Origin of the sequence: Bacillus sp. NPDC057893 (assembly GCF_042796455.1) — a bacterium.
Lineage (GTDB): Bacteria > Bacillota > Bacilli > Bacillales > Bacillaceae_G > Bacillus_A.
On the sequence record NZ_JBHVNG010000001.1, the window covers coordinates 552,824 to 780,326 of the forward strand.

At 36.0% G+C, this 227,503-nt stretch carries 259 protein-coding genes, 1 tRNA gene, 5 pseudogenes, 4 riboswitches and 1 other annotated feature (1 of these 270 only partly in view); of the genes and pseudogenes, 193 read left to right on the forward strand and 72 right to left on the reverse strand.

The window, feature by feature from the left end; all coding sequences use genetic code 11:
• The 14 genes from ACFVQC_RS03035 to ACFVQC_RS03100 form a co-directional block, all read left to right on the forward strand.
• On the forward strand, positions 1–846 hold the final stretch of the coding sequence (locus ACFVQC_RS03035; protein WP_002145706.1) for an HD family phosphohydrolase. The gene continues 1,299 nt to the left of window position 1, outside the view; only the last 846 of its 2,145 coding nucleotides appear in the window; its start codon lies off the left edge, out of view; the stop codon is at positions 844–846.
• Positions 843–1,313 (forward strand): rRNA maturation RNase YbeY, encoded by a 471-nt coding sequence (gene ybeY / locus ACFVQC_RS03040; RefSeq protein WP_002088675.1) that lies wholly within the window; start codon positions 843–845, stop codon positions 1,311–1,313. The genes ACFVQC_RS03035 and ybeY overlap by 4 nt, the downstream gene beginning before the upstream one ends.
• Positions 1,310–1,663 (forward strand): diacylglycerol kinase family protein, encoded by a 354-nt coding sequence (locus tag ACFVQC_RS03045; RefSeq protein WP_377889318.1) that lies wholly within the window; start codon positions 1,310–1,312, stop codon positions 1,661–1,663. Before ybeY ends, ACFVQC_RS03045 begins: the two co-directional genes overlap by 4 nt.
• Before the next feature lie 99 nt (positions 1,664–1,762).
• Positions 1,763–2,161, forward strand: coding sequence for a cytidine deaminase (locus ACFVQC_RS03050; protein WP_002111886.1), 399 nt, complete (start codon positions 1,763–1,765; stop codon positions 2,159–2,161).
• Complete coding sequence (era, locus tag ACFVQC_RS03055) at positions 2,154–3,059, forward strand: GTPase Era (RefSeq protein WP_002160449.1); 906 nt, start codon at positions 2,154–2,156, stop codon at positions 3,057–3,059. The genes ACFVQC_RS03050 and era overlap by 8 nt, the downstream gene beginning before the upstream one ends.
• 176 nt (positions 3,060–3,235) lie before the next feature.
• Entirely contained in the window at positions 3,236–3,379 is a 144-nt protein-coding gene (locus tag ACFVQC_RS03060) for a YqzL family protein (RefSeq protein WP_000883924.1), read from the forward strand.
• A 33-nt stretch (positions 3,380–3,412) separates the two neighbouring features.
• Positions 3,413–4,159: a DNA repair protein RecO gene (gene recO / locus ACFVQC_RS03065; protein ID WP_377889315.1), complete on the forward strand. Its 747-nt coding sequence runs from the start codon at positions 3,413–3,415 to the stop codon at positions 4,157–4,159.
• A 106-nt stretch (positions 4,160–4,265) separates the two neighbouring features.
• Positions 4,266–4,898, forward strand: a complete 633-nt coding sequence (gene ccpN, locus ACFVQC_RS03070) for a transcriptional regulator CcpN (protein WP_002015181.1) — start codon at positions 4,266–4,268, stop codon at positions 4,896–4,898.
• 29 nt (positions 4,899–4,927) lie between these two features.
• Positions 4,928–5,740 (forward strand): pyruvate, water dikinase regulatory protein, encoded by an 813-nt coding sequence (locus ACFVQC_RS03075; protein WP_002015180.1) that lies wholly within the window; start codon positions 4,928–4,930, stop codon positions 5,738–5,740.
• Between the two features lie 889 nt (positions 5,741–6,629).
• A complete protein-coding gene (gene dnaG, locus ACFVQC_RS03080) occupies positions 6,630–8,432 on the forward strand; it encodes a DNA primase (protein ID WP_098777165.1) in 1,803 nt (600 codons plus the stop codon).
• A gap of 59 nt (positions 8,433–8,491) precedes the next feature.
• On the forward strand, positions 8,492–9,619 hold the full coding sequence (rpoD, locus tag ACFVQC_RS03085; RefSeq protein WP_000764062.1) for an RNA polymerase sigma factor RpoD: 1,128 nt from the start codon (positions 8,492–8,494) through the stop codon (positions 9,617–9,619).
• A 384-nt stretch (positions 9,620–10,003) separates the two neighbouring features.
• Positions 10,004–10,360: a cytochrome c550 gene (gene cccA, locus ACFVQC_RS03090; protein WP_002015178.1), complete on the forward strand. Its 357-nt coding sequence runs from the start codon at positions 10,004–10,006 to the stop codon at positions 10,358–10,360.
• Positions 10,361–10,527: 167 nt separating this feature from the next.
• Positions 10,528–11,235 (forward strand): tRNA (adenine(22)-N(1))-methyltransferase, encoded by a 708-nt coding sequence (locus ACFVQC_RS03095; RefSeq protein ID WP_002145708.1) that lies wholly within the window; start codon positions 10,528–10,530, stop codon positions 11,233–11,235.
• Entirely contained in the window at positions 11,232–12,353 is a 1,122-nt protein-coding gene (locus ACFVQC_RS03100) for a Nif3-like dinuclear metal center hexameric protein (RefSeq protein WP_377897408.1), read from the forward strand. The genes ACFVQC_RS03095 and ACFVQC_RS03100 overlap by 4 nt, the downstream gene beginning before the upstream one ends.
• A gap of 40 nt (positions 12,354–12,393) precedes the next feature.
• Here the strand turns inward: ACFVQC_RS03100 and ACFVQC_RS03105 are convergent, their stop codons facing one another.
• Together ACFVQC_RS03105 and vrrA are read right to left on the reverse strand one after the other, a co-directional pair.
• Positions 12,394–13,344, reverse strand: coding sequence for a 4-hydroxy-3-methylbut-2-enyl diphosphate reductase (locus ACFVQC_RS03105; RefSeq protein ID WP_128280925.1), 951 nt, complete (start codon positions 13,342–13,344; stop codon positions 12,394–12,396).
• A gap of 89 nt (positions 13,345–13,433) precedes the next feature.
• Positions 13,434–14,177: a VrrA/YqfQ family protein gene (gene vrrA, locus ACFVQC_RS03110; RefSeq protein WP_377889308.1), complete on the reverse strand. Its 744-nt coding sequence runs from the start codon at positions 14,175–14,177 to the stop codon at positions 13,434–13,436.
• A gap of 179 nt (positions 14,178–14,356) precedes the next feature.
• On the opposite strand from vrrA, the gene ACFVQC_RS03115 reads away from it, so the two are divergent.
• Together ACFVQC_RS03115 and ACFVQC_RS03120 are read left to right on the forward strand one after the other, a co-directional pair.
• Positions 14,357–15,667 carry a DEAD/DEAH box helicase gene (locus tag ACFVQC_RS03115; protein WP_377889306.1) on the forward strand — a complete coding sequence of 437 codons (1,311 nt, stop codon included), beginning with the start codon at positions 14,357–14,359 and terminating at the stop codon, positions 15,665–15,667.
• Positions 15,668–15,917: 250 nt separating this feature from the next.
• Entirely contained in the window at positions 15,918–16,814 is an 897-nt protein-coding gene (locus ACFVQC_RS03120; protein WP_377889304.1) for a deoxyribonuclease IV, read from the forward strand.
• 19 nt (positions 16,815–16,833) lie between these two features.
• Here ACFVQC_RS03120 and ACFVQC_RS03125 read toward each other — a convergent pair whose 3' ends face one another.
• The gene (locus ACFVQC_RS03125) at positions 16,834–17,088 is read right to left on the reverse strand and encodes a DUF2624 domain-containing protein (RefSeq protein WP_377889302.1); all 255 of its coding nucleotides are present in this window, start codon (positions 17,086–17,088) and stop codon (positions 16,834–16,836) included.
• Between the two features lie 151 nt (positions 17,089–17,239).
• Between ACFVQC_RS03125 and ACFVQC_RS03130 the strand changes: the two genes are divergently transcribed.
• From ACFVQC_RS03130 to ACFVQC_RS03145, 4 genes are all read left to right on the forward strand, one after another.
• Positions 17,240–18,118, forward strand: a complete 879-nt coding sequence (locus ACFVQC_RS03130; protein ID WP_219920251.1) for a YitT family protein — start codon at positions 17,240–17,242, stop codon at positions 18,116–18,118.
• A 180-nt stretch (positions 18,119–18,298) separates the two neighbouring features.
• Complete coding sequence (locus ACFVQC_RS03135) at positions 18,299–19,069, forward strand: metal ABC transporter ATP-binding protein (protein ID WP_377897409.1); 771 nt, start codon at positions 18,299–18,301, stop codon at positions 19,067–19,069.
• Complete coding sequence (locus ACFVQC_RS03140; RefSeq protein ID WP_377897410.1) at positions 19,069–19,902, forward strand: metal ABC transporter permease; 834 nt, start codon at positions 19,069–19,071, stop codon at positions 19,900–19,902. The genes ACFVQC_RS03135 and ACFVQC_RS03140 overlap by 1 nt, the downstream gene beginning before the upstream one ends.
• Before the next feature lie 13 nt (positions 19,903–19,915).
• Complete coding sequence (locus tag ACFVQC_RS03145) at positions 19,916–20,329, forward strand: Fur family transcriptional regulator (protein WP_002067192.1); 414 nt, start codon at positions 19,916–19,918, stop codon at positions 20,327–20,329.
• 83 nt (positions 20,330–20,412) lie between these two features.
• On the opposite strand, the gene ispG is transcribed toward ACFVQC_RS03145, so the two are convergent.
• From ispG to yqgB, 3 genes are all read right to left on the reverse strand, one after another.
• Positions 20,413–21,516: a flavodoxin-dependent (E)-4-hydroxy-3-methylbut-2-enyl-diphosphate synthase gene (gene ispG / locus ACFVQC_RS03150; RefSeq protein WP_377898125.1), complete on the reverse strand. Its 1,104-nt coding sequence runs from the start codon at positions 21,514–21,516 to the stop codon at positions 20,413–20,415.
• A 165-nt stretch (positions 21,517–21,681) separates the two neighbouring features.
• Positions 21,682–22,047: a hypothetical protein gene (locus ACFVQC_RS03155; RefSeq protein WP_340778319.1), complete on the reverse strand. Its 366-nt coding sequence runs from the start codon at positions 22,045–22,047 to the stop codon at positions 21,682–21,684.
• A gap of 65 nt (positions 22,048–22,112) precedes the next feature.
• A complete protein-coding gene (gene yqgB / locus ACFVQC_RS03160) occupies positions 22,113–22,880 on the reverse strand; it encodes a protein YqgB (protein WP_002034056.1) in 768 nt (255 codons plus the stop codon).
• A gap of 239 nt (positions 22,881–23,119) precedes the next feature.
• Here yqgB and ACFVQC_RS03165 point away from each other — a divergent pair.
• The 14 genes from ACFVQC_RS03165 to glcK all read left to right on the forward strand — a co-directional run bounded on the left by ACFVQC_RS03165 (position 23,120) and on the right by glcK (position 37,538).
• Positions 23,120–23,193 (forward strand) — tRNA-Ile (locus tag ACFVQC_RS03165).
• A gap of 224 nt (positions 23,194–23,417) precedes the next feature.
• The gene (gene sodA / locus ACFVQC_RS03170; protein ID WP_377889296.1) at positions 23,418–24,029 is read left to right on the forward strand and encodes a superoxide dismutase [Mn]; all 612 of its coding nucleotides are present in this window, start codon (positions 23,418–23,420) and stop codon (positions 24,027–24,029) included.
• 120 nt (positions 24,030–24,149) lie between these two features.
• Positions 24,150–25,427: an MFS transporter gene (locus ACFVQC_RS03175; RefSeq protein WP_377889294.1), complete on the forward strand. Its 1,278-nt coding sequence runs from the start codon at positions 24,150–24,152 to the stop codon at positions 25,425–25,427.
• Positions 25,428–25,536: 109 nt separating this feature from the next.
• Positions 25,537–27,669: a peptidoglycan D,D-transpeptidase FtsI family protein gene (locus ACFVQC_RS03180; RefSeq protein WP_377889292.1), complete on the forward strand. Its 2,133-nt coding sequence runs from the start codon at positions 25,537–25,539 to the stop codon at positions 27,667–27,669.
• Between the two features lie 524 nt (positions 27,670–28,193).
• A complete protein-coding gene (locus ACFVQC_RS03185; protein WP_377889291.1) occupies positions 28,194–29,111 on the forward strand; it encodes a PstS family phosphate ABC transporter substrate-binding protein in 918 nt (305 codons plus the stop codon).
• A 27-nt stretch (positions 29,112–29,138) separates the two neighbouring features.
• Positions 29,139–30,089: a phosphate ABC transporter permease subunit PstC gene (gene pstC / locus ACFVQC_RS03190; RefSeq protein WP_377889289.1), complete on the forward strand. Its 951-nt coding sequence runs from the start codon at positions 29,139–29,141 to the stop codon at positions 30,087–30,089.
• Position 30,090: 1 nt separating this feature from the next.
• Positions 30,091–30,957, forward strand: a complete 867-nt coding sequence (gene pstA, locus ACFVQC_RS03195; RefSeq protein WP_070144872.1) for a phosphate ABC transporter permease PstA — start codon at positions 30,091–30,093, stop codon at positions 30,955–30,957.
• A gap of 28 nt (positions 30,958–30,985) precedes the next feature.
• Positions 30,986–31,801: a phosphate ABC transporter ATP-binding protein gene (pstB, locus tag ACFVQC_RS03200; protein ID WP_002111857.1), complete on the forward strand. Its 816-nt coding sequence runs from the start codon at positions 30,986–30,988 to the stop codon at positions 31,799–31,801.
• 171 nt (positions 31,802–31,972) lie between these two features.
• Positions 31,973–32,629, forward strand: a complete 657-nt coding sequence (gene phoU / locus ACFVQC_RS03205; RefSeq protein ID WP_002145720.1) for a phosphate signaling complex protein PhoU — start codon at positions 31,973–31,975, stop codon at positions 32,627–32,629.
• Between the two features lie 345 nt (positions 32,630–32,974).
• Entirely contained in the window at positions 32,975–35,329 is a 2,355-nt protein-coding gene (locus ACFVQC_RS03210; RefSeq protein ID WP_377889286.1) for a sugar phosphate nucleotidyltransferase, read from the forward strand.
• A 69-nt stretch (positions 35,330–35,398) separates the two neighbouring features.
• On the forward strand, positions 35,399–35,548 hold the full coding sequence (gene rpmG / locus ACFVQC_RS03215; protein ID WP_001265616.1) for a 50S ribosomal protein L33: 150 nt from the start codon (positions 35,399–35,401) through the stop codon (positions 35,546–35,548).
• Between the two features lie 104 nt (positions 35,549–35,652).
• Complete coding sequence (locus tag ACFVQC_RS03220; RefSeq protein ID WP_377889284.1) at positions 35,653–36,231, forward strand: 5-formyltetrahydrofolate cyclo-ligase; 579 nt, start codon at positions 35,653–35,655, stop codon at positions 36,229–36,231.
• A 103-nt stretch (positions 36,232–36,334) separates the two neighbouring features.
• The gene (locus tag ACFVQC_RS03225) at positions 36,335–36,535 is read left to right on the forward strand and encodes a YqgQ family protein (RefSeq protein WP_000253699.1); all 201 of its coding nucleotides are present in this window, start codon (positions 36,335–36,337) and stop codon (positions 36,533–36,535) included.
• Positions 36,536–36,554: 19 nt separating this feature from the next.
• A complete protein-coding gene (gene glcK / locus ACFVQC_RS03230; protein ID WP_002145726.1) occupies positions 36,555–37,538 on the forward strand; it encodes a glucokinase in 984 nt (327 codons plus the stop codon).
• Between the two features lie 80 nt (positions 37,539–37,618).
• Here the strand turns inward: glcK and ACFVQC_RS03235 are convergent, their stop codons facing one another.
• A complete protein-coding gene (locus ACFVQC_RS03235) occupies positions 37,619–37,792 on the reverse strand; it encodes a DUF2759 domain-containing protein (RefSeq protein ID WP_070144868.1) in 174 nt (57 codons plus the stop codon).
• A 170-nt stretch (positions 37,793–37,962) separates the two neighbouring features.
• Between ACFVQC_RS03235 and ACFVQC_RS03240 the strand changes: the two genes are divergently transcribed.
• Positions 37,963–38,592, forward strand: a complete 630-nt coding sequence (locus ACFVQC_RS03240) for an MBL fold metallo-hydrolase (RefSeq protein ID WP_070144867.1) — start codon at positions 37,963–37,965, stop codon at positions 38,590–38,592.
• 9 nt (positions 38,593–38,601) lie between these two features.
• Positions 38,602–39,714 carry a class I SAM-dependent methyltransferase gene (locus ACFVQC_RS03245; protein WP_377897412.1) on the forward strand — a complete coding sequence of 371 codons (1,113 nt, stop codon included), beginning with the start codon at positions 38,602–38,604 and terminating at the stop codon, positions 39,712–39,714.
• A 150-nt stretch (positions 39,715–39,864) separates the two neighbouring features.
• Here the strand turns inward: ACFVQC_RS03245 and ACFVQC_RS03250 are convergent, their stop codons facing one another.
• The 4 genes from ACFVQC_RS03250 to metI form a co-directional block, all read right to left on the reverse strand.
• Positions 39,865–40,155: an ArsR/SmtB family transcription factor gene (locus ACFVQC_RS03250; protein ID WP_000894375.1), complete on the reverse strand. Its 291-nt coding sequence runs from the start codon at positions 40,153–40,155 to the stop codon at positions 39,865–39,867.
• A gap of 463 nt (positions 40,156–40,618) precedes the next feature.
• A complete protein-coding gene (locus ACFVQC_RS03255) occupies positions 40,619–41,131 on the reverse strand; it encodes a cysteine hydrolase family protein (protein ID WP_377897413.1) in 513 nt (170 codons plus the stop codon).
• A 171-nt stretch (positions 41,132–41,302) separates the two neighbouring features.
• On the reverse strand, positions 41,303–42,466 hold the full coding sequence (gene metC / locus ACFVQC_RS03260) for a cystathionine beta-lyase (protein WP_377889275.1): 1,164 nt from the start codon (positions 42,464–42,466) through the stop codon (positions 41,303–41,305).
• Entirely contained in the window at positions 42,463–43,575 is a 1,113-nt protein-coding gene (metI, locus tag ACFVQC_RS03265; RefSeq protein ID WP_219920212.1) for a cystathionine gamma-synthase/O-acetylhomoserine thiolyase, read from the reverse strand. Before metI ends, metC begins: the two co-directional genes overlap by 4 nt.
• A 93-nt stretch (positions 43,576–43,668) precedes the next feature.
• A riboswitch (SAM riboswitch) is annotated at positions 43,669–43,782 on the reverse strand.
• 203 nt (positions 43,783–43,985) lie between these two features.
• Positions 43,986–44,095, forward strand: a riboswitch (SAM riboswitch).
• Positions 44,096–44,165: 70 nt separating this feature from the next.
• Here metI and ACFVQC_RS03270 point away from each other — a divergent pair.
• The 6 genes from ACFVQC_RS03270 to ACFVQC_RS03295 all read left to right on the forward strand — a co-directional run bounded on the left by ACFVQC_RS03270 (position 44,166) and on the right by ACFVQC_RS03295 (position 52,031).
• A complete protein-coding gene (locus tag ACFVQC_RS03270) occupies positions 44,166–45,998 on the forward strand; it encodes a bifunctional homocysteine S-methyltransferase/methylenetetrahydrofolate reductase (protein ID WP_377897414.1) in 1,833 nt (610 codons plus the stop codon).
• On the forward strand, positions 45,998–49,396 hold the full coding sequence (metH, locus tag ACFVQC_RS03275) for a methionine synthase (protein ID WP_377898126.1): 3,399 nt from the start codon (positions 45,998–46,000) through the stop codon (positions 49,394–49,396). Before ACFVQC_RS03270 ends, metH begins: the two co-directional genes overlap by 1 nt.
• Before the next feature lie 18 nt (positions 49,397–49,414).
• The gene (locus tag ACFVQC_RS03280) at positions 49,415–50,473 is read left to right on the forward strand and encodes an undecaprenyldiphospho-muramoylpentapeptide beta-N-acetylglucosaminyltransferase (protein ID WP_377897415.1); all 1,059 of its coding nucleotides are present in this window, start codon (positions 49,415–49,417) and stop codon (positions 50,471–50,473) included.
• Positions 50,474–50,716: 243 nt separating this feature from the next.
• Entirely contained in the window at positions 50,717–50,959 is a 243-nt protein-coding gene (locus ACFVQC_RS03285; RefSeq protein WP_085960924.1) for a DUF3966 domain-containing protein, read from the forward strand.
• A gap of 97 nt (positions 50,960–51,056) precedes the next feature.
• Positions 51,057–51,434, forward strand: coding sequence for a nucleoside 2-deoxyribosyltransferase (locus tag ACFVQC_RS03290; RefSeq protein WP_377897416.1), 378 nt, complete (start codon positions 51,057–51,059; stop codon positions 51,432–51,434).
• Positions 51,435–51,542: 108 nt separating this feature from the next.
• Positions 51,543–52,031: a hypothetical protein gene (locus ACFVQC_RS03295; RefSeq protein ID WP_377889268.1), complete on the forward strand. Its 489-nt coding sequence runs from the start codon at positions 51,543–51,545 to the stop codon at positions 52,029–52,031.
• A 33-nt stretch (positions 52,032–52,064) separates the two neighbouring features.
• On the opposite strand, the gene ACFVQC_RS03300 is transcribed toward ACFVQC_RS03295, so the two are convergent.
• On the reverse strand, positions 52,065–52,376 hold the full coding sequence (locus ACFVQC_RS03300) for a hypothetical protein (protein WP_377889267.1): 312 nt from the start codon (positions 52,374–52,376) through the stop codon (positions 52,065–52,067).
• A gap of 252 nt (positions 52,377–52,628) precedes the next feature.
• Between ACFVQC_RS03300 and ACFVQC_RS03305 the strand changes: the two genes are divergently transcribed.
• Together ACFVQC_RS03305 and ACFVQC_RS03310 are read left to right on the forward strand one after the other, a co-directional pair.
• The gene (locus ACFVQC_RS03305) at positions 52,629–52,844 is read left to right on the forward strand and encodes a DUF3912 family protein (protein WP_377889265.1); all 216 of its coding nucleotides are present in this window, start codon (positions 52,629–52,631) and stop codon (positions 52,842–52,844) included.
• Positions 52,845–52,931: 87 nt separating this feature from the next.
• A complete protein-coding gene (locus tag ACFVQC_RS03310) occupies positions 52,932–53,330 on the forward strand; it encodes a hypothetical protein (RefSeq protein ID WP_377889263.1) in 399 nt (132 codons plus the stop codon).
• A 243-nt stretch (positions 53,331–53,573) separates the two neighbouring features.
• On the opposite strand, the gene ACFVQC_RS03315 is transcribed toward ACFVQC_RS03310, so the two are convergent.
• The 3 genes from ACFVQC_RS03315 to ACFVQC_RS03325 all read right to left on the reverse strand — a co-directional run bounded on the left by ACFVQC_RS03315 (position 53,574) and on the right by ACFVQC_RS03325 (position 56,146).
• Complete coding sequence (locus ACFVQC_RS03315) at positions 53,574–54,968, reverse strand: L-cystine transporter (protein ID WP_016096111.1); 1,395 nt, start codon at positions 54,966–54,968, stop codon at positions 53,574–53,576.
• Positions 54,969–55,075: 107 nt separating this feature from the next.
• Positions 55,076–55,318 carry a DUF2626 domain-containing protein gene (locus ACFVQC_RS03320; RefSeq protein ID WP_002015110.1) on the reverse strand — a complete coding sequence of 81 codons (243 nt, stop codon included), beginning with the start codon at positions 55,316–55,318 and terminating at the stop codon, positions 55,076–55,078.
• Positions 55,319–55,450: 132 nt separating this feature from the next.
• Positions 55,451–56,146 carry a helix-turn-helix transcriptional regulator gene (locus ACFVQC_RS03325; RefSeq protein WP_002067110.1) on the reverse strand — a complete coding sequence of 232 codons (696 nt, stop codon included), beginning with the start codon at positions 56,144–56,146 and terminating at the stop codon, positions 55,451–55,453.
• A 205-nt stretch (positions 56,147–56,351) separates the two neighbouring features.
• On the opposite strand from ACFVQC_RS03325, the gene comGA reads away from it, so the two are divergent.
• From comGA to ACFVQC_RS03375, 10 genes are all read left to right on the forward strand, one after another.
• Positions 56,352–57,395, forward strand: a complete 1,044-nt coding sequence (gene comGA, locus ACFVQC_RS03330) for a competence type IV pilus ATPase ComGA (protein WP_219920191.1) — start codon at positions 56,352–56,354, stop codon at positions 57,393–57,395.
• A complete protein-coding gene (comGB, locus tag ACFVQC_RS03335) occupies positions 57,382–58,419 on the forward strand; it encodes a competence type IV pilus assembly protein ComGB (RefSeq protein WP_377889485.1) in 1,038 nt (345 codons plus the stop codon). Before comGA ends, comGB begins: the two co-directional genes overlap by 14 nt.
• A gap of 11 nt (positions 58,420–58,430) precedes the next feature.
• The gene (gene comGC, locus ACFVQC_RS03340; RefSeq protein WP_002088623.1) at positions 58,431–58,730 is read left to right on the forward strand and encodes a competence type IV pilus major pilin ComGC; all 300 of its coding nucleotides are present in this window, start codon (positions 58,431–58,433) and stop codon (positions 58,728–58,730) included.
• The gene (gene comGD, locus ACFVQC_RS03345) at positions 58,727–59,182 is read left to right on the forward strand and encodes a competence type IV pilus minor pilin ComGD (protein WP_377889259.1); all 456 of its coding nucleotides are present in this window, start codon (positions 58,727–58,729) and stop codon (positions 59,180–59,182) included. Before comGC ends, comGD begins: the two co-directional genes overlap by 4 nt.
• A complete protein-coding gene (locus tag ACFVQC_RS03350; RefSeq protein WP_377889483.1) occupies positions 59,175–59,471 on the forward strand; it encodes a type II secretion system protein in 297 nt (98 codons plus the stop codon). The genes comGD and ACFVQC_RS03350 overlap by 8 nt, the downstream gene beginning before the upstream one ends.
• Positions 59,455–59,916 (forward strand): competence type IV pilus minor pilin ComGF, encoded by a 462-nt coding sequence (gene comGF / locus ACFVQC_RS03355; protein WP_377889257.1) that lies wholly within the window; start codon positions 59,455–59,457, stop codon positions 59,914–59,916. The genes ACFVQC_RS03350 and comGF overlap by 17 nt, the downstream gene beginning before the upstream one ends.
• Positions 59,913–60,284, forward strand: coding sequence for a competence type IV pilus minor pilin ComGG (gene comGG, locus ACFVQC_RS03360; protein WP_377889255.1), 372 nt, complete (start codon positions 59,913–59,915; stop codon positions 60,282–60,284). Before comGF ends, comGG begins: the two co-directional genes overlap by 4 nt.
• Positions 60,285–60,455: 171 nt before the next feature.
• Positions 60,456–61,106, forward strand: a complete 651-nt coding sequence (locus ACFVQC_RS03365) for a 2OG-Fe(II) oxygenase (RefSeq protein ID WP_377897417.1) — start codon at positions 60,456–60,458, stop codon at positions 61,104–61,106.
• Between the two features lie 120 nt (positions 61,107–61,226).
• Positions 61,227–61,724, forward strand: coding sequence for a shikimate kinase (locus tag ACFVQC_RS03370; RefSeq protein ID WP_377889251.1), 498 nt, complete (start codon positions 61,227–61,229; stop codon positions 61,722–61,724).
• A gap of 38 nt (positions 61,725–61,762) precedes the next feature.
• Positions 61,763–61,963, forward strand: coding sequence for a YqzE family protein (locus ACFVQC_RS03375; RefSeq protein ID WP_002015009.1), 201 nt, complete (start codon positions 61,763–61,765; stop codon positions 61,961–61,963).
• Between the two features lie 66 nt (positions 61,964–62,029).
• On the opposite strand, the gene ACFVQC_RS03380 is transcribed toward ACFVQC_RS03375, so the two are convergent.
• The gene (locus ACFVQC_RS03380; protein ID WP_215586842.1) at positions 62,030–62,662 is read right to left on the reverse strand and encodes a VC0807 family protein; all 633 of its coding nucleotides are present in this window, start codon (positions 62,660–62,662) and stop codon (positions 62,030–62,032) included.
• A gap of 127 nt (positions 62,663–62,789) precedes the next feature.
• Positions 62,790–62,907: pseudogene (locus tag ACFVQC_RS03385) on the reverse strand (GTP pyrophosphokinase).
• Positions 62,908–62,979: 72 nt separating this feature from the next.
• Here ACFVQC_RS03385 and ACFVQC_RS03390 point away from each other — a divergent pair.
• Both ACFVQC_RS03390 and ACFVQC_RS03395 read left to right on the forward strand, forming a co-directional pair.
• A complete protein-coding gene (locus ACFVQC_RS03390) occupies positions 62,980–63,207 on the forward strand; it encodes a hypothetical protein (protein WP_000032698.1) in 228 nt (75 codons plus the stop codon).
• Positions 63,208–63,304: 97 nt separating this feature from the next.
• A complete protein-coding gene (locus ACFVQC_RS03395) occupies positions 63,305–63,436 on the forward strand; it encodes a hypothetical protein (protein WP_377889248.1) in 132 nt (43 codons plus the stop codon).
• A gap of 51 nt (positions 63,437–63,487) precedes the next feature.
• Here ACFVQC_RS03395 and ACFVQC_RS03400 read toward each other — a convergent pair whose 3' ends face one another.
• The gene (locus ACFVQC_RS03400; protein ID WP_377897418.1) at positions 63,488–64,282 is read right to left on the reverse strand and encodes a YqhG family protein; all 795 of its coding nucleotides are present in this window, start codon (positions 64,280–64,282) and stop codon (positions 63,488–63,490) included.
• Positions 64,269–65,951 carry a DEAD/DEAH box helicase gene (locus ACFVQC_RS03405; protein ID WP_002160498.1) on the reverse strand — a complete coding sequence of 561 codons (1,683 nt, stop codon included), beginning with the start codon at positions 65,949–65,951 and terminating at the stop codon, positions 64,269–64,271. Before ACFVQC_RS03405 ends, ACFVQC_RS03400 begins: the two co-directional genes overlap by 14 nt.
• A gap of 391 nt (positions 65,952–66,342) precedes the next feature.
• Between ACFVQC_RS03405 and gcvT the strand changes: the two genes are divergently transcribed.
• The 12 genes and pseudogenes from gcvT to ACFVQC_RS03465 all read left to right on the forward strand — a co-directional run bounded on the left by gcvT (position 66,343) and on the right by ACFVQC_RS03465 (position 75,391).
• Positions 66,343–67,443 carry a glycine cleavage system aminomethyltransferase GcvT gene (gcvT, locus tag ACFVQC_RS03410; RefSeq protein ID WP_002111803.1) on the forward strand — a complete coding sequence of 367 codons (1,101 nt, stop codon included), beginning with the start codon at positions 66,343–66,345 and terminating at the stop codon, positions 67,441–67,443.
• 20 nt (positions 67,444–67,463) lie between these two features.
• Positions 67,464–68,807: an aminomethyl-transferring glycine dehydrogenase subunit 1 gene (gcvPA, locus tag ACFVQC_RS03415; protein ID WP_377889243.1), complete on the forward strand. Its 1,344-nt coding sequence runs from the start codon at positions 67,464–67,466 to the stop codon at positions 68,805–68,807.
• Positions 68,804–70,279: an aminomethyl-transferring glycine dehydrogenase subunit 2 gene (gene gcvPB / locus ACFVQC_RS03420; RefSeq protein WP_002122485.1), complete on the forward strand. Its 1,476-nt coding sequence runs from the start codon at positions 68,804–68,806 to the stop codon at positions 70,277–70,279. The genes gcvPA and gcvPB overlap by 4 nt, the downstream gene beginning before the upstream one ends.
• A 284-nt stretch (positions 70,280–70,563) precedes the next feature.
• Positions 70,564–70,767, forward strand: coding sequence for a DUF3929 family protein (locus ACFVQC_RS03425; protein WP_000262495.1), 204 nt, complete (start codon positions 70,564–70,566; stop codon positions 70,765–70,767).
• A 70-nt stretch (positions 70,768–70,837) separates the two neighbouring features.
• Positions 70,838–71,029: a hypothetical protein gene (locus ACFVQC_RS03430; protein WP_002088608.1), complete on the forward strand. Its 192-nt coding sequence runs from the start codon at positions 70,838–70,840 to the stop codon at positions 71,027–71,029.
• 118 nt (positions 71,030–71,147) lie between these two features.
• Positions 71,148–71,522: a GntR family transcriptional regulator gene (locus tag ACFVQC_RS03435; protein WP_377889239.1), complete on the forward strand. Its 375-nt coding sequence runs from the start codon at positions 71,148–71,150 to the stop codon at positions 71,520–71,522.
• Between the two features lie 3 nt (positions 71,523–71,525).
• The gene (locus tag ACFVQC_RS03440; RefSeq protein ID WP_377897420.1) at positions 71,526–72,398 is read left to right on the forward strand and encodes an ABC transporter ATP-binding protein; all 873 of its coding nucleotides are present in this window, start codon (positions 71,526–71,528) and stop codon (positions 72,396–72,398) included.
• Positions 72,379–73,047: an ABC-2 transporter permease gene (locus ACFVQC_RS03445; RefSeq protein ID WP_131230510.1), complete on the forward strand. Its 669-nt coding sequence runs from the start codon at positions 72,379–72,381 to the stop codon at positions 73,045–73,047. The genes ACFVQC_RS03440 and ACFVQC_RS03445 overlap by 20 nt, the downstream gene beginning before the upstream one ends.
• 14 nt (positions 73,048–73,061) lie before the next feature.
• A pseudogene (locus ACFVQC_RS03450) lies at positions 73,062–73,693 on the forward strand (ABC-2 transporter permease).
• A 33-nt stretch (positions 73,694–73,726) separates the two neighbouring features.
• Positions 73,727–74,350 (forward strand): ABC-2 transporter permease, encoded by a 624-nt coding sequence (locus ACFVQC_RS03455; protein WP_377889235.1) that lies wholly within the window; start codon positions 73,727–73,729, stop codon positions 74,348–74,350.
• Positions 74,351–74,362: 12 nt separating this feature from the next.
• Positions 74,363–74,959 (forward strand): ABC-2 transporter permease, encoded by a 597-nt coding sequence (locus ACFVQC_RS03460; protein WP_377889233.1) that lies wholly within the window; start codon positions 74,363–74,365, stop codon positions 74,957–74,959.
• Between the two features lie 246 nt (positions 74,960–75,205).
• On the forward strand, positions 75,206–75,391 hold the full coding sequence (locus ACFVQC_RS03465) for a hypothetical protein (RefSeq protein ID WP_377889231.1): 186 nt from the start codon (positions 75,206–75,208) through the stop codon (positions 75,389–75,391).
• A 168-nt stretch (positions 75,392–75,559) separates the two neighbouring features.
• Here the strand turns inward: ACFVQC_RS03465 and ACFVQC_RS03470 are convergent, their stop codons facing one another.
• The 5 genes from ACFVQC_RS03470 to ACFVQC_RS03490 all read right to left on the reverse strand — a co-directional run bounded on the left by ACFVQC_RS03470 (position 75,560) and on the right by ACFVQC_RS03490 (position 78,211).
• Positions 75,560–75,817, reverse strand: a complete 258-nt coding sequence (locus ACFVQC_RS03470) for a DUF3975 family protein (protein WP_377889229.1) — start codon at positions 75,815–75,817, stop codon at positions 75,560–75,562.
• 15 nt (positions 75,818–75,832) lie between these two features.
• Positions 75,833–76,147 (reverse strand): DMT family transporter, encoded by a 315-nt coding sequence (locus ACFVQC_RS03475; RefSeq protein ID WP_002015033.1) that lies wholly within the window; start codon positions 76,145–76,147, stop codon positions 75,833–75,835.
• A gap of 1 nt (position 76,148) precedes the next feature.
• Complete coding sequence (locus tag ACFVQC_RS03480; RefSeq protein WP_000312339.1) at positions 76,149–76,481, reverse strand: DMT family transporter; 333 nt, start codon at positions 76,479–76,481, stop codon at positions 76,149–76,151.
• A 71-nt stretch (positions 76,482–76,552) separates the two neighbouring features.
• Positions 76,553–77,134, reverse strand: coding sequence for a TetR/AcrR family transcriptional regulator (locus tag ACFVQC_RS03485; protein WP_377889226.1), 582 nt, complete (start codon positions 77,132–77,134; stop codon positions 76,553–76,555).
• 99 nt (positions 77,135–77,233) lie between these two features.
• Positions 77,234–78,211 (reverse strand): LacI family DNA-binding transcriptional regulator, encoded by a 978-nt coding sequence (locus ACFVQC_RS03490; RefSeq protein WP_377897421.1) that lies wholly within the window; start codon positions 78,209–78,211, stop codon positions 77,234–77,236.
• A 316-nt stretch (positions 78,212–78,527) separates the two neighbouring features.
• Between ACFVQC_RS03490 and ACFVQC_RS03495 the strand changes: the two genes are divergently transcribed.
• Positions 78,528–79,064: a DNA polymerase III subunit delta gene (locus tag ACFVQC_RS03495; protein WP_377889481.1), complete on the forward strand. Its 537-nt coding sequence runs from the start codon at positions 78,528–78,530 to the stop codon at positions 79,062–79,064.
• A gap of 36 nt (positions 79,065–79,100) precedes the next feature.
• Here the strand turns inward: ACFVQC_RS03495 and ACFVQC_RS03500 are convergent, their stop codons facing one another.
• Entirely contained in the window at positions 79,101–79,484 is a 384-nt protein-coding gene (locus ACFVQC_RS03500; protein WP_002034000.1) for a rhodanese-like domain-containing protein, read from the reverse strand.
• A gap of 170 nt (positions 79,485–79,654) precedes the next feature.
• Here ACFVQC_RS03500 and ACFVQC_RS03505 point away from each other — a divergent pair, with 170 nt between their 5' ends.
• On the forward strand, positions 79,655–80,491 hold the full coding sequence (locus ACFVQC_RS03505; RefSeq protein ID WP_002145776.1) for a lipoate--protein ligase family protein: 837 nt from the start codon (positions 79,655–79,657) through the stop codon (positions 80,489–80,491).
• A 28-nt stretch (positions 80,492–80,519) separates the two neighbouring features.
• On the opposite strand, the gene ACFVQC_RS03510 is transcribed toward ACFVQC_RS03505, so the two are convergent.
• The 3 genes from ACFVQC_RS03510 to ACFVQC_RS03520 form a co-directional block, all read right to left on the reverse strand.
• Positions 80,520–81,362 (reverse strand): hypothetical protein, encoded by an 843-nt coding sequence (locus tag ACFVQC_RS03510; protein WP_377897423.1) that lies wholly within the window; start codon positions 81,360–81,362, stop codon positions 80,520–80,522.
• A 200-nt stretch (positions 81,363–81,562) separates the two neighbouring features.
• Positions 81,563–82,234, reverse strand: a complete 672-nt coding sequence (locus tag ACFVQC_RS03515) for a DUF1129 family protein (RefSeq protein ID WP_377897424.1) — start codon at positions 82,232–82,234, stop codon at positions 81,563–81,565.
• A gap of 5 nt (positions 82,235–82,239) precedes the next feature.
• Entirely contained in the window at positions 82,240–82,557 is a 318-nt protein-coding gene (locus ACFVQC_RS03520; protein ID WP_377890453.1) for a PadR family transcriptional regulator, read from the reverse strand.
• A gap of 156 nt (positions 82,558–82,713) precedes the next feature.
• Between ACFVQC_RS03520 and splB the strand changes: the two genes are divergently transcribed.
• From splB to ACFVQC_RS03535, 3 genes are all read left to right on the forward strand, one after another.
• Positions 82,714–83,739, forward strand: coding sequence for a spore photoproduct lyase (gene splB, locus ACFVQC_RS03525; protein ID WP_377897425.1), 1,026 nt, complete (start codon positions 82,714–82,716; stop codon positions 83,737–83,739).
• A gap of 145 nt (positions 83,740–83,884) precedes the next feature.
• On the forward strand, positions 83,885–84,313 hold the full coding sequence (gene mntR, locus ACFVQC_RS03530) for a transcriptional regulator MntR (protein ID WP_071747095.1): 429 nt from the start codon (positions 83,885–83,887) through the stop codon (positions 84,311–84,313).
• Positions 84,314–84,366: 53 nt separating this feature from the next.
• Positions 84,367–85,014, forward strand: a complete 648-nt coding sequence (locus tag ACFVQC_RS03535; RefSeq protein WP_377890449.1) for an HAD family hydrolase — start codon at positions 84,367–84,369, stop codon at positions 85,012–85,014.
• Between the two features lie 78 nt (positions 85,015–85,092).
• On the opposite strand, the gene ACFVQC_RS03540 is transcribed toward ACFVQC_RS03535, so the two are convergent.
• Positions 85,093–85,494, reverse strand: a complete 402-nt coding sequence (locus tag ACFVQC_RS03540; protein WP_002145785.1) for an SA1362 family protein — start codon at positions 85,492–85,494, stop codon at positions 85,093–85,095.
• A 79-nt stretch (positions 85,495–85,573) separates the two neighbouring features.
• The gene (locus ACFVQC_RS03545; protein ID WP_377897427.1) at positions 85,574–86,494 is read right to left on the reverse strand and encodes a DUF1385 domain-containing protein; all 921 of its coding nucleotides are present in this window, start codon (positions 86,492–86,494) and stop codon (positions 85,574–85,576) included.
• Positions 86,495–86,738: 244 nt separating this feature from the next.
• On the opposite strand from ACFVQC_RS03545, the gene ACFVQC_RS03550 reads away from it, so the two are divergent.
• Genes ACFVQC_RS03550 through efp form a run of 4 tightly spaced genes read left to right on the forward strand, consistent with a single transcriptional unit; the run spans position 86,739 to position 89,365 of the window.
• The gene (locus ACFVQC_RS03550; protein WP_377890444.1) at positions 86,739–87,224 is read left to right on the forward strand and encodes a YqhR family membrane protein; all 486 of its coding nucleotides are present in this window, start codon (positions 86,739–86,741) and stop codon (positions 87,222–87,224) included.
• A gap of 55 nt (positions 87,225–87,279) precedes the next feature.
• Positions 87,280–87,720, forward strand: a complete 441-nt coding sequence (aroQ, locus tag ACFVQC_RS03555) for a type II 3-dehydroquinate dehydratase (protein ID WP_002145788.1) — start codon at positions 87,280–87,282, stop codon at positions 87,718–87,720.
• A gap of 4 nt (positions 87,721–87,724) precedes the next feature.
• Positions 87,725–88,786, forward strand: a complete 1,062-nt coding sequence (gene pepQ / locus ACFVQC_RS03560) for a Xaa-Pro dipeptidase (protein ID WP_002111768.1) — start codon at positions 87,725–87,727, stop codon at positions 88,784–88,786.
• Between the two features lie 21 nt (positions 88,787–88,807).
• A complete protein-coding gene (efp, locus tag ACFVQC_RS03565) occupies positions 88,808–89,365 on the forward strand; it encodes an elongation factor P (protein ID WP_002145789.1) in 558 nt (185 codons plus the stop codon).
• 35 nt (positions 89,366–89,400) lie between these two features.
• On the opposite strand, the gene ACFVQC_RS03570 is transcribed toward efp, so the two are convergent.
• Positions 89,401–89,721 carry a hypothetical protein gene (locus ACFVQC_RS03570; protein WP_377890440.1) on the reverse strand — a complete coding sequence of 107 codons (321 nt, stop codon included), beginning with the start codon at positions 89,719–89,721 and terminating at the stop codon, positions 89,401–89,403.
• Positions 89,702–90,281: pseudogene (locus ACFVQC_RS03575) on the reverse strand (GNAT family N-acetyltransferase). Before ACFVQC_RS03575 ends, ACFVQC_RS03570 begins: the two are co-directional and overlap by 20 nt.
• 181 nt (positions 90,282–90,462) lie before the next feature.
• Here ACFVQC_RS03575 and ACFVQC_RS03580 point away from each other — a divergent pair.
• The 9 genes from ACFVQC_RS03580 to ACFVQC_RS03620 are packed head-to-tail and all read left to right on the forward strand — an operon-like array spanning position 90,463 to position 95,957.
• Positions 90,463–90,744: a YqhV family protein gene (locus ACFVQC_RS03580; protein WP_377890438.1), complete on the forward strand. Its 282-nt coding sequence runs from the start codon at positions 90,463–90,465 to the stop codon at positions 90,742–90,744.
• A gap of 27 nt (positions 90,745–90,771) precedes the next feature.
• Positions 90,772–91,698, forward strand: coding sequence for a stage III sporulation protein AA (gene spoIIIAA / locus ACFVQC_RS03585; protein WP_002145793.1), 927 nt, complete (start codon positions 90,772–90,774; stop codon positions 91,696–91,698).
• Entirely contained in the window at positions 91,692–92,207 is a 516-nt protein-coding gene (gene spoIIIAB, locus ACFVQC_RS03590) for a stage III sporulation protein SpoIIIAB (protein WP_002111763.1), read from the forward strand. Before spoIIIAA ends, spoIIIAB begins: the two co-directional genes overlap by 7 nt.
• Positions 92,208–92,221: 14 nt before the next feature.
• Positions 92,222–92,425 (forward strand): stage III sporulation protein AC, encoded by a 204-nt coding sequence (gene spoIIIAC / locus ACFVQC_RS03595; RefSeq protein WP_000020914.1) that lies wholly within the window; start codon positions 92,222–92,224, stop codon positions 92,423–92,425.
• Between the two features lie 23 nt (positions 92,426–92,448).
• Positions 92,449–92,832, forward strand: coding sequence for a stage III sporulation protein AD (gene spoIIIAD, locus ACFVQC_RS03600; RefSeq protein WP_078172833.1), 384 nt, complete (start codon positions 92,449–92,451; stop codon positions 92,830–92,832).
• Between the two features lie 10 nt (positions 92,833–92,842).
• Entirely contained in the window at positions 92,843–94,015 is a 1,173-nt protein-coding gene (spoIIIAE, locus tag ACFVQC_RS03605) for a stage III sporulation protein AE (protein ID WP_002033983.1), read from the forward strand.
• Positions 94,016–94,027: 12 nt separating this feature from the next.
• Complete coding sequence (gene spoIIIAF, locus ACFVQC_RS03610) at positions 94,028–94,660, forward strand: stage III sporulation protein AF (protein WP_002145795.1); 633 nt, start codon at positions 94,028–94,030, stop codon at positions 94,658–94,660.
• The gene (gene spoIIIAG, locus ACFVQC_RS03615) at positions 94,650–95,312 is read left to right on the forward strand and encodes a stage III sporulation protein AG (protein ID WP_377897429.1); all 663 of its coding nucleotides are present in this window, start codon (positions 94,650–94,652) and stop codon (positions 95,310–95,312) included. The genes spoIIIAF and spoIIIAG overlap by 11 nt, the downstream gene beginning before the upstream one ends.
• Positions 95,313–95,327: 15 nt before the next feature.
• Positions 95,328–95,957, forward strand: a complete 630-nt coding sequence (locus ACFVQC_RS03620) for a SpoIIIAH-like family protein (RefSeq protein WP_377897431.1) — start codon at positions 95,328–95,330, stop codon at positions 95,955–95,957.
• 82 nt (positions 95,958–96,039) lie between these two features.
• Here the strand turns inward: ACFVQC_RS03620 and ACFVQC_RS03625 are convergent, their stop codons facing one another.
• Entirely contained in the window at positions 96,040–96,237 is a 198-nt protein-coding gene (locus ACFVQC_RS03625; protein ID WP_080019112.1) for a DNA recombination protein RecO, read from the reverse strand.
• Positions 96,238–96,708: 471 nt separating this feature from the next.
• On the opposite strand from ACFVQC_RS03625, the gene accB reads away from it, so the two are divergent.
• From accB to ACFVQC_RS03700, 15 genes are all read left to right on the forward strand, one after another.
• Positions 96,709–97,197, forward strand: a complete 489-nt coding sequence (gene accB / locus ACFVQC_RS03630; protein WP_002145798.1) for an acetyl-CoA carboxylase biotin carboxyl carrier protein — start codon at positions 96,709–96,711, stop codon at positions 97,195–97,197.
• 16 nt (positions 97,198–97,213) lie between these two features.
• The gene (gene accC, locus ACFVQC_RS03635; protein ID WP_377890433.1) at positions 97,214–98,566 is read left to right on the forward strand and encodes an acetyl-CoA carboxylase biotin carboxylase subunit; all 1,353 of its coding nucleotides are present in this window, start codon (positions 97,214–97,216) and stop codon (positions 98,564–98,566) included.
• A gap of 22 nt (positions 98,567–98,588) precedes the next feature.
• Positions 98,589–98,981 carry an Asp23/Gls24 family envelope stress response protein gene (locus ACFVQC_RS03640; protein ID WP_000807630.1) on the forward strand — a complete coding sequence of 131 codons (393 nt, stop codon included), beginning with the start codon at positions 98,589–98,591 and terminating at the stop codon, positions 98,979–98,981.
• Positions 98,982–99,329: 348 nt separating this feature from the next.
• Positions 99,330–99,722 (forward strand): N utilization substance protein NusB, encoded by a 393-nt coding sequence (gene nusB / locus ACFVQC_RS03645; protein WP_002067080.1) that lies wholly within the window; start codon positions 99,330–99,332, stop codon positions 99,720–99,722.
• 23 nt (positions 99,723–99,745) lie between these two features.
• Positions 99,746–100,606, forward strand: a complete 861-nt coding sequence (folD, locus tag ACFVQC_RS03650; protein ID WP_002145800.1) for a bifunctional methylenetetrahydrofolate dehydrogenase/methenyltetrahydrofolate cyclohydrolase FolD — start codon at positions 99,746–99,748, stop codon at positions 100,604–100,606.
• Between the two features lie 26 nt (positions 100,607–100,632).
• Positions 100,633–101,991, forward strand: a complete 1,359-nt coding sequence (gene xseA, locus ACFVQC_RS03655) for an exodeoxyribonuclease VII large subunit (RefSeq protein ID WP_377897433.1) — start codon at positions 100,633–100,635, stop codon at positions 101,989–101,991.
• Positions 101,981–102,211 carry an exodeoxyribonuclease VII small subunit gene (gene xseB / locus ACFVQC_RS03660; RefSeq protein ID WP_000428422.1) on the forward strand — a complete coding sequence of 77 codons (231 nt, stop codon included), beginning with the start codon at positions 101,981–101,983 and terminating at the stop codon, positions 102,209–102,211. Before xseA ends, xseB begins: the two co-directional genes overlap by 11 nt.
• Entirely contained in the window at positions 102,211–103,104 is an 894-nt protein-coding gene (ispA, locus tag ACFVQC_RS03665; RefSeq protein WP_002145801.1) for a (2E,6E)-farnesyl diphosphate synthase, read from the forward strand. Before xseB ends, ispA begins: the two co-directional genes overlap by 1 nt.
• 308 nt (positions 103,105–103,412) lie before the next feature.
• Positions 103,413–105,305, forward strand: coding sequence for a 1-deoxy-D-xylulose-5-phosphate synthase (gene dxs, locus ACFVQC_RS03670; protein WP_377890427.1), 1,893 nt, complete (start codon positions 103,413–103,415; stop codon positions 105,303–105,305).
• Between the two features lie 3 nt (positions 105,306–105,308).
• The gene (locus ACFVQC_RS03675) at positions 105,309–106,148 is read left to right on the forward strand and encodes a TlyA family RNA methyltransferase (protein WP_002145804.1); all 840 of its coding nucleotides are present in this window, start codon (positions 105,309–105,311) and stop codon (positions 106,146–106,148) included.
• Between the two features lie 142 nt (positions 106,149–106,290).
• The gene (gene argR / locus ACFVQC_RS03680) at positions 106,291–106,740 is read left to right on the forward strand and encodes an arginine repressor ArgR (RefSeq protein ID WP_002015076.1); all 450 of its coding nucleotides are present in this window, start codon (positions 106,291–106,293) and stop codon (positions 106,738–106,740) included.
• 270 nt (positions 106,741–107,010) lie between these two features.
• Complete coding sequence (recN, locus tag ACFVQC_RS03685; RefSeq protein WP_002145805.1) at positions 107,011–108,750, forward strand: DNA repair protein RecN; 1,740 nt, start codon at positions 107,011–107,013, stop codon at positions 108,748–108,750.
• Between the two features lie 118 nt (positions 108,751–108,868).
• The gene (gene spoIVB / locus ACFVQC_RS03690) at positions 108,869–110,161 is read left to right on the forward strand and encodes a SpoIVB peptidase (protein ID WP_377890424.1); all 1,293 of its coding nucleotides are present in this window, start codon (positions 108,869–108,871) and stop codon (positions 110,159–110,161) included.
• Positions 110,162–110,447: 286 nt separating this feature from the next.
• Positions 110,448–111,242, forward strand: coding sequence for a sporulation transcription factor Spo0A (gene spo0A / locus ACFVQC_RS03695; protein ID WP_002111741.1), 795 nt, complete (start codon positions 110,448–110,450; stop codon positions 111,240–111,242).
• A 213-nt stretch (positions 111,243–111,455) separates the two neighbouring features.
• Positions 111,456–112,028, forward strand: coding sequence for a PRK06770 family protein (locus ACFVQC_RS03700; RefSeq protein ID WP_377890421.1), 573 nt, complete (start codon positions 111,456–111,458; stop codon positions 112,026–112,028).
• Positions 112,029–112,177: 149 nt separating this feature from the next.
• On the opposite strand, the gene ACFVQC_RS03705 is transcribed toward ACFVQC_RS03700, so the two are convergent.
• Complete coding sequence (locus tag ACFVQC_RS03705) at positions 112,178–112,324, reverse strand: YycC family protein (RefSeq protein ID WP_001247671.1); 147 nt, start codon at positions 112,322–112,324, stop codon at positions 112,178–112,180.
• A gap of 50 nt (positions 112,325–112,374) precedes the next feature.
• On the opposite strand from ACFVQC_RS03705, the gene ACFVQC_RS03710 reads away from it, so the two are divergent.
• Positions 112,375–113,109 (forward strand): glycerophosphodiester phosphodiesterase, encoded by a 735-nt coding sequence (locus ACFVQC_RS03710; protein ID WP_377897436.1) that lies wholly within the window; start codon positions 112,375–112,377, stop codon positions 113,107–113,109.
• 42 nt (positions 113,110–113,151) lie between these two features.
• Here the strand turns inward: ACFVQC_RS03710 and ACFVQC_RS03715 are convergent, their stop codons facing one another.
• Complete coding sequence (locus tag ACFVQC_RS03715; protein WP_002111735.1) at positions 113,152–113,385, reverse strand: DUF2627 domain-containing protein; 234 nt, start codon at positions 113,383–113,385, stop codon at positions 113,152–113,154.
• A 137-nt stretch (positions 113,386–113,522) separates the two neighbouring features.
• Here ACFVQC_RS03715 and ACFVQC_RS03720 point away from each other — a divergent pair, with 137 nt between their 5' ends.
• The 19 genes from ACFVQC_RS03720 (at position 113,523) to ACFVQC_RS03810 (ending at position 132,145) form a co-directional block, all read left to right on the forward strand.
• Positions 113,523–115,595, forward strand: a complete 2,073-nt coding sequence (locus tag ACFVQC_RS03720; protein WP_377897438.1) for a sigma 54-interacting transcriptional regulator — start codon at positions 113,523–113,525, stop codon at positions 115,593–115,595.
• Positions 115,596–115,790: 195 nt separating this feature from the next.
• Positions 115,791–116,690: a phosphate butyryltransferase gene (gene yqiS / locus ACFVQC_RS03725; protein ID WP_002033959.1), complete on the forward strand. Its 900-nt coding sequence runs from the start codon at positions 115,791–115,793 to the stop codon at positions 116,688–116,690.
• Between the two features lie 35 nt (positions 116,691–116,725).
• Positions 116,726–117,826, forward strand: a complete 1,101-nt coding sequence (locus ACFVQC_RS03730; RefSeq protein ID WP_002145827.1) for a leucine dehydrogenase — start codon at positions 116,726–116,728, stop codon at positions 117,824–117,826.
• Between the two features lie 87 nt (positions 117,827–117,913).
• Positions 117,914–119,017: a butyrate kinase gene (gene buk / locus ACFVQC_RS03735; protein WP_002145828.1), complete on the forward strand. Its 1,104-nt coding sequence runs from the start codon at positions 117,914–117,916 to the stop codon at positions 119,015–119,017.
• A 4-nt stretch (positions 119,018–119,021) separates the two neighbouring features.
• The gene (lpdA, locus tag ACFVQC_RS03740) at positions 119,022–120,443 is read left to right on the forward strand and encodes a dihydrolipoyl dehydrogenase (RefSeq protein WP_002033960.1); all 1,422 of its coding nucleotides are present in this window, start codon (positions 119,022–119,024) and stop codon (positions 120,441–120,443) included.
• A gap of 27 nt (positions 120,444–120,470) precedes the next feature.
• On the forward strand, positions 120,471–121,472 hold the full coding sequence (gene bfmBAA, locus ACFVQC_RS03745; protein ID WP_215554134.1) for a 3-methyl-2-oxobutanoate dehydrogenase subunit alpha: 1,002 nt from the start codon (positions 120,471–120,473) through the stop codon (positions 121,470–121,472).
• A gap of 13 nt (positions 121,473–121,485) precedes the next feature.
• The gene (gene bfmBAB, locus ACFVQC_RS03750) at positions 121,486–122,469 is read left to right on the forward strand and encodes a 3-methyl-2-oxobutanoate dehydrogenase subunit beta (RefSeq protein WP_002122394.1); all 984 of its coding nucleotides are present in this window, start codon (positions 121,486–121,488) and stop codon (positions 122,467–122,469) included.
• Positions 122,470–122,484: 15 nt separating this feature from the next.
• Entirely contained in the window at positions 122,485–123,804 is a 1,320-nt protein-coding gene (locus ACFVQC_RS03755; protein WP_377890408.1) for a dihydrolipoamide acetyltransferase family protein, read from the forward strand.
• Between the two features lie 339 nt (positions 123,805–124,143).
• Positions 124,144–125,322 (forward strand): FtsW/RodA/SpoVE family cell cycle protein, encoded by a 1,179-nt coding sequence (locus ACFVQC_RS03760; protein ID WP_002138272.1) that lies wholly within the window; start codon positions 124,144–124,146, stop codon positions 125,320–125,322.
• 104 nt (positions 125,323–125,426) lie between these two features.
• Entirely contained in the window at positions 125,427–126,131 is a 705-nt protein-coding gene (locus ACFVQC_RS03765; RefSeq protein ID WP_002033965.1) for a DUF421 domain-containing protein, read from the forward strand.
• A gap of 70 nt (positions 126,132–126,201) precedes the next feature.
• Entirely contained in the window at positions 126,202–126,666 is a 465-nt protein-coding gene (locus ACFVQC_RS03770) for an NUDIX hydrolase (protein ID WP_377890405.1), read from the forward strand.
• A 123-nt stretch (positions 126,667–126,789) separates the two neighbouring features.
• A complete protein-coding gene (locus tag ACFVQC_RS03775; RefSeq protein WP_377890403.1) occupies positions 126,790–127,197 on the forward strand; it encodes a YjdF family protein in 408 nt (135 codons plus the stop codon).
• Between the two features lie 143 nt (positions 127,198–127,340).
• Positions 127,341–127,754 (forward strand): BrxA/BrxB family bacilliredoxin, encoded by a 414-nt coding sequence (locus tag ACFVQC_RS03780; RefSeq protein ID WP_219921080.1) that lies wholly within the window; start codon positions 127,341–127,343, stop codon positions 127,752–127,754.
• 250 nt (positions 127,755–128,004) lie between these two features.
• Positions 128,005–128,784, forward strand: a complete 780-nt coding sequence (locus ACFVQC_RS03785; RefSeq protein ID WP_377890401.1) for a transporter substrate-binding domain-containing protein — start codon at positions 128,005–128,007, stop codon at positions 128,782–128,784.
• Positions 128,785–128,820: 36 nt separating this feature from the next.
• Positions 128,821–129,480 carry an amino acid ABC transporter permease gene (locus tag ACFVQC_RS03790; RefSeq protein ID WP_105584570.1) on the forward strand — a complete coding sequence of 220 codons (660 nt, stop codon included), beginning with the start codon at positions 128,821–128,823 and terminating at the stop codon, positions 129,478–129,480.
• Positions 129,473–130,195 carry an amino acid ABC transporter ATP-binding protein gene (locus tag ACFVQC_RS03795; RefSeq protein WP_002160561.1) on the forward strand — a complete coding sequence of 241 codons (723 nt, stop codon included), beginning with the start codon at positions 129,473–129,475 and terminating at the stop codon, positions 130,193–130,195. Before ACFVQC_RS03790 ends, ACFVQC_RS03795 begins: the two co-directional genes overlap by 8 nt.
• A gap of 100 nt (positions 130,196–130,295) precedes the next feature.
• The gene (locus ACFVQC_RS03800) at positions 130,296–131,264 is read left to right on the forward strand and encodes an aromatic acid exporter family protein (protein WP_377890398.1); all 969 of its coding nucleotides are present in this window, start codon (positions 130,296–130,298) and stop codon (positions 131,262–131,264) included.
• 16 nt (positions 131,265–131,280) lie between these two features.
• A complete protein-coding gene (locus tag ACFVQC_RS03805) occupies positions 131,281–131,841 on the forward strand; it encodes a L,D-transpeptidase (RefSeq protein WP_219920071.1) in 561 nt (186 codons plus the stop codon).
• A gap of 64 nt (positions 131,842–131,905) precedes the next feature.
• Complete coding sequence (locus ACFVQC_RS03810; protein ID WP_377897441.1) at positions 131,906–132,145, forward strand: DUF3894 domain-containing protein; 240 nt, start codon at positions 131,906–131,908, stop codon at positions 132,143–132,145.
• 90 nt (positions 132,146–132,235) lie between these two features.
• Here ACFVQC_RS03810 and prli42 read toward each other — a convergent pair whose 3' ends face one another.
• Positions 132,236–132,328: a stressosome-associated protein Prli42 gene (gene prli42, locus ACFVQC_RS03815; RefSeq protein ID WP_000549036.1), complete on the reverse strand. Its 93-nt coding sequence runs from the start codon at positions 132,326–132,328 to the stop codon at positions 132,236–132,238.
• Positions 132,329–132,516: 188 nt separating this feature from the next.
• On the opposite strand from prli42, the gene ACFVQC_RS03820 reads away from it, so the two are divergent.
• Positions 132,517–133,062, forward strand: a complete 546-nt coding sequence (locus ACFVQC_RS03820; RefSeq protein ID WP_377890395.1) for a GNAT family N-acetyltransferase — start codon at positions 132,517–132,519, stop codon at positions 133,060–133,062.
• Between the two features lie 127 nt (positions 133,063–133,189).
• Positions 133,190–134,308 (forward strand): tripeptidase T, encoded by a 1,119-nt coding sequence (locus ACFVQC_RS03825; RefSeq protein WP_377890393.1) that lies wholly within the window; start codon positions 133,190–133,192, stop codon positions 134,306–134,308.
• 51 nt (positions 134,309–134,359) lie between these two features.
• On the opposite strand, the gene ACFVQC_RS03830 is transcribed toward ACFVQC_RS03825, so the two are convergent.
• Positions 134,360–134,566 (reverse strand): hypothetical protein, encoded by a 207-nt coding sequence (locus ACFVQC_RS03830; RefSeq protein WP_000809197.1) that lies wholly within the window; start codon positions 134,564–134,566, stop codon positions 134,360–134,362.
• Positions 134,567–134,708: 142 nt separating this feature from the next.
• Here ACFVQC_RS03830 and ACFVQC_RS03835 point away from each other — a divergent pair, with 142 nt between their 5' ends.
• Positions 134,709–135,947: a DNA polymerase IV gene (locus ACFVQC_RS03835; RefSeq protein WP_377890391.1), complete on the forward strand. Its 1,239-nt coding sequence runs from the start codon at positions 134,709–134,711 to the stop codon at positions 135,945–135,947.
• 290 nt (positions 135,948–136,237) lie between these two features.
• On the opposite strand, the gene ACFVQC_RS03840 is transcribed toward ACFVQC_RS03835, so the two are convergent.
• The 3 genes from ACFVQC_RS03840 to ACFVQC_RS03850 form a co-directional block, all read right to left on the reverse strand.
• A complete protein-coding gene (locus ACFVQC_RS03840) occupies positions 136,238–136,939 on the reverse strand; it encodes an MgtC/SapB family protein (RefSeq protein WP_033717706.1) in 702 nt (233 codons plus the stop codon).
• An 82-nt stretch (positions 136,940–137,021) separates the two neighbouring features.
• The gene (gene mgtA / locus ACFVQC_RS03845; protein ID WP_377890389.1) at positions 137,022–139,727 is read right to left on the reverse strand and encodes a magnesium-translocating P-type ATPase; all 2,706 of its coding nucleotides are present in this window, start codon (positions 139,725–139,727) and stop codon (positions 137,022–137,024) included.
• Positions 139,728–140,058: 331 nt separating this feature from the next.
• Positions 140,059–140,226: riboswitch (M-box (ykoK) riboswitch) on the reverse strand.
• Positions 140,227–140,401: 175 nt separating this feature from the next.
• Positions 140,402–140,653: a DUF3932 family protein gene (locus ACFVQC_RS03850; protein WP_088292629.1), complete on the reverse strand. Its 252-nt coding sequence runs from the start codon at positions 140,651–140,653 to the stop codon at positions 140,402–140,404.
• 189 nt (positions 140,654–140,842) lie between these two features.
• On the opposite strand from ACFVQC_RS03850, the gene rnz reads away from it, so the two are divergent.
• From rnz to sdaAA, 5 genes are all read left to right on the forward strand, one after another.
• Positions 140,843–141,766: a ribonuclease Z gene (rnz, locus tag ACFVQC_RS03855; protein ID WP_016106118.1), complete on the forward strand. Its 924-nt coding sequence runs from the start codon at positions 140,843–140,845 to the stop codon at positions 141,764–141,766.
• 382 nt (positions 141,767–142,148) lie between these two features.
• Entirely contained in the window at positions 142,149–142,379 is a 231-nt protein-coding gene (locus tag ACFVQC_RS03860) for a PTS sugar transporter subunit IIC (RefSeq protein WP_377898128.1), read from the forward strand.
• Entirely contained in the window at positions 142,376–142,522 is a 147-nt protein-coding gene (locus tag ACFVQC_RS03865; protein WP_377890386.1) for a hypothetical protein, read from the forward strand. The genes ACFVQC_RS03860 and ACFVQC_RS03865 overlap by 4 nt, the downstream gene beginning before the upstream one ends.
• 45 nt (positions 142,523–142,567) lie before the next feature.
• Positions 142,568–143,227, forward strand: coding sequence for an L-serine ammonia-lyase, iron-sulfur-dependent subunit beta (gene sdaAB, locus ACFVQC_RS03870; RefSeq protein WP_002145855.1), 660 nt, complete (start codon positions 142,568–142,570; stop codon positions 143,225–143,227).
• Positions 143,228–143,245: 18 nt separating this feature from the next.
• On the forward strand, positions 143,246–144,124 hold the full coding sequence (sdaAA, locus tag ACFVQC_RS03875) for an L-serine ammonia-lyase, iron-sulfur-dependent, subunit alpha (protein WP_002145856.1): 879 nt from the start codon (positions 143,246–143,248) through the stop codon (positions 144,122–144,124).
• 56 nt (positions 144,125–144,180) lie between these two features.
• On the opposite strand, the gene proI is transcribed toward sdaAA, so the two are convergent.
• The gene (gene proI / locus ACFVQC_RS03880; protein ID WP_070144788.1) at positions 144,181–145,020 is read right to left on the reverse strand and encodes a pyrroline-5-carboxylate reductase ProI; all 840 of its coding nucleotides are present in this window, start codon (positions 145,018–145,020) and stop codon (positions 144,181–144,183) included.
• 166 nt (positions 145,021–145,186) lie between these two features.
• Between proI and ACFVQC_RS03885 the strand changes: the two genes are divergently transcribed.
• Positions 145,187–146,140: an MBL fold metallo-hydrolase gene (locus ACFVQC_RS03885; RefSeq protein ID WP_377890383.1), complete on the forward strand. Its 954-nt coding sequence runs from the start codon at positions 145,187–145,189 to the stop codon at positions 146,138–146,140.
• 9 nt (positions 146,141–146,149) lie between these two features.
• A complete protein-coding gene (locus ACFVQC_RS03890; RefSeq protein ID WP_377890381.1) occupies positions 146,150–146,944 on the forward strand; it encodes an SDR family oxidoreductase in 795 nt (264 codons plus the stop codon).
• Positions 146,945–146,974: 30 nt separating this feature from the next.
• On the opposite strand, the gene ACFVQC_RS03895 is transcribed toward ACFVQC_RS03890, so the two are convergent.
• Entirely contained in the window at positions 146,975–147,160 is a 186-nt protein-coding gene (locus ACFVQC_RS03895) for a YqzH family protein (protein ID WP_002145860.1), read from the reverse strand.
• 223 nt (positions 147,161–147,383) lie between these two features.
• Between ACFVQC_RS03895 and argC the strand changes: the two genes are divergently transcribed.
• From argC to ACFVQC_RS03930, 7 genes are all read left to right on the forward strand, one after another.
• Complete coding sequence (argC, locus tag ACFVQC_RS03900) at positions 147,384–148,421, forward strand: N-acetyl-gamma-glutamyl-phosphate reductase (protein WP_377890378.1); 1,038 nt, start codon at positions 147,384–147,386, stop codon at positions 148,419–148,421.
• A 10-nt stretch (positions 148,422–148,431) separates the two neighbouring features.
• Positions 148,432–149,655 carry a bifunctional glutamate N-acetyltransferase/amino-acid acetyltransferase ArgJ gene (gene argJ, locus ACFVQC_RS03905; protein ID WP_377890376.1) on the forward strand — a complete coding sequence of 408 codons (1,224 nt, stop codon included), beginning with the start codon at positions 148,432–148,434 and terminating at the stop codon, positions 149,653–149,655.
• 11 nt (positions 149,656–149,666) lie between these two features.
• Positions 149,667–150,434: an acetylglutamate kinase gene (gene argB, locus ACFVQC_RS03910; protein ID WP_377890374.1), complete on the forward strand. Its 768-nt coding sequence runs from the start codon at positions 149,667–149,669 to the stop codon at positions 150,432–150,434.
• The gene (locus tag ACFVQC_RS03915) at positions 150,431–151,591 is read left to right on the forward strand and encodes an acetylornithine transaminase (RefSeq protein ID WP_377897443.1); all 1,161 of its coding nucleotides are present in this window, start codon (positions 150,431–150,433) and stop codon (positions 151,589–151,591) included. Before argB ends, ACFVQC_RS03915 begins: the two co-directional genes overlap by 4 nt.
• A 12-nt stretch (positions 151,592–151,603) precedes the next feature.
• Complete coding sequence (gene argF / locus ACFVQC_RS03920) at positions 151,604–152,554, forward strand: ornithine carbamoyltransferase (RefSeq protein WP_002111686.1); 951 nt, start codon at positions 151,604–151,606, stop codon at positions 152,552–152,554.
• Positions 152,555–152,702: 148 nt separating this feature from the next.
• Positions 152,703–153,254, forward strand: a complete 552-nt coding sequence (locus ACFVQC_RS03925; RefSeq protein ID WP_002088510.1) for a DUF2062 domain-containing protein — start codon at positions 152,703–152,705, stop codon at positions 153,252–153,254.
• 58 nt (positions 153,255–153,312) lie between these two features.
• Positions 153,313–153,516 (forward strand): hypothetical protein, encoded by a 204-nt coding sequence (locus tag ACFVQC_RS03930; RefSeq protein ID WP_002111683.1) that lies wholly within the window; start codon positions 153,313–153,315, stop codon positions 153,514–153,516.
• A 24-nt stretch (positions 153,517–153,540) separates the two neighbouring features.
• On the opposite strand, the gene ACFVQC_RS03935 is transcribed toward ACFVQC_RS03930, so the two are convergent.
• Positions 153,541–153,987, reverse strand: a complete 447-nt coding sequence (locus tag ACFVQC_RS03935) for a MarR family winged helix-turn-helix transcriptional regulator (RefSeq protein ID WP_002111682.1) — start codon at positions 153,985–153,987, stop codon at positions 153,541–153,543.
• A 72-nt stretch (positions 153,988–154,059) separates the two neighbouring features.
• On the reverse strand, positions 154,060–154,839 hold the full coding sequence (locus ACFVQC_RS03940) for a GDSL-type esterase/lipase family protein (protein ID WP_377890368.1): 780 nt from the start codon (positions 154,837–154,839) through the stop codon (positions 154,060–154,062).
• 365 nt (positions 154,840–155,204) lie between these two features.
• Here ACFVQC_RS03940 and cpdB point away from each other — a divergent pair, with 365 nt between their 5' ends.
• Positions 155,205–157,556 (forward strand): bifunctional 2',3'-cyclic-nucleotide 2'-phosphodiesterase/3'-nucleotidase, encoded by a 2,352-nt coding sequence (cpdB, locus tag ACFVQC_RS03945; RefSeq protein WP_377897445.1) that lies wholly within the window; start codon positions 155,205–155,207, stop codon positions 157,554–157,556.
• 56 nt (positions 157,557–157,612) lie between these two features.
• Here cpdB and nhaC read toward each other — a convergent pair whose 3' ends face one another.
• Positions 157,613–158,986, reverse strand: a complete 1,374-nt coding sequence (gene nhaC / locus ACFVQC_RS03950; RefSeq protein ID WP_377890364.1) for a Na+/H+ antiporter NhaC — start codon at positions 158,984–158,986, stop codon at positions 157,613–157,615.
• Positions 158,987–159,263: 277 nt separating this feature from the next.
• Positions 159,264–159,483: a binding site (T-box leader), on the reverse strand.
• A 142-nt stretch (positions 159,484–159,625) separates the two neighbouring features.
• Here nhaC and ACFVQC_RS03955 point away from each other — a divergent pair.
• The 10 genes from ACFVQC_RS03955 to tet all read left to right on the forward strand — a co-directional run bounded on the left by ACFVQC_RS03955 (position 159,626) and on the right by tet (position 168,145).
• Positions 159,626–159,982, forward strand: coding sequence for a hypothetical protein (locus ACFVQC_RS03955; protein WP_377890361.1), 357 nt, complete (start codon positions 159,626–159,628; stop codon positions 159,980–159,982).
• A 77-nt stretch (positions 159,983–160,059) separates the two neighbouring features.
• On the forward strand, positions 160,060–161,493 hold the full coding sequence (gene bioA / locus ACFVQC_RS03960) for an adenosylmethionine--8-amino-7-oxononanoate transaminase (protein ID WP_377897447.1): 1,434 nt from the start codon (positions 160,060–160,062) through the stop codon (positions 161,491–161,493).
• Positions 161,493–162,221 (forward strand): dethiobiotin synthase, encoded by a 729-nt coding sequence (gene bioD / locus ACFVQC_RS03965; RefSeq protein ID WP_377890357.1) that lies wholly within the window; start codon positions 161,493–161,495, stop codon positions 162,219–162,221. The genes bioA and bioD overlap by 1 nt, the downstream gene beginning before the upstream one ends.
• Positions 162,187–163,374 (forward strand): 8-amino-7-oxononanoate synthase, encoded by a 1,188-nt coding sequence (gene bioF / locus ACFVQC_RS03970; protein WP_377890355.1) that lies wholly within the window; start codon positions 162,187–162,189, stop codon positions 163,372–163,374. Before bioD ends, bioF begins: the two co-directional genes overlap by 35 nt.
• Positions 163,371–164,111, forward strand: coding sequence for an alpha/beta fold hydrolase (locus ACFVQC_RS03975; RefSeq protein WP_377897450.1), 741 nt, complete (start codon positions 163,371–163,373; stop codon positions 164,109–164,111). The genes bioF and ACFVQC_RS03975 overlap by 4 nt, the downstream gene beginning before the upstream one ends.
• Positions 164,077–164,886 (forward strand): malonyl-ACP O-methyltransferase BioC, encoded by an 810-nt coding sequence (gene bioC, locus ACFVQC_RS03980; RefSeq protein WP_377897453.1) that lies wholly within the window; start codon positions 164,077–164,079, stop codon positions 164,884–164,886. Before ACFVQC_RS03975 ends, bioC begins: the two co-directional genes overlap by 35 nt.
• A gap of 1 nt (position 164,887) precedes the next feature.
• Positions 164,888–165,886, forward strand: coding sequence for a biotin synthase (bioB, locus tag ACFVQC_RS03985; protein ID WP_002145880.1), 999 nt, complete (start codon positions 164,888–164,890; stop codon positions 165,884–165,886).
• A 181-nt stretch (positions 165,887–166,067) separates the two neighbouring features.
• A complete protein-coding gene (locus ACFVQC_RS03990; RefSeq protein WP_377890348.1) occupies positions 166,068–166,388 on the forward strand; it encodes a hypothetical protein in 321 nt (106 codons plus the stop codon).
• Between the two features lie 280 nt (positions 166,389–166,668).
• The gene (locus ACFVQC_RS03995) at positions 166,669–166,731 is read left to right on the forward strand and encodes a tetracycline resistance efflux system leader peptide (protein WP_106081929.1); all 63 of its coding nucleotides are present in this window, start codon (positions 166,669–166,671) and stop codon (positions 166,729–166,731) included.
• Positions 166,732–166,768: 37 nt separating this feature from the next.
• Positions 166,769–168,145: a Tet(L)/Tet(K)/Tet(45) family tetracycline efflux MFS transporter gene (tet, locus tag ACFVQC_RS04000; RefSeq protein ID WP_377897454.1), complete on the forward strand. Its 1,377-nt coding sequence runs from the start codon at positions 166,769–166,771 to the stop codon at positions 168,143–168,145.
• Between the two features lie 306 nt (positions 168,146–168,451).
• Here tet and ribH read toward each other — a convergent pair whose 3' ends face one another.
• From ribH to ACFVQC_RS04025, 5 genes are all read right to left on the reverse strand, one after another.
• Entirely contained in the window at positions 168,452–168,913 is a 462-nt protein-coding gene (gene ribH / locus ACFVQC_RS04005; RefSeq protein ID WP_327902052.1) for a 6,7-dimethyl-8-ribityllumazine synthase, read from the reverse strand.
• Between the two features lie 18 nt (positions 168,914–168,931).
• The gene (gene ribBA / locus ACFVQC_RS04010) at positions 168,932–170,125 is read right to left on the reverse strand and encodes a bifunctional 3,4-dihydroxy-2-butanone 4-phosphate synthase/GTP cyclohydrolase II (RefSeq protein WP_377897455.1); all 1,194 of its coding nucleotides are present in this window, start codon (positions 170,123–170,125) and stop codon (positions 168,932–168,934) included.
• A gap of 12 nt (positions 170,126–170,137) precedes the next feature.
• Positions 170,138–170,782 carry a riboflavin synthase gene (ribE, locus tag ACFVQC_RS04015; RefSeq protein WP_377890341.1) on the reverse strand — a complete coding sequence of 215 codons (645 nt, stop codon included), beginning with the start codon at positions 170,780–170,782 and terminating at the stop codon, positions 170,138–170,140.
• Complete coding sequence (gene ribD, locus ACFVQC_RS04020) at positions 170,764–171,876, reverse strand: bifunctional diaminohydroxyphosphoribosylaminopyrimidine deaminase/5-amino-6-(5-phosphoribosylamino)uracil reductase RibD (protein WP_377897456.1); 1,113 nt, start codon at positions 171,874–171,876, stop codon at positions 170,764–170,766. The genes ribE and ribD overlap by 19 nt, the downstream gene beginning before the upstream one ends.
• Before the next feature lie 309 nt (positions 171,877–172,185).
• Positions 172,186–172,329: riboswitch (FMN riboswitch) on the reverse strand.
• Between the two features lie 190 nt (positions 172,330–172,519).
• A complete protein-coding gene (locus ACFVQC_RS04025; RefSeq protein WP_001151579.1) occupies positions 172,520–172,726 on the reverse strand; it encodes a CDGSH iron-sulfur domain-containing protein in 207 nt (68 codons plus the stop codon).
• A 139-nt stretch (positions 172,727–172,865) separates the two neighbouring features.
• On the opposite strand from ACFVQC_RS04025, the gene ACFVQC_RS04030 reads away from it, so the two are divergent.
• Positions 172,866–173,111 carry a DUF2552 family protein gene (locus ACFVQC_RS04030; protein ID WP_002111659.1) on the forward strand — a complete coding sequence of 82 codons (246 nt, stop codon included), beginning with the start codon at positions 172,866–172,868 and terminating at the stop codon, positions 173,109–173,111.
• Positions 173,112–173,121: 10 nt separating this feature from the next.
• On the opposite strand, the gene ACFVQC_RS04035 is transcribed toward ACFVQC_RS04030, so the two are convergent.
• Complete coding sequence (locus ACFVQC_RS04035; RefSeq protein WP_002111658.1) at positions 173,122–174,045, reverse strand: alpha/beta hydrolase; 924 nt, start codon at positions 174,043–174,045, stop codon at positions 173,122–173,124.
• Between the two features lie 82 nt (positions 174,046–174,127).
• Between ACFVQC_RS04035 and ACFVQC_RS04040 the strand changes: the two genes are divergently transcribed.
• Positions 174,128–174,634, forward strand: coding sequence for a GNAT family N-acetyltransferase (locus ACFVQC_RS04040; RefSeq protein ID WP_377897459.1), 507 nt, complete (start codon positions 174,128–174,130; stop codon positions 174,632–174,634).
• A gap of 133 nt (positions 174,635–174,767) precedes the next feature.
• Positions 174,768–175,694: a LacI family DNA-binding transcriptional regulator gene (locus ACFVQC_RS04045; protein ID WP_377897460.1), complete on the forward strand. Its 927-nt coding sequence runs from the start codon at positions 174,768–174,770 to the stop codon at positions 175,692–175,694.
• A gap of 25 nt (positions 175,695–175,719) precedes the next feature.
• On the opposite strand, the gene ACFVQC_RS04050 is transcribed toward ACFVQC_RS04045, so the two are convergent.
• Positions 175,720–177,039, reverse strand: a complete 1,320-nt coding sequence (locus tag ACFVQC_RS04050) for a Na+/H+ antiporter family protein (protein ID WP_377897461.1) — start codon at positions 177,037–177,039, stop codon at positions 175,720–175,722.
• 116 nt (positions 177,040–177,155) lie between these two features.
• Positions 177,156–178,157, reverse strand: a complete 1,002-nt coding sequence (locus ACFVQC_RS04055; RefSeq protein WP_002145887.1) for an alpha/beta fold hydrolase — start codon at positions 178,155–178,157, stop codon at positions 177,156–177,158.
• 131 nt (positions 178,158–178,288) lie between these two features.
• Between ACFVQC_RS04055 and ACFVQC_RS04060 the strand changes: the two genes are divergently transcribed.
• Positions 178,289–178,765, forward strand: coding sequence for a ribbon-helix-helix domain-containing protein (locus tag ACFVQC_RS04060; protein ID WP_377897463.1), 477 nt, complete (start codon positions 178,289–178,291; stop codon positions 178,763–178,765).
• A gap of 49 nt (positions 178,766–178,814) precedes the next feature.
• On the opposite strand, the pseudogene ACFVQC_RS04065 reads toward ACFVQC_RS04060, so the two are convergent.
• Positions 178,815–179,134, reverse strand: a pseudogene (locus ACFVQC_RS04065) (ferritin-like domain-containing protein).
• Positions 179,135–179,302: 168 nt separating this feature from the next.
• Positions 179,303–180,892 (reverse strand): bifunctional metallophosphatase/5'-nucleotidase, encoded by a 1,590-nt coding sequence (locus ACFVQC_RS04070; RefSeq protein ID WP_033707173.1) that lies wholly within the window; start codon positions 180,890–180,892, stop codon positions 179,303–179,305.
• A gap of 201 nt (positions 180,893–181,093) precedes the next feature.
• Here ACFVQC_RS04070 and ACFVQC_RS04075 point away from each other — a divergent pair, with 201 nt between their 5' ends.
• From ACFVQC_RS04075 to ACFVQC_RS04085, 3 genes are all read left to right on the forward strand, one after another.
• A complete protein-coding gene (locus tag ACFVQC_RS04075; RefSeq protein WP_002014945.1) occupies positions 181,094–181,357 on the forward strand; it encodes a YqkE family protein in 264 nt (87 codons plus the stop codon).
• Between the two features lie 67 nt (positions 181,358–181,424).
• Positions 181,425–181,949, forward strand: coding sequence for a GrpB family protein (locus ACFVQC_RS04080; protein ID WP_002199428.1), 525 nt, complete (start codon positions 181,425–181,427; stop codon positions 181,947–181,949).
• A gap of 131 nt (positions 181,950–182,080) precedes the next feature.
• Positions 182,081–182,908, forward strand: coding sequence for an aldo/keto reductase (locus ACFVQC_RS04085; RefSeq protein ID WP_002160598.1), 828 nt, complete (start codon positions 182,081–182,083; stop codon positions 182,906–182,908).
• A 29-nt stretch (positions 182,909–182,937) separates the two neighbouring features.
• Here the strand turns inward: ACFVQC_RS04085 and ACFVQC_RS04090 are convergent, their stop codons facing one another.
• Positions 182,938–183,852 (reverse strand): aldo/keto reductase, encoded by a 915-nt coding sequence (locus ACFVQC_RS04090; protein ID WP_377897466.1) that lies wholly within the window; start codon positions 183,850–183,852, stop codon positions 182,938–182,940.
• 53 nt (positions 183,853–183,905) lie between these two features.
• Positions 183,906–184,034, reverse strand: a complete 129-nt coding sequence (gene mciZ, locus ACFVQC_RS04095; protein ID WP_002145893.1) for a Z-ring formation inhibitor MciZ — start codon at positions 184,032–184,034, stop codon at positions 183,906–183,908.
• A gap of 74 nt (positions 184,035–184,108) precedes the next feature.
• Between mciZ and ACFVQC_RS04100 the strand changes: the two genes are divergently transcribed.
• Positions 184,109–184,648, forward strand: coding sequence for an NUDIX domain-containing protein (locus tag ACFVQC_RS04100; protein ID WP_002014941.1), 540 nt, complete (start codon positions 184,109–184,111; stop codon positions 184,646–184,648).
• 23 nt (positions 184,649–184,671) lie between these two features.
• Here ACFVQC_RS04100 and ACFVQC_RS04105 read toward each other — a convergent pair whose 3' ends face one another.
• Complete coding sequence (locus tag ACFVQC_RS04105) at positions 184,672–185,223, reverse strand: GNAT family N-acetyltransferase (RefSeq protein WP_289404604.1); 552 nt, start codon at positions 185,221–185,223, stop codon at positions 184,672–184,674.
• A 126-nt stretch (positions 185,224–185,349) separates the two neighbouring features.
• Between ACFVQC_RS04105 and spoIIM the strand changes: the two genes are divergently transcribed.
• The 9 genes from spoIIM (at position 185,350) to corA (ending at position 193,545) form a co-directional block, all read left to right on the forward strand.
• The gene (gene spoIIM, locus ACFVQC_RS04110) at positions 185,350–185,997 is read left to right on the forward strand and encodes a stage II sporulation protein M (RefSeq protein WP_002111637.1); all 648 of its coding nucleotides are present in this window, start codon (positions 185,350–185,352) and stop codon (positions 185,995–185,997) included.
• A gap of 106 nt (positions 185,998–186,103) precedes the next feature.
• Complete coding sequence (gene fur, locus ACFVQC_RS04115; RefSeq protein ID WP_000392654.1) at positions 186,104–186,559, forward strand: ferric iron uptake transcriptional regulator; 456 nt, start codon at positions 186,104–186,106, stop codon at positions 186,557–186,559.
• A 103-nt stretch (positions 186,560–186,662) separates the two neighbouring features.
• Complete coding sequence (locus ACFVQC_RS04120; protein WP_002088473.1) at positions 186,663–186,893, forward strand: YqzK family protein; 231 nt, start codon at positions 186,663–186,665, stop codon at positions 186,891–186,893.
• 6 nt (positions 186,894–186,899) lie between these two features.
• Positions 186,900–187,790, forward strand: coding sequence for a site-specific tyrosine recombinase XerD (gene xerD, locus ACFVQC_RS04125; protein WP_215554085.1), 891 nt, complete (start codon positions 186,900–186,902; stop codon positions 187,788–187,790).
• Between the two features lie 146 nt (positions 187,791–187,936).
• On the forward strand, positions 187,937–188,677 hold the full coding sequence (locus ACFVQC_RS04130) for a FixH family protein (protein WP_377897467.1): 741 nt from the start codon (positions 187,937–187,939) through the stop codon (positions 188,675–188,677).
• Positions 188,678–189,041: 364 nt separating this feature from the next.
• Positions 189,042–190,226 (forward strand): phosphopentomutase, encoded by a 1,185-nt coding sequence (gene deoB / locus ACFVQC_RS04135; RefSeq protein WP_002111633.1) that lies wholly within the window; start codon positions 189,042–189,044, stop codon positions 190,224–190,226.
• 12 nt (positions 190,227–190,238) lie between these two features.
• Positions 190,239–191,060 (forward strand): purine-nucleoside phosphorylase, encoded by an 822-nt coding sequence (locus tag ACFVQC_RS04140; protein ID WP_002145898.1) that lies wholly within the window; start codon positions 190,239–190,241, stop codon positions 191,058–191,060.
• Between the two features lie 7 nt (positions 191,061–191,067).
• Positions 191,068–192,372 (forward strand): pyrimidine-nucleoside phosphorylase, encoded by a 1,305-nt coding sequence (locus ACFVQC_RS04145; protein ID WP_377897469.1) that lies wholly within the window; start codon positions 191,068–191,070, stop codon positions 192,370–192,372.
• Positions 192,373–192,582: 210 nt separating this feature from the next.
• The gene (gene corA, locus ACFVQC_RS04150; RefSeq protein WP_377897470.1) at positions 192,583–193,545 is read left to right on the forward strand and encodes a magnesium/cobalt transporter CorA; all 963 of its coding nucleotides are present in this window, start codon (positions 192,583–192,585) and stop codon (positions 193,543–193,545) included.
• A 34-nt stretch (positions 193,546–193,579) separates the two neighbouring features.
• Here corA and ACFVQC_RS04155 read toward each other — a convergent pair whose 3' ends face one another.
• Together ACFVQC_RS04155 and ACFVQC_RS04160 are read right to left on the reverse strand one after the other, a co-directional pair.
• Positions 193,580–194,869 carry an NCS2 family permease gene (locus ACFVQC_RS04155; protein WP_377897473.1) on the reverse strand — a complete coding sequence of 430 codons (1,290 nt, stop codon included), beginning with the start codon at positions 194,867–194,869 and terminating at the stop codon, positions 193,580–193,582.
• Between the two features lie 134 nt (positions 194,870–195,003).
• Positions 195,004–195,675: an SIMPL domain-containing protein gene (locus ACFVQC_RS04160; RefSeq protein ID WP_002111627.1), complete on the reverse strand. Its 672-nt coding sequence runs from the start codon at positions 195,673–195,675 to the stop codon at positions 195,004–195,006.
• A 160-nt stretch (positions 195,676–195,835) separates the two neighbouring features.
• Between ACFVQC_RS04160 and ACFVQC_RS04165 the strand changes: the two genes are divergently transcribed.
• Both ACFVQC_RS04165 and ACFVQC_RS04170 read left to right on the forward strand, forming a co-directional pair.
• Positions 195,836–196,255, forward strand: coding sequence for a MarR family winged helix-turn-helix transcriptional regulator (locus ACFVQC_RS04165; protein ID WP_002088468.1), 420 nt, complete (start codon positions 195,836–195,838; stop codon positions 196,253–196,255).
• 100 nt (positions 196,256–196,355) lie between these two features.
• Entirely contained in the window at positions 196,356–196,901 is a 546-nt protein-coding gene (locus tag ACFVQC_RS04170; protein WP_377897474.1) for a hypothetical protein, read from the forward strand.
• A 17-nt stretch (positions 196,902–196,918) separates the two neighbouring features.
• On the opposite strand, the gene ACFVQC_RS04175 is transcribed toward ACFVQC_RS04170, so the two are convergent.
• The 5 genes from ACFVQC_RS04175 to ACFVQC_RS04195 are packed head-to-tail and all read right to left on the reverse strand — an operon-like array spanning position 196,919 to position 201,398.
• On the reverse strand, positions 196,919–197,968 hold the full coding sequence (locus tag ACFVQC_RS04175) for an ABC-2 transporter permease (protein WP_377897476.1): 1,050 nt from the start codon (positions 197,966–197,968) through the stop codon (positions 196,919–196,921).
• 38 nt (positions 197,969–198,006) lie between these two features.
• Entirely contained in the window at positions 198,007–199,071 is a 1,065-nt protein-coding gene (locus tag ACFVQC_RS04180; protein WP_377897477.1) for an ABC transporter permease subunit, read from the reverse strand.
• Between the two features lie 12 nt (positions 199,072–199,083).
• A complete protein-coding gene (locus ACFVQC_RS04185) occupies positions 199,084–200,142 on the reverse strand; it encodes an ABC transporter permease (protein ID WP_377897478.1) in 1,059 nt (352 codons plus the stop codon).
• A complete protein-coding gene (locus ACFVQC_RS04190) occupies positions 200,132–201,013 on the reverse strand; it encodes an ABC transporter ATP-binding protein (RefSeq protein WP_377897480.1) in 882 nt (293 codons plus the stop codon). The genes ACFVQC_RS04185 and ACFVQC_RS04190 overlap by 11 nt, the downstream gene beginning before the upstream one ends.
• On the reverse strand, positions 200,979–201,398 hold the full coding sequence (locus tag ACFVQC_RS04195) for a GntR family transcriptional regulator (protein ID WP_377890296.1): 420 nt from the start codon (positions 201,396–201,398) through the stop codon (positions 200,979–200,981). The genes ACFVQC_RS04190 and ACFVQC_RS04195 overlap by 35 nt, the downstream gene beginning before the upstream one ends.
• Before the next feature lie 166 nt (positions 201,399–201,564).
• Between ACFVQC_RS04195 and dacF the strand changes: the two genes are divergently transcribed.
• From dacF to ACFVQC_RS04260, 13 genes are all read left to right on the forward strand, one after another.
• Positions 201,565–202,755, forward strand: a complete 1,191-nt coding sequence (gene dacF, locus ACFVQC_RS04200) for a serine-type D-Ala-D-Ala carboxypeptidase DacF (RefSeq protein WP_078172866.1) — start codon at positions 201,565–201,567, stop codon at positions 202,753–202,755.
• 165 nt (positions 202,756–202,920) lie between these two features.
• A complete protein-coding gene (gene spoIIAA / locus ACFVQC_RS04205; RefSeq protein ID WP_002088460.1) occupies positions 202,921–203,271 on the forward strand; it encodes an anti-sigma F factor antagonist in 351 nt (116 codons plus the stop codon).
• Positions 203,272–203,712 (forward strand): anti-sigma F factor, encoded by a 441-nt coding sequence (gene spoIIAB / locus ACFVQC_RS04210; RefSeq protein ID WP_001243400.1) that lies wholly within the window; start codon positions 203,272–203,274, stop codon positions 203,710–203,712.
• Between the two features lie 12 nt (positions 203,713–203,724).
• Positions 203,725–204,483, forward strand: coding sequence for an RNA polymerase sporulation sigma factor SigF (gene sigF / locus ACFVQC_RS04215; protein WP_002122210.1), 759 nt, complete (start codon positions 203,725–203,727; stop codon positions 204,481–204,483).
• Between the two features lie 158 nt (positions 204,484–204,641).
• Positions 204,642–204,740, forward strand: a complete 99-nt coding sequence (locus ACFVQC_RS04220) for a methionine/alanine import family NSS transporter small subunit (RefSeq protein WP_000016829.1) — start codon at positions 204,642–204,644, stop codon at positions 204,738–204,740.
• Between the two features lie 116 nt (positions 204,741–204,856).
• Positions 204,857–205,477: a stage V sporulation protein AA gene (locus ACFVQC_RS04225; RefSeq protein ID WP_377890293.1), complete on the forward strand. Its 621-nt coding sequence runs from the start codon at positions 204,857–204,859 to the stop codon at positions 205,475–205,477.
• Positions 205,470–205,886, forward strand: coding sequence for a stage V sporulation protein SpoVAB (gene spoVAB / locus ACFVQC_RS04230; RefSeq protein ID WP_377890291.1), 417 nt, complete (start codon positions 205,470–205,472; stop codon positions 205,884–205,886). Before ACFVQC_RS04225 ends, spoVAB begins: the two co-directional genes overlap by 8 nt.
• Positions 205,887–205,898: 12 nt before the next feature.
• On the forward strand, positions 205,899–206,357 hold the full coding sequence (spoVAC, locus tag ACFVQC_RS04235; protein WP_377897481.1) for a stage V sporulation protein AC: 459 nt from the start codon (positions 205,899–205,901) through the stop codon (positions 206,355–206,357).
• 13 nt (positions 206,358–206,370) lie between these two features.
• Positions 206,371–207,387, forward strand: coding sequence for a stage V sporulation protein AD (spoVAD, locus tag ACFVQC_RS04240; protein ID WP_377890287.1), 1,017 nt, complete (start codon positions 206,371–206,373; stop codon positions 207,385–207,387).
• Positions 207,388–207,390: 3 nt separating this feature from the next.
• On the forward strand, positions 207,391–207,741 hold the full coding sequence (gene spoVAE, locus ACFVQC_RS04245) for a stage V sporulation protein AE (protein ID WP_002014916.1): 351 nt from the start codon (positions 207,391–207,393) through the stop codon (positions 207,739–207,741).
• A gap of 5 nt (positions 207,742–207,746) precedes the next feature.
• Positions 207,747–208,316: a stage V sporulation protein SpoVABEA gene (spoVAEA, locus tag ACFVQC_RS04250; RefSeq protein WP_377897482.1), complete on the forward strand. Its 570-nt coding sequence runs from the start codon at positions 207,747–207,749 to the stop codon at positions 208,314–208,316.
• Positions 208,303–209,775: a spore germination protein SpoVAF gene (gene spoVAF, locus ACFVQC_RS04255; protein WP_264539105.1), complete on the forward strand. Its 1,473-nt coding sequence runs from the start codon at positions 208,303–208,305 to the stop codon at positions 209,773–209,775. Before spoVAEA ends, spoVAF begins: the two co-directional genes overlap by 14 nt.
• A gap of 94 nt (positions 209,776–209,869) precedes the next feature.
• Complete coding sequence (locus ACFVQC_RS04260) at positions 209,870–210,673, forward strand: Cof-type HAD-IIB family hydrolase (protein ID WP_377890283.1); 804 nt, start codon at positions 209,870–209,872, stop codon at positions 210,671–210,673.
• 31 nt (positions 210,674–210,704) lie between these two features.
• Here the strand turns inward: ACFVQC_RS04260 and ACFVQC_RS04265 are convergent, their stop codons facing one another.
• Entirely contained in the window at positions 210,705–211,571 is an 867-nt protein-coding gene (locus tag ACFVQC_RS04265) for a DUF1002 domain-containing protein (protein ID WP_078172871.1), read from the reverse strand.
• Between the two features lie 187 nt (positions 211,572–211,758).
• Between ACFVQC_RS04265 and ACFVQC_RS04270 the strand changes: the two genes are divergently transcribed.
• On the forward strand, positions 211,759–212,196 hold the full coding sequence (locus ACFVQC_RS04270; protein WP_002160618.1) for a peptidylprolyl isomerase: 438 nt from the start codon (positions 211,759–211,761) through the stop codon (positions 212,194–212,196).
• A gap of 485 nt (positions 212,197–212,681) precedes the next feature.
• Positions 212,682–213,050, forward strand: coding sequence for a GNAT family N-acetyltransferase RibT (ribT, locus tag ACFVQC_RS04275; RefSeq protein WP_000908403.1), 369 nt, complete (start codon positions 212,682–212,684; stop codon positions 213,048–213,050).
• A gap of 20 nt (positions 213,051–213,070) precedes the next feature.
• On the opposite strand, the gene ACFVQC_RS04280 is transcribed toward ribT, so the two are convergent.
• Positions 213,071–213,589: a DUF309 domain-containing protein gene (locus ACFVQC_RS04280; protein WP_377890280.1), complete on the reverse strand. Its 519-nt coding sequence runs from the start codon at positions 213,587–213,589 to the stop codon at positions 213,071–213,073.
• A gap of 99 nt (positions 213,590–213,688) precedes the next feature.
• A complete protein-coding gene (locus ACFVQC_RS04285; RefSeq protein ID WP_000510194.1) occupies positions 213,689–213,784 on the reverse strand; it encodes a YjcZ family sporulation protein in 96 nt (31 codons plus the stop codon).
• 169 nt (positions 213,785–213,953) lie between these two features.
• Between ACFVQC_RS04285 and ACFVQC_RS04290 the strand changes: the two genes are divergently transcribed.
• From ACFVQC_RS04290 to ACFVQC_RS04315, 6 genes are all read left to right on the forward strand, one after another.
• A complete protein-coding gene (locus ACFVQC_RS04290; RefSeq protein WP_002145923.1) occupies positions 213,954–214,697 on the forward strand; it encodes a segregation/condensation protein A in 744 nt (247 codons plus the stop codon).
• Positions 214,698–214,855: 158 nt separating this feature from the next.
• On the forward strand, positions 214,856–215,428 hold the full coding sequence (gene scpB / locus ACFVQC_RS04295; protein ID WP_002145924.1) for an SMC-Scp complex subunit ScpB: 573 nt from the start codon (positions 214,856–214,858) through the stop codon (positions 215,426–215,428).
• A gap of 78 nt (positions 215,429–215,506) precedes the next feature.
• Positions 215,507–216,409 carry a ComEC/Rec2 family competence protein gene (locus ACFVQC_RS04300; RefSeq protein ID WP_002145925.1) on the forward strand — a complete coding sequence of 301 codons (903 nt, stop codon included), beginning with the start codon at positions 215,507–215,509 and terminating at the stop codon, positions 216,407–216,409.
• A gap of 206 nt (positions 216,410–216,615) precedes the next feature.
• Positions 216,616–217,758 carry an N-acetylglucosamine-6-phosphate deacetylase gene (nagA, locus tag ACFVQC_RS04305; protein WP_002145926.1) on the forward strand — a complete coding sequence of 381 codons (1,143 nt, stop codon included), beginning with the start codon at positions 216,616–216,618 and terminating at the stop codon, positions 217,756–217,758.
• Between the two features lie 4 nt (positions 217,759–217,762).
• Positions 217,763–218,551, forward strand: a complete 789-nt coding sequence (gene nagB / locus ACFVQC_RS04310; RefSeq protein ID WP_002033913.1) for a glucosamine-6-phosphate deaminase — start codon at positions 217,763–217,765, stop codon at positions 218,549–218,551.
• Positions 218,481–219,212 (forward strand): GntR family transcriptional regulator, encoded by a 732-nt coding sequence (locus ACFVQC_RS04315; protein ID WP_080019115.1) that lies wholly within the window; start codon positions 218,481–218,483, stop codon positions 219,210–219,212. Before nagB ends, ACFVQC_RS04315 begins: the two co-directional genes overlap by 71 nt.
• Positions 219,213–219,285: 73 nt before the next feature.
• Here the strand turns inward: ACFVQC_RS04315 and ACFVQC_RS04320 are convergent, their stop codons facing one another.
• Complete coding sequence (locus ACFVQC_RS04320) at positions 219,286–220,104, reverse strand: Cof-type HAD-IIB family hydrolase (protein WP_002145928.1); 819 nt, start codon at positions 220,102–220,104, stop codon at positions 219,286–219,288.
• A 165-nt stretch (positions 220,105–220,269) separates the two neighbouring features.
• Here ACFVQC_RS04320 and glcT point away from each other — a divergent pair, with 165 nt between their 5' ends.
• The 4 genes from glcT to ptsP all read left to right on the forward strand — a co-directional run bounded on the left by glcT (position 220,270) and on the right by ptsP (position 225,633).
• Positions 220,270–221,118 carry a glucose PTS transporter transcription antiterminator GlcT gene (gene glcT, locus ACFVQC_RS04325; RefSeq protein WP_377897484.1) on the forward strand — a complete coding sequence of 283 codons (849 nt, stop codon included), beginning with the start codon at positions 220,270–220,272 and terminating at the stop codon, positions 221,116–221,118.
• A 340-nt stretch (positions 221,119–221,458) separates the two neighbouring features.
• Positions 221,459–223,522, forward strand: coding sequence for a PTS glucose transporter subunit IIABC (ptsG, locus tag ACFVQC_RS04330; protein ID WP_377890271.1), 2,064 nt, complete (start codon positions 221,459–221,461; stop codon positions 223,520–223,522).
• A 135-nt stretch (positions 223,523–223,657) separates the two neighbouring features.
• Entirely contained in the window at positions 223,658–223,921 is a 264-nt protein-coding gene (ptsH, locus tag ACFVQC_RS04335; RefSeq protein ID WP_002033915.1) for a phosphocarrier protein HPr, read from the forward strand.
• A complete protein-coding gene (gene ptsP / locus ACFVQC_RS04340; RefSeq protein ID WP_377897486.1) occupies positions 223,921–225,633 on the forward strand; it encodes a phosphoenolpyruvate--protein phosphotransferase in 1,713 nt (570 codons plus the stop codon). The genes ptsH and ptsP overlap by 1 nt, the downstream gene beginning before the upstream one ends.
• 96 nt (positions 225,634–225,729) lie before the next feature.
• Here ptsP and ACFVQC_RS04345 read toward each other — a convergent pair.
• The 3 genes and pseudogenes from ACFVQC_RS04345 to ACFVQC_RS04355 all read right to left on the reverse strand — a co-directional run bounded on the left by ACFVQC_RS04345 (position 225,730) and on the right by ACFVQC_RS04355 (position 227,352).
• Positions 225,730–226,082 (reverse strand): annotated as a pseudogene (locus tag ACFVQC_RS04345) (DUF3915 family protein).
• A 196-nt stretch (positions 226,083–226,278) separates the two neighbouring features.
• Complete coding sequence (locus ACFVQC_RS04350; protein ID WP_002088422.1) at positions 226,279–226,497, reverse strand: hypothetical protein; 219 nt, start codon at positions 226,495–226,497, stop codon at positions 226,279–226,281.
• 237 nt (positions 226,498–226,734) lie between these two features.
• Positions 226,735–227,352, reverse strand: coding sequence for a nitroreductase family protein (locus ACFVQC_RS04355; RefSeq protein WP_002145933.1), 618 nt, complete (start codon positions 227,350–227,352; stop codon positions 226,735–226,737).
• Positions 227,353–227,503: the final 151 nt, after the last annotated feature.

Sequence of the window (227,503 nt, forward strand, 5' to 3'; positions counted from 1 at the left end):
CGAAATGGGAACTTTTCGCCTCTTGAAATTGGGGTACAATTATTAATGGCTGCAGTTTCAGGGATTATCTCTTCTGTTCTAGCTATGGGGATTTTACCGTATTTAGAAAGTGGCCTTGGGATTGTATCGAGTATGAAGTTGATGGAACTTTCAAGTCCGAATCACCCGCTCTTGCGCAAAATTTTATTAGAAGCACCAGGTACATATCACCATAGTGTAATGGTAGCTAATCTTTCAGAAGCTGCATGTGAAGCAGTTGGAGCGAACGGAGTATTAGCGCGTGTAGGGGCGTATTATCATGATGTAGGGAAAACAGTACAACCACAGTTTTTTATTGAAAACCAGATGGGAATTGAAAACCCGCATGATAGATTAGACCCTGTAACGAGTAAAGATATTATAATTGCTCATGTAACCGATGGGGTGAGAATGCTAGAAGAACACCATATACCTCAAGAAATTATCGATATCGCTGGACAGCATCATGGTACAACGTTACTTAAATATTTTTACTATAAGGCGATTAAAGAAGATAAAGAGAAATATACTGAGGAAATGTTCCGCTATCCAGGGTCAAAAGCAACTTCTAAAGAGTCGGCAATCGTTGGTATTGCTGATAGTGTAGAAGCGGCGGTACGTTCAATGAATCATCCAACGCCAGATCAAATCAATAATTTAGTGCAAAGTATCATTAGAGATCGTTTGCAAGATGGTCAATTTAGTGAATGTGATTTGACATTTAAGGAACTACAAATCGTTGGAAAAACGTTATGTGAAACGTTAAATGGTATTTTCCATTCCCGTATTACATATCCGGAACCGCCGGAAGAAAAGGAGCAAGAATGAGTTTATTAATTGATTTTATTGATGAAACAGAAGAAGTGAAAGATGAATATATAAGTTTGATTCGAGGTTTAGTAGAGAAAGCAGCCCAAATGGAGAACATAGAAGAAGGCGCAGAATTATCGGTTACATTTGTAGATAATGAACGTATTCGTGAAATAAACCGTGATTACCGAGATAAGGATCAGCCTACGGATGTTATTTCTTTCGCCATGGAAGAAATGGGAGAAGGCGAAATGGAAATTGTCGGTGCGGAGATGCCGCGTATGTTAGGAGATCTTATTATTTCTATTCCAAGAGCAAAAGAACAAGCTGAAGAATATGGACATTCTTTTGATCGAGAACTTGGGTTTTTAGCATTACATGGCTTTTTGCATTTGCTTGGTTATGATCATATGACAGAAGAAGATGAAAAAGAAATGTTTGGAAGACAAAAAGAAATTTTAGAGGCATTTGGATTAGGACGATGAAAAAAGGAAAACTTTTAGATAGTTTTGGATATGCTATAGCTGGTATATACTTTTGTCTTCGTCATGAACGAAATATGAAAATTCATTATTTAGCCGCAGTCATTGTTATGTGCTGCGGCTTTTATTTCCATATTACAACAACGGAATGGATTGTATTACTTATTGTGATAGGGATTGTAATGAGTTTAGAGATGGTGAATACGGCTATTGAAAAAACAGTAGACTTAGCAACCGCCGATATTCATCCGTTTGCAAAAATTGCAAAGGATGTTGCGGCGGGGGCAGTTTTATTGTTTGCAATTATAGCTGCTGTAATTGGTGCTATTATCTTTTTACCGTATATGGTATAGTTGCATTCCGAAGTTTTTATTAAGCTTTGGGAGCGCCGTGAAGGCCTTTAATGAAAGAGTGTATCTATTCACATCTGTGAACGGAAAGGATGCGGGAATATGAATAGCAAACAATTAATTCAAGAAGCAACCGAAGCGCGTAAACGAGCGTACGTACCATATTCTAAATTTCAAGTAGGTGCAGCTTTACTAACTCAGGATGGAAAAATATATCGTGGATGTAATGTTGAAAATGCATCATATGGTTTATGCAACTGTGCAGAAAGAACAGCGTTATTTAAGGCGATTTCTGAAGGAGATAACGAGTTTGTAGCTATTGCAGTTGTAGCAGATACAAAGCGTCCGGTACCTCCTTGTGGAGCATGTCGACAAGTTATGGTAGAATTATGTAAACAGGATACGAAAGTATACCTATCAAACTTACATGGTGATGTTCAAGAGACAACAGTCGGAGAATTGTTACCAGGAGCATTTTTAGCGGAGGATTTACATGAATAGAAAAGGTTATAAATCAGGTTTTGTCTCTATTATTGGCAGACCGAATGTTGGGAAATCTACATTTTTAAATCGTATTATTGGCCAAAAAATTGCCATTATGAGCGATAAGCCACAAACAACTCGTAATAAAATTCAAGGTGTATATACAGAAAATGATTCACAAGTAGTTTTCATTGATACACCAGGAATACATAAACCTAAACATAAACTAGGCGATTTCATGGTGAAGATGGCTCAAACGACATTAAAAGAAGTTGATATTGTTCTGTTTATGGTCAATGCAACTGAAGGATATGGTCGTGGTGAGGAATTTATTATTGAGAAATTACAAGAAACGAAACAACCGGTATTTTTAGTAATTAATAAAATTGACCAAGTTCATCCAGAGCAATTATTAGCGTTAATTGATCAATACCGTAAACTATATGAGTTCGCGGAGATTGTGCCAATTTCTGCATTGGACGGTAATAACGTTGAAGCGTTAATCGGAGCAATTAAAAAGTATTTACCAGAAGGACCGCAATATTACCCGGATAATCAAGTAACGGATCATCCAGAGCGATTTATTATTTCAGAGCTTATTCGTGAAAAAGTATTACATTTAACACGTGAAGAAGTACCGCATTCTGTAGCGGTTGTTATTGATGCAATTCAAAAGCGTGAGGGCGGAGCGGTTTATATAAACGCAACGATTGTTGTTGAACGTGCATCACAAAAAGGAATTATTATAGGTAAGCAAGGGAAGATGTTAAAAGAAGTCGGTAAGCGAGCTCGCTTTGACATTGAAGCACTTCTTGGTTCTAAAGTATTTTTAGAAGTATGGGTGAAAGTGCAAAAAGATTGGCGTAATAAGATGTCACAGCTTCGTGACCTTGGTTTCCGTGAAGACGAGTATTAATATGAAGTAAAGTTGTGATCAGTGGGTGTTTTGTTCATCCACTGATTATTGGTTTTTATGAACCTTGATAAATTAGGAAAAATTTTTCTCACATGAAAATGAACAAAATGGGTCAATTTAATAACAACAAAAGAAATTGCTTTATAGGCTACGCTTATTGAGAAAGGTGGATTCTTATGCTAGATTTTACCTGGAAGTTTTTCTCCAAAACAGGAAGCATTGAAACGTATTTGCTTTTGAAAGAAATGGAAAAAGACGTAAACGATGAGATGGATCAACATGAAGAGGAGTTAGCGCATCTAGACTCTCCAATTTCTTGACCCGTTTTGTTCAAACCTTGGATGGTGACGAACATGTTTCAAAAAGTTGAGGGCATTGTCATCCGTACAACAGATTACGGAGAAACAAATAAGATTGTTACAATATACTCACGGGAATTTGGTAAGATAAGTGCAATGGCAAGAGGGGCGAAAAAACCGAAGAGTCGGTTAGCGGCTATTTCGCAACTTATGACACATGGTCATTTTCTTATTCAAATTGGATCTGGACTTGGAACTTTGCAACAAGGCGAGATTATTTCATCTATGAAAGAAATTCGCGAGGATATATTTTTAACTGCTTATGCATCATTTATTATCGAATTAACTGATAAAGCAACAGAAGATAAGAAGCATAATCCGTATTTATTTGAAATGTTATATCAAACGTTGCATTATATGTGTGAGGGTGTTGACCCAGAAGCATTATCATTAATTTATCAAACGAAAATGCTTCCGGTATTAGGGATGCACCCGTACTTTGATACATGTGCTATTTGTCATCAAGAAACAGATTTTGTCGCCTTCTCTGTCAGAGAAGGCGGTTTTCTGTGCTCGCGTCATGCGGAACAAGATCCGTATCGTATTCCGGTGGGAGAGGCTGTTCATAAATTATTACGTCTCTTTTTTCACTTTGATTTACACCGGCTCGGTAATGTATCGGTGAAGGATAGTACAAAAAAACAAATGCGCACAGTATTGAATACATATTATGATGAATATTGTGGGATTTATTTGAAAACAAGGCGTTTCTTGGAACAACTTGATAAGTTTCAAATATAAAAAGGGCCGTATACGGTCCTTTTTACATACTTTCTTTTTCGAATAGCATATTTAGTATATAATATTTAAGAGATAGTATAACTTTTTTCGTTGTGCATTAAAGGTGGTGATTATCATAGAGCTGAATAAACGGCAAGAGCATATCATTCAGATTGTAAAAGATCACGGTCCTATTACAGGGGAGTCAATTGCTGGGCAATTGGGTTTAACACGTGCAACGCTAAGACCAGACTTAGCAATTTTAACGATGGCTGGTTATTTAGAAGCGCGTCCACGTGTAGGTTATTTTTATACGGGTAAAACCGGGGGACAGCTATTATCTGAAGCTGTTAAGAAAATTAAAGTGCAAGATTATCAATCTAGACCGGCTGTAATTGATAAAAATGTATCAGTATACGATGCAATCTGTACTATGTTTCTAGAGGACGTTGGTACATTATTTGTTGTAGATCAAGCTACTTTATTAGTTGGCGTTGTATCTCGTAAAGATTTATTACGAGCTAGCTTAGGAAAGCAGGATTTAACCTCTCTTCCGGTTAATATTATCATGACAAGGATGCCAAACATTGCGATGTGTCGCAGGGAGGATTCTTTATATGATATTGCGATGGAATTAATAGAAAGACAGATTGATGCGATGCCGGTTGTGAAGGATACGAAACAAGGTTTAGAAGTGATTGGACGAATTACAAAAACAAATATTACACGTGCGTTTGTAAATTTAGTAAATAACGAATAAGTGTAATTTGTTTAAAGTGAGGTAATGTAATGGATAATAAAATCGTATATGTCGTATCTGACTCTGTAGGAGAAACGGCTGATTTGGTTGTTAGAGCGGCAATGGGACAGTTCCCATTCGCTCCTGATATTAGGCGTGTACCGTATGTAGAAGATACAGGGACATTAAAAGAAGTAATCTCGATTGCCAAGAGCAATCAAGCGCTTATTTGTTTTACGTTAGTAAAGCCTGATATGCGTCAATATTTATTGACAGAAGCGGCAAAAGAAGGAGTAGAGGCATACGATATTATCGGACCTCTTATCGATCAAATTGAAGAAATTACAGGGCAAGTACCAAGGTATGAGCCAGGTGTCGTTCGAAGATTAGATGAAGAGTACTTTAAAAAAATTGAAGCGATTGAATTTGCAGTTAAGTATGATGATGGTAGAGATGCACGTGGTATTTTAAAAGCTGATATCGTGTTGATTGGAATTTCACGTACATCAAAAACACCACTTTCACAATATTTAGCGCATAACAAACGTTTGAAAGTTGCTAATGTACCACTTGTACCGGAAGTGGATCCGCCTGAGGAATTATATCAAGTGGCAAAAGAAAAATGTTTCGGTTTGAAAATTATACCAGATAAGTTAAATCATATTCGAAAAGAACGATTGAAATCACTTGGATTAAGTGATGGAGCAACATATGCAAATATTAATCGTATTCAAGAAGAAATTGATCATTTTGAGGAAGTAATTAGTAAAATAAATTGTCAAGTGATTGATGTATCGAATAAGGCAATTGAAGAAACAGCAAATATTATTGTGAATGCAGTGCAAAACCAAAAAATGTTTTAGCACATTTACCAAAGGTGAATGTGCTTTTTTCGCTCGTGAGAAGGCGTTAGAGGAAGATGCGAAGTAGAGCATGAACTTTCGGCTTAGTAATAGAATATAGCGGAATGGTTATACTTATATTCTTCTGTTTTTTAATTATGCTAAAGGAACGATTTCGTTATCTTTAAGTGTAAGATGAAAATTAAAGGGATATGTAGCGTAGTTGAAGAAAATATATTATAATAAAAAATTGTGATAAAAACCTATATTTTACGTTTAGACTTTAATTTTTCAGAATAAACTAGGGATAGGATTTTCGAAAAAGACATGTATTTACGTTAAATCGACAAAATCTAGACAAGAAAACGCACATTATGGAAGGATTCACAGAAGGGATGTAGAATACAGAAATATGCAAAACATCAGATAAGATATTATTTGATGCAGATGCGTATCCCGTGAAGAATGCAATTGTGCAAGTTGGAACAAAATTTTATGTCGAAATTTTGTTTGTCGCATCCTATGCTCATCGTTCAAGAAAACAGCAAGGTAATTGGGTCTATGTAGATTCTGAGCAAGATGAAGTTGACTGTTATATTTATTAACATGCAACAGCTACAGATCTCATGATCATACAGGCTATAGTGCTTCTTGCTAGTCTTCTTGTGAAAAAGGAGTATATGTATTGTCTCCAAGAGATACATTTGTAACAGTTGAGCAAATGGATACAATTTTATATAGTAGTATGTATCTGCGAATTTACGCAGACTGGGGACTTATACGAAAGGTCCAAAATCGTTTACACAATGTGATCGACAGTACTTTCTAACAAATTTAGAAAAATATTGTCGAATTATAAAGGAATTTTTTAATTTATATCGAATACAAAATACGACACGGAGATGGAGTTATGGGGAACAGAATTCCTGAAGAAGTTGTTGAACAGATTCGGACATCATCCGATATTGTAGAAGTGATTGGTGAGTATGTTCAACTTAGAAAGCAGGGGCGTAACTATTTCGGCCTTTGTCCATTTCATGGTGAGAATTCCCCTTCATTCTCTGTTTCATCTGATAAGCAAATTTTTCATTGCTTCGGATGTGGAGAAGGTGGAAATGTATTTTCTTTTCTTATGAAAATGGAAGGACTTGCTTTCACAGAGGCTGTTCAAAAGCTTGGCGAAAGAAATGGAATTGCAGTTGCAGAATATACATCAGGGCAAGGACAACAACAACAAGAAGACATATCTGATGACACTGTCATCATGCAACAGGCTCATGAACTTTTGAAAAAGTACTATCATCATTTATTAGTAAATACAGAAGAAGGAAATGAAGCACTTTCATATTTATTAAAACGTGGTATTACAAAAGAGATGATTGAGAAATTTGAAATTGGTTATGCATCACAAGCTTGGGATGCAGCGACGAAAATTTTACAAAAAAGAGGTTTGTCGCTATCTAGTATGGAACAGGCTGGCCTTCTTGTAAGAAGTGAGAAGGATGGCAGTCATTATGACCGCTTCCGCGGAAGAGTTATGTTTCCGATTTATACTTTACAAGGTAAGGTGATAGCGTTTAGTGGAAGGGCATTAGGAGATGACACTCCGAAATATTTGAATAGTCCTGAAACACCGATTTTTTACAAAAGTAAGCTGTTGTATAATTTCCACCAAGCAAGGCCGTTTATTAGAAAACGTGGGCAGGTTGTCCTTTTTGAAGGTTATGCCGATGTACTAGCCGCGGTGAAAAGTGGTGTGGAAGAAGCTGTTGCGACAATGGGAACAGCTTTAACTGAAGAACAAGCGAAACTTCTGCGACGTAACGTTGAAACTGTTGTTCTTTGCTATGATGGTGATAAAGCAGGGCGAGAAGCGACGATGAAAGCAGGGCAATTACTATTGCAAGTTGGTTGCCAAGTGAAAGTTACACCCTTGCCAGATAAGCTTGACCCTGATGAATATGTGCAACAATATGGGACAACCGCTTTTGAAAATCTTGTGAAATCAAGTATAAGTTTTGTTGGTTTCAAAATAAATTATTTGCGCTTAGGGAAAAATTTGCAAGATGAGTCTGGCAAAGAAGAATATGTAAAAAGTGTTTTAAAAGAGTTATCATTGCTACAGGATGCGATGCAGGCGGAATCATATTTAAAATCATTATCGCAAGAATTTTCGTATTCAATGGAAACACTTTTGAATCAATTGCACCAATATCGCAAAGAACAAAAGGTACAGCAAAAACAAATAAAGCAGGTTTCTAAGCCATCTCAAATTGTTCAAACGAAACCGAAATTAACAGGTTTTGAAAGGGCAGAAAGAGAAATTATTTACCATATGTTGCAAAGTGCAGAAGTGACAGTACGTATGGAACCTCATATAGAAGATTTTTATACAGAAGAACATAAAGGGATTTTATATGAACTATACGCATATTATGAAAAGGGAAATGAACCTTCAGTCGGAACATTTTTAAGTTGGCTCTCTGATGAAAAGTTGAAAAATATTATTACTGATATTTCGACGGATGAATTTATTAATCCAGAGTACACAGAAGAAGCGTTACAAGGTCATTTGGAGGCGTTAAGACGCCATAAAGAAAAACTTGAAAAGATGGAAATTATCTTTAAAGTAAAACAAATGGAAAAAACAGATCCTGTAGAGGCTGCTAAATATTATGTGGCATATTTACAAAGTCAAAAAGCAAGAAAATAGCTTTTTCGATAAAATTTTAGTATAATGAATGTTTGTATCTCGCGTAAGGAGGGGAACAGATGGCTGATAAACCAGCTCGTTCTAAACAAATTGAAACTGAAATGACCCTTGAGCAAGTGAAAGAACAACTCACTGAGCTCGGAAAAAAACGTGGCGTTCTTACATATGAAGAGATTGCAGAACGCATGAATGGGTTTGAAATTGAATCCGATCAAATGGATGAATACTATGAATATTTAGGTGAACAAGGGATTGACTTAGTTGGTGACAATGACAACGACGAAGGTCCTAATAATCGCCAAATTACAAAAACGGAAGAAGAATTCGACCTCAATGATTTAAGTGTGCCACCAGGTGTGAAAATCAATGACCCTGTTCGTATGTACTTAAAAGAAATTGGTCGAGTTGACTTACTATCCGCTGAAGAAGAAATTCGACTTGCAACACGTATTGAAGAAGGCGATGAAGAAGCAAAACGCCGTCTTGCAGAAGCAAACTTACGTCTTGTAGTAAGTATTGCAAAGCGCTACGTGGGCCGCGGTATGCTTTTCTTAGACTTAATCCAAGAAGGAAATATGGGTCTAATTAAAGCGGTTGAAAAGTTCGACTATCGTAAAGGTTTTAAATTTAGTACGTATGCAACTTGGTGGATTCGCCAAGCTATTACACGTGCGATTGCAGACCAAGCGCGAACAATTCGTATTCCAGTTCATATGGTTGAAACCATTAATAAGTTAATTCGTGTACAACGTCAATTATTACAAGATTTAGGACGCGAACCATCTCCTGAAGAGATTGGTGAAGAAATGGATCTTGCTCCAGAAAAAGTACGCGAAATCTTAAAGATTGCACAGGAGCCAGTTTCTCTTGAAACACCAATTGGTGAAGAAGACGACTCCCATTTAGGTGACTTTATCGAAGACCAAGAAGCAACATCGCCTGCGGACCATGCAGCGTATGAATTGCTAAAAGAACAATTAGAAGATGTGTTAGATACACTAACAGATCGTGAAGAAAATGTTCTACGTCTTCGTTTTGGTTTAGATGATGGACGAACTCGTACGCTTGAAGAAGTTGGGAAAGTATTCGGCGTAACGAGAGAACGTATTCGTCAAATTGAAGCGAAAGCACTTCGCAAATTAAGACATCCGAGCCGTAGTAAACGTCTTAAGGATTTCTTAGAGTAGGTTATTTTAAGTTTACTTCACGATTGTGAAGTAAACTTTTTTCTTTTGTTAATTTTTGTTAAAAATTATCTATCGGCAACGATTACAATTTCTTGTAATTTATTTTACAGAATTGTCTTTTGATTTGCAAATGCTCATTTTTCGATTTTTCGATTAATTTTGTTTATTCTATACAAAATAATATGTAGAAAAGTAAAAAATATGATGAGAAACGTTAGTAATTATCGAAATAATATGCGATATAATAGTGAAAATCAATAAAATGAATTTACGGAATATTTTTAACAAGTAGTAGTTTGCTCTTTTCTGATAGAGCGTTTTCAAGTACAATATAAATGACTGAATCATCTAACTATTTAGCGGTATAGAGGGGGGAGAAGAGATATGAAACGTAATCCGTTGATTCCGTTCGCTCTTATTGCAGCATTAGGTATTATCGTTATGTTTGTATTTTCATTTCAGGGGCTAAATAAATCTAAAGAGTTAGCTGATGCAAAAAATGGTGGGAAACCAGCACAAACAGCATCAAAGCCAGAGGATATTGTAAAGCAAAGCTGTACGAGCTGTCACGGTGATCAGTTACAAGGGGCGGTAGGACCTAATTTACAAAAAATTGGTGGGAAACTTTCGAAAGATGAAATTAAAGAAGTTCTTTCAAAAGGAAAAGGAAATATGCCAGCTAATTTAATTCCAGCTGATCAAGCAACGAAAGTAGCTGATTGGTTATCGAAGAAAAAATAAAGTTTCGTATTACAAGCCTTTTGCTTTTGTGCAAAAGGCTTGTTTTTCTATACTTTCTAAAATACGATTAGTAATAGAGAATTGAAGTGTTGTTATGGACTTGCAACAACTACTATAAATTCATTATCATGGAGACAGACTGACAAGAGAAGGAGTAATGGAAATACATGAATGAAGTAAAGCTTTCGAAACGATTAGAAGAAGTTGTGAGGGAGATTCCGGTAGGCTCTACAGTAGCTGATATTGGATCGGATCATGCGTATTTACCGTGTTATACAATTATAAATAATATTGCTACAAAAGCAGTTGCAGGAGAAGTTGTAGATGGACCGTTTCGCTCTGCACAAGCAACTGTAGCTGAAAGTGGCTTACAAGATAAAGTAGACGTTCGGAAAGGGAATGGATTAGCTGTTATTGCACCAGGAGAAGTAGATGTTATTACGATTGCTGGTATGGGTGGAGCGTTAATTCGTGACATTTTAGAAAGTGGTAAAGAAAAATTAGAAGGTGTAACACGTTTAATCTTACAGCCGAATATTGCAGCACACCATATTCGTGAATGGTTTATTGAAAATGGATGGGAGCTTATCCGTGAGAAAATTATAATAGAGGACGGAAAGATTTACGAGATTTTAGTCGGAGAGCGAGGAGATATAGCGGTACCTTACTCTGAAAATAAACAAACTGAATTGTTTATGGGGCCATTTTTAATAAAAGAAAAAAGTGAAGCTTTTGTTGAAAAATGGGAAGGGGAATTGAAAAACTTCCAAAATATTTTAAAACAGTTAGAGCGTGCAGCAGAGTCTGAAGAGAAGAAAGCGAAGCGTGCAGAAGTAGAAGCGAAAATGAAAATGATAGGAGAGGTTTTATCATGAGTAAAATTCCAAATGGCCATGAAATTATTTCTTTATTTGAAGGCATGTATCCGAAGCATTTAGCGATGGAAGGGGATAAGATTGGCTTACAGATTGGAGCGCTTAATAAACCTGTACAGCACGTATTAATCGCGTTAGATGTAACTGAGGAAGTTGTGGACGAGGCGATCCAATTAGGAGCGAATATCATTATAGCGCACCATCCTTTAATTTTTAATCCATTAAAAGCGATTCATACAGATAAGGCGTACGGAAGAATTATTGAAACGTGTATTAAAAATGATATTGCGGTGTATGCAGCGCATACAAATGTAGATATTGCTAAGGGTGGGGTAAATGATTTACTTGCTGATGCGTTAGGGTTACAAAATACAGAAGTATTAGCTCCTACATATGCAGAAGAAATGAAAAAAATTGTTGTATTTGTTCCAGTAACCCATGCAGAAGAAGTGCGCAAAGCTCTTGGAGATGCAGAGGCAGGTCATATCGGTAATTATAGCCACTGTACGTTCGGTAGCGAAGGGGTAGGTACGTTCATCCCTCAAGAAGGTACAAATCCTTATATCGGAGAAACTGGGCAGTTAGAACGTGTGGAAGAGATGCGTGTCGAAACGATTGTTCCAGCTTCATTACAAAGAAAAGTTATTAAAGCGATGTTGGCAGCCCATCCATATGAAGAAGTGGCATATGATGTATATCCGCTTGATAATAAAGGTGAAACATTAGGTCTTGGTAAAATAGGGTATTTACAAGAAGAAATGACGCTTGAGCAGTTTGCTTTACATGTGAAACAATCATTACATGTAAAGGGTGCAAGAGTTGTTGGAAAGTTAGATGATAAGGTGCGTAAAGTAGCTGTACTTGGTGGTGACGGTAATAAATATATAAACCAAGCGAAATTTAAAGGAGCAGATGTATATGTAACAGGTGATATGTATTATCATGTTGCTCACGATGCGATGATGATTGGTTTAAATATAGTCGATCCAGGACATAACGTTGAAAAAGTAATGAAGCAAGGTGTACAAAAACAATTGCAAGCCAAAGTAGATGAAAAGAATTTCAATATACAAATTCATGCTTCACAGTTACATACGGATCCGTTCACATTTGTATAAGAAAAATAAAAACCGTTGCTCATGTAGGCAACGGTTTTTATTATTGTTCTTTTTTCACTTTTACACGAGGTAGTATCTTTTGAAGTGGTACTTTTCGAATTCTTTCCCATGTAGCTGGATTCATTGGGTCATATTGATCTAAGAAAGCAATAACTTCTTTTGTAATTGGCGTTGGAGTAGAAGCACCTGCTGTAACAGCTACGTTTTCTACACCTTGTAGCCATTCTAATTGGATTTCACTTACGTCTGCAACGCGGTATGCTGTCGTACCAGCGATTTCTTGTGATACTTGTGCTAAACGGTTTGAGTTGTTACTTTTCGGATCACCGACAACAATTGTTAAATCTGCAACATCAGCTTGTTTAGCGACAGCTTCTTGGCGAACTTGAGTTGCTAAACAAATTTCCTTGTGGAATTCTGCTGTTGGGAATTTTTTCTGAATGTCCTCCATTAAATGTTGAACATCCCATTGACTCATTGTTGTTTGATTCGTAACTAAAATTTTATCCGTTGGAATTTCTAGTGTTTTTAAATCATCAGCTCTTTCGATAAGATGAACGATATCAGGTGCGATGCCAACTGCGCCTTCTGGTTCTGGATGATTTTTTTTGCCGATATAAATGACATGGTATCCTTCAGCTTTCTTTGCTTCGATAAGGTCATGTGTTTTTGTAACATCTGGACAAGTTGCATCAATTGTCGTTAAACCTTTTTCTTTTGCACGTTGTTTAACTTCTGGAGAAACACCGTGTGCAGTGAAAATAACAGTACCAGAATCGATTTTATCTAAAATTTCTAATCGACTTGGACCGTCTAATGTAATGATGCCATCCTCTTCGAAAGCATCTGTTACATGCTTATTGTGAACAATCATACCTAAAATATAAATGGGTCTCGGTAATGATTTATCTAATGCGGCGTTACGTGCAATAACCATCGCGTCAACAACGCCGTAGCAATAACCACGAGGGGAAATTTTAACAATCTTCATGTGAGTAATCCTCTCCTTCTAAACAAGGGATACTTTTGTGCATAGTCCATTACATTATAAAGGAGGAGGAGATAGAAAACAAAGGATTGTTACACATATAGTTTTGGTTTTGTTGCTATTTGTTGAACAGGCTCTTCTGGTAATTCTTTTTCTACTACTGGTTCTATTACGATTTTTTTTCTTTTTCTCTTTTTTTGTGGAGGTGGTGGAGTAGCGACTTTAACCTCATTAACTTCGTCTGGTACGTTTTCATTTTGCTTTTCTTCCGTGCTTTTTCCAGAGGTGAGGATTTTAACAATGCTGGGTAGATTACGCATAATTGGACTGTATTGCTCAACGACAGGTCCTACAGATTGAACAACTTGTGATACTTTTTCGATATTATTTATCATATTAGTTGGATTCGCAATTAGGTTAGAAAAAAAACTTCCGATGCCACTGCTAGATGTCGCCGCAGCTGTAGTTGTTGCAGCGCCACGCGTTTCGTTTGCTTCATACATTTGAGGGGGTATCATTTGTTGGGGATATGGTTGCTGTGGTTGGTACGGTTGCTGGTACGGTTGTTGGTATGGTTGCTGTGATTGGTACGGTTGCTGGTATGATTGCCTTTGTTGGTACGGTTGCTGCTGGTGCATCATCGGTGGTCCTTCCATTTGTCGATAGGGAGGGACCATTTGCATGAAAGGCTCCGTAGGATCGTGTTTTTTAAAGAGTTTAGAAAGAAAACTTTTCTTTTTTTGTGCCATCGGTGGTAGTTGTGGAATTGGGTATGGTGTATAAGAATGATGTCCTTGATTAGGATACATTGGCCCTATTGGGGATTTCGGATACATATGAGGAATCCTCCTTTCTTCAGTTAGGTATATACACATACAATATGCAATGGAAGGAAAGAAGGTTAGTTTTTGAGATAAAAACCTAAACTAAAGATGGATTTTACTTGTAGATTTCGATATAATGTAGACTTGACTGATTTGTGCGCAGTAGAAATTTTAGAAAGAAGGTGTAACTTATGACACTACAAACTTTTACACAGTATGATTTTAAACCATTTTTAATAGATGCAGTTCGTGAACTACGCTTTTCAGAGCCGACAGGAATTCAAAAGAAAATTTTCCCGGTCGTGAAAAAAGGTGTGAGTATAATTGGACAATCCCAAACTGGTTCTGGGAAAACACATGCATACTTACTTCCTACATTAAACAGAATTGATGCAAGTCGTGAAGAAGTACAACTTGTTATTACAGCGCCTACTCGTGAGTTAGCACAACAAATTTATCAAGAAATTGTGAAACTAACAAAGTTCTGTGCAGAAGATCAAATGATTACAGCACGCTGTTTAATTGGTGGAACTGATAAACAACGATCAATTGAAAAGTTGAAAAAACAACCTCATATTGTAGTTGGAACGCCAGGACGTATTAAAGACTTAGTAGAAGAAAAGGCGCTATTTGTTTATAAAGCGGATACTATTATTGTCGATGAAGCGGACTTAATGCTTGATATGGGATTCATTCAAGATGTAGATAAAATTGCGGCACGTATGCCTAAAAATCTGCAAATGTTAGTTTTCTCTGCAACAATTCCTCAAAAATTAAAACCATTTTTGAAGAAATATATGGAGAATCCAGAACATATTCATATTAATCCGAAGCAAGTTGCAGCAGGAAATATTGATCATTACCTTGTGCCTTCAAGACACCGTAATAAAACTGAATTAGTGAAAAATATGCTACTTCAATTTAAACCATATTTAGCAATTGTCTTTACAAACACAAAGAAGAAGGCTGACGAAGTAGCCGATGGATTAGCAGAACGTGGGTTAAAAGTAGGACGTATACACGGTGATTTATCACCACGTGATCGTAGAAAAATGATGAAACAAGTTCGTGATTTAGAGTTCCAATACATTGTCGCAACAGATTTGGCGGCACGCGGTATTGATATTGAAGGAATTAGCCATGTTATTAACTATGAACTTCCATCAGATTTAGATTTCTTCGTTCACCGCGTTGGAAGAACTGCACGTGCGGGTCATTCAGGTATTGCAGTGACGATTTATGATCCAGCAAACGAAGAAGCATTAGATAGCTTAGAAAAACAACGTAATATTGAGTTTAAGCATGTAGATTTACGCGGAGATGAATGGGCGGATTTAGGTGACCGTCGTCGTCGTAAGAGCCGTAAAAAACCAAATGATGGACTAGATGTTATGGCAACAAAAGTTGTTAAAAAGCCGAAAAAAGTAAAACCAAACTATAAACGAAAACTTGCAACAGAACGTGACAAAGTGAAGAAAAAATATAGCAATAAAAAAAGATAAGGGATTTCCCTTATTTTTTTTTATCTCACTACTTGAGAGAAAGTCGATTAATGCAGACTAATAATTAGTGAGGGGTAGAAAAAACGTTGACTAAAGTTTCACTTTATTGGGTTAATTTAAGTATAGAGTGCGGACTGTTTAAATAGTCTGTTTAATTTATGTAGTGCCTTTTGTGTGAACAAACAATTCGCTACATATTTCTACAAATTATGCTATCATTATATCTATTGTATATTGAAGAGGTGATTGTATGTTAAAGATAGGATCTCATGTTTCAATGAGTGGTAAGAAGATGTTATTAGCAGCAAGTGAAGAGGCTGTTTCATACGGTGCAACAACGTTCATGATTTATACAGGTGCGCCACAAAATACACGAAGAAAACCAATTGAAGAATTGAATATAGAAGCAGGAAGAAAACATATGGAACTAAACGGTATTGAGGAAATTATCGTCCATGCTCCGTATATTATTAATGTTGGGAATACGACGAAACCTGAGACGTTCCAATTAGGTGTTGATTTTCTACGTATGGAAATTGAAAGAACGGCAGCATTAGGGGTAGCAACACAAATTGTTCTTCACCCAGGAGCTCACGTTGGTGCAGGAGCAGATGCTGGTATTCAACAAATTATTAAAGGGCTTAATGAAGTAATAACGCCAGAACAAACGGTTAATATTGCGCTAGAAACGATGGCAGGAAAGGGAACAGAATGCGGTCGTAGCTTTGAAGAAATTGCGAAAATTATTGATGGTGTGAAATATAATGAAAAATTATCTGTATGTTTTGATACGTGTCATACGCATGATGCAGGTTATGACCTTGTAAATGATTTTGACGGTGTGTTAAACGAATTTGATAAAATTGTTGGGATTAATCGTTTACAAGTACTTCATATTAACGATAGCAAAAATGTACGCGGAGCTGGAAAAGACCGTCATGAGAATATTGGTTTTGGTCATATTGGCTATAAGGCATTGCATCACATTGTGCATCACCCGCAACTACAGCAAGTACCAAAAATTCTTGAAACACCGTATGTAGGTGAAGATAAAAAAGATAAGAAGCCACCATATAAATTAGAAATCGAAATGCTGAAAAATGGTACTTTTGATGAAGGACTTCTTGAAAAAATTAAAGCACAATAAGGAGGGGATTTTCCCCTCCTTATTTTAATAGTTGCTGAAATAAAGTATTTACTTGTTGGGCAGTGGCAGGAGAAGTTACTTTAGCGATTTGTTTTAACAAATCTAGTCGCTCGGTATTATCGTAAATGTTAATATTTTTCCCTTTCATAAGTAAAACGATTTTATCAGCTTGTGCAGTTGTGATTGGAACTTCGTATTCTTTACTATATTTCAATAACTCTTTTGTAGAAATATGATTTAATTTTTTGTTCACAATTTGTTTAATGAGGTTCATCGTGTTGTCCTCCTTCACACGTTCTTCTATCGAAATATATGTAAGCATAGCTTGTACATATTCGTATCAAGGTGCATTTTTTCAATGGAGAAAAGGAGCTTATGTTATAATATAAGAACGAAACTATAGATAAAGAGTATAAGGAGGACTTATGGAGAAAAAGCAACATCGAAAAGAAAGTGTTATTCATCTTGTATATCGTTTAGTTATGATTGTCTTTGGGGCAGCGTGTGCAGCGGTAGCGATTGAACTGTTTTTAATGCCAAATAAAATTATTGATGGTGGAATTATTGGTATTTCTCTTATATTAGATTATCTTACTCCTAATATTTGGTGGCTAAGTTTTTCTACTTTAGTTGTTATCCTCAACATTCCTTTTATGTACTCCGGGTATAAGCAAATTGGAAAAACATTCATGTTATCTTCAGCATTTGGAATTGTAGCTTTAGCATTTATTGAATCAACGTTGCATGCTATCCCACCATTTACAACAGAGCCGATTTTAGCAACAGTTTTTGGTGGTCTTATTTTAGGGCTTGGTGTAGGACTTGTTATTCGTCATGGTGGATCGTTAGACGGGACAGAGATTATGGGGATTTTATTAACGAAAAAATTACCATTTTCTGTTGGTGAATTCGTAATGTTTGTGAACTTATTCATTTTTGCATGGGCAGCATTTGTGTTTGGTGTTGAACAAGCGATGTATTCTGTTATGACGTACTATATTGCATTCAAAACAATTGATACGGTAATTCAAGGATTGGACGAAACGAAAGCTGTTTTAATTGTATCGGATCAATATGAGGAAGTATCAAATGCAATTTTACACCGCCTTGGTCGTGGAACAACAAAACTTGTTGCTAAAGGTGGTTATACAGATAAAGAAAAAGAAGTTATTTATGCAGTTGTCACACGTCTTGAAGTAACAAAGTTAAAATCAATTGTGCACGAAATTGATGAAAATGCATTTGTTACCATTATGAATACGCAAGAGACAAATGGTGGTAAGTTTAAATCGGCAATTCATTAAAAAATGATTTGTAATATTTTTTAAAAGCAGAGAAAATTTCTCTGCTTTTTGTTATAATAATAAGGTTTCTAGAAATAAAGAATATATTTTGGGCAGATTGGTTTACAACTATAATAAGCTGTACTATAATTCAAATAGAGATAAATCGGAATCATTCTGAATTAAAATAGGTGAGATGCTATGAATAATATATTGGAAATAGAAGGATTAACGTTTCGATATGAAGATCGCAACGTATTAGAAGATATTAATTTGCAAGTTCCGAAGGGAGCTTTTTTAGGTTTAGTTGGACCGAATGGTTCAGGGAAATCGACTTTACTTAAATGTTTATTAGGTGTTTTAAAACCGAAGCAAGGAAGTATTAGATTGTTTGGCATTGATAGTAAGAAATTTAAAGAGTGGAATAAAGTTGGTTATGTATCCCAAAAGGCAAGCAGCTTTAACTCAGGTTTCCCGGCAACTGTTTTTGAGGTTGTTTCAATGGGGCTCGTTTCGAAAAAAGGGCTTTTTCGCTTTTTTACGAAAGCCGATAATGCGAAAGTAGAAAAAGCGATTGCTGATGTAGGTATGAGCGAGTTTCAAGGTCGCAACATTGGAGAACTTTCTGGTGGACAACAACAACGTGTATTTATTGCTCGTGCACTTGTAAGTGATCCGGAATTGCTTATTTTGGACGAGCCTACTGTTGGGATCGATGTGAAAAATGTGGCAAGTTTCTATGAGATACTAGAGGACTTAAACAAAAGATTAGGAATCACGTTAATTCTTGTTACGCACGATATGGGTGCTGTAACAGAGAAGGTGACGCATGTTGCATGTTTAAATCAGCATCTACATTTCCATGGGAATGTAGAGGAATTCCGAGAGTTAGAAGATGCAGAAATGTCGATTTTATATGGGCATCATGTTCATCGCTTAGAGCATGAACATGGGCATCACGGGAGGATATAATGATACAGGATTTTTTACAATATGATTTTTTACGTAATTCTTTATACGCTGGTATTTTAATTGGGCTTGTCGGACCACTTATCGGCGTGTTCGTTGTAATTCGCCGCATGTCGCTTATTGCGGATGCATTAAGTCATGTGACGTTATCAGGAATTGCAGCCAGTTTATTACTTGAAAAGACAATCTTTACTGGAGGGTTTTTAAACCCTTTATATATGGGAATGTTTTTTTCAATCGGTGGAGCATTGCTAATTGAAAAATTACGTACTGTATATAAACATTATCAAGAGTTAGCAATTCCGATTATACTTTCAGCAGGGATGGGGATTGGAGTTATCTTCATTTCACTTGCTAATGGATTCAATACGGATTTATTTAGTTATTTATTTGGTAGTGTAAGTGCTGTGACAAGTGCAGATTTAATTATTATTGGTATAGTAGCAATTGTAGTTATTATAACGATTGTTTTATTATACAAAGAGTTGTTTTTACTATCATTTGATGAGGAATACGCTGTATCAACCGGTTTGAGTGCAAAGTGGATTCACTTTATTTTCATTATATTAGTTGCTCTTGTAATTGCGGTATCAATGCGTGTTGTAGGTGTTCTTCTCGTATCATCTTTAATGACGTTACCAGTTGCAGCAAGTATTCGTATTGCAAAAGGATTTAAACAAACAATTTTCTTTTCCATTTTATTTGGTGAAATTGCAGTAATTGGTGGAATGTTTGCTTCGTATCAACTTGATCTAGCACCAGGTGGTACAATTGTTATGATAGCGGTTCTTATTTTAATCGGTGCGATTTTATGGAAGAAGAAAAAAACTGCATAAAGTAGGGATAGGTATGAATCTAACAGAAGCTTTACGCCTAATGAAGGAAAAAGGATATAAACATACGGGGAAAAGGGAAGAGATGCTAAGATTATTCGCGGCGCATAATCGTTATTTAACCGCAAAAGATGTTTTAGAACATATGAAGGATGATTATCCAGGACTTAGTTTCGATACGATTTATCGTAACTTAACGGTTTTTGCTGAAATTGGTGTTTTAGAGCAAACGGAATTAAATGGTGAAAAACATTTTCGTTTTATGTGCTCTATTATGGAACATCATCATCATTTCATTTGTTTAGATTGTGGTGGTACGAAAGAAATCACTTCTTGCCCAATGGATTTTATGAATAAAGATTTTAAAGGTTATGAGGTAACGGGACATAAGTTCGAAATATATGGTCGTTGTCCAAAATGTGCAAAATAAGAGAACTCGTCGGTTATATAACTGACGAGTTTTTAATTTAAATGTAAAAAAGGTTGCTCACAAAAATTGTGGGCAACCTTTTTTTATTGTTCTTGTTCTTGTTTTTCTTTTTCTTTTTCGGCAGCCATTTCAGCAGCGATTACATCAATTTCTTTTTTCAGTTCTTCTACCATTGTTTCTTCTGGTACTTTACGAACGACTTGCCCTTTACGGAATAATAAACCTTCTCCGCGTGCACCAGCAATACCGATGTCGGCTTCACGAGCTTCACCAGGACCGTTTACGGCGCAGCCGAGTACTGCAACCTTAATTGGAACTTTAAGTGTAGAGATGTATTCTTCGACTTCATTAGCAATGCTAATTAGGTCGATTTCAATACGACCACAAGTTGGACAAGAAATAAGTGTTGCGGCATTAGATGCAAGACCGAATGACTTTAATAGTTCACGTGCAACCTTTACTTCTTCAACTGGATCAGCACTTAAAGAAATACGAAGTGTATTTCCGATACCTTTACTTAAAATTGCTCCAAGACCAGCGGCGCTTTTTACAGTTCCAGCAAACAATGTTCCTGATTCTGTAATACCTAAATGTAATGGATAATCAAAAGCGCGAGCAGCTTTTTCGTATGCTTCAATTGCTAAGTTAACATCAGAGGCTTTCATTGATACGATAATATCGTGGAAATCTAAGTCCTCTAAAATTTTAATATGGTGCAGTGCGCTCTCGACCATACCATCAGCAGTTGGATATCCATACTTTTCTAAAATATGACGTTCTAATGAACCGGCATTTACACCGATACGGATTGGAATGCCACGCTCTTTCGCTGCATTTACAACAGCTTCTACTTTATGGCGACGTCCAATGTTACCTGGATTGATACGTACTTTATCAATGCCACCTTCGATTGCTTTTAAAGCAAGGCGATAATCAAAATGAATATCAGCAACAAGTGGAATGTTGATTTGTTTTTTAATATCAGCAATAGCATTTGCTGCGCGTTCGTCTGGAACAGCAACACGAACAACTTGACAGCCAGCTTCTTCTAAACGTTTAATTTCAGCAACTGTAGCCTCAACATCATGTGTTTTTGTTGTCGTCATACTTTGTATAATTAATTCATTGTTACCGCCAATTGTTAAATTACCGACTTTAACTGGACGTGTTTTTGTGCGTTGAGTCATTTCATTCACGAATTGATCGCTCTCCTTATAAAAGAAGTTTCTTATTTTAGTCCCTTACATCAATGATAGTATGTGTGAGAAAGGGCTATGGAAACCAAAGTACTCGGTTTCACTTTTACTATTGTATCAGCGCCTTTATGTAATTGACAAGGATTAAGTGATTGCTTATTGATATAACGGGAATTTATAAGACTTTCCAACTTGGATTTTTGTAGCAGATGTATTTTTATTTAATTGCTTAAAATCATCAATTACTTTTTCAATAGAAGGGATTTTTTTCTTATTAATCGCTTCTGTAATAGAAAGAACTGTATCGCCAGTTTTTACTTCGATTGCTTTATAAGCTGTATCCGTTTCTTTTTCTGTTTCTTTCTCTTTATTTTGTTTTGTATCTGTATTTTCTTGTTTTATCGTTTGGGCAGCAGAGGTTTTTTTGTATGAACTTAACATCGGTAAAGTACCGATTTTTATGTCGTAATAAAATATATAACCGAGGACAAGCACGAATAAGAGTACACCTAATCTCTTCATATTCTTCACTCCTTTGCTAGGAATATATGCTTGTCCAAAAAAAAAATGCCTATTTAGGCATTTTTTTATAGTTCTTGTTTTTCTTTCGGTTTTGGAACTTCTTTAATTGTTAAGTATAGAACGATTAAAACAACTGCAATGTAAATGAATGTTGCGCCAGGTACGTTTATTTTGAATAAATCCATAATCATAAAGAAGATTGTTGGAATTGTGTAGCTGTAAGCAGTTAATGTCCAAACTTGTTTATAAGATAATTTGCGTTGACCGCTCATCGCAGAACCGATGAAGGCAAGCAATGTAACTCCTACAAAGGTAATAAATAATTGGAACAAGTACAGTAAGAACCCAATAACGAATAATAAGATTGGATAAATACTGTCAAATAACGAAATGAAATCTTGTAAATCTTTTTTCTCAAGAGATGCGCCTAATAAGTCATTATAGGAGTATGTTTGTGTTTGACCATTCCCCATGGAGACTACTTTATCTTTTAAAACAAATAAACCTGTTTTATTTTGATATTTTTCTAAGTCTGTTGAATTTGGATCAAATACGAAAAGGGCATTTCCGTCTTCTTTTTCGATAGGTTGATCAATATCAGCTGTTAGCTCGCCATTTTCAATTTTAAAATCAGGTAAATCTTTTTCGATTACTTTATTTACCATGTTAACACCATCTTGAATAACGCTACCGTACAAGAAAGTTCTTGGAATAGTAGTGATTAGGCAAAGAAGCATAATATACAAAATGGTTTTACCGATTTTTTGAAAACGGAAAAGCGCCATATCTTTAGGCGAATATACGCTTTTTGCTAGCTGTGTAAAAATGGACATAGATTCACTTCCTTTATGTATGTGTAAAATCATTGTAACGTACGAATCTAGAGAAGCTCAAGATATATTATATTTACATATAGTAGAAAGGACTAAATTTCTTTTCATTAATTTACTTCTTTTAGTAGAGAAAAATACAATTGACACTTTTCTTTTGTATATGGTAAATTTATCTTACATTTTTCAAACGATATATCCGATGGGAATTTAGTTGTTTTTAATGTTACATACATAATCGTGGACCCTTAGCTCAGCTGGTTAGAGCAGACGGCTCATAACCGTCCGGTCGTAGGTTCGAGTCCTACAGGGTCCATATCCATTTCAGATGTTTAGTATGCCAGCAGGAAGCTTCCTTGTAGAAGGAAGCTTTTTTTACGGAATATATGAGCATTTTAATTGAAAAGAAGTGGGAATTTTGCTACTTTAATGATAGCAAGACAAAGCGATTTATTTGTTTGCACCCTATGGCAATTAGGGTAGAATGAAGTTGTAGGTCACATATGTAGTGACAATACATAAACCGGGAGGAATATAACAATGGCAAAACACGAATTACCAAATTTACCTTATGCGTATGATGCTTTAGAACCTCACTTTGATAAAGAAACAATGAACATCCATCATACAAAACATCACAACACGTATATTACAAACTTAAACGCTGCTTTAGAAGGTCATGCAGAATTAGCAGACAAAAGCGTTGAAGAATTAGTTGCAAACTTAAACGAAGTACCTGAAGCAATCCGTACAGCAGTACGTAACAATGGTGGCGGACATGCTAACCATACATTCTTCTGGACAATCCTATCTCCAAACGGCGGGGGACAACCAGTAGGCGAACTTGCAACTGCGATTGAAGCGAAATTCGGTAGCTTCGATGCATTCAAAGAAGCATTCGCAAAAGCTGGCGCAACTCGCTTCGGTTCTGGTTGGGCTTGGTTAGTAGTAAATAATGGTGAGCTAGAAGTAACAAGCACTCCAAACCAAGATTCTCCTCTAACTGAAGGTAAAACTCCAGTTATCGGTTTAGATGTTTGGGAGCATGCTTACTACTTAAATTACCAAAACCGTCGTCCTGACTACATCGGTGCATTCTGGAACGTTGTAGATTGGAACGTTGCTGAAAAACTTTACCAAGAAGCAAAATAATTAAAGTTAATACAGCTAGAAAAAAGCTAGGAGTTTCTCCTAGCTTTTTTCTATGCTCTCCTTTTACATAATTGAGCTTGTCTTTGGAAGACTAGAACATGAAGTAAAGGAGAGTTGTGTATGAAGTGGAAACATGTAATTGGTGATGTTGAAGTGAATCGGGATTTAGTATTATTGCTCGTTATAGGAGGTTTATACACGCTCGCAATTTCTTTATCGAATACGTTTGTAAACATTTATTTATGGAAGCAAACACAAAATTATGTAAATCTGGGCTTGTATAATTTGGCCAGCGTTGTATTGCAGCCTCTAACATTTCTTGTGGGCGGGAAATTAGCGAAACGTATTGATCGCTCGATTTTATTGCGAATCGGTGTAGGCACGTTAGCTGCTTTTTTTATCGTCGTTTTAGTAGCGGGAAAAAGTGCATCTCACTATATTTTACTAATGGGAGCCCTTTTAGGAGTTGGTTATGGTTTCTATTGGCTCGCTTTTAACTTGTTGACATTTGAGATTACAGAACCAGAAACAAGAGATTTTTTTAACGGTTTTCTCGGACTTCTTACATCTTTCTCTGGAATGATTGGACCGATAGCTGCAGGATATACAATTTCACGTATGGAAAAATGGAGCGGTTATACTGTCGTTTTCTGCCTTTCGTTAATGCTATTTGCGGTTGCAGTCGTTCTAAGCTTTTTTTTATCGAAGAGGGAATGTGAAGGACGCTATGAAATTGTACAAGTATTGAAAGAGCGGCAAGTTGATGAAAACTGGGGAAGAATTACGCGTGCTCATTTCTTCCAAGGTTTAAGAGAGGGAACGTTTATTTTCGTTATTTCGGTATACGTCTATTTAGCATCTGGTAGCGAGTTAGCACTAGGGAAGTATAGTTTAGTGAATTCTGCAGTATCATTTGTATGCTATTATTTAGTTGCTCGTATGTTAAAGAAAGAATGGCGAAAAAAAGCAATTTTAATTGGTGGCATTATTTTATACGCGGTCGTATTTTTAGTTATTTTCAATGTTACATATACGAAATTACTTATTTATGCAGCATGTATTGCGGTTGCATATCCTATTTTACTCGTTCCGTACGGATCTATGACATACGATGTAATTGGTAGAGCAAAACAGGCGAGAGAATGGCGTGTAGAATATGTAGTTGTCAGGGAATTATGGTTAAATGCCGGAAGAATTTGTTCCATTTTAAGTTTTTTATGTGCTGTCATATTCTTTCCTCCTGAAAAAAGTTTACCGTTCTTACTATGTATTTTAGGAGCTGGACATTTTCTTATTTATTTTGCAGTTAAAAATGTCAAATATGATGAGGGAAATGTGAACAAAACCAGCGCTGTAGCGCAAGGAACCACGCAGAATCAAACTGAACCAGAAGGTTAACTTATCGTTTGTTTTATGCTAGAATAGAAAAAGATGTAAGACAGCAGTGAGGGCACCTGTATGAAGGTGTCCCTTTCACATTACATAGCTGTTGGTAGAGGGGGTTTGTATGAGCAAGAAGCAGAAAAAGAACCAGACAAAGACAAAAACCCACGTTCCCTTTCGGTTAAACGTGTTGTTTTTTTGCGTGTTTTTAATGTTCTCCGCGGTTATTGTAAGGCTTGGATACGTACAAATTGTTCGTGGCGAGGAATATAAAAATGAAGTTGAGAAAAAAGAAAATTCAACGATAAGTAATCCTGTACCACGCGGGAAAATATTTGATCGTAATGGAGAAGCGGTCGTAGATAATGAGCCTATTCGTACAATTACATTTACAAAAATGAAGGGATCAACTGCAGCAGATCGCTTAGAAACGGCGAAAAAGTTAGCAGATTTAATTGAAGTCCCAACAGATAAGTTAACAGATCGCGATAAAAAAGATTATTGGCTTGCTTTACATAAAGAAGAAGCAGAAGCAAAAATCATAAAAAAAGATCGTGAAGAGTTTAAAGCGAATAAAATTGACGATAAAGAACTAGATGAACGTCAACGAAATCGTGTAACAGAAGAAGAGATTAATCAACTGTCAGCAAAAGATTTAGAAATATTGGCGATCAAAAGTAAGATGGAAAGCGGATATGCAATGACGCCGCAAATCGTTAAAAAAGGTGCAACAGAAGAAGAATACGCGATTATTAGTGAAAATTTGGCGAAATTGCCAGGTGTAGATACAAATGTCGACTGGGAACGAAAATATAAGTATGACGATATGTTCCGAAGTGTACTTGGTGGTGTAACTTCTTCTGATGAAGGGTTACCGAGAGAAAGGCTAGATTACTATCTTGTTCGTGATTATAATCGTAATGATCGCGTAGGGAAAAGTTACCTTGAGCAACAATATGAAGATAGCCTACACGGTACAAAAGCTGAAGTAAGAAATGTTACAGATAAAGACGGAAATATTTTAGAAACTATTAATGTGTCACAAGGACAACGAGGTAACGACCTGAATTTAACGATTGATATGAAATTACAAAAGCGCGTAGAAGAAATTCTTACGAAGAACTTAATGAGATTTAAAGGGAGCGAACCTCTTTTAGACCGTGCATTCGTTGTAATGATGAACCCGAAAAATGGTGAAGTTTTATCTATGGCGGGGAAACAATTAGTGAATAAAGACGGCGAAACGAAAGTAGAAGATTTTGCATTAGGAACGATGACGAGTTCTTATCCTATGGGTTCAACTGTAAAAGGCGCGACAGTACTTACGGGATATCAAACTGGTGCAATTCAACCTGGATCTGTACAGTTGGATGAACCAATTAAATTAAAAGGTACACAAACAAAATCATCTTGGAAAACGATGGGGTATATTAATGACCTTACAGCGTTAAAACAGTCTTCTAACGTTTATATGTTTAAAACAGCGATGAATATCGCTGGGGTTTCATATGTACGAGGCGGTACGTTAGATATTCCGAAAAGTGCGTTTGATACTATGCGTTACTATTTTGGTCAGTTTGGACTTGGTGTAAAAACAGGAATTGATTTGCCAAATGAAACTGCTGGCCAGATGGGTAAAGGGAATCAACCAGGTTTCTTATTAGATTTATCAATTGGACAGTATGATACGTATACACCGCTTCAATTAGCGCAATATATTTCGACGATTGCAAATGGTGGATATCGTATGCAACCACAAGTTGTAAAGGAAATTCGTCAGCCATCGGCGAAGCCAGAGGAAGTTGGTAAAGTGGTTCAATCCATGGAACCGAAAGTATTAAATCGTGTTGATATGCCTGAATCACAAATTAAACGTGTTCAAGAAGGATTTAGACAAGTGTTTAACGATACAGGTGGTACAGCTACAAAATACTTTACAGGTGCACCATATAAAGCCGCTGGGAAAACAGGTACAGCTCAAACTGTGTATGGCGGAGATAAAGAGATTGGTAGAAATGCAAAGGGTGAGCGTGTTGAAACATATAACTTAACATTAGTAGGTTATGCGCCACTTGAAGATCCAGAAGTAGCATTTTCTGTTGTTGTACCATGGGTACATGATGATAAAACAGGAATTAACGGATATATTGGTCGTGAAATAATGGACGCTTACTTTGAGTTGAAAAAACAAGAATTAACTGGTGAAGCTCCAAAAGATGAAAAAGAGAAAAAAAGTAATACACAAGATGATGAATAAAAAAGTTGTAAAAAAAGCACACTATCTGAAAAGATAGTGTGCTTTTTTTTATGCTTTATGCATATGGTTTAGTAAATGTGGACAAGCGTAAAATGTTGAAAAAAACATGTAGTTTCAAAAACGATGAACATAACAAGATGAGTGCATACGCTCTAAGTTTGTCTTGTGTGATAGGAGATAACAGTTTTATCCCGCTATTTGTGGGCAGTAAAACTCCCACCTCAAAATTCAGTTGGAGCAAAGAAGTTAGGTGGGAGCCCTGCTGCCCGTAAACGCCCGATTGGTGAAGGCTAATAATCAGTGGGGGGATGAACAAAACCCCCACTGATTAAAGTTTCACTTTATGGATGATTAGAAAATTTCCTGCATCTAAAGTACAAAATTCAAAATTAAATTTGTGTATACAGTTGTTTTTGTGGAACTTTACAAAACTTTTACAAACAATTAAAACCGAATTAATAGTTTAGCAGTATTCTTATATCTGTAATCCTGTTATTTCCGGTTACTTCTAGGAGGAAAAACACGTGAAATGGATGAGCACATCGATTAAAGTTTTGACATTATCGACATGTTTCCTTTGTTTTAATATGTCTACTGCATTCGCTACAAATGAAATGGGAGAAGTGAGAGTTGATGGATCCTCAACGGTTTTTCCTATTATAGAGGCAGTAGCAGAGGAATATACAAAGGCCCATCCAAACGTGAAAATTTCTATTAGTATTTCTGGGACAGGAGGAGGATTTAATCGTTTCAGTAAAGGAAAAGTAGATATAAACAATGCTTCGAGATTGATGAAACCGGTAGAAGAAAATGCAATGCAGAAAAACTCCATTCAATTTACACCATTTGAGGTTGCTTATGATGGTCTAACGATTGTTGTGAATCGTCAAAATACGTGGGTAAACAATATGACGATAGACGAGTTACGTCTATTATGGAGTGAAAATGGAAGATTGAAACGATGGTCACAAATTCATTCATCATGGCCACGTGAACAAGTTAAATTTTATGCGCCAGGCGTAGACTCTGGTACTTATGATTATTTCCAAAATGTTGTCTTACAAAATAATCGCCTTGTAAAAACGGTTTCTTTGTCTGAAGACGATCAAGTTATTATGCAAGGGGTAATGAATGATAAAAATGCCATTGCTTTTGTAGGATATGCTTATTATATGGCCAATCGAGATAAGGTAAAAGCAATACAGGTGGATGGTGTATTTCCAACGAAAGAGACCATTCAATCGGGTACGTATAAGCCATTATCTAGGCCGCTATTTACGTATGTGAATCATGCATCTATCAGAAATAAAATTAATGTAGCAAATTATGTTGAGTTTATGATTAAGCATGTTGGAAGCCTTGCTGAAGAGGTCGGATATGTAAAATTACCAAAAGAAAAATATAATGAACAGCTGCGAATGTTAACAGAAATAAAAAGGTAATGTCAGGGTGGAAAGGGGTTTTCATCTTTGGCTCATAATGACAAAAGTCAAATTACATTTTCTGTACAACATTTGATTGAGAGAAATACAAATAGAAGAAAAAAAACGCAGCGAATCAATCGAATTGTTCCGTTAATACTAAAAGTCATTGCTAGCGTGTCCATTGTAACGACACTTGGAATTATTATTACGTTGGCAAATGAAACAATCATGTTTTTTCAAAAGATATCATTGTATTCTTTTTTGACAGAGAAAGAATGGTTACCTTTTTTTGAAAATCCGAAATTCGGTATATTACCACTTATATGTGGAACAATCCTTGTAACAGCAATTGCCATGTTCGTAGCAATTCCTATTGGTTTAGGTTGTGCCGTGTTTTTAAGCGAATACGCTTCGAATGGCGCTCGGAAAATATTAAAACCGTTGTTAGAGCTACTAGCAGGCATCCCGACAATTGTATATGGTTTTTTCGCGTTAACAGTTGTCACACCACTTTTACAACGCGTTATACCAGATTTGCAGTTTTTTAATGCTATTAGTCCGGGTATTGTTATAGGGTTCATGATGATCCCGACGATTGCGTCTCTATCTGAAGATGCGATGAGAGCTGTAGAAAAAGGAATTAAAGAAGCCTCATTAGCGCTAGGAGCGACTCGTTTTGAGATGGTAAAACAAGTGGTGTTTCCATCGGCTTTTACGGGCATAATGGCAGCGATTATATTATCAGCTTCCAGGGCGATTGGTGAAACGATGATTGTTGTTATTGCAGCTGGATCCACACCTAATGTATCGATAGATCCGACTCATTCTATTCAAACATTAACAGCCTATATTGTACAAGTGAGTTTAGGTGATGCTCCGCACGGAACGATTACTTATTACAGCATGTATGCTGTAGGTGCAACGTTATTTATGTTTACTTTTATTATGAATATCATTTCGCAATATATTATGCGCCGTTTTAGGAGGGTGACATAATATGCGAATGTTAAACCATAAAAAAATACAAGAAAATATGGCATCGCGTTTTTTAAAGGATCGGATTTACAAGTGTTTGTTTTATATAGCAATTTTGTTTTCAGTAGTAATACTTTTTATATTGCTTTTTCAAATTTTTGAAAAAGGTATAAGTTATCTTTCAATAGATTTCTTTACAAACTTCGCCTCACGTAATCCGAGAGAAGCTGGGATTGTCGCTGCTTTGTCAGGAACAATACTATTTATGAGCATTGTTATACCGGTCTCTTTTATATTTGGAGTCGGAACAGCTCTTTATTTAGAGCATTATGCGAAGGAGTCCGTTTTTAAAAAGTTAATTGAATTAAATAATCAAACATTAGCAGGGGTACCTTCCGTTGTGTTTGGTTTACTCGGGTTAACTATTTTCGTATACGCTCTCCATTTAGGAGAGAGCATAATGGCAGCGGCACTGACGATGAGTTTACTCGTCTTACCAACTGTTGTTGTAGCTAGTCAAGAAGCGATTCGAACTGTGCCGAGCTCATTACTAGAGGCTTCTTACGGATTAGGTGCTACGAAGTGGCAAACGATGTATCAAATTGTATTGCCAGTAGCTTTGCCAGGGATTGTAACGGGATGTACGTTAGCGGTATCGAGAGCAATTGGTGAGGCAGCACCATTATTAGTCATTGGGGCTCTTGCCTTTGCAAATTATGTTCCGTTCAGTATGTTTGATAGATTTACGGTTTTACCAATTCAAATTTTTAATTGGATGAGTAGACCACAAGAAGAATTTCAGTATGTAGCAGCAGCTGGGATGATTGTTTTGTTAGGGTTGCTGCTCTTTATAAATATATTTGTCTTATGGTTACGAAATCGAAAATAAGTTGGAAGTGGATGAAAGGGGAATTCAAATGGTAGCAACAGTAGTAAATGTACAGGTGAAAAACGAGAAAAAGATTGAGACAGCACCAAAAAAAGTGGTATTTGATACGAAAAATTTAAATTTATGGTACGGAGAAGACCACGCTTTAAAAGATATCAACTTAAGTATTCATGAGAATGAAGTAACAGCGATTATCGGTCCAAGTGGTTGTGGTAAATCAACGTACTTAAAAACACTAAATCGTATGGTAGAGTTAGTGCCTATCGTTCGAACTACGGGCGTTATCGAATATAGAGAACGAAACATATTCGAAAAGTCATATCCGGTTGAAGAATTACGTACGCATGTGGGTATGGTATTCCAAAAGCCAAATCCATTCCCAAAATCTATTTATGAAAATGTAGCATATGGCCCGAAAATCCATGGTGTTCGTGACAAAAAAACACTTGATGAAATCGTTGAAAAGAGCTTGCGCGGAGCAGCGATTTGGGATGAGTTAAAAGATCGTTTGCACGATAATGCATATGGTTTATCAGGTGGACAGCAACAGCGCCTATGTATTGCACGCTGCTTAGCGATTGAGCCAGACGTAATTTTAATGGATGAGCCAACATCGGCGCTAGATCCAATTTCAACATCAAAAGTAGAAGAGCTAATTCAGGAGTTAAAGAAAGACTTTAGTATTGTTATCGTGACGCACAACATGCAACAAGCAGCACGTATTTCAGATAAAACTGCTTTCTTCTTAAGTGGAGAAGTTGTGGAATATACAGATACGAACAAATTATTTACAACACCTACAGATAAGCGTACAGAAGACTACATTACAGGACGATTTGGTTGATATCGCTAGCAAGGCTAAGAGTAAATGCCCCCTTAACAGAGGGCATTTCTCACTTTCACCTCATTCTAATAGGGGAGTAATATTTCTCTTTTCTCAAGGCTTAATAAACGTACAAGAGGCTGGGTAGGGGATTTATATAAAATGGCACATAATATTGAGGGGGAAGAAACGATGGTAAGAGAACAGTTTCAATGTGATTTAAAAACGTTACAGCAAAAGGTGATTGAGCTTGGTGAGTTAGCAAGGGAAGCTTTATTGATCGCTATGGAAGGTCTTCACAACAGGGATGTAGAGAAAGCGTTAGAAGTCATTGATGGGGATTATCGCATGGATAATTTAGAAGAGGAAATAAATGACCTTGCGCTTATGCTTATTACAAAGCAGCAGCCTGTAGCAAGTGATTTAAGAAGGATTTTCATTTCAATTAAAACAGCGACAGATTTAGAACGTATTGCAGACCATGCTGTTAATATTGCGAAATCAACAATTCGTCTTGGTGAAAAAGAAGTGGTCGTTAGCTTGCGTAATCTTGAGGAAATGTTTGAGATTGCTCATAAGATGTTAAATTTAGCATTAGAAGCATATGAGCAAGAAAATTTAACTTTTGCTAAACAAATTGCTGAAATGGATGATTCAGTTGATGAAATTTATGGGAAAGCGATTCGTGAATTTATTTCCTCTGTCCCTGGACAACCAGAAGCGATTACACAAATTACACAACTATCCTTTGTTGCAAGATATATTGAGCGTGTAGCAGACCATGTTACAAATATTGCTGAGAATGTATTTTATTTAGTAAAAGGAAAGCATTATTTATTGAATGAGTAGGGGAAAAAGTAGGTGATGAGAAATCACCTACTTTTTTTAGTCAAAACATGACAAAAAAAGCTCGTTGTTTCCTTTAGTCTATGATGATAAGATGTATCATAATTAATGGGAAAATAAGTACATATGTGTTAGTTACGTCTTATTAATTATTTTACTAAGTTAATGGTAAGCGCTTTCTTTTTTATCGGGAGTTAAAAGGCACATTTATTCATAAAGTGAGGCTTTAATTAGTGGGGCTGTCTCTCACTGATTGTTAGATTTACCAAACCGGACTTTTCCTGCAGTTAATGTGGGATAAATGATATACGGAGTTCTTGAACATTATATAAGTGGAGGCTGAAGTATATGAAGGGGGTTATTTTAGCTGGAGGAAAAGGGAGACGTCTTAGACCATTAACATGTAATACTCCAAAACCGATGTTACCATTGTTAGAAAAACCAGTTCTTGAATATAATATTGAATTATTACGTCAGCATGGTATTCGTGAAATTGCAATTACAGTTCAATATATGAGTACTGCCATTAAGCAATACTTTGGTGATGGTAGTAAGTGGGGAGTTAACTTGTATTATTTTGAAGATTCTCCTCCGCTTGGAACAGCAGGGAGCATTAAGCAAGCGGAAAGTTTTTTAGATGAAACATTTGTTGTTATTAGTGGGGATGCATTAACTGACTTTCAATTATCAGAAGGAATTGCATTTCATGAACAGAAGAAGAGAATGGTAACGATGTTTGCGAAAGAAGTAGAAAACCCACTCTCATTTGGGTTAGTTGTAATGAATAAAGAACAAGAAATTATACGATATATAGAAAAACCGAGCTGGAATGAGGTAGTTTCTAATATTGTGAATACAGGTATTTATATAATGGAGCCAGAAATCTTTTCTTACATACCATCCATGGGATTTTCGGATTTCAGTCATGATGTGTTTCCGTTATTGGCGAATAAAAATGCTTTATTTGCATATTTATCAGAAGACTATTGGCTAGATATTGGTACATTTGATCAATATCGGCAAGCTCAATTCGATTTGTTGACGAAAAAATTGAAGGTGCCTATTCCATATACAGAAGTATTACCAATGGTGTGGATGGGAGAAGGTGTAACGATAGGAAAAGGGACGAAAATTCATGGTCCTTCTTTTATTGGGGAAGGAGCAATGATTGGTGCGGGGGCTGTAATTGAACCGTACTCTATTATCGGGAAAAATAGTATCGTTTCAAGTTATTCTCATCTTCAAAAAAGCATCATTTTTGCAAACGCTCATATAGGAAAAAATTGTGAGTTGTTAGAAACAACAATAGGAGATCATACAATGGTCGAAGATGATGTTACACTTTTTCAAAAAAGTATTGTAGCGGACCATTGTCATATAGGGAAAAGTACAGTAATTAAGCAAAAAGGAAAAATATGGCCATATAAGGAGATAGATAGTCATTCGATAGTAGGTTCTGCCGGTGTTAAAGAGAGTGAAAAGAGTGCAGGGTGGTTACAAAAAAGCCGGATTGTAGGAAGGGGTAATGTTGAAATTACTCCTCAATTTATTGTGAAAGTTGCAATGGCTTATGGATCTCTTTTTGCTAAAGGAGAGAGTATATTGATTGGAAGTCAGGAAAATATAGAAACAACTTCCTTTAAAAATTTATTCCTCCATGCCATTCATGGCAGCGGGATTCATACGATGGAATGTAAAGAAATGAATGAGTCGCTTTTTCAGTATGCCATTCATAATTTGCAATGTGCAGGTGGAGTTTTCGTTCAAGTGGAAAGCGAAAGAGGGATTGTTATACAATTGTATGGTAAGGAGGGCTCATTTTTAACGTATAAGCAGCAAAAAGCGATAGAACAAGTATATATGTCTGAGTCGTTTTATTACGCTTGTGAGAAAGAAATGGGACGAAATAAGCTAGTTCACGTTTCTGTAAATAATTATGTAGAAGCTGTGTTAGAGCATATTGATATTGAAACGATACAAAAACAGAAGTTTCATCTTCTTATTAATAAGAGAAATGATATGTTACAACATTTACTTATGATTTTTTTGCAAAGGCTCGGATGCACAGTTACATGGATTTATGCGGGCGAACAAAAGCATCATGTGAAAGCCTTGATGAAATCAAGTAAAGCAAATATGGCACTTATGTTTTCAGAGCAAGGAAATTATTTCGAGTTATATGATAATCATAGTAATATTTACCAGGGAACAGATTTTGAAGAGGTAGATATTCCAGATTTATTACTTGAATCGGCAGGAAATATTTACCCGATGTCTTTGAAATTAGGAGAATGTTACCTTCTATTTTATACGCAGGATGAAAAAAAGTCGTTTCAAGCGAGATGGAAGCGAGATATTTTATATCGAATTGGAAAATTATTCGAGCTAATAGCATTGCAGGGAAAAACATTTCTCAGCATAGTAGAGCAATCACCTCCGCTCTATCTACTTTGTGATGAAGTTGTATGTTCATGGAATGAAAAAGGGAAAGTAATGAGGAAATTATTGGCTGATATGGAAAGAAAGGAAGAAGGTATATTTGAAGGAGTACAGTTCAAATATACTGAAAAAGAGTGGTCTTATATCGTTTCTGACACAAAACAACCGAAATTTTTAGTGTATTCGCATGCTAGAAACCCAGTAATAGCAAGGGAAAACATGAAAAATCTTATAGAAAAAATTAGACAATATCAAAAGGTGTAGAATTTTTATTTTAAAAGTGGTATTATAGTATAGTCTGATTTAAGTTATTAGTACTGGAGGGAAATAAGAATGCGTGTGAATATTACTCTAGCATGTACAGAATGCGGAGATCGTAACTATATCTCAAAGAAAAACAAACGTAACAACGCTGAGCGTATCGAGCTTAAAAAGTATTGCAAGCGTGACAAGAAGTCTACGTTACACCGTGAAACAAAGTAAGCAGTAGGAATATTTTCCTACTGTTTCTTTTTTTATTCGGTTCCTCTGTTAAAAGTGATACACTATCATCGTAGAGCAAAGTGTCACTGTGAGGGGGAAAATGTGTGAGAGAAGAGAAACTACGTTTACGTAAACAAATAATAGAACACATGAATTCTTTATCAGAAGAACGGTATACAACTTTATCAGAGCAAATTGCAGCTTCGTTGTATGCGCAAAAAGAGTGGGTTGAAGCTAAAACAATTGGAATCACCCTCTCAATGGAAAATGAAGTGAATACATATCCTATTATCGAAAAAGCTTGGGAAGAAGGAAAGAAAGTTGTTGTTCCGAAGTGTAATAAAGGAACACGAACGATGTCTTTCCGGAAAATTAGTAATTTTGATCAATTAGAAACAGTGTATATGAATTTACGTGAACCAATTCCAGCGCTTACGGAAGAAGTGAATGCAGATGAAATTGATCTTCAAATCGTGCCAGGCGTAGCTTATACAGAGCGAGGAGAACGGATTGGATATGGCGGTGGCTATTATGATCGTTATCTCGTGCATTATAAAGGGAAAGCGCTATCATTAGCTTATAGTTTTCAAATGTTAGAACATATTCCAGTAGAGCCATTTGATAAAAATGTAGAAAAAATTATTACAGAAAAAGGAACAATGGTTAAAAATGGGCTTGTATAGACAAATAAAAATTGACGAGACTTTTTCTTCGTGATTATAATAAAATATGTGAACGTTTTCTTATTATAATTTTTTATAGTAAGTGAGCATAGAGGGTGATGAAATGGTATCTATTTATGATATTCAGCAATTGCTAAAGAAATTTGGTACGATTATTTATACGGGTGATCGAATTGCAGATTTACAATTAATGCAAGATGAATTGCGTGAATTAAATCAATCACAGCTAATCGATCCACAAGACTATCAAACAGCTTTATTTTTATTGAAGCAAGAAATTCAAAAAGAGCTAAATAAGAATTAGATAAAGGTAGGTAAGTAACATGGAAGAGAAATGGTTAGTTGGTGTTGACCTTGGTGGTACAACGATTAAATTAGCATTTATTAATGTGTACGGTGAAATTTTACATAAGTGGGAAATCCCTACGAATACAAATGAACAAGGAAAACATATTACACTTGATGTAGCGAAAGCTATTGATAAAAAGTTAGAAGAATTAGGTGAATTAAAAAGCAAGCTAATTGGTATTGGTATGGGAGCTCCTGGTCCTGTACATGTGGCATCTGGAATGATTTATGAAGCGGTTAATTTAGGATGGAAAAACTATCCGTTAAAAGACTTGCTAGAAGTAGAAACAGGATTACCTGTTGTGATTGATAATGATGCAAACTTAGCGGCGCTTGGTGAAATGTGGAAAGGTGCTGGCGAAGGAGCAAAAGATTTAATTTGTATGACACTTGGCACTGGTGTTGGTGGTGGTGTTATCGCCAATGGTGAGATTGTACATGGTATAAGCGGTGCTGCTGGTGAGATTGGACATATTACAGTTGTTACAGAGAACGCTTTTCCATGTAATTGCGGGAAGTCAGGTTGCTTAGAAACAGTAGCTTCTGCAACAGGTATTGTGCGTGTTGCTATGCAAAAAATACAAGAGACAGATAAAGAAAGTGTTTTACGTTCTATGTTAGCAGAAGAAGGGCTTATTACATCAAAAGATGTGTTTGAAGCGCTTGGACAAGGTGACGAACTAGCAGGTGAAGTAGTGGAAAAAGTAGCTTCTTATTTAGGATTAGCTGTAGCGAACCTTGCTAGTACGTTGAACCCAGAGAAAATCGTAATTGGTGGTGGCGTATCTAAAGCTGGAGATGCACTATTAGAGCCAATTCAACGTTATTTCGAGCAATATGCTTTCTCTCGTGCTGTAAAGAGTACAAAATTAGCAATTGCAATACTTGGTAATGATGCAGGTGTAATTGGAGGAGCGTGGCTTGTAAAAAAGCACAAATACGAGGCGAAGATGATATAAGTTGTGAATAATGAGAAGAGGAAGGGACCCCCTTCCTCTTTTTATGCAAGATCTTGTTGGAGAATAAAAATGTAAATGGATTAAGCTGTTGGTGGGTACCCATTATATAGAACAGTCATGATTGTAAACCATCCGAAAACAAGTACGGTTGCAATAGCGAAGCCGCCCGCGAATAAGTTTTTTTCGCGAAGTGTTCTAAGCGTAGCAAATACAGCTAACAGAGTGACTAGCGCAAAAATAATAACAAGGCCCATACAATATCCTCCTCTGTCTACTCATTCCTTAGGATGAGTTTTTAGAATATTTACTCTTTTATATTGTACATGTTTTAAAAATGATTGTCGAGATAACACACCTTCTTTTCCTAAGAGAAAGAAATGTTGTATCATTAAAAGTAAATTAAATAACTGGAGGAGATTTTCATATGAAATGGATACAAATGCCGTTAGGCCCATTGCAAACAAATGCATATATATTAACGAATGATCAAAATGAGTGTATTATCTTTGATCCTGGACATGAAGGAGAAAAACTTGTTACATATTTACAAGAAGCACAGTTAAAACCACTTGCGGTTTTATTAACACATGCTCATTTCGATCATATCGGTGCGGTTGATGCGGTGAGAGGCGCTTTTCATATTCCTGTATACGTACATAAAGAAGAAGCGGATTGGTTAGGCGATGCAACTGTGAATGGCTCGCAAATTTTTATGATGAACCGCAGTATTACAGCAAAACCAGCAGATCATATTATTGACGCAGAGGGTACATTAACGATTAGTTCTTTTAGTTTTGAAATTTTTGAGACACCAGGACATTCTCCAGGAAGTATTTCTTATTATAGTAAAGAAGCGAATGCTGTATTTTCTGGTGATGTATTATTCCAAATGAGTATTGGAAGAACAGATTTACCTGGCGGAAGCTTTGCTGAATTAATTGGGAGTATTGAAGAGAAATTATTTGTGTTACCAGATGAAACAGCGGTGCTATGTGGACACGGTCCAGAAACGAGCATTGGTTTTGAAAAAGAAAATAATCCATTTTTACAATAAGGAGTCATTATGGGGATGGAGCTCATTTTAAGAGAATGGATGGGAAAAGAAAAGGATCATTCGATTTCATATAGTACGTATATGAACCTCGTATTATATGCAGAGGAACATGGGTATTATATGAGAGAACGTGAAAAAATTGGAAGACAGGGAGATTTTTTTACGAGTAGCAATGTATCTTCTGTATTTGCGAAGACTTTTGCTAAGTTTTTTATTCGGCTTGTTGAAAAGGGAGAAGTTTCTCCAAATATTTGTGAGATTGGTGGGGGAACAGGAAAGTTTGCCTATGATGTTTTACAAGAATGGAAACAATTATCTCCGGAAACCTTTATCAATTTAAATTATTCAATTATTGAAGTGAGTCCTTTTCATAGAAGGCTACAACAGGAGAGGCTTTGCTCATTTGATAATGTGTCGTATTATACATCTTATATTGAAATGGGAGAGTCTTTCGAAGGAATTATTTTTTCGAATGAATTATTTGATGCGTTTCCTGTTGAGATAGTTGAGAAAAGAAATGGAATTTTGTATGAAGTACGTATCACGTATACAGATGAGGGGAACCTTACAGAAGTATTTAGACCGATAGAGAAAAGAATCGGTCGTTACTTATTGAAATATAACATTCACATTGCTGAGGGACAGCGCTTTGAAGTGCCTATTGCAATGGAAGAGTATATAGAAGAGATTGCGAAATGGTTTCAGAAAGGTATATGTATTACAGTTGATTATGGATATACAAAAGAAGAATGGATGCATCCTGCACATCATGAAGGAAGTTTAAGAGGATATTATAAGCATAAGCTAATTCGTAATCCACTTGCATATCCAGGAGAAATGGACCTTACTACGCATGTTCATTGGGATGAGTTGAAGATGAATTTTGAGCTACAAGGAATTAATACGATATGGCATAGGAAGCAATCAGAGTTTTTGTTAGCAGCAGGAATATTAGATCAGCTTGCTAGCCATCAAGATACCAATCCTTTTTCTGAAACTCAAAAACGAAATCGAGCAGTTCGTTCTATGATTTTGAACGGAGGATTAGGTAATGCTTTCGATGTTGTTATACACACGAAAGATATGAAGAATTTACTTTTGAATCAATATTTAACAATATAAAAAAAACAAGACACAGTATTTTCTGTGTCTTGTTTTTTAATACGACTTTTAATTATGTAGCATTATATATTTTCTCTCATGATATATATTTATATTAAAGATATGAGATGAAAAATATAGAATACGCTCTTTTTCTCTGTCTATAGGTCCCTAACCTAATAATACGCGAACGAGTTGAATAATTGTTTCGTTTTCTACTTTGTAGTAAATTTCCAATCCTTTTCTTTCACTAGAAACGATTTTAGCACTTTTTAACTTTGCTAAATGCTGTGAAATTGTAGATTGTGGCATGTTTAAGCCTGTGTACATTGTAGAAACGTTGCTTGGGCCACGTTCAATTAATCCCTTTACAATACATAAGCGAACAGGATGAGCAAGCACTTTCAATAATTCTGCATTGCTTTCATATAGTTCTATTTCTTTTTGAAAGGTTTCTAACATGTTCTTTTCCACCTCCGTGTGAGCTGTTATACCATACTATACATACCAAAAAATCAAAGAAAAGAAAACAGTTGTTGCAGAAAAAAAGTCCTAAAGTAAAGAAATTGTAAGAAAAGAGACCCTGATGTAAATAAAATAGATAAATTTGCACAGTTTTGTAAAATGACATTTTTGGGTGAAAATTTTGATGCGTTTCAAAAATTGAAAGATATAGATATATTCGTAACACAATTTTATCATGATTTTCTTATTCTTTCAAATGAATATACAAAATTTTTAAAATAATATGAAAAAGGAATTATAATGTTATATATAGAATATAAAACAGTTTAAAAGAAGCCCAATGTAATCAGCTTCTTTATGATGATAATGAGACACTTGAGTGTAGCTGATAAATCTTAGAATGATCCAGTCATTAGTCATTAGTCATTAGTCATTAGTCATTAGTCATTAGTCATTTATTCTAGAGCTCATCTTTTATCAACTTTAAAAATCTGTGGTTCCATATATTCTCATAAAAATCAATTGTCTCTTTTGCGGACATAAATGGATTGTTTAACGTAGAGGTTGTTTTCTGTCCCATGAAGTTTTCGTATCCTAGTCCGTGGGCAAATTTAATCGTAGCATCCATGCAGTATTCTGTTTGGGCACCACAGAATTCAATACGATGTACAGATAATTGATCTAAAATTTCTTTTAAGTTTGTTTTATAAAATGAATTTGCATGTGTTTTTCTTACAAAAAAATCTTGTTCTTGAACATCTAAATCGGTATGAATAGCCCAAAGTTCTTTTTCGGGTACTAAATCATCATCACAATGTTGAATAAAAATGATTGGTTTATTTGATTTTCTGTATGAAGAAATTCTTTTATTTACTTTTGTAAGCAAGTTTTGTAAATCAAATAAATGCTCTCCGCTATAACATACCCCATTTTGTAAAGCGATAACGATTAAAATATCTGCGCAAGTATCCATTATTTTTACCCCTTTTTTATTTCTTAATATATCAATTAATCCATTACTTGGAAATAGATGATATACTTTTATTTTTTAATGAACTATACAAAAAGAAAAAACATTAAAATGAATATGCTAGACAGCATAAAAAGAAGATATGAAAACTTAATTTCATATCTTCTTTTCTCTCTATGCATTTACAGGTTCTTCTACATAAGAAAGAGCATTTTCGAAATCGGATATTAAATCGTTAACATTTTCAAGACCAACCGATAAACGGAGTAATGAATTAGAAATCCCTCTTTCATCACGTGCTTCCTGTGATAAGGCTGCATGTGACATTTTTGCTGGATATGAAAGAATAGATTCAACAGCTCCTAGACTAACCGCAAAAACGGGCAGTTTGACTTTTGATAAGAATTGGCGCAGTGCATCTTCGGATTGTAAGGTGAAAGATAAAACAGCCCCAGCCGATGTTGCTTGATTTTGTTGAATATTATAGCCAAGATGTGATTGTAATCCAGGGTAATAGACATTTTGAACTTTAGAGTGCTCCTGTAAAAAATGTGCGATTTTGTTGGTACCTGCAGCTGAATGTTCGAGACGTACATGCAATGTTTTAATGCCGCGAAGCACGAGAGAACAATCTTGCGGTCCTAAAATAGCACCAAAAGCGTTTTGTAGAAAGCCGAGCTTTTGAGCAAGCTCTTCATCTTTTACGACAGCTAATCCGGCGGTGACATCACTATGACCAGCAATAAATTTTGTTGCACTATGAAGAACAACATCGGCGCCAAGATCAAGTGGCTTTTGAAATAGTGGCGTCAAAAATGTATTATCAACAAAAGTAAGAGCACCAATAGATTTTGCAAGATTAGAAACAGCACGAATATCTGTCACTTTTAAAAGTGGGTTAGAAGGTGTTTCTACATAAAAGAGCTTCGTATTCGGTTTAATGTTTTCTTTTACTTCTTCTACATTGGTCATATCAACAAATGTATGTGAAACACCATAACGGGAGAGAACTTCAGTAACAATTCGATAAGTGCCTCCATATACATCTTCTGAAATAAGAACATGGTCACCTTGTGAAAGAAGGAGAAATGCAGTAGAAATGGCTGCAATGCCTGATGCAAAGGCAAATCCTTTTGTCCCGCCTTCTAATAAAGCAATGATATCTTCAAGAGCTTCACGTGTTGGATTTCCAGATCTACTATAGTCATACTTTCCGAAAGCATCTACATCAAACTGATGAAATGTTGATGTGTTATAGATGGGAACGTTAACAGCTCCTGTGTGTGAGTCATGCTTGTATTGATTATGCAGTAAAAGCGTATCTATGGAATAGCTCATATTCTTACACCTTCTTTTACAAGTTTAATTGCTTGCTTTAAGTCTTGAATTAAATCATTGCTATTTTCGATGCCGACTGAAAAACGGAGAAGACGATTACACACACCGCGTGCTGTTCGAATATCTTCTGGAATATCGGCATGAGTTTGCGTTGCTGGATAAGTCATTAAACTTTCGACGCCGCCAAGACTTTCAGCAAATGTAATTAAGGATAAAGATTGTAAGAAAGGATTAATCCAAGTTTCATCTTGAAGGCGAAATGAAATCATACCACCTCTTCCTGGATAAAATACATCTGTCACACCATCTTCATCATTTAAATAAGCAACAATTGCATGAGCGTTTTCTTCATGCTGTTTCATGCGAAGTGCTAAAGTTTTCATCCCTCGAATTAATAGCCATGAATCAAACGGGCTTAAGACAGCACCAGAGGCATTATGATAATGAGCAAGCTCCTCGCAAAGAGATTTCCCTTTCGCAACGACAAGTCCGCTTAGTACATCGTTATGTCCGCCTAAATATTTAGTTGCGCTATGAAGGACGATATTTGCACCTTCTGTTAATGGTTGCTGTATATAAGGTGTATAGAACGTGTTATCTACAATAAGAAGTAGTCCGTGCCTTTTCGCTACACTTGCTACACTTACGATATCAGTAACTTGCATTAATGGATTAGTCGGTGTTTCTATGAAAATAGCCTTCGTTTGAGATGTGATTGCTTGCTCAATTTGTTTAATAGATTGTGTATCTACGTATCTACATCGAATATTCCACTTGTCTTCATGTTCGGAAAATAGACGATATGTTCCTCCGTATAAGTCTTCAGATACGATAAGTTCATCTCCGGAACGGAATAGTGAAAGGACAAGGAGAACAGCGGCCATTCCTGAGCTACAGGCATACCCTTGCTCACCGCTTTCTAAGTCTGCAATTGCCTGTTCTAAAAGACCGCGAGTCGGATTTCCAGTTCTTGAATAGTCAAAGCCAGTAGATTTACCAATTCCTTCGTGACGATAAGCAGTTGAGAAATAAACAGGTGGATTAACAGTTCCTGTTGTAGCTTCGCTACGGTTCCCGATTTGTGCTAGTTTTGTTTCGATTGTTGACATGTGAAAATTCCCCCTTTTAAAGTGAAAGACTAAGTGAATTTAAAATAAAAAAAGCCTTCTAAGAAGAAGGCTTTCGGATTGAATAGAGTCTTCTTCTCATCTGTCAAATCTTTCACAATTTGCTGGAATTAGCACCTTATTAACGAATGAATGTTAATGGTTGCTGAGGCGTCATAGGGCCAGTCCCTCTACCTCTCTAGATAAGAATGTTCGTATGAAATTTTTATTATGTTTTTAACTTTACAACAAAAGATAATTGAATTGCAACTTTATTTTAAATAATTTTTATTTTTCCGCAAGTGTCATTGACTTTTATTTTAGTGCATGCTAAATTTATAAAAAATTAACAAACATTGTTAAAAGGGGAACGTATTTCCTTTTAGCTACATAAATAAAATAATAAAGACAAACTCTTATTGAGAGCGGTGGAGGGAAAGGCCCTGTGAAACCCGGCAACCTTCAAACTAAATGTTTGAAACGGTGCTAAAACCTGCAAAACGTGTGTTTTGCATAATAAGAGGAGGAACAATTATGTCCCCCTCTTCAAAGTGAAGAGGGGGTTTTTATATTGATAGAAATGAGGGAGATTCGTGAAATTACTAGATTTATTATCAAAAGGAATTGTAATAGGTGATGGTGCGGTTGGAACGTTATTACATTCGCATGGTTTACAAAGTAGTTTTGAAGAATTGAATTTGTCTGATCCGGACTTAATTATATCGATCCATAAACAATATGTAGCTGCTGGAGCGGATGTTATTCAAACGAATACGTATGGTGCGAATGAAGCGAAACTCCGCATGTATGGTCTAGAAAATCAAGTTGTCCAAATTAATAAAGCGGCAGTGAATATTGCGAAAGCATCAGTAACAGATCGGAATGCAATTTTAGGGACAATTGGAGGTATGAAACATATTGGTGCTGTTACAACGACTGATATAGAGCGAGAATTTATGTTACTTGAGCAGGCAGGTGCTTTACTAGAAGAACAGGTTGATGGATTATTATTAGAAACTTTTTATGATGAATTTGAATTATTGCATGCCGTTAAAGTATTGCGTAAACAAACGAATATTCCGATTGTTGCTCAGTTAGCGTTACATGAGGCAGGTACGACTCAAAATGGGAATGATGTCAATGAAGTATTAAAACAGCTTTTGGATTACGGTGCCAATGTTGTTGGATTGAACTGCCAACTAGGGCCACTTCATATGACGGAAGCTTTCAAAATGATATCGATTCCTCAAAATGGCTATTTATCAGCATATCCAAATGCAGGTCTCCCGAATTATGTGGAAGGGCGTTACGTATATGAGGGAAGTCCAGCGTATTTTGAAGAGATGACACCAAACTTTATTGAACAAGGTATTCGTTTATTAGGTGGTTGCTGTGGTACTACCCCGGAACATATTGGAGGAATGAAACGTGCTATTGCAAATGTTGCACCTGTAATAGAAAAGGAGACGATTCAAAGGCCTAAAGTGGTCCATACACATGAGAAGCGTTCGAGAGTTCATGTTACTCTCGCAGAAAAGGCAAAGAAACAAACGACAGTTGTAGTGGAATTAGATCCACCGAAAACGTTAGACACGCAGCGTTTTTTTGAAGGGGCAAGAGCACTGAAAAGGGCTGGAGCGGATGCTATTACTCTAGCAGATAATTCATTAGCATCTCCTCGCGTTTCGAATATGGCTATGGGTGCATTATTAACGAAGCATGATATTCCAGTATTGACGCATTTAACGTGTAGAGACCATAACGTCATTGGACTACAGTCTCACTTGCTTGGATTATCAGCATTAGGTATGGAGGAAGTGCTAGCTTTAACTGGTGATCCAGCGCGCGTTGGTGATTTTCCAGGTGCAACTTCTGTATATGATTTGTCATCTATAGAGCTAATTAAAATGATTAAAGAGATGAACGACGGTCGCTCTATTTTAGGGAAATCAATTGGTCCGGCAACAAGATTTTCTGTCGGAGGGGCATTCAATCCTCATGTAAGGCATTTAAAAGCAGCGGTAAAGCGAATGGAACGAAAAATTGATGCTGGAGCAGAATATTTCTTAACTCAGCCAATTTATGATGTCGCTTTAATTAAAGAAGTATATGAAGCGACAAAGCATCTGGAACAACCTATCTTTATTGGAATTATGCCGTTAGTAAGTAAGCGGAATGCAGATTTTCTTCATTTTGAAGTACCGGGTATTACGCTCCCTGAAGAGATAAGACAAAAAATGGATGGACATGAAACGAAAGAGGCTGCTATCGAGGAAGGGATTCGTATTTCACAAGAGTTGATTGATGCGGCAATGAAATATTTTAACGGTATTTATCTTATTACGCCGTTTTTAAAATATGAAATTACAGAACATCTCGTGAAATATGTGAGAGAAAAGCAAGAAGTGAAAGAGGGTATTAATTGATGAAACGAATAGAAGAGAGATTACAACATGAAATTTTAATATTAGATGGTGCAATGGGAACGATGATCCAGCAAGAAGACTTAACAGCGGAAGATTTTGGAGGAGAAGAATACGAAGGGTGTAATGAATATTTAGTAAAAACAAGACCGGATGTGATTTTAAATATTCATAAAGTCTACATTGAAGCTGGTGCAGATATTATTGAAACGAATACGTTTGGTGCAACAAATATTGTATTAAGTGATTATGCATTGTCTCATTTAGATGAAGAGTTAAACGAAAGGGCAGCGCTTTTGGCGAAGCAAGCAGTCAAAGAAAGTGGGAAAGAAGTATATGTTGCGGGAGCGATGGGACCAACGACGAAAGCGATTAGTGTTACAGGTGGTGTGACTTTTGAAGAGTTAATCGAAGCCTATACAAGGCAAGCGAGAGGACTATTAAAAGGAGAAGTTGATGTATTGCTCGTTGAGACGAGTCAAGATATGCGTAATGTGAAAGCTGCGTACCTTGGAATTCAAGCGGCGTTTGAAGAACTAAACAAAATAGTACCTATTATGATTTCTGGAACAATTGAACCGATGGGAACGACTTTAGCGGGTCAAACGATCGAAGCCTTTTATTTATCGGTAGAGCACATGAAGCCATTATCGGTTGGGTTAAACTGTGCTACTGGTCCAGAATTTATGAGGGAACATATGCGTTCTCTATCTGATTTATCGGAGTGTTATATTTCTTGTTATCCAAACGCTGGTCTTCCTGATGAAGATGGGCATTATCACGAATCTCCGGCGTCACTTGCTGAAAAAGTAAAACGTTTTGCTGAAGAAGGATGGATTAATATTATTGGTGGTTGTTGTGGCACAACACCAGAACATATAAGTGCAATGAAATTGGCGCTTGCCTCGATTAATCCTCGTGAGCATCATGAAAGGGTTGGACATGGAATTAGTGGACTAGAAGCGTTGCAATACGATGATTCTATGAGGCCCCTATTTGTTGGAGAAAGGACGAACGTAATTGGATCGCGTAAGTTTAAAAGATTAGTAGCAGAAGGTAAATTTGAAGAGGCTGCTGAAGTGGCAAGAGCGCAAGTGAAGAAAAATGCTCATATTATTGATATTTGTATGGCAGACCCTGATCGTGATGAAATAGAAGATATGGAAAGATTCTTGGCGGAAGTTACGAAAGTGTTAAAAGTACCAATTATGATTGATTCAACAGATGAAAATGTTATGGCGAAAGCTCTTACTTATATTCAAGGAAAAGGTGTTATCAATTCTATTAATTTAGAGGATGGAGAAGAACGTTTTGAAAAAGTGACACCCCTTCTTCAGAAATACGGTGCTGCGATAGTTGTAGGGACAATTGATGAAGATGGTATGGCAGTTAGTGCAGAAAGAAAGATAGAGATTGCTAAAAGAAGCTATGAATTATTAACGAAGAAGTATGGTATACGCCCATCTGATATTATTTTTGATGCGCTTGTGTTTCCTGTAGGAACAGGTGATGAAGAATATATAGGTTCAGCGGCAGCGACTATAGAAGGAATTCGTCTTATTAAAGAAGCGTTACCAGAATGTTTAACGATTCTAGGTGTGAGTAACATATCTTTTGGTTTACCACCAGCAGGACGTGAAGTATTGAACTCTGTCTTTCTATACCATGCAACGAAAGCAGGATTAGATTATGCGATTGTTAACACGGAAAAATTAGAGCGCTATGCGTCAATCCCAGAGGAAGAAAAACGTCTTGCGGATGCATTATTATTTGAAACGACGAAAGAGACGTTAGAAAAATTCACAAACTTTTATCGTGTTGCCAAAAAGAAAGATGTCGCTCCACAAGAAACGCTAACACTTGATGAACGACTGGCAAACTATATTGTAGAAGGTACGAAGCAAGGACTACAAGAAGATCTAAGTCTCGCGCTTACAGAAGGACGAAAACCTCTGGATATTATTAACGGGCCGCTTATGACAGGAATGGATGAGGTGGGGCGATTATTTAATGGTAATGAGCTTATCGTTGCTGAAGTATTACAAAGTGCTGAAAGTATGAAAGCTGCTGTAAGCTATTTAGAGCCACATATGGAATCTAGTGATAGTGCAAAAAAAGGGAAAGTATTATTAGCGACTGTAAAAGGTGACGTACATGATATTGGGAAAAACCTCGTTGAAATTATTTTATCAAATAACGGATATGAAATTATTAATTTAGGAATTAATGTTCGTTCGGATCGAATTGTTCAAGAGGTACAAGAAAAGAAACCTGATATTATTGGTCTTTCTGGTTTGTTAGTAAAATCCGCACAACAAATGGTAACGACTGCCGAAGATTTAAAAGCAGCGAATATTGATATTCCAATTGTTGTAGGTGGTGCAGCACTAACGAGGAAATTTACAGATAATCGTATTTCTCCATCTTATAAAGGGCTCGTATGTTATGCAAGTGATGCAATGACAGGTCTTGATATTATTAACAAATTACAAAAAGAAGAAGAGCGTGAGAAGATGAAACAAGATAAAAAGGAACGCCATCTTCATATTGTGAAACAAGAGGAGAAAAAAATAGAAATTCCCGCAGTTATTGAGCCGTTGCCAAAAGCAACTGTTATAGTGCCAGATTCGACGAAACGAGTTGTATTACGGGATATTCCTGCCCTTCATCTTGCACCGTTTTTAAATAGACAAATGTTAATTGGACACCATCTTGGGTTAAAAGGAAACGTAAAAAAACTCCTGCAAGAAGGGGATAAAAGAGCGCATGAGCTAAATGATTTAATTGATGAATTATTACAAGAAGGACAATCTTGGTTACGCCCAAAAGCGGTGTATCAATTTTTCCCGGCGCAAAGTGATGGACAAAATATAATTATATACGATCCGGAAGATCACACACGTATTATAGAGCGATTTGAATTTCCGAGACAAGGGAAAGCACCATACCGTACTTTAGGAGATTATGTACGCCCTATTGGAGATGAGATGGACTATGTTGCGTTCTTATCTGTTACTGTTGGGGAAGGAGTGCGGGACATTGCAGAGGAATGGAAGGCGAAGGGAGATTACTTACGCAGTCATGCAATTCAATCGTTAGCACTTGAATTAGCAGAAGGACTTGCTGAAAAAACACATATGCTCATTCGTGATCGCTGGGGAATTCCAGATTCACCTGAACTGACGATGGAAGAGAGATTCCGTACAAAATATAGAGGAATACGCGTATCATTTGGTTATCCAGCATGCCCAGAACTTGCTGATCAAGAAAAATTATTTCGCTTAATTCATCCAGAAGAAATTGGTATTTCATTAACAGAAGGATTTATGATGGAGCCAGAAGCGTCTGTAACGGCTATGGTATTTTCTCACCCTGAGGCAAGATATTTTAGTGTATTATAGTGTTGAAGGGGGAGACGTATGAAAAAAATAGTCTTTACAGGTGGCGGTTCGGCAGGGCATGTAACGCCTAATTTAGCCATTATTCCACATTTACAGGAAGAAAATTGGGACATCTCTTATATTGGTTCTCATCAAGGGATCGAGAAAACGATTATAGAAAAGGAAGGCATTCCGTATTATAGTATTGCAAGCGGAAAGCTACGTCGTTATTTTGATTTAAAAAATATAAAAGATCCCTTTCTTGTAATGAAAGGTGTTATGGAAGCGTATGTAAGGATTCGAAAACTAAAACCGGATGTGATTTTTTCAAAAGGTGGTTTCGTATCTGTACCAGTCGTAATTGGAGGATGGTTAAATAGGGTGCCAGTTTTGCTACATGAATCTGATATGACACCTGGACTAGCAAATAAAATTGCGCTCCGTTTTGCCTCGAAAATATTTGTTACATTTGAAGAAGCTGCGAAGCACTTACCGAAAGAGAAAGTAGTATATACAGGATCACCAGTACGTGAAGAAGTACTAAGAGGAAATCTTGAAAAAGGTTTAAAGTTTCTAGGGTTTTCCCGTAAGAAATCAGTTATTACTGTTATGGGAGGAAGTTTAGGAGCAAAGAAAATTAATGAAACGGTTCGATTGGCACTTCCAGATCTTCTGGAAAATTATCAAATTGTGCATCTTTGCGGAAAAGGAAATCTTGATGAATCCTTACAAAATAAAGAAGGATATAGACAATTTGAATATGTACATGGAGAGTTGCCGGATATATTAGCAGCAACAGATTTTGTTATTTCACGTGCGGGATCCAATGCGATTTTTGAATTTTTAACAATGAAAAAGCCGATGGTTTTAATTCCGTTATCGAAATTTGCAAGCCGTGGAGATCAAATTTTAAATGCTGAATCCTTTGAAAGACAAGGGTATGCATCGGTATTATACGAAGAGGATGTAACGGTGAACTCGCTTATAAAGCATATAGAAGAGCTATCTCATAATAATGAGATGTATAAAACAGCATTAAAAAAATATAATGGAAAAGAAGCGATTAAAACTATCATTCAACATATTTCAGAGGCATGATTAAACAATCATGTCTTTTTTAGTAGGATGAAAGATTCCAAGAATTGATATTTTTATGTTACAATAAAGTGAAACTTTAATCAGTGGGGGGTTCATCCCCCACTGATTATTAGTTGAACCAATCGGGCTTTTACGGGCAGTTAATCCCACCTCTAACTTCTTTGCTTTTGCTGAATTTTGAGGTGGGGGTCTTACTGCCCGTTAATGCGGGATAACAAATGGTTAATAGGAAAATTCTAATTGATTAAGCGTGAAAATACGAATGGATTAGGAGTGACTGTGTTGGAGCTAAGTCTCTATGAAAATACTGCACTTATTATATGCTTTGTGTTGTACGTTGGTAGTGTTATTGTTTATATTTCACGGAAATTTTCACAAGAACGAGAGCTTGAAAAATCAGAAATAACGGCTGAACTAGAAATGTTAGCTGATGAAAGTTATAAAAAACAAAAAATAAAAGAAGATCATGAGGCACCCCATCATTGAAACGCAAATAAGTTCTAAAGATGGGGATTTTTTTGGAGAAAATCCCATTAACGTTAAAAAAGGAGTTTCCCCATACATATTGAAGGAGTGGATATAAATGAAATTTTATATTGCTTCAGGATTTCAAAATAAACATCTTGTTCGTTTCATATCAAGCCAGTTGAAAGAAGTGGGATGGCAGCATACATATGATTGGACGAAAAATGAAAGAGCAACCAATAGAGAACAATTGCAAAAGATTGGTGAAGAAGAACAAGAAGCGATACGAGAAGCTGATGTTTTCTTGCTCATACTAGAGGGTGGGAATGGAAGTCATACAGAATTAGGGATGGCAATTGCTTTAAAAAAGAAAATTTATATATATCACAAGGGCAATGAGTTGCAAACTACATTCTACCATTTACGAGAAGTTGATATTTTCGAAGGAGAAATTGAGGGGCTTGTCTCATATATATTGAATAAAGTGGAATGCTAGACGTGGGAATGTAGCGAGAAATATTTCTTGCAAAAAAAGAGTGAAGGTTACCATTAGGCTATTTTGGGCACAGTTATTATAAGTAAAGCATATAAAGGAGCTATAAATATGAAATTAGAAAATGGATGGGAAACAAGTTTTTTAGAAGTTGTACAAAACAGTGAATTTAAGAAAGATGCAATTCGTAGTCAATTACTTTTTGCAGATAGTGAAGAAGTAGAAGAGCTTGTTGATGATTACGGTTATGAAGAGATTGTTGAACGCGAACATGATGATGAGTTAGCAGGAATTTTAGGAGAAGAACTTTTTAGTGAGATGGAGCGAAACGTATTCTTAGCTTCACAGCCAGAAGAAAAACTGATTTCATTCGTAAATGGATTAGGTTTTCACGTGTTAGATTGGATCGTGCTTCTTGAAACAGAATTTGGCATTGATAGCGCAAATTTCACATCAGATGCGGTGAAAATGTTAGAAAAGCGTTTTAAACAATTCCCGTACATAGAAGATAAAACGATTTTTGATATGACTTTTGGAGAGGTAATGGATGTATTACAATCCGTTACAGGATTACAACTGAAAGAAAAGATGAACATATAAAGAAAAAGAACGTGAGGATATCACGTTCTTTTTTTACATAATAATAATTTTATCATCTAGCTTTGTTTGTCCAGTAAGAAGTGCATTTAAATACTCTACTTTTCGTATGCAAGCTTGTATATGTCTTTCAACCTCTTGTAACTCTGCTTGGTGATGCGTTTCAATTGGATGAATTTGTACGTTAAATTTTTCGAATTGACTACTATATGTTATTTTTGCATAGCCGCTCATAATATCGGTTTCGTTATGAAATAAAAATTGCTTCGTTTCTTCACAGAATGATACATCCTGAAAGCCATATACTTTTAATGCTTCAATTACTTTGTTAATCATATTTGTATTCATTTTTTAACCCTCTTTACGAAGTTCTACTTTTATATTATAACATAAAAAATTACGTAGAAAGCGCTTCCAAGTGTATTTTATTATAAACTTTACGTTTTAATCATAAAAATGAAACAAAGAAAAAATAATTGTAAAGAAGGAAGGACTCTTTTATTGTTTCGTCATATATATAGAGAAATAGTGCAATGAAAGGAAATTTTCCGAGGTGGAGATTGTATTTCCAATTTGAGCGCAGTAAAAGAGGTGAGAATCTTGAACTTTGATATTGTAGGACAAAAAGCATATATAAAAGATGGGCCGCATCGGAACCGAATTGGAACTGTAAAGAAAAATGAAAAACAATTAGAACCCCACTTTGCTATTGTAATTGGGGAACAAAGTATTGATGTAGAGCTAAAGGATATCGTTTTAGTTGGAGTAGATGTAGGACAATTTCATAAATGGTGCGAGCAGAATGGTTATTTGTGAAAGGGACGGGCTGTGAGATAATGAAGTATATTTGAGAAAAGAGAATATGTTATTGTATTCTCTTTTTCTATGTGTAAGGAGGCGGAAATGAAGTATAAAGAACAAGATTTCACATTGGAATTGAAAGAGAAAATTCAATGTATGGAAAAGGAAATAGAGCGAATATCATTTAAACTGTATAAAGAGCATTCGCATTTATACATAGAAAAAAACATGGAATTAGATATGGGATTTGTAAGAGACAAAGAAAATCCCTTTGAGATGGGTTATTATTCATCAGTTGCGATAGCTATATTAGATGAAGAACAAGAGATGATTGGGTTTCACAATATTCCAATTTGGAAATGCGAAAGACTCTTTTTAGGAATGCAAATTCAATCACGGATTTGGGGGAGTAAGAAAATAGGGGAACTAGTTGAGGAATCTTACTATGAGATTGAGGAAGAGTTAAAAGAGCAACTAGAAGAGTTTTTGGTAGAAGAATAAAGTTTGGATTTTAATGTAAAACATTACAAAAATGTAATTTTTATAAAAGTCAGAAAGGATATATAATTTATTTATAATTATCTATTCTAATATACAGGTGGTGTTTTTAACATGGCTGAAGTAATCGGTAGAGCTTTATTCATAGTGTTTGAGACAATATGTTATGCCCTGTGTTTAAAAAATAAAGAGGAAGATGGAGAGAAATGAAAAAGGACGCTAACATTTTTGTTAGCGTTCTTTTCATTATGAAGCAATTTCACCAGTTTTTACATCGTCTTGATTGTACGTATCTTGATCTAATTCACCAAGCCATTTACTAGAAATAAGACCTGCTGTCATAGAACCACTTACGTTAAGAGCTGTACGACCCATATCGATTAATGGTTCAACCGAGATAACAAGAGCGACAATGCCGATTGGTAAGTTCATTGTAGATAGTACGATTAGCGCTGCGAATGTTGCGCCGCCACCAACGCCAGCAACACCGAATGAGCTAATAGCAACGACAGCGATTAAAGTTAAAATAAATTGTGGTTGTAATGGATCGATTCCTACAGTTGGAGCGACCATCATAGCAAGCATTGCTGGGTAAATACCTGCGCAACCATTTTGACCGATTGATACCCCAAATGATGCTGCGAAGTTTGCGATTCCTTCAGAAATACCAAGCTTTTCTTTTTGTGCTTCAATATTTAATGGCATTGCACCAGCACTAGAGCGAGATGTGAATGCAAATGTTAATACAGGGAACACCTTTTTCAAATACTGAATTGGATTTAAACCAGATAGCGCGATTAATAATAAGTGAATAATAAACATTACGATAAGTGCTACGTAAGACGCTAACACGAAGTTACCAAGTTTTAAAATAGCATTAATATCGCTACCAGCAACTGTTTTTGCCATAAGAGCTAATACGCCGTATGGAGTAAGACGTAAAATTAATGTTACCATACGCATTACGATTGCATATACAGCATCAAGCATCTTCTTAAATAGCTCTGCTTGTTCTGGATATTTTCGTTTTACACCTATAAAGGAAATACCGATAAATGCGGCAAATATTACAACAGAAATTGTTGATGTTGGACGAGCACCTGTTAAATCAAGAAACGGATTTGTAGGCAACAGTTCTAATAATTTGTCTGGAATTGTTGTCTTCTCAATAGAAGTAAATCTTTCTTCTACTAATTTCAGACGAGCAGATTCTGCATCACCTTGTTGTAATCCTGTTGCTGATACATCAAATCCCGCGCTTGCAGCTATACCGACAGCTGCAGCAATTCCTGTAGTAAGAATTAAAATTCCGATAATAAGACCACTGATTTTACCAAGATTTTTCGTTAATTGTAATTTTGTAAATGCTGAAATAATAGATACTAAAATAAGTGGCATAACGATCATTTGAAGTAATTTCACATAACCGTTACCAATTAAACTAAACCAGGTATTTGATTCAATAATTACTTTAGAAGTAGGCTCATAAATAAATTGTAATATAAGACCGAATATAATTCCGACTCCTAAAGCAGTAAATACACGTTTATTAAAAGATACATGCTTACGTTGCATATAATATAATACGCCAACTAAAATGAGCATGACTGCAACGTTAATTCCGACAAGCAGTGTATTCATGTTGATTCCCCCTAATTCCAATGTGTTATATAGAATATAAGGTAATAAAACCTATAAGTCAACTAGGGAATTGCGGGATTAAAAAAAAGATGGCAATTTGCCATCTCTTAATGCCCAGCTCCAGGGACAAGTAAAAATGTTGTGTACCATGTAAATCCGATGAAGAAAACGGTTAAATATGCCCCGAATACGTATATATACATACGCTCTGTTAATTTTAAATAACTTAAAAGTACGAAGAATCCTGTTTGTCCTAAAAATAGTAGTGCGGTCGAATGCATATCCCCTACGTAAAACATAACCGAGAAAATTCCAGTCCAAAAGCCGAGAACGCGAAACATGCGCTCCATGCCATCTCCCTCCTTTTCTAAAAAAGTAAAACCTCTTTTCATTATAGTTTATTTTTCTAACTATTGTAAATATTCATTCATATAAAAGAGAAGAAGCCAATTACAATAATTGACTTCTTATAAGATAGAAAATTAAATTTGCACTTTATAGTTACAAGATTTACATCCGTCTAGTAGGCTATCATTTCGTGTTAATTCCGCGTTCGGGAATAGGATTTCAAAAATCCCCTTCATCATATCACCGTGCATATTACAAATTTCAGTTGGATGATGAACAGCAACTTCTTTAAATGGGCAATTGTGTACATCATAGAAAATTTTTGTACCATCCGTACTTATTTCAAAAGCAGGAGATAAACCAGCTGTTGAGAATGCTTCTTTTGCGATTTGCATTTTTTGTTCTATCGTCAATGCTTCTGCACTTACATTTAAGCGATGCATATGTTGTTGCATTAATTCTTTGCCGAATTGTTTCCCTGTTTCATATAGCGCTTTTTCACCAGCGCTACCTAAGCTTAGCAGTGAATTAAATGCTATCTGCGCTAATAATTGATAATCGCGAAATGGGAATTGTAACTGGATGACATCTTGAGACAAGACGTATAGTCTGCTTGGTCTGCCGCCTTTCCCAGTTTTTTTTGTTTCTGATTTGAGCATATTAACATCTTCTAATTTAGATAAATGTAAACGCGCTACGTTTGGATGAATGTTAAACTCATCTGCAATTTCTTGTACAGTTACGTAATTATGTTTTTGCGAAATATATTTATAAATGTAATAACGAGTAGGGTCAGATAATACACCTGTAATTTTTAAAGCTTGTTCCATTAGGATCTCCACCTTTATCACTTTATCCAAGATATTAACATTATAATACAGATAAACATACATATAGGTAATTTCAGACAATAATTCGGAAATTGTTCATAATTTCACAAACATATTTTCCCTTTTTATCCTAGTGAAAATACAAAAGTCCTAATTTTTCTTTTCCAGTTCTTCATGATATATACATGGTGAGGAGGGAAATTTGATGAATGGTATCGAGCTTTTTGCGAATACGATTATGAAAGAAGCTTGTGGGGTGCAAGCATCGGACTTACATATTGTGCCCAGGCAGAAGGATGTGGCGATTCAATTACGTATAGGGAAAGATTTAATTACGAAACGGTGTATTGAAAAGGAATTTGGAAAAAAGCTTGTTTCGCACTTTAAGTTTTTAGCATCAATGGATATAGGAGAGAGGAGAAAACCTCAAAATGGTTCGTTGTACTTACAAATTGATGGACAAGAAGTGTATTTACGCCTTTCAACACTTCCAACAGTATATCAAGAAAGTCTCGTTATTCGCCTCCATTTACAAGCATCTGTTCAGCCATTGTCTCATCTTTCGTTATTTCCAAGCTCAGCGGAAAAATTACTCTCTTTTTTAAAGCATTCTCATGGATTACTCGTATTTACTGGGCCGACTGGTTCTGGAAAAACAACAACAATGTATGCGTTATTAGAAGTAGCTAGAAAAGGGCAAACACGTCGCATCGTTACACTTGAAGATCCAGTTGAGAGAAGAAAGGACGGTTTATTACAAATTCAAATTAATGAAAAAGCAGGTATCACATATGAGACCGGATTAAAGGCTATTTTACGTCATGACCCAGATATTATATTAGTTGGTGAAATCCGTGATGAAGAAACAGCAAAAGTAGCTGTAAGAGCAAGTTTGACAGGTCATTTAGTAATGACGACGTTGCATACAAATGATGCGAAAGGGGCGATATTACGATTTATGGATTATGGTATTACAAGGCAAGAAATTGAACAATCATTATTGGCTGTAGCTGCTCAGCGGCTCGTCGAATTAAAATGTCCGTTTTGCAGAGGGAAGTGTTCAACTTTATGTAAATCAATGAGGCAAGTAAGGCAGGCGAGTATTTATGAACTGTTATATGGATATGAATTAAAACAAGCGATTAAAGAAGCAAGCGGAGAACATGTTACGTATCACTATGAAACATTGGAAGCATCAGTGCGAAAAGGATATGCTTTAGGTTTTTTAGAAGAAGATATTTATGTTTAAGAGAAAATGGAGCTTAAGTGATCAAGTATTATTGTTGAAAAGGCTAGGGGGGTTATTAGAGAAAGGTTACTCACTTTTACAGGCATTAGAATTTTTGCAGTTCCAATTACCAGTAGGAAAGAAATTACAGTTACAGCGTATGATTGAGGGATTGAAAAATGGACAAAGTTTGCATGCTTCTTTTCATCAATTAATGTTTCATCCGGAGATGCTAAGTTATTTATTTTATGCAGAGCGACACGGTGACATTTCTTTTGCTTTACAACAAGGGAGTGTGCTTCTTTATAAGAAGGATAAGTATAGGAAAGATATGATGAAAGTAATGCGGTATCCTATGTTTTTAACCTTTTTTTTAATGATTATGCTGTTTGTCTTTAACATCATTTTATTGCCTCAGTTTGAAATGATGTATAGTTCTTTACGTTCTACAGCACCACCACTTACGGAGCAAATTTTAGTCGCAATTAAATTATTACCCTACTTCATTTATATCATTTTTCTTATCGTTATAACGGGATTTAGTTTATATATATTTTATTTCCGAAAACTTCCGCCTACTCAAAAGGTAAAGATTATGATCCGTATCCCCCTTATGAAAACATTTCTTATTTTAAATCATTCGCATTATTTTTCCGCTCAATTAAGTGGTTTATTACACGGTGGATTGTCGATACACGAAGCATTAACAATAATGATGAAGCAAAAGTATCATCCGTTCTTTCAGTATGAAGCAGCCCTAATTGAGCGGCAATTAATTGCAGGAGAACCGTTACAATCTATTATTGATAAAAGCGGTTATTACGAGAAAGAACTTTCTTATATCATTACACATGGACAAGCAAACGGTAACTTAGCAAATGAGCTTGGTGATTACAGTGAGCTCATTATTGAAAAGGTAGAACAAAAAATTAAACGTATGTTATTTGTGATTCAACCCATTTTATTTACATGTCTTGGGGTTATAGTCATTTTGATGTACTTAGCGATGATTATGCCGATGTTTCAAATGATGAATTCTATTTAGGGGGCATTTACATGCAGAATGAGGAGGGTTTTACTCTTTTAGAAATGTTATTAGTTATGGTTGTCATAACTGTATTATTACTATTAATTATTCCAAATGTAGTTACACAGCGCTCATCCGTCCAAGGAAAAGGATGTGCAGCCTATGTGAAATCTATAGAAGCACAAATACAAGCATATCACTTGCAACATAATAAGATTCCATCAATAGAGGAACTTGAAACAGGAAAGTATATTACTTCTAAAACTTGCCCGAAAGGTGAACCCATCCATATTTCCGATGATGGTACGGTATCAGCTGGGAAATCGTGAAGCAAAAAGGTTTTACTCTTTTAGAAATGCTACTTGTCTTATTCGCTATTTCTGTACTGAGTGTTGTTACGCATTTTAACGTTACTTCATTATATGAAAAACAAAGAGTCGAGCATTTTTTGAAGCAGTTTTCAAATGATATTTTGTATATGCAGCAGTTAGCGATTAAGCGTCAAAAACATTATACGTTACGCTGGTTTAAAGAGAAACAGATGTATTATATCTCGGAATCGGAGACCGGATTTTTAATTGCTAAGAGAGAATATGATAAAGATGTCCAAATTGATTTGCATACCTTTCCAAATCCAATGACATATAATCCGAGCGGAAATATTAATAGAGGTGGTACGATTTTACTTTCCTATCGAGGGTATAAATATGAGATTGTATTTCAGCTTGGAAGAGGGAGATTTACGTATCGTGAAGTGTCAAAAAGGATCAGTAATGGTTGAAATGGTTGTAGCGTTAAGTTTAATAATGATGGCGGTATCGTTATTGCTCCCGCAAACATTATTAATTATGCAAGAAAGAAAAAATATAAAAATGAGCTATAAAGCATTAATATTATTAAAAAAAGAAGCGGCCTTATTTAAGTATGAGAATGAGGAAAAGCGAGTAAAAGAGCAAGTCATAAAAGGAATTGTATATTACACATATTGGAGAGGAGATGAAGTTTGTACGATGTGGAAAGATACGAGAGGAAAAGCGATGGAGCAATGCCTTTATGCAGAGAAAAGATAAAAAAGAAGTGGGATTTACATTAATAGAAATGATTGCATGTTTGTTGCTTTTATCAATGTTCTTTTTACTTTTACCACGTCTTCATATTATGGGGATAGAAAATACACATTCAAAAGGATTAAATGACTGGGAGTGGGATGTGTTTTTAGGACAAATGCAATTAGAGTTTCGTGAAGTATCAAGTGGGAGGAAGATAGCGCTAGAAAATGGTGGGAATATTTTGCGCTTCCAACTTCGTAATGGTGATGAGGTGACATATGAAAAAGTGAATAGTAATTTAATAAGAAAAGTAAATATGCGCGGAAGGGAATTTATATTGCAAAGGATTGAAGCGATTTCGTATAAATTAACACCTCAGTTGCTATATATATATGTGAAAGATATAAGTGGTGAAATATATGAAGGCGTGGCTGTGCGCTATAGTGAAATTGAGATAGAAACATGAGAAAACAAGATGGATTTGCAATGCCAGGAACAATTATTTTTCTTATTTTATTCATTTCTTTTTTGATGTACGAAACGAATATGTTACTTTCGGATAAAAAATTTTATTCTGAAATAGAACAAAGTTTTTTCATGGAGGAACTTGTTGATCGAGCTATTTCAGATATAAAAAAAGACTTACAGCAAAAAGAAAAAGAGGATGTTTTTTTATTTCAGTATGAAAGAGGAGAAGTGAGTGGGAAGTACGTCTTTGAAAATGATGGTATTATCATTTCGTTGCAATGTGTTACAAAACAGAGAGTTTTCTATAAGGTGAGCTTTCGCTATAGGAAAAGGGATAATAAAATATTGGATTGGGTAGAAGGATAAGATGTAAAATACGGGGAGAGACCCCTTAATTCTTATTGTGGAATGAGTCAATTTCTTTATGGAAAAGGATAAAATGATGTTCAAAAGTTTAAATTTTCTCAAAAAAGAGAAAGGTAGAAAGAATATGATATATTCATGCTATCCAATCATTTTTTCTAGGGAGATAAAGAAATGACAAATAACAATCAAATAGGTGAAAATAAGGAACAAACTATTTTTGATCATAAAGGAAATGCGATTATGACAGAAGATAGGGAAATACAAATTATTTCAAAATTCGAAGAACCACTTATTGTCGTATTAGGAAATGTATTAAGCGATGAAGAGTGCGGTGAATTAATTGAAATGTCTAAAAATAAAATAGAACGTTCTAAAGTTGGTTCATCACGTGATGTAAATGATATTCGGACAAGTAGTGGTGCATTTTTGGAAGACAATGAACTTACTTCGAAGATTGAAAAACGAATTTCATCTATCATGAATGTTCCTGTAGCGCATGGAGAAGGATTGCACATTTTAAATTATGAAGTGGATCAACAATATAAAGCACACTATGATTATTTTGCGGAACATAGTAGATCAGCTGCTAATAATCGTATCAGTACTCTTGTGATGTACTTAAATGATGTAGAAGAAGGCGGGGAAACATTCTTCCCGAAATTAAACCTTTCTGTGCACCCTAGAAAAGGAATGGCAGTATACTTTGAGTATTTTTATCAAGACCAATCACTAAATGAGCTTACGTTACATGGAGGGGCACCTGTAACGAAAGGTGAGAAATGGATTGCAACGCAGTGGGTGAGAAGAGGTACTTATAAGTAAAAGCGAGTATATTACGTTTTGTTCTTCATAGTATAAGAAGAACAAAACGTTTTTTTATTAAACAAAGTAGCATCTTTCGTTATAATAACAATTAATACATGACGATTGAGAGGACAGAAAATGAAATCTATATACATAACCGGCTATATGGGAGCTGGGAAAACAACAATTGGAAAAGCGTTAAGTAAAGAACTTCAAATGGATGTTGTAGATACAGATCAAAAAATCGAAGAGAAGCAAGAGAAGACAATTCGAAATATTTTTGCAGAAGAAGGAGAAATGACTTTTCGGGAATATGAAAGTGAGATGTTACGTTCACTACCAGTTCATAATGTAATCATTACAACTGGTGGAGGGATTATTGAGCGAGTGGAAAATCGAAAGTGGATGAAAGAGAACGGAACTGTCGTGTATTTATATTGTGATCCGCATGTAATTGCAGAAAGGCTTCGTGAAGATATGACACGTCCACTATTTCAGAAGAAAGATATAGAGGCATTTGTGACGAAATTTGAATCGCGCCGAGCTTATTATGAAGAAGCAGATATTCATATCGACACGACAAATAAGTCAGTAAAGCAAATTATGAATGAATTAAAGGGAAAGATTAATGAATAAAAAAGTGGACATACTAATCAAGTAGAGGTGATGATAATATGTCTACTAATGATTATGTTCGCTTTGTGACGCAGCAGTTTGTGTCATATATGGATGCTCCAAAAGAGGATCGAAAACAACAGAAACAACAACGTCGTGCGGAGAAAGAGCCATTCTTAAATAAATGGTTTGGTGTTATGCCACTGAGCGCTGCTTTGTTTTATCGAAATGTAAAAAATAAAAGAAAAAAATCAAGCTAACTTTTTCGTAATATGTTTAGCAAAACAAAAATCCCCTAGTATAACAAGATGCTAGGGGATTTTTGTTTATTGCACAGATTCTTTTTCTTCAGTAACCGCATGTATTTTATTGTTTACCCATACAAATCCAATTCCGATACAAATAGAAATGCCCCAGCCAACAGCGGTCATAATAGCTCTCATTTCACCATATCCATCTACACCGAAAACAGAGATGAAATAGATTTTCAAGAAGCTTTTTAATATAAATTGAAGACCGAAAAATAGTGTTAAATATTGCAAGGCTGGATATATACGACTATCACGATAAAGCTCACGACTTTTATCACGATCATGACCTTGGAGTGCTGAAATGTCCGCTGCGAAATATAACATAAGTGGTTTTTTTATAAAGATTGTACATATAACGATGCAGCCAAGTACGATATGATAATATGCATCATTCCATAGCATTCGTTCCGCTGATCCAGATATTAAGTCTACCGTTGTATTAGAGATGAGTGTAATTAAAATAAAGAACCCTGTAACGTTAAACTGTTTTTCTTTTTTAAAGGTATACAGTGTATAAATAATCCCCGGAACAGAGGAAATTAACATTGCGTAATAAGGATCGATATAAGGCTTTGCAAATTTCCAAATGAGGAATGGGAATACGAGATAAAAGACAAGATCTAATATAGCTTTTTTATTTTGATTCATACAAATCCTCCTTAAGTCATACATATATTTTATAATATAATTTCTGAAAATTGTATAAGGTTTAATAAAAAAAAGAAAAGTAGATGATTAGTAGATTGAAAAATTGCCCCTAGCGTAGTAAGTTTTTTTAGTATATAATAAAGGAAACGCTTTCATTTTTTGGTTTGTTCACAAAATGGACGGAAAATCACATATTTACTATTGATATGTTGCTTTATAATGAAACTAATTAAATATATATGCATACAATATTGTGAAATAAATAACATAAATAATCTATATAAATGTAAACGTTATCAAAAAGAGAGGTGGAGACAATGAGTAAATTTTTCTTCAATCATAATCCAGCAACATTAGAGGATGGAAGACTTGTTAAGTATGCTGAAATTATTTATGGAGAAGGTGGCCGTTCTGTATTAGAAAATTTAATGGTGAAGGCATCTATCAGATTGCGTGATCGTTATCCGAATAAATCTGACGAACAGATCTCGAACCTCGTAAATCAAGGCATCCATGATATGTTTCAAAAATACGTGAATGAGTAGGAGTAGCTAATTGCTACTCTTATTTTTTTGTATAAGGATTGTGCTTTTAGCTGAAAATAAAGGTGCATTTTGAAGTGTGTAAAAAGGAGGGAAAAAGATGAGCAATGGAATTGGTCGTTCAAAAGAAAATCTTCCAACTGATGCAAATCATGTAAGCGCGAAGGATCGTGCATATCAAAAACGTATGACAAAGAAAAAACAACAAGAGCGTAATGACGATAGAGAATAGGCTGGAAAAACATCTTAAAGAAAGCTCCTTCAATAGTTGAAGGAGCTTTCTTTAAGATAGAAAATGATTTGCGGTAACATAAAAGAGACCGCCGTTTATAATTTGTATTGTAATGCGTGGTTCGTATTGTTCTTGTAATGCTTGCTTTTCAATTTCATAGCTTTCTGGAAGTTCATCGCTATCTTCGTAAAATCGATTTAAAAGGTCTAAATCGTGATTCCAACGCACTCTCGCTTCTTTTGCCCACGTGTGGTCATCTTCAGCGATTATACTTTTTAAAGCATCCTCTATACGTTGTAAGCCACTTTGTGGCTTAATGATAGGTGAGAGCGTAAAACAAAAATCAGGTATTTTCGGTGTGAGTTTGATCTCTGCTAAAGTGTCATGAAAGTTTGCAATCATTGTCCCGGAAATAAGATGAATACCGATGGAATGAAGCATGTCTTTTTTTCGGTCGCATTGATAAGATACTTTTATATTTACACCAAGCCAAGGATGAAGGGGGGTATGAGTTGCCCCGCTATGTTTCACTTCCTCATATAAACGTATGTATGAACCTAGTTCTTTTGTTGTTTCAAATATTTGATGCAAACGGGGTGAACCGTAATGAATAAGTTCACCGCCGTTTTCTTCGTTTTCCGGATTTGTAATAAGAGTAAGGCGCATCGGGTTCGGAACGCCTCCTGTTTTTTCAAGATAGTGCCAATAGAATGGGCGGTTCATTAATAATTTATCCATTTCAATTGTTAACTGCACGTCTAACAGGTGAGGGGAACGTTCTAAAATTTCGCAGTTATTCGCCTCAAAAAAGTTGTATAAGTAATTATGAATTTCATTTTGCTGCATAGTCCTGCACCTCTGCTTCATTGCGCTTCGCAAAATCGATAATAGATGTTAAATTTTCCATCTTGATTCGAATTTCACCTTCGCTTTTTGACTGCGCGAAAATCTCTTGAATATGCGCATCAATATTTTTCATGTTGATTCTCGTTAAAATTTCATCGAGTTCACCAATTACACGTTCAAATAAATTAATTTTTTCATATAGTAGTTTTAAAATGTGCTCTTCAACAGTATGCTTTGTTGCTAAGTTATAAATATGAACATCATTTTTTTGTCCAAGACGGTGAATACGTCCAATCCTTTGCTCAAGTCGCATTGGATTCCACGGTAAGTCGTAATTAATCATATGGCTACAAAATTGTAAGTTAATTCCTTCACCACCAGCTTCGGTCGCAATTAATACTTGGGCATGAGTTTGGAAAAGCTCCTTCATCCAATCTTTTTTCCCGCGCTTAAATCCACCGCGAAATGGGACAGAGGAAATGCCATGTTGTTGTAAGAACCATTGTAAATACATTTGTGAAGCTCTATATTCAGTGAAAATAATGACTTTATCGTCAACTTCTTTTATAAGCTCTAGTGCTTTATTTGCTTTGGAGTTGAACGGAATATGATTAATTTTATCCATCAGCACATCAATATGCGGGTCCTTTATGTAATGCTCATTTTCTTTCTGCCGTTTTTCTACATGTTTTTTTAATGAATAGTAAACAGCTTCACGACTACTACATGCTTCCCGTTTTAAAGTTAAGGATGAGAAAGCAGATGTGAAGGCATTTTGTTCACGCCAATTTTCAATTTCATTATACAAAGCTTGTTCTTCTTCATTAAATTCAACGAAGATTGTTCGTACATGTCTCTTCGGCCAATCAATGCCAGTGTTATGGCGTCTATTTCGAACCATTACTTTATTGATAAGAGCTTTTAAATCTTCATCGGATTCAGTGGAACGATTTTTGGAAGCATAATATTCTTCAAAATTAGATTGATTGCCTAGATGACCTGGTTTTAATAAAGAAACGAGGTTGAAGATTTCATCAATTTTATTTTGAACAGGAGTTGCAGTTAGTAATAAACAAAACTTCTTTTTTAATCGTTGTGCAAATTCATAGTTTTTTGTTTTATTATTTTTTAGTTTATGTGCTTCATCGATAATAATAAGGTCATACTCTAGGTTTAAAACGATATCGCGATGTGGTGAACGTTTTGCAGTGTCAATTGATGAGACAATCACATCAGCTTGTTCCCAAGAATAACTTTTCTTTTGAGCGACCGCAGGAATAAAAAATTTTGTGTTTAGTTCATACGCCCACTGAGATACGAGAGAAGCTGGAACGAGAATGAGTACCTTTTTTACAAGTCCTCGAACCATATATTCTTTTAAAATAAGTCCAGCTTCAATCGTTTTTCCAAGTCCAACTTCATCTGCTAGAATCGCTTTACCATTCATTTGTTCAATGACATTTTGAGCAACCTCTAATTGATGCGGAAGCGGCGTGAAATGTGATAAATGTTTCGGTGCTTGCAATCCATCAAAAGTAGGAACGAGTAATGATTTCTCTGTTTTATAAGCTAAATGATATAAATCCCAATTTGTCCAAGGACCATCTTCATCAATTCTTTTTAAAAAATTGTTTTGCCACGTTCGATCTACAGAAATATCGACATTCATTAAGACTCTCCCACCTTTTATAAACTAAAGTGATTATTTTAAAAATCTTTATTATAAGCCTCGTAATAAGGCACTATCACAATTACTAAAAGTTAAAGAATAGGCAATGATTTAGGACTAAATCTCGAAAGCTGTATTTAATATGATTAAGAATAAAAAATTCTAAATTTTTTTTTATGCTAGAATATTGATGAAATATAGCGAATGATGTTAGGATAATGGTGTGAAATGTGTGGAATCTTTCGTATTTTATCCAAGAAAGTAACTTTTTATTTACGCTTTCATAAAAAAAAATACTGAGATTCCGTATAACCTTATCTTTTCAGAATGAAAATGTTTAGATATGGGAAGCAACTTTTATTGATTTGTCAGAGCATAAGGGGGAAAGAGCATGATTACATTACAACGTACACCGTTATTTGATGTATACGCGAAGTATGGTGGGAAAACAATCGACTTCGGTGGTTGGGAATTACCAGTTCAATTTTCAAGCATTAAAGAAGAGCATGAAGCTGTACGTACAGAAGCAGGTTTGTTCGATGTATCTCATATGGGAGAAGTAGAGGTAAAGGGTGTAGATAGTTTAGCATTTTTACAACGTGTTGTTACAAATGACGTATCTACCTTAAAGGTAGGAGGCGCACAATATACAGCTATGTGCTATGAAAATGGCGGCACAGTAGATGATTTATTAATCTACAAACGTGGTGAAGAAGACTATTTATTAGTAATCAATGCATCAAATATCGAGAAAGATTACGAATGGTTAGCAAGTCATGTAATTGGCGATGCAAAAGTAGTCAATGTTTCTAGTGAAGTTGCGCAACTTGCAATTCAAGGACCAAAAGCACAAGACATTTTACAAAAAGTTGTGTCAGAAGATTTGAAAGAAATTAAGTTCTTTAAATTTAAAAACGATATTCTTGTAGATGGAATTCCTGCACTTGTATCTCGTACAGGTTATACAGGTGAAGATGGATTCGAAATTTACTGTAAGAGTGAAGATGCTGCAAAACTTTGGGTGAAACTTCTTGAAGTTGGAGAAGAAGATGGGTTAAAACCATGTGGCTTAGGTGCTCGTGATACACTTCGCTTCGAAGCAACACTTCCGTTATACGGACAAGAGTTATCAAAAGATATTACACCGATTGAAGCGGGAATTGGCTTTGCGGTAAAACCAAATAAAGAAGCAGATTTCTTTGGGAAAGAAACGTTAAAAGAGCAAAAAGAAAACGGTGCATCTCGTAAGTTAGTCGGCATCGAAGTAATCGAACGCGGTATTCCTCGTACGCATTACCCTGTATTTATAGGAGAAGAAAAAATCGGGGAAGTAACGAGTGGTACACAATCTCCAACGTTAAAGAAAAGCATTGGTTTAGCACTAATTGATGTGAAATACGCAACAGTTGATACAGAAGTAGAAATTGAAATTCGTAATAAACGCGTCAAAGCAGTAGTTGTTCCAACACCATTTTATAAACGTTCAAAGTAACGGGGAGAGGGGTAGATTTCATGTTGCATCGTTATCTTCCAATGACAGAAGAAGACAAAAAAGAAATGTTACAAACAATCGGCGTTCAAACGATTGATGAGTTATTCTCTGATATTCCAGAGAGTGTTCGTTTTAAAGGGGATTTAAAAATTAAAGAAGCAAAATCAGAGCCAGAGCTTTTAAAAGAGCTATCTCAAATGGCTAGCAAAAATGCGAACTTAAAAGAATACGCTTCTTTCTTAGGAGCAGGTGTATACGATCATTACGCTCCAGTAATTGTTGATCATGTAATTTCTCGTTCAGAATTTTATACAGCTTACACACCATACCAACCAGAAATTTCACAAGGGGAATTACAAGCAATTTTTGAGTTCCAAACAATGATTTGTGAATTAACAGGAATGGATGTAGCAAACTCTTCTATGTATGACGGAGGTACAGCTTTAGCTGAAGCGGCAATGTTAGCAGCTGGTCATACACGCAAAAAGAAAATTCTTGTGTCTAAGGCAGTTCATCCAGAATCAAGAGCGGTACTTGAAACATATGCAAAAGGTCAAAATCTTGAAGTTGTTGAAATTGATCATAAAGACGGTGTAACAGATTTAGACGTATTACAAAGTGAAGTAGATGATACAGTTGCTTGCGTAATCGTTCAATATCCAAACTTCTTCGGACAAGTTGAAAAGTTAGCTGATATCGAAAAAATCGTTCATCAACAAAAATCATTATTTATCGTTTCTTCAAATCCATTATCATTAGGCGCATTAACACCGCCAGGGAAATTCGGTGCTGATATTGTAATCGGTGATGCACAGCCATTTGGTATCCCAACGCAGTTTGGTGGACCTCATTGTGGTTACTTTGCAACAACGAAAGCATTTATGCGTAAAATTCCAGGACGTCTTGTCGGACAAACTGTAGATTCAGATGGTAAACGTGGATTTGTATTAACGTTACAAGCACGTGAACAGCATATTCGCCGTGATAAAGCGACGTCTAACATTTGTTCAAACCAAGCGTTAAATGCATTAGCAGCATCAGTTGCAATGACGGCACTTGGAAAACAAGGTGTGAAAGATATGGCACGTCAAAATATTTCTAAAGCACAATATGCAAAACGTCAATTCGAAGCGAAAGGCTTCACTGTAACGTTCGCTGGACCATTCTTTAATGAATTTGTTGTAGATTGCAAACGTCCAGTTAAAGAAATAAATGATGTATTAATACAAAAGAATATTATTGGTGGTTACGACCTAGGCCGTGATTATAAAGAGCATGAAAATCATATGCTTGTAGCAGTAACTGAGCTTCGTACAAAAGAGGAAATTGACACACTTGTAAACGAAATGGGGGCTATCCAATGAAGAACCAAGACCAAGCACTTATTTTTGAAGTGACTAAAGAAGGGCGCGTAGGATATAGCTTACCCAAATTAGATGTAGAAGAAGTGAAATTAGAAGATGTATTTGAGAGCGATTATATTCGCGTTGAAGATGCAGAGCTTCCAGAAGTATCTGAACTTGATATTATGCGCCATTACACAGCGCTTTCAAACCGTAACCACGGCGTTGATTCTGGATTCTACCCACTTGGATCTTGTACGATGAAATATAATCCGAAAATTAATGAAAACGTAGCTCGCTTCGCAGGCTTTGCAAATATTCATCCACTTCAAGATGAAAAAACAGTGCAAGGTGCAATGGAATTAATGTACGATTTACAAGAACATTTAATTGAAATTACAGGTATGGATACTGTTACATTACAACCAGCAGCTGGTGCACACGGAGAATGGACAGGTTTAATGTTGATTCGTGCATACCATGAAGCAAATGGTGACTTTAACCGTACGAAAGTAATTGTTCCTGACTCTGCTCATGGAACAAACCCGGCGTCTGCAACAGTAGCTGGTTTTGAAACAATTACGGTGAAATCAAATGAACATGGTCTTGTTGACTTAGATGATTTAAAACGTGTTGTAAACGAAGAAACAGCAGCACTTATGTTAACAAATCCAAATACATTAGGCCTATTCGAAGAAAATATTTTAGAAATGGCAGAAATCGTCCATAACGCAGGCGGCAAATTATACTATGATGGTGCAAACTTAAATGCTGTATTAAGCCAAGCACGCCCAGGAGATATGGGATTTGACGTTGTGCATTTAAACCTTCATAAAACATTTACAGGTCCGCATGGCGGCGGTGGCCCAGGTTCTGGTCCAGTAGGTGTGAAAGCTGATTTAATTCCGTACTTACCAAAACCGATTTTAGAGAAAACGGAAAATGGCTATCACTTCAACTATGATCGTCCAGAAGCAATTGGGCGTGTGAAACCATTCTATGGTAACTTCGGAATTAACGTTCGTGCATACACATATATTCGTTCTATGGGTCCAGATGGACTACGTGCAGTAACTGAGTATGCTGTATTAAATGCGAACTATATGATGAGAAGATTAGCACCATTCTATGATCTTCCGTTCGATAGACATTGCAAGCATGAATTTGTATTATCAGGTCGTCGTCAAAAGAAACTTGGTGTACGTACATTAGATATTGCAAAACGTCTGCTTGATTTCGGTTACCATCCACCAACAATTTACTTCCCATTAAATGTGGAAGAATGTATTATGATTGAGCCAACAGAAACAGAATCAAAAGAAACATTAGATGGTTTCATTGATAAGATGATTCAAATTGCTAAAGAGGTAGAAGAAAATCCAGAAGTTGTACAAGAAGCGCCACATACAACGGTAATTAAACGTTTGGATGAAACATTGGCTGCTCGTAAACCAGTTTTACGTTATGAAAAGCTAGCACCTGTACAAGTGTGATTGGAATAAAAAGAACTCGCTATATGCGGGTTCTTTTTTTTGCAACATTGGTGCGGATAGAATGAAAAAAATGTTAAAAATTTATATTTTTTGTTTCATATTGCTGTAAAGATGCGGTTTTATAGGTGATTTTGTTGAAAAAGTCGGTTTGATAAAAGTATTTATTTTTGTTAGAATTTTATTGAAATTAAGAAGATGTGATGAGGTAGAAATTACTCATTTTTATGTATATGTGAAAAAACGAGCAAGGCGGGGGTGGAAGCGTGGGATATCGATGCTATAGAATGGTATACCATTTAGAAAATGGAGAAACAATTAAAGATGTAAAAGAATTTTGTTACAGAGACCAAGGAAAAGTGCTAGAAAGAGTAGCGCACCGTGTAATGGATAATAGAGAAGTGACAGCGATTGATAAACAAGGAACAATCATTTCAATAGCGTGTGAGGACATTGTAAAGGTAGAACTTGATTACATAACAGAAAGTTAACCTTGAGTCATATCGAATTATTCGATACAATATACTGTTGAATGGTGAAGAGAGCAGAGAGGAGTTTATCATGGGTAATACAAGACACTTTTATATGTTTATTTTAGCGTTTGTTCTTGTTGTGGCGTTAACGATTTATTTAATTGTTGATAGCAGCTGGTACAATACAGTTCATCCGGCATTCCTTCTTTTTATGTATGTAGGAATAGCGGTTGTTAGTTTCGGAATGAGAGACGAAATGTTAGATCGCTTTGAAAAGTGATACATATACGAAAGACCAACAGGGAAATGTTGGTCTTTTTTTTCTTGCCAAAAAATAGGATGTTGTGTATATACTGTATATATAAGGTATATACAGTATATACACACTGGAGGAAAACATGAATATTATTATTTCAAATTCTTCCCAAGACCCTATTTATGCGCAAATAAGGAAGCAATTACGCCAGCTTATTTTAAATGGTGGTTTAAAGGGTGGAGATCAATTACCGTCTATTCGTAGCTTAGCGAAGGAATTACAAATTAGTGTAATTACAACGAAGCGTGCGTACGAGGAGCTTGAAAAAGAAGGATATATAGAAACTGTTGCTGGGAAAGGGACTTATGTTTCACGTGAAAACAATGAACTATTAAAAGAACAGCGGCTACGTCTATTGGAAAGTAAGGCTGAAGAAATTGTGAATGAAAGTAAAGTGTTGCAACTTTCACTTGAAGAATTACAACAGATGATTGCGTGTTTATACAAGGGGGAATGAGAGATGTTAGAGCTAAAAAACGTTTGTAAAAGTTATCAAGATTTCTCAGTGAAAAATATGAATTTTACATTACCACGTGGATATATTATGGGATTTGTCGGACCGAATGGATCCGGAAAAAGTACGACGATCAAAATGATTATGAATTTAATTAGAAAAGATAGTGGCGATATAAAAATTTTTGGTAAGGACAATAAGAAAGCTGAAAAAGAAATAAAACAAAATATTGGTTTTGTATATGATGAAAATCATTATTACGAAGATTTAACGTGTGAGCAAATGAAACGGATTATTGCACCGTTATATAAAAAGTGGGACGAAAAGCAGTATCAATCGTATATGCAGAGATTACAAGTTCCAAAGTATAAAAAGATTAAAGAGTTATCCAAAGGGATGAAAATGAAATTTGCGATTGCAATCGCACTTTCACACCATGCGGAATTCATTATTATGGATGAACCAACAGCAGGATTATTCCCAGTTGTTCGAAGTGACTTGCTTGATATGTTGCAAGAGATTGTAATGGAAGATGAAGTGTCTGTCTTATTTTCCACACACATTACTACAGACTTAGAACGCATCGCGGATTACATTACGTTCATCAATGATGGAGAAATTATATTTACTGGTGAGAAAGATGAATTAATGGAGAACTACGTAATCGTAAAGGGAAGCAATGATTTATTAGATCGAGAAGGAAAAGAACTATTTGTTGGATTACGAAAAAATAAATTTGGCTTTGAAGGTTTAGCAGAGGATAGACAAGCAATTATCGATTGGTTTGGAAATGAGGTTGTACTAGAAAAACCTACATTAGACGATATCATCGTTTACACTGCGAAAGGGAGAGGTGCCTATGCGTCAGCTCGTATATAAAGATTTGTTCTTTTTTCGGGGGATATGGTTAGTGTATCTTACTATACCTTTTATATTCTTTTTATTTGAACATGGTGATGGAATGCTGTTTCCTATGAGTTGTTTATTTATAACTCTTTCCTCAGTTACGATATTAGTCGTAATAGATGAACGAAATACAAGTGACATTATTATTAATAGTTTACCGTTAAGTAAAAAGGATATCATAATTGCTAGATATATTTCCAGTGCAATATTTATTGTAGGTGGTATGTTCTCCACTATGTTGTTTGCTTTTCTTATAAGAGGTATTGCTGTTATTGGTGATATCGGTGCATATCATCCTAACCTATACATTGAAGTTCCATGGTATGGAGTAGTAAATGGGGTTGTTTACGCCGTATTTTTGGTTGTCACCTTTTTCCCTAGTTATTATGGTACAAAATCGAAGGTAGTAAGAAGTATAGTATCAGCAGCATCAATAGGAGTGGGGGGAATACTTTGGATATTTATTAGTGATGGGCTGAATGAAACAGCACCTTCATTCATTGAGTGGATTATGAATCCATTACATCTTGGCATATTTATAGTTGGATTAATTACACTAGCTAGTATATATATCGCCTCTATGTTTCTTACAATTAAAATTTACGGAGCACGTGATTTATAGAGAGGAGAATTCATATGCAACAGTTGATTTTGAAGGAGTTTTTCTTACAGAAGAAGATGTTTCCTTTCTATTTTTTAATACCTATTTTATCTGTTTTTAGAAATTCCGTAGAACCAATGGGGATTGCAATAGGATTATTTATAACATGTAGTACGATTATATATATTTCTTTTTATTATGAAGAGAAAAGTAAAATAGAAAAAGTATTAGTGAGTTTGCCTATAACAAGAAAAGAGATAGTTATAGCTAAATATATTGCAACCACATTATTTATTATAGCCGGTCTGAGTACAACTTTTATAGTCGTAATATTAGGAAATATTTTATTGAACAGAGATATAGTTATTCCTGGATATGCAATATTTTCAGCAATAGTAGCAACTTTGATTTATTGTGTAGTAACGATACCTACTAATTACATTGGAGGATATAAAGCTACTACTTCTTGAATGTTATTATGATTTTTCCTTTAATGGGTATGATTGGCCTTATGTGCAATATTTTTGGTGATAAAACAATCATGCTAAAAGTACTTCACTCTGAAGTTGCTATATTATCAATGAGTGTTCTTGGTATCGGAGTGTTAGTAAGTATAGTCATATCAATGTTGCTCTCAATGAAAATGTTTCAGGAGGCAGAGTTATAGAAGCTGGCATTTTCATACTAGGAGGTGCAATAAATGATCAAGCAACTAGTCTTAAAAGATATGATGTTGCAAAGAAAGTTAGGGTTTGCTTATCTTATATGTTTGTTTTTCCTTGTCATTGTTGATTTTCGTAGTGATAGTTTTCTGATGACATTTAGCATGTTTATACCTATTCTTGGCATGATGCTGTCAATGAGTTATGAGAATAAAAATAAAAGTGAAATGCTAGTAAATAGTCTTCCATTTCAACGAAAAGAAATTGTCATAGCAAAATACATATTTGTAAGCATTTTAGTTGTTTTAGGTGGAATTTTCTCACTTGTGGTTGGTTTAATTCAGTTGCAAAATGAACATATAACTGGATTTATGCTGTGGGGAGCGATTCTTGGTGGAATAACAGGTGGTTTTGTTTATAGCATAATTGTACTTCCAATTGAATTTTCAGTAGGGTATAGCAGTGCAAAACAAATTGCTCCGTTTGCCGGACTTGCATTGGGGTATTTAAGTGGAGTGATTGTAAGTAACGTGTGGTTAGATGTAGAGAATATTTGGAGCACGAGTCTAGTCATAAATATTTGTTTCATAGCCGGGCTGCTCCTTTTATATGTCATGTCGATGGTACTCTCAATTAATTTGTATAATGAGCGTGATTTGTGAGGGGAGGGAATGTTGTTGAAACAACTAATTTTAAAAGATTTCATCGTCCAATGGAAATTTTTAATTTGGTATATACTGTATCCTATTTTCTTTTATATGGCTTTAACAGATACGGAAAATCTGTTCATAATTATGTCAGTAATTATTACAATTGGGGCAACAGTAAAAACATTTGAAGCAGATAGTAAAAATGAGAGTGAAGTTATAGTAAATAGTTTACCAATATTGAGAAAACAAATTGTGTATGCGAAATATATAGTAGCAATTATTATTCTTTTTATAAGCGTAACGGTCGGTTGTTTCACGATGGGAATGAAGAATGGGGTTAACCTATTTGAATTTATTGAAACGACAATGGTTGCTAGTATTAGCTTTATTTTAGTGTATTTAAGCTTTGTTTTACCAATATCGTTTTGGTTAGCGTATAAAAAAACTATTTTTATTACGCTTTTCATACTAATAGTACCGATAGCAATTTGTTCTATGTTCTTTCAAATCAACCTAGAACAAATTCAACTATATAACAGCGTGTTATTCGTTAGTTCAATATGCATGTTCATAGTATCTATCTTCGTTTCAGTGAAATTGTATGAGAAGAGAGAATTTTAAAAGGTGCCTCATAAAAGGCACCTTCTTCAATAATGACAATATGAAAGCAACAGTTTATAAACAGAAACGCTACTTGGCACATCTTTCGGAGTATGTAATATTATGCTGAAAAATATGATGAGAAAGAGAAACAGGAAAAATAAAAATAGGATCTGCTTATGTATAGAATTTTGCATATGATCCACTCCTTTTTTAGGTAGTATGTCCAAAAGAAAGGAGGGTATGAAAATTTTAGGAGGGAGAATGATGAAAAAAAGAAAATGGTTGTATAGAATAGGGGTACTTTTATGCTCAATTGGTTTCATATTAGCAAATTTTTACTCAGATATACCATCGCCATTTCCTAATTTGCATAAAGGGATTGGTATGAGTGTTGTCATAGTTGGTCTGCTTTGTCTGATCGCATCAAATTTCTATAGAAAATCAGAATGAATATAAAGTGAAACTTTAATCAGTGGGGGTTTTGTCCATCCCCACTGATTATTAGTTGAACCAATCGGGCGTTTACGGGCAGTTGATCTCCCACCTAACTCCCTCGCATTCGCCGAATTTTGAGGTGGGGGTCTTACTGCCCGTTAATGCGGGATAAAAAAAGGACAGTTACTCTTTTTCAGAAGAACTGTCCTTTTTAAATAACTTGTTCCATAGCTTGGCGATACTCCATATAATTACGATTGCAATGGAGGCAATAATTGACCAAGCGATAGATGCAATTTCAAGTGCCATGTTGGGAAAGAATGTAAGAATGGATATTACTTTATGAAACAACCATTCTATTATATGAAAACTTATTTGCAATAGAATGACGATCCCAAGTGTGATCCATGTTAAGATTTGTTTTCCTTTTTCTTTCCACATGACATTCACCTCACGTTAGCCTAATAGTTTTAAGCCAACAGCACCGCATAGAATGCAGCTTAAGAAGGCAAGGCGGCGCCAATCCGCTGACTCGCGGAAAATAAGAATACCTAGAAGTGCACTTCCGGCAGTTCCGATTCCAGTCCAAATTGCATAAGCAGTTCCCATCGGTAATGTATTCATTGCAAGTGATAAGAAGAAGAAACTTACGCCGAAGTTAGCGATTAAAATAACTTTTGGTGCCCAGCCTTTCTTTTCAGTGGCTACTTTCATAAAGAGTACACCAACAATTTCACAAATACCAGCTAGAATTAAAAATACCCAAGCCATTTTATGCAGCCTCCTTCGCTTCTTTTTCTTCTGTTACTCGTTTTAAACCAATTACTCCGAAGAAAATTAAACCGATTAATAAAACTTTTACGATAGAGAAAGGTTCTCCGAAGATGAAAATCTCTGTAAGAACGATTCCACCAGCTCCAATTCCTGTAAAGACTGCGTATACAGTACCGACAGGTAAATCTTTATAAGCTCTAAATAATAAGACGAAACTAATTGTGATTAATAGAGCAACACCAGCCCACTCAAGTGGTGCCTCCGCTTTTTTTAGTCCAATCACCCAAAAGATTTCAATAATACCAGCTATGATTACATAAATCCATGCCATATGTCATTTCTCCTTCCTACCAGTCGTTAGGTAAAGGGCTTAAAAACGACGCATTGCAAAGGAGCAATCCGTCAGTTTGAAAGTCCGCGCCAAAATACTTTCCAAGAAGCTTCTAAACGTGTCTCAAAACGATTTAAACCTGCGTATAGTAGTTCAACCATAAGGCCGTCAAGTAAGCATAAAAAAGCCTCCAAAGCGTCTTTTACTTCAATGTTATGCAGTTCATTTTGTTCGCTTGCTCTTTTAAACGCAGGGAATAAAAGTTTCCCGACATTTTCAATGTGTACATTCGCTTTATCAATAATTTGTTCGCGAAATGCATCCGGCGGAAAATAAGAAGTTCGTAACCAAAACATTGATTCTTCACTTTCACCAAATCGTTTTGCATAGCCTTTTAACAAATTTAAGAGCAATTCTTCAGTAGACGATTTGGAAAAATTTTCGATATCGTCTGTGAAGCTCTGCAAATCTTTTTGAAGAGCGGATTCCAAACATGTAAAATATAGCTCTTCTTTTCCTTTAAAGTGTGCGTAAATCGATGGTTTTTTAATCCCAACTTCCTTAGCAATATTTGCTAAGGAAGTTCCTTCGTAGCCGTAGCGTGCGAAATGAGAAAGTGCTACAGCTTTAATCCGGTTTGCTGTCATTTTCATCCCCTACCTACCGTTCGTTAGGTTAATTATATGAGATGAAAAATATAAAGTCAATAGGTGAAGAGTTGAAAAAAGAGCGCTATAATTAACGCTCCTTTTTCAGACTGTTTTTCGTTCAATTAAATGGAATGAAAGTTCTTCTGTGCTTCCGGTAATTTGCTCGCTTTGAATCTGTTTATGGAATAAAGAAAAAGCATGTGAGCCCATTGTGAGCCCGGGATGTTTAATAGTTGTAATTTCTAATGCTTTTGAAATTTCATGGTTATCAAATCCCAGGATAGCGAGGTCTTCAGGTATGCGAATGCCAAGTTTTTTTGCCTCTGTTAATAAACCAGCAGCAACTTGATCGTTCGCTGTGAAAATAGCGGTTGGGCGATTTTTCATGTTTAAAATACGGTGAAGTATTTTTGCCCCGTCCTGCATCGTATAACATTGATGGAAAATCCAATCAGGGTGAACTGTTTTTCCTTCGTGACGAAGGGTATCGGCGAAAGCTTTTTCACGCTCGATTGAATTAACACTTGTTTTTCTTGCTAAACAAATGCCGATTTTTTCATGACCTTTACTGAGTAAATAGGAAGTACCGAGACGGAAGCCCTCATAATGATCTACATAGACAGATGAAATGAGGGGATGTTTCATTTTTTCACATGAAATAATAGGGGCAAATTTTGCGAACGGTTCAATTTGTTCCCATGAACTCGTGCGAGAGCAAATAATCATCCCGTCAAATTGCTTCATTTTCATCATTTCAAGAACGCGAATTTCTTCAATACTATCGTAATTCGTTTGGCATAAATTAATATGATATCCAGCTGCTAATGCTTCGTTTCCGATTCCTTCAATGATCGTGCTAAAGTACGGAACATTAATGAAAGGTAGCATAACGCCAATCGTATATGTTTTACCTTTTATTAAATGGATAGCATTTATATTTTTTGCATAGTTCAATTCTTCAACTGCATCTAAAACACGCTTACGCTTTTCTTCTTTTACGTAAGGATGATTATTAAGGACACGGGAAACCGTTGATATGGATACACCAGCAGTTTTTGCAATTTGTTTTATATTGGCCATATGTATCACCTCTTTACTTAATTATAAGGGGAAAATAATAAGAATGAAAAAATCTTGACCTGAAAAGCTTTTCACAATCTATGTTATAAGCATGACTTCTGTTATTCGCGTAACCTTTTTATTTGGGCGTAAGAATAGCGAGGTCTTTTTTGTATGTCTGCAAAGAATTTTTGTCAAAATGTGTGAGAATAACGTGGAAAGTTTTCGGAGGAGGTGTTTGATAACGAGGCGAATAGAAGAGAGTATAAACGCTTCGCTCGTTAAGAGAGCGGTATGAAAGGGCGGAAACAAATTGAAAAAAGGCATCATTTGTTTCGTGTTTTCTAGTGTAATACTTAGCTCATGTTCATTTCAGCAAACGATGCAAGAAGAAAAAACATTTGTAGGAACAACAGGAGGGGCTAAGGACCGTGTTACTGATCCGATTCCGCTAAAGGAACTTCCAAAATATTTTCCGGCGAAGTTTAAAGTTCCAACGTTTTTACCTTATGACATTACGAGTGATGTGAAGGGAGAGGTAAGAACGATGGGAAAGAAGAATGCTGTCTTAACGATTAAATATAAGCAACAAGAGAAAGGAAGGCGCGATTATATAGAATTAACAGTGGCCAACTTTTCTTACAGTTTTCCATACCTCGTAGAAGAGAATCGATTTCAAGAACAAATGAAATTGAATAATGGAGCACCTGCTTATTTTAAAAATAAGGATGATTACGAGCGAGGGGACGAATTTGCTACGCTTATATGGAAAGAGAAGGGGATTGAATATCAGCTATTATATCGTAATGTAGATGAGAAAGATGAAGATGTGATTAAACAAAATCTACTGTACATTGCGAACAATATGGAATGAAAAAACTAGCTGTATCGTGCAGCTAGTTTTTGTATGTTACTTCTTTTTAATTTTGCCTGACCAAGATTTAAATCCACCTTTTAATTGGTAGAAATCTGTGTAGCCTTGTTTTTTTAAGTATTGAGCTGCACGACCTGTACGGAATCCGCTTTGGCAATATAAATAAACCGGTTGATCTTGGCGAAGTTCTTTGTGGCGAAGGCGAATTTGTGATAATGGAATGTTACGCGCACCTAAAATATGTCCCGCGTTAAATTCATCCGCTTCGCGAATATCGATAAGCTGTGCTTTACGGTAGCCAGCGCGAAATTCTTCTTCTGAAAGTGTTTTAATTAATTTTTTCTGATAGAAATACATCCATACAGTGTAGCCGATGAATGCTGCAATTGCGGCTAGTATAATAATCAAGTTTGTTGACACGATTCTATCGCTCCCTTTTTTCTTATCCTACTTTCAATATTATAATGCCCATATGTATTTATGCAACAGATTCATTTGTATATAAGAAGAAATTTCGTATTCTTTCACAAATTTTGTCGAATTTGGTAGACTAGAGAATGTGAAAAATAATTGGTTATATGAGGTGCAGGATGGGAAAAGAAAAATGGTGTTATATTAACTCTGGTCAATGTTCACCAGCATTTAATATGGCGTTAGATGAATGTTTATTAAATTGGCAAAGTGAAAAGAAAATGCCACCAACAATTCGTTTTTACGAATGGGAAGTACCAACATTAACAGTTGGGTATTTCCAGCGTGTTGAAAAAGATATAAATATGGATGTAGTTAACGAAAAGAAATATGGATTTGTTCGTCGTCAAACAGGCGGTAGGGGTGTACTACATGATAAAGAATTAACGTACAGTGTTATTGTGTCTGAAGATCATCCGGATATGCCTAAAACAGTTACAGAAGCGTATCGTGTTATTTCACAAGGCTTATTAGACGGTTTTAAGGCATTAGGATTAGAAGCATATTATGCAGTTCCGAAAACAGAAGCGGATCGTGAAAATTTAAAAAATCCGCGTTCAGGCGTATGTTTTGATGCACCATCTTGGTATGAAATTGTAGTTGAAGGAAGAAAAATCGCAGGTAGTGCTCAAACCCGTCAAAAAGGTGTTATCTTACAACACGGTTCGATTCCGTTAGAAATAGATTTAGATGAGTTATACGATCTATTTTTATTCCCAAATGAACGTGTAAAAGAGCGTATGAAAAACATGTTTTCTTCTAAAGCGGTAGCGATTAATGAATTAACAGACCGTACATTTACGATTGAACAGTTAATTCAAGCGTTTGAAACTGGATTTGAAAAAGGTTTAGATATAGAGCTTGTGCCGTATGAACTAACAGAAGAACAGCTTCATGAAGTTCAAACTTTAGCAAAAGAGAAGTATGAAAGTAATGAATGGAATTATAAAAAATAAGGAGATGGCGACCGCCATCTCCTTATTTTTATAGTAAATTAAGTACTTTTTCTACTTTGATTCCTTTATCTTGTAAAGAACGAAGGCGATTTACAACGTCCATAATTTCTTTGTCGAATGTAACGCTAATACCTTGGCTTTGTAGCTCTTTTTTTAATCCTTCAATAGAATCATCTATGTCGATGCCAAGCTCGTAATCTTGACAAACTTCAATTGTCTTTTTCACAAGTTTAACATAATTTTCTTGTAGTTTTGTATTTGTTTCAGTCAAAGCAGGTTGTTTCGGTTTTACAGGAGTAACCGGTGCTGTCTCTTGCTTTGTAACTGGAGTAGGTACTGCTTTTTTCACAGGCGCTGGAGTAGATAGTTCTACAGCTGCTTCAACACTTACTGACTTCGGCGTTGGTACCGGAGTAGGCTTAGGTGTTATAGCGGGTGTTTCTACACGCATAACAGGTTTAGGAGCGGGTGTAACTGCTTTAGGAGCCTCTACAACTACTTCTTTGTTCGGAGTAGTTTCTACAACTGTTTCTTCTTGCTCAGCAGCTTCTTTATTTTCTTTGCTCCACATAACGCGTTCAATTTCTAGAGAAACATTGTTCTTATTCATCGCTGTTAATGTAACTTTACCAACTTCCGCGTTCCCAGTGAAATCAACAATTTTATAAATAACACTCTTGTTCCAATCCACGTTTCCGCTCAAAAATAATTCTTCGTTACATTTCGGCGTTAAGCCCTCGATTTTAATTTCTGCGTTTACACCGTTTTCACTGTATACCATAATTAGCGAAGCATTTACATCTTCGTCTGCTAACATTAGTTCACGTACCATTTTGCCGGTGCGTACTTGCGTTTTCTTCTTAACTGACATCTAATTTCTCCTCTCAAAAATTCAGTAATAATAAAAAAATCGTATAACGAAAAATAATTGCTCACGAAGATTTATGATACCGATAATAAAAGCATCACGTCAACAATTAACTTTAATTATTTTGCATTTTTCTTATTTTCTTTATGAAATTTTTCAATTTGTAAAATTAGACAGAAGAAAAACAGCCGTTTGAAAGGCTGTTAAAAATTTGATTTTTTGTATAGTAATTTATATAAAATAAAAAATAGGATAGCGATTAAGGCGTTTTGCCAAAAGGTTAGATGATAAATGAGATAAGGTTGTTTTTTAAAATAGATATTTAAAAATACAGCTGAACAAAATGGAGTAGCAAATGCGAATCCAAATAGAATCCTTCTTTTCCAATTCATCGTTTGATCAAAAGAGTAGCGTTTTAATAAATATAAGATGAAAAGTATACCTAGTATAATAAGTGAAACGAACAAAGTGGTTCCAGGGATGCTAAAAGCTGGGCTTAATTGTTCGATATTCTTCCCGAAGATTAAAATGAAAGTCGAAACAAGTGCATCGATTCCAAACTGTATAGCAAGAAGTAAACTAATAGAAAATCCAATTAAAGAAGTTTTTTCTAGCTTTGTTTGGGTTGGTGAAGCTGATATAAGTTCATCGCAATAAGATTGTAAATCATCTCCAAAGATGTCGTAAGCATTTTTATTTTCTGTTTGTGCTTCGATAAGATGATCTAATATTTCTAGTAAAAGTTCCTCCATTTGTTGCGCGGGTACGTTAGATAATCGAAGATATACTAACATATCACCGTAAGCAGATTCGTTTTCAGTTGTTAGAAGTTCTCGTTTTTTATTGTTCAATTCAACCATATCTTTCGCCTTCATCCCTATCACTCCCCTTGTAATAAGTTGTTTACCGTCGTTGAAACCATTCCCCAGCTTTTTTTAAATTCTTCAAGCTGTTCTAATCCTTTATCAGTTACGTGATAATATTTTCGCTTTGGTCCAAGAGAGGAAGCCTTTAATGTACCTTCAATAAGTTTTTCTTTTTGCATGCGTAACAATAAAGGATAGATGCTTCCTTCACTTACGAATGTAAAGCCGTATTTATTTAATTTTGTACTTAGTTCATATCCGTACACTTCTTCTTGTGAAATGATATATAGAATGCAACCTTCTAGTATACCTTTTAACATTTGACTGTGCATGATTTCACCACCTTTTATCCAGGTAACTTGCCTTGCAAGGTAGCTGTTATCCAAATTATAACATTCAGTAACTTGCAACGCAAGTTACTGAAGTGGAAAACTTTAATGTGTGTTAATTTTTCTTTGTTTCCCATACTAACGAGAGGAGGGAAGTATATGAAACCGTTTATGCCAAAACTCGTTTACTTTGAACCGAGGGCACTCGAATATCCGCTTGGAAAAGAGCTGTATGAGAAATTTACGAAGATGGGATTAGAAATTCGTGAAACGACATCACATAATCAAATTAGAAATTTACCAGGCGAAAATGATTTGCAAAAGTATCGTAATGCAAAGGCGACACTTGTCGTTGGGGTGAGGAAGACGCTAAAGTTTGACACGTCAAAACCGTCAGCTGAATATGCAATCCCGCTTGCAACAGGGTGTATGGGACATTGTCATTATTGTTATTTGCAAACGACACTTGGGAGTAAACCTTACGTAAGGGTGTATGTGAATTTAGATGAAATATTTGAGAAGGCAAAGCAATATATGGATGAAAGGGCCCCTGAAATAACAAGATTTGAAGCGGCGTGTACATCAGACATTGTTGGAATTGATCATTTAACACATGCATTAAAGCGGGCGATAGAGTTCATCGGAGAAAGTGAATATGGACGTTTACGTTTCGTTACGAAATATTCACACGTCAATCATTTATTAGATGCAAAGCATAATGGGAAAACACGTTTTCGATTTAGCATTAATTCACGTTATGTGATTAAAAATTTTGAGCCGGGGACATCACCGTTTGAAAAGCGAATTGAGGCGGCACGTAAAGTAGCAGGAGCTAATTATCCACTTGGCTTTATTGTTGCACCAATTTATATGCATGAAGGGTGGGAAGAAGGATACCATGAATTATTTGAGCGCTTGTACAATGAGTTGAAAGATATGGTGATACCAAATTTAACATTTGAATTAATTCAACATCGTTTTACGAAACCAGCCAAAAAAGTTATTCAAGAGCGTTATCCGAATACGAAACTTGAAATGGATGAAGAGAAGCGGAAATATAAATGGGGACGATACGGTATTGGGAAATATGTATATCAAAAGGATGATGCAGAAGTGCTGGAGGCAACAATAAGAAGTTATATACATGAGTATTTTCCTGATGCAGAAATTCAATATTTTACATAAGGGGAATCTGTATGCGAATATGGATTCTTTTTTTGTTTTATATATTTAGGCTCGTTTCCACCTTGTCACGTTATTCTTTCTGGTGTATCATTTTATTGATTGCTTCGTACGGAATAAGCAAAATGAAATTGGATGGAGGAAACCGATGCCTACCCCTAGTATGGAAGATTATATTGAACAAATTTATTTGTTGATTGATGAAAAGGGTTATGCCCGTGTATCTGATATTGCTGAAGCGCTTAGTGTACATCCATCCTCTGTAACAAAAATGGTACAAAAATTAGACAAAGACGAATATCTAATTTATGAAAAATATAGAGGGCTTGTATTAACATCAAAAGGTAAAAAAATCGGAGAACGTCTCGTATATCGTCATGAATTGTTAGAACAGTTTATGCGCATTATCGGTGTGGATGAAAGCAAAATTTATAATGATGTAGAAGGAATTGAACATCATTTAAGTTGGGAATCAATTGACCGTATCGGTGATTTAGTACAATACTTTGAACAAGATAAAGTTCGAGTAGAAACACTTCGTGGTGTTCAAAAAGCAAATGAAGAGAAAAGTAATTAAGGGGAACGTGTGGCGTTTCCTTTTTTATTTCAATCGAAAAGGACGGGAGAATAATGAAAGCAATTATTTTTGATTTTGATGGATTAATTGTGGACACAGAAACAATATGGTTTCACTCTTTCAGAGATGCTGTTCGTGAATACGGCGGCGAGTTACCTTTAGGGGAGTTTGCAAAATGTATTGGAACGACAGATGAAGTGCTTTATGCATATTTAAAAGAGCAATTAAAAGAAAAATTTAACGAGCATGCATTAAAGGAAAAAGTAACAACTTTACATAAAGAGAAAATGAAAATACCAAAAGCGCGTGATGGGGTAAAAGAATATTTAGAAGAAGCGAAAGAACTTGGATTGAAAATCGCATTAGCCTCTAGTTCATCTAGGGAGTGGGTCGTTCGTTTTTTAGAAGAGCTACAAATTAGAGATTATTTTGAAGTGATTAAAACGAGAGAAGATGTAGAGAAGGTAAAACCAGATCCAGCCCTTTATAAAGTTGCGATAGAAGAATTAGGAATTGAACTGTCAGAAGCTGTTGTATTTGAAGATTCATTAAATGGATTGAAAGCAGCGGTTGCAGCAGGATTAAAATGTGTCGTCGTACCTAATGATGTGACAAGAAATTTACAATTTGAAAACCATAACCTTCGTATCGAAAGTATGAAAGAAAAAAGTTTGAAAGAAGTGCTTCAACATATAAAGTGAAACTTTAATCAGTAGGGAGGCTCATTTTCCACTGATTATTAGCCCTGTACCAACAGGGATAAAAAAAGACCGTATTTCCTAAAAGGAAGCACGGTCTTTCTTTTTGTTTTTCTTACCTTCAATGACAGTTAGGTGAGATTGTTTTCTTTTTCTTTTCAACGATGGAGAATGACCCTTTTTTTCCTTGTCATCAGAAGCATTTCGTTTCAAGAAAGAATTGCTTAGGGGTGCTACGTTTTGTTTCCCGTGTTTGCGGTTCGATTGTTTTGCAGCGCGCTTATATGAGCTTTGCGAATTTGCAGAACCACTAGAATTTGTAAACATCTTGTATAGCAAATAAAAGATACCGACAACAAGTAACATGTACCCGATATTTCTTAATACTCCCATTGGATCTGTAATAACAGATGAAACAAGGCCGAATATTGCTAATCCGATAATAAGCACAAATATAGCGAATGTAAACGAACGACCGTTCATAAGGGACACCTCCTAAAAACATATATTAAAATTAGTATATTAACGATGAGGAAAGGAGTTGAACACCATTTTTAAATAATTATTGTTTGTTTTCTAAACGTAATAATTCTTCAAACGATGCGATTGCAACTTCCGCTTGATCATCTGTTGGTTCTTTCGTTGTTAATAGTTGCAGCCATAATCCTGGATATCCAAGTACTCGTAAAACAGGGACATCTCGTAATCGATTGGTAAATTGTAATACTTCAAAAGAAATACCGAGAACAACCGGAATTAATAAAATTCGGTTTACTACCCTTGCCCAAAGCGGATCTGTAGGGACGAGGAAATAGACAAACATTCCAATAATGACCGTAAATATAATAAAGCTACTGCCACAGCGATAATGGAGGCGAGTTTGCTTTTGAACATTTTCTACAGTTAGTGGAAGATTATTCTCATAAGCATTGATTACTTTATGTTCCGCACCGTGGTACTGAAATACCCGCTTAATAAGTGGGGTTAAAGAAATGAAGTATATATAGCTCAATAATAGCATGAGCTTAATGACACTTTCGACAATGATTTGCCCTGTATGAGATGGGAAAATCGGTCTCGTTAATTCAGCTAAAAGTGCAGGAACTGCTGTGAAAATTACTTTACCGAATATGAACGATAAAACGCCAACTGCTGCAACTCCTAATACCATCGTTAATTTTGATTGTTCTTCTTTTTTATTTGCAAATTGTTTATCATCTTCTGGGTGGACATCAAATCGTTCTGAAGCAAAGTTTAAATGTTTCGCTCCATTCGCACTTGCATCCACAATAGCGGCAATACCTCGTAAAAATGGAATTTTCTTTAGTAGAGATAATGCTCTATTACGAACGCGTGGTAAACGATAAAATTCAATCGATTTATCTTTACGACGAACCGCTGTAACAGTATATTCTCTACCGCCAAACATAACTCCTTCTATGACTGCCTGCCCGCCATATATTTGTTTTGACTCTTCTGCCATGTTAACACCAACCTGTATTTGTTTCTCTCTTATGTAGAAAAAGAGGCAATTGTCATACTTGGTTCTGTCATCTTGAAATAAGACAATCACCGAGTTTCCTTTATTTTATCGACAAATACAGGTAGATGACAAGTGAAAATGTTACGAGAGTCGGACATTTCTTATTCTTTTTATAGACAAATTTTGCAGGATTTAAACATGCTTCAAAATAGTTTCGGGCATACTATTGAGCGGAGGTGTCAATGTGAATCAAGAACATTCAACAATAAGAAATTTTGTACAAATTGGTTTATTTGGTGGCTTATTTTGGGGAGGTATATGGTATTTTCTTCATATATTCTCATTTACAGAAGCTGGCCCTAACTATTTACTTTTACCGTTTGCATTTGGAGATTGGAAAGAAGGGGTTTGGGGGAATGTACTAGGTATCGTTTGTATGGGACTTCTTTCAATTTTAGTGGCATTTCTCTATAAAGCTCTTTTTAAAAAGTTTGAAGGAGTATTACCTGGCGTACTGTACGGTTTATTTTGGTGGGCATTATTATTTTTGGGGATGGGGCTAATGGCACCAGTTATTAAAAGTGCACTCCATTTACCGAAAGAAACAATTGTAACGACAGTATGTATCTTTATATTATATGGTGTTTTTATTTCGTATTCTGTAGCATTCGAATCGAATAATACAAATAGAGGAGAAGGGATCGAGAAGACAAACTATTCAAATAAGTGATTCCTATGTTAAAATGTCGTATAGACATTCTTTAATATTAAGGAGTTTTAAGAAAATGAAAAAGTTACTCCTCGTAAACGGTCCTAACCTAAATCGTCTTGGCGTTAGGGAAGTAAATGTATACGGAAAAGGAACGTTAGCGACGCTTGAAACAGATATGAAACAAGAAGCAGAGAAAGTGGGAGTGGAGTTAGAATGTTTTCAATCGAATCATGAAGGAGCTATTATTGATATTATTCATGAGGCTGATGACATATATGAAGGAATCATTCTAAATCCGGGTGCATTTACGCATTATAGCTACGCGATTCGGGATGCTATAGCAAGTGTTTCGATTCCAGTTATTGAAGTACATATTTCTAACATTCATCAGCGTGAGTCGTTTCGTCATGAATCTGTGACAGCGGCTGTTTGTGCGGGACAAATTGTTGGATTTGGTTTTTATGGTTATAAGCTAGCGTTATTTGCATTAATGGAGAAATTGAGGGAGGCATAAAGTGATGGAAAAGATCGAGAGATTAAGAAGTGCGTTTGATGAGGCTGGTATTGACGGTATCATATTAACGAATGAACATAGCCGTAGATATATGGCGAATTTCACAGGAACAGCTGGTGTTGTACTAATTTCAAAAGAGCGTGCTCTATTTATTACAGATTTCCGTTATGTAGAGCAAGCTAGTAAGCAAGCGGCTGGATACGAAATAGTGCAGCATGCAGGATTAATTCTGGATGAAGTTGCGAAACAAGTTAAAGAACTTGGAATTCAAAAGCTAGGCTTTGAGCAAGATACTCTTACATATAGCTCTTACGTAACGCATAATGAAGCGATCGAAGCTGAATTCATCCCAACTTCTGGGCTTGTAGAAAAGTTACGCTTGATAAAGACTGATTCAGAGATTAAGATATTAAAGGAAGCTGCACAGATTGCAGATGCTGCCTTTGAGCATATTCTATCATTCATTCGCCCGGGAGTATCTGAAATTGAAGTGTCAAATGAACTTGAATTTTTCATGAGAAAACAAGGAGCAACATCTTCTTCGTTTGATATTATCGTTGCTTCAGGTCTTCGTTCGGCATTACCGCACGGCGTGGCATCTGAAAAAGTGATAGAAAAAGGAGATTTCGTAACATTAGACTTCGGCGCTTATTACAAAGGATATTGCTCTGATATTACTCGTACGATTGCAGTCGGTGAACCATCTGATAAATTAAAAGAAATTTATAATATCGTTTTAGAAGCACAACTACGTGGTGTGAACGGTATTAAAGCTGGTTTAACGGGTCGTGAGGCTGATGCATTAACGCGTGATTACATAACGGAAAAAGGATATGGTGAATACTTCGGACACTCTACTGGTCATGGAATCGGTCTTGAAATCCATGAAGCACCAGGTTTAGCGTTCCGTTCTGATACAGTACTTGAACCAGGTATGGCTGTAACAGTAGAACCAGGTATTTATATTCCAGGTGTTGGCGGGGTACGTATTGAAGATGATATCATTGTAACAAGTGAAGGTAATGAAGTAATAACGAAATCACCAAAAGAACTTATTATTTTGTAATACACAGGAGGATTTTTTTACATGATTTCAGTAAACGATTTTCGTACAGGTTTAACAATTTCAGTGGACAATGCCCTTTGGCAAGTAATGGATTTCCAACACGTAAAGCCAGGTAAAGGTGCTGCATTTGTTCGCTCTAAACTACGTAACCTTCGCACAGGATCTGTTCAAGAGAAAACATTCCGTGCAGGTGAAAAAGTAGAAAAAGCACACATCGAAAACCGTCGTATGCAATACTTATACGCGAGCGGTGAGTCTCACGTATTTATGGATAACGAAACTTATGAGCAAATCGAACTTGGCGAAAACCAAATCGAGCGCGAATTAAAATTCTTAAAAGAAAACATGGGAGTATCTATTATGACATACCAAGATGAAGTACTTGGTGTTGAACTTCCGAACACAGTTGAATTAAAAGTGTCAGAAACAGAGCCTGGTATTAAAGGTGACACAGCTTCTAACGTAACAAAACCAGCTAAATTAGAAACTGGTCTTGTTGTACAAGTACCAATCTTCATTAACGAAGGCGAAATGCTTATCATCAACACTGGTGAAGGTAAATACGTTTCTCGTGCATAGTAGAAAAGCACTCGTGATTATCACGAGTGCTTTTTTTATAGGAAATAGGGAAGATAGTAAATTGCGGTTATAACAAAACTAACTGTGACGAGTGAAAGGGTACCCATAATATATGGAGTCAAAACAATTTGAAACGGGCGTATTTCACCAGTTTCAATACCGGTAAAAGTTTTATTCGTTACATGCTCCATATTGTTATTTCTAAAGGTACTCATAATAATTAACCACGTAATTGCAAATATTGCTAGACTGCCAAGGAAAAAGCTCTCCATAAATGACCAGCCGACCATTTTTGAAAAAAGATAAATAATAGCTAATTCTACTACAATTGTTAAACTAATTTTCAATCCCTTCATATTTTCCCCCCCTCATTTCGTACTTCCAACCAATCTGAAAATTTTTCGCATGATACAACATGCAGTACGCAAGGTGATTTTACTTCTTTCTCCAAAGCAGCGTGTACGTCTGGAAATTGTTTTTCCACATGTAATGAAATGTAAGGTAGTTTCTCTTGTGCTTTTAAAGAGCGAATGTTAGTCGTTTTAGCACCGGCAAATACGTATGTAAGTTGCAAGTCTAAAAAAGCGATTTTAAAGATCTCTTTTTTAGCAGCTTCGTTATATCCTCTTCCCCAATATTGATAGCCGAGCCAACTTCCAATATGTGAGTGCTTTTGTTCGTAATTAATATGTTTAAGTGTCGTGAGGCCAATTATTTCATTTTCCTCACTTACAATCACTCTTGATAAGGAGTGTTTTTTTCGTTCCTCTCCAATTGCAAAAAGAATGAATGCCTTTGTATCTTCCACTGATTCTACTTTTATCCCTAATGCATTTTTTACATGTGGATTGCTTGATAGCTCAAAAATCACATTTGCATATCGTAAATCGAGCGGTAATAAAGTAACTTGCTCCATCGTCTATGCTCCTTTTCTATTAAATATACCATAAATTAATGAGAATATTCAGATTTCAATAAAGTCGATAGAGAAAAAATATATTTTTACTTCTGAAATAGACAACCTCTGCATATGGTTGTACAAATATATTCTTTTTCAGAATAAGGAAGTAGTAACTGTTATGGGAGAAGGTGGGAGAATGAAACAGTGGCTAGCGGCAATGGAAACATCCGTGCTTGTTATGGGGTTACTTCGGTTGTTTTCAGGTAGCGCGGAAATATTCGCCGCTTTGCTTATGCTTTACGTGAATGATGCGAAGAAAGCATTGTTTATAAATGGTTTGTTGGCGTTTGTTGGACCGACCGTATTAATTTTAACAATGACAATTGGCATAGCGAGTGTAGCAAGTGAGATTTCTTTCTTGAAACTCTTTTTTCTAGCGCTTGGAATTGGCTGCATTTTTATCGCGTTGTTGAAATAGTAAGTCGAGTATAGTGGGGAGAAGCTTATGAAAGAAGTATTAGAAGTTTTACCGAAAATGATGAGACAGTTAGTTGAAGGCTGTAAACAATACGATGCTCTAGAGGAAATTCGTGTTCGAATTGGAAGGCCACTAGAGTGTATCGCACATGGAGAAGTGTTTTTCTATGACTATATCGCTACAGCGGAAGATGCAATCCATTTATTGAATAAATTAAGTCAATTCTCAATTTATACGATGGAAGAGGAATTGAAACGTGGATATGTGACACTACGAGGAGGACATAGAATTGGCCTAGCTGGAAAAGTCATTACAGAAAAAAGTGCAGTGAAAATGATTCGGGATGTCTCTTCTTTTAATATTCGTATTGCCCGTCAAAAAATAGGGATTGCTGAGCCGCTTCTGCCATATCTTTATGAATCACGATGGTTAAACACGATGGTAATAGGCCCACCGCAAACGGGGAAAACAACACTTTTAAGAGATGTAGCACGCTGTATGAGTCAAGGTGTAAGTGCTTCGAAAATCCCTTCATGTAAAGTGGGAATTGTTGATGAGCGATCAGAAATTGCCGGCTGTGTGAAGGGGATTCCGCAATATGACTTTGGCACGCGAGTAGATGTATTAGACGCTTGTCCAAAAGCTGAAGGAATGATGATGATGATCCGTTCTATGAGCCCAGACATATTAATCGTAGATGAAATTGGACGTAAAGAAGATAGTGAAGCAATTATGGAGGCGGTGCATGCCGGCGTTCAGCTTTTTATAAGTGCACACGGATTTTCTTATGATGATGTTGTGAAACGTCCCTCGCTACAGGCGGTGCTGGAACTTGGTGTATTTGATCGGTTTGTGGAATTGTCAAAAGCGAGAGGGCCAGGAACGGTTATGCAAGTGAAAGATAAATATGGAAAATCAGTATTACCTCATAGAAAGGCTCAAGGCGTATGGTGAAAATATTTGGTGCGGTATTAATAGTTGCTGTTAGCACCTTTTTCGGATTTTCATACGCTAAAAGGTACAGTGAGAGACCGCGGCAACTTAGGTTATTGAAGGCAGCATTGCAATCATTAGAAGCTGAAATTATGTATGGACACACGCCGTTATCTGAGGCTGCAGAGCGTTTAGTCAAACAAATGCCGAAGCCATTAAATTGGATATTTCAAAGTTTTTCGAAACGACTAGAGGGCGGGGAGCAAACAGTTAGAGAAGCTTGGATTGATAGTTTGAAGGAGAACTGGACGTTAACGGCGTTTAAACAAACCGAGTATGAAATACTGCAACAATTTGGTGAAACACTTGGACAACATGATCGTGAATCACAACAAAAACATATTCGCTTATGTATTACACATTTGGAGAGAGAAGAAGGAGAAGCGAAAGCATTACAACTACAATATGAAAAAATGATAAAGAGTTTAGGGGTACTGGCAGGGCTACTTATCGTAATTTTACTGCTATAGGGGGGAGAAAGGCGATGTCCATTGATGTTGGATTAATATTTCAAATCGCCGGAATCGGCATTGTTTTAGCTTTCATTCATACTGTACTAAAAGAATTAAAGCGAGAGGATATTGCGAATTGGGTTATCCTTGTCGGTTTTGTCGTTATTTTGTTTCATGTTGCATTTTTAATTAATACTCTATTCGACAAGATTAAAAGTGTCTTTCTCTTCCAGTAAAGGAGGCGGTTCGAATCGAAATTATACAAATTGTCGGATTAGGCCTCGTTGCTACATTTTTAGCTGCTGTTTTAAATCAGCATAAATCTAGTATTACATCGTTATTTATTGTGTTCATTGGTAGCATGATGTTTCTTCTCTTAATCGATCAAATTCATTCTATTTTACAAATGATTGAGAGAGTGGCGAGTGAAGCGAAGGTTAGTAACGTATATGTAGAAACGTTATTGAAAATTATAGGGATTGCTTATATCGCTGAGTTTGGTGCGCAAATTACAAAGGATGCTGGTCAAGGTGCAATCGCTTCGAAAATTGAATTAGCTGGAAAAATTTTAATTCTCGTCATGGCAATTCCTATTTTGACGGTTGTAATTGAAACAATTCTTGGTTTTTTACCTACGGGATAAGGGGGAGTGAATGTTGAGGAAGTTTGGAGCTAAGCTATTATTTGCTTGCTTCCTTTTCTTTTCTTTACCGATTGTTGTACAAGCTTCTCCTATAGAAACAAACGTCGTTGATCAACAATTGGATAAGCTCGGAATTGAAGATGTGAAGCAATTTTGGGACGGGCTTGTTACAAAGTATGGAGGCTATTTACCAGAGAGTCAAAAAGGAAGCTTTATGGAGTTTGTAAAGGGAGAAAAAGAGTTTTCCATAAAAGAGTGGATGATAGGTCTACTAAAATATTTATTTCACGAGCTTGTTGCAAATGGAAAGTTACTTGGAACGCTCATTATGCTAACGATTTTCAGTGCATTGTTGCAATCGTTGCAATCTGCTTTTTCAAAGAGTAGCGTGAGTAAAATCGCTGATGCAGTCGTATACATGGTACTTATTATTTTCGCTTTAAATAGTTTTTATGTCGTCATGACATATGCAAGAGAGACGATACAAACAATGGTAGATTTCATACTAGCGTTATTACCAATTTTACTTGCACTCATAGCAACAGGTGGTGGTGTTGTTTCTGTATCGTTTTTTCATCCAATCATCATTTTCTTAATGAATACGAGTGGGCTTCTTATGAACTATATCGTCCTACCACTTTTATTACTTGCAACTATATTAAGTATTGTAAGTACGATGAGTGATCAATATAAAGTTACGAAATTGTCCAAGCTTTTGCAAAACGTTAGTGTAGGGATTATTGGTATCTTTTTGACGGTTTTTTTAGGCGTATTATCTGTACAGGGAACAGCGTCAGCCGTTGCTGATGGTATAGCTGTGAAAACGGCTAAATTTGTAACAGGAAACTTCATTCCTGTAGTAGGAAGGATGTTTACTGAGGCGGCGGATACTGTTATTAGTGCATCTGGATTATTAAAAAACACAGTCGGAATTATCGGGCTCGTAATTTTATGCTTAATTGTCGCTTTCCCAGCGATTCAAATTTTTTGTATTGCGTTTATTTATAAATTCGCAGCAGCAGTATTGCAACCAGTAGGCGGAGGAGCAATTATTCAATGTTTAGATATCATTGGACGAAGTATCATTTACGTATTTGCTTGCTTAGCTATCGTATCATTTATGTTCTTTTTAAGTATCACAATTATTATTGCCGCCGGGAACATTACTCTCATGATGCGGTAGGAGGTGAAGAGTGTGCAATTTGTTACAGAGTGGATTAGAAATATTATCGTTTTTTTACTCTTAGCGACAATGCTTCATCTTATTCTTCCAAATTCAAATTTGCAAAAGTACGTTAAATTCGTTGTAAGTCTATTGTTAGTCGTATTAATTTTAACGCCTCTATTTAAGTTGTTACAAACAGATGTAAATGAAGTTATCGCAAATTTCAATGAAGAAAAGTATGTAGCCGAAGGATCTGTAAAAAATTCGATAGATTCGAAGAAAAAAGAAATACAAGCTCTAACACGTGCATATAGTTTAGAAGAGATGGCTACCAAAATGACGAAAGAAGTAGGAAAAGAGTTTGAGAAAAAGTATGGTATGACAGTCTCTGAAATACAAATAGTCGCAGTGGAACATGCAGAAGAAGTAAAGTCAGCGAAAGATATTCAATCTGTTGTTGTGACGTTGAAAGAAAAAGAACGTAGTAAAAATGATGCAATCGAAACAGTAAAGCCAATTGAAATTAATATGAAAGAACCTCCAAAAAAAATAGAAGAAACGAATGTAGAAATGAAAGATTTCTTTTCAAGCAGGTGGCAACTAGAGGATAAACAAATCCAAGTTCAGATGGAAGGGAGGACAGGTAGCGTAAATGGACAATAAAGATAAAAATTCGAGGTTCTCATTTTTTCGAAACCTATTAAATGGGGATGGAAAAGAAAGTAATGAGAAGGGGAAAAAGGTAACACCTAAGTTTTTGCTTGTCCTACTCATACTTGGGATTGCGCTTATGTTTTCTAGTAAGTTCTTATCACCTAAAAAAGAAGAAGTGCCTGTGTTTAAAGAAAAGACAAGTCAAAGTCAAGATAAAGATGTACCAACTTTCGGTCAAAAAAACAATGATAATATGTCAAATGTAGAAAAATACGAAAAAGCGTATGAACAAGAATTGAAAGCTTCTTTAGAAGAAATAGCTGGAGTAAAAGACGTAACTATTAAAGTGAACTTAGATTCATCTGAAGAAAAAATACTCGAGAAAAATACAGTGAAACGTTCACAATCGACAGGTGAAACTGATAAAGCAGGCGGTAAAAGGGAAGTAGAAGACGAGTCTCTTGATGAAAAGACAGTCATTATACGTGAAGGTGATAAAGAAACTCCAATTGTTTTGCGAACAGAGAAACCGAAAGTACGAGGTGTTCTGGTCGTAGCAAAGGGAGTGGATAATATACAAATAAAAGCAATGGTAAAAGAAGCTGTGACGCGATTATTAGATGTACCAGCTCATCGGGTTTCAGTATCACCGAAAAATTGATAGGGAGGAAATAAAGTGTTGAAAAAACAAACGGTTTGGCTATTAACGATGTTAAGTTTAGTGGTTGTGCTATCTGTTTATTATGTAACAACTCCGGATAAAATGAATACAGCAGCACCGGCAACGGGTGAAAAGATGGGACAAGAAAAGCAAGGTGCTGATAAAGCAGTTACAAAAGAAACAACGAAAGAAAATACAAGCAAGGAAACTACAAATAAAGAAACAGACAAAAAAGAGAATGACAAAAAAGAAACAAGTAAAAAAGATGCTAACGTAACAGTTCAATCAAGTGATGAGAATTTCACAGCTTTACGTATGCAAATGGAAGATCAGCGTAGTGCAGATAAAGAAAAATTACAAGGTGTAATGAATTCATCAAAATCTTCAGCAGAAGAAAAGAGTAAAGCGAAAGATAATCTAGATGCAATCACTACAATGGAAACGAAACAAGAATTACTTGAAACAGTGATTAAGTCTCAAGGTGGATATAAAGACGCTCTTGTAAGAGCTGATGGAACTGACATTAGAGTGACAGTTAAAGCGGCAAAGCATTCACAAAAAGAAGCGAATAAAATTATTCAGCTTGTAAGAAGTGAAGGCGGCTCAAAAGATGTAGGAGTAAAATTTGATCCGGCAACAAAATAAAGTGAAACTTTAATCCGTGGGGAGGTTTCCATCCCTATGGATTTTCTTAAACCAGTTAGATAAAAAGAATAATAGAAAAAAGCTATCGTTTTCGATAGCCTTTTTCTATTTCATCTTTGCAGTTGTTTTTAGTATTTTCAATTGGAAACGGGGAAATACGCTGTGAGTAAAAGATTAATGGTTCATGATGATGGTGATTACTTTTTCCAGATTTGACGTGGATGAAGAGGACCAATGCCCAAATCACTACGGCAGGCAAGAACAGGATGAGCCATATCATATGTCCACACCTCACTACAATAAATTTTCTACACTTTGAACATACTATTCTTTTATGAAGGAAGAATGAACGGCACGTAAACAAAAAAATAATATTTGGTAAAAATATGTTTTTTTACCGTAGATAAAATGAAGAATGCTGAGGGAATTACGTTTTTATACTGTACAGTTTTGAAAAAGTAAAGAATGTTTTTTAGGAAGTGGTCTTGCCAATTTCGTGTGAAACTTGGTATTATTACTAGGTAATAATTTTTTGGTGGAATAATATTTTTACAGGAATTTCGATTTATAATAAAGAAATATAAATTGGAATGTTTAAAAAATTTGGCGTAAGATGGGAATAGTAAATATTTCTATTAGTAAATGTCATAGGAATAAATTTTCTAATAGAATACATCGTATTTTTACAGTAAATCAATTTGATGCCAATCTGTAAAAACGGGACAAACAAGAGTATGGGAGTGGATTTTACATGTTTAAAATTCAAGAAGTTCGTGAATTAATTAAATTAATTGATAGCTCTAATATTGATGAATTTGAATACAAAAAAGACGGTACAACAATCAAAATGAAAAAACGTGGTAATGAAGTTGTTGCTGTGCAAGCACCGGTAACGAAACAGGTAGTACAACCAGCAGCATCTGTTGAAGTAGAAACGACAGTAGCGGCAGCGCAAGTAGAAGTGCAAAAACAAGAAGAGAAGAAAGCTGTTCAAAATGAAAACCTACATAAAATCACATCACCGATGGTAGGGACATTTTATTCCTCTTCTTCGCCGGATACACCTCAATATGTAAGTGTTGGGGACAGAGTATCGAAAGATTCTATCGTATGTATTATTGAAGCTATGAAATTATTTAACGAAATTGACGCAGATGTAGAGGGCGAAATTGTTGAAATTCTTGTTAATAACGGACAGCTTGTTGAGTATGGACAACCGCTATTTCTTGTAAAAGCGTAATAAGGGAGTCTTTGTGATGATAAAAAAAGTATTAATAGCCAATCGTGGGGAAATTGCTGTACGAATTATTCGTGCTTGTAAAGAAATGGATATTGAAACAGTTGCAATTTATTCAGAAGCAGACAAAGAGTCACTTCATGTGCAAATTGCAGATGAAGCGTATTGTGTTGGACCAACGATTTCAAAAGAAAGCTATTTAAATTTGACGAACATTATTAGTGTTGCGAAATTAACAGGTTGTGATGCAATTCATCCGGGATATGGATTTTTAGCAGAGAATGCAGATTTTGCAGAATTATGCCGTGAGTGTAACTTGATTTTTATCGGTCCAAGCCCAGAAGCCATTTCAAAGATGGGCACAAAAGACGTTGCACGTGATACAATGAAAGAAGCAGGGGTTCCGATTGTACCAGGTTCACAAGGGATTATTAAAAATACCGAAGAAGCGATCGAGCTTGCTAATCAAATTGGATATCCAGTTATTATTAAAGCGACTGCAGGTGGCGGCGGAAAAGGTATTCGTGTTGCGCGCCATGAAGAAGAGCTTGTAAAAGGAATTCAAATTACACAGCAAGAAGCTAGTACCGCTTTTGGGAACCCTGGTGTATACTTAGAGAAGTACGTTGAAGATTTCCGCCATGTTGAGATTCAAATAATGGCAGATACACATGGAAATGCCATTCATTTAGGAGAGCGTGATTGTACAATTCAGCGCCGTCTACAAAAACTATTAGAAGAAAGTCCATCACCTGCACTTGATGAGGATATTCGCAAGCAAATGGGTGACGCAGCAGTTAAAGCGGCGGTAGCGGTTGATTATACAGGTGCTGGTACGGTTGAGTTTATTTATGAATATAAAACGAAAAGCTTTTATTTCATGGAGATGAATACGAGAATCCAAGTTGAACATCCAGTTACTGAAATGGTAACAGGGATGGATTTAATTAAAGAACAAATTCTTGTTGCTTCTGGAGAAAAGTTATCGTTACAGCAAGAAGAAGTACAATTTAATGGTTGGGCAATGGAATGTCGAATTAATGCGGAAAACCCTGCCAAAAAATTTATGCCATCTCCAGGTAGAGTAGAAATGTACTTACCACCAGGCGGATTTGGTATTCGCGTCGATTCAGCTGTATATCCGGGATATTCAATACCACCTTTCTATGATTCGATGGTTGCTAAATTAATTGTTCACGGAAAAACACGTGAAGAGGCAATTGCAAAAATGAAGCGAGCGCTCAGTGAGTTTGTCATTGAAGGCGTACATACAACAATCCCGTTCCATTTGCAATTGTTAGATCATCCTGATTTTGTAAAAGGTGAGTTTAACACGAAATTTTTGGAAGAGCATGAACTTGTGACGCAGTGATACATTAAAGGAGGTTTTTTTCATGGCTGAACATATGTTAGATATGGGTCAAGATACAACTCTTGGAAAAGTAGAAATTGCACCAGAAGTAATCGAAGTAATTGCAGGTATTGCAGCTGCTGAAGTGGAAGGTGTAGCGGCAATGCGTGGTAATTTTGCTACAGATGTTGTTGAGAAGTTAGGTAAGAAAAATCATGGTAAAGGTGTAAAGGTTGAATTAGCAAACGAAGATATTATTGTTGACCTTTATGTTGTGATGTATTTTGGTGTAGCAATTCCGGTTGTTGCACAAAAAATTCAAGACAATATTCGCCAAGCACTCTTTACAATGACAGGACTTGAGCCAAAAGAAGTGAACGTTCACATCGTTGGCGTAACATTCGAAACACAAAAAACAGAAATCGAACCAGTGTAAGAGTGAAAAAAGGTGCCTAGTAAAATAGGCATCTTTTTTATCGTTTCATTTCTTCACAAATTAAAACCCTCTAATTATTATACTATTTTAAAAAATGAGAAATATAAAACGGGATGTTTCATTTTTCCAAAAAACGTACATTGTGATAAGATATGGAACTTGAAGTTAATCTTTTTATTATTTTTCAGCCTTGTACCCCGTGTGTGAAACGATAAATTGTGTTATTATCATTGTATTATAAGGTTGGAAAATCAATGAAAACTGCAAGAGTAAGTGAATTGACGGCTTATAAATTATAATAATATAACAAAACATAAGGAAAGACTTGAAGTATAAAGGAGAGTTACAATGAAACGTAGGACGGCTAGAGAAAGAGCAATGCAAGCATTATACCAAATGGATATTACAGGTGAATTAGAACCGAAAGTAGCGGTGGAAAATACGCTAGATGAAGGCGAAGAAACAAATGAGTTTCTAGAATCACTTGTTGTAGGATTTGTAGACAACAAAGAAGAGATTGACGCAGCAATTCGTCAAAATTTAAAAAAGTGGAAGCTTGAGCGTATTAGTATTGTTGATCGCAGTATTTTACGTGTAGCTGTGTGTGAGATGAAATACATGGAAGAGATTCCGCACAATGTAACAATTAACGAAGCAATTGAAATCGCAAAAACATTTGGGGATGAGGAATCTCGTCGTTTTATTAACGGCGTTTTATCTAATATAAAAGATACACTGTAATTTCTTTAAGGGGGAAACTTAAAATGGTAGCAGTAATCATCAAAGGAAATGAAGTTGCGGAGAAAAAACGAGCACAATTAAAAGAAGAAGTTGTGAAGTTAAAAGAGCAAGGGATTGTACCAGGATTAGCAGTTATTTTAGTTGGAGAAGATCCAGCATCTCGTTCTTATGTAAAAGGAAAAGAAAAAGGCTGTGAGCAAGTAGGAATCTATTCAGAGCTAATTGAACTTCCTGAAACGAGTACGGAGGAGCGTTTGCTTGCTGAAATCGATCGCTTAAATGGAGACGACCGCATTAATGGCATATTGGTACAATTGCCTTTACCAAAACATATTGAAGAAAAAGCTATCATTGAAAGAATTTCACCGGAAAAGGATGTAGATGGATTTCACCCAATCAGCGTAGGACGTATGATGACGGGACAAGACACATTCCTTCCATGTACACCGCATGGCATTTTAGAATTAGTAAAAGAAACGGATCTTGATATTTCTGGAAAGCATGTTGTTGTAATTGGAAGAAGTAATATTGTTGGTAAACCAGTGGGGCAACTGTTTTTAAATGAAAATGCAACTGTCACATATTGTCATTCTAAGACGCAAAATATAGAAGAATTATCGAAGTTAGCTGATATTTTAATCGTAGCCGTTGGACGACCGAAAATGGTAACAGCTGACTATATTAAAAAAGGTGCGGTTGTAATTGATGTTGGTGTTAACCGTTTAGAAACAGGCAAACTTTGTGGTGATGTTGATTTTGACAATGTATTAGACGTTGCAGGTTACATTACGCCTGTGCCAAAAGGAGTCGGCCCAATGACTATTACAATGCTTCTTCACAACACTGTGGAGTCTGCAAAGCGTACAGGTGTTGTTTGTCAATAATTTGAATCGGCTATGAGGAGAGAGCAATGGAGAAACAATATTTAACCGTTACAGCATTAACACGCTATATTAAAACAAAAATAGAGTATGATCCGCATTTACAGTCTGTTTGGTTAAAAGGAGAAATTTCCAACTTTAAATATCATAGTCGTGGTCATATGTATTTTACATTGAAAGATGAAAATGCAAGAATTGCAGCGGTTATGTTTGCGGGTCATAATCGTAACATTAAATTCAGACCGGAAAATGGAATGAAAGTACTTGTAAAAGGAAAGATTTCTGTTTACGAGGCGAGTGGTTCTTATCAAATTTATATTCAAGACATGCAGCCTGATGGAGTTGGAAATCTTCATTTAGCTTATGAACAATTAAAAGTCCGATTAGAAGAAGAAGGGCTGTTTTCTCAAGTTTATAAGCGTCCAATCCCTGCGTATGCAAAAGCAATCGGTGTTATAACGTCGCCAACAGGAGCAGCAATTCGCGATATTATAACAACAATTAAACGTCGTTATCCAATTGGAAATGTTATTGTGTTTCCTGTACTTGTACAAGGGGAGTCAGCGGCTCCCTCAATTGTACAAGCAATTCGTACAGCGAATGAAATGGGAGATATTGATGTTTTAATTGTTGGACGTGGTGGAGGCTCTATTGAAGAATTATGGGCCTTTAATGAGGAAGTAGTTGCAAGAGCAATTTTTACAAGTGAGATTCCGATTATTTCAGCTGTAGGGCATGAAACGGATTTTACAATCGCAGATTTTGTCGCGGATTTACGTGCACCAACACCGACTGCAGCAGCTGAGCTGGCAGTACCTAATATTATAGAGTTACAAGAAAAGGTATTACAAAGAACTCTGAGATTGCAACGAGCAATGAGAGAGAGAGTACATAAAAAAGAAGAAAAATTGCAAGTGTTACAAAAATCTTATGCGTTCCGTTATCCAAGGCAAGTGTACGAGCAAAAAGAAGAGCAGTTAGACAGAGCTCTTGAACAACTTGTTTTAGCGAAAGAGCGTTATATAGATAAAAAAGTAAATCAATTAAAGCAACTTTCATTTTATTTAGAAAAGCACCACCCATCTCAAAAAATTATACAAACGAAAACGGCAATTGAAACGTTGCAAAAGCAGTTGCAACGTGAAATGCAAACGTTACTTCAAACGAAGGAGTTCATATTTGTGAGAGCGGCTCAAAAGCTTGAAGTATTAAGCCCGCTTAAAGTAATGATGAGAGGGTACGGGCTTGTATACGATGAAGAGAAACAAGTATTAAAAAGCGTGAAAGATGTTAGCCTTGGAGATGCTGTTTCGGTTCAATTACAAGATGGAATACTAGATTGTAGCGTATCAAGCATAGAGGAGCGTGAATTGAATAATGGAAAATAAGTTAAGCTTTGAAGAGGCGATTTCGCAGCTTGAGCATCTCGTTTCTAAGCTTGAACAAGGTGATGTACCTTTAGAGGAAGCGATTTCTTATTTTAAAGAAGGCATGGAATTATCTAAGCTTTGTGATGAGAAATTGAAAGATGTACAAGAACAAATGGCAGTTATCCTTGGAGAAGATGGAGAGCTTAAACCGTTTACTGCTTTAGGAGATGAAGCATAGTGACACATATAGCTTTTGATGCTTTTTTGAAAGAGAGTAAAACTTTTGTGGAAGAAAATCTTGTAAGCTATGCAAATGAATTACAATGTCCAAATGTGCTTCGTGAAGCGATGGCATATTCTTTGGAAGCGGGTGGGAAACGTCTCCGCCCGTTACTTTTATTTGCAACGTTACAAGCGTTTGGGAAAGAAAGAAATCTTGGAGTGGGTGCAGCTTGTGCCCTTGAAATGATTCATACATATTCGTTAATTCATGATGATTTACCTTGTATGGATGATGATGATCTAAGACGAGGAAAGCCTACCAATCATAAAGTATTTGGTGAAGCAATGGCAGTTTTAGCAGGAGATGGTTTGTTGACATATGCTTTTCAAGTTATTATGGCATATGGGCAAAAAGAAATCTCTGCTGAAAAAAAAGTAAGACTTGTACTTGAGCTTGCGAAAGCAGCAGGACCTGAAGGAATGGTTGCTGGACAAGTGGCAGATATGGAAGCTGAAGGAAAACGACTTACAATTAATGAATTAGAGTACATCCATAAGCATAAGACAGGTAAACTGCTTGAGTTTGCTGTACTTGCAGGAGCGATACTTTCTGATGCTACAGAAGAGCAAGAAGAGAAGTTACTTGCATTTGCGAAATATATCGGTCTAGCTTTCCAAATTAGAGATGATATTTTGGATGTAGAAGGAACAGAAGAAGAGATTGGAAAACCGATTGGTAGTGATGCTTCCAACGAAAAGAGCACATATACGACGTTATTTACTGTAGATAGAGCAAAATCTATTTTAGAGGAGAAAATTGCAAAAGCAAAAGATTCTATTAGCTCCTTACAATTACAAGATGAATATTTACTATCTATTTGTGATTTAATCGCAAAACGTAATAACTAATATAACAGCGTTTCCATTTGTTGAGTCATTCATCATTTTATGGTATAAATGTAGGAAAAGGTTTTTCTTTTCTTGTTATTGGCAAAAATATATGTAGATTACATTGCCGTTATCACTTCGTGTTAGCGGCTATTTTTTTCATCACGTAAAGAAATATGATGTATAATATGATAAGTGAAAAAATGGAAGTGTTTTCTGAAAGCAGGACAAGATAAGAAGAATAGAAAAGATAATTTCTTGTGTTGTGTAAATGTTTCTTATAATATTTGACATGTTGACAGATTATGAAATGAAAGTGAGTGATCCATGTGGATCTAACGCAAATTCAAAACCCTAGTTTTTTGAAAGATATGTCTATCAGTGAACTAGAGGGGTTGAGTGAGGATATTCGTAAGTTTTTAATTGAAGAGCTCTCTCAAACAGGTGGACATATTGCACCTAATTTAGGTGTAGTAGAACTCACAATTGCTCTGCATAAATTATTTGATAGTCCGAAAGATAAGTTTTTATGGGACGTAGGACATCAATCCTATGTACATAAAATTTTAACAGGGCGTGCGAAAGAATTCGGCACATTAAGGCAATACCAAGGTCTATGTGGTTTTCCAAAACGCTGCGAGAGTGAGCATGATGTTTGGGAAACTGGTCATAGTTCGACGTCGTTATCTGCTGCAATGGGAATGGCTCTAGCGCGTGATTTAAAGAAAACGGAAGAATACGTTATACCAATCATTGGCGATGGTGCATTAACAGGCGGAATGGCTTTAGAGGCATTGAACCATATTGGACATGAAAAAACGGACATGATTGTTATTTTGAATGACAATGAAATGTCAATTGCACCAAACGTCGGTGCACTTCATAATGTACTTGGTCGTTTACGTACCGCAGGGAAGTACCATTGGGTAAAAGATGAATTAGAATATATATTGAAGAAAATCCCAGCAGTCGGCGGGAAAGTTGCTGCGACAGCAGAGAAAATAAAAGATAGTCTAAAATATTTACTAGTATCAGGCGTCTTTTTTGAAGAATTAGGCTTTACATATTTAGGTCCGGTCGATGGGCATGATTATGAAAAGTTATTCGAAACGTTGCAATATGCAAAGAAAACAAAAGGCCCAGTACTTGTTCATGTTATTACGAAAAAAGGAAAAGGTTATAAACCAGCTGAGAGTGACGTTATTGGAACTTGGCATGGAACAGGACCGTATAAAATTGAGTCAGGTGACTTCGTTAAACCGAAGGAAGTTGCACCAGCATGGAGTGCTGTTGTTAGTGAAACAGTGCTTAAGCTAGCGAGAACGAATGAACGTATCGTTGCGATTACTCCTGCAATGCCTGTTGGATCAAAACTTGAGAAATTCCAAAAAGAATTCCCGGATCGAATGATTGATGTGGGTATTGCAGAACAACATGCTACAACAATGGCAGCTGGTATGGCAACGCAAGGAATGAAGCCATTCTTAGCAATTTATTCAACGTTTTTACAAAGAGCATATGACCAAGTTGTTCATGATATTTGTCGCCAAAATTTAAATGTTTTCATTGGAATAGATCGTTCTGGATTAGTTGGAGCAGATGGTGAAACACATCAAGGAGTATTTGACATCGCGTTTTTACGTCACTTGCCGAATATGGTGATTATGATGCCGAAAGATGAAAATGAAGGACAACATTTAGTATATACAGCGATGCAATACGAAGATGGACCGATTGCTTTACGTTATGCACGCGGCAATGGACTTGGCGTTCAAATGGATGAAGAATTAAAGGCGATTCCAATTGGTACCTGGGAAACGTTAAAAGAAGGTACACAAGCAGCGATTTTAACGTTTGGTACGACAATTCCGATGGCAATGGAAGCAGCTGAGCGTCTTGAAAAAGCTGGGATTTCAGTGAAAGTAGTGAACGCTCGCTTTATTAAGCCAATGGATGAGGCGTATTTACATGAACTTTTAGGAAAAAACATACCGATTTTAACGATTGAAGAGGCTTGTTTAATCGGTGGCTTTGGAACGGGAGTAGTTGAATTTGCTTCTGAGAACGGATACCATAGTGCTTTAATTGAACGAATGGGTATTCCTGATCGCTTCATAGAGCATGGTAGTGTAACAAAACTGTTAGAAGAAATTGGTTTAACGACAGATGCTGTTGTAGACCGTATTCATACAATGATTCCATCAAAACAAAAAAGGGCGTAACAAATGAGCGTAAAAAAAGAAAGAGTAGATGTACTATTAGTAGAGCGAGGACTTATAGAAACGCGTGAGAAGGCTAAACGTGCTGTTATGGCAGGTCTTGTATATGCGAATGAAATGAGACTCGATAAGCCAGGGGAGAAAATCTCGCAAGATACGGAGATTACGGTGAAAGGGCAAGTTATGCCGTATGTAAGCCGTGGTGGTTATAAGCTTGAAAAGGCATTAGAAACATTTCAACTTGATTTACAAGATAAAGTTATGATAGATATTGGTTCATCAACTGGTGGTTTTACAGACTGTGCGCTTCAAAATGGGGCGAAGTTATCCTACGCATTAGATGTAGGATATAATCAACTTGCGTGGAAATTGCGTCAAGATGAGCGTGTTGTTGTGATGGAACGAACGAACTTCCGTTACGTGACACCGGCAGATTTAGAGCGTGGTTTACCTCAGTTTGCAAGTATTGATGTTTCATTTATATCATTAAGGCTTATATTGCCGGTTTTAAAAACAATGCTTATGCCAAATGGTGATGTAGCTGCATTGATTAAACCTCAGTTTGAAGCTGGACGAGAACAAGTCGGGAAAAAAGGCATTGTTCGTGATAGAAAAGTACATGAAGCTGTCGTGGAAATGATTGTCGATTTTGCTCTTAAGGAAGGCTATAATGTCGAAGGTTTAACATTCTCACCAATTACAGGCGGGGATGGAAATATTGAATTTTTAATTCATCTAAAGTGGCACGGTGAGCGTGAGAATGGCGAAAATCATTCTCCGGTTTCTATTGAACAAGTTGTTACAGAAGCGCATAATGTTCTAAAACAAAAAGGGAAAGGGGAATAACATATGTTGTTCCTCTTTTTGTTGTAATCGTATAATTATTGTAAAAACAATTGTGTACAAGTAACGGATTATACGTTAACATAAATAAATGAAGTATACCAATGTTTAAACTATGGTAAGAGATAGTGTGAGGTGCAAATGTATGAATAAAGGTCAGCGCCATATTAAAATCAGGGAAATTATTGCGAACAAAGAAATTGAAACACAAGATGAACTAGTTGATATTTTACGTAATGTGGGGTTTAATGTAACGCAAGCAACAGTATCGCGCGATATTAAAGAACTGCACTTAGTGAAGGTACCATTACATGATGGTCGCTATAAATATAGCTTGCCAGCAGATCAACGATTTAATCCGTTGCAAAAATTAAAACGAAATCTAGTGGATTCATTTGTAAAATTAGACACGGCAGGACATATGCTTGTGTTAAAAACATTGCCTGGTAACGCTCATTCACTTGGGGCACTTATTGATCATTTAGAGTGGGATGAGATCGTCGGAACCATTTGTGGTGATGATACTTGCTTAATTATTTGCCGTACACCTGAAGATACAGGTGTTGTCTCTGATCGTTTCTTAAATATGCTGTAACAGAAAAATCTTGTTTACTTTCCTCTGTAAAGTGGAAAGTAAACAAGATATTTTTATTGGCGGAAAATACGGATTTTCAAATACAATACATTATTTTTTTTTAATGAAGTTAGAAAATAGGTGGATTGACCCGTAAAACGAATGTTTGGTACAATGGAGCGGGTTAGAAGAGTAATTTATACATACAAACATATAGTATAACTATTTGAATGAAGAATACTGAGAAAAGCCCTTAATAGGGGATTAGTTTATAACGAGGTGAATGGGGCATTGTTATCGGAATTATCGATCAGAAACTTTGCTATTATTGAGGCATTAAATATTTCTTTTCAAAAAGGTTTAACCGTTTTAAGTGGTGAAACAGGAGCTGGAAAATCCATTATTATTGATGCAATTAGTTTGCTTGTTGGTGGCCGTGGTTCAGCAGAATTTGTTCGATATGGAACAGAAAAGGCTGAGATAGAAGGATTATTCTATGTAGAAGATGACAAGCATCCATGTATCGCAAAGGCAGAAGAGTTAGATATAGAAATAGAAGATGGCATGATTATTTTGAAGCGTGACATCGCTGCGAATGGAAAAAGTGTCTGTCGTGTAAATGGGAAACTTGTTACACTCAGCATATTAAAAGAAATTGGAAAAACGCTAGTTGATATTCATGGACAGCATGAAACACAAGATTTAATGAATGAAGAGCGTCATATGTTTATGCTTGATCATTTTGATGGAAATCGCATTGTTAAACAATTGGACATATATCAAAATGTATATACAGACTATGAGAAGTTAAAAAAACAGCTGAAATCTTTAAGTGAAAATGAACAACAAATGGCCCATCGTCTAGATTTAATTCAATTCCAACATGAAGAAATTCGCAATGCGGATTTAAAAATGGATGAAGAATATGAATTGACTGAGGAACGATTAAAAATCTCCAATTTTGAAAAGATTTATAAAGCATTAGGAGATGCATATCGTTCGTTAAGTGGAGACGGACAGGGATTAGATCACGTAAGAAATGCAATGGGACAAATGGAGAGTATTACGCACTTAGATGAAGCGTATCAAGAAAATCATGATTCCATTGCAAATAGTTATTACTTATTAGAAGAAGTTGCATATCAGCTTAGAGAAAAGTTAGATATGATGGAATATGATCCGAAACGTCTAGATGAAATTGAAACACGTTTGAATGAAATCCGTATGTTAAAGAGAAAGTATGGAAATACTGTAGAAGAGATTTTAGCGTATGCTGATAAAATTGAACAAGAAATTTTTACGATTGAAAATAAAGACGTACATATTGAAACGACGAGAAAGCAGTTAACGAAATTAGAAGGTGTTATTGTAAAAGAAGCAACGTTGTTAAGTACTATGCGTCATGAGCTTGCAGATCATCTTACAAGCGCTATTCATCAAGAATTAAAAGAACTATATATGGAAAAAACGAAATTTGAAGTGAGAATTATGAAGAGGGTAGGAAATGTAGAAGAACCTCTCGTGGAAGGAACTCCGGTAAAACTTACGGCGGATGGCTACGATCATGTGGAATTTTATATTTCAACGAATCCGGGTGAACCGTTAAAGCCACTTTCAAAGGTCGCTTCTGGCGGAGAGTTATCTCGTATTATTTTAGCTTTAAAAAGCATTTTTTCTAAGCATCAAGGTGTTGCATCTGTTATTTTTGATGAAGTGGATACGGGTGTGAGTGGTCGGGTTGCGCAGGCTATTGCGGAAAAAATTTATCGTGTATCAGTAAACTCGCAAGTACTTTGTATTACGCACTTACCTCAAGTAGCTTCAATGGCGGACTCGCATTTATTTATTAGAAAACAAGTGGCGAATGATCGGACAATTACATCGGTTACTGTGTTAAGTACGGATGAAAAAGTAACAGAAATTGCTCGAATGATTTCTGGTGTTGAAATTACAGATTTAACGACAGAGCATGCGAAAGAGTTACTTACGCAAGCGCATCATTTCAAACAGACAGCAGAGGCTATCCAGTAATGGATAGCTTTTTTTTCTCAAATGACGATTTCTTAATTCTTCCGGTTATAAATAAAGCACTGCAAGGAGAGATTAAAAAGTGAAGCCAAGAGGCTGAATGTGGGTAGGAGCGAGGAGAGTGAACAAATTGAAATTAGAAAGATTTCGAAAAATAATAGGTCTTTGTCTCCTTGTTTCTCTAGTTTTTATTGGATGTTTTAAACCGCTTCGAACGTTTATTTCATCGCCGAAGCAACTTGTTGTTTTTGAAGGACAACAATCAGAAATAGCATCATTACCAGTTTTTAAGGCTTCATCTACAAATCGTAATGTATTTACTGTAAGTTCAAATGAACAAGAACTTATGGTGAATTCTCACCAAAATGGTGAAGCTGATATGGTGTTTCAACTTGCTGGTTTTCCAGTAAAAAAAGTAAATGTGAAAGTATTAAAAGATTTTAAAGTTATTCCAGGTGGACAATCGATTGGTGTAAAATTGAACACAAAAGGTGTACTTGTTGTAGGCCATCATTTAATTCAAACTGAAAAGGGTAAAGTATCTCCTGGTGAAACAGCTGGTGTACAGATTGGAGATATGATTACTGAAATCAATGGGAAAACAATTGAAAGAATGAGTGATGTAGCACCATTTGTTCATAATAGTGGAGAAACAGGTGAACCGCTTAATCTTGTTTTATTAAGAGATGGAAAATATATTCGTGCTAAGCTAACACCACAAAAAGATAATGGTGAATCTTCTTACCGAATTGGATTGTATATTCGTGATTCAGCAGCTGGTATCGGAACGATGACGTTTGTACATCCAGATTCTATGAAATACGGAGCGCTTGGTCATGTAATTTCCGATAATGATACAAAAAAGCCAATTCAAGTAGAAGATGGACAAATTATGCGTTCGACAGTAACGTCTATTGAAAGAGGAAGTCACGGGAACCCGGGAGAAAAATTAGCAAGATTTTCACCGGATCGTGAAGTGATTGGTAATATTACAATAAATAGCCCATATGGTATTTTTGGGAAATTAAATACAAATATGACAAACGGCATAATGGATAAAGCAATGCCTATCGCATTATCCAATCAAGTAAAAGAAGGGCCAGCGAAAATATTAACAGTTATTGATCAAGATAAGGTGGAAGCGTTTGATATTGAAGTTGTTAGTACAGTACCACAAAAGTTCCCGGCTACAAAAGGTATGGTTATAAAAGTGACAGATAAACGTTTACTAGCAAAAACGGGTGGTATTGTACAAGGAATGAGTGGAAGTCCGATTGTACAAAATGGGAAAGTAATTGGTGCGGTTACACATGTATTTGTAAATGATCCAACGTCAGGATACGGTGTTCATATTGAATGGATGTTACATGAGGCTGGAATTAATATTTATGATCAAGAGAAAAAAGCGAGCTAATACATATTAGCTCGCTTTTCTTTTGAAAAATTCGTTGAAATTTTGTAAAAGCTCCGCAAGAGCTGTTTTTTGTTGTAAGATATAAGCAAAGGGTTGAACGTTTCGCTGTAATTCTATGATGGAATGTGTTGCGAAAGGAAAAAAATGAACGATAAACATATTTTTTTGTGATTTTATCGGAAAGTAAGAAACTTTAAAGGGAATTTTCACACAATTGTCGAACAATTCATGTAGCCTAGAAGCTTACACATGTCGGAAGAATCGATTCGGTAAGGGAGGAAAAACTGTGGAGAAAATTAAAGTATGTCTTGTGGATGATAATAAAGAATTGGTATCGATGCTAGAGAGCTATGTTGCTGCTCAGGATGATATGGAAGTTATTGGAATTGCTTACAATGGTCAAGAATGTTTAAACTTATTGAAAGAAAAGCAGCCTGATATACTCGTTTTAGACATTATTATGCCACATTTAGATGGTCTAGCTGTGCTAGAGAAAATGCGACATATTGAAAGGCTAAGACAACCTAACGTTATTATGTTGACAGCATTCGGACAAGAAGATGTGACGAAAAAAGCGGTTGATTTAGGGGCATCATATTTCATATTAAAACCATTTGATATGGAGAATTTAACAAGTCATATTCGTCAAGTGAGTGGTAAGGAAAATGCTACCATTAAACGTCCATTACCATCTTTCCGATCAGCAACAACGATTGATGGCAAACCGAAAAACTTAGATGCGAGTATTACAAGTATCATTCATGAAATTGGTGTACCCGCTCATATTAAAGGATATATGTACTTACGAGAAGCAATCTCTATGGTGTACAATGATATCGAATTACTAGGATCTATTACGAAAGTATTATATCCAGATATCGCAAAGAAATATAATACAACAGCAAGTCGTGTCGAGCGCGCAATCCGTCACGCAATTGAAGTAGCTTGGAGCCGTGGGAATATTGATTCTATTTCGTCCTTATTTGGTTATACTGTATCCATGTCAAAAGCAAAACCTACGAATTCCGAGTTCATCGCAATGGTTGCGGATAAGCTGAGACTTGAACATAAGGCTAGCTGAGAGTAGTTAAGCTGATAATATATTCGAAATGAATTTTTTTAAAAAAGATCAATGAGTTTTAAACTCATTGATCTTTTTTTTGTTATAAGGATAAATGTGATTCATTGATTTATATGGAAAATAAAACGTATATTTAGTAAAATTATCTATAAAAGGATATTTTTTATGAGAGATTTGTTAAGGAAGTAATTGGAGATGGTTGGAGGGATTTATATGAAAAAGAAAATTTTAATTTGGATTGGATGTGCAATAGGCTTAGTTGGGCTTACTGCTGGTATAACTTATGGAATGTTAGAACTTGCAGATAATCCGGCGGACAAACAAGCTAGTGCTGAAATAGATACAAGCGAATATAAAACAGTTCCAAAAGAAAAAGAAGCGCAGTTTGGTGAGATTGGTGGCGCAAGTGCGAAACTTCAAATTACAAAAGATTCTACTGAAGAAGACTTAGTTAAAGCGATGCATAGTATGACTCACCAAAAAGTAATAGCTGAGCAAAAATGGGGAGCAATCCCGATGTCTAAAGAAAATGCTGAAAAAGTAAGAAGTATCTTAAATGAGAGTACTTTTGAAACGAAAGAAGAACTTTTAGCGATTGCTGAAAGATGGATAAACAAAGACTTTAGTAAAGTTGTGGACGATCATAACTACTTTTGGAAACTGCAAGGTGGTAATATCGGAAAAGCTACAGGAGTTATGGATCCGCTAGAAGAGCAAACTTTTTCTTTAAATAATTTTGGAGATGGAGTAACAGGTGAATTACACAAATCTGGAGACCTTCAATAGGTTGGAGGAAATTAAAATTTGCAATTTGAAGAAAAAAGCTTCTTTATAGAGGCTTTTTATTTTGTTGTTCTATGCATTCATAATTTTAGTGGGTAAGTTATCCGTGATATAATAGGTGATAATAAAAAGCCCTGCAAAACAGGACTATATTATTCTTCGTCTTTATTTTGTTTTTCTAATTCAACTAATTTTTGGATTAAAATATGCTGAGGCATATGCATAAGTTGTTCAAGTGGAACACCTAACGCTTTTGATAGGCGGACTGCAGTGTCTGGAGAAATTTGTAATGGTCTCATAGAAGTACCTCCTTTTTCGTATAGTATAGCATAAGATTGGGGGAGTGAGGATGACTCTTATATTTGCGCATCGTGGTGCGGCGGGAACGTATCCGGAAAATACAATGATTTCATTTGAAGCAGCAGAGGCTTTCGGGGCAGACGGAATTGAACTCGATGTTCAATTAACGAAAGATGAAAAAGTTGTCGTTATTCATGATGAAACTGTGAATCGAACGACGAATGGAAAAGGTGCTGTTCGAAATTATTTATACGAAGATTTATGTAAGTTAGATGCAAGTTATAAATTTAGTGAAAAAGTAGGCTTTTGTAAAATTCCTCTTTTAGAAGAGGTACTGGAATGGCTTGAAAAAATGCAATTGCTACTTAATATTGAACTTAAAAATGATAAAATTCCATACAGAGGTTTAGAAGAAGAGGTTATAACACTTGTGCGTAAGTTTAGTCTGGAGGATCGGGTTATATTTTCTTCGTTTAACCACTATAGTATGAAACGGTGCCATATGATGGCTCCTGATATTCAAACAGCTATTTTGTATCGTGAAGGTTTGCATAGCCCGTGGGCATATGCAAAAAAGATGGGTGCTACTGCAGTGCATCCGAATTATCGTTATCTTCAAGATGCCATCGCTGAATTAACGATGGAAAGTGGTGTAGAGGTTCGCCCTTACACGATAAATGAAGAAACGCTTATGCGTAAATATTTTGATATGAACATATCGGCGATTATTACTGATTATCCTGAAACAGCAAGAACTTTATTACCGATAAAAAATGAGACCTAATATAATGGTCTCATTTTTTTATCGGTATGTGAAAACTTTGTTCTATCTTCTGAAGCGGGCTTGCACTTTATTTCTCTTACGATCTCTGTGTAAGACGAAGCCGCCGAAAATATAAAACCCGAGTGCAAAGCAAAGAGCGCCGATTAAAAATTGTAACCATAATATAGGGATTGGGGAGAATAAAATCCCAAATACAGTATCTCTCATTAGTTTAATACCAAGTACGGCTAATGAAATCGGGATGAGTGCTAATGATAGAGCGAGGTAACGCTGCATACATAACGCCCCTTTTCAGATTATTTTGTTTATTTTAATGATGTTATATGAAAAGGGGGTTTGTCAAGAGATTGCTGAACGAGTAAGATAAGGATGTGAAAAATTTTGCAGAGATACTTCGAGAGGAAGTGTAATGTATGAAACAAAAGGTGTTAATTGTTGGAGCGGGTGAAGGTGGAAGTACACTGCTAAGTCTGTTACAAAATTCGAATATATTTCAAATTATAGGGATTATTGATAGTAATCCAACGGCGAAGGGACTACAAATTGCAAAGGAATATGGGATTCCGATTAGTGATAGTGTAACTCCGTTTCTTTCTATGCATATTGATGTAATGTTTGATATGACAGGTGATTATGATTTACATAAAGTTTTATTGGGAAGCAAGCATAAAAACACCCTTCTTATACCAGGGGATATTGCAAAAATTGTTACGAAACTAGCGCATGAGAAGGAAAGCTTAATTGGGAAGCTAGAAGAGCAGACGCAACAAGGGAATTTAATTTTAAATTCAACGCATGACGGTATGATTGTTATAGATCAAGAGGGACAAGTTCGTCTGTTTAATAAAAGTGCAGAGCGTATTATCGGATATAAGAAAGAAGAGGCGATAGGAAAATATATTTTAGAAGTTATTCCAACGAGTAAGTTGCTTCGTATTATACGCACGAAAAAAATAGAAGTGAATCATGAACTGACGTTAGAGAATGAAAATAAGATCATTACAACGCGTATCCCGATATTAAAAGAAGATGGAGAAGTTCAAGGTGCATTTGCGATTTTTAAAGATATTACAGAAGTTGTAGATTTAGCGGAAGAAGTTACAGATTTAAAAGAAATTCAAACGCTACTTGAGGCGATTATTAATTCATCTGAGGAAGCGATTTCGGTTGTTGATGAGAAAGGAAGAGGGTTAGTTATAAACCCTGCTTATACGAAGTTAACGGGTTTAACCGAAGAGGATATTATAGGGAAGCCAGCTACAACTGATATTGTAGAAGGTGAAAGTATGCATATGAAAGTACTTCGGACGCGCCGAGCGGTACGAGGAATACATATGAAGATTGGGCAAAAAAAGCGAGATGTAATTGTGAATGTAGCACCGGTTATTGTTGATGGAATATTGAAAGGGAGCGTCGGGGTAATTCGCGATGTATCAGAAATTCAAAAGTTAACAAATGAATTGAATAGGGCAAGACAAATCATTCGAACGTTAGAAGCAAAATATTCATTTGATGATATTGTTGGTGATTCAGATGAAACGACGGCAGCTATTGAACAAGCGAAACTTGGAGCGAATACACCGGCAACAGTATTGCTTAGAGGGGAATCTGGTACGGGGAAAGAGTTATTTGCACACGCTATTCATAACGGTAGTAATCGAAAATACAATAAGTTTGTACGAGTAAACTGTGCTGCTATTTCTGAGACCTTATTAGAAAGTGAATTATTCGGTTATGAGGAAGGCGCGTTTTCTGGAGCGAAAAGAGGCGGGAAACGAGGATTCTTTGAAGAAGCGAATAATGGAAGTGTTTTTTTAGATGAAATCGGAGAGTTATCTGCAAATACGCAAGCGAAGCTCCTTCGTGTACTACAAGAAAAAGAAATTGTGAAAGTAGGGGGAACGAAAGCGATACCTATTAATGTTCGAGTGATTGCTGCGACGCATGTGAATTTAGAAAAAGCTATTTTAGAAGGGAAGTTCAGAGAGGACTTATATTATCGTTTAAATAAAATCCCGATTCAAATTCCTTCCCTTCGTCAGCGTAAAGGAGACATACCAGCGATTGCAGAAAGGCTAATTCAAAAAATTAATCAAGATTATGGTCGTAATGTAGAAGGACTCACCGATTCAGCCGTTTCATATTTACAATCATATGAATGGCCAGGGAATGTAAGGGAACTTGAAAATATTTTAGGACGAGCTATTATCTTTATGAATTATAACGAGATTTATATTGATGTACAGCATTTACCCCCTTTGCATAAAGAAGAGCAGGGGGAGTTAAACCAAAATAACTTATTACCTGAATTAGAAGAAAAGCCACTTGAACATTTAGTGACAGAGTTTGAAGGGAATATTATTCGTGGATATTTAGAGAAATTTGATGGGAATAAAACGAAAACTGCAAAAGCGTTAGGAATTTCAGTTCGAAACTTATATTACAAGCTAGAAAAGTACGACTGTGCAAAAAATAGCATGCAATAAATTGCGTACCATGCAATTTATTGCATGGTATACAAAAAGCGACAAAACGAGACAGAATATTTTGTTGTTTTCCAAAGTATTGATTTTACTGCATTTTGAATGCGTTTTCATTATTGGTAAGACCACTTTTAAAAGTTGGCACGGTATTTGCTTAATGAATAGACGAGGGACGACGGAAAGGGTTGATTACAAAATATGAAGTTAGAACACTTAATTGATCAAGCAGCAGGACAGCCTAAAAAAACTGTGGCTGTAGCAGTAGCTGAAGATCATGAAGTAATTGAAGCTGTAGCGAAAGCAATCAAGTTACAGCTAGCTCAATTTCGTCTATATGGAAATCAAGAGAAAATAATAGGGATGCTACAAGAGCATGGGTTACAAACTTCAGAACATATTGAAGTGATTGCAGCAGCGTCAAGTGCTGAGGCTGCAGAACTTTCTGTTAAATCTGTAAGCAATGGCGAAGCAGATGTACTAATGAAGGGGAACATCCCAACAGCAAATATTTTGAAAGCCGTATTAAATAAAGAGTGGGGGCTTCGCAAGGGCAGCGTACTTTCACACGTTGCAGCGTTTGAAGTTCCAAATTACGATCGTCTTATTTTTGTTACAGACGCAGCGATGAACATTGCACCTGATGTAACACAAAAAGCTGCTATTATACAAAATACTGTAGAAGTTGCCCAGGCAATAGGAATTGATTTGCCGAAGGTAGCGCCAATTGCAGCGGTAGAGGTTGTTAATCCTGCGATGCAAGCGACAATTGATGCAGCGATGTTAACTCAAATGAATCGCCGCGGACAAATTAAAAATTGTGTCGTTGATGGACCACTTGCTTTAGATAATGCAGTATCACAAATTGCAGCAGAACATAAAGGCATAGTAAGTGATGTAGCAGGTAAGGCAGACATTTTACTCGTCCCAACGATTGAAGCTGGAAATGTGCTATATAAATCACTCGTCTATTTTGCAAATGCAAAGGTAGGAGCGATGATTGCTGGCGCTAAAGCACCGATTGTTTTAACATCACGTGCTGATTCAGCAGAAACAAAAGTATATTCATTAGCATTGGCAGTTGCGACTGCTTCAAAATAAACCAAATAGGGTAAAACAATTAGGGGGAAACGACAATGACATTAGAAATCTTCGAATACTTAGAAAAATATGATTATGAGCAAGTGGTATTTTGTCAAGATAAAGAATCTGGTTTAAAAGCAATCATTGCAATCCATGATACAACACTTGGACCAGCTCTTGGTGGAACAAGAATGTGGACATATGATTCTGAAGAAGCGGCGATTGAAGATGCATTGCGTCTTGCAAAAGGGATGACATACAAAAATGCAGCAGCTGGTTTAAACTTAGGTGGTGCAAAAACAGTAATTATCGGTGATCCACGTAAAGATAAAAGCGAAGCGATGTTCCGTGCATTAGGACGCTACATTCAAGGACTAAACGGACGTTACATTACAGCTGAAGATGTTGGTACAACAGTAGATGATATGGATATTATCCATGAAGAAACTGATTTTGTAACAGGGATTTCACCATCATTCGGTTCTTCTGGTAACCCATCTCCAGTAACTGCATACGGTGTTTACCGTGGTATGAAAGCAGCTGCAAAAGAAGCGTTCGGTACAGATAACCTAGAAGGAAGAGTAATTTCTATTCAAGGTGTTGGTAACGTAGCATATCACCTATGCAAACATTTACACGCTGAAGGAGCAAAATTAATCGTTACAGATATTAATAAAGAAGCTGTACAACGTGCAGTAGAAGAATTCGGTGCAACAGCAGTTGAGCCAAATGAAATTTACGGTGTTGAATGTGATATTTACGCACCATGTGCATTAGGCGCAACAGTTAATGATGAAACTATTCCACAACTTAAAGCAAAAGTAATCGCAGGTTCTGCAAATAACCAATTAAAAGAAGATCGTCACGGCGACATCATTCATGAAATGGGTATTGTATACGCACCAGACTATGTTATTAATGCAGGTGGCGTAATTAACGTAGCAGACGAATTATATGGATACAATAGAGAACGTGCATTAAAACGTGTTGAGTCTATTTATGACACAATTGCAAAAGTAATCGAAATTTCAAAACGCGATGGCATAGCAACTTATGTAGCAGCAGATCGTCTAGCTGAAGAGCGCATCGCAAGCTTGAAAAACACTCGTAGCACATACTTACGCAACGGTCACGACATTATTAGCCGTCGCTAATCATTCATATACAACTTTTACGAAAGGTGTGGTTACCTCTTATGAGGTTTCCACTTCCTTTTAAATTTATTAGTGGAGGTAGCAACATTGTCCTTAAATCGAATTCTTGTTATTAATCCGGGTAGTACATCCACAAAAATTGGTGTTTTTGATAATGAAAGACCCGTTTTAGAAGAAACAATTCGTCATGATGAAGAACAGATTGGAAAATATAAGCGAATTATCGATCAATATGAGTTTCGAAAAGAAACAATTTTAGAAGTTCTACATTCTCATGGTATTAACATTTCAAAATTGAACGCTGTTTGTGGGCGTGGTGGATTACTTCGTCCAATCGAAGGTGGCACGTACACAGTAAACGATGCAATGTTAGAAGATTTAAAAAACGGATTTAGCGGTCATCACGCTTCAAATCTCGGAGGCATTCTAGCTTATGAAATCGCTTCTGGATTAAATATTCCTGCATTCATTGTGGATCCTGTCGTTGTAGATGAAATGGAGCCAATTGCTCGTATTAGCGGTATTGCTGGTATGGAACGTAAAAGTATTTTCCATGCATTAAACCAAAAAGCGGTTGCTCGTAAAGTAGCAGATGAATTAAATCACAAATATGAGGATTTAAATTTATTAGTTACACATATGGGCGGCGGTATTACAGTTGGTGCTCATAAAAAAGGAAAAGTTATCGATGTTAATAATGGCTTAAACGGAGAAGGACCATTTAGTCCAGAGCGTGCTGGTACAGTACCGGTAGGACAATTAGTTGAAATGTGTTTCTCTGGTGAGTATTACCGAGACGAAATGGTTAAAAAACTTGTCGGACAAGGTGGACTTGTAAGTCTTATCGGTACAAACGATGCAATTAAAGTAGAGAAAATGGTTGAAAAAGGTGATCCTGAAGCAACTCTTATTTATAAAGCAATGGCATATCAAGTTGCAAAAGAGATTGGCGGAGCTAGTGCTGTACTTCACGGGAAAATCGATGCAATCGTATTAACTGGTGGACTTGCGTACAGTAAAATTCTTGTCGATGAAATAAAAGAACGTGTTCACTGGATTGCAGATGTTATCGTACATCCAGGAGAAGATGAATTACAAGCGTTAGCAGAAGGGGCACTTCGTGTATTGCGTGAAGAAGAAGCGCCGAAAGAGTATGTTGTAAGAGAAAAACAAACAGTAGCTAGGGGTTGAGATAATGGCAAGAGAATATGATTTAGTCATCGTTGGCGGCGGTACTGGTGGATATGTTGCTGCTATTCGTGCATCACAACTAGGGTTAAAAACTGCACTTGTTGAAAAAGAAAATCTTGGTGGTACTTGTTTACACAAAGGATGTATTCCTAGTAAAGCTCTTTTACGTAGTGCGGAAGTATACGCAACTGCTAAAAAAGGAGAAGAGTTCGGGGTTATTGCAAGTAATGTAGAACTAAACTTTGCTAAAGTACAAGAGCGTAAAGAGAAGATTGTAACGCAGCTTCATAAAGGCGTTCAGCATTTAATGAAACAAGGTAAAATTGATGTGTTTGAAGGTATTGGCCGTATTCTTGGCCCATCTATTTTCTCTCCAATGCCAGGTACAATTTCAGTTGAACTTGCAAGTGGAGAAGAGAATGAAATGTTAATTCCAAAAAATGTACTTGTTGCAACAGGTTCTCGTCCAAATTCATTACCTGGATTAGAGTTAGACGGAGAGTATGTAATGTCTTCGGATCATGCCCTAAAAATGGAAACGCTTCCTAGTTCGATCATTATCGTTGGTGGCGGTGTAATCGGTATTGAGTGGGCATCTATGCTTGCTGACTTCGGTGTAGAAGTTACAGTATTAGAGTATGCGAAAAACATATTACCATTAGAGGATAATGACGTTTCAAAAGAGATGCAGCGTCTATTCAAGAAAAAAGGTATTAAAGTGGTAACTGGTGCAAAAGTATTACCAGAAACATTGGTAAAAGATAATGGAGTAACAATTCAAGCTGAACATAACGGTGAGAATAAAGCATTTAAAGCAGAAAAAATGCTTGTATCTGTAGGAAGACAAGCCAATACGCAAAATATGGGCTTAGAGAACACAGATATTGTTGTGGAAAAAGGATACATTCAAACAAATGAGTTTTATCAAACGAAGGAATCTCATATTTACGCAATTGGAGATGTAATCGGTGGCCTACAACTTGCTCACGTTGCTTCGCATGAAGGAATTGTTGCGGTAGAACATATTGCTGGTAAAGAAGTTACACCAATTGATTATTCTATGGTATCGAAATGCGTATATAGCAGTCCAGAAGTTGCTTCTGTTGGTTTAACAGAACAAGAAGCGAAAGAAAAAGGCTATAAGTTAAAAGTAGGTAAATTCTCATTCCGTGCAATCGGAAAGGCACTTGTATACGGAGAATCAGACGGTTTTGTAAAACTTGTAGTTGATGAAGAAACAAATGACATTCTTGGTGTTCATATGATCGGGCCACATGTAACAGATATGATTTCTGAAGCTGGCCTTGCAAGAGTACTTGATGCAACACCTTGGGAAGTAGCACATACAATTCATCCGCATCCATCATTATCTGAGGCGATTGGTGAAGCTGCATTAGCTGTAGATGGAAGAGCGTTACACGCATAAAAATGTGGATTTAGGAGGTTATGAAAAATGGCAGAAGTAAAAGAAAAGCGCCATGAAGAGCTTGGCTTAAGTGATGAGCAAGTATTAGAGATGTATCGTACGATGTTACTTGCGCGAAAAATCGACGAACGTATGTGGTTATTAAATCGTGCAGGTAAAATTCCATTCGTAATTTCTTGTCAAGGACAAGAGGCTGCACAAGTTGGCGCATCATTCGCTCTTGATAGAGAGAAAGATTATGCATTACCATACTACCGTGATATGGGTGTTGTATTAGCGTTTGGTATGACAGCTAAAGAGCTTATGTTATCTGCTTTCGCGAAAGCTGGAGATCCAAACTCTGGTGGTCGTCAAATGCCTGGTCACTTCGGTCAAAAGAAAAACCGTATTGTTACAGGTTCATCTCCAGTAACAACACAAGTACCTCATGCAGTTGGTATTGCATTAGCTGGAAAAATGGAGAAGAAAGATTTAGTAACGTTTGTTACATTCGGAGAAGGTTCTTCCAACCAAGGTGATTTCCATGAAGGTGCAAACTTTGCTGGTGTACACAAACTACCTGTTATTTTCATGTGCGAAAATAATAAATATGCAATCTCTATTCCGGTTGAAAAACAATTAGCATGTAAAAACGTATCAGATCGTGCAATTGGTTACGGTATGCCAGGATATACAGTAGACGGAAACGATCCGCTTGCAGTATATAAAGCTGTAAAAGAAGCAGCAGACCGTGGCCGTCGTGGTGAAGGCCCGACTTTAATTGAAGCAGTATCATATCGTTTAACAGCACATTCTAGTGACGACGATGATCGTGTTTACCGTGATAAAGAAGAAGTAGAAGAAGCGAAGAAAAAAGATTCAATAATAACATTTGCAGCTTATTTAAAAGAAGTTGGCGTGTTAACTGAGGAATTTGAAAAACAAATGTTAGATGAAATTATGCATATCGTAAACGAAGCAACAGAATATGCAGAAAATGCTCCGTATGCAGCACCTGAAGATGCATTGAAGCACGTATACGCAGAATAGGGGGGAACGTTTCATGGCTGTAATGTCTTATATTGATGCTATTACATTAGCAATGCGCGAAGAAATGGAACGCGATGAGAAAGTATTCGTATTAGGAGAAGATGTTGGTAAAAAAGGTGGCGTATTTAAAGCGACACACGGTTTGTATGATCAATTTGGTGAAGACCGTGCGCTTGATGCACCGCTTGCAGAATCTGCAATTGCTGGGGTAGCAATTGGTGCGGCAATGTATGGTATGCGTCCAATTGCTGAAATGCAGTTTGCTGATTTCATCATGCCAGCAGTAAACCAAATTGTTTCTGAGGCAGCAAAAATTCGTTATCGTTCTAATAATGATTGGACTTGTCCAATTACAGTGCGTGCGCCATTTGGCGGCGGTGTTCATGGTGCATTGTATCATTCACAATCTGTAGAAGCGATGTTTGCAAACCAACCAGGTTTAAAAATTGTTATCCCTTCTACACCATATGATGCAAAAGGCTTATTAAAAGCTGCAATTCGTGATGAAGATCCAGTATTATTCTTTGAACATAAGCGTGCATATCGCTTAATTAAAGGTGAAGTGCCAGAAGATGACTATGTATTACCAATCGGAAAAGCAGATGTGAAACGCGAAGGTGATGATATTACTGTTATCACTTACGGATTATGTGTTCACTTTGCTCTTCAAGCAGCTGAGAAGTTAGCACAAGATGGAATCTCTGCACACATTCTTGATTTAAGAACGGTATATCCGTTAGATAAAGAAGCGATTATTGAAGCAGCTTCTAAAACAGGTAAAGTTCTTCTTGTAACAGAAGACAACAAAGAAGGAAGTATTATGAGTGAAGTGGCAGCGATTATTGCTGAAAATTGTCTGTTTGATTTAGATGCGCCAATCGCACGTCTTGCAGGCCCAGACGTTCCGGCAATGCCATATGCACCAACAATGGAAAAATTCTTTATGGTAAATCCAGATAAAGTTGAAAAAGCAATGCGTGAACTTGCGGAATTTTAATCGGGGGGACTATACATGGCTGTAGAAAATATCACAATGCCTCAGCTCGGGGAGAGCGTTACAGAGGGTACAATTAGTAAATGGCTCGTTAATGTTGGCGATCACGTAAACAAGTATGATCCGCTTGCAGAAGTAATGACGGACAAAGTAAATGCCGAAGTACCATCTTCTTTCACTGGTATTGTGAAAGAGTTAATAGCTGGCGAAGGTGAGACGTTAGCTGTAGGTGAAGTTGTTTGTGTCATTCAAGTAGAAGGCGCAGATGAAGTAGCAGCAACAACTGTAGAGGAAAAAACGAAAGAAGAACCAAAAGCAGAAGTAACTACGCCTGAAAAAGCACCGAAGGCAAAACAGCCAACTGATGGAAAACCACGTTTTTCACCAGCTGTGTTAAAACTTGCGGGTGAGCATAACGTTGATTTAGATTTAGTAGAAGGTACGGGGGCAAATGGCCGTATTACTCGTAAAGATATTTTAAAGCTAGTGGAATCTGGGAATATTCCGCAAGCAGGTGCGAAGAAAGAGGAAGTTGTTGCGGTAGCAGCGCGTCCAGAAGCACCAAAATCAGCGGCAGTAGCACCGGTAGCGTCAAAAGTAGAAGCTGCAAAACCAGTTTCTGTGCCGACAATGCCTGGAGATATCGAGATTCCGGTAACAGGTGTGCGTAAAGCAATTGCAGCAAATATGTTACGCAGTAAACACGAGGCACCTCATGCTTGGATGATGATTGAAGTAGATGTGACAAACCTTGTGTCATACCGTAACTCAATTAAAGGCGATTTCAAAAAGCGTGAAGGCTTTAACTTAACGTTCTTTGCTTTCTTCGTAAAAGCAGTAGCACAAGCGTTAAAAGAATATCCTCAAATTAACTCAATGTGGGCTGGCGATAAAATCGTTCAGAAGAAAGACATTAATCTTTCTATCGCGGTTGCAACAGAAGAAGAGTTATTTGTACCAGTAATTAAGCAAGCGGACGAGAAAACAATTAAAGGTATCGCTCGTGAAATTACAGAACTTGCAGGAAAAGTACGCACGAAATCGTTAAAAGCGGACGAAATGCAAGGCGGAACATTTACAATTAATAACACAGGATCATTCGGTTCTGTTCAATCCATGGGCATTATTAATTACCCACAAGCGGCTATTTTACAAGTTGAATCAATTGTAAAACGCCCAGTAATTATGGATAACGGTATGTTCGGTGCTCGTGACATGGTTAACTTATGTTTATCACTTGATCACCGTGTACTTGATGGTTTAATTTGTGGTAAATTCTTAGGACGTGTAAAAGAAATTTTAGAAAACGTGTCAGAGAACAATACATCTGTATATTAATAAAAAGCTCGCATTTGCGAGCTTTTTATTATTTCATTTCTTCATTTGTATCCTACTATATGTACAAACCTTTCCCAGTAATCTTACAATGAATGATCATGTATTAGGAATTTGCGAAAATACATTGCTGATATATGGTATATAGATATAAAATAAGAAAAGAATAATTTTTTTGGCAAATCTTACTGACGAAACTGTAGTATAATATATTGTATTGTATGAAAAAGAGAGTTATTCTATATAAGTGTTTTATAGATAATGTGTAATCAGTCGTCAAAACATGAAGAATGTTGACTCCTGGTTTTTTATTTTGCTGTAACAATGTTTCAGGAGGATGTCATGAAAAGAAGTACCGAGTTTTTAAAAAGTTTAGATGTAAAATTAATTTTAATTTTGTGTGCATTATGTGTTACAAGTATAACGGCTATATATAGCAGTCAGCAAACTGGACAATATGGGGCTGAGAATTTTGCTCTGAAACAAGGTGTTAACTACATAATTGGGATTGTAATGTTACTTCTTGTTGCAAGTGTTGATTCAGATCAGCTACAAAAACTATCTTGGCCATTGTATATTGCTACATTTGCTTCGATTATTTTGTTGAAGATATTACCAGTTTCAAACTTTACACCTGAAATACTTGGGGCGAAAAGATGGTTTAGGTTTCCGGTAATTGGATCTATTCAACCGTCGGAGTTTTTCAAAATTGCACTGGTTATGTTAGTAGCAAATTTAGCAGTAAAGCATAATGCACAGTATATGGTTCGAACATTTAAAACAGACCTAATATTAATAGGAAAGGTAATGTTAGTAGCTATTCCTCCTACGGCTGTTGTATATAGCCAACCGGATACAGGTATGGTGTTCTTATATGCTGCTGCAATTGCATGTATTTTATTTATGTCAGGTATTCAGAAGAAATTGATAGCGTTATGTACAATTATTCCGGTGACCATAGTATCTGCGTTAATATTTATTTACGTAAGGTATGAGGATTTCTTCTTTAATAATTTAGTTACTTTACTAAAACCTCACCAACAATCACGAATTTTAGGTTGGTTAGATCCATTTGAACATACAGATCAAGGCTATCAAACACAGCAATCGATTTTAGCTGTAGGTAGTGGAGGTATGGAAGGGAAAGGATTTGGTGAAGGGAACGTCTATATTCCAGAGAAACACACTGACTTTATTTTCGCTACAATTGCCGAAGAAGGTGGATTTATAGTAGCGGCGTTAGTTGTGTTCTTGTTCCTGTTACTACTATATCGAACAATTATTATCGGTTATTCTGCTGATAATTTATTTGGTACATTATTATGTGCTGGATCAATAGGAATACTAACGGTTCAAATATTCCAAAATATTGGTATGATCGTTGGATTAATGCCTGTAAAAGGGATTGCATTACCTTTCTTATCGTATGGGGGAAGTTCCTTATTCTCGAATATGATTATGATGGGGCTCATATTATCGGTACGGAAAACGTATAAAAAATATATGTTTTCAGTTAAGTAAAAAAGCTGGTTCGTTTTTAAACGAACCAGCTTTTTTACATATATGCTCCTAAACGTTGCAAACTAAAACAGACTAGCAGTTTGGGATGTAAGGAGTGCAAAGTGATGCATATGCATATTTTTGAAGGAGCACGGCATCTTTCTAACGGTGAATGGGTTGTTCGAGCTATTATAGCGTACACATTTTTAATATTAGTTGCGAAATCGATGGGACAAAGATCCATCGCACAACTTCGCTTTTTAGATGTTGTATTAGTGTTATTACTTGGTGGGAATATTTCTAATGCGCTATCTGATGAAAAGGTCGGATTACTCGGTTCAATGATTACAACTTTTATACTAGTTGTACTTCATATTATAAGCTCTGTTTTAATGTTGAAATGGGATAGATGGAGACGCTTTTTAGAGCCTGCACCTATTATTCTTATACACAATGGTGCCATTGATTTTAGCAATTTGAAAAAGGCGAGAATTACGGCGGAATATTTATTTTCGGAACTTCGCATGCGAAATGTGAGCGATATTCAAACGATTAAATTAGCATTATGGGAAGCAAGTGGTGTTGTTTCTATATTTCAGTATCCAGAATATGAAGCAGTTTCTCGGCTTGATCTTAAAGTGGCGGGGAAAAAATCTCCAGTTGCTTTTATTTTAGTGAAGGATGGAAGAATTCAGCAGGACGTTCTCGCTTTAGTAGGAAAAACAGAAGAGTGGGCGAAAGAGTTTTTAGAGAAGAATGCAGAAATTGAATCCATTATGTTAGCTACAGTAGATGAAGCACATAAAATAAATATTTTGTTAAAAAAATGAAAAATATACGCATTTTGTCGTTTCATACATATGATACAATAGTGTGGACAACGAAAAAGGAGGCGATACGATGGGATATGTAGAAGAATTACGAAAAATAGTTGGTCATCGCCCTTTAATTTTAGTTGGTGCTGTTGTACTCGTTATAAATGAAAGTGGATATGTATTATTACAGCAAAGAACAGAGCCGTACGGAAAATGGGGGCTGCCTGGTGGGCTAATGGAGTTTGGTGAATCACCAGAGGAAACAGCTTACCGTGAAGTATACGAAGAGACAGGAATAGAAGTAAAGAATTTGCGATTAATCAATGTATTTTCTGGAGCGAACTATTTTACAAAATTAGCAAACGGTGATGAATTTCAATCCGTAACGACAGCCTATTATACGGATGAATACGAAGGTGATTTTGTTATGAATAAAGAAGAAGCGGTTCAGCTTAAATTCTTCCCAGTAACAGAACTACCTGACTATATTGTAGGATCGCATAAAAAAATGATTGTTGAATATATGAAGATTATGGAAAAAAGGATATAATAATAGTGAAAGAAATACAAAAACACAGTTCTGGTCGGTAGTCCAGACGCATGATTTCATGTCAGTAACCTTCCCCTCCGGGATGTCCAGTATTTCTAATTTTTTTTAAAGGAGGGGCTGTCAATGGATTTGACAGTATATCACGATGGTCAATTTTTTGTAGGAATTATTACGCATAAAGAAAAAGGGAAATTGTATGGAGCAAGGTATATTTTTGGAATGGAACCATCAGATGAGGAAATACTTATATTTGTGAATGGTCCAATGTTAGCATATTTCCAGCACGTCGCAAAATGCGGTGTGGAAGTTAAAGAAAAACTGCGTTCCAAAAATATAAAACGTATCATACGACAAGCGGCAAAAGAAGTAAATGTAAAACGTTTTACAAAGGCGCAAGAAGCAATTAGTTTATCTTATGAACTGCACAAACAAGATAGGAAAGTGCAATCTAAAGAGAGACGAGAAGCAGAAAAGCAGCGAAAACGTTTTATAAAAGTACAAAAAGCAAAGCAAAAGCATCGTGGCCATTAAGAAAAGGTGTTAGAGCAAGAGCTCTAACACCTTTTCTATGCCCAAATACAAGTAAGTTTACTTGTATTTCATAAACATTAACTGGTAAGATACAAATAGGTAATTTTAGAGGAGGGAAAAGATTGATTAACTTTAACTTTTTTATGAATGATGTTGTCCGTCAAGCGCGTGAAGAGATTGTCTCTGCTGGATATACAGAATTGACGACGCCGGAAGCAGTAGAAGAAGCATTTAAAAGAAATGGTACAACACTTGTAATGGTAAACTCTGTATGTGGTTGTGCAGGTGGCATTGCTCGCCCTGCTGCTGCGCATTCCGTACATTATGATAAACGTCCTAACCATCTTGTAACGGTGTTTGCAGGTCAAGATAAAGAAGCAACAGCAAGAGCACGTGAATATTTCGAAGGATATCCACCTTCTTCTCCATCATTTGCTTTGTTGAAAGATGGAAAAATTGTAACGATGGTAGAACGTCATGAAATTGAAGGTCATGAACCAATGCAAGTCATTGCGAAATTACAATCTTATTTCGAAAATAATTGCGAAGAACTATAAATAAGCGAAAAGGCGGTACGTCCACGATCAAGTGGATGTACCGCCTTTTTTTATTTAGAATTCAAAATGCTGAAACATGCATAGGTTTTTCTTTTTATGCATGTTTTTATACATGAGAAACGTTATTATTAATGCCATTTTATTTATTTTTATTTTATATATTGCATAAAAATAAAACTACTGATACAATACAAACATCGAATAAATATTCTATTAAACTTTTAAATATACATTATTAGGGGGAAGAAAGATGAAGAAGTTAGTATCAATATCATTTGCACTTATTTTAATTGTAAGTATGTTCAGTGCTTGTAGTAATGGGGAAGAAAAGGCGAATGGCAAAAATAAAAAAGTACTAGTTATGGGGACTTCAGCAGACTATAAACCGTATGAATACGTGGAAGCTTCAAAAAGTGATGAAATTATCGGCTTTGATGTTGATATTGCAAAATATATCGGAAAAGAACTTGGGTATGAAGTAAAAGTGAAAGATATGGATTTTGGAGGATTATTAGCATCTCTTAGCTCAGGGAAAGTTGATTTCGTTATGGCAGGTATGACGCCAACTGCAGAGCGTAAAAATAATGCTGATTTCACAGATATTTATTTTGTTGCTAAAAATATGATTGTTTCAAAAAAAGGCTCTAATATTAAATCATTAGAAGATTTGAAAGGAAAAAAAGTAGGGGTACAAACAGGATCAATCCAAGAAGAAAAAGCAGAAGAATTTAAAAAACAAGTCGATTTCAAAGCTGAGGGACGTGACCGTATACCAGAAATCGTACAAGAAATTAAAGCTGGTCGTTTTGACGCTGCAATTATAGAAGACACAGTTGCAAAAAATTATTTAGAAAAAATGAAAGAACTACAAGGAATTGAAATTCAAGAAGCACCAGAAGAAGTAGGTGCAGCAATTGCTCTTGCGAAAAACAGTGATAAAACAGAAGAATTTAATAAAGTAATTAAGAAAATGCAAGAAAATGGAGAAATGGATAAATTAGTGAAGAAATGGTTTGGCAGCGGAAAATAAGCTGCCTTTCACTTTTCTGTGAGGGGAATGAAAAGGATGAATCTAGATTTTTCGGCAATTACGCCTTCAATACCATATATATTAAAGGGCTTAGAAGTTACATTGAAAATTGTAGCTGCATCAGCTGTGGTAGGATTTATTTTAGGTACGTTATTAGCACTGTGTAAAATTGCTAGAATACGAGTACTAAACATTGCAGCAGATATTTATACATCAATATTTCGTGGCACACCACTTGTATTGCAATTAATGATTATTTATTTCGGTGTTCCGCAAATGATGGATTATGAGATACCAGCCTTTTTAGCAGCTGTACTAGCATTTAGCTTAAATTCAGGTGCATATATGTCAGAAGTCATCCGTGCCGGCATCCAAGCGGTCGATAAAGGGCAAACAGAAGCAGCAATGGCTTTAGGTATTCCGTACAGTAAAATGATGAGAAATATTATTTTTCCTCAAGCTTTAAAAAATATATTACCAGCGCTTGTGAATGAGTTTGCGACACTTACGAAAGAGTCGGCTGTAGTAACTGTAATAGGAGCGACTGATTTAATGCGCCGCGCTTATATTGTAGGCGGTGAAACATTTAAATATCTTGAGCCATTACTGTTTGTTGGACTTATTTATTATATATTAGTAATTATTCTTACATTAGTCGGGAAGGCAATTGAAGGGAGAATGAAGAAAAGTGATTAAAATTGACAACCTTCATAAATCATTTGGAAAAAATGAAGTATTAAAAGGAATTACAACAACGATTGAAAAAGGAGAAGTTGTTGCAATTATCGGACCGTCTGGATCTGGAAAGTCAACGTTTTTACGCTGTATGAATGTACTAGAAGCACCGACAGCTGGTCACATTTGGATTGGAACGGAAGAAGTAACGAATCCGAAAACAAATATTATGCACGTTCGTGAAAATGTCGGAATGGTATTTCAACATTTTCACTTATTCCCTCATATGACTGTATTAGAAAATATTACGTATGCTCCTATCAATGTAAAAGGAGTGACGAAGCAAGAGGCTGAAAAAAAAGCTGAGAAACTTTTAGAAAAAGTAGGGTTATTAGATAAGAAAGATGCATATCCCAATCGTCTTTCAGGAGGACAAAAGCAACGTGTAGCAATTGCGAGGGCACTAGCGATGGAACCGGAAGTTATGTTATTTGATGAACCGACCTCTGCGCTAGATCCAGAAATGGTGAAAGAAGTGTTAGAAGTTATGAAATCATTAGTTACGACAGGAATGACAATGGCAATCGTTACACATGAAATGGGATTTGCAAAAGAAGTGGCAGATCGCGTTCTCTTTTTAGATGGTGGAAAGCTCGTAGAAGATAGTAATCCAGAAGAGTTTTTTACAGCACCAAAAAGTGACCGTGCAAAAGAATTTTTGCAAAAGATATTGTAATATGTGAAGGGTACGTGAATAATAGGTAGAAAAGGATGACATTGCGTCATCCTTTTTTTATACTATTTTTAAATACATTTATACATATAGGAGTAATGATATGTTTAAAATTGGATATAGAACAGTGAAAACAGCGCTTGGAACGGGTGCGGCAGTTTTTATTGCTCAGCTATTAGGATTAGAATTTTATAGTTCAGCTGGTATTTTAGTCATTTTATGCGTGCAAAATACGAAACGAAAATCCGTTCAAGTATCGTTGCACCGTTTTTTAGCTTGTGTACTATCGATGGTGTTTGCGTTTTGTATTTTTGAAACGATTGGTTATACACCACTTGCGATTAGCGTATTGCTGCTTACCTTTATTCCGACTGCAGTTATGTGCAAAATTCAAGAAGGGATTGTCACGAGTTCGGTTATCGTTATGCATCTGTATTCATTAAAGCAAATTACATGGTCTATAGTTGGTAATGAAATTGCTATATTAACGATTGGAATTAGTGTCGCTTTATTAGTAAACATGTACATGCCAAGCAGTGAGAATAAACTGAAAGAGTATCAAGGGAAAATAGAAGACCATTTCAGAACGATTTTGTTTGAAATGGTCGTTTATTTACGAAATCGAGATAGTAATTGGAGTGGGGCCGAATTAATTGAAACAGAAATGATGCTGAAAGAAGCAAAAGATTTATCATTTAAAAAACTTGAGAATGCATTTATGCGAGAAGATGACTATTACTATCGTTATTTTAATATGCGTATGCAACAATTTGAAATTTTGGAGCGAATGATACCATTAGCTGCATCACTATCTTGGACATATGAACAAGCTGATATGATTGCAGACGTAATTGAAAATATAGGGAATTCTATTCGTCCTGAAAGTACAGGGGTCATTTCGTTAAGACAACTTCAAGAAATGCGAGAAGTATTCAGAGAAATGCCTTTACCAGTCTCGCGAGAAGAATTTGAAATACGTGCAAAACTCGTTCAACTTGTTTATGAAATGGAGCAATATTTACTCATTAAAAGTCGTTTTAAGGGAAAGGATAATATAAAAGAACTTATTTAGAAGGTAGGAATTATGTATGCCGTATCTTCTTTCTTTATTATTATGTCTTTCGTTATCACCAATCTGGCCTCTTGGTGATAACCCACGTGCTGGAGATCCTTATATAATTGTAAATAAAGCAACGAATAAACTAGCTTACATTGATGATGGGAAGATCCAAAAGGTTTTTCCAGTAGCGACAGGGAAAACAAATGAATTAACCCCAGAAGGAACCTTTGACATTGTATTGAAGGCGAAGGATCCATATTATATTGCGAAGGATATTCCTGGGGGCTCTCCAAAAAATCCACTTGGATCGAGGTGGATGGGATTTAATGCAAGAGGAACGGATGGAAGTAAGTATGGGATACACGGGACAAACCAGCCTAGTTCAATTGGAAAATATATTTCGCAAGGATGCATAAGAATGAAGAAACACGATGTGGAATATTTGTTTGATCGTATTCCACTTGGAACGAAAGTATCGATTGTGAAATCGAAAAAAACATTTCAGCAATTGGCGAAGGAAAAAGGGGCCATAGTATTTGGAAAAGTCAACGAAACGGTTGGCTTTTTTCTTTTCTATAAGTTGTCTTGACATGTGTACATAACCATGCGTTAATGAGAATATATAAAGATAATTGAGTAAAGGGGTTGCTCATATGTATTTAAATCCAAAAATTTCTTACATGCAGTTTTGTGTTAGTTTTCTATTTGTTATTACATTCATATTGGCAACTTTTAACATATGCTCTTACGTTGTAGCGATTGTATTTATGGCATTACTCAATCTTACTTTTGTTATTGGGGCATTTCAGCAGAAACAATATACAAGTTTTGTAATAGCACTTGTAATGGCCTTTTCCTTTAGCATTGTAGCAATTGTAATATATATAAAATAAAATGTTCAATACAAGATAGACTATCTCGATTTCGAGATGGTCTATTTTGTATATGTAAGCAGTAAAAAAAGGACGAGTGAATCGTCCTTTTTACCAAAACATACTTGCGCCAGTAAGTAATGTTGTTACAAGCATAGAAATTAGCATTATATAAACCATAATTTTTTGAGCTTTTTTATGCATAGTTAAACCTCCTTGCAAATCAGTACAATTTCATTGTAACGAGAAATGAAATTATGGACAAGGGGAGAGAAAGGACAAAATTCGGGAAGGGGGTGCAAAATATTACAGGAAATTTGAGCATACGTAGAGAATATGTTAAAAGATAGATTATTAATTTTTTGTTATGCAAGCTGAAGAATGGAGATACAATGATGAAAATATACGAAACAAATCGTTTACATTTAAGGGAAATTGATGAGTCGTATACTGAAAAAGTTCTTCAATATTACGACAGAAATCGTGAATTTTTAAAAGCTTGGGAAGAGTATAGACCGGAGGATTTTTTCACATTAGATTATCAAAAGAAAAAGTTGCAAAAGGATAGAAAAGAGTTTGCAGAAGGTAAAATCATCAGGCTATGGATTTTTAAAAAGGGTGATGATACGAAAATAATTGGTTGTATATCATTTAATTTAATTGTTCGCGGAATTTATCAATCTTGTGTACTCGGTTATAAATTAGATAAGGAAGAATTGAATAAAGGTTACACAACAGAAGCGCTTAGAAAAGCAATTCAAGTTACATTTGAAGAATTTCATTTACATCGTATAGAAGCACCAGTTATGCCACGAAATTTAGCATCTATACAAGTAGTGACGAAGATAGGATTTCAATATGAAGGTGTATCTCGAAAAATGCTAATGGTAAATGGCATCTGGGAAGATCATATGCGCTGGGTATTGTTAAACGAGTAATAGAAGGCAGATGGGTATCTAGATGTGTTAACCATCTGTTTTTTGTCTTGTATTTCGAAACTTTTGCGAAATTCTGTTATAATTAATGTTGTTACATACATAATGGTAGTGCAGGAGGCGCAGTCTTATGATTAATCAAGAACGTTTAGTAAATGAATTTATGGAGTTAGTACAAGTAGATTCTGAAACAAAATTTGAAGCAGAAATTTGCAAAGTGTTAACAGAAAAATTTACTGCTTTAGGTGTAGAAGTATTTGAGGATGACACGATGGGTGTGACTGGTCATGGTGCAGGTAACTTAATTTGTACTTTACCAGCAACAAAAGACGGTGTTGATACAATTTATTTCACTTCTCATATGGATACAGTAGTTCCTGGTAATGGAATTAAGCCTTCTATTAAAGATGGATATATCGTATCAGATGGTACTACAATTTTAGGAGCCGATGACAAAGCAGGATTAGCATCTATGTTTGAAGCGATTCGTGTCTTAAAAGAGAAAAACATTCCTCATGGTAAAATTGAATTTATAATTACAGTTGGAGAAGAATCTGGTCTTATTGGTGCAAAAGCGTTAGACCGTGAGCGTATTACAGCAAAATATGGTTATGCATTAGATAGTGATGGAAAAGTTGGTGAAATTGTAGTTGCAGCGCCAACACAAGCGAAAGTGAATGCGATTATTCGCGGGAAAACAGCTCATGCTGGCGTAGCACCAGAAAAAGGTGTATCTGCAATTACTATCGCAGCAAAAGCAATCGCAAAGATGCCACTTGGTCGTATCGATTCTGAAACAACTGCAAATATTGGACGTTTTGAAGGTGGTACACAAACAAATATCGTTTGCGACCATGTTCAAATCTTTGCAGAAGCTCGTTCTTTAATAAATGAGAAAATGGAAGCACAAGTTGCAAAAATGAAAGAAGCATTTGAAACAACTGCAAAAGAACTGGGTGGTCATGCAGACGTTGAAGTAAACGTTATGTATCCAGGATTTAAGTTTGCTGCTGGCGATCACGTTGTAGAAGTTGCGAAACGTGCAGCTGAAAACATCGGTCGCACGCCTTCTCTTCACCAAAGTGGTGGCGGAAGTGATGCGAACGTAATCGCAGGACACGGTATCCCAACAGTTAATTTAGCAGTTGGTTATGAAGAAATTCATACAACAAATGAAAAAATTCCTGTTGAAGAATTAGCGAAAACAGCAGAATTAGTAGTAGCTATTATCGAAGAAGTAGCGAAGTAAGTAATAAAGTCAAAAAGACGTGTGAACCAATTATGGTTTACACGTCTTTTTTTATTTTGATTCAATTGCTTTCACAAGGCGGATAAGCCAATATAAGAAGACCCATGGAAGTACATAAGTTGTTGTAAAACGTATGAAATGAGAGAAGATTCCTAAAGCGTAAATGTTAATGTTAAAAAGGGGAAGTAACAAATAATTAATCGCAAGGATTACTATAATAATAATAAATACATAATTGAGTTTATTATGTTGTTTCATAACGATTCATCTCCTTTACAATAATATCCATTTGTTACGTACAGTATAGCAAAAAATAGATAGAGAAAAGCCAATAATTATTATAACTTGTAAATAAATTTGATATAATGAAGGAACAAATGTTCTTTAAGGGGTGAGTATTATGCGAGAAATGTATCCGAAAAATGGTCGTGTTATTTTACATGTAGATATGAATTGTTTTTTCGCATCTGTTGAAATTGCTCATGACCCATCATTACAAGGAAAGCCATTAGCGATTGCGGGGAATGAAAAAGAGAGAAAAGGAATTATCATAACATGTAGTTATGAGGCGAGAGAATATGGAATACGTACGACGATGCCTCTATGGGAAGCGAAGCGATTATGTCCGCAATTAGTTGTGAGGCACCCTAATTTTACATTATATCGAGAAGCTTCATTTCAAATGTTTCAAATTCTTTCCCGTTTTACAGAGAAAATACAACCGTTTTCTATAGATGAAGGGTATTTAGATATTACAGATTGCTATGCGCTCGGTTCGCCTCTTGAAATAGCGAAGATGATTCAACAAGCGTTAGTAACAGAGTTACAGCTTCCATGTAGCATTGGGATTGCCCCAAACCTTTTCCTAGCAAAGACTGCTTCAGATATGAAAAAACCTCTTGGTATTACAGTACTCCGAAAACGTGATATCCCAGAAATTATTTGGCCACGATCAGTTGCAGAGATGCATGGAATCGGAGAAAAAACAGCTGAAAAACTAAAAGACATTCATATACATACAATTGAACAGTTAGCAAAAGGAGACGAGCATATCATTCGCGCTAAAATTGGAAAGCATGGTGTTGATTTACAAAAACGTGCAAAAGGTATGGATGACAGGGAAGTTGACCCGAATCAAATGGGACAACATAAAAGCGTTGGAAATTCTATGACTTTCTCAAAGGATATGGACGAAGAAAAAGAATTACTTGATATGTTAGAAAGATTATCGAAATCAGTAAGCAAAAGGCTACAAAAACGAACTCTCGTTAGTTATAACATTCAAATTATGATTAAATACCATGATCGTCGCACAGTAACACGGAGTAAACAATTGAAAAATGCAATATGGGAAGAACGGGTTATTTTCCAAGCAGCATCACGTTTATGGAAGCAACACTGGGATGGTGATTCTGTTCGTTTGTTAGGTGTTACAGCTACTGAATTAGAGTGGAAGACAGAATCAGTGAAACAGTTAGATTTATTTTCATTTGAAGAAGATGCGAAAGAAGAGCCGTTACTCGCTGTTATTGATCAAATTAATGATAAGTACGGAACACCTCTTTTACAGCGAGGTAGTCAATTATTGCGTAAGCAAGAGAAGTCGTTTCAGCAAAAATTAGAAAATAAGTTTATGTAGAAGGTGTCATGAATGTAAAACCTTCTTTTTTTAGATGGAAGAGGGAATCCGGCCATGCGTAGAAGCGGTCAGATCCTTTTTCGGCCCCATGCCAAATTAAAACAAAAAAATCAAACGGGTATGGGTTGTTTTTGATTATCCATTTTGTGTATAAATTGAAGACAAAAAATGGATGTATGTAAAAGGTGTCATGAATATACCCCCTTTCTTTTTAGATAGAAAAGAGTATCCAGCCGTTGCTTAAAAGATGGAAACCAAAAAATGGATTTATATCATGACACTTTTTGTATTTAACCTGCCTCTAAATCTAATGAAGTTTTCCAGCCTGCAGCAGTAACACCAGATTCCAAAAGCATTCTACTTACTATTTTTTCAATTAAGACAGCCGCATTTGTCTTGCAATGTAATGTGGCTTGTATACATACTTTTTGATTAGAATCAACATCTTCACTATACAATTCTTTTAAACCGAGACCTTCAGAACTTACCATGTGCATGAGTAAAAAACGAATATGTGCTTCATTTTCTTCTGAACAAGTAAGAGAAAGGAAGTAATTTGTTTGTTCAGGTGATTCTTCTTTTGATTTATTGTTCATAAATAGAGCGATTGGGCGAAGGAGTATATTTGCTAGTAACACGCCGGTTGCGCCTAATATAGCTGCAACGAGGAAACCCGCACCTGTAAGAGTACCAACAGCAGCTGCACACCATAAAGTAGCCGCAGTATTTAGGCCTCTAATACTAAAACCATCGCGGATAATAACGCCGCCCCCTAAGAAGCCAATACCACTAACAACTTGAGCAGCGATGCGTGACGGACTAGCATCATGATCAAGCATGACGGATAATAAAACAAATATACAGGCACCAAGTGATACGAGAGCATTTGTCCGTAGACCAGCCATTCGGTGTCTCCATTGTCTTTCCATTCCGATACAAGCTCCTACAATAATTGCTATAAATAATCTTAATACAATGTCATACCATACCATCATAGTCACCTCCATACATTTAAGTAATGATTATGTTATGTTTTTAAAATAATGAGTGGAGAATACCCACTCATTATTATTTTTACAACCAGCTATGAAATTTTTTAATATAAAGTTTTTTCAGGAATTGTGTTAAGAAAGCATAACCTAATAATATTCCTATGAGCCACGGGAAGTAGCTTAGTGGTAATGCTTGTAAACCAATTGCTGCACCAAGTGGTGAGAATGGAATATAAATTCCGATTGCCATAATACAAGCGGTTAATAAAAGAACTGGTATTGATGCTGTACTTTGAATGAACGGAATCTTCTGTGTTCTGATCATATGAACAATTAATGTTTGAGTTAGTAGCCCAACGACAAACCAACCTGATTGGAATAGTGATTGTTCTCCAGGTGTATTTGCACCGAATACATTCCACATGACAACGAATGTGATAATATCGAATATAGAGCTAATTGGACCGATGCAAATAATGAAGTTACGCAAGTTTGCAGTATCCCATTTTCTAGGCTTCTCTAAAAATTCCTTATCCATTTTATCCCATGGAATTGAAAGCTGTGAAATATCATAAAGTAAGTTTTGAATTAACAGATGAATTGCAAGCATCGGTAAGAATGGAATGAAAGCACTTGCCACTAATACACTAAATACATTTCCGAAGTTAGAGCTAGCTGTCATTTTTATATATTTTAAAATATTGCCGAAAGTAGTGCGTCCTTCTAAAATACCTGCTTCTAATATAGTTAAACTTTTTTCAAGTAGAATAATATCGGAAGATTCTTTTGCAATGTCAGTAGCAGTATCAACAGATATTCCAACATCAGCATCACGTAGTGCAACGGCATCGTTAATACCATCCCCCATATAACCTACAGTATGACCATTACCTTGCAATACACGAATGATGCGGGACTTTTGCATTGGATTTAGTTTTGCGAACACTGTTGTTTCTTCTGCTAGTTTCGCTAATGCTTTATCTGGTAAAGAATCAATTTCGTAACCAAGGACAGGCTCACCTATATTTAATCCCACTTCTTTACAAACTTTTCTTGTAACAATTTCGTTATCGCCCGTTAAGATTTTCACTTGTACGCCGTGTTTATGCAATGCTTGAATTGCAGAAGCAGCAGATGGTTTAGGCGGATCTAAAAAGCCGATATATCCAGTAAGGATCATAGCGGATTCATCTTGTACTGCATAAGCTTTATGATAAGGTTTGTTATCTTTCTTGTATGCTACAGCAATGACACGCATTCCTTCACTGTTTAAAGTTTCGCTAAGATGTTTTACATTTGCTCTCATTTCTTCAGTAAGAGGGACAATTTGCCCATCCACTTCAGTGTAATTACAAATTGATAAAATTTCTTCTACGGCACCTTTACAAACCATTGTCTGTTCACCTGAAATATCTTTCACGATAACAGACATGCGACGACGAGCGAAATCGAATGGAATTTCATCTAGCTTTTGAAAAGTTGATGGATCAAACTTATGGTTTTCCTCTGTATGTTCAATGACAGCTTTATCTATTAAATTTTTCAATCCAGTTTGATAGAAGCTATTTAAATATGCAAATTGTAAGACGCGATTGCATTCATTTCCATTAGGATCTAAATGACGAACAAGGACGACTTTATCTTCTGTTAAAGTTCCAGTTTTATCCGTGCAAAGGATGTTCATAGCACCTAAGTTTTGAATTGAGTTTAGCTGTTTTACAATTACTTTTTCTTTAGACATGTTCACGGCACCTTTAGCTAAATTAGCAGTTACAATCATTGGTAACATTTCAGGTGTAAGACCAACTGCAACGGCAATAGCAAAGAAGAAAGCTTCTTGCCAATCTCCTTTTGTGAATCCATTAATGAGAAGGACAATGGGTGCCATAATAAGCATGAATGTGATTAAGAGCCAACTTACTTTGTTTACGCCTTTATCAAAGCTTGTTTCTGCACGTTTTCCGATAACCTTTTTTGCTAAAGAGCCGAAATACGTATCCGTACTAGTTGAAACAACAACAGCTTTTGCGCTACCGCTAACAATATTTGTACCCATAAAGCAAAGGTTTTCCATATCGAGCGGATTGTAATTTCTTTTCATGTTTTTCGGTAATATATGTTTATTTTCCGTATGGTAGCAGTTCTCGTATTTTTCTACAGGAAGTGCTTCCCCTGTTAAAGAAGATTGATTAACAAATAAATCTTTAGCGGATAAAATACGCACATCAGCTGGAACGATATCACCAGCTGAAAGTGAAATAATATCGCCAGGTACAAGTTCTTCAATTGGAATTTCCATTGTATGATTACGGTTTAAATTGGTTACGTTTTTTGTTTCGTGTACAAATCCATCTATTCTAAAGACACTCGCAGTTGTTCGAACCATAGCCTTTAACTTATCCGCCGCTTTCTGAGAGCGGAATTCTTGTAGAAAGCGAATCGTTGCACTTAGCAGTACCATTACAGATACGACAATTGTTCCTTGTATGTCATCTGTGAAAAAAGAGAGTGCTCCAAGAGCCAATAAAACAAAAATAAATGGATTTTTAAATGCCATCAGAAATTGAATATACCATGGCAATGTTTTATTATGAGCAATTTCGTTCGGACCATATAAAGAAAGTCTACGAGACGCTTCTTGTTTAGAGAGTCCATCTTGTGTTGTTTCTAAGAGTTTTAATGCAGAGTTTACATCCTGTGTTGCAACTTCCACTAATAATTCGTTATTTGCTTTCATGCTATCTTGATCGTAAGCATGCTTTGTTTCTTGTCTTTGTAAATTTAACATTGGTAGTTCCTCCTCTTTCATGAAGGAGGAAACAATCTGTTACTCGACTATTTAAAGTTGGGAGGAACAGCTTCTTTCCTACCTACATGGTGAAATATTAACGTAAAACATATGGGTATCTGGGCCGAATCATCACTTGCCACTGTTCCTCACCTCCGTACAATTAGTAGTTTCTGAATATGCTATGTTTGTTTCATAGTAAGGTGCATAAAGATATAAAAAAGACCTTTACTCAAAACGAGTAAAGGTCTGAATTCGTAGTCAAAAAGAGTCAACAACAAAGACTGTTATTAAACATAGATAAAAACAGTTTTTGTGTATGACAAAACATACGCACCTCTCCCTCGTTGAGTTTTAGCACTGTATAGCATAGGTACTGAAACCAGCTACGTTAAGAAAGGCCTTCATTCCGACCTTTCCTGTTGACCCATTGGCGTCTCTCGACATTTTTGGGCAGCAGCGTTTCTCTATACAGGAGCCTCACCTAACAGAGACCATATTCAATTACATGTTGAATGTTAGCACTGTAAAATCATAGTGTCAATATCTTTTTAATCTGTTTTTTTGAAAAATTAAATAGATTTATGATTGGTATATAGTATGAAATAAGATGTGAAAATTAAAAATTAATGAACATAAAAAAAAGCACTGATCACAGTGCTTTTTTTTATAGATTATGAGATTGTAGGGTTTTCAAAAATAACAATCTCTGAATTACTTGCTGTTGAAACGCGTTGTGCGTAATATGTTAAAGCCGAAGAAATATATGTTGGTAACGTCTCATTTGTATGTGATGTTGTATATTCATGAATTAATTCTTTTAAAGTCGTCCACTCTAGTTGTGCTGGGTGATCAGAAACGAAAGAACTTACCCAGCGATCAAATGAAGATGAAAAATCAGTTTGTAAACGAAATACTTCTTTCATAATAAAACGCTCCCTTTATATGTGATATAGTTATATTACTACAAAACACGAATGATTGTTAAGTTTTTTATTTTGAATGTTCGTGTTATATAGTTGTCTAGATGATTGGTTATGTAAATTCAATTTGCCATTTGAAATAACATTCCGTAAGATGAAAGATAGATTATATAAAGAGCTGGAGGAAAGAAAGTGGAATTTGTATTTTTAGGAACTGGTGCAGGTGTTCCTTCAAAAGGAAGGAACGTTTCAGCAATCGCCTTACAATTGCTAGAAGAACGAGGGCAAACATGGCTATTTGACTGTGGTGAAGCGACTCAGCATCAAATTTTACATACATCTGTACGCCCAAGACGCATTGAAAAAATATTTATTACCCATTTACATGGAGATCATATTTTTGGTCTGCCTGGTTTATTAGGGAGCCGTTCTTTTCAAGGAGGAACGACGCCGTTAACAGTGTACGGCCCAAAAGGAATTAAACAATTTATTGAAGTAGCGTTATTAGTAAGTACGACACATGTTAAATATCCACTTGAAATCGTTGAGATTACGGAAGAAGGTATTGTGTTTGAGGATAATGAATTCTGTGTAGAAACAAAAAGGTTATCACACGGAATCGAATGTTTCGGATATCGGATTGTAGAGAAAGATATACAGGGAGCTCTTTTAGTGGATAAATTACTGGGAATGGGTGTGAAACCTGGTCCAGTTTTTAAACGCTTAAAAGATGGTGAAGTAGTTGAATTAGAGAATGGCACAGTGTTAAATGGAAAAGATTTTATCGGCCCGCCTCAAAAAGGCAGAGTTATTACAATTTTAGGCGATACACGATATTGCGAAGCGAGTAGAGAGCTTGCGCAAGATGCTGATGTACTTGTTCATGAAGCGACTTTTGCGGCAGAAGATGAACAGCAAGCACATGACTATTTCCATTCAACAACAGAACAAGCTGCGCGTATTGCATTAAATGCAAATGTAAAGCGATTAATATTGACACATATTAGTTCTCGTTATCAAGGAGATACATATAAGGAATTGCTGAAAGAAGCAAGAGAGTTATTTTCTAATACAGAAATCGCGATGGATTTGAAATCATTTCCAGTAGAAAAGTAATGTTCAAAAAAATGGTGACATATGTTTGCCATTTTTTTTATTTATAATAAAATTTTTTTTTACTAAAACTGTTATCATTTTATATTTATATTGGATAACACAGAAAGTTGTAATGGTTTAGAGATATAGGATAAAAATATATAATATCGATTATTTAGAAAAACTGTTATATAAGTAGGACGACATACAAGTGATACAAATAGGAAAAACGGATTTTTATTCAGAAATTTTAAAATTCAATAAAAGTAAGCGTTTCATAAAAAACAAGCTATAATGAGGGCACATTATAATTTATAGTAAGTTACAGCGTGCGTTTTAGCCATTTTTCGTAACAAACGAAATTGACTAAAAAGGGAGAGGGCATCATGGAGATTTAATTGGTATACCATTTTTAAAAGAGGTTGGACAATCAGCAGGTAGTCTAGGCGGGGTAGCCGGTGCAACTTTAGTTGCATTAGCAATGGGTGTATCACCTGTTTATGCTATGCTTGTAGGGGCTTCTGTGTTAAACTTTGGATTGCTACCAGGCTTTATTACTGGTTATCTTATATCATTTTTAGTAAAACAAATTGAAAAATGTGTACCAGAAGGATTAGATTTAATGATCCAATGAAAGTAACGTTATGTTTCTTATGTATTATGGTATCTGGTATTATTTCAGGATATATTGGTTCACTGCTATTCAAAAACTATCCAATTCGTACAGCGGAGCAAATTCGTGGTACGGCTGAAAAAGCAACAGATGTGGCAGCTTAATAGAATAGTAGAAAAAATTTTCATAGAGGTTTAGGGGGAGTTATGATGAAGTACCGCTCAGTGTTTGATATTATTGGTCCAGTTATGATTGGTCCATCAAGTTCACATACAGCAGGCGCGGCAAGAATGGGGCAAGTTGCTCGTCAGCTGTTTCGTCATGAGCCAGAGAGAGTTAGCATTTCATTATATGGTTCATTTGCAAAAACATACCGTGGTCACGGTACCGATGTAGCGCTAATCGGTGGAATACTAGGATTTGAAACAGATGATTTACGTATTCCAAGTGCGTTAGATATTGCAAAAGAACGCGGGATTGAAGTGGAATTTATTGAAGAAGATGCAAATGCTCCGCATCCAAATACAGCGAAAATTCGTCTGTATAAAGGTGAAGAGGAAATTGAAGTTGTTGCTTGCTCAATTGGTGGCGGTAAAATTGAAGTTGTAGAATTAAACGGATTCGATCTTCAATTAACAGGCACGAGTCCAGCACTACTTATTGTAAATAACGATCGCTTTGGTGCTATCGCAGCTGTAGCTTCAATCCTTGCTAAGCATGAGATTAACATTAGTACAATGAGTGTTTCTCGTAAAGAAAAAGGAAGAAGAGCGCTTATGGTCATTGAAACAGATGAATTATTAGCAGATGAAGTGATTGAAGAAATAAATGGACAACAAAATATTTGCCAAGTAACTATTATGGATTAATTGCAGGGGGGAAACACCATGTTTCGGAACGCAGCGGAACTAGTGGCGCAAGCTAAAGAGCAAAATGTAAAAATCGCAGAAATTATGATTCAATGTGAAATGGATACAAGACGTATTTCACGTGAAGAAGTAATTGCTGGTATGGAAAAGAACTTAGTCGTGATGGAACAAGCAGTAGAACGTGGTATTCGTGGTGTAAAATCACCGACGGGTTTAACTGGCGGAGATGCTGTGAAAGTTCGAGAGTATATGAAGAGCGGAAAAGGCTTATCTGGGGATACAATTTTGGACGCAGTGAGTAAAGCGGTTGCGACAAATGAAGTAAACGCAGCGATGGGAATCATTTGTGCAACACCAACAGCAGGTTCTGCTGGAACAGTGCCAGGTGTACTGTTTGCACTTAAAGAAAAATTACAGCCTACACGTGAAGAAATGATTGAATTTTTATTTACAGCAGGAGCTTTCGGTATGGTTGTTGCGAATAATGCTTGTATTTCCGGCGCTGCAGGAGGTTGCCAAGCTGAAGTAGGTTCAGCAAGTGGAATGGCAGCGGCAGCAGCAGTTGAGATGGCTGGTGGAACACAAGATCAAGCAGCTACAGCGATGGCGATTTCATTAAAGAATATGCTTGGTTTAGTATGTGATCCTGTTGCAGGGCTTGTAGAAGTACCTTGTGTAAAACGTAATGCAGCAGGAGCTGCGAATGCCATGATTTCAGCTGATTTATCATTAGCTGGTGTAACTAGTACAATTCCATGTGATGAAGTCATTGAGGCGATGTTTAGAATTGGACAAACGATGCCAGTAGCACTTCGTGAAACAGCAGAAGGTGGACTTGCGGCAACACCAACAGGTCGTCGTCTGCAAGAAGAGATTTTTGGTAAGAGTAATAACTAAAAGCATATCATATGATTAAAGTAAAAACGGAGCTCAAATAAAGTTGAGCTCCGTTTTTATTTTTCTTTTGCTATTTTTTCTAATGTTTTTCCAAGATCGTGTGATCGTTTCGTTGCTTGTGTAATACATGAGATTAATGCTTGTTGAAAATTATGCTCCTGTAATACTTCAATACCTGCTTCAGTTGTTCCACCAGGAGAAGTAATTTCTTTTCGCAAAATAGAAGGGTGTTTTTCGCTTGCTTTTAGCATTTCAGCAGCACCAATCATCGTCTGAAGAATAAGAGATTTTGCAACATCTTCTTTTAAACCAATTTTTTTTGCTGCCTCTTCCATTGCCTCTACCAGGTAATAAATATAAGCTGGTCCACTTCCGGATAATGCAGTTACAGCATGCATATCTTCTTCTTCTACAACAGAGACGAGACCAATCGTTTCGAATAACGATGTTGCAATGCGAATATGTTCCTCCGTTGTGTGTTCTGAAGGTGAGATAGCGGTGGCGGATTTTAAAATGGCTGCAGATGTATTTGGCATTGCACGAATAATCGGAACGTCTTTTTGAAGTAGGTTTCTAATTGAATGAGTAGAAACACCTGCTAATAACGAAATAATAAGCAAGTCATTATTTATGTATTCTTTAAGAGGAATAATCGCTTCTGCGACATCTTTTGGCTTCATAGCTAGAAAAAGAATATTTGCATCAGCAAGTAATTCCTTTTTATTATGTGTACCTTTGACACCGTATTTTTTATGTAACTCCTGTAATCTTGTCTCGTTAGAACGATTACTTACAGTGACATGTTCTCCCTTAACAACATTTGCGTTTAATAAACCACCAATAATCGCTTCGGCAATAGAGCCTGCACCGAGAAAGGAAATGTTTTGCATAGACATGATGTGCCTCCTTTAAATTTGGTTAGAAATACTTATAAATGTACATACATTCGTTTTTTAATGGAAAACACCTCTTTTTATCTGAAAATAATGACAAATTTATAGGGAAGTTGTAAACTGAAGAGGTATTCATTTTTGAACCGGAAAAAGACAGGGGGGGCTAAGCATGACGGCGATTCATCGAATGGAGATTCCTGTTCCATTTGCAGTTGAGACAGTGAATGTGTTTTTAGTTGAGGGAGAAACATTAACGTTAATTGATACAGGGACAAATACAGAAGAAGCAAAGAAGGCATTAGAAAGTCAATTAGGTGCATTAGGGTATAAGATAGAAGATATTGAAACGGTAGTGATTACGCATCACCATGCGGATCATTGCGGACTTTTAAATACATTTTCTGAAAAAGTAAAGATTATCGGACATCCTTGGAATGAACCGTGGATTACACAGAATGCTGAATTTTTAAAGAGGTATCATGAATTTTTTAAAGAGACAGCCTTGCAGTTCGGCGTTCCAGCAGTATTTCTGAATGATGAGGCGTTATTGACGACGAAGACACTTAAATATTCTTGTAATAGATCGTTAACACATACCGTGAGAGAGGGAGATCGTATAGATTCGTTACCTGGATTTACAGTGATTGAAACCCCGGGTCATGCTTCCACTCATATTTCATTATATAGAGAATCTGATGGAATATTAATTGGTGGGGATGCTCTCATTAGTCATATTTCTTCAAATCCAATATTAGAACCACCATATGAAGGGCAAACAGAAAGAGCGCGTCCTTTATTGCAGTACAATCAAACGTTAAAACGTTTAAGTGAAATGAATATTTCACGTATTTTATCAGGGCATGGGGAAGATGTTCTGAATGTGAAACAACTTATTGAAACAAGGTTACAAAAGCAAGAGATACGTGCTTTTAAAGTACTTGAACTATTAAAGGAAAAGCCAATGACAGCATTTGAAGTATGTGTAAAACTATTTCCGGTCTTATATAAAGAGCAATTGCCACTTACTATCTCAGAAACTGTTGGACAATTAGATTTTTTAGCATATAATCAACAAGTGATGATTGATGAATCCTCACAACAATTGATTTATTATGCAAAGTAGGTGACAGCAATGACGGGACGTTTACGAGAAAAAGTAATCGTCATTACAGGTGCTTCTAGTGGAATTGGAGAGCAAGTTGCAATGCAGGTTGCAGAGCAAGGGGCGACGCCCGTATTAATGGCTCGAACGGAAGAGAAGCTACAAGCATTAGCAGACAAAATTAAAGTAACTTATAATACGCCTTGCTATTACTATGTATTAGATGTAAGTGAAGAAACGAAAGTACAATCTGTTTTTTCAAAGGTATTACAAGAAGTAGGACGTATTGATATATTGGTAAATAATGCTGGGTTTGGTATTTTTAAAACGTTTGAAGATGCTTCAATGGATGAAGTAAAGGATATGTTTCAAGTAAATGTATTTGGATTAGTAGCTTGTACGAAAGCTGTATTACCTTATATGGTAAAAAGGAACGAAGGACAAATTATTAATATTGCTTCATTGGCTGGAAAAATTGCAACTCCGAAGTCGAGTGCTTATGCAGCAACAAAACACGCTGTATTAGGATTTACGAATAGCTTGCGTATGGAGTTATCTAACAAAAATGTGTATGTAACAGCAATTAACCCAGGACCGATAGATACGAACTTTTTTGAAATAGCCGATCAATCAGGTACATATGTGAAAAATATGGGACGTTACATGTTAAAACCAACATATGTAGCAGAACAAATCGTAAAGGCGATGCAAACGAAAAAACGTGAAGTAAACTTGCCAAAGTGGATGGGAATGGGGCCAAAGCTCTACGCATTATTCCCAGGTTTATTTGAACGTGTTGCAGGCAAATCATTAAGTAAAAAATAGGAGATTTCCATATGGAAATCTCCTATTTTTTTATTTTCCAGTCACATAATCGTAAACGATATCCTCAACTGCCTCGTATACATCAATTTCAGTATTTGAATGAATTATCGTTTGAATATGTTTAATTAGCATTTCCTGATCCTCTTTTGAAACAGGATTACATTGATATTGCCGAAAACTTTTTGTAATCATTTTCTCAATTAATTTTTCATTCATGTTTTTCCCCGCCTGTATGTATACATGTATTGTTTTATTGTACTTGAAGTGAAATGAAAATACTATTATACATTGTTTTTGTATAAAAATTAGATCGTATATATTGTTTTCTTAGTAAAATTAAGTTTTTTAAGTTTTAAAAATTTATAAATATTTAATTGACTCTATAAATATACAATATTATAATCATACTTAATTTAAAGAATCGATAGAGGAGGAGCATATGAAAGTCGCGATTATTGGAGCAACTGGGTATGGAGGTATTGAGTTAATTCGGTTATTAGAGCAACATCCATATTTTTCGATAGCATCTCTCCATTCTTTTTCGCAAGTTGGCGAGTGTATAACAAATGTATATCCGCATTTTCAAAATGTTCTTGTCCATACGTTACAAGAAATTGATGCAGAGGAAATAGAGAAGAAAGCAGAAATTGTATTTTTAGCAACCCCAGCAGGAGTGTCGGCAGAGTTAACTCCAAAATTATTAGCAGTAGGTTTAAAAGTAATTGATTTATCTGGAGACTTTCGCATGAAAGATCCTTCGACATATGAACAGTGGTATAAAAGGGCAGCTGCAAAAGAAGAAGTTCTTAGGAAAGCGGTATATGGATTAAGTGAATGGAAAAGGTCCGAGATTCAAAATGCAAATTTAATTGCAAACCCAGGATGTTTTGCTACAGCTGCATTATTAGCGATATTGCCGTTAGTACGTAGCGGCATGATTGAAGAAGATTCAATTATTATTGATGCCAAATCAGGAGTATCTGGAGCGGGCAAAACGCCAACAACAATGACTCATTTTCCTGAGCTATACGATAACTTGCACATTTATAAAGTAAATGAGCATCAACACGTTCCTGAGATTGAGCAAATGCTTGCAGAGGGGAATAGGGAAACGAATCCAATCACGTTTAGTACACATTTAATACCGATATCACGGGGGATTATGGTTACACTTTATGCGAAAGTGAAACGAGAAATGAAGATAGCACAACTTCAAAAATTATATGAAGAAACGTATGAGCAATCGGCTTTTATTCGAATTCGCACGCAAGGAGAGTTTCCAAGTCCAAAAGAAGTGAGGGGCTCAAATTATTGTGATATTGGGATGGCTTACGATGAAAGAACAGAAAGAATTACAGTAGTTTCTGTGATAGACAATATGATGAAAGGCGCAGCAGGGCAAGCAGTTCAAAATGCAAATTTATTAGCGGGACTAGAAGAGACAACGGGTTTACAGCATATGCCGCTTTATCCATAAGGGGGAAATTATGATTAAAACATCGTCTATTACAAAATTAGCAAATGGTTCAATTGTTACGCCGAAAGGCTTTTCGGCAATCGGTACTGCAAATGGTCTGAAAAAGGTGAAAAAGGATGTGGGTGCAATCGTTTGTGAGGTGCCAGCATCATGTGCCGCTGTGTATACAACAAATCAAATACAAGCAGCGCCGTTGCAAGTAACGAAGGATAGCATAGCAGCAGAAGGGAAATTACAAGCAATTGTTGTAAATAGCGGAAATGCAAATGCTTGTACGGGCATGAAAGGATTGCAAGATGCTTATGAGATGCGAACATTAGGAGCGGAACACTTTGGAGTAAAAGAAAAGTACGTCGCAGTCGCTTCAACAGGTGTAATTGGAGTACCTTTACCGATGGATATCATTCGAAAGGGAATAGAATCTCTTGTGCCAACAAAGGAAGTAAGTGAAGCTCATTCTTTTTGTGAAGCAATTTTAACGACAGACCTTATAACGAAAGAAACTTGCTATGAGATGATAATTGATGGGGAAGCAGTGAGCATTGCTGGGGTCGCAAAAGGTTCAGGGATGATCCACCCGAATATGGCAACGATGCTTAGTTTTATTACAACAGACGCAAATATAGAGCATGAAGTATTGCAAACAGTATTATCACAAATTACGAATCATACGTTTAATCAAATTACGGTGGACGGAGATACTTCTACAAATGATATGGTCATCGTTATGGCAAGTGGATTATCAGAAACGAAAACGATGAATATGGAACATAAGGACTGGGAAACTTTCGTATTTTCTTTACAAAAGGTATGTGAAGATTTAGCGAAAAAAATTGCACAAGATGGTGAAGGTGCTACGAAGTTAATAGAAGTAAATGTGCAAGGCGCTAAAACAAATGAAGAAGCAAAGAAAATTGCAAAACAAATAGTTGGTTCAAGTCTTGTGAAAACAGCGATATATGGTGAGGATCCAAATTGGGGACGGATTATTAGTAGTATTGGACAGAGTGAAGTAACTATTAACCCAAATACAATTGATATAACTCTTCAATCTATCGCCGTATTAAAAAATAGTGAGCCTCAAATGTTTTCTGAAGAGGAAATGACAAAGAAATTACAAGAACATGAAATAAAAATTGATGTGTGTTTACATTTAGGAGATGAAACGGGATCAGCTTGGGGCTGCGACTTAAGTTATGAATATGTGAAAATAAATGCTTGTTATCGTACATAAGGAGAGAGAAGATGAGTGATTATATTGTAGTTAAATGTGGCGGTAGCATGTTGAATCGATTAAATAGTGTGTTTTTTGATTGCATAAAGAAATTGCAAAATAAGTATAAGGTTGTTATTGTCCATGGCGGTGGCCCAGAAATTGATGCCAAGTTAGAAGACGCTAATATCAAGATAGAAAAGAAAGATGGATTACGAGTAACGCCGAAAGAGGTTATGGATGTTGTTCAAATGGTGCTATGCGGAAGTACGAATAAAAAAATCGTAATGAATTTACAAAAACATAATTTACTTGCGGTGGGGCTTTCAGGATGTGACGGTAATTTACTTCAAGTTCAACCTGTTGGTGAAGAGATAGGATATGTAGGAGAAGTAAGTTATGTAGAAACAGCCTTATTAAAAGGATTGATAGATATGAATTATATTCCTGTGATTGCTCCAATCGGGATAAATGGTAATGAAGTTTATAACATTAATGCTGATACCGCAGCAGCTGGGATTGCGGCCGCACTATCCGCAAAAGAGCTCATTTTTATTACGGATGTAGATGGGATATTACATGAAGGAAAATTGGTTAAGAAAACGGATGAATCTGAAATTGTTACTTTTATAGAAAAAGGAGTTATTACAGGTGGGATGATTCCGAAAGTACAGGCGGCACTGACATCATTAAAAATGGGAGTGCAAAAGGTAAGTGTCGTGAATGGTGCAAAAGACTTTGCTGAAGTTACCGGAGAGTGTATTGGAACGACGGTAACGAAAGGAGTGAGTATCGTATGACAAGTCATCTTTTTCAAACATATGGGAGAAGAACTATTGAGTTTGTAAAGGGCAATGGGGCGAAAGTTATTGATAAAAATGGTGAGCAATATTTAGATTTCACTTCTGGTATTGGAGTATGTAACTTAGGACATTGTCATCCTACGGTTGTAAAGGCAGTAGAAAAGCAACTTGGAAACATATGGCATATATCTAACTTGTTTACGAACTCCTTACAAGAAGAGGTCGCATCGTTATTAACAGAAAATACAGCATTAGATTATGTGTTTTTTTGTAATAGCGGGGCGGAGGCAAATGAAGCGGCTTTAAAGCTAGCACGTAAGCATACTGGGAAATCTCTCGTAGTAACATGTGAGCAATCTTTCCACGGCAGAACATTTGGAACGATGAGCGCAACGGGGCAAGATAAAGTGAAAGAAGGATTTGGTCCATTACTTCCGTCTTTTTTACATACACCATTTAACGATATACAAGCATTAGAGGAAGTAATGAATGAAGAAGTTGCGGCGGTAATGGTAGAAGTTGTTCAAGGAGAAGGAGGAGTAATATTAGCTGATCCATCCTTTTTGAAGGAAATTGAAAAACTATGTAATGAGTACAATGCTCTTTTTATTATAGATGAAGTACAAACTGGAATAGGCAGGGCAGGAACACTATTCGCTTATGAGCAAATGGGAATAGGTCCTGATATCGTTACCATCGCAAAGGCGCTTGGGAATGGTATTCCAGTTGGAGCGATGATTGGCCGGAAAGAACTAGGTTCTTCTTTTACTACAGGGTCACACGGTTCAACTTTCGGCGGGAATTATATTGCCATGACTGCAGCGAAAGAAGTATTGCAGTTCATTAAGGAACCAGCGTTTTTTGAAGAGGTACAGGAAAAGGGCGAGTATGCATTAAAGAAATTGCAAGAAGAACTGCTTCATGTCGAATGTATTCAAGACATTCGTGGTAAGGGACTTATGATAGGAATCGAATGTAAGCATGAGATTGCAAATTTCATAGAACAACTAGAAAAAGCAGGACTTCTCGTATTACAAGCAGGGCCTAATGTTATAAGACTATTACCACCACTTATTGTAACGAATGAAGAGCTAGAACAGGCAGTATATATGATAAAAGAAGTGGTTTGTACAAAAAATGTATCAATAATATAAGGGGGAAATTTCATGTCAACTGTACAAGTACCGAAATTAAATACGAAAGATCTTTTAACGTTAGAAGAATTGACGCAAGAAGAAATCATTTCTTTAATTGAGTTCGCTATATATTTAAAAAAGAACAAGCAGGAGCCTTTATTACAAGGGAAAATATTAGGTCTCATTTTTGATAAACATTCAACTCGTACTCGCGTTTCTTTTGAAGCAGGGATGGTACAGCTCGGAGGACATGGAATGTTTTTAAGTGGAAAAGAGATGCAAATTGGCAGAGGAGAAACGGTTTCAGATACTGCGAAAGTACTATCTCATTATATTGATGGAATTATGATACGTACATTCTCGCATGCAGATGTAGAAGAGCTTGCAAAAGAGTCCAGTATCCCAGTTATTAACGGTTTAACTGATGATCATCACCCTTGCCAAGCATTGGCAGATTTAATGACGATATATGAAGAAGTTCATACGTTTAAAGGAATTAAATTAGCTTACGTAGGTGATGGAAATAATGTATGTCATTCACTATTGCTAGCAAGTGCAAAAGTCGGAATGAATATGACTGTTGCGACTCCCATAGGGTATGAACCGAATGAAGAAATTGTTAAAAAAGCGTTAGCGATTGCAGATGAAACAGGGGCTGAAATTGAGATTTTGCATAATCCTGAATTAGCGGTAAGTGGAGCGGATTTTATTTATACTGACGTTTGGATGAGTATGGGCCAAGAAGGAGAAGCAGAGAAATATACTTTATTCCAGCCTTTCCAAGTAAATAAAGAGCTTGTTATACATGCAAAGCAAACATATCGTTTCCTGCACTGTTTGCCTGCTCATCGTGAAGAAGAAGTAACTGGAGAGATTATAGATGGGCCACAGTCTATCGTTTTTGAGCAAGCTGGTAATCGACTGCACGCGCAAAAAGCGTTATTGGTGAGTTTGTTTAAAAATATAGAGGAGCCTTCCTAAAAGGGAGGTTTTTTTATGTTGAAATGTCTGATGTATATTTAGTTAATTATCTCTATATCATTTATAATAAAAAGAGAAAACTAATTTTATTTTTCATATCATGTAAGGACATACTAGATAAAAAAATATAGTTAAAGAGATGATGAATTTGAAAACAACTAAGAAAACATATTCGTTTTTTCAGCGAATGTGGAGAATATTAAAGTTTCAATATTTTAAGTTGCTTCGATCGCCAGAAGGAGCAAAGAAAGTGTCGTTAGGTTTTGCTATTGGATTTGGTTTAGAAATGTTGGTGATTTATACGGCATCGCTCGTATATTTAATATTTTATCCAATTGTCAGGTTAGCAAAGGGATCTTTTCCAGCCGCAGTCATTGGTAATATTATTGGGAAAATATCGTTTCTCCCAGTATTTTTATTTCCGTTTGCTTATGCATTAGGGAAAATGATTTATCCATTTCATGTACAGAAAATACATCATGAACCATTTACGATATCAGATTTGTTTTCGAGCCATATTTTTACGATGTTAAAGAGCTTATTACAGAGTGAAGTATATGTATTAATTGGTATGACGATAATAGGAATTGTGTTTGGGGTAATTTCATATTTCGTAGTGCATTATTTATATGAAAAGAATCGTAAGTTACGTTTGAAGAAAAGAAAGAAACAAGTGAGAGAACCACTTGTACAAATATAAAGAATGTCACATTCATTTTCTCCTTTGAATATGTTTAAGAAAAAGGGGGAGAGAATGAATGTATTATTATTACGTACCTCAAGTATATCCGTATACAAATTATTATGCTGTAAATGATATGAGGCAGCAATTCGGAGTGTATCCACAGCAACAAATACAGCAAATACAACAGCCTCAGCAGCAACCTGTTCAAGAACAAAAGCCGTATTTAATGACATGGCCATATTCAAATGTATACTATGGTAATTATTACGAATCATAAAGCTGCTTCTATTTAGAAGCAGCTTTATGCGTTTGTTTTCAAAATTAAATTTTGAATGGTTTTAAGAGAATGAATGAGCTTTTCACGCTCTTCCTCAGATAATGTTTGAAAATTTTCTTTTAGTTTGTCTAAAATGAATTGCTGATACTGATTTACTAGCAATTTCCCTTCAGTTGTTAGGGAAATTAAAATGACCCGTCGATCTTTTTCGCTATAATGACGCTCTATTAGTTCTTCTTGAATAAGTTTGTTTAATAGAGGGGTCATGTTAGGCCGTGAAATCGCTAGCCGCTTGCCAATTTCTGAAACTGCTAATGTACCATTTTCATGCAAAAGCAGTAACACTTGCGTATGTGATGGCGGCATATGTCTTTGAGAAGAAAACTCTCCAGGAAGCATAAATTTGCGATAAAAAAGAGGCACTAGCGAAAGAAGATGATCAACAATACGTTCCCACTCGCGTGATTCCATATAACGGCCCCCTTCCACTATCATTGTAACAAAAAAGACAAGGTATAAAAATAGAATTGTTTCATGGAAGCCTTAATATTTGTAGGATAACACTTGCTTTGTAAATGTATTGGCAATAATCGCATAACCGTTATCATTTGGGTGTACTTGGTCAAATAGTAACTCTTTTTTATCATTCGATATTAATTTGCGAATTGGTAAAACGATCGACGGTTGATGTGCTTTTGAAATAGAATAAATAGAATCATTCCAACCGTCTAAAAACATATCTGCATAACTTGCGATGGAGTCCTCTAGTTGTAAAGGGTTATAGAGTTCAGAGAGAATGAGTAAAGCATTCGGATTTTGATCTCGAACGGTCTTTACAATATTTTTTACATCCGTTTCAAAACGGGCTTTTTCTTTATTTAACATTTTAATACCATCTATAACACCTACATCACGATTTAAGCGGAATAAATTATTTCCTCCAATACTAATAGTAATGATATTTGCTGCCCTAATTTTTTGTTGAACATCTTCTGATTGAACTTTTTTTGCGAGACGATCTGTAGTAAGACCGTTTATCCCAAGGTTTTCTACTGTAATTGGTTTATGAATTTGTGTTTCTATTTGTCTAGAAGCTAATTCGGCAAATCCCCCTTGTGTAGATCCATATCCTTTTGCAAGTGAATCACCTAATACGAGGTGATAAAAAGAGTCATTCGTTTGCTTATAAATCCAACTCGGAGCAGATGTTTTTTCTGCTTTTCCTTCAGTTTCTTTTTGTTCTATCTCATCGTTCTTTTCAAAATTAGAACAAGAAATGATTAGAAGGAGGAGACAAACAATTGTTAAGATGACTTTTTTCATAAATTCATCCTCCTTGTAATTGGTAATTGTATCATATTCAGCAGTATTAGCAATGTAAGGGCATATTATATGTTTATGAAAAGTTTATAATAACTTTACAGAAAATTTGTTGAAGTTTGTCAAAAAATATTGACGATATGAAAGAACTTTATATATGATAATGTCAGATAAGGTGAAATTCTGCTTAGTGGGAGCTTTATTTCCCGTTAATTGTTAGTTTTCATCAATCGGGCGTTTAAGGGGACTACTCGTTAGCGCAGGATGAAATGAAAATCGTGTCTCTAATAGAAGAAAAAAGGTATGTGGTTAGAGGCAGATAGGGATTCATTTCATTATTTCTGGTAATTGTATAAGGGGGATTTTTTGTGAAAAAGTCAAAAAAAATGCTAGCTGGAGCAACTCTTGCTATAGGTGTAATAGCGCCGCAAGTATTGCCAACAACAGCTCATGCGGATGAGAATACTGGGGAGAGTACAGTTAACTTACGAATTCTAGAAACATCAGATATTCACGTTAACTTAATGAATTACGATTATTATCAAACGAAAACAGATAATAAAGTAGGTCTCGTGCAAACTGCAACACTTGTTAATAAAGCACGTGAAGAAGCGAAGAACTCTGTCCTATTTGATGATGGAGATGCATTACAAGGGACACCGCTTGGGGATTATGTAGCGAATAAAATAAATGATCCGAAGAAGCCTGTGGATCCTAGTTATACCCATCCATTATATCGTGTAATGAACTTAATGAAGTATGACGTCATCTCTCTTGGGAATCATGAATTTAATTACGGTTTAGATTATTTAAACAAAGTAATTAGTAAAACAGAATTCCCGGTTATTAACTCGAATGTCTATAAAGATGATCATGATGGTATGGAAGAGAATGACAAGCATTACTTTGAACCATATCATATTTTTGAAAAAGAAGTAGAGGATGAATCTGGCCAAAAACAAAAAGTGAAAATTGGTGTAATGGGATTTGTTCCACCGCAAGTTATGAACTGGGATAAAGCAAATTTAGAAGGTAAAGTAAAAGCGAAAGATATTGTGCAAACAGCGAAAAAATTAGTTCCAGAAATGAAGGAGAAAGGTGCGGATGTTATCGTTGCATTAGCTCATTCAGGTGTTGATAAGAGTGGATACAACGTTGGCATGGAAAACGCATCGTTTTATTTAACAGAAGTTTTTGGTGTAGATGCAGTATTAATGGGACATTCACATACTGAAGTGAAAGATGTATTTAATGGTGTTCCAGTTGTAATGCCTGGTGTCTTTGGAAGTAACTTAGGTATTATTGATATGCAATTGAAAAAGGTAAACGGAAAATGGGAAGTGCAAAAAGAGCAATCGAAGCCGCAACTTCGTCCGATTGCTGATAGTAAAGGGAACCCATTCGTACAATCTGATCAAAAATTGGTTGATGAAATTAAAGACGATCATCAAGCGACAATTGATTATGTGAATACAGCTGTAGGAAAAACGACAGCGCCAATTAATAGTTATTTCTCATTAGTACAAGATGATCCTTCTGTGCAACTTGTGACAAATGCCCAAAAATGGTATGTCGAAAAGTTGTTTGCTGAAAATGGACAATATAGTAAATATAAAGGAATTCCAGTTTTATCTGCAGGGGCACCATTTAAAGCAGGTGGCCGAAACGGTGCTACATATTATACGGATATTCCAGCTGGAACGTTAGCAATTAAAAACGTTGCAGATTTATATGTATATCCAAATACGTTATATGCTGTAAAAGTAAATGGGGCACAAGTGAAAGAATGGCTTGAAATGTCTGCAGGTCAGTTTAATCAAATTGATCCAAAGGAAACGAAGGAACAGCCATTAGTAAATATAGGCTATCCTACATATAACTTTGATATTTTAGATGGTTTAAAATACGAAATAGATGTGACACAACCAGCGAAATACGATAAAGATGGAAAAGTTGTAAATGCAAATACGAATCGTATTATAAATATGACCTATGAAGGTAAGCCAGTAGCTGACAATCAAGAGTTCATCGTCGCTACAAATAACTATCGTGGAAGTAGCCAAACGTTCCCAGGTGTAAGTAAAGGGGAAGTTGTATACCAATCACAAGATGAAACACGTCAAATCATTGTGAAGTATATGCAAGAAACACCAGTTATTAATCCAGCAGCCGATCAAAACTGGACATTTAAGCCGATTGTTGCAGATACATTAAATACAACATTTGATTCTTCACCAAATGCACAAAAGTATATAAAGAAAGATGGGAAAATATCATATGTTGGACCATCTGAAAATGAATTTGCTAAATATGCAATTGATATAACGAAGAAGAACGATGGTGGAGAAAAACCAACAACACCACCAACAGGTGAAGGTAATAATGGAGGAAATCCAACAACACCACCAACAGGTGAAGGGAATAATGGAGGAAATCCAACGACACCACCAACAGGTGAAGGGAATAATGGAGGAAATCCAACGACACCACCAACAAATGAAGGTAATAGTGGAAACAATGCAGGATCTGGACAAACTACAACAGATGATCAAAATACAAAAGAAACAACGACAACTGTAAGTGAAAATAAAGAAGCTGAAAAAGATGAGCGTGATTTACCGAAAACAGGTGCAAGTGTTGCTTCTACAATTGGAGCGGGTCTTGCGTTTGTTGGAGCGGGATTACTTATGTTATTTAGAAGAAAGAAAGCAAATAGATAGTAAAGTATTGTAAAAAAAGGATTACCGTAATCGGTAATCCTTTTTTTACGTATATATTATGAAGCTGGTACTGCTTTTTCTTTCTTCCATGAAAGACCAAATCCAGTGAAACCAACAATAATTGTTAAGACTGGACAAGCTAAGCAGAAGATTGCGTATGGAACATAATCGATTGTTGGAACGCTAAGGACGTTTGTTAAGAATACGCCGCTTACACCCCATGGTACGAGTGGATTAATAACGGTACCTGCATCTTCTAATACGCGTGATAAATTACGACGTTCTAAACCGACTTCATCGTATTTGTTAGCGAATGCTTGTCCTGTTAAAACGATTGATAAGTATTGTTCGCCAAGTAAGAAGTTTACACCAATTGCAGTTGAAGCAGTAGAAATAATTAAGCGTGTACTATTTTTTACGAAGCTAGAGATGATATTCATCAGCTGCGTGATAATGCCCATTCCTTGTAGTAAACCACCCATACAAAGAGCAAGGAAAATAAGAGCAATTGACATCATCATACTTTGTAAACCACCACGAGATAATAAGCTATCAATATCTTTTATACCAGTTTTAGAAACGTAACCGTCTTGCATAATTTTCATTAAATCAGCTAAAGAAGTGCCAGGTTTAAAAATAAAGAGAATGATAATTCCTACTACGATTCCAGCAAGTAATGTTGGAACTGCGGGTGCTTTTTTAAATGCGAATAGGAACAGTAATAAAATTGGAATAAGTGTAACGATAGAAATCGTTGCATTTTTTTCTAATGTGCTAATAAAGGATGTGAAATCAACATCTCCTCTAGTACCACTTCCTAAAATGAAAAATGCAATAAAAGCAATAATGAAAGCTGGAACTGTTGTCCAAAGCATGTTACGAATATGTTCAAATAAATCTACACCCGTTACAGCGGGAGCTAAGTTTGTTGTATCAGATAAAGGAGACATTTTATCCCCAAAAAATGCACCAGAAATAATTGCGCCAGCGATAAGAGCTGGATCGTATCCGAGAGCACTACCCATGCCCATAAAGGCAAGTCCTACAGTTGCAGCAGTTGTAAACGCACTACCGATACTCGTTCCAACAATTGCACAAACAACAAAAACAGTTGGAACGAAAATTTTAGGAGATACAAGTTGGAAGCCGTATACCATTAAAGTTGGAATTGTTCCAGCTGCGATCCAAACACTAATTAATACGCCTACAAGTAAGAAAATAAATATAGATGGAATACCAGCTGAGATACTGCTTATCATCCCTTTTTCCATAGTAGACCAATCAATTTTTTTTATAAATCCAAATGCCAGTAAAAGAACGATACCAAATAAAATTGGGATGTGTGGTGAAACTTCTAATTTGATAACACTAAAACCAATACAGAAAAAGATAAAAATTGTTAAAAGAACAGATTCAATTTTTGAAACCATTGTTTTTCCCTCCTAAATAATCTAAAATAGCTCTTTTTTATATGAAATTCGCCAATATTGTTTATTTCCTTCTAAAATTTAGAATTTCAAGACAAATTACCGGTAATTGTCAATATCTCAATATGATACGGAAATGATTGGATAAAAAAACGTCCCTGCATATAATTATGCAGGGACGAAGAACTCGCGGTACCACCCTAGCTTGTGAAAGGAATGTATCACAAAATAAAGGGCCATATGATATGCGCTAATAAAATAAAAACGCCCCTGCAATATATGCAGGGACGAAAAATTCGCGGTACCACCCTAAATTGTGAAACAGTGTCGTTTCACCACTCTTTAGACATAACGGTCTAAACCGTCTTTCACTACTCCTCACGTTTCGTAAAAGAAGCTCCAGGGGGTAATTCATAAATCGCTCTGTACTGGTTCGCACCGACCACCAGCTCTCTGAAATCAGAAAACGAAATACTACTAAATCCTATCAACGCCGATTCATATGATGTTAGTTAAATTTTTATCATATATTCATCATACATGTCAATAAAAACATTCGATATTTTTTTAGGGAAATAAAGGATAAATGTTTTTAATACTGTAAAAATGTGCGTTATAATGAATTTGAAAGGGGAGGAAAGAGTGAAGAAAAAAATAATTCTTTTTACCACCTTACTAGTCGTTGGCGGAAGTGCTGGAATTTACACAGCTTTTGCAGCTGAATCAGAGCAGTCGAAACAAAAGCAAATACAGCAGTCAGAAGTGAAGAAAGTGAAAGAAACTGAAGAGAAGAAATCAATGGAAAAATCAGCTGAAAAACTAGGAGTTTCTACTGAAGGGAAAACAAAAGAAGAAATTACGAAAGAAGTAGATATCGCTAGGTTTGAGCAGCGTCATGATTTATTAATTGAGCATGCTAAGCAACTTGGAATTGATACAGAAGGAAAAAAAGATGAAGAGATTATTTTAGAAATTGGAAAGATACAACATGGAAAGTAGAACAACTTATCGTATGATAAGTTGTTCTTTTTTAAGAACTATTTGATTTAAAAATAATTGACAGTCATTTAATTTTAATGTTAACTATATTTATAAACAAGTTAACATTAGAGGTGACAATTGTGACTGTTAATAGTAACACGAGTAAAAAATCGTCTTATACATATGAAGAATTATCGAAGAAGAATAAAGATTACGTATGGCACCCATTTACACAAATGAAAGATTATTTAGAAGAAGATCCTGTCATTATTGAACGTGGAGAGGGAAGAAAGCTATACGATGTAAATGGAAATGAATATTGGGATGGTGTTTCGTCTATTTGGTTAAATGTTCATGGGCATCAAGTACCAGAACTAGATGAGGCAATTCGTGAGCAATTAAATAAAATTGCCCATTCTACTATGTTAGGACTTGCTAATGTTCCATCTATTTTATTAGCAGAAAAAATAATTGATGTTGTACCAGAAGGCTTGAAAAAAGTATTTTATTCCGACTCTGGTTCTACCGCTGTTGAAATTGCAATTAAGATGGCTTTCCAATATTGGCAACATAAAGGGAAACCGAGAAAACAAAGATTCGTTACATTAAAAGAAGCATATCACGGTGATACGATTGGTGCTGTTTCAGTAGGAGCAATAGACTTGTTTCACCAAGTGTATAGTTCACTCTTATTTGAGGCAATTAAAATGCCGTATCCATATACATATCGTTCTCCTTATGGAGATAATAAGGAACAAATTGTAAAGAAACATTTAGAAGAAATGGAAGAATTGCTGAAAGAAAAACATGAAGAAGTAGCAGCTATCATTGTGGAGCCATTAATGCAAGGTGCTGGCGGGATGATTACAATGCCAAAAGGATACTTAAAAGGGCTTCGCGATTTATGTACAAAATATAATGTATTATTTATTACAGATGAGGTAGCGACTGGATTTGGGCGTACTGGGAAAATGTTTGCATGTGAACACGAGGATGTGACGCCAGACATTTTAACTGCGGGAAAAGGCTTAACAGGTGGTTATTTACCGGTGGCAATTACGGTAACGACAGATGAAATTTATAATGCCTTTTTAGGAGACTATGAAGAACAAAAAACATTTTTCCATGGTCATAGTTATACAGGGAATCCGTTAGGGTGTGCCGTAGCAATTGCAAATTTAGAACTATATGAAAAAACTAATTTAATAGAAGATGTTGCGCATAAAACAGAATATGTAGCAACACAATTAGAAGCCCTTAATGAATATAAGCACGTAGGAGATATTCGTCAGTGTGGGCTAATGGTTGGTATTGAACTTGTGAAAAATAAGGAAACGAAAGAATCGTTTGAATGGACAGAAAGAGTCGGTATTCAAGTATGTAAACGCTCAAGAGAGCTTGGCATGATTTTACGTCCGCTTGGTAACACCATTGTATTTATGCCTCCTCTTGCGTCTACAATGGCTGAAATTGATGAGATGTTACGCATTTTATATAAAGCAATCTCGGATGTTACGGAGGGAGAGTAATGAGTGGTTTCTTTATAACAGCAACGGATACAGAAGTTGGCAAAACGGTAGTGACAGGAGCATTGGCAGGTATATTTCGAGAGCGTGGACATAATGTTGGTGTATATAAACCGTTGCAAAGTGGTCATGTTGCTTCAAATCCAGAAGGAGATGCAGCAAGATTAAAAGCGTTCTCGGGTGTACCGACAAAAGAGGATGAAATTTGCCCTTATTCAATTGAAGAACCACTTGCTCCGAGACTTGCTATGAAAAGAGCTGGAAGGACAGTAACGTTAAAAGAAATTACTGATCACTATAATGAACTACTAAAAGAGTTTAATAGCCTATTTGTAGAAGGTGCTGGTGGGCTTGCCGTCCCATATGCAGAAGGCGCTTTAGTAATTGATTTCGCAAAAGAGTTAAAGCTCCCTCTTATTGTAGTAGCGCGTCCTACACTTGGGACAGTTAATCATACTGTTTTAACAATTTCTTATGCGAAGGCACATGGTTTAACAGTAGCAGGTGTAATTTTATCTGGTTGTAAAAAATGTGAAAAAGAAAGAGTGCAAGAAAATAAAATAATGATTGAGGAGTTAAGTGGAGTGCCGGTTTTAGGATTATTACCATTCCTTGAAGGAGAGTTTACAAAGGAAGAATTATTAGAATCGGCAAAAGAGCATATTATGATTTCAAAATTAGAGGAGCTCATCCAAAATGAATCAAACGTGGCGCGCGCATCTTCAATCTAAAGTAGAACAATTAAAGGAGCAAGGGCAGTATCGTAATTTACATGTAACAGAGCGATCTGAAGAGACATGGCTTATTCGAAATAAGAAAAGGATGCTAAATCTAGCATCGAATAATTATTTAGGATTAGCTGGAGATGAAAGGCTGAAAGAAGCTGCTATTGCCTGCACAAGAAAATATGGAACTGGAGCGACAGCATCTCGTCTCGTTGTAGGAAATTATCCACTGTATGAAGAGGTTGAGAGAAGTATATGCGATTGGAAAGGCACTGAAAAAGCCTTAATTGTAAATAGTGGATATACCGCGAATATTGGGGCGATTTCTTCGTTAGTTGGTCGCCACGATATTATTTTTAGTGACAAATTAAATCATGCAAGTATCGTTGATGGAATCATATTAAGCGGAGCAGAACATAAAAGATATCGTCATAATGATTTGGATCATTTAGAGAAGCTATTGAAAATGGCATCATCTGAAAAGAGAAAATTAATCGTAACAGATACTGTTTTTAGTATGGATGGAGATACCGCAAATTTACAAGATTTAGTGCAACTGAAAGAAAAATATGGGGCACTTCTTATGGTTGATGAAGCGCATGCGAGTGGAATATTTGGGAAAGATGGTGCCGGATTATCTCATATTGAAAAAGACATTGCCAATAACATTGATATACATATGGGGACGTTTAGTAAAGCGCTAGGATGTTATGGTGCTTACTTAACAGGTAATTCGACTTGTATAGAGTATTTACAAAATATGATGAGGGGCTTTATTTTTACTACAGCTTTACCACCAGGAACATTAGGAGCGATAAAGAAGGCAATTGAAATAGTGAAAGAAGATAACGAAAGAAGAGAGAGTCTCTTAGAAAACGGGGCATACTTCAGAAGTCGTTTACGAGAAGCCGGTTTTGATATTGGGAATAGTTCAACGCATATAGTTCCAATTATAGTCGGTTCCAATGAAAATGCTATGCGCTTTAGTAGAGAATTACAAGAGGTAGGTATTGCAGCAATTGCAATTCGTCCACCAACTGTTCCTGTTGGTAGTTCCCGAATTCGCTTTGCAGTTACGTCACAACATATGAGAGCTGATTTAAAGTGGGCAACGCAGCATATTATTCGCATTGGTAAAGAAGAGGGGTTTTTAGTATGAAAGAGCTGAAGATCATTTTTATTCCTGGATGGGGAATGGAAGAAGATGCTTGGACTTTAGTTTTGCCATATTTTAAAGGATATTCTGTTCAATGTGTAGAGTGGCGTAACGTGAAAGAACAAAGTGAGTTTGAGGGACGAATAATAGGTGTAGCGCATGATGAAAATGTAATTTTAGTGGGATGGTCACTGGGAGCTTTAGCCGCAATTCAAGCTTATAAAAATATTAAGGCGAAAGGTATCGTACTAATTGGTGGTACTGCTAAATTTACAAATACGAGTGACTATACAAGTGGATGGAATTCTTTGCATGTAGAACGGTTGAAAAAGAATTTGGCGAGAAAGAAAGAAGATACGTTGAAGCGGTTCTATGCAAATATGTTTACCAAAGATGAGCTGAAAGAGAATAAAAGTTTTGAAGACATTGTAAAACGTTTTAAAGGTGATTCTATTCAGTCTTTACAATTAGGTTTGGATTATTTAATAGAAACAGATATGAGAGAGGAACTTAAAGAAATTAAGGTCCCTATACTACTTATTCATGGAGAGCAGGATGTAATATGCCCGTTGTCTGCAGCGCGTAGTATGACGGAAAATAGGAACGTCACGCTGAAAGTAGTAAGCGAAGCTGGGCATGCATTATGTGTTGTGAATTTTGAATATTGCGCAAATGAGATAATTCAATTTGTAGAGGGGATACGACATGATCAACAAAACGTTACTGCAAAAACGGTTTAATGGGGCAGCCGTATCTTACGATCAATATGCAAGTGTACAAAAGAAAATGGCACATTCGTTACTTTCTATATTGAATCGGCGATATAGTACAACAGCATCAATACGTATTTTAGAACTTGGGTGCGGGACAGGATATGTAACAGAGCAATTATCAAATTTATTTCCGAAAGCGCATATTACAGCTGTTGATTTTGCTGAAAGTATGATCGCAGTTGCGAAAACTAGACATAATGTGAAAAATGTAACGTTTCACTGTGAGGATATTGAACGATTACGACTAGAAGAATCGTATGATGTCATTATTTCAAATGCCACATTTCAATGGCTGAATAATGTAAAACAAGTGATAAGAAATTTATTTCATCAATTGTCTATAGATGGCGTACTACTCTTTTCAACGTTTGGACATGAAACATTTCAAGAATTGCATGCTTCATTCCAGCGGGCAAAAGAAGAGAAAAATATACGAAATGAAACATCGATTGGTCAACGTTTTTATTCGAAAGATCAGTTACTCGATATATGTAGGATAGAAACAGGGGATGTGCATGTTTCTGAAACATGTTACATAGAAAGATTTGCAGAAGTTAGGGAGTTTCTACACTCTATTCGAAAAGTAGGAGCGACCAATAGTAATGAAGAGTCTTATTGTCAAAGCCCTTCACTCTTTCGTACGATGCTCCGTATATACGAAAGAGACTTCACGGAAAAAGAAGGGATAGTAGCAACATATCATGCTTTATTTACGTATATAACAAAAGAGGGGAAGGAATGAAATGAAACAAGTACAAACAAAAAGGGATTGGAAAAAACTTGCATACGACGTAGTAGAGGAGAAAATGATTGCGAAAGAAGATGCAATTGCAATATTAGAAGCTGATGATACAGAGGTTTTAGAAATTATGAATGCAGCTTACATCATTCGCCATCATCATTTTGGTAAGAAAGTAAAGTTGAACATGATTATAAATACGAAATCTGGATTATGTCCTGAAGATTGCGGGTATTGTTCACAGTCTATTATTTCAGAAGCACCGATTGATAAGTATGCATGGTTAACACAAGAGAAAATTGTTGAAGGAGCGCACGAAGCAATTCGTCGTAAAGCGGGGACATATTGTATTGTTGCATCTGGTCGTCGTCCGACGGATAAAGAAGTAAATCACGTTATTGGAGCAGTTAAGGAAATTCGTGAAACGACAGATTTGAAAATTTGCTGTTGTTTAGGATTTTTAAATGAAGATCAAGCAGGTCAGTTAGCAGAAGCTGGTGTGCATCGTTATAACCACAATTTAAATACGCATGCCAACAATTATGATAGCATTTGTTCAACGCATACGTATGACGATCGTGTTGATACAGTCCAAAAAGCGAAGCAAGCCGGTATTTCTCCATGTTCTGGAGCGATTTTCGGAATGGGAGAAACGATTGAACAGCGCGCTGAAATTGCCTTTGAATTACAACGTTTAGATGCGGATTCTATTCCGTGTAATTTCCTTGTTGCTGTAAAGGGCACTCCGCTGGAAGGACAAAAAGAATTAACACCTGTAGAATGTTTAAAAGTGCTGGCGATGATGCGTTTTGTAAATCCAACAAAAGAAATTCGTATTTCAGGCGGTCGAGAACTTAATTTACGTTCTGTACAGCCACTTGGTTTATTTGCAGCAAACTCTATTTTTGTCGGGGACTATTTAACAACAGCTGGACAAGAGCCGACTGCGGACTGGGGTATGATTGAAGATTTAGGATTTGAGATTGAAGAATGTGCGCTATAAGATAGATGAAAAGCAAACTCTTTAAAGGGTTTGCTTTTTTTTGTAAATAAAATGTAATAAAAGTCCATTAACGCTTGATAGTAGTCACTTTTGGATGAGAAAAATAATTTTGTGGACGAATTTTCCAAGCTCTAATTGTACATAGTAAAAATGTAAGTTATATCGGGTTGGAGGATTTTACATGTACAAATACATATTAGCCATTATGACTTGTCTGATTTTAATAAAAGCGATAAGTGCTGATCCAGTTAAGGCGGCTGAAAATCCTGAACAAAAAGAAATGCAACAAAGAATTGAACAGCATTTTCGAACGAAAGCTGAACATTTTGGACTTGAAACAGAAGGAAAAGATTTAAAAGAAGTAAGGAAGGAAATTTCTATTATAGAAGAAGCGAAAAAGAGAGAAAATGTGTGGAGAACAGCACAAACTCTTCGTATAAAAACAGAAGGAAAAACGATGGATGAATTAATAGAAGATGTACGAAAAAAGGTGGAAAAATAAAAAAAGGAAATATTAAAATGTAATTTTATCATACACACTTAAAACTTCCGGAAAAAAATAAAGAAAGACCGTCAATATACTAGAGCAAATGCTCAAAATATTCACGGTCTTTCTTTAGTATTATTCGTAAAGTAACAAAAAAAGTCGTTTAAAAAATAAAAAAGTTGTTTGAAAAAATGCGAGTTATTCTATTCCATAATTATGCCCTATTATGAGATAGTTTCGTATCATAAGCTATATGTGATAAAATATACGAATCATATTTTAGGAGGAGTTATTTATGAAGTGCAATAAATATAATTGGGTACATTTGAAGAGGGAAAGCGTATCAATGACCCTATAAACTACGTCTACCCTCATTATTTATTGGAGGGTTAAATGTGAATACATCTCATTCACAGTCAAATTTACGCCATAATCAAGTTTTATTATGGCTTTGTGTTCTTTCTTTTTTCAGCGTTTTAAATGAAATGGTTTTGAATGTTTCATTACCTGATATTGCTAGCGATTTTAATAAGGAACCAGCAAGTGTAAACTGGGTAAACACAGCGTTCATATTAACTTTTTCCATAGGAACAGCTATATATGGAAAGCTATCGGATCAGCTAGGCATCAAAAAGCTACTCCTATTTGGGATTATAGTGAACTGCATCGGATCAGTGATCGGATTTGTTGGACATTCGTTCTTTCCTGTAATTATCTTGGCTCGGTTTATTCAGGGGGCGGGTGCAGCTGCATTTCCAGCACTTGTGATGGTTGTTGTGGCGCGTTATATTCCAAAAGAAGATAGGGGTAAAGCATTTGGACTTATTGGGTCAATTGTAGCAATGGGAGAAGGTGTAGGGCCATTTATTGGTGGAGTGATTGCTGAATATATCCATTGGTCTTATTTACTGCTTTTACCACTTGTGACGATTATCACTGTTCCATTCCTTGCAAAATTAATGAAACAGGAAGACCTAATAAAAGGCTCTTTTGATACTGTAGGAATAATATTCATGTCCGTAGGTATTGTATTTTTTATGATGTTTACGACATCCTATAGAATTTCCTTTCTAATCGTTAGCATTATATGTTTCCTGATATTTGTTAAACATATTAGGAAAGTATCTAATCCTTTTGTTGATCCTGCGCTAGGAAGAAATGTCCCATTTATGATTGGAATCATTTGTGGAGGACTTATATTCGGAACTGTAGCAGGATTTCTTTCTATGGTCCCTTATATGATGAAAGATGTGTATCAATTAAGTACTGCTGCAATTGGAAGTGGGATTATTTTCCCTGGTGCAATGAGTGTTATTGTTTTCGGTTATATTGGTGGAGTTCTTGTTGATAAGAAAGGCTCTTTATTTGTGTTAACAACTGGAGTTGCATTTCTTTCTATCAGCTTTTTAGTAGCTGCCCTTTTTATAGAAACAACACCATGGCTCATGACAATTATATTAATTTTTGTTTTTGGGGGGCTTTCTTTTACGAAAACTGTTATCTCCACCATTGTTTCAAGTAGTTTGGAACAAAAGGAAGCTGGTGCTGGAATGAGTTTGCTTAATTTTACAAGCTTTCTATTAGAAGGAATGGGTATTGCAATTGTAGGTGGATTATTATCGATACGTTTGTTAAATCGAAAATGGCTACTTATAAATGCTGATCCATCCACTCATTTGTACAGTAATATGCTACTTCTTTTTGCCGGGAACATCGTCATTAGCTGGTTGGTTACTATGAATATGTATAAACGTTCAAGAAGAAATAGATGAATTTAGCTGGGCCGCTGCCTAGCTAAAATTGGCTGCTATTTTTTGAATAAAACTTAGATTTTCAAATGACTTTATTGTTATATTTTTTAGTGTAGTGAAGTATCTTAGATCAAAAATTAAACAAGAATAACCCCGTACTAAATTTAGAACGGGGTTATTCTTGTTTAATCAAATAAAATTAAATCAATTTTATTTGATTAATTTAATTAAAAACTCCTCTAACATATTAGACATATATAACATGTTAGAGGAGTGATTTTATAACGTTATTTATAAATTAATTCTTGATAATGTTAACCTCTTTTTTTAAGCCCATTGTTTTGATAAATGAGCCATTTCGATCGCAGCAACTGCTGATTCATATCCTTTGTTACCAGCTTTTGTACCTGCACGTTCAATCGCTTGTTCAATTGTTTCTGTCGTTAATACACCGAAAATAACTGGAATGTCCGTTTGTAGTGATAAAGACGCAACACCTTTTGCTACTTCATTACAAACGTAATCGTAATGCGTTGTAGCACCGCGAATTACTGTACCTAATGTAATAACAGCATCATATTTTCCGCTATTTGCCATCTTTTTAGCGATTAAAGGAATTTCAAATGCGCCAGGAACCCATGCAACATCAATATCATTTTCTGCTACACCGTGACGCTTTAATCCATCTAAAGCTCCGCCAAGTAACTTACTTGTAATAAACTCATTAAAACGTCCAACAACAACCCCAACTTTTAATCCTGTACCAACTAAATGACCTTCGAATACCATAGTGTATCTCTCCCTTAATTATAAGTTTAGTAAATGTCCTAATTTGCTTGCTTTCGTTTGTAAATACGTTTTATTTTCTTCTTTTGTTGGCATTTGCAACGGTACACGCTCGGTTACTTCTAAATCGTAACCTTGTAAGCCAGCAATCTTTCGTGGATTATTCGTTAATAATCGTAAACTTTGTAAGCCTAAATCTTTTAAAATTTGAGCGCCAATACCGTAATCACGAAGATCAGCTGGGAACCCAAGTTTTTCATTTGCTTCTACAGTATCTAACCCTTCTTCTTGTAACTTATAAGCGCGAAGCTTATTCAGAAGGCCAATGCCTCGTCCTTCTTGTCTCATATAGAGAAGAACACCTTTTCCTTCACGCTCAATTTGAGCAAGTGCAGCATGTAGTTGTGGTCCGCAATCACAGCGGCACGAACCAAATACATCTCCTGTTAAGCATTCTGAATGAACACGTACAAGTACAGGTTCGCCTGTTGAAATATCACCTTTTACGAGTGCGATATGTTCTTTCATATCTAATGAGTTAGAATAGCCAATTGCATGAAAAGTACCGAAATCTGTAGGTAATGTAATTTCCACTTCTCTCGTCACAAGTGTTTCGTGATGGCGGCGATAAGCAATTAAATCTTCAATTGTAATCATTTTTATATCAAATTGTTTTGCACACTGTATTAAATCAGGTACACGTGCCATCGTCCCATCTTCATTTATAATCTCGCAAATGACGCCAGCTGGCTCAGTTCCGCAAAGTTTTGCTAAATCAACAGCAGCTTCTGTATGACCTGCGCGGCGAAGGACGCCACCTTCTTTCGCAATTAATGGAAAGATATGTCCAGGGCGGTTAAAATCAGTTCCTTTAGATGCGGGATTCAATAATTCCTGTATTGTTGTAGCACGCTCATGAGCACTAATGCCTGTTGTTGTAGAAACGTGATCGATGCTTACTGTAAAAGCAGTATGATGTGAATCCGTATTATGAGAAACCATTGGTTCTAACTGTAGACGCTCTGCGTACCCTTCCGTAATCGGTACGCAAACGAGACCACGACCGTGTGTAATCATAAAATTAATCGTTTCTGGTGTAATGCACTCTGCTAAAGCAATAAAATCGCCTTCATTTTCTCGGTTTTCATCATCACATACGATAATGACTTTTCCTTGTTTTAAATCTTCTAGAGCTTCTTCAATACGATGAAACATTGTGCTTCCCCCTTATAGAAATCCGTTTTCTTGTAAAAAGCTTGCGGTCATTGAATCAGTTCTTTTTGCGGGCTTTGAAATAAAGCGTTCAATATATTTTCCAATCATGTCACACTCAATGTTTACGATGTCCCCGGCTTTTTTTTCGCCGATTATAGACTCGCTTACTGTGTGGGGGATGAGTGAAATTGTAATTGAAGATTCGTCTATATCAAATATTGTTAAACTAGTGCCATCAATAGCAACGGATCCTTTATGCAAACAATAGCGTAGTAATTCATCAGAAATTGCTATTTTGTAATAGATGGCATTGTAATGTTGTTTTTTAGTTAAAATCGTACCGATGCCGTCGATATGTCCGGTGACGAAATGTCCACCGAATCTTCCGTTTGCAGCCATCGCCCGTTCTAAATTCACTTTGGCGCTTGTCTGTAGCATACGAAGTGATGTTGCTTTCATTGTTTCAGGCATTACATCGACAGTGAATGAAGTAGTCGTAAAACTAGTTACGGTTAAGCAAATGCCGTTAACCGCGATACTATCACCTAACTTAACATCTGATAAAATTTGATTTGCGCTAATAGTTAGCTTCATGGCTTCCCCGTTTTGAGTCATGCTTGATATCGTTCCTAACTCTTCTACAATTCCTGTAAACATTCCGTCACCTCGCTTTTTAAGGTTGCAACAATTTTTATATCATTACCAATTTGTTTCATCTCTTGAATCGTTAAGGAAAGTGTATCTTGTAATTTTGAAAAACCAGTTCCACCAAATAAAGTAGGTGCATCTTTTCCGCCAATTAATTTCGGGCTTATATAGGTCACAATTTCATTAAAACTATTTGTTTTTAAGAAGCTTGCATGTACCGTTTGACCACCTTCAACAAACAGAGAAAGGATTTGTTTCTCACCGAGTAGGTGTAGGACATCTTGTATTTCAATTTGCTTCGTTTTCATTTGGAATACAGCTATATTGTTAGATTCATAAGACGCTATTTTCTCTTTATTTACATCCTTACCGACAATAATCCATGTCGGAGCTAAGCCATCCGTTATGACATGAGAAGATGGTGGCGTTCGTAAGTGGGTATCTAAAATAACGCGTATAGGATGTTTACCTCCGTTTGGAATTCGTGTTGTTAAGTGTGGATTATCAGTTAGAACTGTATTCACACCGACTAGGATAGCATCATGCATATGACGATATTGGTGAACATCAGCGCGTGCTTCTTCGCCTGTAATCCACTGGCTTTCACCCGTTACAGTTGCTGTTTTTCCATCTAAGCTCATTGCTGTTTTTATTGTTACAAAGGGACGTTTCGTTTTCATATAGTGAAAAAAGTATCGATTTAATAAAGTGGCTTCCGCCTCAAGAACACCAGTAGTTACCTCGATTCCAGCTTCTTCTAATCTCCTTTTTCCATTTCCAAAAACGAGTGGATTGCAATCAAGGGTAGCAATTACAACCCGCTGGACTCCTTTTTCAATGAGTAATTCACAGCAAGGTGGTGTTTTTCCAAAATGGCTACATGGTTCAAGTGTTACATAAACAGTAGCGTCTTTTGCTCTTTCACCAGCCATGTGAAGAGCATGAACTTCAGCATGTTCTTCACCAGCACGCAAGTGAGCTCCCATTCCTATGATGTTTCCATCTTTTACAACAACAGCACCAACCATAGGATTTGGGCTTGTTTGTCCCGATGTTCCTTGTGCTAACTGCAAGGCAATCCTCATATATTCTTGATCTGTCATTCTCTTCACCTCTCCTGAAAAAATCAAAAAACCCCAAGGATATAGAATCCTTGGGGTTTGGGAGACGTGATTTCTAGAAATATAGTTCGAATACGAAAGTATAGGAAAGAAACCTAACGATGATTGATATTTTGGTATAAGAAAAAAACCTAGCAAAATATCGAGTTTTTCAAACGCTAGTCGTATCTTTTTATTTCAGTATAGAAACATAAGTATACAAAATAAAACATATATAAAGAGTCAAAATGAACCTTTAAAAATATGCATACTGAAATAAAAGTGTATTCGCTATATATAATTACTAGAAAACATATCCTTCTCCCATCCAGACTATACTGTCGGCCCTAGAGTTTCACTAGATCCACCGTTTTCGCGTTGAAAACGGGTCACGGACTTAGAAGCTTTCGCTTCATCACCGCCGGTTGGGAATTTCACCCGACCCCGAAGGATGTTGTTTGCTCACATTATAGCACAAAAAAGAAAAAAGCATAGTGAAAAATGTTCGAATGTGAAGAATTGTGTGAAAATATATGCCGATTTGAATGGGGACGAAAGTAATAGAAATGTTGAAAGGGGAAGGGCTGTATAGGCTTTGGTCAAAAGAAAAAACATACACAAATAAATGTGCATGCTCTTTAAATATTTATTCTGCCTCTGGTGCTCTAACAACAGACTCGAATTTTCCTTTATGCGAAGCATCGCAATAAGGCATATTTTTTGATAAACCACAACGACATAAAGAAAATGCCGGTTTTGCTGGGAATGCATTCCCTTGTGAGTCAACTAATTCCACGTCCCCTGTAACGCGAAAAGAGCCATTATCATTTACTTTAATTTGTACTTTTGCCAACGTTATCCCTCCTTTCCAAACGCTTACTCTCATCATATAATTAGGGAGAGTACTTGACAATATAAAAAGAGCACTTTGTTTGAGAGAGAAGAGAGTGTTATAATAGTTTTTATAACTGACTAGAGTAAGGTGACGAAAGATGGATAAAAAATTACAAACACTACAAAATATTGCAAATGAGCGCACATGGGCATCATTTTTGAATGATAATCATCCATATAGTTTACTTCATTGGTCAATCGCAGGTGTAGGACAAGAACCGAAAGATGTTTGGTTACTTCAAGATGAGGTGACTTTTCAAACGACGGAATTCCCAACGCTAGACGAGGCAGTAAAGTGGATTTCTGAAAATATGGAACAAGTTACAGACGTTTTAGCGCAGTAAAAAAACAGGCTTATGCAAGCCTGTTTTTTGTTTCTTTTACATATGTGTTTAAAAATTGATCGATGGCATCTTCGTACTCTTCTTTATTTTCATTATAAGAGCAAGCGTGTGCACCATGTTCTGCAATATAAAGCTGTTTATTATTTTCTTTCGCTTCATAAAGTGATTTCGTCATATCAGATAAAATATAGTCATCATCTTTACTATGAATAAAGAGAACAGGATTGTTAATGTTTTTTATACAATCAATTGGTGAAACTTCACGAATTGTATAGCCATCACGAACTTTTAAAAAGGCATTTGCTAAAGGTAATAAAGGCCATTTTGGCAAATGAAACTCAACTTTCAAACGATGCTGTAACTGTCCATAAAAATCAGAGAAAGGACAATCAGCAATATAAAAATCAGCACCATCTTCAACAAGTCCTGCATATTGAAGAAGAGTTGCAGCACCCATAGATTCACCATGAATTCCGAGTGTAATATTCGTTCCGAAACGATCTTTTAGCCAGTCAACTACTGACTTTAAATCATGTTTTTCATAATAGCCATAACTTGTTGTTTTACCACCGGTTTTACCATGACGGCGATGATCATAAATAAATACGTTATATCCTCTATTTAAAAATAAGTTTGCATATTTAACGGAATTGATTTTATTTACGGTCACACCGTGGCAAAAAATCATGAATTTATTGGAATGACCAGCTGGCATGTAATATCCGTGAAGTTCGTATCCGAATTGAGAAGGGATGTGAACCTCTTCTTTTTGAATAGCCTTAAAATCGTCTAAATGAAAATGCTTTTTCGTTTCGCGTTCTAAAACTTCTTCCTCTGTTTTTTTCTTCAAGTACATAACTTTATTTGTAAAGAAAATCCCAATCGCAGTTAGTGCACCTAGTATAGTAAACAATGCTGTAAAAAAACGTTTCATACTTTACCTCATCCTCCAAATACCTCTACATATGATACACTAACATTGTATCACAATGATGTGAAAAGGGGAGAAATCGTATATGGTTCATATACAAAAAATTACACTAGAAATGAAAGAAGCAATTCAGGATTTTATGTGTGAAAACTGGGGAAGCTCAATGATGGTCTCGCGAGGCAGAGTACATCAATTAGAAGAATTACCCGGTTTTGTTGCACTTAGAAATAACAGAATAGTGGGAATTATAACGTGTAAAGTGATAGAAAACATCTGTGAAATTGTATCATTAAATAGTTTTGAGGAAGGAAAGGGGATTGGTACAAAACTGGTGGATTGTGTGTTGCAAGTGGCAAAAGAGAACGAATGTAAAAAAGTGTGGCTCATCACGACGAATGATAATATGAACGCACTTCGTTTTTATCAGAAACGTAACTTCATGATGACGAACTTGTATATTGATGCGGTAAAGGAAGCACGAAAAATAAAGAAAGAAATCCCGTTTATTGGTTATGATAATATCGCGATTTCACATGAAATTCAGCTGGAGTATATTTTATCCCGCTATTTACTGCCCGTAAACGCCCACTGATTAAAGTTTCACTTTATGAGTAGAGTGGAAGTTGTGTAACAATTTTCAGAAATATAAAACAATAACCTTGACGAATGTTATATTTTGGTTTAGTTTAAAATTGTAATCTATTACCATATTAAGGGGTGACGATGTGGCAACTATACGTGATGTTGCAAAATTGGCCGGTGTTTCAGTCGCAACCGTTTCAAGAGTCATTAACGAAAAAGGATATGTCCATGAAGATACGGTGAAACAAGTAAAAAAAGCAATTGAAGAATTAAATTATAGACCGAATGCTACAGCAAAGCCTTTATTTAAACAGCCTTCAACGATGATTGCATTACTTGTAGATAATTTGCATAATCCATCATACATCACTTTGCTCCGTTTTGTTGAGGAAATAGCATATAAAGAAGGGTATCAAGTAATAGTTTGTAATATAGAAAATAAGAATAGATACATAGATATGTTGGAACAAAATAACATTGCAGGCGTTATAATGACGAAATCTGTTTTTCGAAGTATAGGAGAAATCTCACTTCCTTTCGCTGTGCTTGAAGAACGACAATCTCTGACTAGTTATTATGAAAGTGGACAGAAAGCTGTTTCTTTATTAAAAGAGAAAGGCTGCCAGTTTCTTGCTTATATCGGTGAGGGAGTAGAGAGTGAAGAAATGGAAGAGCATGTGGCAGGGTTTTTAGATACTGCTTGGAAAGAAGGACTTTCTTATCGAGAGGAAATTGTACAAGGGTATACGAATCAACAGTTTCTTGAATTGTTACAAAAGCATCCATACATAGATGGAGTTGTAGCTTCAAGTGATAAGGTCGCTATTGAGCTAATCAGGGCGGCGAAAACTCTTAATATTCATATACCAGGTAAGTTGCAAATCATTGGATTTAACGGGAGTGTAGAGGGTGAATGGATAAGTCCATCATTAACGACGATTGGAAGTTATATCGAAGAAAATGGGGAAATAGCTTTTCAGCAGTTAATAGGAAAAATAAAGAAGAAACAAGTGGAACAAGAAGAAGTGGAAACAGAATTTAGATGCATTGAGAGAGAAACAACAAAGTAAAAGGTGCGTTTTTAAAACGCACCTTTTATAGTGTAATTGCGGCAATAAAGCCGAATATAAGTAACGGTATATTATAGTGTAGAAATGTTGGGACACATGTATCCCATATATGATGGTGCTGACCATCAGCATTTAAACCGGACGTTGGTCCAAGTGTACTATCAGATGCTGGAGAACCTGCATCACCAAGTGCACCAGCTGTACCGATAATTGCGATTGTTGCCATTGGACTAAATCCGAGCTGGACGCATAACGGTACGAAAATTGTTGTTAAGATAGGGATGGTTGAAAAGGAAGAACCAATTCCCATCGTAACGAGAAGTCCAATAACGAGCATAAGAAATGCAGCAAGCGGTTTATTATTTCCGATTATATGTGCACTCGTTTGCACAAGAGATTCAACATGTCCAGTTTTTCGAAGAACAGCGCCAAATCCAGCGGCAGAAATCATAACAAATCCGATAAAGGACATCATACGCATTCCGCTCGTTAAAATAGCATCGGCTTCTTTAAGAGGGAGACTACCGCTAACTGATAAGACGATAATACCTGCTAAAGCACCGAAAATCATTGATTCTGTTGCTAATTGCACAGTTAATGTAGCGAGTATTGATAATAAACCAAAAGTAATGCTTCTTTTCGTATAGGGAACGATTTCATTCTGTGCAGCATGAATTTGTTCTGCTTCATATGTACGTGGTTTTCGGTATGTAATGAAAACTGCTACACATAATCCGATAATCATACCGATTGCTGGAATAGTCATCGCTTTTGGAATAAGTGCGACATCAAATGTAAGACCGCTTTGCGCAGCATTTGTTTGTAATACGTCATGATAAATTTTTCCGAATCCTGCTGGGACCCACATGTAAGGGGTAATTAATCCAAATGTAATAAGACATGTTACAAGCCTACGATCCACCCTCAGCTCATTTAATACTTTTAAAAGTGCTGGAATTAAGATTGGGATGAAGGCGATATGAACAGGGATAATATTTTGTGAGAAACAAGCCATTGTTAAAATGATAAATAATATAAGTATTTTAGAATAGACTTGTTTTTTCGTGTCTTGTTCGTTACCAATCCATTTTAAAGCTGATTGGATCATTGCATCAGGAAGTCCTGTTTTTGAAAGGGAAATAGCAAATCCACCGAGCATTGCGTAGCTTAATGCGATAGGAGCACTGTTCCCAAGACCGGCTGTAAAAGTACTAATTGTTTCTGAAATACCGAGTCCGCCGATAAGTCCGCCCGTTAAAGCTCCAACGATAATGGCGACAATGACTTGGACACGTAACAAACTAAGCAGTAGCATGACTGCTACTGCGATGAGTACAGCGTTCATAATAAATGTAATCTCCCTAATTTTTATTCTGTTAAGGCAAGCAAATGTTTGCAGTGACATATACTTGCGACATATCATTATAAAATGTTTTCTATGAAATGTAAAAGAGCCTTTCGTTATGTATGTTGAAAAGATAATTCTTGTTTAATTGATTGTAAAGATTTGGCGAATAGTTCAGGCTCTTCTAAATCTGGAGAATGTGCCGAGTTTGGAAACCAAACCATCTTTTTAATAGGAGCTTGAATGATATCGCAATATTGTTGAACGAGTGCATAAGGAGTTTGATAATCATAGCGACCAGAACAAAAATAAACAGGAACAGATAAACTTGAAATAGACGAAAAGAAATCGATTGTTAGCATCTCTTCCCATAAAACTCCAGATTTCAAATTTCCTGCGAGAAATTTGAACCAGTCTAATAGCGTATATTCAGGAGAAAAGAAACCTTTTCGTATGAAAGAAAAGGAAGATCCGTTTTGTATTGCTCCGCCAAATGTACCAAGCCACTTTCTTTGAATAATGAGACGTCTCGTATCTAAAAAGGGTGGTTTCCCTAATTTTAAAAGAGAAGCTAATGCCTTTTTATGGTCATGTTTTTTTGCAGAGCTAATTAAATGTCGGTATAGTAATTCTTCGTTTTGCTTCATATGTACGATTTGACCGATGCCGATGTATGCTTCTATATATTTGGGATATTGACTAGCGATTTGCAGTCCGATAATACTCCCCCAGGAATGCCCAGCGAGAAACAATTTCTGTTTTTTAAAGCGTCTAAGAAGATAGTGGATGACTTCTTTTGCATCTGAAATAAATTGATCAATCGTAAAATTTGTTTGGATATCTCGCCATAAAAAGGATTTACCTGCCCCGCGTTGATCCCAATTAATAACGATAAAGTGCTTTTCTAACTCTTTTTGAAAATGGCGAATAAAGCCGATTTGTGCCATACCAGGACCGCCGTGACAGCATAATAAAATAGGCTGTTCCATGTTTTGGCCGCGTATAAGGAGAGATTGTTTCCGGTCATTAATCATAACGCTTTCTATCGTAGCGATACTGTTAGGGATTAATTGCTTCTTTTCGTTATAAAACCGAGGGGTATGGCTACGAAAAAGCATATGTAAACCTCCTTTTCTTAAATGGTATGAATCGCACAGGCTCTTTCTTTTGCATATACTACTAGAAAATCATTGTATCATAACATACTGGTTTGATTTCAAGTTTAGGCGATTAAGAGAGGAGGGAGAATGTGACGATTGGAGAAATTATTGATTCTTTAAATAGACGCGAATCGATCGCTATTATAGCGAAACGGCTTGAAATGAGCCCGTATACATTATCAAAGAAGTTAAGGGTGATTGGATATGAATATGATGGAGAGCAGAAAAAACGTATCTTTATAGGTGATGGTGAAGAGCCACGTCATTTGCAAATCCAAGAAGCTACTGCCCTTCAATATGCAAAAACAGACTATCAATTACTAATTTATGAACAATTACAAAGCATTTATGAATTACTAAGAAAAAGAGAAGAAATAAGTGTTCAAATTATAAGTAAGAGCACAGAGAAAAAGAAACGAACCTTTTCAATTAATATAGAAGTATTAGCAAGACTAGATGTTATATCGGAAGCGAAAGGGATTCAAAAGTCTAAAATTGTAGAAGAAGCACTACATGAATTTTTGCAACGGTATGATGTTAATCATGAAACGTATCCAGAGAAATAAAAGAAAGGATACTATGTTCCATATAAGAGCGTGTATCCTTTCTTTCATTTCATTCTTTGTTTTGTTTCGAAAAGTAATATAGGAACCAAACGGGATGATTTTGTTCATCATCAGCTATGCGCCGAAATGTTTCTTTCACTTGTTGATTTGTCGCTTCGTCTGCAATTTCTAAGTGAAAATCAACTGTTCGTTGCTCATCTTGCCGAATTTCAAGGATTTGATTTCGTTCATTTATGTCTGGAGCTAAATTAGCTAATCAGCATAACAATGAATGGCGCTATATTCTTCGTTAATGGCTTTCTCAATACTACGAATGAGTTTGTCGTTTTGTCGATATAATGTATCGTCATTGTTTGGATAGAAATACATACAAACCCTCCTATTATAGTTTTCTATATACTACGAGGAAACAAGGGCTATGTGCTTATCCTTTACTGCACTAGAAGAATGACAATACGTATGACTCTAAAAGAAGAAGCTCCTTGCATATAAAAGGAGCTTCTTCTTTCGAGTGTCACGTACTAGTTTGAATAGTATTTAGTTGATTTTTTGAATACGTCCATCAATAATTGGCTGAATTGGTTCTTTCACTTGTTTTACATAATCGACTAATGCTTCAAAATCGTTTGGACCAGTTTCAGCATTTTTTCCATTTTTAAAGGATACGAATCCATCACCACCAGAAGCTAAGAAAGCATTTGCAACTACGCTATACGTTTTAGATGGAGATAATTCTTCTCCATTTGTTAAGCGTATATTCGTAACCTTTTCACCGTTTGGTTTGCTTGCATCCCAAGTATATTGAATACCTGAAATTTGCAGCATTCTCGTTGTTCCTTTTTGCCATTGTTGATTTAAAATATCACGAATATCTTGACCTGTTAAATCTACTTTAATCAACTGATTTCCAAAAGGTTGAATGCCGTACAATTCGCCCCATGTAATATCGCCAGCGTCTAAGTCATTACGAATGCCGCCAGGATTCATAAGTGCGATTTGAGTTTGCATCGTTTGGCGCTGTGCATCGGCAACTAAATTTCCAAGTGTAGATTCACCAGCATCGTTTTGTTTACGGTCAATAGGTGCTGTAGATTTTCCGACTACTTCATTTACAAGAGGTGCGATTTTTTCTTTATATTGATCTAACTTTTGTTTTACTTGTTTATCAGGTTCGACACCTTCATGGTATGTTGTAACAACTTCAGCTTTTTTCTTCACAATATCTTTTGTTTTTCTATCAATCGTTACATCTACATCAGAGAAAGCCATCCCGTAAGAGTTCGCTTGTACGATAAGCTTATTATTAACAGTACCATTTACATACGTATGACTATGTCCACCGAAAATAACATCAACTTCTGGATCCGTTTCATTTGCAATTCGAGTAAGGTCTCCATTTGTTACGCCAGACTCATCGGTAGTTCCGCCAACATGGGCGAGAACGACGATGGATTTAACGCCGAGACGTTTTAATTGTTGCGTTGATTTATTAATTGCTTCAACTTCGTCAGTGATTTGTACATTTTTAAGCATAGTAGGCATAACGACATTTGGTGTATCAGTTGTAACGACACCAATGAACCCTACAGGAACACCATCTACCATTTTTACAGTAAATGGTGGTAAAAATAAGCGACCAGTTGATTTGTTATAGAAGTTTGCAGCGACATAAGGGAAGTTTGCTCCCTTGAATTTCCCTGTTTTTTCATGGTAACCACCGTAAATGAGTCGTTGCATTTCGTCTATGCCTTCATCAAATTCATGGTTTCCGATTGTACCAACATCAAACTTTAAGTCATTTAAAAATTCAATCGTTGGTTCGTCTTGTAACAATGCTGAAACTGGTGGACTAGCTCCGACAATATCGCCAGCATGTACGAGAAGTGTATTAGGGTTTTGTTTTTTACGTTCTTTTAAATAAGTGGCTAAGTAATCAGCGCCACCAGCTTCTTTGTTATTAATTTTTTTAACAGTATCTAGTTGACCATGGAAATCATTAATGCCGAGCATTTGTACGTCTATGTAACGGTTTTGTTCAGCTGGAGTCTGGGATGGGGGAGCGGCGAATACGCTCGAAAAAGTAATGGTGCTTAAAACAGCGACAGCGGGAATGATTTTTTTCCACATAATTCATTTCTCCTTTTTTTATAATCTGACATCATACGACATAATTTTAATAGATTCATAGGATTATATCTATATAAAAATTTAGTTTTTTCGAAAAATTAACATATTTACAAAAGATGAATAATAGAGTATGGAACCTTTTTTATTGTTGATTTCATCATGTATCCTCTATAATGGAGAAAAAAGTAAAAGGTGAGTAGTATGAAGAAAAAGAAGCAAAGACAAACACAAAGACACTCTCAAATGAATCAACCAGAGAAAGAATCACTTACACTAGGTGATCAATTGAACGATTCGTTAATGCAACAATTAAAGAATAAGAAAAAAGAGTTGCAAGTGAGAGAAGAGAAAAAAGAGGCAGCAGAACAAGAAAGAAAGCGTAAAGAACAAAAAGAACGTGAAAAGAATAAATCATTTGAAGAACTGTTAAGTGAAAGTAGCCTTACTTGGAAAGACTTTAAATAATAAAAAATGATCAGTGAAATGCCACTGATCATTTTTTTGACGAGTTTGTAAGAAAAGGGGAGTTAGAATGAGGAAAATTGTAGTCGTTTCGTACGAAAATCATTGGAGTGAGAAATTTCAAATGGAGGCCGAAAGATTAAAATCGGCGATGCCAGAAACGGTAAAAATCCATCATATTGGAAGTACGTCAGTGCCAGGACTAGCAGCTAAACCTATTATTGATATGATTATGGAAGTAGAAAGTATCGACAGAGTAGATCATTGGAATGAACGATTTAAAGAGCTTGGTTACATCGTGAAAGGGGAAAATGGTATTTCAGGTCGTCGTTTTTTTATTCATGGAACTGAGGAGAAACGCTCGTATCATTTGCACGTATTTGAAAAAGGGAATCCTGAGATTACAAGGCATTTATCGTTTCGTGATTACATGATGGCTCATTGTGAAGAAGCAGAGGCGTATGCAACTTTAAAGAAAGAACTAGCGGAAAAATATACATATGATGGCACGATGTATACGGAAGGAAAAAATGAGTTTGTACGTAATGTAGATGAAAAGGCGAAAGAATGGATAGAAAATAACGTGAATGGCTGAGTTCACGTTGTTTTTTTAAATGTGTATAAAAGTATTATGTAAACTGTACGTATGTTTTGACTTTTTGGATGAATCTTGTTGAAATAAAGTGGTGGTTTATAAAAAATGTAACATTGAAAGGGAGAACGAGTGTGCATATTCCAACAACTACACTTCATAATGGTGTGAAAATGCCGATGATTGGTCTAGGCGTTTATAAAGCGAAAGAAGGCAACGAAGTTAAACAAGCAGTAAAAACAGCATTAGAATTTGGATACCGTTCGATTGATACAGCAACTGTATATGAAAATGAAAGCGGTGTCGGAGAAGCGGTTCGTGAATCTGGAATCTCGCGAGAAGACTTGTTTATTACAACAAAAGTTTGGAATGACGATCAAGGGTACGAGGAGACGCTCGAGGCGTTTGAAAAAAGTTTAAAGAAATTACAAATGGACTATGTAGATTTATATTTAATCCATTGGCCGATAAGAGGGAAGTATGTTGATACGTACCGTGCTCTAGAAAAGCTATATGAAGAAGGTAAAGTGCGTGCCATTGGTGTTTCTAATTTTCATAAACATCATTTAGAACTGTTATTACCAAATTGCAAAGTGAAGCCGATGGTAAACCAAGTTGAACTTCATCCAATGCTAGCGCAATTTGAATTGCGTGATTTCTGTCAAGGTGAGCAAATTCAAATGGAAGCATGGAGTCCTTTAATGAGAGGCGGAGAAGTATTCCAGCATCCAATTATTCAGGCTATTTCTAAAAAATATGAAAAGTCACCTGCACAAGTTATATTAAGGTGGGATATTCAAAGTGGAATTGTGACTATTCCTAAATCTGTTACGCCATCTCGTATTAAAGAGAACTTTACTATTTTTGATTTCTCATTAACTGAAGAAGAGATGGATCAAATTAATACGTTAAATCGTAATTTACATGTAGGAACGAATCCTGATAAATATGATACGTTATAAAAAGACGCTACCAGTATGGTAGCGCCTTTTTAACGATGTAAAGCATATGTATCAAATTTAACAATTTGCTGAAGTTGTGTATACTCTTCTTTTGTTAAAGACATTTGTTCCCCAGCATGTACATTTGCTTGCAACTGTTGAATAGAGCTTGCACCAGGTATAACAGATGCAACAGCTTCATTATGTAAGCAGTATTGAATGGCTGATCCAGTTAAAGATCTTTCTCCTATAATTTCTTTTACACTCGCGAGTGTTGTATTTAATTCATCATAAGAATAGGAGAGGTAATCTTTTTCCTTTACTCTTTCTATCTTGCTTGCATTGTTGTTAGTTAAAATGCCTTTCGCAAGTGGTCCGCGTGCGATGACACTAATTTGATATTCATTAAGCAGTGGGAACCATTCTTCAGGACGACGATTTAAAAGGCTGTACTCCATTAATACACTAACGATATTTGAACGTTTTGCATACTCACGAATGACATTTGGACGTATAGAAGAGATACCATAATGACGAATAATACCTTCTTTCTTCAATTCTTCAAAGGCTTCAATTGTTTCATCTATAGGATCTTCAGTCGTCCCGCCATGCAGTTGATATAAATCAATATAATCTGTTTGAAGTCTACGTAAACTCTCTTTTACTTCGGCTTTTATATAAGTTTTAGAAGGATCCCAAGACCAGCCGTTTTTTTCTTCTGTCCATCGATTTCCAACCTTTGTTGTAAGAACAATTTGGTCGCGTTTTCCTTTCAGAGCTTTTCCAACAAATTCTTCATTTAATCCATAGTCGTATAAGTCCGCTGTATCAAAAAAGTTAATTCCTAAATCGATTGCCTCATCGATAATACGCATAGCTTCAGCCTCAGATGTACCGAGAGACATACAGCCGAATCCAATTTCCGTAACATATAAATCTGAGTTTCCTAATTGACGTTTTTTCATAGGTCAACCTCCTTATCTTTATTGTACGAAAGGGGAAGGAGGTTGACAAACGTTTACTTTGTATTTGCTGTAATCCACTCTTGTACAGTTGTATACTCTTTTCCATATTGTTTTAGCTTATGACGAATTTGCCATGCTTTGCCGACTAAAGTGACGCGATTTGGTAAAATGTAAACTTTCATTTCTATCACGCTCCTTTCAATGTGGTAAAATGTATGAAGAACGATTAGGAAATAGAACAGGGAGATGAAGTAGTATGAGTAATCTTGCAGAAAGAACAGTAAAAACTGAACCGATTTTTGATGGTAGAGTTATAAAAGTTCGTGTTGATGATGTAGTATTACCAAATGGAGAAATGAGTAAACGTGAAATCGTAAATCACCCTGGGGCAGTTGCTATTATTGCTATTACTGATGAGGGGAAAATTGTACTCGTTGAGCAGTATCGTAAAGCTCTCGAAAAGGCAATTGTGGAAATTCCTGCTGGGAAGTTAGAACCTGGGGAAAAGCCAGAGGTAACAGCAGTTCGTGAATTAGAAGAAGAAACAGGATATGTATGTGAAAATATGGAGCTTATTACATCTTTCTATACATCACCTGGTTTTGCAGATGAGATTTTATATGTGTATAAAGCGACAGGATTAAAACAAAAAGAAAATAAAGCAGCTTTAGATGAAGATGAATTTGTGGAATTAATGGAAGTGTCATTAGAAGAAGCGATTGATCTTATGAAAGACCTTCGCATACATGATGCTAAGACGATGTTTGCAGTACAATATTTACAATTACAAAAATAAACACTCGCCTAAGGCGAGTGTTTTTAGTTGATTTTTGCATATACACGTGCATCGCGTAAGCTGCCATCGGGTGCTAGGAAATCATTTTCCATTGTACCTTCTAAAATAAATTCTAGACGCTCTGCTAAGTTACATGCGTTTATATTTGTTGCATCAGTACGAATTTCAATTCTTCTAGCACCTAGTTTATCAAATGCAAATTGAATCGCACCTTTAATGGCTTCTGTCATATAGCCTTGCTTTGTATAAGCGCTATGTAGCCAGAAGTGAAGTGAAAACTTTGGAATATCCCAGTTTTCAGGCTTGAGAGTAATAGCTCCGATGAATGTACCAGATACTTTATCGTATAAGTGGAAATCAAGTGTTTCACGAAGTAAAAACTGTCCGTGAGCTTCACGAACAATTTCTTCAGCACGTTCTTCTGTTTCAGCTGTAATTGGCATCCATGGTAATAAGTCTTCTAGAGAAGCTTGGATTGCTTCATATACTTCTGTGCCATCACCTGGAAACGGCTTACGTACTTGCAAGCGCTCAGTTTGAAATAATGTTGGAAAATCTAATAATAATGGTTTCAAGAGAAATCCCTCCTATTCTCTACTTTTTAGTTTAGCAAAGTAGAGCGGAATTTCAATGTTAATTCGTCATACTTTTTTTCTTTCTTTCATACATTTTTAGTAAGAGTGTGAACGGAGGGAAGGAAAATGTGGCGAAAAACGTGGCAAGACCGTGTAATGTCTCACATACAGGAAAATTCTTCACTATATATATTTAATGCGGTTTTATTACTGATGGGAGTAATATTTGGAGCGATTCTTGTGAATAGTTTACAAATAAACCAAAAGCAAGATTTATCATTTTATTTACAGCGTTTTTTTGGACAAGTTTCTAAAGGAGAATTTGCTGTCGCGGGCGAAATGTTTCGAGAAAGTTACTTTTCGCAATTAAAATATATCGGCTTTATTTGGATTTTGGGGATTTCAATTATTGGGTTACCACTCATTTTTATCTTACTATTTTTAAAAGGGGTAGTTGTTGGATTTACAGTAGGTTTTTTAGTAAGTCAGCACGGATGGAATGGGCTATTATTAGCATTTGTATCTGTATTGCCACAAAATTTAATTATAATTCCTGTATTTCTCGTAATGACAACAATTGCTGCAAGCTTTTCCTTGAGAATGATTAGGCACCAATTTATCCGGAAAATAACTGAGCCACTATTGCCGTTATTAATTCGCTATACATGCTTTTTTCTCGTGATTGGAGCGGTATTAGCTATTGCTTCCAGTGTCGAAGCGTATGCATCACCAGTTTTAATGAAAGAAGTTGTGGAGGCTATTAACAAACAATAAATACTTTATGAGAATAATTATCAATTTGTTTTTATTGTTTTTCTTTTGACAGGAGCCCTTCTTCTGATATAATGGTGTAAGAGTGGCGAGGAGGGAGTAGTACCGAATGGAAGAAAGAATTGAACGAATTAAGAAGCAATTACATGCAGCGAGCTATAAATTGACACCACAACGTGAAGCAACAGTTCGTGTGCTGCTAGAAAATGAAGAAGATCATTTAAGCGCAGAAGATGTATACCTCCTTGTAAAAGAAAAGTCGCCAGAGATCGGATTAGCAACCGTTTATCGAACTTTAGAGTTATTGTCTGAGTTGAAAGTTGTCGATAAGATTAACTTTGGAGACGGTGTTTCGCGTTATGACTTACGCCAAGAAGGTGCACAGCGTTTCCATCATCATTTAATCTGTACACAATGCGGTGCTGTACAAGAAATACAAGAAGATTTACTTGGTGAAGTGGAGAATAAAGTGGAACGAGACTGGAGCTTTAAGGTGAAAGATCATCGTTTAACATTCCATGGGATTTGTAAAAATTGTCAAGAAAATGAAACGGATGAAAAATAACCTTTTCCTATTTAACTAGGAAGAGGTTTTTTATTTGAATAAGGTATAAATTGGTGAAAGCTTGGCATATGTTGTAATAACTTATATTTTGGAGGAATTTACAATGCGCCGAGCTTTAAAATTAACTTTTGATGGGATGAAAGTATTTTTATTATTTACAAGTTGTACGATTTTGTTTTATTTCGCTATACTATGGATAAATGAAGAATATGAAAGTTACCATCGTTATGAAAAGCCAAAAGAAGAGACTGTAGAAAAAGTATCAGGGAATGAGGAGCCGGAAAAGGATGCTTTCGTAAATAGAATGATGTTTTTCTATGAAAATGGGGAGTAGTGTAGATTGGAAGATCAATTAAAAGATTTTATTCATTATATGATTGTTGAAAAAGGTTTAGCGAAAAATACAGTTGTATCTTATGAACGCGATTTGAAAAGCTATGTGAAGTATTTGCAAAATGTAGAACAAACGAAGACGTTTCATGAAGTGACACGCTTGCATATTGTTAACTTTTTGCAGTATTTAAAAGAAAACGGAAAATCTTCAAAAACATTGGCGCGTCATATTGCATCGATTCGTTCGTTTCATCAATTTTTACTTCGGGAACGAGCAGTGGAGCATGACCCATCGGTACATATTGAAACGCCGCAAGGGGAACGGAAATTACCAAAAGTATTATCAATCGACGAAGTGGAAGCATTGCTTCAAACACCGAAAACGGTAAGTGCTTTTGGGATTCGTGATAAGGCAATGTTAGAGTTGTTGTATGCAACAGGACTTCGTGTTTCAGAATTAATTTCATTAAATTTAGAAGATGTACACTTAACGATGGGGTTTGTTCGCTGCATTGGGAAAGGGAATAAAGAAAGAATTATTCCATTAGGAAGCTTAGCGACAGAAGCGATTCAAAAGTATATTGAAAAAGGAAGAAGAGAATTGATGGGTAAAAAAGCAGTAGATGCACTCTTTTTAAACCATCATGGTAATCGATTATCGAGACAAGGATTTTGGAAAATTTTAAAACGATTAGCGAAAGAAGCAAATATTGAAAAAGAGCTAACACCGCATACGTTGCGTCACTCTTTTGCTACGCATTTATTAGAGAACGGGGCAGATTTGCGTGCTGTACAAGAGATGCTTGGACATGCAGATATTTCGACGACACAAATTTATACGCACGTTTCAAAAACTAGATTAAAAGATGTATATAAACAGTTTCACCCGAGAGCATAGTCACTATGCTCTTTTTTCATAGATTAAGAAGAGTGAACCATTTCACAGAAACTTCACAAACATTTCGTACATTGTTTTCAGCAGAAGACTAGAATATTACAATGTATTTCCTCTATACTAAGGAAAGTATGAAGGAGGAAATGAAGATGAAAAAACTTATTATTACATTATTTATCGCGATGCTAGCACTGGCTGGCTGTAATACAAACAAAGAAGAACCGAAAAAAGAAAAGAAACTTGAAGCTATAAAAGTAGCAGTTCAAACGAATCCGAAAGAAATTAAACCTGGTGAAAAAACAGAAGTACAAGCACTTGTTACACAAGGAAAAGAAAAAGTAACGGATGCTGATGACGTAAAGTTTGAGATTTGGAAAGATGGCGATGAGAAACACGAGATGTTAGATGGTAAGCATAAAGGCAAAGGTGTTTATGCAGTAGAGAAAACATTTGAAACTGATGGAGTATATCATATTATTCCTCATACAAATGCACGTGATATGCACGTTATGAAAGAACACAAATTTGCTGTAGGGAATGCGAAAGTAGAAGATGCGAAAAAAGAAAGTGGTGATCATAGTGCAGGACACGGTGATCATAAAAGTGACACAATGATTCATCTTATGGCCGGTGACATAAAAGCAAATGCTGAATCAACAATGAAAGTCCATTTAAAGCAAAAAGAAGAAGCGTTAACTGGTGCTGAAGTGCAACTTGAGATTTGGAAAGATGGTGTTGAAAAACACGAATTTATTCCGGCGAAAGAAGGGAATAAAGGAGAGTATGAAAGTAAACATACTTTCAAAGAGAACGGTGCTTACAAAGTGAAAGTGCATGTAAGAAAAGGCGAACTGCATGAACATAAAGAAGAAACAGTAGAAGTAAAATAAAAAGCAGCTCTTTAGAGCTGCTTTTTATTTTTATATTAGGAAATATGTTATGAAATGATTAGCACTTCTTTGCAGAATGGATTACAATAGAAGGGTAAAGAAAATGAGGAATTCTACGAAAAGGTATTAAAAAGAAAGCGTAAACATGTTATGATATCAATATCAGATGTCTGACATCTGACTTAGAAAAAACTAGAAATTTTTTTGATTCGTTTGAAAGTAAAACGAAAAAGTTAGAGAATGATTTAAAGCAGTACTGTTTAATAATGAGGACGAAAGGTAATTCCCATTGATAACAGTTTCACTTTATAGCGTTTTGAACATACTACAAGAAGTAGAACTGAACATATAGGAGGTTGCAGTTATGAATAAATATAAACGTATTTTCCTAGTCGTAATGGACTCTGTGGGAATCGGTGAAGCACCAGATGCTGAGCAGTTTGGTGATTTAGGTTCTGATACAATTGGTCATATCGCTGAACATATGAATGGATTACACATGCCAAACATGGTGAAATTAGGCCTTGGCAATATTCGTGAAATGAAAGGAATCTCTAAAGTAGAGAAACCGCTTGGATATTATACAAAAATGCAAGAGAAATCTACAGGTAAAGATACAATGACAGGTCACTGGGAAATCATGGGCCTTTACATTGATACACCATTCCAAGTGTTCCCTGAAGGATTCCCGAAAGAATTACTTGATGAATTAGAAGAAAAGACAGGTCGTAAAATTATCGGTAATAAACCAGCCTCTGGAACTGAGGTACTTGTTGAGCTTGGTCAAGAACAAATGGAAACAGGTTCTTTAATTGTTTACACTTCTGCTGATAGTGTATTACAGATCGCAGCTCATGAAGAAGTAGTACCACTTGAAGAGCTATATAAAATTTGTAAAATCGCACGTGAATTAACATTAGATGAGAAGTACATGGTAGGACGTGTTATCGCTCGTCCGTTCGTTGGAGAGCCAGGAAACTTCACACGTACACCAAATCGTCATGACTATGCACTAAAACCATTTGGTCGCACAGTAATGAATGAACTAAAAGATAGCGATTATGATGTAATTGCTATTGGTAAAATTGCTGATATTTATGATGGCGAAGGGGTAACTGAATCACTTCGTACGAAATCAAATATGGATGGAATGGACAAGCTTGTAGATACATTAAATATGGACTTTACAGGTATTAGCTTCTTAAACTTAGTTGATTTTGATGCATTATTTGGTCATCGCCGTGACCCACAAGGGTACGGAGAAGCATTGCAAGAATATGACGCACGTCTTCCAGAAGTATTCGAAAAACTAAAAGAAGATGATCTATTATTAATTACAGCAGACCACGGTAATGATCCAGTTCACTACGGTACTGATCATACACGTGAATATGTACCGCTATTAGCATATAGTCCAAGCATGAAAGAAGGCGGACAAGAGTTATCACTTCGTCAAACATTTGCTGATATTGGTGCAACTGTAGCAGAAAACTTTAATGTTAAAATGCCAGAACATGGAACAAGCTTCTTAAACGAGCTAAAGAAATAGGGGGATAAACAGATGAATCGTGAACTAATTACAAAATCAGCTTCATACTTAAAAGAGAAATTTCAAGAGACACCACAAGTAGGACTAATCCTTGGATCTGGACTAGGTGTATTAGCAGATGAAATCGAGAATGCAGTAACAGTACCATACAGTGAAATCCCTGAATTCCCAGTTTCAACTGTAGAAGGACATGCAGGTCAACTTGTATTCGGTACACTTCAAGGTGTAACAGTAGTAGCTATGCAAGGACGTTTCCATTTCTACGAAGGATACGATATGCAAAAAGTAACATTCCCAGTTCGTGTTATGAAAGAACTAGGTGTAGAAACAGTTGTTGTAACGAACGCAGCTGGTGGTGTAAATACATCATTTGAACCAGGCGATCTTATGTTAATTTCAGACCACATTAACTTCATGGGTACGAACCCATTAATCGGACCAAATGATTCTGACATGGGTGTACGTTTCCCTGATATGTCTACATCATATACGCCAGAACTTCGCGAAATGGCGAAACAAGTTGCAGCAGATTTAAATATTAAAGTACAAGAAGGTGTATATGTTGGAATGACAGGTCCTGTATATGAAACACCTGCTGAAATTCGTATGCTTCGTACACTTGGCGGAGATGCAGTTGGTATGTCAACTGTACCTGAAGTGATTGTAGCGCGTCATGCGGGTATGAAAGTACTTGGTATTTCTTGTATTTCAAATATGGCAGCTGGTATTTTAGATCAACCACTTCACCACGATGAAGTGATTGAAACGACAGAACGTGTTAAAGCTAACTTCTTAGCATTAGTAAAAGCAATTGTAAAACAAATGAAGGGGTGACCTCACAATGAGAATGGTGGACCTAATTGCAAAAAAACGTGATGGACATGCATTAACGACAGAAGAAATTAGCTTTATCGTTGAAGGATACACGAATGGTAATATTCCAGATTATCAAATGAGTTCACTTGCAATGGCAATTTTCTTCCAAGATATGAATGAACAAGAACGTGCTGATTTAACGATGGCAATGGTAAACAGCGGCGATACAATTGATTTATCAGCAATTGAAGGGGTAAAAGTAGATAAGCATTCAACAGGTGGTGTTGGTGATACAACGACACTTGTATTAGGTCCATTAGTAGCTGCTTTAGATGTACCAGTTGCGAAAATGTCTGGACGTGGTCTAGGACATACGGGTGGTACAATCGATAAATTAGAAGCAGTACCAGGATTCCATGTTGAAATTGAAAATAATGAATTCATGCGTCTTGTAAATGAAAATAAAATTGCTGTTATCGGTCAAAGTGGAAACTTAACACCTGCTGATAAAAAGTTATATGCACTTCGTGATGTAACGGCAACAGTAAATTCAATTCCTCTTATTGCTAGCTCGATTATGAGTAAAAAAATTGCTGCTGGTGCAGATGCAATTGTTCTTGATGTAAAAACTGGAGCAGGAGCATTTATGAAAACAGACGAAGATGCAAAACGTTTAGCAGAAGCAATGGTACGCATCGGTAATAACGTTGGTCGTAATACGATGGCAGTTATTTCTGATATGAGCCAGCCGCTTGGTGAGGCAATCGGTAACGCATTAGAAGTACAAGAAGCAATTGATACATTACAAGGTAAAGGACCAAAAGATTTAGAAGAGTTATGTTTAACGCTTGGAAGTCAAATGGTATACCTTGCTGGACAAGCTTCATCTTTAGAAGATGCTCGTGAAAAGTTAATTGAAGTAATGAACAACGGTAAAGCGCTAGAATCATTTAAAACGTTCTTATCAGCGCAAGGCGGCGATGCATCTGTTGTTGATGATCCTTCTAAATTGCCACAAGCACAATTTAAAATTGAAGTGGAAGCGAAAGAAGACGGTTACGTATCGGAAATCGTTGCAGATGAAATCGGAACAGCAGCAATGCTTTTAGGAGCAGGGCGTGCAACGAAAGAGTCTGAAATTGATTTAGCAGTTGGTCTAATGCTTCGCAAAAAAGTAGGCGATAGCGTGAAAAAAGGTGACTCTCTTGTTACAATTTACGCAAACCGCGAAAATGTTGAAGACGTAAAAGCGAAAATTTATGAGAACATGAAAATCGCTAAAGACCACGTAGATGCACCGACTTTAGTACACGGAATTGTAACGAAGTAATAAAGTGAAACTTTAATCAGTGGGGGCTTCATCACCCACTGATTATTAGCTTTCACCAATCGGGCTTTTACGGGCAGTTGATCCCACACATAACTTCTTTGCTTTCGCTGAATTTTGAGGTAGGGGTCTTACTGCCCGCAAATAGCGGGATAAAAAAAGCTGAGGAGATTTCTCCTTGGCTTTTTTTACTATTTTTTGTTTATAATAGTAATGGGTGAAATTATGATTAGAATTTGTGCAATAACGAAAAAAAATGAAGTTTTATATGATGTCTCGTTAGAAGAAACGAGACAAGAAAACATTGTATGGTATTGGCTTGATTTATATAAGCCGACGAAAGAAGAGTATACATATATTTTACAAGATCACTTCAAGTTCCATCCCCTTGCAATTGAAGATTGTGTAGAATATGTACAGAGGCCAAAAGTAGATTTTTATGATGGGTATAACTTTTTAGTTCTTCATGCATTCGGAGAAGATGGATTAGAACCGCATGAAATCGATTTATTTGTTAGTGATCGATATATAGTCTCTTTCCATTTCTCTCATAATAATGCGATTGAAAGAGTATGGAAAACGCTCGGTGAAAAGAAACGTATTAAGAAGAGTCCTTTACATGTAGCACATACAATTGTTGACCAAATTGTAGATGATTATTTCGCACCTGTTTATTACATCGAAGACCATTTAAATGCAATTGATGATAATTTAACGGGTGAGACAGCAGGAAGCGTGCTAGAAGAAGTATTTGATATTCGTGCGGATTTATCTAAGCTAAGGCGTACGATTATTCCGATGCGTGATTTATTGTATCGTATATTAAATTCAACACGTTTTTACGGTATAAGCGATCATGAAATTTATTTTAAAGATATACATGATCATTTGCTTAAACTGACAGAGATGATTGAAGCAAGCCGTGAATTAACAGCAGATATTCGAGATAGTTACTTTTCGTTGAATTCCCACCATATGAACAACATTATGAAAACATTAACGGTTTTCTCAACTATTTTCATGCCGTTAACATTTATTGCAGGGGTATACGGCATGAACTTCGCACATATGCCAGAGCTTGGCGGGAAGTATAGTTATTTTATTTGCTTAATTTTAATGGCGTTAATTGGCGGCGGAATGATGGCTTGGTTTTATAAAAAAGGTTGGTTTAAGTAAAAAAACACCGAGGGAAATCCTCGGTGTTTTTTTCTTAGCCAATAGCGTGTAATACGAACATGGCTAAGAATAAGCATGTAATGATATACATGGACGGTGCGACTTCTTTACGCTTTCCAAGAGCAACTTTCAAGATAGGATAAGCAATAAATCCGAACGCAATGCCATCAGCGATACTATATGTGAGCGGGATCATAACGATAATTAAAAACGCTGGAAATCCTTCTGAAAAGTCGTTCAGAGGAATTTGTTGAATGCTTGTAATCATCAGCCCGCCAATAATAATTAAGATTGGTGCAATGGCACTATCAGGAATTATTTTGACAAACGGAAGCGCAAACAGTGATGCGAAGAATAACAACCCTGTAATGATAGACGTCAGACCTGTTTTTCCGCCTGCAGTAATACCTGCGGCACTCTCTACTGTTGAAACGGTAGGGCTTGTGCCAAATAGACCACATGTCATTGCTGAAATTGCATTTGCTTGGTAAGCACGTGGGAATTTACGGTCATCTTCTAATAAACCGTGCAGTAGTCCCATGTTCTCAAAAATAAGCACCATGCTTAAGGAGAATGTTGCAATCCAAAATGGCAAGGAAGAAAGTTTCCCAAATGACATAGCTCCAAACACATCGCCATAATTAGCGAATGAAAACGAACTATTTCCCAGTTGACTCGTATCAACAAGACCAAACAGCCATGCAATACCAGTGCCAATTGCAATCGTCCATAAAAAGCTTCCACGTACGTTACGCACAAATAGCACAAGTGCGACAATAAGAGTAAGTAGTGTGGCAAGAACGACAGGACTACTTAATTTCCCCATTGCAACAGCAGTATTAGGATGCGAAACGACTAAACCACCTTTTTGCAAGCCGATGAAAGCTAAAAACAACCCGATACCGACAGTGATCGCTTCCTTTAATGACTTTGGAATCGATACCGAAAGCACGCGAGCAATCGGTGTAAAAGCAGCAATTGAAAAAATAATACCGGCAATAAAAACAGCTGCCAATGCTTCTTGCCAAGTTAAACCAAGCGTATGCACAGCAGTGTACGTAAAGAATGCATTTACACCCATACCAGGGACAAGAATAGCAGGTGCATTTGCCCAAAATGCCATAAGTAGACATCCGACAAATGAACTAAAAACAGTTGCCAAAATTCCTGCCTCAAGAGGAATGCCGGCATCTGATAAGATTGACGCATTTACAATCATAATATAAACAATTGTGAAAAATGACGTGACTCCAGCTAAAACTTCTTGTTTTGGTGATGTTTGGTGTAAGTCTAATTTAAATGTTCTTTCAAGTATTCCTTTCATGTTAAACCTTCTTTTTCATATCCCTCTCCCACCCGTGATATCTCTTATGTAAGAGCTCACCGTCCTTTATTATATCAGAACATCATGTTTTTACAACAACGAAAATGATAACGGTTACTTATGAATGAGTTTATTTATAAATACGTAAAAATTGCCCGGATAGATGAAATGATTTCTAGTTCTCCTGATTGAATGGGTGGAGCTGCTTGCGCATGCAAAGTAGCATATGATGCGATCTCCCGAGGTAATTGGACAGATTCTTCAACGAGTGAGAGGGGAACAGGATTAATATTTAAATTGTAGGTACTCGCAATTGTACGAGCTTTGTCTACTGCTTGTTGCAGAGCTTGAATGAGAGCTTGCTCATAATATTTATTTGGATGAGATATTCGAAAACGTAATCCTTTTGCTACGTTTGCACCATTCGTAACGGCTATATCATATACTTCCCCTGCTTTTTGCACATTTAAAACGGTAATTTCATACAAATGCTCCACACGGTAGCCTTGTAGTAATGCTTTATCATTTACATATTCGTATTGAGGAGTAATTGTATAAGAAATGGTTTCTATATCTTTATCGGCAATACCTAGCTGTTTGAGTGCATCAAGCAATTGTTTCGATTGCACTGCATTTTCTTCTTGCGCTTGTTTTACATTTTTACTATCTGTTCGAATGCCCAGTGTTAATATGACAACATTTGGTTTTGCCTTTATAATACCTTCTCCTTGTACAGTAATAGTAGCTTCTTTACCAGTATTTGTCGTACGGATATTATGTAAATACGGATTCATTCCACCTTGCATTTATGCTCACCATCCTTTTTTACATGTATATGTGTGAACAAAAAAGAAAATCGTATGAAAAAAGTTACATAAATGAGAATGTTGTGAGAAGAAAGCATATACAACATAGGTATTTATAGATTATAATATGTGTAAATATGATAAAAAAGGGACGAGGCTAGTGAACGAAAATAGAGAAACACTGATTTTAGATTTATCTGCATCATTTCGAAAGATGATACGTTTATTACAAAATGATATTAATACACGTTTTTCAGAGCATATGCCATATAATGAATTCTCTGTATTACGTGCGTTATTTTTAAAAAGTCCACAGATGGCTTCGCAAATTGCGAGTGAAGTAAACGTAACCTCCAGTCATATTACAGCTGTAACAGATCGTCTCGTGCGAAAAGGGTTTGTTGAAAGAAAACGTTCAAATTCGGACCGTCGTATCGTATACTTAGAAATTACTGAAAACGGACGAGAAGTAACTGAAAAGCTTGAAGCTGTGCGTAAAGAATATTATAAAGAGAAATTTAAAGGTTGGAGCGACCAAGAGATAGAAATGGTTTTAGAACTATTTGGCCGCGTATTATAATAAATGAGGATAGGAAGCGAGAGCTTTCCTATCCTTTTTCTTTTGAATAAAAATATTTTGAAACTCCGATACTTTAATTAAACAGATCGGAGGAAAGATTATGAAATATATTGCTGCACTTACCATTTTACTTGGAAGTTTCTTCTGCTTTCATACATTCATGTACGCCGATACCCCTATCCAAGTGGTGCAAAAAGAAGTGAAGTACATTGAAAACGATAATACTGTCCTGTATTCGAAATTATGGGTTCGTTCTATGCAAAACGCAGTATTATTTCATCATAGCGATAATATTCGTAATCAGGACACTCTGCGTAATGTAACAAGTTCATCGCTCGTTAAAGCGAAGCAATTACCATTTAAGAAAGCATCAATGTACATTCCAAGATTATCGCAATACGTATCAAAAGCAGGGAAAGAAAATATTCAAGTGTATTACATTGCGGTGCACTATAATGTAAAAAAAGAAAATGCATATCAACTAAATGGTATGAACTATTTTTTGCAAGTGTTTCTGAAAGAGCGCGGGGAATGGAAAATTACTGAAAGTGTAGTCGCACCGACAGAACAAATTGTGCAAAACGGTGATGGATTTGGGATGAAAGAAGAGATGGTATATGGGGATAGGAGAGAGAATGTGAAATAACCTCCTTTTGAAGGAGGTTATTTCGTATGAAGTAAAAATTTTTTATTTATCAAATAGTGAAGTATTATATAGCTAAATAGTCCTATTATTATGAACCCAGCGTAATAACTTAATAGCGGGTCATTTTTTTCACCTGTTATCCGGCCTCCTAATAAGGCAAAACATATTGTAGCACATGGTATAAATAAACCATGAAGTTTAGTGAATAATAATATTTTACCGTTATTTTCATTTGGAGTCCGATCATATAAAAATACTCCTAATGGTAAAAGAATGAGAATATAAAGAGATGGAGTTAAAATCTTCCAAATAGGTGCGAATTTATGGTGCTCCTTAACGGATTCTTTTAAATTATTAATGTCTACTTCCTTTACTTTTGGATTAAATGTATAAGATATATAAGTATTATTAGTAGGTGCAAAAACTTCAATGTTTTCTATATATGATGCATAATTCTCTTTCTTAAGGAAAAATTCAGTTGTAGATACACTTGTGTGAATCCAAGCAAAATGAAACAGTAACACGCTTATTCCAGATGGTAATATAATGAAAATTAAGCTTAATACACTATGCGAAATGACATTACCAGCAATTGTTCCGATAAAAATAGCTATTGTAAAAATCGCAATCCATGTAATGGTAACATAACATAATAATGTACCCATTGGCCCAAAAGATTGGTATTGGTTAAAAAGATTAATCTTTAGGATGAAATACATTAAGATGGCATTAAGACTCATTATGAATATAATTGCGATTGTCCCGAACAGCCACTTAGAAAGAAAAAGCTCTTTTCTCGTGAATGGCATTGCGAATAACAGATAGTCTGTTTGATTTTGTCTTTTCCAACTGATTAATGAACAGGCAAGTAATATGAAAATTGGAATGAAGGGGATGATAAGAGTATCCCCATTTAAACTATAGTTGAAATAGCCATCTTCGTTTGGTTGAACCTGTAAATCATTAAAGTAGCTAATAGGTAAAAACCAAAAACTACTACAAGCAAAGAGTAAAAGAATGTACTTACTTTGCTTGTAATGATGGAGCCATAAAGCTGTATGAAACATGTAATCCCTCCAGTAGCAAAATTACGATAATGTTGAATTTATTTAGTGTTCCAAGAGAACTTCCATTTTAATAGTTTTGATAGAAGAAAATAGCTAATTATGCTTGCGCCAAAAAATCCAATATAAAAATTAAGTAATGATTTGTCTCTCCCTAAGACTAAACCACCAACTATTCCTATAAAGAAAATAGCAAAGTACATAACTATTTTTTGTAACTTCGGATATAGTAAGAAGCTTCCATTTCGCTCATTGACTGAACGAGCATATAAATACAGACCGAGTGGTAATAAAATAATGATATGTGTAATAGGTGCAATCAATAATTTTGCTGTAGGAACATATGTAAAGTTTGGCTCATTATGACGTACTCCATCAGGATCGGTATAGGCACTATGTGGATCATAATCAAATCTAATACGAAAATCTTCTGCTGGACCAGAAATACGTATGTTTTCTAAGAAATGGTTCATATTATTACTGTTCTCATAAAAGTCTATATTTGAGTGAACAGCGATGACTCCTGAGACTAGAGATGGAAGTAACAATGGAAACATGAATATAGCTGCAGTGAGAAGGCCCTGCGAGATAATATTCCCTGTAATTGTTCCAATACATAATGCAAGTGTATAAATAGCGATTAATACAATTAACATGTATATAAAATAAGAATGAAATGGGGAAAACACTTGATATTTATTATGAAAAGTTATCTTTTTCATAATAGCAAATAGACCCCAGTTTATACTGACAACTGCTACAATGTTACAAATACCAAACAACCATTTCGTCATAAAAAAGTGTGAGCGTTTAAAAGGCAGAGACCAAAGAAAATCAATGGAGTTATTTTGTCTTTCCCATCCGATTAACGTACAAGCTAAAATGATAAGTGCAACACCTTGGAATATAACAGGATCCATTAGTGATAAACCAAACTGGTAGTAATATATATAGTTTTCTTCTTTTGGCATCGTTAGAAAGTGTTGTTGTCCAATAGCTGCCATATAGTATTTGTATGACAAATTGTAGAAGCTAACGAACCAAAATAACCAGACCATATATTTACTTTGTTGGTACGTCCGTAGCCATAATGCTTTTTGGAACATAGGATCTCTCCTTTAAAAGACTTTATAATTTGTAAGGCGCTTTAGTACGAAATAAGTGACGATTCCGGCGAAACACATACCGGTATACTGATTAAATAAGAAATTAAATAAAGGTAATTTATAGCTACCTAGTAATGCGAAATAGATCGTCGTTCCCCATATCCATATTCGTAAATGTTTTTTGGAAATAAATATTCTTTGACTATTTTCAATTGGTGACCGCTTGTATAAATATGAGCCAATTAGTAAATAGAAGATTGTATAAAAAATAGGAACTAGCATCGATTTAGCTGAATAATAACTATGGAACTCTGGACCTTTTAAAAGCGATGAATCGGGTGCGTCCTTATCTTTTTCCGGATTATAGTAGTAATTAATAGAAAAGTAATTTATCGGTGCAACGATATTTGCTTTTGCATTAATTTCCGAAAGACTTACATATAAGTGTCGGTCTTTCTTATATGTAATATCTAAAGAATTAATTGTAAAATTGTGTAGTAATGAAATAAAGGTAAGCCCCATTAGTAACCAAGGAATACAAAAAACGACTTGTGAAACGATACCTCCAGTAAAAGTACCGATACATAAAGCAGCTGTATATACCGCGACATATGAAACGATTGCATACAGAAAGTATCGATGAAATGGTCCAAATGATTGATAATCAAAATGAATTGTAGTTCTATAAATAAAATACATAAGAACCCAATTTATAAGAAATGAGCATACAATACAGAATGAACCGAAAGCCCATTTAGATAAGAAAACATCTTTTCGTTTAAAAGGCATTCCCATAAGTAAAGTAATAGATTGATTGCTACGCTCCCATCCTATTAATAGACACGCTAAAGAAATAATAAGAATAGTTAACCAAAGGCTATTATCATTTGACCAAAATGTGTAACTATAATCGAATGTTCCTTTTTCTTTCAAGTCATAATACTTAGCAAGTTGTAGTTGAGCTTCTCTATAGTATCTGAAAGATAAATAATAAAGTGTACTCAAGAAAAATAGTAACGCAGCATACTTCCCGCGCTTCCAATTCCACATCCACAATGCCTTATGAAACATACCCATCCTCCTCAAGTGTCGTAACGAAGACATCTTCAAGTGACATTGTTAATTCTTCAATGAGTATTGGTTGCTCTTTATAAAACTTCTCCAGTGTTGTAGCCACATTTCCTTCGATTAAAATCGTATATACTTTTCCCGTTTGGTTTAATATTTTAATATTGCTTAAGTTTTCTAGTTTTTGAGGTAGTGATCGTTCGTAAGCAACTTGTACTTTAGCAAATTGTGATTTTGCATCATCTAGTGATGTAATAGAATCTACTGTATGTCCTTTTAAAATAATGATTGTATCGGCAATTTTTTCAACTTCATCTAAATGGTGAGTGGAGATGAAAATTGTAATTTCTTTTTCTGCTACTTCTTCAACGAGAAATTGTAGAATCTGTCTTTTAACGATAGGATCAAGTCCGTTTGTCGGTTCATCTAAAATGATATATTCTGCTTTTGCAGCGAAAGCTAAAATGATCGCAAGCAGTGCTTTCATTCCTTTTGAGTAACTACGAATACGTTTGTTTGGTAAGTTGAAACGTTCTAACAGTTCATAGAAATATGATTCATCAAATGCTGTATAAACTGCTTTATAAAACTTCACAATTTCCTTTACTGTATATCCGTTCAGTATGTTAGTAGAATCCGGAACGTATACAACTTTTTGTTTAATTTCAGGATGCTTATGAACATCTGTATCCTCATATGTAACAGTTCCTTCATCCGGGTCTAAAATGCCGACCATCGTTCGTAATAAAGTTGTTTTCCCTGCGCCATTTCTTCCGAGCAATCCGACGATACTACCTTTTTGTAATGTGAAAGAAACATCGTCTAAAATCGTTTGGTTATCAATTGTTTTCTTCAAGTTTGTCACATTCAGCATCTGTATTTCCTCCAATCTCTTTATAGTATGAATCTATCCAATCGTGAATTTTATCTTTCGTAATCCCAAGATAAGAGGCTTCTAGTAATAATTGATGAAATTGCTTTTCAACCATAGCGATTTTCCTTTCGTCTAATGTTGGGGTAATCGATTGGGATACAAATGTTCCTTTTCCTCGTAATGTTTCAATAATTCCTTGGCGTTCTAATTCTTGATATGCTTTGCTAACTGTATTTGGATTTATGACGAGCAAAGAAGCGAGTTCGCGTACAGAAGGAAGCTTATCACTTGGAGCTAACATGTTTTTCAATACGAGTTCTTTTATATTTTGAACAATTTGTTCCCATATCGGAGTGTTGCTTCTTGGATCAAGTTGAATATGCAAGAGCAATGTCTCCTTCCTGGTGAGTATTAAGTGTACTACTACATGTAATACACTTAATACAATATCGACAATTACGTTATTTGTCAAATGAAATTAATAGAAAAATATGGTATTAAAAATGAGTAAATTGGGAAAAATAGGTTTGATATAGAATGGAGGGTTAGTCATGAAGCGAGTTTTTGGAATACTTGTTTGTTTCATGTTATTGCTTTCTGGTACTTCAGTTAGTTTTGCGCAATCTGAGAAAACGAAGCAGGAGAAAACAGAAGAAGCCACGCCGAAGTTAGCGGAACAAGCGTCGTCAGCGATCGTAATTGAGCAAGATACAGGTAAAGTTTTATTTGATAAAAATCCGAATGAAAAGTTACCACCTGCTAGTATGACAAAGATTATGACAATGCTTTTAATTATGGAACAAGTTGAAAAAGGAAAATTAAAACTGACAGATAAAGTGAGAGCGAGTGAACACGCAGCTTCAATGGGCGGATCACAAATTTTTCTAGAACCTGGGGAAGAGATGACTGTAAATGAAATGTTAAAGGGCATTGCAATTGCATCTGGAAATGATGCATCTGTTGCAGTAGCTGAGCATATCGCTGGTTCAGAAGAAGGCTTCGTAAATATGATGAACAAAAAAGCGAAAGATTTAGGACTGAAAAATACCCATTTTCAAAATCCGACAGGTCTCCCGGCCAAAGATCATTATTCTACAGCGAATGATATGGCTATTATGGCGAAAGAGTTGATGAAGTATCCACTTATTCGAAAATACACAGGTAAATATGAAGACTATTTACGTGAAAATACGGATAAGAAGTTTTGGCTCGTTAATACGAATAAGTTAGTACGTTTTTATCCTGGAGTAGATGGAGTGAAAACAGGCTTTACGACAGAAGCGAAATATTGTTTAACGGCATCGGCTGAGAAAAATGGTATGCGTGTTATTTCAGTTGTAATGGGAGCACCTACATCAAAAGAGCGGAACAATCAAGTAACGAAGCTTCTTGATTATGCATTTGGACAATACATGACAAAGAAATTGTATACACGTGGTGAGAAAATTAAGACTGTACAAGTAGGAAAAGGTAAGGAAGAAAAAGTAGATTTGGTTGCATCAGACAATGTGTCTCTTCTTATGAAGAAGGGCGAAAATATGGACAAAGTTAAACAAGAAGTGATTGCTGAAAAGAAAGTGAAGGCACCGATTAAAAAAGGTGATGCACTTGGCACACTTGTTATTAAAAGAGATAAAGATGTTTTATTAAAACAAACAATTGTAGCGAAAGAAGATGTTGATGCAGCTAGCTGGTGGGAGTTATTTAAACGAAGCTTTGGGATGTTTTCAACATCAAAATAGCGGTGAAAATTTTGCCGCTTTTCTGTTCGTATTTACGGGGATAATTGCTGAAAGGTTTCACTTTATGGCGAAATAGTTCTTCTTTTGTCAGTAGGAAGGATTCTTGTTTTATATCACGAAAATCTTATGTTAAAGAATAAAGTTTGAGCATAAGGAGGAAATCGTGTGAGTCTTTCCATGCATTTAGAAGTAAAACGTGACGTCTTATGTGTGAGGCTAGAGGGTGAATTAGATCATCATACTGCTGAAGAGTTGCGAACGAAAGTAACAGATATGATTGAGACACATGGTGTTCATCATATTGTTTTGAGCCTAGAGAACTTAACATTTATGGATAGTTCAGGTTTAGGCGTTATATTAGGCCGATATAAACATGTAAAGGGATTAGGTGGAGAGATGGTTGTCTGTGCAATTTCACCGCCTGTTAAACGTTTATTTGAAATGTCAGGTCTATTCAAAATTGTTCGTTTAGAAGAAAGTGAAGCGCATGCGCTCGCGACGTTGGGGGTGGCATAGATGAGAAATGAAATGAACCTTCAATTTTCAGCGTTAAGTCAGAATGAATCATTCGCTCGTGTTACGGTAGCTGCTTTTATTGCGCAATTAGACCCGACGATGGAAGAACTAACAGAGATTAAAACAGTTGTGTCAGAAGCGGTTACAAATGCAATTATTCATGGGTATGAAGGAAATGCAGAAGGTGTTGTTTATATTTCAGTGATTTTGGAAGAAGCGATGGTGAAACTCACGATTCGAGATGAAGGGATTGGTATCTTTAACTTAGATGAAGCAAGACAACCCCTTTTTACAACTAAACCTGAATTAGAGCGTTCCGGAATGGGATTTACTATCATGGAAAATTTTATGGATGAAGTAGAAGTTATTTCAAACGAATCTTTCGGGACAACAATCCATTTGACAAAATACTTATCAAATAGTAACGCTCTATGCAATTAAGGAGAATAGCCAATGGACATAGAGGTCAGAAATGAGAAGAAGAAACCTCAGTTAAAGGACCACGAGCTAAAAGCGTTAATTCAAAAGAGTCAAGATGGAGATCAACAAGCGAGAGATACAATCGTTCAAAGTAATATGCGTCTCGTATGGTCGGTTGTGCAGCGATTTCTTAATCGAGGATACGAACCAGACGATTTATTTCAAATTGGATGTATTGGACTCTTAAAATCGGTAGATAAATTTGATTTATCTTTCGACGTGAAATTTTCAACATATGCAGTTCCAATGATTATCGGTGAAATACAACGATTTTTACGTGACGATGGATCAATTAAAGTAAGTAGATCTTTAAAAGAAACAGGAAACAAAGTCCGAAAGATGAGAGATGAGCTTTCGAAGGAATTTGGAAGGGCTCCAACGATTAATGAGGTAGCAGAGGCTCTTGAACTAACGCCGGAAGAAGTTGTTCTGGCGCAAGAAGCGAGTCGTGCTCCTTCGTCGATACATGAAACTGTGTATGAAAACGATGGAGATCCAATTACTATTTTAGATCAAATTGCAGATCAATCGGAAACGAAATGGTTTGATAAAATTGCTTTAAAAGAAGCAATTAGAGAATTGGATGAACGAGAACGGCTAATTGTGTATTTGCGCTATTATAAAGACCAAACCCAATCAGAAGTAGCGGAGCGCATAGGCATTTCGCAAGTACAAGTTTCAAGACTTGAAAAGAAAATATTAAAACAGATGAAAGATCGAATAGATGAATAGCCATCTATTCGATCTTTTTTTGTTGTAACGTATGGTTGGTCGATAGCGGCAGCGTTTCTTATAGTTGCGCTAGTCATTAGCTTGAAAAAATGGAATGCACAAATACATTCAGACTCTGCCCAGCTTGAAAAAGAATGGAAGGACCGAGGTGTTTCATGATGAGCGGATCAGCGATTATGATGATGGTTATAGGTATGGTAGTCATTTGGGGAGGACTTGCATTAAGTATTGCAAATTTATTTAAGAAAAAGGCGTAGCTAAAAAACATCTGTACCGAAACGGTACAGATGTTTTTTTTATGAAAAAATTGTATTAGAAAAAATTCCAATAACCATACTACAACTACGAGGAAGAGTGAAGGGGTGAATGAAAATTGGAACAAACAATATATCTCAAAATGCGAAATCGATTAAAAGTTTCTCCTTCTTATGAAGTAAAGCTGAGCGATGTTGCTCAACTTGCAGGAGATTCTTTTGTAGTTGAGTCGTTACAAAATGAGATAGTTTACAACATAACAGCACATGATAAGACGCATGTTGTAATTGATGTCATGAAAGTAATTGAGATTATTCAACAAAAAGCATCTCATGTACAAATTAATTTACTGGGTTCTGGACAAACTCTTGTTGAAATTATATATGAAAAAAAGAAAGTGCATCCGGTTTTCTTTGGACTTGTATGGTTGTTGCTTTTCATTGGAGCAGCACTCGCAATTATTTATTTTCATGAAGATGTAAGTATGCAACAAGTACATCAACGGTTATATTACATGATTACTGGAGAGTTTAAGGAGCAACCACTATTATTTCAAGTTCCATATTCAGTAGGTCTTGGATTAGGTATGGTTTTATTTTTTAATCATGTATTTCAAAAGCGAATTAATGAAGAGCCGAGCCCGTTAGAAGTTGAGATGTTTCAATATCAGCAGTCGCTCGATCAATACGTAATCGTTCATGAAAATAGGGATAATACGAAACAGATTGCTGATGATTGAGTGTGTATTTGTTATATTAATTGGTTTAGCTGGCGGGATTGCAGTAGGTAGCGGATATGTTGCCTTTTTAGCTGTTCTCGGTATTATCCCGCGCTTAGCTCAATTAACGAGAAGTGGAAAGCATATTCAATATTTTGAGTGGGCTGTCATTGCGGGTACTTTAACTGGGGCTTGGTGTAGTTTGAAAAACATTACATTTCAAACATCGCAATATTGGCTTGTAATATTAGGGTTATTTTGTGGCACATTCATTGGAATGCTTGCTGCGGCATTAACAGAAGTATTAAATGTTTTACCTATTTTAGCGAAACGAGTCGGGGTTGAGGGGAAAATTGTTGTTTTACTCGTTGCTCTTGTACTTGGAAAAGTAATAGGCTCATTGTTTCACTGGATTTATTTCGTAAAGTAGGAGGCAATATATATGACAAGGCGAAAAATGAAAGATGATTACATAAATAAAGTGAAGGAGTACCATCCAAAGCCAAACTATTTGCTAAATTGTGTGAAGGCATTTCTTGTAGGTGGGCTCATTTGTACAGTCGGAGAAATATTGATGAAATTTTATATACATTATTTTCACTTTAGTGAGCAAGAGGCAGGAAATCCGACAGTTGCAACGCTTGTTTTACTATCAGCGATTTTAACAGGGTGTGGTGTATATGATAAAATCGGGCAGTTTTCTGGAGCGGGATCAGCAGTACCAGTTACTGGATTTGCGAATTCTATGGCGAGTGCCGCGCTAGAACATAGGAGTGAGGGCGTTGTTCTAGGAATCGCTACTAACATGTTTAAGCTTGCAGGAAGTGTCATTGTATTTGGAGTCGTCGGTGCATACGTTATCGGGTTAATAAGATATACATTTCAAATTTTAATGTCTTAAAGGAGGGATAGGTATGAGATTGACAGGAAAACAAACGTGGGTATTTCAAAATGATATCTTCGTGAATGCAACTGGTACTGCTGTCGGTCCGAAAGAAGCTGAAGGCCCTCTTGGAAAGGATTTTGATATTTCATATTCTGACTTACATTGCGGAGAGGAAAACTGGGAACTTGCTGAACGAAGGTTAATGTCAGACTCGATTCAACAAGCGATGCAAAAAGGAAATATAAAAACATCACAAATTGATTTCTTTTTAGCGGGAGATTTATTAAACCAAACAGTGACAGCAAATTACGTTGCTCGTGAGTATGGTATTCCTTTTTTAGGGATGTTCAGCGCTTGTGCGACGTCAATGGAAACTTTGGCGATTGGATCAGCTTTTATAGATGGTGGATTTGCGAATCGTGTCTTAGCTACGGTAAGTAGTCATAATGCGACGGCTGAAAGACAATTTCGTTATCCAACAGAATACGGAGGACAAAAGCCAGGGACAGCAAACTCAACTGTTACCGGAGCAGGGTCAATATTAATTAGCAATGAGGAGAGTGCAATTAAAATAACAGCAGCAACAATCGGCAAAGTACAGGATTTAGGAATTGCTAATCCTTTAGATATGGGATCAGCAATGGCGCCAGCTGCTGCTCATACAATTCAACAGCATTTTGAAGATTTGAGAAGAAGTGCAGCTGATTATGATCTTATTGTTACTGGTGATTTATCAGCTGTTGGGACACCAATTGCGAAACAACTTTTACTTGAGGAAGGGTATGATTTGGGGAATGTATACAATGATTGTGGATTAATGATTTACAATTCAAATCAAGAAGAAGTGTTTGCAGGGGGCAGTGGTTGTGCTTGTTCAGCTGTTGTAACATACGGCCATTTATTGCGTGAAATGCAAAAAGGGAATTTACAAAGAATTTTTGTCGTTGCAACTGGAGCTTTATTAAGCCCCATGATGATGCAACAAAAGGAAACGATTCCAACGATTGCGCATGGTGTTGTGTTTGAAAGTGTTAAAGGAGAGTGAATGGTGGATTTTATATACGCATTTCTTGTAGGAGGAGCTATTTGTGTAATTGGACAAGTGTTGCTAGATTTCGCAAAGTTAACACCGGCACATTTAATGGCAACTTTTGTAGTCGCCGGAGCTATTTTAGATGGATTCGGATTGTACGATAAGCTTATAAAATTTGCAGGTGCTGGGGCAACGGTCCCTATTACAAGTTTTGGACACTCACTATTGCACGGGGCAATGCATGCGGCAGAAAAACATGGATATTTAGGAATTGGAATCGGTATGTTTAGCTTAACGTCTGCGGGGATTTCAGCAGCGATATTATTTTCATTTTTTGTTGCACTTATATGTAAACCGAAAGGATAAATCAAATGAGACGAAGGGTTGTTTTGGTCACAGATGGAGATGAATATGCAAAGCGGACAATTGAGTTGTTAACAAAGGAATTTGGGGGAAGGTGTATTTCAGCATCGCAAAGTAATCCGACCAAATTGACAGGGAAGAAAGTTGTTGAGCTTATTATGCAAACGCCATATGACCCTGTATTTGTCATGTTTGATGACAGCGGATTTATAGGAGAAGGATCTGGTGAAAAGGCGTTAAAGTATGTCGCAACACATAAACAAGTTGATGTACTGGGTATTTTAGCAGTAGCATCTAATACACATCATTGGGAATGGGCGCGTGTAGATGTAAGTGTAGATCGGAATGGAGATTTGACAGAATATGGCGTTGATAAATTTGGACTCTCAGATGGTGAAATTGGCAGGATTAGTGGGGATACGATTTATTGTTTAGATGGTCTGAATGTTCCTGTCATAGTGGGGGTCGGTGATATTGGCAAGATGTGCGGAAATGATGAATGGGAGAGAGGATCACCTATTACTAGAAAAGCGATTCAATTAATTTTGGAAAGGAGTGGGTTTTATGACGAAGCCTAAAAAAGTGAATATCCCGATTTCATCTTTTTTAAGTGATAATGAAAACTACTTAAAGCAAACAGTCGGGCTCGGTGTTACATACGATGTTGGTATTCGTAAATTTCAAATTTTAAATAAAGAAATTGGTGTGTTATTTGTAAATGGACTTTGTGATACGAATTATATTATCCCTATTTTAGAAGAAGCGGTGGATACAAATGAAATAAGGGATGTAGAAGAAGATACAGTGAAGCTTTTAGAGAATCGTTTAATTCATCAACAAGTAAGTAAAGTGAAAACGATGGATGAGGTAATGCTCCAAGTATTATCAGGACTCATTATTATATTTGTGGAAGGCGAAACGGAAGCGTTTGCAATAGATGTTCGTAGTTATCCGGGCAGGACACCGACAGAACCAGATACAGAAAAGGTAGTGCGCGGTGCAAGGGATGGTTTTGTTGAAAATATCGTTGTAAATACAGCATTAATTCGTAGAAGGATACGCGATCCACGTCTTCGAAATGAAATGATTCGAGTCGGAGATAGATCGCAAACGGATATTTGTATTACATACGTTCAAGATGTTGCAAATCCAGATTTAGTAAAGATTATAAAACAAGAATTAAATAACATTGATGTAGACGGGATTACGATGGCGGATAAAACAGTAGAAGAATTTGTAGTTAAACAAGGTTACAATCCATTCCCGCTTATTCGATACACAGAAAGACCAGATGTAGCAGCAAATCATCTATTAGAAGGACATGTGTTAGTACTTGTTGACACATCACCAAGTGTTATGATCACTCCAACAACATATTTCCACCATTTACAGCATGCAGAAGAGTTTAGACAAAATCCAGCTGTAGGTACATTTTTACGTTGGGTACGTTTTTTAGGTGTTATATTTTCGCTGTTCTTACTGCCATTTTGGTTAGTTTTTGTTTTTAATCCAACTCTTTTACCGGATAGTCTTGCTTTCATTGGACCAAACAAGATGACGCACTTACCAATTTTATTACAAATTTTGATGGCGGAAGTCGGACTCGAATTTTTAAGAATGGCTGCCATCCATACACCGACATCATTGTCGTCTGCAGCAGGATTAATTTCTGCCATATTAATTGGTCAAATTGCAATTGATGTAGGTTTATTTGTACCAGAAGTTATTTTGTATGTAGCGGTTTCTATGATTGGATCATTTGCAACGCCGAGTTATGAACTTGGACTTGGAAATAAGGTAGGAAAATTGTTTGTTATTATTTTAACAGGCATATTTCATGAAATGGGATTTGTCATTGGAATGACGATGTTGATTCTATTTTTAACATCTATAAGAAGCTTGCAAACACCGTATTTATGGCCGTTTTTACCGTTTGATTGGGGCGCGTTAACGAAAATTTTACTTCGTCCAACTATGTCTAGTTTAAAGGTTCGGCCAAGTATTGTAAGACCTCAAAATGTGCGAAGACAAAAATAAGCGGGATTATGCTCCGCTTATTTTTTATTGAAAATTTATTGTTTTTTAACAAAAATCAAACATTTTTTTTGTACAATTAGAGTAGATATTGTGTATGAAAGGGGAAGAGGACATGATTAAACTATTTGTAAGTGATTTAGATGATACGCTCGTTTACAATGTGAATCATATGCAAAAAGAAGATGAACGAGCGCTTTGTTGGCTAGCTGAAAAAGGGACAAATATTTGTTTTGCCTCTGGCCGTTTTACTCACCGAATTGATGAGGCGGTAAAAAGGTTTTCGTTCCCGTATTACACAACTAGTTTAAATGGAGCGACAATGATACTACCGGATGGAAAAGTATTTCATGAATCGAGTTTTGAAGATGGGGTTGCCCAGGAAATATATCGATATATACATAAAAAGGGACTAGCAGATATTGTTTGTGCAAATGAGCAGCGATATACAAAAAGGAAGAATGAACATCATCATAATTTTGAAGAGTATATGGGAGTGCATATTGCTGAAATCGAAGAACTAGAAGAGGAATTTGGGAAGACTGTACATCCTGCGAAATTATTTGTTTTTGGAGAAGAAGAAAAAATTGTAGCATTAGATCAAGAGTTGCGAGATACATTTCATAGCGAAGCAGAAGTTTTTATATCGGGTAAGCGCTATGTTGACATTATGCCAAGAGGTGTAAGTAAAGGAAGCGCTCTGAAGCGATTAATGGAACATTTACAAATTGAAGCAAATGAAGTTGCATGTATTGGAGATTCTTTCAATGATATTTCTATGTTTGAAGTAACCCCGCACTCCTTCACCCTCCATCATGCTCATCCGTATGTGAAGGAGAAAGCAAATCATGTTGTTCGTTCGGTTGAAGAAGCTATTATGAAATTACCGTTACTTGTATAAAAAAGAAGCTCGTCACTGGCGAGCTTCTTTTTTACTTGAATAAAGATTTAACGAAATCAATGATACTAGAGAAGAAATCTTTTACTTTATCTAGGAAACTTTGTCCTTCTTCAGATCCTAAGAAGGCAGACACATGGTCTTTTGCTTTATCTAATTGACTACCAACTTGGTTCCAATCGATATTAAGATTTTTCATTTTATCAAATAACGATACTAAGTTATCCAACTGTTCATCTGTTAATGTAATGCCAAGTTGATCAGCAATTTTTTTAATTAATGAACGTAAATCTTCAGTTGTTTTTGGCTGTTCTTTTGCAATTTCTTCTTTAATTTTTGCAACAAGTTGAACTGCTTTGTCTTCACCGATTTTATCACCAAGTTTTGCTGTTTGTACCATTTCTTCATTGGCTACTTTTTTAACATCTTCTGGAATTTCTTTGTTCGATGTTGTTTCATAGGCCTTCATTAAACCTGTTAAAGCAGCAGTTCCGGAAACTTTAAATGGTGCAGTAATTTGAATCTCTGCATCTTTCACACCTGCTGTAATAAGTGCATTTGTGTACATTGCATCTGTTATCGAATTAATGTTTTTTGAGCGTACAATGAGACCTGATCCTGGTTTTGTGTATGTAATCATAGAAGAGGAAATTGCTCTTGTACCAATTTGTGCTTTTGGAACAATTCCTTCTAGAAATTTATGTTCTTCCGCATTAGACACAGTGATGATTGTAGCATCTTTTGGTGCTTTCATTTCTTTTAACAGCTCTTGTTTTTGTTGTTCAGATAAGTTTTCTCCTAGTGTAACAATTGATTCTCCCTCAATGATGTCTGCAAATGAAGCTGTTGGCATAATAAATACGGCTACAGCTAATAGCAGAGCTAGTAATTTCGCTTTCACGAAAAATCGCTCCCTTTCTCTTTCTGAAATTTTCGGGCAACACAGTTATTATAGTATATTTTTAAAATTTGTCACCTAGCATTTTCCGCATTTCGAAAAAGAAGTATGCAGATTGTCGGATTCTTTTTGTTTCTCGTCATGAATATGGTAATATAGTGCTGAGATAGTTGAAAGGAGACATATACATATGAAAACTTTAGGATACATATTAATGGAAAATGGCGAAAAAATCGATTTAGAATTTTACCCAGAAGAGGCACCAAAAACAGTAGAAAACTTTAAGAAATTAGCAGAGCAAGGATTTTATGACGGTGTGACATTCCACCGCGTTATTCCTGGCTTCGTAAGCCAAGGTGGAGACCCAACAGGAACAGGTGCAGGTGGCCCAGGTTACTCTATTCCATGTGAGACTGATGGAAATCCTCGTAGACACCTTGTTGGATCACTTTCTATGGCACATGCTGGTCGTAATACAGGTGGTAGCCAATTCTTTGTTGTTCATGAGCCACAACCGCATTTAGATGGCGTACATACTGTATTCGGTAAAGCAACAAGCGGTATTGAAACGGTATTAAACATGCGTCAAGGCGATGTAATGAAAGAAGTTAAAGTTTGGGAAGAATAAGTTATGAGAAGAAGAGAGCGATTTTGCTCTCTTTTTTTATTTCCTATAAACAGGAATTGGTATATATTTTAAAGTATATGACACAAATAGGACGGCTACTAACGTTAAATTATATGTTTCATGAGAACACACTTTTAACAAAATACATAGGATGGAGTACAAATTATATGCTTCAATAAATGTATTTCTCTTAACATATTGCTTTTGGTAGAACTACTTTGTTCAAAAGTGGTTAATAAGTGAAATGTGATGAGAAAGGGATTTTCCTTGTAGTTCCTGTATAGTATTGTCTTTTTTTTGAGCGGTGTAATAGAAAGAAATAGCGTGGAAACATATATTTGACTTTCTTCTTAACGCTTTGTATGATTATCAAGTTGTTTCAGCCTCTTCTCACTCTGGTAAAAATATTGTAGAATGAATGTGATATGAAAAGAGTGATTGATGGGATAAATAGTTTGTAACTTTTGTAAGAAGGGATAAGGGTTATGTTAATTCGTTTTAAAAAAAGTTATGAAAAAATTGCAATGGGGCTTCTTTCATTTATGCCAACTGAAAAAGATGTAAAAACATTACAATTGACAATGAAAGAGTATGAAGCGAAAGAGGATTGGCAATTGTATTTGTGGAAACAAAATGAAGATTTTGTTGGGATAATGGGGATTATAAAAAAAGAAGATCAGGTATTGGAAATTCAGCATTTGAGCGTGAATCCGTCTCACCGTCATATGGGGATTGGGACGAAGATGGTTCAAGAGCTTAAGAGTAAATTTCTTGAGTTTACAATTTGCGGAAATGAGCAAACAGCAAGTTTTTGCAAAAAGTGTAAAGAGCTTGAACAAAATATACATTCATGAAAGCAGGGATAAGTAGTTTATTATCTCTGCTTTCTTTTTTGTAGTTGTTCGTGTCGTTCAGAAATGACTTCTGTTCGATCACGCAATGTGTGCTTATTTATGATGTATTCACCAGGAATGAAATTCACATCTTTCCAAGAGAGGTTTTGTTTCTTACATAACTGTATGCATTGTTTTTCTAACGATGCGTCTAATAATGGTAAAAATAACGGCGCGAAAAATTCCTTTTTGTGGATAGATTGTAATCTTTCATTTAATAAGAATATAAGTTGTTTATGATCTATTCCTAATTGATGTAACGGCGAACTGTTCTTTTCTAAAAGTGCTATTGCGCTTTTTATCATCTTCTCTGCACCATTCCAGTTGGATCGTCTGTGATGGTATAAGGAAACAGCAATTTGAATGAGACCGACTAAGTAAGTGTCGCGTTCTCCTCTAGGTTTTAATTTCCAATACTCTTCTAATATTTCATGGCATTCAAAATAATCACAGTCTCCGTGAAAATGAATTAAAAATTGTATGTACTCGGTAGGATACATTTTTTTCGCTCCTGTCTAACGGTTATATGTACAGTTTATCATAGAAATATTAACAATAAGCGACTAGGGAAGTATCCCTAGTCGCTTTATTGCTTCATATTAGCAGAAGCAAGCTGCTCCTACAATGATTAGTAAAATGAACAGTACAACAAGTAATGCGAACCCACCGCTAAAACCACAATCAACGTGACCCATAGTTTTTTGACCTCCTACATTGTTCTTACTACATTGTTATCATATGAAGCGGTGGGCATTATGACATGGGCATAGGTCTATTTTTAATTAAATTTCTTAAAAAGGTTGGATAGAACATGAGTATGCTCTATACTTATGGTGTTATAGAAAAAATGTGGTGGGATGCTTTGTGCAGTATAATTTTAAAGTAGAGGCTTTTGAAGGGCCTTTAGATCTATTGTTACACTTAATACATCGTTACGAAATCGATATATATAATATTCCTGTAGCGGAAATTACAGAGCAATATCTATCTTATGTCCATACGATGAAAGAATTACAATTAGATGTTGCCAGCGAGTATTTAGTAATGGCTGCAACGTTATTACAAATTAAAAGTAAAATGTTGTTACCGAAACAAGAAGAAGATGTACCTGATAACGGTGAAGACTTTATAGATGACCCTCGTCAAGAATTGATGGAGAGGTTAATTGAATATAAGAAATATAAGCAAGTTGCTACTGAGTTAAAAGAAAGAGAACAAGAAAGAGCACAGCTATATACACGTCCGCCAATTGATTTTACATCATTTCAGCAAGAAGAGGAGACAAGCTTACCTCTTGATGTTACGTTATATGATATGTTAGCGGCATTTCAAAAGCTAATGCGTCGTAAAAAAGCAAAGACCCCCGTAACAACGCGAATTACTCGCCAAGAAATACCGATTGCACAGCGAATGACTGATATTCTACAACAGTTAGAAGTAAGAGGCGGTCGTCAAAGTTTTTATGATTTGTTTGCTGATGAAGAACGTGAAATAATGGTTGTAACATTTTTAGCGGTTCTTGAGCTAATGAAAAATCAACAAATCATAATTGAGCAAGAACATAATTTTGATGAAATTTTCGTATCAAGCTCTAATAAATCTGTATAGAGCCAGCATGTGAAGATGGGATAGAAATATTTTATCTTATGTTAGGTTTTAATGTATCGTTTGGAACGAGAGAAGAAATATTGAACCGAACGCATTTACTGTGATTCGGTTTTTTTATGTGTATTTTTTATGGGAACTAGGAGGAAGGAGTTCGTAAAATGGATAGAAAAGAACAAAAAGCGATTATTGAAGGGCTTTTATTTGTTGCAGGTGACGAAGGGATTTATCCGGAACAGATAGCTAAAGTTCTGGAAGTTGAAGTGGAAGAAGTAATAAACAGTATAGAGGAAATGCAAAAAGAATGTGAAGGATCGAATCGCGGTCTGCAAATTGTGCAATATGCAAAAATGTTTCGTTTTGCAACAAAGAAAGAACATGCTGCATACTATCAAAAATTAATAGATACCCCAACAACGGCGTCACTGTCTCAAGCAGCTCTTGAAACGTTGGCAATCGTTGCGTACCGTCAACCGATTACAAGGACAGAAATGGAAGAGATTCGAGGAGTGAAAACAGACAAGGCATTACAAACGTTAGTTTCACACTTACTTATAAAAGAAACGGGAAGAGCGGAAGGACCGGGGCGCCCTATTTTATACGGAACGACGAAAGAGTTTTTAGATACGTTTGGATTGAAAACATTAGATGATTTACCACCTCTTTCGGAAGAAAATGAACAAATGAATGAAGCAGATTTATTCTTTGGTTCTTTACAGGAATTATCAAAATAAAAGCTTAGCATTTTGCTAAGCTTTTTTTGTATATCAATTACAGAGCGTGCCATACTAAATGAAAAAAGGAGACGAGCTATGAAGGGTGTACGGAGTATTCTATTGTTGGTTTCTGTTTTATTATGTTTTTCGTTAAACAGCGCATCGGCTAAAAGATATATGATGTCTATTCATACTACGTCTTCTATACATATGCAGCGGCAACATTTCGGTAAAATGAAAGTGAGTTTTTTAAAAGTTGGACAAGGTGATGCGACACTTATTACATTGCCAAATGGTCAAACGATGTTAATAGATGGGGGCCCTTATGAAGCGGGAGAGGTTATTATTCAAAAACTAATTGAAAAAGGAATTAATCATTTAGATGTGATTGTAAGTACTCATCCTGATATGGACCATATAGGGGGGCTTATTCCAATTGTAGAACAAATGCCAGTTTCACTCGTATTAGATAGTGGGAAAACATATAGTTCATTTACTTATCATACGTATCGGAATAACATTAAAAAAAGGGGCATTCCTTTCATTTCAGTGAAGGAAGGACAATACATACCGCTAGATCCACATGTTTCTATACAAGTATTGAACAATGGTAAATCAAAAGACGAGAATAACGAGTCCTCAATTGTGTTAAAGATTCGATATGGTAAAGCGGACTTTTTATTAATGGGTGATGCTGATATACGGACGGAAAATGAAATATTAAAGCAATTTGATGTACATGCAGATGTATTAAAAGTTGGGCATCATGGCTCGTATACTTCAACGAGTGAAACATTCTTAAAAAAAGTAGATCCACAATTCGCTATTCTTTCGTACGGGAGTAGAAATCCGTATGGGCATCCTCATCAAAGTGTAGTAAGACGATTAAAACAGCGTGGTATAATGATATATGGAACAAACAAGCGAACTGTAGAAATAGAAACAGATGGTGAACATATTACTATGGGGGCAAGCGGTCTTATGCCATTACTTAAGTAACTAATTATATAAGAGGGTATTATCCATTTTGGAAAAAATGGATAATATATATTATAATGAAAAAGAAATCAATTTCCTTTTTTCACTGAACGAAGAGGAAATTTCATTAGAATGTATAGACAACTACTTGTGTGTATATTAAGATGGAATTAGGCGAATAAGGTAATAATAATAAGTAGGTATTTCATGGGAAAGGATCGATGAAAATGAAAACGCAAGTTGTCATCAATGCCAAAATTTATACAGGTAAAGAAGTAGTGGGAAACGGATTTATTCGTTACGCAGAAACAGTTAAAGAAATTGGTTTGATGGCTCAATATGTATCACAAGAAAATGAAACTGTGTTAGATGCGGCAGGAAAGATTGTGATTCCAGGTATGATTGATGTTCATATTCATGGTGGATACGATATTGATGCGATGGATGCAAATAGCGATGGATTAGTAACTCTTGGTAAAGAAATGTTAAAAGAAGGAGTTACAACTTACTTCCCAACAACAATGACACAAGCTCCAGAAGCGATTGAAGCGGCGCTAAGTGCTGCGAAGGAAGCGAAAAATAAAGGAGCACATTTCGAATATATTCACTTAGAAGGACCATATGTTTCAAAAAAACGTGCGGGTGCACAACCACTTGAACATATTGTTCCTGCGAGTATCGAGCAATTTAAACAATGGCAGGAAGCAAGCGGTAATCTAATTAAATTAGTAACATATGCACCGGAAGAAGAAGGTGCGTTAGAGTTTGAACAGTATCTTGCTGAAACAGGTGTTGTTGGCACAATGGGGCATACAGATGCGATTGATGCACAACTGAAAAATAGAAAAATTACACATGCAACACATTTATACAACCAAATGCGTGGATTACATCATCGTGAACCAGGAGTTGTTGGTCATGTGTTATTAAATCCGGATGTAATGGTTGAAGTAATTACAGATGGTATTCACATTCACCCTGATATGGTGAAATTAGCGTATAAATTAAAAGGGCCGAAAAAAGTAAGTGTCATTACAGATGCAATGCGTGCAAAAGGTCTTGAAGAAGGATTATATGAACTTGGCGGACAGCCAGTACATGTAAAAGATGGCAGTGCCCGATTAGAAGATGGAACGTTAGCTGGTAGTATTTTGAAAATGGATCAAGCTTTCCGAAATGTAATTGAATTTACAGGATGTTCAATCGAGGATGCAGTGTTGATGACATCAGTTAACCAAGCAGAAGAGTTTGGATTAAATAATAAAGGCGCGTTAGCGGCGGGTAAAGATGCAGACTTTGTTGTTATGACTGAAGAATTACATGTATATGATACGGTTCGTTTAGGAATTCATATGAAGGAAGGGAAGTAATTAGATGAATATTCTTGTTGTAAAAACTCCAGAGGAATTAGCAGAAGCAGGTTATAAGTTAATTAAAGAGGTTGTAAAATCAAAAGAAAATCCAACTTTAGGAATGGCTACAGGAAGCTCTCCATTAGGTATTTATGCAGAAATGCGAAAAAATAAACTTGATACAAGTCATGCAACCACTGTAAACTTAGATGAGTACGTAAATTTACCACACGAAGATAAAAACAGCTATCATTATTTCATGCAAGAACAGTTGTTTGATCATCTTCCATTTAAACAAACTTATGTACCGAATGGGATGGCAAGTGATTTAGAGGAAGAGTGCAAGCGTTATGAAGGCATTCTAGTAGCTAACCCAGTTGACTTACAGATTCTTGGAATCGGTGAAAACGGTCACATCGGATTTAATGAGCCAGGAACACCATTTAATTCTCCAACTAACATTGTAGAATTAACAGAATCTACGCGCCAAGCAAACCTTCGCTTCTTTGAAAATGAAGAAGATGTGCCGACTCATGCGATTACAATGGGAATTGGAAGTATTATGAAAGCAAAACAAATTCTACTTGTTGCTATGGGATCTAAAAAGGCAGAAGCTATTAAAGAATTATTGCAAGGTGAATATAGTGAGGCGTGTCCTGCTACAGTTCTACAACGTCATCCGAATGTAACCGTAATCGCAGATCCAGAAGCTCTATCTTTATGCAGTGAGGCGATTGCTGATGAACATCGACAAGTATTCACCATTTCCGATCTATTATCAGATTCAAGAGTGGGTGAAACAGCTAATTGAGGAAGGCGAATGGAAGCCGGGAGATAAAATTCCATCTGAGAATGAACTTTGTGATAAGTTCGAAGTGAGTCGTATGACAATCAGACAGGCGATTAATAACTTAGTGGAACAAGGTTATTTATACCGGAAACGTGGGATTGGAACGTTCGTCCAACTTCCGAAAGTGGAGCAAAAGTTGCAAGGAATGATGGGATTCACAGAAGATATGATTTCTCGTGGTATGAAACCGAGCAGCCAGTTATTAAGTTTCCGCCTAGTTCCAGCTACTGCTAAAATAGCAGACCGGCTGAGAATACAAGAGGGGGAATCGGTTTATGAAGTGAGGCGTACGCGCTTAGCTGATGACGAACCGATTGCATTTGAGACGACATATTTGTCGCCAACTCTTGTGAAAGATATTAACGAAGAAATATTGCAACAATCTTTATATGAACATTTAGAGAAAAAACTGGGCTTTAAGCTTGTTCGCGCTACTCAATCAATTGAAGCTTCAATTGCAACGGATAATGAAGCTGAACATCTGCATATTCCTAAAAAGGCGCCTGTACTTGTAATGCGTCAATGGTCATATTCAGAAGGTGAGTTACCGTTAGAGTATGTGAAATGTATTTATCGTGGGGATCGTTACAAATTTATTACGAACATCGCACGTAACAAGTAATATATTTCAGTTTGTGAAGTACAGTGAACTTTGATGTTTTCAACATGTAAAGAAATAAAAATACGACTCATCCTTATAAGGATCGAGTCGTATTTTTATTTGCTTCTTCATTATAAACAAGCACTTGGTTAACGGCATCTTTGACAGTATCTACTACATAGTGAGCGTGCTCTTTTACCGCGTCATCAGCTTGAGACATAGCAAAACTATGAGGAGTTAAAGAAAACATTGGAATATCATTGTAAGAATCCCCTATGCACGCAACCTCCTCTGGTTGTATTTGAAACTCTTGTAATAAAACAGAAATAGCAGAACCTTTACTAATATTTGGTGGCATTACATCTAAACATTGTTCAGCTGAAATGAAAGTACTAACTTTTCCACGGAATTTTTCATCAATCTTTTTTTGAAGGAGTTGTAAGTTTTCCTTTGTTCCACCGATAGAAATTTTATTTGGAAAAATTGTATCATCGATTTTCTGTAATAAATTTGGTTCTTCAACAGAAGTCATTGTTATTTGTTTTTCGAGTTCATGAATAAAAGGTGTCTTTTCTTCAATATAGTAATTATGCTCATCACTTACATAACGGAAATAAGGGTCTTCATTTGTCATTGCTAACAAATCAGGTAGAATACTGGAATCGAATGTTGCAGATAATAGTTGTTTATTTTCTTGTGTATATACGAAAACACCGTTCACACTAATGCGATGGAAATTTGTATTTACAGCCTTCATTAAGTCTGCGATTTCATTATCAAGTCGCCCGGAAGCGAAACAAAGAATAACATTTTGCTCAGCAAGACTGCGAAGTGCTACAATATCTTGTTCATCAATTAGACCTCCATGTTGCATCATTGTACCGTCAATATCACTTACAAACATTTTAATCATGTTGCTATCTCCTTTCTATGTACAGTTGCTCTTACATTATACGCATCGTATACAAACATGTCTAAAAAATGAATTTTTATCAAATGGTAGATGTTTTACATTGACGACAAAGAAGGATGTTCTGTAACATAAAAGTAGGCTATTTAAGTACGAGGGTGGTGTTATATGAGTAATTATCTAGAAATTAAAAAAGTTTTAAATAATAATGTCATCATTGCTAGCCATCCTGAACACGAGGAAGTAGTAGTGATCGGTAAAGGAATTGGATTTGGAAAAAAGGCTGAAGATGTGTTGGAGCAAGAACAAATTGAGAAAATGTTTGTTTTAAAAAATGAACGTGATCGAGAACAATACAAACTTTTAGTGCCACATGTGAGTGAAAAGCTAATTGAATTGATGAATGATATTATGTTATACATTCAAGAAAAAGCGGAGTCTCCATTAAATGAACATATTCATATCGCTTTAACAGATCATATTTCTTTTGCAATTAAAAGACTGAAACAAGGACTTACAATAGATAATCCTTTTTTAGTTGAAACGAAAATGCTATATCCAGAGGAATATAAAATTGCTGAAGGAGTTGTGCAACTTTTAAATTCTCGTTTGCAGATTATATTGCCAGAAGGAGAAGTTGGCTTTATCGCACTCCATATTTACAGTTCGCTTACAAACTCTGATTTATCTTCTGTTAATCAAAATTCCCGTCTTATTGCACAACTTGTGTCTTTAATTGAGATAAACCTACAAATTACATTAGACCAAGAAAGCATTCATTATTTACGCCTTATTCGTCATTTGCAATATGCTATTGAACGGGTGAAAAAAGGAGAAAAAGTAGAAGAAGCACAAAGTTTTGCTGACTTATTAAAATTAGAATATCCAGGTTGTTACAATTTGGCATGGAAGCTAGTCAAAGTAATGCAGAAAGAATTACAACTTCCTGTTTATGAAGCGGAGAGTATTTATTTAACGATGCATTTACAACGATTAGTGAAAGCAGAACATGTGTAAAAAGACATATATTTTTGTCTAAAATGAAAACGTTAAAAAAAATGATTGAATCGCTTACAATAGTTATGTATAATAACTATTGCAAAGTTATACAAAATTCGACAAACACATTAAGGTAAATAACGAAAACGTTTGCTTTAATTATAGTGAACTTATACGTAATCCTATTTTTGACACGTGTTACTGATTCGATCAGGCATGAGTGGAGAAAAGTTGGGAATGTAAGCTAAAGAAAGGGACATACTACCCTTTGTATAGCTATCGTTCTATCTTTTTTTTCCTCATGCCTTTTTGGCGTTTGTCGAAAAGTATCAATATAGATAAGAGAGGAAGGGTTTCCATGTTTAAGAAGATCTTTGGTGTTCTTCAAAAAGTCGGAAAAGCGCTTATGCTTCCAGTAGCGATTTTACCGGCAGCAGGTATTTTACTTGGATTTGGTAATGCATTTCAAAATCCACAACTAACAAATGTTATTCCTGCTTTAAAAGCAGATTGGTTCGTAATGGTTGCAAAAATTATGGAACAATCTGGTGATATTATTTTCGCTAACCTTGCGCTATTATTCGCAGTTGGGGTAGCAATCGGTTTAGCTGGTGGAGACGGAGTAGCTGGTTTAGCAGCGTTCGTCGGCTACTTAATTATGAACAAAACGATGAGTGTGTTCTTAGAAGTAGATAAACTAGTGAAAGTAACAAGCACTGGAACAGATCCAGTGAAAATTGGATTTTCAGATCCAGCATATGCAAACGTATTAGGAATTCCAACGCTGCAAACAGGAGTATTTGGTGGTATTATCGTCGGGATAGTAGCGGCATATTGCTATAATAAATACTTCAACATTGAATTACCATCATACTTAGGTTTCTTTGCAGGCAAGCGTTTCGTACCGATCGCAACTGCAACATTCTCTTTAGTAGTAGGTATTATCATGTGCTTCATTTGGCCATACATTCAAGGTGGCTTAAATACGTTCTCACATCAAATGATTGATGCAAATAGAACGATAGCAGCATTTATATTCGGTTTAATCGAACGTTCATTAATTCCATTTGGATTACATCATATTTTCTATTCACCATTCTGGTTCGAATTCGGTCAGTATACAAATGCAGCTGGCGAATTAATCCGTGGTGACCAAAAAATCTTTATGGCACAGTTAAAAGACGGTGTAGAATTAACAGCTGGTACATTTACAACTGGTAAGTATCCGTTCATGATGTTCGGTCTTCCAGCAGCAGCTTTAGCAATGTACCATGAAGCACGTCCAGAAAATAAAAAATTAGCAGCTGGTATTTTAGGATCTGCTGCATTAACATCTTTCTTAACAGGTATTACAGAACCGCTTGAATTTTCATTCTTATTCGTAGCACCAGTATTATTCGGAATCCATGCAGTATTCGCTGGTCTTTCATTTATGACAATGCAAATTTTAGGTGTTAAAATTGGTATGACATTCTCTGGTGGTTTAATTGACTTCATATTATTCGGTGTACTACCAGGTCGTACGGCATGGTGGTGGGTAATTATTGTTGGTCTTGTACTAGCAGTTATTTACTACTTCGGATTCCGTTTTGCAATCCGTAAATGGAACTTAAAAACACCTGGTCGTGAAGAGGCAACTGCTAATGACGGCGCGGGAAAAACAGAAGCAGGCGAGCTTCCTCGTGAAGTATTAGTAGCGCTTGGTGGTAAAGAAAATATCGCTTCTTTAGATGCTTGTATTACACGTTTACGTGTTCAAGTTAATGAGCAAAAAAATGTAAACAAAGATCGTTTGAAAGAACTTGGGGCAGCTGGAGTACTTGAAGTTGGAAATAACATTCAAGCTATTTTCGGACCGAAATCTGACACATTAAAGTCACAAATTCATGATATTATGTCAGGTCGTACACCTCATGTTGAAAAAGAAGAGCCTGTAAAGGTAGAAGAAACTCCTCAAAAAGTTGATGAAAATGAGACCATTGTATCACCAATTGAAGGGAAACTTTTACCGATTACAGAAGTACCTGACCAAGTATTCTCAGGGAAAATGATGGGAGATGGATTTGCGATTGAGCCAACAGAAGGAACAGTAGTTTCTCCGGTTAATGGTGAGATTGTAAATGTATTCCCTACAAAACATGCGATTGGTATTCAGTCTGAAGGTGGAAAAGAAATTTTAATCCACTTCGGTATTGATACTGTAAAATTAAATGGTGAAGGCTTTGAAGCGCTTGTAGCACAAGGTGATAAAGTGAAGCAAGGACAACCATTATTAAAAGTAGATCTTGCATTTGTAAAAGAAAATGCACCATCTATTATTACACCAATCGTCTTTACGAATTTACAACAAGGGCAACAAGTCGAATTGAAAAAAGATGGAAATGTTAAGAAGGGCGAAAACGCTATTATTGACATTCAGTAGGAATTTGACGCAAAATGTTTATAATTATAATAGGCGATGTGGTTGACCGAACATCGCCTATTATATACAATAGATGATGTAGTACTCACGTCTATACAACTAAAAAAATACTGTATTTAAAGGAGATAAATTATCATGGAAAAAATCTTTAAAGTAACTAGCGACTCAGGAATTCATGCTCGTCCAGCAACTCTACTTGTAAACACTGCAAGCAAATTTGGTTCTGACATTAACTTAGAGTATAACGGAAAAAACGTTAACTTAAAATCAATCATGGGTGTTATGTCTTTAGGAATTCAACAAGGCGCGGAAATTAAGGTCACTGCAAATGGTGATGATGCAGCTCAAGCACTAGCAGCTATCGAAGAAACTATGAAAAACGAAGGATTAGGAGAATAATGACTCTTAACATTCAAGGGATCGCTGCATCAAGTGGGATTGCTATTGCAAAGGCTTTCAGACTTGAGAATCCTGAATTTAACATTGAAAAGAAATCAATTACAAACGAAGCTGCTGAAATTGTACGCTTAGACGCTGCGCTTGAGAAAGCAAAATCTGAACTAGAAGCTATTAAGGACCACGCTTTTGCTGAGCTAGGTGCTGATAAAGCTGCTATCTTTGAAGCACATTTATTAGTATTAAATGATCCAGAATTAGTAAATCCAGTAAAAGATAAAGTAAATAGCGAAAAAGTAAATGCTGAATTTGCAATGGATGAAGTTGCATCAATGTTTATTTCTATGTTTGAAAACATGGATAACGAATATATGAAAGAACGTGCTGCGGATATTCGCGACGTAACAAAACGTGTTCTTGCACATTTACTAGGAATTAACTTCTCAAATCCTGGTACAATTTCTGAAGAAGTAATCATCATTGCTGAAGATTTAACACCATCTGATACAGCTCAGTTAAACCGTAAGTATGCAAAAGGTTTCACAACTGATATCGGTGGACGTACATCTCACTCTGCAATTATGGCTCGTTCTATGGAAATTCCAGCTGTTGTTGGTACGAAGGTTGTTATGGAGAAAATCCAAAACGGCGATATCGTAATCATTGACGGTTTAGATGGAGAAGTAATTGTAAACCCATCTGAAGAAACTCTTCGTGCTTTTGAAGAAAAGAAAGCGAAATTTGAAGAGCAAAAAGTTGTATGGGCAAAATTAAAAGACCAAGCAACTGTAACAAGTGATGGACATCACGTTGAGCTTGTTGCTAATATCGGAACACCAAATGATGTACAAGGTATTATCGATAATGGCGGAGAAGGCGTTGGTTTATACCGTACAGAATTCTTATACATGGGTCGTGACAATCTTCCAACAGAAGAAGAGCAGTTCGAAGCGTATAAAGCAGTTCTTGAAGGTGTAAAAGAAGATCAACCAGTCGTTGTTCGTACACTTGACATCGGTGGAGATAAAGAGCTTCCATACTTACATTTACCAAAAGAAATGAACCCATTCCTAGGATACCGTGCAATTCGCCTATGTCTTGATGAGCAAGATGTGTTCCGTACACAACTTCGTGCATTACTTCGTGCTAGCGTATACGGTAACTTAAAAATTATGTTCCCAATGATTGCAACTCTTGATGAGTTCCGTCAAGCGAAAGCAATCTTATTAGAAGAGAAAGAAAGACTTGTTCAAGCGGGTACAACTGTTTCTGATTCTATTGAAGTTGGTATGATGGTTGAAATTCCAGCTTCAGCAGTATTAGCAGATCAGTTCGCAAAAGAAGTTGATTTCTTCTCTATCGGAACAAATGACTTAATCCAATACACAATGGCTGCAGACCGTATGAACGAACGTGTAGCTTACTTATACCAACCATATAACCCATCTATTTTACGTCTTGTAAAAATGGTTATCGATGCTGCTCATAAAGAAGGCAAATGGGCTGGTATGTGTGGTGAGATGGCGGGAGATTCACTTGCTATCCCATTATTATTAGGCTTAGGTTTAGATGAGTTCAGTATGAGTGCAACATCTATTCTTCCTGCAAGAACACAACTAAGCAAGTTGTCAAAAGCAGAAATGGAAACATTAGCAGAAAAAGCATTAACAATGTCAACTGCTGAAGAAGTTGTTGAATTAGTTAAAAGCATATAATAGTAAAAAAACCTGAGTCGATTTGAAATCGGTCTCAGGTTTTTTCTATGAGAAAAGTAAATCTTATTTTGTTACTATAGAGGATAGGGAACAGAATTAGATAGCGACTGCGATAATATCAGTTGGGCATACACGTAAAATGCCAGTAAAAGTATTTTGATTGTTCTTATCGTCTTTATTATTATTGTTGTTGTTATCTTTGTCATTACGAGCTAAAGCAGAGAAAAGAGCAAGAATCCTTCAAAAATTACATTACGGAATGATTGATGGCCTCTAATGCTTAAAAGAGAAATTTCTGTTCCAACTGAAATGGTAGCAAGTACGTTACATACAGCAGGTCGGTGTGGTCTAACTTCTTCTCTTTCTCTCTCTTTCTCGCGATGGTCACACTCTCTTTCACGATGATGGCATTCTCTAAAGTTATCACAGCATCCAAATGATCCAAACATAATCCTCATCACCCCCTTCACACTTATAATCTATGTAAGTTCGGCAGTCGGTGACTGGACAGATAATGGAAATTTTTCTAGGGGATTTTCTCATTTTAAATGACTAGATGGGTATTTAGTATGGAATGATGTTTAAAATAGGGGAAATATCACAAAAAAATGTAAAGACCACCGAAATGAATGAAATAGGTAGCCTTTACACTTTTTTACTTTTATATAAAACGATGATATATACAGGAAGAGCTAAGAGTAGTGGTGCAATGGATCGTGCAGTATGTTTTTCTGCTTCTAATTGTAACGCTTCTTCTTTAGGGAATTGTAACACTGATATGTTTGCAGCATCGCCAATAAAATATAGCAGTAGTACAGTTACTATGTAACTTAAAAGTGCGATAAAGCTTCCGTATGAACTCAATGAAAATCCCTCTCTTGTTATCTATTTGTTATTATTGTATCACAATTGTAACAAAAATACACGGTTATATTTCGATACTTTAACAAATTTCGACATAAAACGTCATATTTGTTTATGGGGATAGCATAAAAATTACGATTTCTCTATGTATAGATGTCGAATAATACATTGTAATATTACGGATGTGTGACAGAATAATAAAAAAACGAAGGTAATGAAATTACCTTCGTTTTTTTATTATTTCGCCCATTCACTCACTTGTTCTACGCTCATGCGCGGTGCAGGGTGACCTTTTAAAGTTGATTCACCAATTGTAATAAGCATAATTGGTACGTAACGAGATGAAACATTAAATTCTTCCATTAGTGCTTGTGGGTTGAAACCACCAATTGCGCAAGTATCCCAGCCAGTTGCTTTAGCAGCAAGCATAAGTTGCATTGCTGCTAAAGCAGCATTTGAAAAAGCAGCATCTCGTGGGTATTGCTCACGAGTATATGCAGATTCAATGTTTTTAGCTAAGCGCTCTTTTGCTTCTTCTTTCATAAACCCTTGTTCTACAATTGGGCCGTAAACAGGTTCAACATTTTTATATGCTTCTAAATCACCTAAAATAGCGACTACGGCAGAAGCATCAAGAATTTGTTGTTGGTTATAAGCAATTGGGTGTAATCGTTTTTGTACGTCTTCGCCTTGGAAAACAAGGAATTTCCAGTGTTGCAAGTTCCAAGCAGAAGGTGCTTGAGCAGCTGCTTTTAAAATTTCATGTAATTCTGTAGATGAAATTTCTTTTTCAGGGTTGAATGCACGTGTAGATGTGCGTTCATATAAAACGTTAAAAAAGTCACTGTTTGTCATTATATATCCTCCAAATTACATATCAGCTTAATTTAAAATACATGTAATATATTCTACTTACATTTTGTAAGTTATTGAATTTAAGAATATAATAACTTTATTTTAATTGTCAAGTTTTAAGTAATAAGGAGGGCATTCATACAAACGATAC

Excerpts from the sequence above, each read along its gene's own strand:
- ACFVQC_RS04315 (WP_080019115.1), top strand. The coding sequence starts at position 218,481 with ATGAACATCGACAAGTATTCACCATTTCCGATCTATTATCAGATTCAA.
- ACFVQC_RS03475 (WP_002015033.1), bottom strand. The coding sequence starts at position 76,147 with ATGGCTTGGGTATTTTTAATTCTAGCTGGTATTTGTGAAATTGTTGGT.
- ACFVQC_RS03250 (WP_000894375.1), bottom strand. The coding sequence starts at position 40,155 with ATGTTAGAAACCTTTCAAAAAGAAATAGAACTATATGAAAGCAATGCA.
- ACFVQC_RS03570 (WP_377890440.1), bottom strand. The coding sequence starts at position 89,721 with ATGAAGGGATTGAAAATTAGTTTAACAATTGTAGTAGAATTAGCTATT.
- ACFVQC_RS03325 (WP_002067110.1), bottom strand. The coding sequence starts at position 56,146 with ATGGAACAAGCTTTAAAAATTACAGGTGTATTATCTGACCCTACTCGT.
- ACFVQC_RS04100 (WP_002014941.1), top strand. The coding sequence starts at position 184,109 with ATGAGTAATCTTGCAGAAAGAACAGTAAAAACTGAACCGATTTTTGAT.
- xseA (WP_377897433.1), top strand. The coding sequence starts at position 100,633 with ATGGAGAAACAATATTTAACCGTTACAGCATTAACACGCTATATTAAA.
- ACFVQC_RS04220 (WP_000016829.1), top strand. The coding sequence starts at position 204,642 with ATGAGCGGATCAGCGATTATGATGATGGTTATAGGTATGGTAGTCATT.
- ACFVQC_RS03425 (WP_000262495.1), top strand. The coding sequence starts at position 70,564 with ATGGTATACCATTTAGAAAATGGAGAAACAATTAAAGATGTAAAAGAA.
- ACFVQC_RS04040 (WP_377897459.1), top strand. The coding sequence starts at position 174,128 with ATGGTTCATATACAAAAAATTACACTAGAAATGAAAGAAGCAATTCAG.
- spoIIM (WP_002111637.1), top strand. The coding sequence starts at position 185,350 with ATGTGGCGAAAAACGTGGCAAGACCGTGTAATGTCTCACATACAGGAA.
- ACFVQC_RS03125 (WP_377889302.1), bottom strand. The coding sequence starts at position 17,088 with ATGAACCTCATTAAACAAATTGTGAACAAAAAATTAAATCATATTTCT.
- pstA (WP_070144872.1), top strand. The coding sequence starts at position 30,091 with ATGCGAATGTTAAACCATAAAAAAATACAAGAAAATATGGCATCGCGT.
- ACFVQC_RS03155 (WP_340778319.1), bottom strand. The coding sequence starts at position 22,047 with ATGAAGAGATTAGGTGTACTCTTATTCGTGCTTGTCCTCGGTTATATA.
- ACFVQC_RS03295 (WP_377889268.1), top strand. The coding sequence starts at position 51,543 with ATGAAATTAGAAAATGGATGGGAAACAAGTTTTTTAGAAGTTGTACAA.
- ACFVQC_RS03755 (WP_377890408.1), top strand. The coding sequence starts at position 122,485 with ATGGCTGTAGAAAATATCACAATGCCTCAGCTCGGGGAGAGCGTTACA.
- vrrA (WP_377889308.1), bottom strand. The coding sequence starts at position 14,177 with ATGTATCCGAAATCCCCAATAGGGCCAATGTATCCTAATCAAGGACAT.
- ACFVQC_RS03705 (WP_001247671.1), bottom strand. The coding sequence starts at position 112,324 with ATGAGACCATTACAAATTTCTCCAGACACTGCAGTCCGCCTATCAAAA.
- ACFVQC_RS04175 (WP_377897476.1), bottom strand. The coding sequence starts at position 197,968 with ATGTTTCATACAGCTTTATGGCTCCATCATTACAAGCAAAGTAAGTAC.
- ACFVQC_RS03535 (WP_377890449.1), top strand. The coding sequence starts at position 84,367 with ATGAAAGCAATTATTTTTGATTTTGATGGATTAATTGTGGACACAGAA.
- ybeY (WP_002088675.1), top strand. The coding sequence starts at position 843 with ATGAGTTTATTAATTGATTTTATTGATGAAACAGAAGAAGTGAAAGAT.
- metC (WP_377889275.1), bottom strand. The coding sequence starts at position 42,466 with ATGAGCTATTCCATAGATACGCTTTTACTGCATAATCAATACAAGCAT.
- ACFVQC_RS03235 (WP_070144868.1), bottom strand. The coding sequence starts at position 37,792 with ATGGGCCTTGTTATTATTTTTGCGCTAGTCACTCTGTTAGCTGTATTT.
- ACFVQC_RS03300 (WP_377889267.1), bottom strand. The coding sequence starts at position 52,376 with ATGAATACAAATATGATTAACAAAGTAATTGAAGCATTAAAAGTATAT.
- glcK (WP_002145726.1), top strand. The coding sequence starts at position 36,555 with ATGGAAGAGAAATGGTTAGTTGGTGTTGACCTTGGTGGTACAACGATT.
- ACFVQC_RS04090 (WP_377897466.1), bottom strand. The coding sequence starts at position 183,852 with ATGAAAAAACGTCAATTAGGAAACTCAGATTTATATGTTACGGAAATT.
- ACFVQC_RS03935 (WP_002111682.1), bottom strand. The coding sequence starts at position 153,987 with ATGGAATCACGCGAGTGGGAACGTATTGTTGATCATCTTCTTTCGCTA.
- ACFVQC_RS03430 (WP_002088608.1), top strand. The coding sequence starts at position 70,838 with ATGGGTAATACAAGACACTTTTATATGTTTATTTTAGCGTTTGTTCTT.
- ACFVQC_RS03375 (WP_002015009.1), top strand. The coding sequence starts at position 61,763 with ATGTCTACTAATGATTATGTTCGCTTTGTGACGCAGCAGTTTGTGTCA.
- pstB (WP_002111857.1), top strand. The coding sequence starts at position 30,986 with ATGGTAGCAACAGTAGTAAATGTACAGGTGAAAAACGAGAAAAAGATT.
- ACFVQC_RS03700 (WP_377890421.1), top strand. The coding sequence starts at position 111,456 with ATGAAAAAGAAAATTTTAATTTGGATTGGATGTGCAATAGGCTTAGTT.
- bfmBAB (WP_002122394.1), top strand. The coding sequence starts at position 121,486 with ATGGCTGTAATGTCTTATATTGATGCTATTACATTAGCAATGCGCGAA.
- ACFVQC_RS04355 (WP_002145933.1), bottom strand. The coding sequence starts at position 227,352 with ATGACAAACAGTGACTTTTTTAACGTTTTATATGAACGCACATCTACA.
- ACFVQC_RS03625 (WP_080019112.1), bottom strand. The coding sequence starts at position 96,237 with ATGATATGGCTCATCCTGTTCTTGCCTGCCGTAGTGATTTGGGCATTG.
- ACFVQC_RS03830 (WP_000809197.1), bottom strand. The coding sequence starts at position 134,566 with ATGAAACAACATAATAAACTCAATTATGTATTTATTATTATTATAGTA.
- cccA (WP_002015178.1), top strand. The coding sequence starts at position 10,004 with ATGAAACGTAATCCGTTGATTCCGTTCGCTCTTATTGCAGCATTAGGT.
- ACFVQC_RS04030 (WP_002111659.1), top strand. The coding sequence starts at position 172,866 with ATGGATAAAAAATTACAAACACTACAAAATATTGCAAATGAGCGCACA.
- gcvT (WP_002111803.1), top strand. The coding sequence starts at position 66,343 with ATGATTACATTACAACGTACACCGTTATTTGATGTATACGCGAAGTAT.
- sodA (WP_377889296.1), top strand. The coding sequence starts at position 23,418 with ATGGCAAAACACGAATTACCAAATTTACCTTATGCGTATGATGCTTTA.
- ACFVQC_RS03715 (WP_002111735.1), bottom strand. The coding sequence starts at position 113,385 with ATGCAGCGTTACCTCGCTCTATCATTAGCACTCATCCCGATTTCATTA.
- ACFVQC_RS03520 (WP_377890453.1), bottom strand. The coding sequence starts at position 82,557 with ATGCACAGTCAAATGTTAAAAGGTATACTAGAAGGTTGCATTCTATAT.
- bioD (WP_377890357.1), top strand. The coding sequence starts at position 161,493 with ATGAGTGGTTTCTTTATAACAGCAACGGATACAGAAGTTGGCAAAACG.
- ACFVQC_RS03915 (WP_377897443.1), top strand. The coding sequence starts at position 150,431 with ATGACAAGTCATCTTTTTCAAACATATGGGAGAAGAACTATTGAGTTT.
- ACFVQC_RS03095 (WP_002145708.1), top strand. The coding sequence starts at position 10,528 with ATGAATGAAGTAAAGCTTTCGAAACGATTAGAAGAAGTTGTGAGGGAG.
- ribBA (WP_377897455.1), bottom strand. The coding sequence starts at position 170,125 with ATGTTTCATCGTATTGAAGAAGCTCTAGAAGATTTAAAACAAGGAAAA.
- ACFVQC_RS03120 (WP_377889304.1), top strand. The coding sequence starts at position 15,918 with ATGTTAAAGATAGGATCTCATGTTTCAATGAGTGGTAAGAAGATGTTA.
- ACFVQC_RS03640 (WP_000807630.1), top strand. The coding sequence starts at position 98,589 with ATGGCTGAACATATGTTAGATATGGGTCAAGATACAACTCTTGGAAAA.
- argR (WP_002015076.1), top strand. The coding sequence starts at position 106,291 with ATGAATAAAGGTCAGCGCCATATTAAAATCAGGGAAATTATTGCGAAC.
- ACFVQC_RS03810 (WP_377897441.1), top strand. The coding sequence starts at position 131,906 with ATGTATTTAAATCCAAAAATTTCTTACATGCAGTTTTGTGTTAGTTTT.
- sdaAA (WP_002145856.1), top strand. The coding sequence starts at position 143,246 with ATGTTTCGGAACGCAGCGGAACTAGTGGCGCAAGCTAAAGAGCAAAAT.
- ACFVQC_RS04260 (WP_377890283.1), top strand. The coding sequence starts at position 209,870 with ATGAAAGGGGAAGAGGACATGATTAAACTATTTGTAAGTGATTTAGAT.
- sigF (WP_002122210.1), top strand. The coding sequence starts at position 203,725 with ATGGACATAGAGGTCAGAAATGAGAAGAAGAAACCTCAGTTAAAGGAC.
- ACFVQC_RS04180 (WP_377897477.1), bottom strand. The coding sequence starts at position 199,071 with ATGTTCCAAAAAGCATTATGGCTACGGACGTACCAACAAAGTAAATAT.
- dnaG (WP_098777165.1), top strand. The coding sequence starts at position 6,630 with ATGGGGAACAGAATTCCTGAAGAAGTTGTTGAACAGATTCGGACATCA.
- ACFVQC_RS03850 (WP_088292629.1), bottom strand. The coding sequence starts at position 140,653 with ATGAAAGAAGTATTTCGTTTACAAACTGATTTTTCATCTTCATTTGAT.
- ACFVQC_RS03060 (WP_000883924.1), top strand. The coding sequence starts at position 3,236 with ATGCTAGATTTTACCTGGAAGTTTTTCTCCAAAACAGGAAGCATTGAA.
- ACFVQC_RS03790 (WP_105584570.1), top strand. The coding sequence starts at position 128,821 with ATGAATCTAGATTTTTCGGCAATTACGCCTTCAATACCATATATATTA.
- ACFVQC_RS03130 (WP_219920251.1), top strand. The coding sequence starts at position 17,240 with ATGGAGAAAAAGCAACATCGAAAAGAAAGTGTTATTCATCTTGTATAT.
- deoB (WP_002111633.1), top strand. The coding sequence starts at position 189,042 with ATGAATAAATATAAACGTATTTTCCTAGTCGTAATGGACTCTGTGGGA.
- ACFVQC_RS03135 (WP_377897409.1), top strand. The coding sequence starts at position 18,299 with ATGAATAATATATTGGAAATAGAAGGATTAACGTTTCGATATGAAGAT.
- ACFVQC_RS03255 (WP_377897413.1), bottom strand. The coding sequence starts at position 41,131 with ATGGATACTTGCGCAGATATTTTAATCGTTATCGCTTTACAAAATGGG.
- ACFVQC_RS03540 (WP_002145785.1), bottom strand. The coding sequence starts at position 85,494 with ATGAACGGTCGTTCGTTTACATTCGCTATATTTGTGCTTATTATCGGA.
- ACFVQC_RS03890 (WP_377890381.1), top strand. The coding sequence starts at position 146,150 with ATGACGGGACGTTTACGAGAAAAAGTAATCGTCATTACAGGTGCTTCT.
- lpdA (WP_002033960.1), top strand. The coding sequence starts at position 119,022 with ATGGCAAGAGAATATGATTTAGTCATCGTTGGCGGCGGTACTGGTGGA.
- ACFVQC_RS03865 (WP_377890386.1), top strand. The coding sequence starts at position 142,376 with ATGAAAGTAACGTTATGTTTCTTATGTATTATGGTATCTGGTATTATT.
- ACFVQC_RS04270 (WP_002160618.1), top strand. The coding sequence starts at position 211,759 with ATGAAAACTTTAGGATACATATTAATGGAAAATGGCGAAAAAATCGAT.
- ACFVQC_RS04155 (WP_377897473.1), bottom strand. The coding sequence starts at position 194,869 with ATGAAAGGAATACTTGAAAGAACATTTAAATTAGACTTACACCAAACA.
- spoVAD (WP_377890287.1), top strand. The coding sequence starts at position 206,371 with ATGAGATTGACAGGAAAACAAACGTGGGTATTTCAAAATGATATCTTC.
- ptsP (WP_377897486.1), top strand. The coding sequence starts at position 223,921 with ATGACTCTTAACATTCAAGGGATCGCTGCATCAAGTGGGATTGCTATT.
- ACFVQC_RS04080 (WP_002199428.1), top strand. The coding sequence starts at position 181,425 with ATGAGGAAAATTGTAGTCGTTTCGTACGAAAATCATTGGAGTGAGAAA.
- spoIIIAB (WP_002111763.1), top strand. The coding sequence starts at position 91,692 with ATGGTGAAAATATTTGGTGCGGTATTAATAGTTGCTGTTAGCACCTTT.
- comGA (WP_219920191.1), top strand. The coding sequence starts at position 56,352 with ATGAATGGTATCGAGCTTTTTGCGAATACGATTATGAAAGAAGCTTGT.
- metI (WP_219920212.1), bottom strand. The coding sequence starts at position 43,575 with ATGTCAACAATCGAAACAAAACTAGCACAAATCGGGAACCGTAGCGAA.
- nagB (WP_002033913.1), top strand. The coding sequence starts at position 217,763 with ATGAATATTCTTGTTGTAAAAACTCCAGAGGAATTAGCAGAAGCAGGT.
- ACFVQC_RS03545 (WP_377897427.1), bottom strand. The coding sequence starts at position 86,494 with ATGGCAGAAGAGTCAAAACAAATATATGGCGGGCAGGCAGTCATAGAA.
- ACFVQC_RS03400 (WP_377897418.1), bottom strand. The coding sequence starts at position 64,282 with ATGCAGCAAAATGAAATTCATAATTACTTATACAACTTTTTTGAGGCG.
- mntR (WP_071747095.1), top strand. The coding sequence starts at position 83,885 with ATGCCTACCCCTAGTATGGAAGATTATATTGAACAAATTTATTTGTTG.
- ACFVQC_RS03435 (WP_377889239.1), top strand. The coding sequence starts at position 71,148 with ATGAATATTATTATTTCAAATTCTTCCCAAGACCCTATTTATGCGCAA.
- accB (WP_002145798.1), top strand. The coding sequence starts at position 96,709 with ATGTTTAAAATTCAAGAAGTTCGTGAATTAATTAAATTAATTGATAGC.
- ACFVQC_RS03720 (WP_377897438.1), top strand. The coding sequence starts at position 113,523 with ATGAAACAAAAGGTGTTAATTGTTGGAGCGGGTGAAGGTGGAAGTACA.
- aroQ (WP_002145788.1), top strand. The coding sequence starts at position 87,280 with ATGAAAAAGTTACTCCTCGTAAACGGTCCTAACCTAAATCGTCTTGGC.
- ACFVQC_RS03770 (WP_377890405.1), top strand. The coding sequence starts at position 126,202 with ATGGGATATGTAGAAGAATTACGAAAAATAGTTGGTCATCGCCCTTTA.
- xseB (WP_000428422.1), top strand. The coding sequence starts at position 101,981 with ATGGAAAATAAGTTAAGCTTTGAAGAGGCGATTTCGCAGCTTGAGCAT.
- pepQ (WP_002111768.1), top strand. The coding sequence starts at position 87,725 with ATGGAAAAGATCGAGAGATTAAGAAGTGCGTTTGATGAGGCTGGTATT.
- ribT (WP_000908403.1), top strand. The coding sequence starts at position 212,682 with ATGTTAATTCGTTTTAAAAAAAGTTATGAAAAAATTGCAATGGGGCTT.
- ACFVQC_RS03975 (WP_377897450.1), top strand. The coding sequence starts at position 163,371 with ATGAAAGAGCTGAAGATCATTTTTATTCCTGGATGGGGAATGGAAGAA.
- ACFVQC_RS03175 (WP_377889294.1), top strand. The coding sequence starts at position 24,150 with ATGAAGTGGAAACATGTAATTGGTGATGTTGAAGTGAATCGGGATTTA.
- ACFVQC_RS03075 (WP_002015180.1), top strand. The coding sequence starts at position 4,928 with ATGGATAATAAAATCGTATATGTCGTATCTGACTCTGTAGGAGAAACG.
- ACFVQC_RS03315 (WP_016096111.1), bottom strand. The coding sequence starts at position 54,968 with ATGAATACACTGCTTGTCGGAATTAACGTTGCAGTCATGCTCATTTTA.
- mgtA (WP_377890389.1), bottom strand. The coding sequence starts at position 139,727 with ATGTTAAATTTACAAAGACAAGAAACAAAGCATGCTTACGATCAAGAT.
- ACFVQC_RS03805 (WP_219920071.1), top strand. The coding sequence starts at position 131,281 with ATGCCGTATCTTCTTTCTTTATTATTATGTCTTTCGTTATCACCAATC.
- ACFVQC_RS03455 (WP_377889235.1), top strand. The coding sequence starts at position 73,727 with ATGATCAAGCAACTAGTCTTAAAAGATATGATGTTGCAAAGAAAGTTA.
- spoVAF (WP_264539105.1), top strand. The coding sequence starts at position 208,303 with ATGACGAAGCCTAAAAAAGTGAATATCCCGATTTCATCTTTTTTAAGT.
- ACFVQC_RS04055 (WP_002145887.1), bottom strand. The coding sequence starts at position 178,157 with ATGCTTTTTCGTAGCCATACCCCTCGGTTTTATAACGAAAAGAAGCAA.
- nusB (WP_002067080.1), top strand. The coding sequence starts at position 99,330 with ATGAAACGTAGGACGGCTAGAGAAAGAGCAATGCAAGCATTATACCAA.
- folD (WP_002145800.1), top strand. The coding sequence starts at position 99,746 with ATGGTAGCAGTAATCATCAAAGGAAATGAAGTTGCGGAGAAAAAACGA.
- ACFVQC_RS04145 (WP_377897469.1), top strand. The coding sequence starts at position 191,068 with ATGAGAATGGTGGACCTAATTGCAAAAAAACGTGATGGACATGCATTA.
- ACFVQC_RS03785 (WP_377890401.1), top strand. The coding sequence starts at position 128,005 with ATGAAGAAGTTAGTATCAATATCATTTGCACTTATTTTAATTGTAAGT.
- ACFVQC_RS03440 (WP_377897420.1), top strand. The coding sequence starts at position 71,526 with ATGTTAGAGCTAAAAAACGTTTGTAAAAGTTATCAAGATTTCTCAGTG.
- ACFVQC_RS03395 (WP_377889248.1), top strand. The coding sequence starts at position 63,305 with ATGAGCAATGGAATTGGTCGTTCAAAAGAAAATCTTCCAACTGATGCA.
- ispG (WP_377898125.1), bottom strand. The coding sequence starts at position 21,516 with ATGACTCAACGCACAAAAACACGTCCAGTTAAAGTCGGTAATTTAACA.
- bfmBAA (WP_215554134.1), top strand. The coding sequence starts at position 120,471 with ATGGCAGAAGTAAAAGAAAAGCGCCATGAAGAGCTTGGCTTAAGTGAT.
- prli42 (WP_000549036.1), bottom strand. The coding sequence starts at position 132,328 with ATGCATAAAAAAGCTCAAAAAATTATGGTTTATATAATGCTAATTTCT.
- argF (WP_002111686.1), top strand. The coding sequence starts at position 151,604 with ATGTCAACTGTACAAGTACCGAAATTAAATACGAAAGATCTTTTAACG.
- ACFVQC_RS04285 (WP_000510194.1), bottom strand. The coding sequence starts at position 213,784 with ATGGGTCACGTTGATTGTGGTTTTAGCGGTGGGTTCGCATTACTTGTT.
- ACFVQC_RS04075 (WP_002014945.1), top strand. The coding sequence starts at position 181,094 with ATGAAGAAAAAGAAGCAAAGACAAACACAAAGACACTCTCAAATGAAT.
- ACFVQC_RS03835 (WP_377890391.1), top strand. The coding sequence starts at position 134,709 with ATGCGAGAAATGTATCCGAAAAATGGTCGTGTTATTTTACATGTAGAT.
- comGF (WP_377889257.1), top strand. The coding sequence starts at position 59,455 with ATGCAGAGAAAAGATAAAAAAGAAGTGGGATTTACATTAATAGAAATG.
- bioB (WP_002145880.1), top strand. The coding sequence starts at position 164,888 with ATGAAACAAGTACAAACAAAAAGGGATTGGAAAAAACTTGCATACGAC.
- ACFVQC_RS03445 (WP_131230510.1), top strand. The coding sequence starts at position 72,379 with ATGCGTCAGCTCGTATATAAAGATTTGTTCTTTTTTCGGGGGATATGG.
- ACFVQC_RS04300 (WP_002145925.1), top strand. The coding sequence starts at position 215,507 with ATGAAGGGTGTACGGAGTATTCTATTGTTGGTTTCTGTTTTATTATGT.
- ribE (WP_377890341.1), bottom strand. The coding sequence starts at position 170,782 with ATGTTTACAGGAATTGTAGAAGAGTTAGGAACGATATCAAGCATGACT.
- ribD (WP_377897456.1), bottom strand. The coding sequence starts at position 171,876 with ATGACAGATCAAGAATATATGAGGATTGCCTTGCAGTTAGCACAAGGA.
- spoIIAB (WP_001243400.1), top strand. The coding sequence starts at position 203,272 with ATGAGAAATGAAATGAACCTTCAATTTTCAGCGTTAAGTCAGAATGAA.
- rpmG (WP_001265616.1), top strand. The coding sequence starts at position 35,399 with ATGCGTGTGAATATTACTCTAGCATGTACAGAATGCGGAGATCGTAAC.
- ACFVQC_RS04070 (WP_033707173.1), bottom strand. The coding sequence starts at position 180,892 with ATGTGGAAAAAAATCATTCCCGCTGTCGCTGTTTTAAGCACCATTACT.
- ACFVQC_RS04050 (WP_377897461.1), bottom strand. The coding sequence starts at position 177,039 with ATGAACGCTGTACTCATCGCAGTAGCAGTCATGCTACTGCTTAGTTTG.
- ACFVQC_RS03480 (WP_000312339.1), bottom strand. The coding sequence starts at position 76,481 with ATGGCATGGATTTATGTAATCATAGCTGGTATTATTGAAATCTTTTGG.
- ACFVQC_RS03245 (WP_377897412.1), top strand. The coding sequence starts at position 38,602 with ATGGGGATGGAGCTCATTTTAAGAGAATGGATGGGAAAAGAAAAGGAT.
- spoIIIAG (WP_377897429.1), top strand. The coding sequence starts at position 94,650 with ATGGACAATAAAGATAAAAATTCGAGGTTCTCATTTTTTCGAAACCTA.
- ACFVQC_RS03180 (WP_377889292.1), top strand. The coding sequence starts at position 25,537 with ATGAGCAAGAAGCAGAAAAAGAACCAGACAAAGACAAAAACCCACGTT.
- ACFVQC_RS03760 (WP_002138272.1), top strand. The coding sequence starts at position 124,144 with ATGAAAAGAAGTACCGAGTTTTTAAAAAGTTTAGATGTAAAATTAATT.
- ACFVQC_RS03840 (WP_033717706.1), bottom strand. The coding sequence starts at position 136,939 with ATGGTATGGTATGACATTGTATTAAGATTATTTATAGCAATTATTGTA.
- argB (WP_377890374.1), top strand. The coding sequence starts at position 149,667 with ATGAGTGATTATATTGTAGTTAAATGTGGCGGTAGCATGTTGAATCGA.
- ACFVQC_RS03775 (WP_377890403.1), top strand. The coding sequence starts at position 126,790 with ATGGATTTGACAGTATATCACGATGGTCAATTTTTTGTAGGAATTATT.
- era (WP_002160449.1), top strand. The coding sequence starts at position 2,154 with ATGAATAGAAAAGGTTATAAATCAGGTTTTGTCTCTATTATTGGCAGA.
- argC (WP_377890378.1), top strand. The coding sequence starts at position 147,384 with ATGAAAGTCGCGATTATTGGAGCAACTGGGTATGGAGGTATTGAGTTA.
- ACFVQC_RS03145 (WP_002067192.1), top strand. The coding sequence starts at position 19,916 with ATGAATCTAACAGAAGCTTTACGCCTAATGAAGGAAAAAGGATATAAA.
- ACFVQC_RS03350 (WP_377889483.1), top strand. The coding sequence starts at position 59,175 with ATGGTTGAAATGGTTGTAGCGTTAAGTTTAATAATGATGGCGGTATCG.
- ACFVQC_RS04120 (WP_002088473.1), top strand. The coding sequence starts at position 186,663 with ATGCGCCGAGCTTTAAAATTAACTTTTGATGGGATGAAAGTATTTTTA.
- ACFVQC_RS03115 (WP_377889306.1), top strand. The coding sequence starts at position 14,357 with ATGACACTACAAACTTTTACACAGTATGATTTTAAACCATTTTTAATA.
- ACFVQC_RS04190 (WP_377897480.1), bottom strand. The coding sequence starts at position 201,013 with ATGCTGAATGTGACAAACTTGAAGAAAACAATTGATAACCAAACGATT.
- ACFVQC_RS03045 (WP_377889318.1), top strand. The coding sequence starts at position 1,310 with ATGAAAAAAGGAAAACTTTTAGATAGTTTTGGATATGCTATAGCTGGT.
- phoU (WP_002145720.1), top strand. The coding sequence starts at position 31,973 with ATGGTAAGAGAACAGTTTCAATGTGATTTAAAAACGTTACAGCAAAAG.
- ACFVQC_RS03485 (WP_377889226.1), bottom strand. The coding sequence starts at position 77,134 with ATGAAAATGACAGCAAACCGGATTAAAGCTGTAGCACTTTCTCATTTC.
- splB (WP_377897425.1), top strand. The coding sequence starts at position 82,714 with ATGAAACCGTTTATGCCAAAACTCGTTTACTTTGAACCGAGGGCACTC.
- comGG (WP_377889255.1), top strand. The coding sequence starts at position 59,913 with ATGAGAAAACAAGATGGATTTGCAATGCCAGGAACAATTATTTTTCTT.
- bioF (WP_377890355.1), top strand. The coding sequence starts at position 162,187 with ATGAATCAAACGTGGCGCGCGCATCTTCAATCTAAAGTAGAACAATTA.
- ACFVQC_RS03290 (WP_377897416.1), top strand. The coding sequence starts at position 51,057 with ATGAAATTTTATATTGCTTCAGGATTTCAAAATAAACATCTTGTTCGT.
- ribH (WP_327902052.1), bottom strand. The coding sequence starts at position 168,913 with ATGGTATTCGAAGGTCATTTAGTTGGTACAGGATTAAAAGTTGGGGTT.
- ACFVQC_RS04280 (WP_377890280.1), bottom strand. The coding sequence starts at position 213,589 with ATGTATCCTACCGAGTACATACAATTTTTAATTCATTTTCACGGAGAC.
- accC (WP_377890433.1), top strand. The coding sequence starts at position 97,214 with ATGATAAAAAAAGTATTAATAGCCAATCGTGGGGAAATTGCTGTACGA.
- ACFVQC_RS03490 (WP_377897421.1), bottom strand. The coding sequence starts at position 78,211 with ATGGCCAATATAAAACAAATTGCAAAAACTGCTGGTGTATCCATATCA.
- efp (WP_002145789.1), top strand. The coding sequence starts at position 88,808 with ATGATTTCAGTAAACGATTTTCGTACAGGTTTAACAATTTCAGTGGAC.
- ACFVQC_RS03710 (WP_377897436.1), top strand. The coding sequence starts at position 112,375 with ATGACTCTTATATTTGCGCATCGTGGTGCGGCGGGAACGTATCCGGAA.
- ACFVQC_RS03105 (WP_128280925.1), bottom strand. The coding sequence starts at position 13,344 with ATGAAGATTGTTAAAATTTCCCCTCGTGGTTATTGCTACGGCGTTGTT.
- ptsG (WP_377890271.1), top strand. The coding sequence starts at position 221,459 with ATGTTTAAGAAGATCTTTGGTGTTCTTCAAAAAGTCGGAAAAGCGCTT.
- ACFVQC_RS03800 (WP_377890398.1), top strand. The coding sequence starts at position 130,296 with ATGTTTAAAATTGGATATAGAACAGTGAAAACAGCGCTTGGAACGGGT.
- ACFVQC_RS04170 (WP_377897474.1), top strand. The coding sequence starts at position 196,356 with ATGAAATATATTGCTGCACTTACCATTTTACTTGGAAGTTTCTTCTGC.
- nagA (WP_002145926.1), top strand. The coding sequence starts at position 216,616 with ATGAAAACGCAAGTTGTCATCAATGCCAAAATTTATACAGGTAAAGAA.
- ACFVQC_RS04185 (WP_377897478.1), bottom strand. The coding sequence starts at position 200,142 with ATGTTTCATAAGGCATTGTGGATGTGGAATTGGAAGCGCGGGAAGTAT.
- ACFVQC_RS03895 (WP_002145860.1), bottom strand. The coding sequence starts at position 147,160 with ATGAATGAAAAATTAATTGAGAAAATGATTACAAAAAGTTTTCGGCAA.
- sdaAB (WP_002145855.1), top strand. The coding sequence starts at position 142,568 with ATGAAGTACCGCTCAGTGTTTGATATTATTGGTCCAGTTATGATTGGT.
- ptsH (WP_002033915.1), top strand. The coding sequence starts at position 223,658 with ATGGAAAAAATCTTTAAAGTAACTAGCGACTCAGGAATTCATGCTCGT.
- ACFVQC_RS04035 (WP_002111658.1), bottom strand. The coding sequence starts at position 174,045 with ATGAAACGTTTTTTTACAGCATTGTTTACTATACTAGGTGCACTAACT.
- mciZ (WP_002145893.1), bottom strand. The coding sequence starts at position 184,034 with ATGAAAGTTTACATTTTACCAAATCGCGTCACTTTAGTCGGCAAAGCA.
- fur (WP_000392654.1), top strand. The coding sequence starts at position 186,104 with ATGGAAGAAAGAATTGAACGAATTAAGAAGCAATTACATGCAGCGAGC.
- spoVAB (WP_377890291.1), top strand. The coding sequence starts at position 205,470 with ATGATTGAGTGTGTATTTGTTATATTAATTGGTTTAGCTGGCGGGATT.
- ACFVQC_RS03140 (WP_377897410.1), top strand. The coding sequence starts at position 19,069 with ATGATACAGGATTTTTTACAATATGATTTTTTACGTAATTCTTTATAC.
- ACFVQC_RS03515 (WP_377897424.1), bottom strand. The coding sequence starts at position 82,234 with ATGAAGGCGAAAGATATGGTTGAATTGAACAATAAAAAACGAGAACTT.
- ACFVQC_RS03240 (WP_070144867.1), top strand. The coding sequence starts at position 37,963 with ATGAAATGGATACAAATGCCGTTAGGCCCATTGCAAACAAATGCATAT.
- ACFVQC_RS03780 (WP_219921080.1), top strand. The coding sequence starts at position 127,341 with ATGAATGATGTTGTCCGTCAAGCGCGTGAAGAGATTGTCTCTGCTGGA.
- ACFVQC_RS04320 (WP_002145928.1), bottom strand. The coding sequence starts at position 220,104 with ATGATTAAAATGTTTGTAAGTGATATTGACGGTACAATGATGCAACAT.
- ACFVQC_RS04130 (WP_377897467.1), top strand. The coding sequence starts at position 187,937 with ATGAAAAAACTTATTATTACATTATTTATCGCGATGCTAGCACTGGCT.
- bioC (WP_377897453.1), top strand. The coding sequence starts at position 164,077 with ATGATCAACAAAACGTTACTGCAAAAACGGTTTAATGGGGCAGCCGTA.
- ACFVQC_RS03470 (WP_377889229.1), bottom strand. The coding sequence starts at position 75,817 with ATGTGGAAAGAAAAAGGAAAACAAATCTTAACATGGATCACACTTGGG.
- glcT (WP_377897484.1), top strand. The coding sequence starts at position 220,270 with ATGAGTAATTATCTAGAAATTAAAAAAGTTTTAAATAATAATGTCATC.
- ACFVQC_RS03510 (WP_377897423.1), bottom strand. The coding sequence starts at position 81,362 with ATGTCAGTTAAGAAGAAAACGCAAGTACGCACCGGCAAAATGGTACGT.
- ACFVQC_RS03280 (WP_377897415.1), top strand. The coding sequence starts at position 49,415 with ATGAAAAAAATAGTCTTTACAGGTGGCGGTTCGGCAGGGCATGTAACG.
- nhaC (WP_377890364.1), bottom strand. The coding sequence starts at position 158,986 with ATGGTTTCAAAAATTGAATCTGTTCTTTTAACAATTTTTATCTTTTTC.
- ACFVQC_RS03365 (WP_377897417.1), top strand. The coding sequence starts at position 60,456 with ATGACAAATAACAATCAAATAGGTGAAAATAAGGAACAAACTATTTTT.
- ACFVQC_RS03050 (WP_002111886.1), top strand. The coding sequence starts at position 1,763 with ATGAATAGCAAACAATTAATTCAAGAAGCAACCGAAGCGCGTAAACGA.
- metH (WP_377898126.1), top strand. The coding sequence starts at position 45,998 with ATGAAACGAATAGAAGAGAGATTACAACATGAAATTTTAATATTAGAT.
- recO (WP_377889315.1), top strand. The coding sequence starts at position 3,413 with ATGTTTCAAAAAGTTGAGGGCATTGTCATCCGTACAACAGATTACGGA.
- ACFVQC_RS03930 (WP_002111683.1), top strand. The coding sequence starts at position 153,313 with ATGTATTATTATTACGTACCTCAAGTATATCCGTATACAAATTATTAT.
- ACFVQC_RS03320 (WP_002015110.1), bottom strand. The coding sequence starts at position 55,318 with ATGGAGCGCATGTTTCGCGTTCTCGGCTTTTGGACTGGAATTTTCTCG.
- ACFVQC_RS03675 (WP_002145804.1), top strand. The coding sequence starts at position 105,309 with ATGAGCGTAAAAAAAGAAAGAGTAGATGTACTATTAGTAGAGCGAGGA.
- spoIIIAE (WP_002033983.1), top strand. The coding sequence starts at position 92,843 with ATGTTGAGGAAGTTTGGAGCTAAGCTATTATTTGCTTGCTTCCTTTTC.
- ACFVQC_RS03225 (WP_000253699.1), top strand. The coding sequence starts at position 36,335 with ATGGTATCTATTTATGATATTCAGCAATTGCTAAAGAAATTTGGTACG.
- ACFVQC_RS03390 (WP_000032698.1), top strand. The coding sequence starts at position 62,980 with ATGAGTAAATTTTTCTTCAATCATAATCCAGCAACATTAGAGGATGGA.
- spoIIIAA (WP_002145793.1), top strand. The coding sequence starts at position 90,772 with ATGAAAGAAGTATTAGAAGTTTTACCGAAAATGATGAGACAGTTAGTT.
- ACFVQC_RS03405 (WP_002160498.1), bottom strand. The coding sequence starts at position 65,951 with ATGAATGTCGATATTTCTGTAGATCGAACGTGGCAAAACAATTTTTTA.
- argJ (WP_377890376.1), top strand. The coding sequence starts at position 148,432 with ATGATTAAAACATCGTCTATTACAAAATTAGCAAATGGTTCAATTGTT.
- ACFVQC_RS03940 (WP_377890368.1), bottom strand. The coding sequence starts at position 154,839 with ATGAAAAAAGTCATCTTAACAATTGTTTGTCTCCTCCTTCTAATCATT.
- proI (WP_070144788.1), bottom strand. The coding sequence starts at position 145,020 with ATGTCTATGCAAAACATTTCCTTTCTCGGTGCAGGCTCTATTGCCGAA.
- ACFVQC_RS03100 (WP_377897408.1), top strand. The coding sequence starts at position 11,232 with ATGAGTAAAATTCCAAATGGCCATGAAATTATTTCTTTATTTGAAGGC.
- ACFVQC_RS03505 (WP_002145776.1), top strand. The coding sequence starts at position 79,655 with ATGGGAAAAGAAAAATGGTGTTATATTAACTCTGGTCAATGTTCACCA.
- ACFVQC_RS03765 (WP_002033965.1), top strand. The coding sequence starts at position 125,427 with ATGCATATGCATATTTTTGAAGGAGCACGGCATCTTTCTAACGGTGAA.
- spoVAC (WP_377897481.1), top strand. The coding sequence starts at position 205,899 with ATGACAAGGCGAAAAATGAAAGATGATTACATAAATAAAGTGAAGGAG.
- scpB (WP_002145924.1), top strand. The coding sequence starts at position 214,856 with ATGGATAGAAAAGAACAAAAAGCGATTATTGAAGGGCTTTTATTTGTT.
- comGC (WP_002088623.1), top strand. The coding sequence starts at position 58,431 with ATGCAGAATGAGGAGGGTTTTACTCTTTTAGAAATGTTATTAGTTATG.
- bioA (WP_377897447.1), top strand. The coding sequence starts at position 160,060 with ATGTTAACTATATTTATAAACAAGTTAACATTAGAGGTGACAATTGTG.
- ACFVQC_RS04160 (WP_002111627.1), bottom strand. The coding sequence starts at position 195,675 with ATGCAAGGTGGAATGAATCCGTATTTACATAATATCCGTACGACAAAT.
- gcvPA (WP_377889243.1), top strand. The coding sequence starts at position 67,464 with ATGTTGCATCGTTATCTTCCAATGACAGAAGAAGACAAAAAAGAAATG.
- ACFVQC_RS03465 (WP_377889231.1), top strand. The coding sequence starts at position 75,206 with ATGAAAAAAAGAAAATGGTTGTATAGAATAGGGGTACTTTTATGCTCA.
- ACFVQC_RS03825 (WP_377890393.1), top strand. The coding sequence starts at position 133,190 with ATGATTAATCAAGAACGTTTAGTAAATGAATTTATGGAGTTAGTACAA.
- ACFVQC_RS03380 (WP_215586842.1), bottom strand. The coding sequence starts at position 62,662 with ATGAATCAAAATAAAAAAGCTATATTAGATCTTGTCTTTTATCTCGTA.
- spoIIIAC (WP_000020914.1), top strand. The coding sequence starts at position 92,222 with ATGTCCATTGATGTTGGATTAATATTTCAAATCGCCGGAATCGGCATT.
- ACFVQC_RS03820 (WP_377890395.1), top strand. The coding sequence starts at position 132,517 with ATGATGAAAATATACGAAACAAATCGTTTACATTTAAGGGAAATTGAT.
- ACFVQC_RS03990 (WP_377890348.1), top strand. The coding sequence starts at position 166,068 with ATGTACAAATACATATTAGCCATTATGACTTGTCTGATTTTAATAAAA.
- ACFVQC_RS03580 (WP_377890438.1), top strand. The coding sequence starts at position 90,463 with ATGAAACAGTGGCTAGCGGCAATGGAAACATCCGTGCTTGTTATGGGG.
- ACFVQC_RS03885 (WP_377890383.1), top strand. The coding sequence starts at position 145,187 with ATGACGGCGATTCATCGAATGGAGATTCCTGTTCCATTTGCAGTTGAG.
- spoVAEA (WP_377897482.1), top strand. The coding sequence starts at position 207,747 with ATGAGACGAAGGGTTGTTTTGGTCACAGATGGAGATGAATATGCAAAG.
- ACFVQC_RS03370 (WP_377889251.1), top strand. The coding sequence starts at position 61,227 with ATGAAATCTATATACATAACCGGCTATATGGGAGCTGGGAAAACAACA.
- corA (WP_377897470.1), top strand. The coding sequence starts at position 192,583 with ATGGGTGAAATTATGATTAGAATTTGTGCAATAACGAAAAAAAATGAA.
- ACFVQC_RS03210 (WP_377889286.1), top strand. The coding sequence starts at position 32,975 with ATGAAGGGGGTTATTTTAGCTGGAGGAAAAGGGAGACGTCTTAGACCA.
- ACFVQC_RS04140 (WP_002145898.1), top strand. The coding sequence starts at position 190,239 with ATGAATCGTGAACTAATTACAAAATCAGCTTCATACTTAAAAGAGAAA.
- ACFVQC_RS03730 (WP_002145827.1), top strand. The coding sequence starts at position 116,726 with ATGACATTAGAAATCTTCGAATACTTAGAAAAATATGATTATGAGCAA.
- ACFVQC_RS03310 (WP_377889263.1), top strand. The coding sequence starts at position 52,932 with ATGAAGTATAAAGAACAAGATTTCACATTGGAATTGAAAGAGAAAATT.
- gcvPB (WP_002122485.1), top strand. The coding sequence starts at position 68,804 with ATGAAGAACCAAGACCAAGCACTTATTTTTGAAGTGACTAAAGAAGGG.
- yqgB (WP_002034056.1), bottom strand. The coding sequence starts at position 22,880 with ATGTCCATTTTTACACAGCTAGCAAAAAGCGTATATTCGCCTAAAGAT.
- yqiS (WP_002033959.1), top strand. The coding sequence starts at position 115,791 with ATGAAGTTAGAACACTTAATTGATCAAGCAGCAGGACAGCCTAAAAAA.
- dacF (WP_078172866.1), top strand. The coding sequence starts at position 201,565 with ATGAAGCGAGTTTTTGGAATACTTGTTTGTTTCATGTTATTGCTTTCT.
- rpoD (WP_000764062.1), top strand. The coding sequence starts at position 8,492 with ATGGCTGATAAACCAGCTCGTTCTAAACAAATTGAAACTGAAATGACC.